The following is a 225,078-nucleotide window of genomic DNA, read 5'->3' as shown; positions in this document are numbered from 1 at the left end:
ACGCAGCGCCTGGCCGTTGAAGTAGCTGTTGCGCACCAGTTCGACGACGAGCGAACCGAATTCCTTCGGCTTGCCCAGCCGCTTCGGGAAAGGCACCGAGGCTTCCAGCCCTGCAAAGATGGCGGGCGCGCGGTCCTGCACGGCCAGCATCGGCGGCGTGGCGAAAATGCCCGGCATGATCGAGTTCACGCGAATGCCGACATCCATCAGGTCGCGCGCCATGGGCAGCACCAGGCCGTTCACGCCGGCCTTCAGCGAGCCATAGGCCACCTGGCCGATCTGGCCATCCTGCGCCGCCGCCGAGGACGTAAGCACGATGGCGCCACGCTCGCCGTCTTCCAGCGGTTCCAGCTTCGCCATGCCTTCGGCTGCCAGCGAGGCCAGGCGATAGCTGGCGACGAGAATACCCTGCGCCGAAAAGGCATAGTCTTCGGTGGAGAAGCGCTTGTAGCCGCCCGTCTGCTTGTCATAGCTGAGGGTCTTGCCGCCGCGCGAAATCTGGGCGCAGTGCACCAGCACGCGTTCCTGGCCATTGGCCGCGCGCGCGGCCTCGAAGCCGGCAACGACGCTCGCCTCGTCCGTCACGTCAACCGAATGGAAGGTGCCGCCGATCGCTTCGGCCACGGCGCGCCCGCCTTCCTCGTTCTTGTCGAAAATGGCCACCTTGAAACCGGCGGCCGCCAGCGCTTCGGCGCTCGCCTTGCCAAGACCCGATGCCCCGCCGGTGACGACGGCCGACATGCCCTTGCTGATCTCCAAAGCCAATCTCCTCTTCTGGTTGCTGTCCCTCTGGCCTGCCCGGCATGCGTGCCGTGCAAGACTCCGACTCCGGCTCTGTGCCACCCGGAGGCGGCCGGGGCGACTGTTATTTACCGCATGCCGGCCCCTGCCCTGCCGCCTGCAGCCCCCTGCCGCCACCGCCGGGGCTGGACAGGCCGGGCCGAAATCGCTTCAAGGCAGGGCATGATCGACAGCGGCCCCACCTCCCACAGCTTCATCTCGCAGCGCCTTCGCCTCCATTATGTCGACTGGGGCAACCCCGACGCCCCGCCGCTTCTGATGCTGCATGGCGGGCGCGACCATTGCCGCAACTGGGACTGGGCCGCGCGCGAACTCAGGAAGGACTGGCATGTCATCGCGCCCGACTGGCGCGGCCATGGCGACAGCGCCTGGGCGCCCGACGGCAATTATCAGGTCAACAGCTACATCTACGATCTCGCCAACCTGATCGAGCAGCTGAAGCTGGCCCCGGTAACGATCGTGGCCCATTCCATGGGCGGCAACATCGCGCTGCGCTACACCGGCCTGTTCCCGGAAAAGGTGCGCCGCATCGTTTCCATCGAAGGGCTCGGCCCCAGCCCGAAGATGCTGGAGGAGATGGCGAAGATCGATTTTGCCGAGCGCATCCGCACCTGGATCGGGGAAAAGCGCAAGGCCGCCGCCCGCACGCCGCGCCGCTACGCCACGCTGGAAGATGCCTACCGCCGCATGAAGGAGGAAAATTCCTACCTCACCGAAGAACAGGCCCGCCACCTCACCATCCACGGCGCCAGCCGCAACGAGGATGGAAGCTACAGCTGGAAGTTCGACAATTACCTGAACGTCAACTGGCTGAACGAAACACCGCCCGAACAGGTGCATGCGCTGTGGTCGCGCATCACCTGCCCGGCCCTGCTGATGTATGGCGAAAAGAGCTGGGCCTCGAACCCGGAGCAGGATGGCCGCCTGCGCCACTTCAACACCGCGCGCGTCATCACCTTCGCGGATGCCGGCCACTGGCTGCACCATGACCAGTTCGACCGCTTCATGACGGAACTGAAGGCCTTCATCGGGCCGGACGAGGCCTGAAACCGGCCCGCCCCCGGCCCACCCCCGGCACTGGACGGGGAGAGGCCGGATGACGGGCAGGCAGGATCAGGAAAGGGCGCGGGCGCGGATGCGCTCCACCATGGCCTCGTCGACGCCCAGCATGTCGCGGGCATAGGCTTCAAGACTGCCATGCCGCGCCATGATCTCGGTGAAGGCGCGCTCCAGATAGGAGGGGTGCACCGACATCAGCGCACGGATGGCATCGTCGGTCATCTTCGCGCCATAGGCCGCGCGCAGCATCTGCGCGCCCTCCGCGATCCGCGCGTCCACCCGCCCGGCACTGTTGGTGAGCAGATAATCCTCGAGGATGTCGTCGTCATGCACGCCCATCAGCGTGTGGAACAGGGCAACGGCCAGGCCCGTCCGGTCCTTGCCGGCGACACAATGGACAAGGGTGCCCGCCTCGGCATCGGCCAGGGCGCGGAAATAGAGGCGCATCGCCCCCAGCAACGCCGGCCGGAACGGCATGTCGGCATAGGTTTCGAGCATCCGCCGGTGCACGTCCTCGGGCGATGAAAGGCCGCCGCCCGCCGCCTCGATGTGCGGGGCAAGGCCGGCGGTCTCGCCTTCGTTCCACAGCACCGGCACCGAAAAGCCCGGCGCGCGGCGGCAAGGGTGGGCCGCGCGCTCGCCATCGCCGCGCAGGTCGATGATCGCCGAAAGGCCGAGATCGGTGACGCCCGAAAGATCCGGATCGGTCGCCACCTTGTGGTGGGCCGACCGCCAGAACTGCCCGCGCCTCAGCGTGCCGCCATCCGCGCGATAGCCGCCATAGTCACGGAAATTGTGAATGCCCTCGAAGGGCAGGATACGGTCTGTCATCAGCGCGCTCATCACCCCTCGACGAAGCCCTGCCAGGCGGTTGCCATATAGTCGATGAAGGCAGGGCCGAGGCCTTCGCCCTGCAGATGGGCACGGGTGACCGGCCGCGCAATGGATTCGAAGCCCGGGTCGGCGATGGCGCGCTTCGGGAAATCATGGTGCAGGATGGCGCCCCGGCCGATCAGCACGAAATCGACCCCGGCATCGAGACAGGCCTGGGCGCTTGCGCTGTCCATGAGCTTGCCGGCGACACCAAGGCGGCAATCGCCACGCGGCAGGTCGACGAACTGGTCGATGAGGCGGGTTCCGGCATAGGCTTCCTCGTTCGGCGCCTTGAACACGTCCCACAGGCTCATGTCGAGATAATCGACCTTGCCGCAGGTCATCACCCGCTCTGCCAGCGCCCGGGCTTCGGCCAGCGGGAAGCCGAACCGTTCGGGCGAAAGGCGCACGCCGATCTGGAAATCCGGCTTCGCCCGCGCCCGCAGGCCATCGATGATCTCGAACAGCACGCGGCAGCGGTTTTCGAAACTGCCGCCATAGCGGTCATCGCGCAGGTTGCGCTCGGCATCGAGGAATTCGCACAGCATATAGCCATGGGCGCCGTGCAGCTCGACACCATCGAAGCCCGCCCGCTCGGCGCGCAGGCCGGCGAGGATGAAATCCTCGATCAGCTGCTCGACTTCGGCGGTGGTCAGGGCGCGGGCGCCGCTTTCCGGCTCGTCGAAGGGGGCAACGCGTGGCTCGCCCGAAAGCTCGGGCATCGCCCGGAAGCCGCTGTGCTGGATCTGGACGGAGGAAATGCTGCCCCGCGCCCGGATGGCGTCAGCAAGGCGCGTGAGACCGGGCAGATGATCGTCCGACCAGATTCCGAGCTGGCCGGGAAAGCCCTGCCCGGAACGCTGGACATGGGCGGCACAGGTCATGGTGAGGGCGAAGCCGCCCTTGGCGCGCATGTCCAGCCAGTGGAACTCGTCGTCAGAAAGCGTGCCGTCGGCGTTGCTCTGCATGTTGGTGAGCGGCGCCAGCATCATGCGGTTGGCCAGCGCCGGCCCGCGGGCAAGGCTGAGGGGAGAAGCGAGAGTAGCTGTCATGATCGGGAATCCTTGATCGTGTCCATGCGGCACGCGGTTGTGGCAGATGCTATCCCATCCTGCGGTCGCCTTCGGCACTCGCGATAGAAATAGCGGTGGAGAAGCTCAGGATCGCGCTTGCATCACACCACATATGGTATCAAGAAAAGCAGGATTGCCCACCAGATGCTGTGTGGAGCAGCCTTCGGGGAGTTGATCGCGTGTACGGACGGACATACCCATGAGCGCGCCGGGCTTCGGTCTCGAGGCACAGCGCCAATGGCCCCTGTGGATCATGGCGGGGCTTGCGGCCCTCTGGCTCATCCTTTCCGCGATCAGCTCGGTGCCCGCACTTGCCGCCGTCATGCCGGCCAGCGCCCTCGTCGAGGCGGCGCTCCCCCTCTTCGCGCCCCTCATGCTGCTGATGCTGGCGCTCGCCTATATACCCATGGCCGCGCGCCGTGTGGACATCGAGCAGGCACAGGAACGGATCGCCCAGGCCCGCTATGCCGCCGATGCGCTGGAAACCCAGCTCGTGCGGATCGAGCAGCTGCTCGACCAATGCGCCAGCCGCGTCGGCGATCTGCAACGCTCGGCCGCGGCCGATGGCGACGGCCTTGTCGCCAGCGCCGGGGCGATGGAGGTGGCAGCCGGCACCATGGCGCTCGCCGCCGGAGACATGGGCAAGGCCACAAGCCAGCTGATGGAAACCCTGCCCGGACTGACCGACAGGGCGCGCGATGCCGAGACGCTGCTGAAGACGGCCGGCCAGGATGCGCTGGCCCACATGCAGGCGCTCGACACCAGCATCGACAGCATCGCCAGCCGCAGCAGAAGCCTTGGCGCCGAAGCGCAGGCCAGCATCGAGACGATGCAGGGCCTTCTCGGCCAGATCGACACCACCTCGACGGAAACGACCAAGGCCATCGCCAACCGGGCCTATGCGCTCGATGCCGCTGTCACTGGCGTCCTCGACCGGGCGCGCGAGGCATTCGAAAGCGTGGGCGCGCAACTTGTCGAGCGGGCGCAGGAATCCGACAGCCGCCTCGCCGCCGCCCGGCAGGCGCTTGGCGCGTTCGCCGACGATACGAGCGCAGCGCTGGCGACCAGGCTCGACCGGCTGGTGCAGGTCTCTTCGGGGCTGAGCCGGGAGATCGAGCAGCAGCTTGCGCTCAGCGAAACGCTGGAGCAGCGCACGACTGCAACCATCGCCTCCATCGAGGCCCGGCTGGAAGAAATGCGGCAGGCAGGCATGGACGCGCTTGCCGACACCGACAGCCGCATCGGACGCACCGAAGCCGCCCTCGACGGGCTGGGCGAACGGGTGGAAGCACGGCGGCTCGCCACCGAGGCGCTGGAAACCCATGTCGCAAGGCTGCGGCCGCTGATCCAGGATTTCGGCGAGGCCGCCGACGCACGCCTGCCGGTCATTGCCGAAGCAGTCGACACACTGGCAAGCCGCAGCCGGGGCATGGTTGAGCAGCTCGACCAGCTGCGCACCCGCGTTCTGGAACAGACCAGCCTGCTGAGCGAAAGCGCGCAGGCCTTCGACCGCGAGCATGCCCTCGTGACCGGGCTTGCCGATACGCTGTCCGAACACTTCGGCACGGCACGCTCCATGCTGAACGACATCCACCAGACGACCGAGCAGACGGCGATCGCCTCCGCCTCGCGCATGGTGGAGACGGTGATGCAGGTGCGCCAGGCCGTGAACGGCAAGGCAGACGAGATCCGCGCCCTGATCGCCGAAGTGGTGGACAATGCCGAAGCCGCGCTTTCGGAACTTGCAGGGCCGAAGGCGGAAACCGTCTTCATCGGCCCGATGCGCAGCCATGTGACGACGCTGGAAACCGCCGCTGAAAAGGCAGGCGAAGCCGCCATCCTGGCATCGGAGCGCGTGAGCCAGCAGCTAGTCGGCCTATTGCGGACGGTGGCCGAAACCGAAGCCCGCATCGACGAGGTGGATGCGCGCATGGACATCCGCGCCCGCGACACGCTGGCCGCACGCTCGATCCGGCTGGTGGAGACACTCGAATCCGCTTCGGTCGATGTCGCGCGCCTGCTGGGCGTGGAGGTGGAAAAGGACGCCTGGGCGCGTTACCTCGCCGGGGATCGCAACCTCTTCGCCCGTGCAACGGTCAGGCTTGCCGGCAAGGACATGGCGCGCAAGATCAGCCGCCTCTACACCCACGACGACGCCTTCCAGGAGGAAGCGGCCCGCTACCTCGACCAGTTCGAACTGCTGCTGCGCCGCGTGCTGAAGGACCCGGATGGCGAGGCCTTCGCCCTCACCCTCCTCTCCTCCGACATCGGCAAGCTCTATGTGCTGATCGCCCAGGGCATCGGCCGGCCGCTGCCACGCACGGCGGACTGAAGCCCGGGCAAAGGGGTGAACCAGTAGCGGGAATGCCTGCGTGGCTTGTGCCTGGGCGGCTTGTGCCTGGGCGGCCTCTGCCGGGGCGCGCCCCCTCAGGCGAGCGGCCAGGCCTGCCAGCCCCACCACAGCATGCCGGCCGTGATCGCCAGCGCATAGGGAAGCGGCGCACCGGCGCGGAACATGCCGGGCAGGCGTTCCTCTGGCACATTCGCCTGCCGCAGCCCCTCCCGCACGACGAGCAGCAGGAAGGCGAGAAGCCCACCCGCCAGCGCCACGCCCAGCAGCATCGGCGGAAGTCCCGAAAGCCCGGTCCAGGCGGAAGAGGCCACCAGCAGCTTCACATCGCCGCCGCCCATCACCCCGGTGCCGAACAGCAGCATGCCGAGCACGAACATCGCGACAATGGCGAGAAGGTGCGACCACCAGCCGAAATCGGGCTGGGTCAGGCCATAGCCCACGGCCAGGACGAGGATGGCAATGGAAATCCAGTCCGGGATCTCGAAGCGCACGACATCGGTGATGCAGGCCAGGATCAGGCAGGCAAGCGCGAGAAACAGCAGAATTTCGGCAATCATCATTGCGACGCGGTCAGCCCCCCCTTGGCCGGCCGCATCCTGATCTCTTGCAGATAGGCGAGGTTCGCGGCCGCCGCGCGGTCATAACGCGTGTTGAGTTCGAGGGCACGCGCGAAATAGCTTTCCGCAAGCGCATGATCGCCACGCGTCATGGCGGCAAAGCCCACCGTGTTCAGATCGCGGGCAAGCCCGGCGCGGTCGGTGCCCTCGAACGCTTCGGCGTAGCGGCCCTGCATCGCCCGCGCGAGGCGCAGGTTGGTGCGCGCCGCGGCCAGCCCGGCATCAAGGGACAGGGCCTGCGCAAGGTCGGCCTCGGCATCGGCGTGGCGGCCCTGCAGCAGCCGCGACCAGCCCCTGTTGTTGAGGGCCGTTGCCGAGCGCGGGTCCAGTTCCAGCGCGCGCCCATGGTGTGCCTCGGCTGCGGCCCAGTCCTGCCGCTGGTCGGCAAGGGCGGCAAGCGCCAGCCAGCCGCGCATCAACGAAGGATCGATGGCAACTGCCCTGCCAAGCGCAGCCTCGGCTTCGGCAGCGCGGCCCGCCCGATACTCGGCGAGGCCCCGGCCGAGCAGCGCGCGGGCGGCAAGGTCCGGCTCGCTTTCGAGCATGGCGAACAGGCGAAGTGCCGCCGCATGCGCCCCGGACGCGAGCAGGATTTCGGCTTCGCGAAGAGCGTGGTGCGGGCCGTCATTCAGGGCGCGGGCACGGGCGAGAAGATCCTGCGCGCCCTTCAGCCGGCCATCGGCGATGGCGGCGTCGACAAAGGCAAGCTGGCGCAGCGCGGCTTCGTGCCCGGCTTCATGCCCTGCATCGACCGGCGCCGCCGCTTCCCCGGCCAGCAGCGGCTGGGCCAGGGCGAGAAAGAGGATGCCGGCGAGGGCGCGCAGGCTCATGCCGGCTCCGACAGGCCCGCACCGGCATGGCCATGGAGCCGGGCCGCAAACCGGTTCAGTTCCTCGATGTCGCTCTCGAAGGGCGCAGCAAAGCTGCGGCGCGGCGACAGCGGCTCGGCAGCCGGCAGGGGCTGTGCCATGCGTGCCCGGGCCGGCCCGCGCTGGACGATGGCCCCGGACGGCAAAAGCGCGACCGACGGCCGCGAAGGCCCCGTCACGGAAAGGCGGGCATGGCGCGTCCGCCGCTCACGCACCGAGGGCCCGGCCAGGTGCAGCAGTTCACCAGCGCCAGCCAGCGCCGCCGGCTGCCCGGAGGCCGGGGCAAAGCCCTTGAACCCGTCTGCCAGACCGTCCGCCGGGCCGAAGCCGGCGGGCATGGAATCGAGACCGGCAGCCTGGTTCATGCTTTCGGCCCAGGCCCTGGCAGAAGCTTCTGCGGAAGCATGGGCCGCAGCTTCAAGGGCGAGGGCTTCGGCTGCCTCGGCTTCGGCGCGCGCGGCGGCATCCTCGCGCGCGGCGCGCAGTGTCAGGGCGCGCGATTCCCGCTCGGACAGGTCGGTGACAGGGGCGACGGCAAAGGCTGCTTCGCCAAGGTCGCGGGCAAGGCTGTCCGGCACGGCGGCGGGCGGCGGGCCAAGCACCAGCCGCACTTCATGGGTGCTGGTGCGCAGGATCCGCGCGCCCGGCGCCGCAGCGTCTTCCATGGCTTGTGCGGCCATGACGGGCATGTAAGGCGCCTTTTCTCCAGCCTGCTTCCCCGCCGCGCGCGATGCAGCGAATGCCTCTGCGGCGGCGCGCGCCGGCGCGGGCGGGCGCATGCCGGCGTGGATGCGCACAAGGGTGCGCCGGGCAGCGGCCTCGGCATCCGCGTCCCCGGAAGCGGCGGCAAGCGACAGAAAACGCTTCGCCCCCGACAGATCGCCCTGAAGGTAGAGCGAGGTGCCATAATTGTTCAGCAGCATCGGCGATTCCGGATCGATGCCGAGCGCCGTTTCATAAAAGGTGCGCGCGGCCTCGTAATTGCCGAGCCTGTCATAGACGACGGCAATGCCGTTCATCGCATCGATGGACTCCGGCGACCGGATCAGGGCCTGGCGGAACATCTCCAGCGCCATGGGCAGATTGTCGAGCCGGAGCAGCGCCTCGCCCCGCTCCTGCGCGTCGTCAGCCTCATGCGCCATTTCGGGCGTCATGAAGCGCACGCCATCCAGCGCCCGGCCGGCCGCCGCCGCGGAAGGATCGATCAGGGCGCAGCCCAGCGCCAGGGCGCCGAAAGGTCTGGTCATGTCACTCACCGGATCATCCCCATCACATTATCGTGTCGCGCATCTGGATCACGGCCGGCAGGCCGAGAACGCCGATCATCGTGGGCAGCAGGAAGACGACCAGCGGCACCGAAAGGAGAACCGGAAGCCGGTGCGCCTTTTCCTCGGCCCGCATCCGCCGGCCTTCGCGCATTTCGGCGGCATAGACCTTGAGGGCCTGGCCGATGCTGGCGCCCAGCTTGTCCGACTGGACGACAAGGGTTGCAAAGGAGGCGATCTCGGCGACGCCGCTGCGCTTGGCCATGTTCTTCAGCGCATCGGCGCGCGGCCGCCCGGCCCGCAGTTCGAGCGAGACGCCAGCGAAGAGATCCGCAAGCTTCGGATGAAGCTCGACGATTTCCTGACCCACGCGGGCGAAGCAGGCATCGATGCCAAGGCCCGCCTCGACACAGACGAGCATCAGGTCCAGCGCATCGGGAAAGCCGTTCAGGATTTCCTGCTTGCGGTTCGATGCCTGGCTGCTGACGATGACGTTCGGAAGATAAAGGCCGGCGGCGGCTGCAACCACCAGAACCATGTAAAGGTCCATCGGCGAACTGGCGGACCCCGTGACCAGCATGAAAAGATAGGCCATCGCCGGGAATGCGAGCGTCAGCACCGAGCGGATGAGCACGAAGGCGCGCACCGCATAGGATTTGGTGTAGCCGGCAAGCGCCAGCCGTTCGGCGAGCACGTCGGCCTTGGTATCATCGAGCGAAAGACCGCGCTTTTCCACCTCGGAGATCAGCTTGGCCCAGAGGTTGCCGGTATGGTCGTTGCGAAGGGTCGGTCCGCCGGCGCCCCCGCGCGCGGACGCCTCGCGGGCGGTCGGCGTCGTCGACAGGCGCGAAGCCAGGTCGACCTTCCGGCCAAGCGAGGGCGCGATGGCGAGCACCGCAAGCACAACGGCCCCGAAGACCGCGGCCAGGATCAGGTAGCTGACGAGATCATTGCTCATGCCGGCCTCAGACCTTCAGATCGATCAGTTTGCGCATCAGGAGGATGCCGGTGGAGTAGAGCGAGAAGACGCCCAGGGCGCCGGGCATGAACCAGGGATCGTCCACGACATCGAGGAAGAAGTCCGGCTGCATGGCGAAGACGCCGAGGAAGGTGACGAGCGGAAGCACGCTGAGCACAACGCCTGTCATCTTGCCTTCGCTGGCAAGCGCCCGGACCTTCAGCACCATCGAGGCGCGGTCGCGGATAACGCGCGACAGGCCATCAAGGATGTCGGCCAGGTTGCCGCCCGTCTCGGACTGGATGGCGACCGAGACGACGAACATCTGGATATCCGTCGTCTGCACCCGGCGGGCGAGGTTGGCCAGCGCATCGCGCAGATCATAGCCATAGCTGATCTCGGCCACCACCATCGCGAATTCCGAGCCGATCGGATCGGGCATTTCCTCGACCAGCAGGTCGAGTGCGCCGGTGACGGGGTGGCCGGCGCGCAGGCCGCGCACGAAGATGTCGAGCGCGATCGGGAACTGTTCCTCGAACTTCTTCACCCGCTGCATCGCCTTGCGGTCGATGACAAGGATCGGGATGACGACCCCGATGCCGATGGCGAAGGCGAAGACGACCAGCAGCGATGACAAGCTATCGAGCATGTCGACGAAGCCGAGGAGGATGGGCACGGTGACGGCGATGCCCAGCGTCGCCATCCCCATCATCATCAGCAGCCGCTCCGGCGCGAGGCGCATGCCGGCCTGATTCAGCTTCAGCTCCAGCCAGTCGAGGATGGAGGTGGCGAGCGACTTCTCGCGCTTCTGCGCCTGGCGCCGCAGCGAAGCCTGGATTTCCTCGGCCATGGCGCCCGATTTCAGCATCTCGAGCCGCCGGTTCACCCGGTTCTTCGGCCCGTGCACGTCGCGCAGATAGTAGAAGGCCCCCTCGGCCAGCAGCACCACCGCAAAGAACAGCAGCGTCAGGAAGATGAGCGGTGCGCCAGACAGTGTCATGCCGCGGTCTCCAGACGGCTATCCAGCCGGCGATAGGGGTCGAACAGGTGCGGCGCCAGCTTGATGCCGCGCGCGCTCAGATATTCAGTGAACTTCGGCCGGATGCCGGTGGGCTTCAGCTCGGCGTTCACATTGCCCTGCTCGTCAATGCCCTGGCGGTCGAAGCGGAAGATTTCCTGAAGCAGCACCGTCTCGCCTTCCATGCCCGTCACTTCGGCAACCGAGGTCAGGCGGCGCTTGCCGTCGGAAAGACGCTCCAGCTGGATGACGACATGGATGGCCGAGGCGATCTGGGCGCGGGCGGATTTCGGCGAAATGTCGATGCCGCTCATGCCGATCATCTGCTCGAGGCGCGAAAGCGCGTCGCGCGGGGTGTTGGCGTGGATGGTCGTCATCGAGCCGTCGTGGCCGGTGTTCATGGCCTGCAGCATGTCGAAGGCTTCGCCGCCGCGGCACTCGCCCAGCACGATCCGGTCCGGGCGCATCCGCAGGGAGTTCTTCACGAGGTCGCGCTGGTTGATCTCGCCGCGCCCCTCGATGTTGGCGGGCCGGGTTTCCAGCCGGATGACGTGGCGCTGCTGCAACTGCAGTTCCGCCGAATCCTCGATGGTCACGATCCGCTCATGGGCGCCGATGGACGCCGACATGGCGTTCAGCATCGTCGTCTTGCCCGAGCCGGTGCCGCCCGAGATGAGCACGTTGCGGCGTCCGGCAACGACTGCGCGCAGCACGTCGGCGCAGGCATCGGGCATGGCGCCAAGCCCCACCAGCTTGTCCATGTCGATCGGCACCTTGGCGAATTTCCGGATCGTCAGGATCGGGCCGTCGACAGCCAGCGGCGGGATGATGGCGTTGACGCGGCTGCCGTCGGGCAGGCGGGCGTCCACCATGGGCGAGCTTTCGTCGATGCGCCGGCCCATGCCGGAAACGATCTTCTGGATGATGCGCAGAAGATGCTTGTTGTCGGCGAACTTGGCCTTGGTTTCCTCGATCCGCCCCTTGCGCTCGACAAAGACGATGAAGGCCGTGTTGACCATGATTTCGCTGATCGACGGATCCTTCAGCAGCGGCTCCAGCGGCCCGAGGCCAAGAAGCTCGTCGAGAATGTCCTCCACCAGCTGCCGGCGCTCGGCCAGGTTCAGCGCGTGGTTCAGCTCCTTCAGCATTTCCTGCACGATGTCGCCGATCTCGCGGCCCACCTGCTCGCGGCTCATGCTGTCGAGGGCGGACAGGTTGATCCGGTCGAGTAGCTTCTGGTGCAGCTCGACCTTCAGGTCCGTCTTGGCCTCGAGCTTCAGGGCCTCCGCGCGCGCGCTGTCCTTGCCCACCGGCGGCGTTGCGGCAGCGGTCGCCGCCGCAGTCACCGCCGCGGTCATCGCCTTCGCTTCAGCCGGCGCGGGGGCAGCGACAGGGGCGGCAACAGGGGCGGGGGCGGGGGCCGGCGGCTCCGCTGCACGCGGGGCGGATGCGTTTCCGGTCTGCTTGCGGCTGGGCCAGATCACAGGCGGGGTGCTCCTTCGCTCGCCAGCACGGTGGAAAGCGATTCCACCAGTGCCTTCAGGTCCTTCACCATGCGCCCGCCGGAGCGGACGTCGCCCACCGGGCGTCCCTCGTCGAGTGCTGCGCTCATGGTCGGGTAGTCATTGGTGATGGTGTAATCGATCTTCCGGCCCAGGACCGCTTCGGTCTCCTTCAGGTCCACCCGGCCGAAAAGCTTGTTCTGAACGCGGTTGGCGACGATCCGCAGCTTGTCCATCAGGTTGTTCGCCTCGATGATCTCGAGCTGGCGGCGCGCCTGGTGGATGCCGGGAACCGACAGGTTGGTGACAAGGCAGGCGATGTCCGACCGCTCGATCACGCGCAGCGACCATTCGGTCCATGCCGTGGGCAGATCGACGATGACGATGTCATAGGACTGCATCGCAAGCCTGAGGATGCGGTCCACGAACTCGATGTTGATGCTCTCGAGGGGCATCATGTCGGACGGGCTGGCAATGAGGTTCAGGCCCGATCCGTGCCGCATGGACACCGATTCCATCAGCTCCGCGTCCAGCCGCTCCTCGTCCTCTATCAGATGGCCAAGGGTGAGCGACGGGCGGAGATCGAGATAGAGCGCGCTGTTGCCGAACTGGATGTCGAGGTCGAGGAACAGAGTGCGCTTCTGCGCCGCCATCAGGATCCCGGCCTGCGTCGCGATTGCCGTGCCGCCCACGCCACCCAGAGCGCCCATGAAGCTGATGATGCGGCCCTGCCGCTGGTGCGCGCCGCCGCTGCGTGCGGCGGGGCGGGCCGTGCGCCGCACCGGCTCCAGGGCGTGGCGCAGCTCCTCGGGCGTGAAGGGCATGGGCAGGGCGTCGACGGCGCCCGCCTTCAGAAGCATGCGGGTCTGGGCAACTGTCAGCCCCTCCACCGCCGCGATCACGGCGATGCGGCCGGCGGCCAGGTGCACCAGCCGGTCGAAGGCCTCCACCGCGCTGCTGCTGGCGGGGTCGATTTCCACGACCACGGCATCGGCAAGCGCGAAAAAGGCCGCATCCTCGGTGATCGCCGAAAGGGCGGTGTCTTCAAGACGCACGTCGAGGCCGGCGGCCTCCATCCCGGCCACCAGCCCCTCGTGGCCGGCAGTGCTTCGCAGGATCAGCGCGACCCGCTGCCGCGTGCCGTTCTGGGGCTCGCCGCGCCGCCAGGGTTCACCCTCCGTCACGGCTGCCCCCGCGTCCGGATCAAGAGGTTCGTGTCGCATCAGTCTTTCCCGCCCCCGCCGATCTGCGTGCTGCCGCTGGCGCGGATCGGCTGCTTCACCTTGTCGGTCATGTAGCGGCGCACCGCTTCGGCGCTGCGCCGGCCCTCTCCGCCTTCGATCAGCGTGCCCGCATATTGCGGGTCCATGTCGATCGTCATGACTTCGATGTTGCTCCGCACCGAGCAGCCAAGCCCGGTTCCGGGCGCGTTTCCGGCAGCCATCAGCATGAGCGCGGCGCCAATCAGAGTTACAGGCAGGATTACAGGTCGCATGTTCACCTCACGATATGGCCATGGTCGCCGTCGATGCCGCCGGGCAGCGTCGACATCGGCTTCTGCGGCGCCCGCTTTTCCGTCTTCCCCAGAAGGAACAGGCTGGCAGGGTCGGGCGGCAGGACGGAGTCGGTCGGAAGCGACAGCTGGCCGGGCTTCACCGGACGGACGATGCGCGGCGTCACCGTGATCACCAGTTCCGTCTCCGCCTTGTTGAAGTCCGTCGAGCGGAATAACGCCCCGAGGATCGGAATCTTGCCGAGCAGCGGGATGGCCCGGACCGTGTCGGAGAAATCCTGCTGGATCAGCCCGGCGATCGCGAAGGACTGGCCATCGCGCATTTCCAGCGTCGTCTTGGCGCGCCGGACCTTCAGGCCGGGAATGTTGTAGCCATTGAGCTGGATCGATGCCTCGCGGTCGAGCGAGCTGACTTCGGGCGCCACCACCAGGTTGATCAGCCCGTCACCAAGCACCGTCGGCGTGAAGGCAAGGCTTACCCCAAACTGCTTGAATTCGATGGAAAGCTGACCATTCTGGTTAACGCCCACCGGCACCGGGAACTCGCCGCCAGCCAGGAAGTTAGCCGGCTCGCCGGAAAGGGACACAAGGTTCGGCTGGGCCAGCGTCCGCACCAGCCCCTGCCGCTCCAGCGCATCGAGACGGACATTGATGCCCGGCCCGAAGACGGCAAGTGCGGCGCTGAACGGCCCGAACTTGAGATCGGGCACAGCGCCGACCGCACCGGCGGTCGAGCTGTTTTCCCAGGTGAAACTGTTGATGCCCAGCTGCTTCACCGTCCCGCGCGACATTTCTGAAACCCGCACCTCCAGCAGCACCTGCTGTGGCGAGCCGACGGACAGAAGGTTCAGAACCTTGCCCGGCGCATGGGTTTCCGCCAGCGCCACGATACGCTCGGCTGCAATCGGGCTGGACACCTGCCCCTCGACGACGATGCTCTCGTTCGAGTTGGAAAGGCGCACATCCTCGCCGGGGAACATTTCGGACACCTGGCGTTTCAGGCCAAGCACATCCGGGCCGACGACAACATCGACGACCGCGATCAGGTCGCCGCGGCGGTCATAGAGCGCAAGGTTGGTGGACCCATTGGCCTTGCCCAGCAGATAGACGCTGTTGACCGAAAGCGGCATCACGTCGGCGATTTCGGGGTTGCCGATCATCGCCCGCGAAAAGGGCCGGTCGAGCTTCAGCACCTGCGACTTGTTGACCGGAACCGTCATCACGGCGCCGGTGCGCGCATCGCCCGCAGCCGTCACCTGCGCCATCGCCGGAGAGACGATGGCGCCCGGCGCGATCCCGCCCGACATGGCGAGCACGGCCGCCACGGAGAGCGCAAGCGCCGCCTTGCCGGGGGACCAGAAACCGGCCCCGCGCGTTTCGATAGGGGGGGCCTGATGGCCCGGCTGGATGATGCTCACGCCCTGGCTCCTGCTCTGGCGTTCGAAGGCGGCCGTCATTGCGCCACCCGATAGCTGGTTGGTTCGGTGCCGCGCACCACCGTGACCGAAGGTCCGCGCCCGAGGACGACGGCGGACGGCCGCACGGGCTGCTGCTGCGCTGCCGGCTGCGCCGGCGCGGATTCTGCCGGGGCAGATTGTGTCGGCTGCGAAACACGGCGCACGCCGCCCTGCAGCTGGCTCACGCTCAGCGTCGGAAGTGGCGTCTGGCTTTCATCACCCGTGCCGCGCAGGGCGAGCGTGATCACGCCGACATTCTGAGCCATCGCGATGCGCTGCGCATCCTCCGGCGTCACCTCGATGGTGGCCGATTTCACGACAACAGGCTGGCTGTTAGCGGTGTCGTTGATCTGCCCAACACCCAGCACGCGGACGCCCTGGACCACGACGGTGGCGAAGACATTGTCCTGATCGAGCGTGCGCGTGAGGATTACATCGACACGGTCGCCCGGCGCAATGAAGCCGCCGGCGCCAGCCGTTTCCGACAGCGGCAGCGAAACCGCCCGCATGTTCGGCCCGAGAAGCTTGGAAGAGGCAAGGCGGCTGGCGTCACCCGTGAGAGCGGTGGCGAGGATCGGCTCATTGGCCGCAATATCGCGCAGCACGCTGCGGCTGCCATCGCCGATGGCATCCTTGACGCTGCCATAGCCGCCGCTTGGAAGAGCGCCGGGCCAGGCAATTGCCTTCACATTTTCGAGCGCAACCTTGTCCCCGAATTTCAGGGGCTTGGAGGCGACGACCACATAAGTCTTGGGAGCGGCGTTCTGGCCGCTGTTCTTGTCCGGCACCAGGAACATCCGCGCCGCGAGAACGGCGACAAGGCCCAGCAGGACAGCTCCGAGAAGGAGGAAAATCGACGATCGGCGCATGGTCCCCGTCAATCCCGTTGTGCGCGGCCGGCCCGGTCAGGCGGCAGGCGCAGAGGAGACGTAGGCTGGAAACCCAGCCAGCGGCGCCAGACGGTCTGGTAAAGTCAGCGGCTTCCGGGGCTTGATGGCATGTGACTGGATGCCAGGAGGCCAGGATCCATGGAGCCGCTCTGCCGGGCCGGCGCCTGGCCGGCCTGGAGGGTGGGCCCCCGCGACTGGAGGAACGCGGGGGCCCTGATCCGTCTAGCCTGAGTTGCTGTCAGGATTAGGCAGCGCCCTCGAGTTCGGAGACGGCCGTGCCCATGGCGGTTTGGAAACCGCCGCCCAGGGCGGTCATGCCGGCAACGACGAACACGCCGAAGACCGCGATGATGAGAGCATATTCAGCGGCCGAAGCACCGCTCTTGTCGGCCATAAGGTTCTTGAACAGATTCCGCATTGCGACATCCCTTTATTATCCCGGACTTTGCCGGAGTTTTGTTCTGACCCGCCCCCTGCGTTTCGAGGCGGGCCGGGAAGCCGGGCCGTTTCGGTGCCGATGCCCGCCTGGGGCGCCTGCTGGCCGAGCGGCCGTCGTTCCTGAGTGTTTGGTAACCATGTCTGTTACAGACTGCAATCAAAAAACATTGTGAACCCCTTTGAACAACGGTCTTTTTTGCTTTTGTTAACATTCCTGCAACACATTTCCCTAGGGAGAGGCGAGAACAAAAGCGGATTCTCGCCCCACGACCCGGAACGCGAAATTTGCGCGGGTGACGCCGATTTTCGGCACCGGAACGGACCTGACTGGCACCGGATTGATCGCCGCAGCACGCATCCTGAAGATTGCCAACCTCCAAGTTGATTAGAAGTAAAAATCATGAAATCGAGAACCTGCTTCTGTCACGAAGGAGTATAAAATCTCACACTCACACCAGCAGGCAAGTAAATTGCAAAAATCATAGACGGCACATGTCTGGGCAGCAGCGCGGTTCGGCTGGCCCGGCTTGCGGCCGAAACAGGATTGCAACATTGAAACATGGCTTGTGCCAGAAGTTTCGGGGCACATCCGGGCCCGCCGGCCACTCTATTCTGTCCGCCCAAAGGGGCGACTCGCAGTCATGGTCAGCCAGCGTTCAGCTTCACGCCTCGATTCGTGATTCGCGCAGGCGAATCATGCACCAGATGTCTTCAGCAAACAGCCCAAGCCTCTGATATTTAAGCAGAACTGATCAATTAATGAGATTCGACCGCACGCCGGAACATCGCTGCCACAGGGGCGATTCGGGCCCGCGAATCACCCCGGGGCACCTTCCGCAAGGCCGTTTTGCCCTGATTCGCACGGCAAAAAGGGGCCGATTCCCCCGGATCGACCCCCGATTCGCCAGACCGACTCGCTAACGCGTCAAACGGTTTCCGGGACGCTCCCGCCACCGGGAGCATCCTTGCCGGCGCCCTGATCGCCTTCGCCGCCCTTGCGCAGCGCCATGCCGACAAGGCCGAAACCCGCCACCATCATCGCCCAGGATGCCGGCTGCGGCACGGATGGAATGGAGCCGCCCGGCTCAGGCAGGAAACCGCCCCCACCACCGCCGCCAATGCCCGAAACGACAGGCGGAAGCGGAAGGCCACCCCCCGGCACCTTGCCGATGGCCATTTCATCCAGCGCCGCCAGCTGCAGCGGATCCGTCGGCGAGACAGGCTGAAGCTCCGCCAGCCCGACGCCCGAGGAAACGAGCGAGGGGCAATCCTGCGTGATCGTCTGGCGAATCGTCCGCTGCGATGCCTTGAACACCTTGGGCGCCGAGGCCTTCGGCTTGGCCTTCACCTGCTGCGGCCGCGCCTCCTGCACAGCCACAACCGAACCGGCCCCGATCCCGCCCGCAAGCAGCAGGGCGCACACTTCCTTCACACCAACCATCGTGTCGCATCCAACCTATTCGGCTGCCTGGCGCGGCCCGTTCGGGGAAGACCCCCACACACAAACACGGGCCCCAGGCATGTCCGACCCTGAGAATATCCGCCTTATCCATTTCAGGCAGGCTGGGTGCAACAACTAAAGCATTGAAATCACACAGGTTTACATTACAAACCTGCAATAGTTATGAAGTTGTGTTAGGAAGCCTTTCCCAAGCTTAGGCATGTCTCAGCGAATTCCGAACAGGGCCGATCCAACCCGCACATGGGTGGCGCCCAGGCGTGCGGCGATGTCATAGTCGCCGCTCATCCCCATGCTCAGCCCGGAAAGCCCATGGTCCCTCGCCAGCTTCGCCAGCAGGGCGAAGAAAGGCGCCGGGTCGCGGTCCGCCGGCGGCACCGCCATCAGCCCCTCGATCCGCAGCCCCTCGCTTCGGGCAAGCGCCAGCAGGCCCGGCAGGTCGGCGGTCGCAACGCCGCCCTTCTGCGGTTCATCCCCGATGTTCACCTGCACGAACAGCATGGGCTGGCGCCCGGCCGCCGCCACGGCCTTCGCCAGCGCCTTCACCAGAGACGGGCGATCGACACTGTGGATGGCGTGAAACAGCTGCACCGCATCCGCCGCCTTGTTGGATTGCAGCTGCCCGACGAGGTGCAGTTCGATGCCCGGCGTTTCCGCCAACAGCGCCGGCCATTTCGCCTGCGCTTCCTGCACCCGGTTTTCCCCGAAGAGGCGCTGCCCGGCGGCAATCAGCGGGCGGATGGAATCGGCCTCGAATGTCTTGCTGATGGCAATGAGGGCGGGCGGCGGATGCCCCCCGGCCTTCGCTTCGGCAGCCAGCACCGAATGAATGAGCGCAAGACGCTCGGCAGGGCCGCCGACAGGCGTGGGCGGCGCGGGGGCAATGGCCTTCTTCATGCCGGCTGGGTAAAGCCCCGCCATGGCACAGGCAAGAAGCGCCGGGCGCGGAAGCAGGCGAAGGGGCGGGCAATTGCCCGGAGCATGGCTGTTCACCGACGAGCGGCTCGGCGGGCAGGACCCGGCGGACCCGCTGTGGGCAGCCGCCAGACGCCTGCCGCGCGGCGGCGGCATCCTCTTGCGCCATTATGGCTGGCCGCAGGCCGAACGCCGCGCCCTCCTCTCCGCGCTCTGCCGCCTCGCGCGCGCGCGCGGACTGACTGTCGTGGCCGCAGCCATGCCGGGCTTTGCCGGCGGCGCGCACCGCCCCCGGCATGACAGCCAGGCCCGCGCCCGCAAGGGCGGGCTGGTCACCGCCTCGGCCCACAGCCGGCGCGAACTGCTCCAGGCTTTCTCCCGGGGCGCGGATCTCGTCTTCCTTTCGCCCGTGTTCGCAACCGCCAGCCACCCCGGCGAACAGCCGCTGGGGCCACTGCGCTTCGGCCTTGCGGCGCGCGGTGCGCCGGGGCCGGTGGTGGCGCTGGGCGGCATGACCGAAAGCCGGGCCCGGCGCATGCGCGCCCTGGGCGCCAGCGGCTTTGCCGCCATAGGCCATTGGGCCGGGAAGGCGCGGGCGTGAAAGGGTGCGCGCGATGCGCACTTGCGCTCGGGGGCGGCGAAGCCTAATCTTCCACCATTCACCGGCCACCCCTCGCGGGGTGGCCGTTTCCATATCCAGTGCAAGGGATACCGCCATGGCCAACCCTACCAAGCAGGCCCCGCCGCTCATGCCGCACGCGACTGCCACCTGGCTGGTCGACAACACCGGCCTCACCTTCGCGCAGATCGCGGCCTTCTGCCAGATCCACGTGCTGGAAGTGCAGGCCATCGCCGATGAAACCGCCGCCAGCAAGCTCACCCCGCGCGACCCCGTGCGCGCCGGCGAACTGACGATGGAGGAAATCGAGAAGGGCCAGGCCGACCCGTCCTACCGCCTGAAGATCATCGCCGGCCCGGCCCAGGTGCGCCGCACCTCGGGTCCGCGCTACACGCCGCTGGCCAAGCGGCAGGACAAGCCCGACGGAATCGCCTGGATCATCCGCCACCACCCCGAGATCACCGACGGCCAGATCTCGAAGCTGATCGGCACCACCAAGACGACCATCGCCGCAATCCGCACGCGCGAGCACTGGAACATCGCCAACATCACGCCGAAGGATCCGGTGACGCTTGGCCTGTGCGCCCAGCGGGAACTGGATGCGCTGGTGGCCGCCGCCGCCAAGAAGGCCGGTGTCGCCCCGCAGGAAGACAGCCGCCTCGGCGCCGATCGCGACGCAATGCTCGCCGAACTGAAGGCCGAGCGGGAAGCCCACGCCGAGGAAGGCAGGGAAACCCCGCGCGAACACACGGCCGAAACGCTGTTCCGCACGCCGGAGTGAAGGCGGCGCCGATCCCCCGGGCGCCCGCCGCGCCCGCCATGCGCGGCGGCCTTTCCTACCCTCATGGCGAGGCGGTGCCCGGCACCGACACGCTGTGGGAAGTGGGCGAAGGCATCTTCTGGGTGCGCATGCCGCTTCCCTTCGGGATCGACCATATCAACCTGTGGGTGATCGACGGCGGCGATCATTGGGTCATCGTCGATTCCGGCTTCCCCCTGCCGGCGCTCAAGGCGCAATGGCGCGCCCTGTTCGAAGGGCCGCTGGCCGGCAAGCCGGTGGGGCGGCTGATCGTCACCCATTACCACCCCGATCATATCGGCCTTGCCGGCTGGATCGCCTCCAAATGGCGCATCCCGCTCGAAATGAGCCGTGACGAATTCCTCTTCGCCAAGGCCCTGACGCTCGAAACGGCCGAGCGCACGCCAGACGCCATTCTCGCCTTCTATCGTGCCGCCGGCTGGCCAGAGGACGCGCTGGCGGCGCTGGCGGAAAAGGAACAGGGCGGCTTCGCGCGCGGGGTGCACAGGCTGCCAGTGGGCTATCACAGGCTGCGCCACGCAGACCGGCTCGATATCGGCGGACGCTGCTGGCAGGTGGTCGTGGGCAACGGGCACAGCCCCGAACATGTCTGCCTGTTCCAGCCGGAATCCAGGATCCTGATCTCGGGGGATCAGGTGCTGCCCCGGATCACCTCCAACATCTCCGTCTATCCGACCGAACCGACCGCCAGCCCGCTGGAGGATTGGCTGTCCAGCATCGAACAGCTGCGGGCCCTGCCTGAAGACACGCTCGTCCTGCCGGCCCACAACGAGCCGTTTCACGGCCTGCACAGCCGGCTCGACCAGCTGGCGGATGATCACCACCGCAAGCTCGACGCCCTGCTGGATTTCTGCGAAACGCCCCGCACCGCCTTCGAAAGCTTCTCCGTGCTGTTTCGCAGGGCGGTATCCGAACGCGATCTGGAAATGGCGACGGGCGAAGCCATCGCCCACCTGCGCTGGCTGGAGCGGGCCGGCAAGGTGCGGAGCGCACGCGTGAACGGCGTGGACCGCTACGCGCGCATCGCCGGGCAGGGCTGAAAAGAGCCGGCTCCTGAAAAGGGGGCGCGGCTGGAAAGGCCCAGCCCAGCCGCCCTTCCCAGCCGCTTTGCCCCCGTACCCGCACGGCCGCGCAAAAGCGCGGCATGAGGCAATTTGTGCCGCTTGAAATCTGATCGCCAAAACCCCAAATTTCCGATGCGGGCTGGCGTTATCCCCCTTTAGCCACCCGCGAGAGTGTTGCCGCCCTTCCCGGCGGCGCACTCCCTCCCTGAACCCTGGCCGCTGCGCCGCCCTGGCGCAGCGGCTTTTTTTTGGCTGCCCTCCACAAGCGCCATGCGCATGGCCGGGCCCCAGTCGTTCAGCGCGAGTCGCTCAGCGCGAGTCGCTCAGCGCGATGTCACGAAGCAGGGCCGCCCGGCGGCCGACAGGCTGGCGCACAGCCTGCTTGCATCGTCACGCCCGGGAAACGGCCCCACCTGCAGGCGCACCAGCCCCGAGCGCGGGGAATAGATGGGCGTCTGCCCCTTCAACAGTCCGGCGGATTGCGACACCAGCGCGGCCCAGGCGGTGCGCGCGGCCCGTTCGGTGGCATAGGCTCCAAGCTGCACCTTCCAGCCGGGAATGGCGGCGGCATCGGTGGCAGCGGCAGCCGGTTCGGCGCGGGCCGTTTCGACCCGCCCATCCGCGCTGGCATCGTCGGACGCGGCCACCGCTTGCGATTCGCTTGCGGCAGCGCGCGCCGGTTGCCGCGATTCGGGCGCTGAAGCCCCTGATGCCTCTGGCCGCGATGCCTGTGCCCCGGACGCCTGCGCGAGCGCCACGGCGACAGGTCGCCCGGCGGCAAGGGCGGCGGCCGCCGCCGAACCGCGCGCGCGCTCCTCCTCGGTAAGGCGGGTCGCCATGCGGGCGGCCTGCCCGCTTGCAGGTTCCAGCCCGCCATCCCGCGCGCGCAGCATATAGGCATAGCCCAGCTCCGGGTTGCGGGGCGCGCCATCGCCGCTGAAGGTCGCCACGCCCAGCACATAGGCGGCGCGCAGGTCGCCCTTGTCGGCGGCGTCGCGCAGGTGGGTCAGGGCTTCGGTGCGGCGGCCTTCCTGCCACAGCGTGATGCCAAGGCTCGCCGTGGCGGAAACATGGCCTTTCGCGGCTGCGCGGCGGTAAAAATCGATGGCGGTATCATTGTTGCGCCTGACGCCCCGGCCAAGCCGATAGGCCTGGCCCATGTTGAACAGGGCATCGGCATCGCCGCGCGCGGCCGGGCCGGTCCATTCGGCAACCGCGCCATTCCAGTCACCGGCGCGCCATTTATCCACCCCGCGCGCAACATTGGCCGAAGCCGGCGCCGCCAGAAGAATGGCGCAGAGAAGGACAAGCACGCGCATCGCTTCTTCCTAACAGCCGGGCGCTGGCAGCCGAAACCGCAAAGCCGCCATCCGTCGCATCATGGACTCGCCCTGTCGCCCCTTGTCCGGGATCCGCGTCATGGCAGCAGGCTTTCGCCCCCCTTCACCAGCCGCCGCACGCGTCCCATCACGGGCAGGCCGTCAAAGGGGCTGTTGCCGGATTTGCCGGGCAGGCTGTCGGCATCGATGCGCCAGGGCGCGCCGGGGTCGAAGAGCAGCAGGTCCGCGGGCGCGCCCTGCTCCAGCCGGCCGGCGCGCAGGCCGAAACGCCGCGCCGGGTTCGCCGACAGGGCCGCCATCAGCGCGGGAAGCGAAAGCACCCCCTCGTGAACAAGCGACAGGCCAAGCGCCAGCAGGGTGGATGCGCCCGCCGCACCGGGCAGGGCATCGGCAAAGGGCAGCCGCTTTTCTTCCGCCGTGCGCGGGTCGTGGCGGCTGCACAGCATCGAGATGGTGCCATCGGCAAGGCCGCGGCACACGGCCAGCCGGTCCTCCTCCGTCCTCAGCGGCGGCGACAGGCGCGCAAAGCTGCGATAGCCGGCAAGCGCCGTATCGGAGAGGAGCGCATGGTCTGGCGTCGTCGCGGCGGTCACATCCTGCCCTTCGGCCCGTGCCGCGCGCACCAGTTCCACCCCCTCGGCCGTGCTCACACAGGCAATATGGAGGGCGGCGCCCGCCTCGCGGGCGAGGCGAAGGTCGCGCGCAATCTGGATCGCCTCGGCGGCGGCCGGGGCAGCCGGCAGCCCAAGCCGGGTCGCATTCTCGCTCTCGGTGGCGACAGCGCCCGCTGTCAGGAAGGGGCATTCCGCATGCGCGACAACCACCATGCCAAGCCCGGCGGCATAGCGCAGCAGCCGCAACATGACCTGCGCATCGGCGATCGCCCGGCGGCCGGTTGCGACCGCCACGGCGCCCACTTCCCGCATCAGCCCGATTTCGGCCAGTTCGCGCCCGTTGAGGCCGCGGGTGGCAGCAGCCATTGGGTAAACCCACAGGCGCGGCTTGCCCAGCCGCTCCGCCCGTTCGACAAGGGCCGGATCATCGAGCACGGGCGACTGGTCCGGCATCAGGAGCACGCTGGTGATGCCGCCGGCAACCGATGCCTCGATGTCTGTGGCGAACACCGCCGAATCGATCAGGCCCGGGGCCAGGACCTGGCCTTCGCAATCGATCACGTCCGCATCGGCGGGCGCGGCGAGGCCATGGCCGATCGCAGCGATCACCCGCCCGGCAACCAGCAGCTCGCCATCCTTCAGGGTTCCGCCCACCGGATCGGCAAGGCGGGCATTGCGAAAGAGGATGGGTGTCATTGCCAGTCCCCCCTGCGCGTGCGGGTCAGCACATCCAGGCAGGCCATGCGCACCGCCACGCCCATCTCGACCTGCTCGGTAATGGCAGAGCGCTGGATATCGTCGGCAACGGCGGATTCGATCTCCACCCCCCGGTTCATCGGGCCGGGGTGCATCACCAGCACATCGGGCGCGGCCCCGGCAAGCCGCGCGCGCGTCAGGCCGAAGGTGCGGAAATATTCGCGCGTGCTGGGCACATAGGCCCCGTCCATCCGTTCGAGCTGCAGGCGCAGCATCATCACCACATCGGCCCCTTCGAGGCCCGCCTCCATGTCGGTGAAGGGTGTCACGCCCAGCCGCTCGATACCCGCCGGCATGAGGGTCGGCGGGGCAACGGCATGAACCTCCGCGCCCAGCGCCGTCAGCAGGTGGAAGTTCGAGCGCGCGACACGGCTGTGCAGGATGTCGCCGCAGATGGCGACGCGCAGGCCCTCGATCCGGCCCTTGCGGCGGCGGATGGTCAGTGCGTCGAGCAGCGCCTGCGTGGGATGTTCGTGACGGCCGTCCCCGGCGTTCAGAACCGGGCAGTCGACCTTCTCGGCTATCAGCCCCACCGCGCCCGAGCTTTCGTGACGGATGACGATCACGTCCGGCCGCATGGCGTTGAGGGTCAGCGCGGTGTCGAGCAGCGTCTCCCCCTTCTTCAGGCTGCTGGCGCCAACGGCGAGGTTCACGACATCGGCGCCCAGCCGCATGCCCGCGATCTCGAAGGACAGAAGCGTGCGGGTGGAATTCTCGAAGAAGGCGTTGATCTGGGTCAGGCCCTGCAGGCGGTCATCATGCTTGCGGGCACGGCGGCCAGCCGCCGCCCACTGCTCCGCCTCGTCCAGAAGAAAGGTGATTTCCCAGGGCATCAGCCCCTCGATGGCGAGGAGATGCGGGTGCGGAAAAGGATGGGCGCCGGATGGAGATGTCACGAGCCTAGCTCTAGGCTCCGGGCGCAAGCCGGGCAAGACGGGCAAGCGCTCCTTCGAGGATATGGGCGGCGGCCAGCGCGTCCACCCGCTCGGCCCGCTTCGCGCGCGAGACATCGGCCGCGATCAGCGCCCGCTCGACAGCCGCCGTGCTCCAGCGCTCGTCCCACAGCAGGACGGGAAGCCCGATGGCGCGGGCGATGTTGCGCGCCTGCGCCCGGACGGACTGGGTGCGCTCGCTGTCGGAGCCATTCATCGACAGCGGCAGGCCGATGACGATCCCGGTGATCCCTTCCGCCGCCGCCAGCGTCTTCAGCGCCTCCACATCGGCCGAGGGCCTGGTGCGCTTCAGGGTCTGGCGTGCGGAGGCAAAAGCCCAGTCGGCGCTGGCGGTCGCGATGCCGATGGTCTTCGTGCCGATGTCGAGCGCAAGCAGCCGCCCGCGCGCCGGAAGCCGGGCGGCGAAGTCCCCGGCATCTGTCGTCACGATGCTCATGGCGCTTCGGCCCCGGCTTCACCTTCAGAGTCAGGGCCGAAACGCGCTTCCGCATGGGCCGAAAGCCGGGCCTCTGCATCGGCGCGCAGATTGGCCCAGAACAGCCCATAGTCATACACATGATAATTGCCGCCGGGCAGCACAAAGGGGCCGATGTCGGCCGGCGCCGGCTCGATCAGCAACAGGCCCGTTGCATCGCAGCGCGCACCGACGCGGCGCGGCACCAGCGCCTCCTTCACCAGCATGCCGGCGTTGCGGTCGGCGTTGGCCGCGCCGTTGCCCCCCGTCAGCGGGTTGGTGCACAGCATGGGGCGATCGCCCAGCGGCTTGCCGGACAGGTCGGGCACTGCGGCAAAGCCGGCAAGCGCCTTCGCAATCTCGCCGTCGGCGGCAAAGCTCTGCCAAGACAGCAGGCAGCCGCTTTGCCCGGCGCCTTCGCAGGCCGGAATGCCTGTCAGCGCCAGATCCTCCGGCAGGGCGACCGACCAGCCGGCGGCATAGACGGCGACAAGCCTGTCGCCCAGCGCCGCCCGGCGCGCCTTCAGCAGGTGCAGGATATGGCGGGAGCCCTGGCTGTGCCCGGCCAGGATGACGGGGCGGTCAGCCGGAAGGGCGGCCAGAAAGGCGTCAAAGGCCCGCTCGACATCCGAATAGGCCAGATCGAGCGCCTTTTCGCTGTCTGCCGAGGGCGAAAGGAAGCCGCCGAAGCTGGCCTGCCGGTAGCGCGGAACCCAGACATCGGCGACACCGTTGAACAGGCTGGCCTGCATGCGGGTGAAGCTTTCCAGCCGGTCGTTCGTTTCCGGGTCGTCGAGCGGCGCATTCCAGCGCGAGCGGCCGAGCCATGCCGTGGGGCTTGCAAAGAAGACGGACGCCGCCGGGCGCGGCGCCGGGGCAAAGCCCTCAGGCGTCCACAAGGCCGGATTGCCGGGCAGGCGCGGATGGGCGACCCAGCTTTCGGTGCGGCCATAATCGGGCGCGGGCGAAAGCGCGCTCTCGGCGAAACCGACCGTCGGCGTGAAGGCCAGGCGCATCAGCCTGTCCCCCGCCAGCCGCCAGACGATCGCTGACAGGATCACGAGGCCGGTGAGGATCGCGATGATCCAGAGAAACTTGCGTGCCACGCTCGTCAATGCTCCTGCTGTGGCGACTGCCGCCCTGTTGGCTGGCCTGCAAGGTCCTGGCCGGCCCGATCCTCCAGCCACAGGCGGCGGATGGTCTCCGATGTCTCGCCCGTGCCGCCGGGCTGCCAGCCGGGCGGCCCGAACAGCCGGCCGAGGATTTCGCCCGGGCTTCGCGCGGCCAGTGCGTCACGGCCGATTGCCACCCATTCGTGAAAGGCCGCCCACAGCGGGTTGAAGCTCGGCAGCGCCTTCACGATTCCATAACGCGGCCTGTCGTCGTCGCGTTCCGGTTCGAAGGTGCCGAACAGACGGTCCCAGATGATGAAGACGCCGGCATAGTTGCGATCGAGATAGCGGGGGTTCACCGCATGGTGGACGCGGTGGTGCGAGGGCGTGTTCATCACCGCCTCGAACCATGGCGGCATCCGCCCGACATGCTCGGTGTGGATCCAGAATTGATAGACGAGGTTCAGCCCGGCGACAAAGGCGACCATTTCCGGCGGGAAGCCGATGAGGAACAGCGGCAGCCGGAACAGGAAGGCGAGGCTGAAGAAGCCGGTCCATGTCTGCCGCAGCGCCGTGGTGAGATTATAATGCTGCGAACTGTGGTGGATGACATGACTGGCCCAGAACCAGCGCACCCGGTGGGCGCTGCGGTGGAACACATAATAGGCAAGGTCGTCGAGCACGAAGGCCAGCAGAAAGGCCCACCAGCTGAACGGAATGTCGAAGAGCCGGTGCTGCCAGACCCACATGGCGATCGCCAGCACCAGCCCGCCCGTGAGCACGCCGGCGATGGTGCTGCCCAGCCCCAGCGTGAGTGAAGTGCCGGAATCGCGCCAGTCATAGCGGCCGATGCCCATGCGTTTCGTGCGCCACATCTCGACAAGGACAAGCGCGATGAAGCCGGGAATGGCGAGGGTGACAGGGTCGGGAAGGGTCATGCCGGTCGCAGCTCCGGCCAGCCGGGGCTGGCTGCAAGCCTCAGCCGGGCCTCGCGCAGCACCGGCTCGTCAAGCCGCAGGCGCAGCACCGGGCCCTCCATCACGAGGCGGGTGCCGGGCGGCAGACGGCGGGCGATCCAGCCATCGCCCAGCGGCAGCAGCAGGCCGAAGCTGCCATCGCGCCCGCGCAGGATCGCACCCCGGCCATCGGCGGCCAGCGCCACCGCGCTGGCGCGAAACCCGGCCAGCCTGCCTTCCGCCTCGGCGATGGCGGCGGCCTCGTCGAGCACGGGATCATCGCGAAACCCCAGCCACCAGGCCAGGGCGACAAGCGCTGCAATCGCGAGGGCGGAAAGAAGCGGAACCAGCATCGGCCCTGTTCTAGCCCAGCCTGCTGCGCGGGGGAATCGCCCGTTTCGCCGCTCCCGGCCCCAATGTTCGCCGCCTAGCGGCCTGTCCAGTTGCCGGGGCGCTTCTCGATGAAGGCGGCCATGCCCTCTTTCTGGTCATCCGTGCCGAAGAGCGAATGGAACAGGCGGCGCTCGAAGAGGATGCCCTGCGACAGGCTGGTCTCGAAGGCGATGTTCACCTGCTCCTTCACCGCCATGGCGGCAAGCGGCGGCATGCCGGCAATGGCTTCGGCCATCTTCAGCGCTTCGGCCATCAGCTCGGCCGCCGGCACCACGCGGGCGACAAGCCCTGCGCGCTCCGCCTCGTCCGCGCCCATCATGCGGCCGGTCAGGCACATTTCCATCGCCTTGGCCTTGCCAATGGCAAGGGTCAGCCGCTGCGAGCCGCCCATGCCCGGCGTCACGCCCAGCTTGATTTCGGGCTGGCCGAATTTCGCCGTTTCGGCGGCAAGGATGATGTCGCACATCATCGCCAGTTCGCAGCCGCCGCCCAGCGCAAAGCCGGAAACCGCAGCGATGACGGGCTTGCGGGTGCGGGTCAGCTGCTCGTAGCCGGCGAAATAATTGGTGCCGAACATGTCGCCGACGGATTGCGGCGCCATTTCCTTGATGTCGGCGCCGGCGGCAAAGGCCTTTTCGCTGCCCGTCAGGATGGCGCAGCGTTGCGACGGGTCGGCGTCATAGGCGGCGAAGGCAGCCAGAAGCTCGCCCAGCACCTGGTTGTTGAGCGCATTGAGCGCCTGCGGCCGGTTGAGGCGCACGATGGTGACGGCGCCCTGCTGCTCGACGAGAAGTGTTTCGTAAGTCATGTCGCTACCCCGATGCTCGGCAAACCCAGGCCGGCCACGCGCGGCCGGCATCCGCAGGCCATCAACCAGAGCCGGGCGCAGGCCGCAAGCCCCATCCGGCGGCATCTGGCCAGAAGACCAGAAGCGGAAGCGTAAAAGCGTAAAATGGCGGAAAAGGGGTGGTGGGCTCGTCGGGGCTCGAACCCGAGACCTACAGATTAAAAGTCCGTTGCTCTACCAACTGAGCTACGAGCCCACACCGGAAAAGCCCTCTAGGGCCGCTTTCGGCGTGAATCAACCACCCTGCCCGTCATTCAGCGGGTGCCTGCGCTTCAGCCGCGCCAGCATGTGGCGCACGCTGAGGCCGGTGGCGGGGTGGCGCCAGTGCGGCCACAGCGCCAGCATGGGGCGCAGCACGAAATCCCGCTCCGCCATCCGCGGGTGCGGCACGACCAGTCCGGGCGCGCGCAGCTGCAGGTTGCCAAAGGCGATGAGATCGAGATCGAGCACGCGCGCCCCCCAGCGCTGGCCGCGCCGCCGGCCAAAGCACCGCTCCGTTCGCTTCAGCAGGGCCAGAAGCGCGGGTGCATCGCCCGCCCACAAGGCCAGCAGCGCCGCATTGGCATAGGTGCGCCGCGACGGGCCGATGGGGGCGCTTCGCAGGATGGGGGAAAGGCGCACATCCACTAGCCCGGCATCCGCCAGCGCGCGCGCTGCTGCCCGAAGCACGGCTTCCGGCCGGCCGTGGCGGCCGCTGCACCGGTTGGACCCAAGCGCCACCACCACCGGAACAGCATGCGCGCCGCCTGCCGACACTGGCCCCTTTCGCGGGGGGATGCTAGCGGCCCCTTGCATGGAACCTGATCGCGATTGCCAGCTCTGCCCGCGCCTTGCCGCCCACCGCACCATGCTGCGTGCGCGTGAGCCGGAATGGTTCAACGCCCCCGTCCCCGCCTTCGGGGACCAGGATGGCTGGCTTGCCATCGTCGGCCTTGCCCCCGGCGAGCGGGGCGCCAACCGCACGGGCCGCCCCTTCACCGGCGATTTCGCGGGCGTGCTTCTTTATGAAACCCTCCTCGGCCTCGGCCTGGCCAGCGGAGCCTATGGCGAAAGCCCCGAAGACGGCCTCACCCTGCACGGGGCGATGATCGTCAATGCCGTGCGCTGCCTGCCGCCGGCCAACAAGCCGCTGCCAGCCGAAATCCACCAGTGCCGCCCCTTCCTCGAAGCGCAGCTGAAGGCCATGCCGAACCTGAAGGTGGTGCTGGCGCTGGGCCAGGTCGCCCATCAGTCGGCGGTGAAGGTGCTGGGCGGCAAGCTGCCCAAGCATCGCTTCGCCCACGCAGCCGTCCACCGGATGCACACGGGCTTCACCATCGTCGACAGCTATCATTGCTCCCGGTACAACCAGAACACCGGCCGGCTCACGCCGGAGATGTTCCGCACTGCCGTGGAAACCGCAATCGCCGCCCGCGCGGGCTGAGCCGCGGCTCAGCCCTGCCCGCCCAGAAGACGGGCGCGCGCGGCGTCATATTCGCGCTTCAGCCTGGCAACCAGTTCGGCGGCCGGCAGAACCGCCTTCACCGCGCCGATTCCCTGGCCCGAACCCCAGATGTCGCGCCATGCCTTGGCATCGGTGTTGCCGCCGGAACCGAAGTTCATGGTGGACACATCGCCCTTGGGCAGATTGTCCGGGTCGAGGCCGGCCGCCACCACGGAAGGCCGCAGGTAATTGCCCCAGACACCCGTGAACAGGTCGGAATAGACGATGTCGGCAGCGCCGCTCGCCACGATCATGTCCTTGTAGCCCTGGTCGGCGCGGGCTTCCTCGGTGGCGATGAAGGCCGAGCCGATATAGCCGAAATCGGCGCCCATCGCTTCGGCTGCAAGCACGGCATCCCCGGTGGCGATGGCGCCGGAAAGCGCAAGCGGCCCGTCGAACCATTCGCGGATTTCCTGGATCAGCGCGAAGGGCGATTGCGTACCGGCATGGCCGCCGGCGCCCGCCGCCACGGCGATCAGCCCGTCGGCGCCCTTTTCGATCGCCTTTTTCGCAAAGCGGTTGTCGATCACGTCATGCAAAACGATACCGCCATAGCTGTGGACTGCGGCGTTCACATCCTCGCGCGCGCCAAGCGAGGTGATGATGACCGGCACCTTGTGCTTCACCACCAGGTCAAGGTCCTGCATCAGCCGGTCGGTCGACTTGTGGACGATGAGGTTCACGGCATAGGGCGCATCCGCGTCCGTCAGTTCGGTCGACAGGCGGTGCAGCCATTCATCGAGCTGGGACAGCGGGCGCGCATTCAGGCTCGGGAAGGAGCCGATGATGCCGGCCTTGCACTGGGCGATCACCAGCTCCGGGTTGGAAATGATGAACAGCGGCGAGGCGATGACCGGCAGTTTCAGCCGGGCCTTCAGCTTGGCGGTAGTCGGGTGCAAGGGCGTCATCCTTTCAGAGTGCGTAGCTGGGGGGTATCGGGCTGCCGGCTGGTCAGGCCTGCATCTCTTTCAGCGGAATGCTCGCATCGGCGAGGCGGTCCGGTGCGACCTTCGCGCCGCGTTCCACCAGCGCCTTGCCCTGCACATAGTCGCGCGGGGCGTTGATGCAGTCGAGCGCGATGATGGCGCCCTCGCGCAGATAGACAAGGGTGAAGCTGCCCGATTCCGGGTCGCCGCGCGTCACGGTCTCGTCATGGCCGGCCGAAAGGCCAACCGTCTGCAAACGCACATCATACTGGTTGGACCAGAACCAGGGGCATGCGGCATAGGGCCTGGCTGCATCGCCATGCACGATATGGGCTGCGGCAGCCTTTGCCATGTCCACCGCATTCTGCACCGATTCCAGGCGGATCACCTGCCCGCGGGCATAGGCATTGGCATGGGCCGCGCAATCGCCGATGGCATAGACATCGGGAATCGCGGTCCGGCAGTGGGCATCCACCGGCACGCCATTGCCGTCCAGCCCCAGCGGCGCGACGGACGGCTCGAGGCCGATGCCCACGATCGCAACATCGCAAGGGATGCCGCGCCCGTCGGCAAGCCGCACCGTCGAAACACGGCCATCGCCCTCCAGCGCTTCCACCTGGGCTGACAGCAGAACCTCGACCCCGTGGCTGCGGTGAAGCGCGAGATAATGGTCGCTGATGGCGGGCGCGGTCACACGCGCCAGCAAGCGCGGCTGCGCCTCGATCACCGTGACCGTCTTGCCATGGGCCGCCAGCACGGCGGCGGCTTCCAGACCGACATAGCCACCACCGATCACGGCCACCCGCTGGGCGACGGAAAGGTCAGCGCGGAGATTGTCCACATCCTGCCGGGTGCGGATCACATGCACGCCGCCCAGATCGCCGCCGGGGCAGCGCAGCTTGCGGGCATGGCCGCCCGCCGCCCAGATCAGCTTGCCAAAATGGAAAAGGCGGCCATCCTCGGCGGTGGCCACGCCGCGCTCGACATGGGCGATGCGCGTTTCGGGAAGGATGGTGACATCGCGCTCCGTCCAGAAGGCCGGCGGGCGGATGAGCAGCCTGTCGGCGGGCTTTTCGCCGGCCAGATAATCCTTGGAGAGCGGCGGCCGCTCATAGGGCAGGTCGGATTCCTCCCCCACCATCAGGATCGAGCCCGTGAAGCCTTCCTGCCTCAGGGCGATAGCCGCCATGGCGCCGGCCTGGCCCGCGCCCACGATCAGGACATCGAAAACACCGCTGGTCATTCGTCTGCGTAAATCCCTGTCTCGCGGCTGCCGCCGGCGCTTGCGCGCGCGCGATACATGCCGCTGCTGTTCATGGCAAAAAGCCCGTCGCCCTCTGGGCCGAGGACGATCACGCCCCCGTCGCCGCCCAGTGCGCCAAGCTCGGCGATGGCGGCAGCGGCGGCGGCCTCCGGATCCTGCCCCCCGAAGCGCACCCGGTCGCAGATCTGGCCGGCCACGCGGACGCGGATGAAGATTTCGCCCGTGCCGGTGCCCGATACCGCGCAGGCACGGTTGTCGGCAATGGTGCCTGCGCCGATGATGGGCGTATCCCCCACCCGGCCGGGCGCCTTGCCGGTCAGCCCGCCCGTCGAGGTGGCGGCGGCGAGATTGCCGGCACGGTCGCGGGCGACGGCGCCCACGGTTCCGAAGCGCAGTTCATCGGTGCGCGACCCCGGCGCCAGCATCGCGCCTTGGCCATGCATCTTCAGGCTGTCGAGCTGCCGGCGGCGGCGCTCGGTCATGAAATGGCTGTTGGGCACCTGCGCAAGGCCAGCCGCCTTCGCATGGGAATCGGCAGCAGCCCCCGCAAGAAAGACATGCGGCCCACGCTCCATCAGCACCCGGGCGAGGCTGACAGGATTCTTCGTGGTTGCAACACCGGTGACGGCGCCGGCCTTCAGGGTCTGGCCGTCCATGATGGCGGCATCCAGTTCGATGCTGCCGGCCGAAGTGAAGACAGCGCCATGGCCGGCGTTGAAATGGGGGCTGTCCTCCATGACCCGAACGGCGGCTTCCACGGCATCGAGCGCGGGGCCGCCGGCGGCCAGCACATCCTCGCCCGCCTTCAGCGCGGCCGAAAGCGTCGTGCGGATGGCGGCATCGGTTTCAGGCGAAAGGCTGCCGCGCTCGATGACGCCGGCGCCGCCATGAATGGCGATGGCCCAGCCAACCGTTGCCCCGTAAGACGCCTTGCGCGGCGCTGCCCCGTCCGCCCCGGCAACCGCGGCCGGCGCCCAGAGCAGGGCCACTACAGCCATAAGGGCCGCAAGAGCCTTCGGCATGATCCTGAAAAAAGCCACGCGCTTCATTTCCGCCTCCGTCTTGCCTGATAGCGCGCGAAGGGCGGAAGGCAATGCGTTTATGGCGCACGCCATGCCGCAGGCATGATACAGGCCGCAGGCGGAGCCGGCGCGTCAGCGCGGCTCCGCCCATGGACGGCAGGATCAGAAGCGGACCCGCACGCCGCCCGTCACATGTTCAGCCCCATAGCCCGAACGAAGCTCGGCGCCGCCCTGCAGATAGAGGCTGACGGCTCCGGTCAGCTGATAGTCCATGCCGCCGCTCAGGGTGGCAAAGGTCTTTTCACGCTCGGACCCCAGCACGGTGAAGCCAGTCGGCGTGCCATCGAAGCTGGCCGTCGCCCTGATGGCGTCCCCCGAAATCCGGTGGCTGATACCGGCCGAAAGCCAGGGGCGGGCGCGGATGCTGTCGTTCGTCATCACAAGGTCGCCAGTCAGGAAGGTGGCCTTGTAGTCCTCCTTCGCAAGGCTCAGGGCAAAGGCGGCGTCACCGGCTTCCGCCACGTCACCCCGGCTGGTGATGACATGCGTGAGGCCAAGCTGCGGGCCAAGGCGCCAGCCCGATTCCGCCACCGCCATGCCATAGCGGACATAGCCATCGAAGGTAGTGGAACGCAGGCTGTAACGATCACGCACCGTAGAACCGTTGAAAAGGCTGCGGCTGGTGCGCGCCGAGCTGTGATCGACGATCAGGGCGCCGCCCGCCACAAGCGGGCCGCTGGCATATTGCACGCTGGTGCCAAAGAAGGTGCCGTCGGTGTCCGTGTCTGCCCCGATCGCCGCGATCTGCTGGCTGCCATCGATCGAGCCAATGAAGGCGTTGATCATGAAGCTGCCATTGTTGAAGCCAAGGCCGCCCATCACGCCACGGCTTTCCAGCGTGGAGCGCGAGACACCCGTCACGCGATCGCCTTCAAGGCGACGCCACTGGCCAAGACCCTGCACGAAGGTAAACATGCCCGGTTCCTCGCCAATGGCGGCGAAGTTGCCGGAGCGGATGGCGGACCGGATGGCCAGCGCATTCTCGTGACCGAGCTGCGCGATCGAGCCATAGGCTTCCGGGTGCAACGTGCCCAGGGCTGCCGCATTGCCATAGCCCTCACCATCGACAAGACCGGGAACAGCGGCAAGGATCGCAGGGGTTGCGGCGCCCCCGACGAACAGGCTGTTGAGGTGGCTGGCGGTCAGCACGGCCTGCGGGTTTGCCGCCTGGCGCATGCCGAAAAGGCTGACCAGTTCGAGGCTGCTGGCCGTCTGTCGCAGCGCGCCCCATACGCCCGCGTCCAGCGTGACCGTCGAATAGGCGCCTGCCAGGCCGCCAGTGGTGGTGACAAGGGTGCGCACGCTGCCCGGAAGGCCGGGCGCCGCCTGCACCTGGGCCGAGGCGCCGTCCTCGATCGTCACCGTACCGTCGACGCTGATCGCGTCTCCGAAGATGCTGAGCGAACCGCTGCCGAGCGTTACATCGCCGCTGATGTTCATGCCACCAAGGATGGTGCCGCCATCGCCAACGATCACGTCGCCAAGGGTGTCGCCCGAACCGCCCAGCGTGCCGCCTGCAAAGACACGGAAAGCCGGCGCCTGGAAGGTGCCGAGGATGAGAAGCGTGCCGTCATTGACCAGCACGTCGCCGCCAAGGAGGCTCGCACCTGTCAGGGAGAGGGTGCCGAGGCCCGCCTTGGCAAGCCCGCCCGGCCCGGTGAAATCACCCGAGAAGGTGACATCCTGTCCGGCGGTATCGATGGTGCCGCCAAGGGTCTCGACGGCAAAGTCATTGGCCACGATGTCCGCCGAGCTTGCGACCAGCGTGCCACCCGCGAAGACGGGGTTGACCAGAGAGGCTGCCAGCTGTGCGGTGGTGTAGATGCCGTCGATATCCGGCGTGTCGCCATTGTCGAAATCGCCACCGCCCGACGCACCCGGGGAATAGGATGCCCCGCCATAGGTGGCGTAGCTGTCATACTCGCTGAAGCCATAGATCATCAGCAGGAAGCGCTCGGCCGCCGAGATGGTGATCGGGCCGAGCAGGCCGGACACATCGTAGCTCGCATAGCTGAAGCCGGAAGAGCCGATGGGCGTGAACAGCGTAAGATCGGGCGTTTCGCCATCGATGGTCAGCGTGTCGACGCTGCCAGCCGTCATCACGATGGTGGCGAAATCGCTCACGAAGTCAGCCGAACCGGCAGGTGTCGCGAACACATAGGAATCGAGCCAGTCCTCCACGCCCGGAACGACAGCCAGAGCCGGGTCGGTCACTTCCCCTGCCAGGGATTCACCAATCAGATACTGGCCCACCAGCACCGGCTGGCTGGACGTGATGCGGGCGCCGCCTGCCAGGGACGTTTCGACATACTGGCCGGCATCAAGTGTCGTCAGCAAGGCGCCATCAAGGCGGACCTCGGTGCCATCCTGCGACGCAACGACACGATAGACGTTTCCATAGCTTCCGGTGCGCGGCGATTGCGCCACGACATAATCACTGGAATACATCTCGACCGAAGGCATCTGCTCGACGAGGTGGTCGCAAGCTGATGCCCCCATCGGAACATTGGCGCATTCATTGCCCGAAAAGACCGAAACCGGGCGATCGGCGGTAACCCGGCTTCCGGTGAGATTGCTGCCGGAGGTATGCATGTAGGTCTGGCCGGCATTCAGGCTGATCTGGAATGCTCCGGTGCCGTCGCTTGGCGAGATCGTGACAGTCGTGTTGTCCTCGGTCGCCTGAACTGAAATCTGGTCGTTGAGAGCACCCGCATAGCCAAGCGTGAAATAATCCGTCCCCAGGCTCCGGCTGTCGATCAGATAGGTCATGTCCGTCGTATATTGCTGACGGCTCAGGAAATAGCCGCTGATATCGCTGCCGGAGCTGACCTTCAGACCCTTGTTTTCGACTGCCCCGCTCGAAAGAACAAAACTCTTGGGAAGTGTGATGACGGCATAGCCCTCATCTCCAAGCGTAAAATTCTCGGCGTAACCTTCACCCTGAATCGCGCCCGTGCTGCCAGCTGTGCCGAAAATGAAAAGCTGCTCGGTTCCGCCGTTGAAGTAATTGGGGTTCAGCTGAACATAAAAATCATTGGCCGAGGCAGGGAGGGTGCCAGCCAGAAATGACAGGCCCATTGCGACTGCCGCCTTGGCCGAACAGGAAAGCAGCTGTCCGCCGAGTGACATGCGCGATTTCATGAGCATCTTCTTTGACTCCCTTGATACAAGACACCTGCATCTGACCAGATATGCGGCCATGCAATTTGGAAGGATAACCATGTTCCTTCTGGAACATATTTGTCCAACATCAAGAAAATTGTGAGAAATTCGTAACTTTCGAGATCTTCTCCCGGATCGGAATCGAGCTTGCGATCATCGAATGAAGGCAATAAATTCACATGTTTGCATGTTGCAGCCATGCATTCAGCAATGGCTTGCGGCGTCATCATCCGTAACAATCTGAAATGACATCAGCGCGAGTCCCCGGGACATTCGCCTCGGGTCCGGCGTGAGGCATTGCAGGGAGATGGCGCGGAAAGTGGTGGCGGGGGCGGGACTTGAACCCGCGGCCTCAGGGTTATGAATCCTGTGCTCTAACCAGCTGAGCTACCCCGCCAGCCTTCGTTCGAAAGCGAAGCCGGGCCGATAGCGGCAAGCGCGGCAGCGGTCAAGCAGAGCGGTTGCCGGAAAGGAAATGGCGGTGGGCACGCCGGCCTCCGTCCGCAGGCTCGCGCATGGCCTAGCGGGCCGCCTTCACCCAGTCCGCCACATCCTGGGCGACCGCATTGGCGCCGGCATTCAGCGCGCGGGCAACGGCTGCGCCTTCCACCCGCGACACGGCCACCTCGCGCTCGAAGCGGCGCTGGCGCACGCCGTCAGGGCCGGTGAGCGTGGCGTCATAGCGCACGCGCGCGACCGGTGCGCCGCGCACATCGACACCGAAGGTCATGAGCTGGCCTGCAAGCCTGATGCCGCCCGCCTGGCCGCTGCTGCGCGGGTCGATCACCGCGATGCCCTGGTGCACCAGCACATCGGCCAGAAGATGCTGGAACAGGCGCGCCGGCTGTTCCGACCATTGCGCCGCCTTCACATACTGGATCGTGGTGTCCGTGTTGCTGACAGGAATCCTGAGGGTCTGGAGCGCGCCGGGCACGGCCGGCAAACCGATGGTGACGGCGCGCGCCATGTCCACCGGCTGCACCCCGGCCGGCACCGCCGCCGGGCCGATTGCGGAAAGCGTATAAAGCGAATCGGGCCTTGGGGCATTGCCCCCCACCTGGACAACGGGGCCGCAGGCGGAAAGCGCGGCGGCAAGGCAGGCCGCCCCCAGAAGCTTGGGAAAGGCTGGCAGGGTCCGGCGCATCATTGTCTTCCTTCGGGCTCGTAATCGGGAAGCGGGCGGCCGCCGACGACAGCGCCCAGCGGGTCTTCATCCAGCTTGGCGGAAAGCGCGCCAATCTGGCGGGTCACCTCGCGCAGGTCCGATACCAGCTGGTTCATCTGCGGCAGCGTATCGGTGGCCAGCGTGCGGACGCCGGGTTCGGCGGCAGCAGAAAGCCTGTCCACGCGCTTCAGGGTCGATTCCGCAGAAGCAACAGCGCTGCGCAGTTCCGCCAGCAGGGGCTTGCCATCTTCCGTCAGCAGCGTGTCGGCGGTGGTTCCGGCCTTCTCCAGCGCGGCGGCGGCACGGGTTGCGGCCTTCAGCGTCGCTTCCGATTCCCGGATGGCCGCGCGCAGGGCGGGGCCTTCCTCGGCCAGCACGGCCGTGGTGCGGTCCAGGTTCGTCAGCATGCCCTTCATGGCGGCGCGGTTCTCGTCGTCGAACACTTCGTTCAGCCGGGCCAGAAGGGTCGAGGCGCGCTCCAGCACCTGCGGCGCCGATTCCAGCAACTGGCCAAAGCCCGATGCAGCTGCTGGAATCACCGGCACGCCATAAGGTCCCGGCTCGTTCCGCTCGGCCTGGCCTGCAAGCCCGCCCTTCAGCTGGATTTCGGTAACCCCGGTGAACCCGACGGACTGAAGTGTGGCGCTGGTGCCCTCCAGCACGGGAACATCCTGCCCCACCTCGATCCGCACGCGCACGAATTCCGGGCTTTCGGGCATCAGCGCGATCTTCTTCACCTGCCCCACGGGAACGCCCGAGAAGGTGACAGCCGAGCCGGTCGCCAGCCCCGCGACGGACTGGCGGAAAAAGATGTCATATTCGTCCCGCGTCTCGCCGGTGAAGCGCGTGAGCCAGAGGATGAAAGCGAACAGCGCCACCACCAGCAGGATGGTGACGCCGCCCACCAGCATGTGCGATTGCCGGTTTTCCATCAGGCCACCCCTTCCGTTCCGCCTTGCGGCATCGTGCCCGGCGCATCGCCCCGCTTGGCATCACCGGCCGCCGGGCCGGCGATCGCATGCCCATGGCCCGAGGCCGCTGCCCGGCCGCGCGGGCCGGCGAAATAGTCCTGGATCCAGGGGTGGTCGTTCATCACAAGCTCCTGAATCGTTCCCACGGCAATGATGCGCTTGTCCGCGATCACGGCAACCCGGTCGCAGATCGCGTGCAGCGTGTCGAGGTCGTGGGTGATGAGGAAGACGGTCAGCCCCATGGCGCGGGCCAGGGCGAGGATCAGCCGGTCGAAGCCGTCGGCGGCGATCGGGTCCAGCCCGGCCGTCGGCTCGTCGAGGAAGAGTAGCGCCGGGTCGAGCGCCAGCGCGCGGGCAAGCGCGGCCCGCTTCTTCATCCCGCCCGAAAGCTCGGACGGATATTTGGCCCCCGCCTCTGCCGGCAGGCCCACCAGCGCCACCTTGTAGGCGGCGATCTCGTCCATCAGCGCCTCGGGCATGTCGAAATATTCGCGCATGGGCACCTGCACATTCTCGGCCACCGTCAGGCCCGAGAACAGCGCCCCGCCCTGGAACAGAACGCCCCAGCTGCGCGCCAGTTCGGCATGCGATCCGGAATCCATCGCGCCGACATCCTGCCCGAACAGCGCGATCCGGCCTTCGGCCGGCTGCTGCAGGCCGATGATCGAGCGCATCAGCACGGATTTGCCCGAGCCCGAACCGCCGACGACGCCGAGGATCTCGCCCGCGCGCACTTCGAGGTCGAGGCCCTGGTGGACCACCTGTTCCCCGAAACGGGTCACGAGACCGCTAACCTGGATCGCCGCCGCCATCAGTCGAACCCGATGGCCGAATAGAAGAGCGCGAAAAAGGCATCCAGCACGATCACGAGGAAGATCGCCTGCACCACGGCCAGCGTGGTGCGCAAGCCCACGGATTCGGTGTTGCCTGTCACCTGAAAGCCCTGGAAACAGCCGATGACGGCAATCATCGCCCCGAAGACGGGCGCCTTCGAAAGCCCGATCCACACATCGGACAGCGGCACCACTTCGCGCAGGCGCTGGACAAAGGTGGCCGGCGGAATGTCCAGCGACAGCCAGGTGAAGAGGCCCCCGCCCACCACCGCCAGAATGGAGGCGAAGAAGGCGAGAATCGGCATCATCAGCACCAGCGCGATCACGCGCGGCAGAACCAGCACCTCCATCGGGTCGAGACCGATGGTGCGCATGGCATCCACCTCCTCGGCCAGCTTCATCGCCCCGATCTGCGCCGCGAAGGCCGAAGCCGATCGTCCGGCGACCATGATCGCCGTGAGCAGGATGCCAAGCTCGCGGAAGGTGGCCCGGCCGACGAGATTGATGACATAGACGTCGGCGCCGAACTCGCGCAGCTGCACCGCGCCCTGCTGGGCGATGACGATGCCGACAAGGAAGCTCATCAGCCCGACGATTCCGAGCGCGCTGACACCTGTCTGCTCCATCTGGATGAAGACGCTGTTCCAGCGCAGGCCGCGCCCGCTGGCAAGCGCCTGCCAGAAGGAAATCAGGGTCCGCCCGATGAAGGCCAGCGCCGCGCCCGTGGTGTTCAGAAGCTCGATGACATAGACGCCGATCTTGGCCAGCTCGCGCTGCAGGAAGGGCGGCTGATCGCGGTGGACCGGGCCGGGCCTGTCGGCCGCGCCGACCTGCGCGATCAGCCCCAGCGCCCGTTCCCCGGCTGCGGCGATGTCGCTTCCCGGCCTGTCCCGCAGCAGGCGGTGCACCAGCCAGGCGCCCACCGTGTCGATGCGGCCCAGACCCGCCATGTCGATGACGACCGGCCCGTCATGGCCCGCAAGTGCTGCATGCAGCGCCTGTTCGAGCCGGGCGGCGGCGGCGATCGTCCAGTCCCCTGAAAGACGCAGGCGTCCGGCTTCCAGCCGCACTTCGGCCACTGCGGCGGATGGGGCCGTGGCCTGCAGCCTGTCCTGATCGTCTGGCGGGCTGGGCATGGCTGTCGGTCGGCTCCTCGGGGCCAGCCCTGCGACGCAGCCAGGGCGGATCATGTATGCCTCACGTCACATGCAAGGACGGCTTGTGGCAAGGGTTTTGCATATCGGGCCGTGGCGTTGCAAGGGAACAGCGCCATGCCCATGCGTCTTTCCGCCCTGCTGCCCCTGCTGCTTCGCACTCTGCTTGCCGGCCTTCTGCTTTGCCTGCTTCCGGCACCCGCCGCCCATGCCGCAACCAGCTTCGAGGGCCGGGTGGTGCGCGTGAAGGATGGCGATTCCCTCATCGTCGAGCGGGCGGGCGTGAAGCGCCGAAGCGAAATCCGCCTCGCCGGGATCGACGCACCCGAACTGGCCCAGCCCTGGGGCATCCAGTCCCGCTCGGCGTTGCGGCGCATCGCCATGGGAAAGCAGGTGCGCGTCGAGGTGACGGACCGCGATCGCTACGGCCGGCTCGTGGCGCGGCTATGGGTGGGGCGCACCCATGTGAACGCCCGCATGACAGCCGAGGGACATGCCTGGGCGTTCAGCCGCTACCTCGATGATCCCGAAATCCGTGCCGGGCAGGTCGCCGCGCGCAAGGCCGGGCGCGGCCTGTGGAGCCTGCGCCCGGAAGATCGCCTGCCGCCGCCTGCCTGGCGCGCGCGCAACCCCCGCCAACAGGACTGACCATGCCCGCAACCAACCCCCGGGTCGCCATCCCGGATCTCGCCACCACCGGCCTCGCCATCTACGACATGGACAAGACCATCACCCGCAAGGCGAGCTGGACCAGCTGGCTCTTCTTCTTCGCCCGGACCGAAGCGCCAGCCCGGCTGCTGCTGGCGCCGCTGATGCTGCTGCCCGGCCTTGCCTTCCTTCTTGGCTTCACCGACCGCAAGGGCCTCAAGGAAGCAACCCACCGGCTGATGATGGGATGCCGCGTGCCGCGCACCACGGTGGAACGCGCCGCCGCCCGCTTCGCCGCGCGCTTCGGGGCGGCGCAGGAACTTGCAGGCGCGCTCGAAGCGATCGCCACCGACCGGGCATCGGGGCGCCGTCTGCTCCTCGCCACGGCAAGCTGCCGCTACTACAGCGCCCATCTCGCCGCGCGCTGGGGCTTCGACACGGTCGTCGCCACCGAAAACCACTGGGATGGAGACATGCTCACCCACCGCATCCGCGGCGAGAATTGCTACGACATGGGCAAGCTGCGGATGATCCTCGATGCGCTGCCGGCCCGCCCGCCCCATGTGCGCTTCCTGAGCGACCATGTGAGCGACCTGCCCGTGCTGCTGTGGGCCGATGACCCGGTGGCGGCCAACCCGTCGAAGGCGCTCGGGCAGATGGCGCGCCTCAGGGGCTGGCCGATCCGGAACTGGGCCTGAATCGCAAGGCCAGCAACAGAAGCAAAAGACCCGCGTAAAGCCACGGGTCCGGCTGGAAACCCTTTACCCTGAAGAGATAATGCACGGCGCCCGCCAGCCCGGCCACATAGGCAAGCCGGTGCAGCCGAAGCCAGCGGCGCGCGCCCAGCGCCCGGATCGCGCCATTGCTGCTGGTGGCCGCCAGCGGCGCCATGGCCAGCAGCGCCGCCAGCCCGAACAGGATGAAGGGCTTTTCCGCAGCCTCCGCCAGCAGCCGCACGACCGACCCGTCAAGGTCCATCACGAGGTAGAAGCCGAGGTGCAGCAGCGCATAGGCAAAGGCCCAAAGGCCGAGCATCCGCCTGACCCCCTGGATCGCCCCCCACCCCGTGATCCGCTGCAGCGGCGTGACGGCAAGGCTGGCCACCAGAAGCCGAAGCGCCGCGAGGCCGAGCGCATTATGGGTGTGTGCGACAGGCTCGGCCGAAAGCCGCAGCGACCCCGGCGCGAACCACAGCAGCTCCGCCCAGCCGAAGGCGAGCCGGGCGAGCGTGGCGGCGGCAAGCAGGTGCAAAGCGGGCTTCAGCCACCATGGCAGCGGTCGCCTGAACAGGGCCGGCACGGGGGGCTTCAGAAAAAGCGTTTCAGATCCATGCCGCGATAGAGGTGGGCGACCTCTTCGGCATAGCCGTTGAAGACCAGTGTCGGGCGCTTGCGGAATTCGCCGATCCGGCGCTCAGTCGCCTGGCTCCAGCGGGGGTGCGGCATATCCGGATTCACGTTGGAATAAAAACCATATTCGCGCGGCTGCGCCATGGCCCAGCTGGTCTTCGGCTGGCGCTCGACGAAGTCGATGGCGACGATCGACTTGATCGACTTGAAGCCATATTTCCACGGCACCACCAGCCTGAGCGGCGCGCCATTCTGGTTCGGCAGCCGCCGCCCGTAGAGGCCGACCGCCAGAAAACTCAAGGGGTGCATCGCCTCGTCGAGGCGCAGCCCCTCGCGGTAGGGCCAGTCGAGCGCCGGAACCCTGAGGCCGGGCATCTGCCCCTTGTCGGCCAGGGTGGTGAAGCGAACATAGTTCGCCGAACCGAGCGGCTCCGCTGCCTTCACCAGCCCGGCCAGCGGCACCCCCACCCAGGGAATCACCATCGACCACCCCTCGACACAGCGCAGCCGGTAGATGCGTTCCTCCAGCGGGGCACGGGCGATCCAGCGATCGACATCGATGGTCAGCGGCTGTTTCACCAGTCCGCCGACCGTCACGGTCCAGGGGCTGGGCTTGAGCCGGTGGGCATTGCGGGCCGGGTCATCCTTGCCGAGGCCGAATTCGTAGAAATTATTGTAGCCGGCAACGGCTGCGAGCGGGGTCGGCGTCTCGTCGGTGGCGATGGTGCGCCGCGCGTCCAGCCGGGGCAGTCCGGCAGGCCCGGCATCCCCGGTTTTCGCGGTTCCGGCGGCAGCGGCGGCCGGCAGCAGCCCGGCGGCCATCATCCCGGCAACGAGCTTGCGGCGGTCGAGCCACTGCGCCTCGGGCGTCACCGCGCGTTCGGGAAGGCGCCAGGCGGGTCGGTCATGGACGAACATGGCAACCAGCCTACACGAAAGGCGCCCGCACGGTGAGGGGGCGCGGCAACCTGCCCCGCCCTGCCCTGCACCACACCGGGCAATGCAGGTCAGGGCAGGTCAGGGCGGAGCAGGGCGAAGGCCGCGGCGGATCAGAAGCGGATGGCCGCTTCCACGCCCAGCAGGCGCGGCATGCCGCGGATGAAGGTGGGAATGCCGAAGGCGCCGCCGGTGTTGCCGGCGTCGATGATATGGTCCTTGTCGAACAGGTTGGAGGCAAAGCCGGTCAGCTGCCAGCGGCCATCCTCCGCGCCGATGCCTGCGCGCAGGTTCACCAGCGTCACCGGCCCCTGCGCGATGGCGGGGTCGTTCGGCACCTCGAAGAAGATGCGGCTGCGGTGGGTGATGGTGGGCGTGGCGAACAGCTCCAGCCCGCCGCCCACGCCGACGCGCGCGTCGATGCCGGCGGCGGCCTGCCATTCCGGCTGCAGGCGGAAGCGGTTGTTGGCGAAGATGCCGTTTTCCGGCCGGTCGCGGATCTTTGCGTCGATCCAGCCGAGGTTGCCGAACAGCAGCACCTCGCGCACCGGGCGCCAGCTTGCCTCGGCTTCCACGCCGATGTTGCGGGCCGAACCGGCGTTGCGGCTGACCAGCTGGCCGCCCTCGTTCACGGTCACCTGGAAATTGTCGTAGGTCTGGAGATAGACGCCCAGGCTGGCCTGCAGCGGGCCGCGCGCGCCCTTCAGGCCCGCCTCATAGTTCCAGACCGTCTCTGCCGGCACGTCGGTACGGTTGGGCACCGGGCCGTCGGCCGTATTGCGGGCGCCCAGTTGCACCACCGGGCTGCGCCGCCCCTTGGAAACTGTGGCATAGGCGTTGACGCCATCGGCCAGCCGCGCAAGCGCGTTGAAGCGCGGCAGGAAGGCCTTGTTGCTGGCATCGGCGCGGAAGCTCTGCCCGCCGGTTCCGGCGAAGGGAAGCAGCGGGACGCCGCCCAGAACCGAGGCCGGCTGATTCGAAATATAGAAGGAAGTGCGGTCCTCCCAGAGCATCCGGCCGCCCGCCGTCAGCTCCAGCCACTGTCCGACATCGACCGTCACATCGGCGAACAGGCTGAAGGAACTGATTTCGCCCGTGTTGCGGAAGCTGGACTGATAGGGGATCTGCGCGATGGCGCCGCCTGTCAGCAGCGACGTGACGCCAGCCGCCGTCACCACGCCATCGGCATTGACGCAGGGGATGCCCGGCACGATGCCCAGCACGCACTGGAGATAGGTGCCTTCCTCGGTGGAGAAGGGCACCGACTGGCTGCCGCGCTCGCTGAACCAGTTGAAACCGGCAAAGGCGCGCACGCCGTCGCCATCGAAGTTCACCCGGCTTTCGTGGCTGTATTGCCGGCCAATGGCTTCTTCCGCGAATTCGAGGAACCAGGCGCCCGAACCATCGGCATCGAACACCTCGAGGCTGTCGAACTCCCGGTAGCCGGTGATGTGGACGGTGGACCAGCGGCTGCCCTCGGGCGTGAAGCGGGCGGTGAGGTTGATGTCATGCACGTCGCGCCACAGGCCAAGCTCGTCCTTGCCAAAGACCGCCTCCGAAACCGGGGAGCCGGACAGTTCGGCGAAGCTGAAGGGCGAAGTATCGCCCCCGAAGGGACACAGCGTTCCCGACTTGAAGGCCGTGCCGGGGCTGCGCTGGCCATCATAGCTGTAGACGAGGTCGAGGCGCAGATCCTCGAGCGGCTTCAGCATGAGGGAGAGGCGCGCGCCCATCTGCTCCTGGCCATTCAGGTCGCGTTGCGGCAGGGCGGCGTTGGAGCTTGCGCCCCGGCCGGCGATATTCTCGACAACGCCGTCCCGCTGCTTCCAGGCGAAGGCGGCACGCACGCCATATGTGTCCGTCCCGGCGTTCAGCACGCCCGAAAGCTGGCGCTGGCCATGATTGCCGATGGCCCCGCGCACTTCGCCGGACAGCCCCTCGGCCACCGGGTTCGGAATGACGGAAACCGCCCCGATGGCTGCCGCCGTGCCGAACAGCGTTGCCTGCGGCCCCTTCACCACTTCCACGCGGCTGATGTCGAACAGGTCGAAGTAGGAGCCGCGCGACCGGCTGACGTCCACGCCATTGTAATAGACGGTGACGCGCGCTGCTTCCTGCGCCGAGCCGGAATCGGAGGTGATGCCCCGGATGACGAAGCCGGGGTTGTTCGCCGACTGTTCCTGGATGTTGAGGCCGGGCACGAAGGCCGACAGCTCGTTGAACTGGCTGACCCCGATGCGCTGCAGTGTCTCGCCAGTCCAGGCGGTTATGGTGACGGGCACGTCCGAGATCTTCTGGTCACGCTTCTGCGCCGTCACGATGATTTCGCCGGTCAGCGTCGCGGCATCATCGGCCTGCGCGGGGGCGGCCAGGGCGAAGGCCGGCAGCAGGGCAGAAGCGGCAAGCAGGCGTGCAACAGGGCTTTTCATGAAAGGCGTCTCCGTCAGGGGGCAATGGAAGCCGCCCGTTGGAGCCGCCCTGTTTCAGCCAGACGACAGGTCTGTTGCAGTTTCACGACGCCGCAATCCCGTGGCCCCCCTGTGGCCTGAACGCATCACCATCCCGCATGCCCCCTTTTCGCAACCGGCGCGAAAGGCTAAGGGGTCGCATCATGGAAACCGCACCGCCCCCGCCGGAAACCCACACCGTGACAAGTCGCCGCGTCGCCTGCGATGGTGACGAAGGCCCGCTCGGCCATCCGCGCGTCTGGCTTCAGATCGACGAGCGCAACTACGTCGACTGCCCCTATTGCGACCGCCGCTTCATCCTCGCCGCAGGCGCCGGAGACGACGGGCATCACTGAACCCGGCCCGGCTCAGCCCTCCGCTGCCGCCACAGTTTCCGCCGCTCCGGCAAAGCTGTCGGGGTTGAGCGATATGGAATCGATTCCGCATTCCACGAGGAAGGCCGCGAACGCCGGGTGATCCGAGGGCGCCTGCCCGCAGATGCCGATGCGCCGCCCGGCTGCCTTCGCCCCCGCAATCGCATCGGCCACCATCGCCATCACGGCCGGGTCGCGCTCGTCGAACAGCCCGGCAAGCAGGCCGGAATCCCGGTCCACCCCCAGCACCAGCTGCGTCAGGTCGTTGGAGCCGATGGAAAAGCCATCGAACCGCTCGGCGAATTCCGCAATGCGGATCACGTTCGAGGGAATCTCGACCATCATGTAGATTTTGAGGCCCGCCTCGCCCCGCACGAGGCCGTGGGCAGCCATGGTCTCCAGCACCAGGTCCGCTTCTTCGGGCGTGCGGCAGAAGGGCACCATCACCACCACATTTTCGAATCCCATGTCCTCGCGCACGCGCTTCAGCGCCCGGCATTCCAGCGCGAAGCCGTCGCGGTAGCGCGGGTCATGGTAGCGCGAGGCCCCCCGGAACCCCAGCATCGGGTTTTCCTCCACCGGCTCGAACTGCGCGCCGCCCACCAGATGGGCATATTCATTGGTCTTGAAATCCGAAAGGCGGACAATGGCGGGATGCGGATGGAAGGGCGTAGCAAGGCGCGCGATCCCGCGCGAAAGCCTGTCCACGAAATAGTCGGCGGGGCTGTCATACCCCTGCGCCAGCGCCTCGACCGCGCGCCGGTCGGCCGGTGACAGGCGCTCGGGGTGGGCAAGCGCCATGGGGTGCGCCTTCACCAGGCTGGTGATGATGAACTCCATGCGCGCCAGCCCGACGCCCCGCGCCGGCAGCCGCCACCATTGCAGCGCAGCCGACGGGTCGGCGATGTTCACCATCAGGTCGGTTCGGGTGGACGGCAGCTTCGCCGGGTCGAATTCGGTGCGGGTGAAAGGGATTTCGCCCCTGTAGACCCGGCCTTGCGCGCCTTCTGCGCAGCTCAGGGTGATCATCTCGCCATCGGCGATGCGGGCGGTGGCGTCGCCGGTGCCGACGATGGCAGGCACGCCCAGCTCGCGGCTGACAATGGCGGCGTGGCTCGTCGTGCCGCCAAGGTCGGTCACGATTCCCCGGGCGCGGCGCATCACGGGCACCCAGTCGGGGTCGGTGCGGCCCGTCACCAGGATCGATCCGTCGCGGAAGCCGGCGATATCGTCCGCGCTTTCGATCACGCAGGCCGGCCCCGTCGCCACGGCACGGCCGATGGCGGCCCCCTCGACGATCGCCTCGCCCGGCTTTTCCAGCCGGTAACGGCTGAAGGCGCCGCCCTCGCGCGCCCGCACCGTCTCCGGCCGGGCCTGCACCAGATAGAGCAGGCCGTTTTCGCCGTCCTTCGCCCATTCGATGTCCATCGGGCGGCCATAGTGGCGCTCGACGATCACCGCCCATCGGGCAAGCTCCAGCGCCTCGTCCTCGCTCAGCACATGGCGCGCCCGCTCTTCGGGGCTTGTTTCCACGATCCGGGTGCGGCGGCTGCCGCCTTCGGCAAACAGCATCTTCAGGGCCTTTTCGCCCAGCGTCCGGCCGATGACAGGCCGCGCGCCGGGCCGGTCGATGAGCGGCTTGAACACCATGATGCTGTCCGGCCTGACAGCGCCCTGCACCACCAGTTCGCCCAGCCCCCAGGCGGCATCGATCACCGCGACATGGGGAAAGCCGCTTTCCGGGTCCAGCGTGAACATCACGCCCGAACCGGCAAGATCGGCGCGCACCATCCGCTGCACCCCGACCGACAGGGCGACATCCATGTGCCCGAAGCCCTGCTGGTCACGGTAGCTGATCGCCCGGTCTGTGAAGAGCGAGGCATAGCAGCGCCGGCAGGTGTCGATCAGCGCGCGTTCGCCGCGCACATTGAGGAAACTTTCCTGCTGCCCGGCAAAGCTTGCTGTTGGCAGATCTTCGGCCGTGGCGCTGCTGCGCACGGCGACAGCCGGGTTCCCGACGCCAGCCCGCTCACCCAGCGCGCGATAAGCCGCCAGAATGTCCGCGACCAGCGCCTCGGGAAGCGGCGCTGCGAGCAGCAGGGCGCGGATGGCTGCCCCGGCTTCGGCCAGCGGCAGGCTGCCCGCCTTCCACTGTGCCAGCAAGTCGGCAACAGGGGCCTCCAGCGCGTTTACGGAAATGAAATCGCGATAGGCCGCAGCCGAAGTGGCAAAGCCTTCCGGCACGCGCACGCCCAGGCCCGCCAGCGCGCGGATCATTTCCCCGAGCGAGGCATTCTTGCCCCCGAACTGCGGCACGGCGTCGATGCCGAACGTCTCGAACCATTGGATAGCAGGGCTGGTCATGGCGGCTTCCTCCTCGGTCGGGCGCGTCAGCCAGTGAATCGCTCCGGTGCGGGCACACGGGCGAGCATCCGTTCCACATCCTCGCGGTGGCACAGGTCGGTTCCGGGTGTCATCACGGCGGCCGTGCCGGCGGCCACACCATGGCGAAAGGCCTCGGCCGGCGGCAGCCCGCCCGCCAGCGCCACGGTCATGGCGGCAACGAAGCTGTCGCCCGCCCCCACCGCGCTCTTCGCCTCGACCGGCACGGCGGCAAGGCGCAGCACCTGTTCGCCATCCGCCAGCAGCGCGCCGTTCCGGCCCAGCGTCACGGCCACCAGCCGCGCACCTCCCGCGCGCACCAGCGCCTGCGCGGCTTCGGCCATTTCGGCCCCGCATTCCAGCGGCTTGCCGGCAAGGTCGCGCATTTCGCCCTCGCTTGGCTTCACCAGCATGATGGCCCCGGCGCCCGCGCGCAGCCCCTGTCGCAGGGCTTCGCCCGAACTGTCGAGCACCATCGGCACCCCGCGCGCCGCCAGCCGCGCCGCCAGCCGGGCGTAGAAATCCGCGGGAACGCCCGCCGGAAGCGAGCCGCTCGCCACCAGCCACCCGGCATCCGTGCCGGCGGCCCGGTCGAGCGCGCCTTCCCATTCGGTGGCGGACAGCGACGGCCCTTCGGCCACCACCCGATATTCCTGCTCCGTGTCATGGGCGTAGATGGCGGTGCTGATGCGCGTGTCGCCGGCAATGGGCAGGCGGACGCAGCCGACACAATGGCGCTTCAGCAGGGCATCGAGAGTCGCACCCGTGACTCCGCCCGAAAGATACAGCGCCTCCACCCCGGCCCCCAGGCGCGCGGCGACACGGGCCACGTTGATCCCGCCGCCGCCCGGGTCCACCGTCTCGCGCCGGGCGCGCATCTTGTGGATGGGCTGCAGGCGCTCGACCTCATAGGCAAGGTCGATCGTGGGGTTGAGGGTCAGCGTGGCGATCCGGATCATGCCACCATGCTAACCCTTGCGGACGCGTTCGTCAGTAGCTGCGCGGCAGACCGAGCACATGCTCGGCCAGGAAGGACAGGATCAGGTTCGTGCTGATCGGCGCCACCTGGTAGAGCCGCGTCTCGCGGAACTTGCGCTCGACATCATATTCCGCCGCGAAGGCAAAGCCGCCATGGGTCTGCACGCAGGCCTCGCCCGCCGCCCAGCTTGCCTCGGCAGCCAGCATCTTCGCCATATTGGCTTCCGCGCCGCAATTCCCGCCGGCTTCATAGATGCGGCAGGCCTCCTTCACCATCAGGTCGGCGGCGCGCATGCGGGCATAGGCCTGCGCCAGCGGAAACTGGATGCCCTGGTTCTGGCCGATGGGCCGGCCGAAGACCTGCCGTTCGCGGGCATAGGCCGATGCCTTGTCGAGGAACCAGCGGGCATCGCCCACGCATTCCGCGCCGATCAGGATGCGCTCGGCGTTCATGCCGGAAAGGATGTAGCGGAAGCCCTGCCCTTCCTCGCCGATGAGGTTTTCGGCCGGCACCACGAGGTTGTCGAAGAAGACCTCGGTAGTGGAATGGTTCATCATCGTCTCGATGGGGCGGATGGTGAGCCCGTTGCCCACGGCCGCGCGCATGTCGACAAGGAAGACCGAAAGCCCGTCCGTCCGCTTCTTCACCTGGTCTCGCGGGGTGGTGCGGGCCAAGAGGATCATCAGGTCGGAATGTTCGGCCCGGCTGGTCCAGATCTTCTGGCCGCTGATGATGTAGCGGTCGCCGTCGCGCCGGGCGACGGTCTTCAGCGACAGCGTGTCGGTGCCCGATGTCGGCTCGGTCACGCCGAAGGCCTGCAGACGGACTTCACCTGTCGCCACCTTCGGCAGCCACTGCTGCTTCTGCGCCTCGCTGCCGTGCCGCAGGATGGTGCCCATCACATACATCTGGGCATGGCAGGCGCCGCCATTGCCACCCTGGGCCTGGATTTCCTCAAGGATGGCGGCGGCCGCCGAAAGCGGCAGACCGGCGCCGCCATAGGCCTCGGGGATCAGCGCCGAAAGATAGCCGGCTTCGGTCAGCGCCGTCACGAACTCGGTCGGATAGGCGCGCACCCTGTCTTTCTCGCGCCAGTATTCGCCCGGAAACTGCTGGCACAGCTTCGCCACCTCGGCACGGATATCGGCATATGTCTCGGTCATGTCGGTCAGTTTCCTCCAGCCATGCGGCCACGGGCGATCACCTGGGCCTGGATTTCGGCGGCCCCTTCGAAGATGTTCAGGATGCGCGCATCGCAAAGGATGCGGCTGATTTCATATTCCAGCGCATAGCCGTTGCCGCCATGGATCTGCAGCGCGGCATCGGCATTGGTCCAGGCCGCGCGCGCGGCCAGCAGCTTGGCCATGCCGGCCTCGATATCGCAGCGCTTGCCGCTGTCCTTGGCGCGGGCGGCGGCATAGGTCAGCTCGCGCGCCATCAGCATGTCCACCGCCATCAGGGCGATCTTGTCGGACACGCGCGGGAAATTCACTATGGCCCTGCCGAACTGTTTCCTGTCGGTCGCATAGGAAAGCCCCAGCTCCAGCGCCCGGCGGGCGACACCCACGGCACGCGCCGCCGTCTGGATGCGCGCGCCTTCGAAGGTGCGCATCAGCTGCTTGAAGCCCTGCCCTTCCTCGCCCCCCAGAAGCGCATCGGCAGGGGCGGCCATGCCATCGAACTGCAGCGCATATTCGCGCATGCCGCGATAGCCCAGCACCTCGATCTCGCTGCCGTTCATCCCGTCGGCAGGGAAGGGGTCCGTCTCCGTTCCGCGCGGCTTGGGCACCAGCAGCATGGAAAGCCCGGCATGGCCCTTCACATCGGGCTTCGTGCGGGCCAGCAGCGTCATCAGGTCCGAGCGCGCCGCATGGGTGATCCAGGTCTTGGCGCCATCGATCCGCCAGCTGTCGCCATCGCGCACCGCGCGCGTGCCCAGGCTGCCGAGGTCGGAGCCGACATCCGGCTCGGTGAAGACGGCGGTGGGCAGGATTTCGCCGCTGGCGATGCGCGGCAGCCATTGCGCCTTCTGCCCGTCGGTGCCGCCATGCAGGATCAGCTCACCGGCGATTTCCGAGCGCGTGCCAAGCGAGCCAGCCCCGATCCAGCCGCGCGACAGCTCCTCGGTGACGATGCACATCACCAGCTTGTTCAGCCCGAGGCCGCCGAAGGCTTCGGGAATGCAGACACCGAAAGTGCCCAGCGCCGCCATTTCGGCAATGGTGGCATCCGGAATCAGCGCATTGTCGAGGTGCCACTGGTGGGCGAAGGGCAGGATGCGGTCGTCGGTGAAGCGGCGATACTGGTCGCGGATGGTGTCGAGCAGTTCATCCCCGAAACGGTCGGACAGCGGCTGCCCACCGGCCAGCAGGGCCGTGAGCGCGGCGCGGTTGGCGGCCGTGTTGCCATGGGCGAGGAACCAGGAAACGGCGGGGTCCGCCACCAGCTTCGCTGCGGCATCCGCCGTGCCGAGGTCGGCCGGGCGCACCAGCTCGTTGGGCCCGATGGGCAGGCCGCCGGCCAGCTGCGCCAGCGTCTCGCCAAGGCCGATCAGCAGCGCCAGCCGCTCGCCTTCGCCGGCTTCCCCGCGCGCGGATGCGGCGTCCGCCCAGCCCAGTGTCGCGGCCATGCCGCCGACGGCGGTATCGATCCAGGCATAGCCATGGGCGGCGCGCTGCTCGACATCGAGGCTGGCCCCGGCCACACGGGCGCGCAGGCTGGAAAGGGCTTCGGCGGCATAGGCTTCGGCAGCGCGCACAGCACCCGCCGCCCGCGCGATCAGACCTGCGTCAATCATGCTGGTGAACGACTCCCCTGTCGATGAGGGCGCCGATCGCGCCACTGTCGAGGCCGAGGCGGGCAGACAGGATCTCGGCCGTATGCGCACCCAGAATCGGCGCGGATGCCGGGGCGCGGCGATCCTGCTGCGGGATTGTGGCAAAGGCGCCGGCAGCCGGATAGGCAAGGCCGCTCGGGTTCGCCTCGCCACCAGCCAGGCTTTCGGAAAAGACGGGGTTGTCCCCCACCAGAACAGGATCGCGGGCTGCCTCCAGCATGGTCTGGTAAGGGCCGTAGCAGCAGCCATGCGCGTCGAATTCGGGCTTCAGTTCAGCATAGGTCCGCAAGGCCAGGCGCGCCTCGACCAGCGGGAAAAGCGCATCGCGATGCTGGAAGCGCAGGCCCTCGTCCTTCGCAAAGGACACCCCGCGCGCGGCTTCGATGGCGGCAACCTCGTCGGCGATGCCCAGCACCTTCACAAGGCCCGTCCACTGGCGCGGCGTGATCGCCATCACCATCAGCCGCGTGCCGTCGGCGGTCAGGAAATCACGCCCGAAGGCGCCGAAGACGCTGTTGCCGAGGCGCTCGCGGTTGGCGCCGGTCACCAGCACCTCCGCCAGCGACCCGAGGTTCGCGACCGTGCCGATGGCCACATCGGACAGCGGCACCCGCACCTCCTGCCCCTGCCCCGTCGCCGCGCGGTGGCGAATGGCGGCCAGCAGCGCAAAGGCAGCGTAGCTGCCCGTCAGCAGGTCCCAGGCGGGCAGCACATGGTTCACCGGCTCGGGGCCGGGGCCGGTCAGGTCCGGGTAGCCCACGGCGGAGTTCACGGTGTAGTCGAGCGCCGGGCCGCCATCGGCCATGCCCATCACCCGCACCGTCACCAGGTCGGGCCGCCGGGCGGCCAGCCTTTCGTGCGACAGGAAGCCCTCGACCGGGAAATTGGTGACGAACTGGCCCGTCGCCACAACCAGCGCCTGCAGCAGTTCGCGCCCCTCGGCCGACCCAAGGTCGATGGCGACCGACTTCTTCGCCCGGTTGAGATTTTCCCAGTAGAGGCTGCGCCCGTTGCCGGCGAGCGGCCAGCGGTTGAAATCCGGGCCGCCGCCGATCTGGTCGACACGGATCACCTCGGCGCCCATCTGCGCCAGATAAAGGCCGGCTGTCGGCGAGGCGACGAAGGACGAGGCTTCGATGACGGACAGGCCGCCGAGGAGATCGTACATGCCCCTCAGCCCCAGATCTGGCCGGTGGTTTCGAATTCGCGGATCATGTGCTTGGCGATTGCCAGCTGCATGATCTGGCTGGTGCCTTCATAGATGCGCAGGATTCGGGCATCGCGGAAGAAGCGCTCGGCCGGATATTCGGCGAGATAGCCTGCGCCGCCATAGACCTGCACGCAGCGGTCCACCACGCGGCCGGCGGTTTCGGTTGCGAAGAGCTTGGCGGCGGCGGCCTTGCGCAGGATCTGCTCGCCACGATCGGCGCGGGCGCAGGCGTCGGCCACCATGCATTCGGCGGCGTAAAGCTCGGCCTCGCTGTCGGCCAGCATGGCCTGGATCAGCTGGAAATTGCCGATCGGCTCGCCGAAGGCCTTGCGCTCGCGCGAATATTGCAGCGCCGTGTCGAGCGCCCGGCGGCCGATGCCGATGCCCATGGCGGCCACCGAAAGCCGGCCATTGTCGAGGCTCTGCATCGCGATCCTGAAGCCCTGGCCTTCCTCTCCGCCCACCAGCGCATCCGCCGGCACCCGCACATCCTCGAGGATCACGTCGGCGATGTGGCTGCCCTTCTGGCCCATCTTCCGGTCGGGGCTGCCGATGCTCACGCCCGGCGTATCCATGTCGATGATGAAGGCGCTCACATGCGCATTCTTGGGCAGGGCCTCGCGCGTGGTGCGGGCCATGATCAGGCCGATCTTCGCCTGGGGCGCGTTGGTGATGTAGCGCTTGGTGCCGTTCAGCACGAAATGGTCGCCGTCGCGCACCGCCATGGTCTGCATGGCGGCGCTGTCCGAGCCGCTGCCCGGCTCCGTCAGGCCGAAGCAGGCGATTTCGCCGGCGGCGATGCGCGGCAGCCACCGTTCCTTCTGCGCGGGCGTGCCGAACTTGCGCAGGGCGCTGCCGGTCATGCCGACATTGATCGAGATGGTCGAGCGGTAGGCCGGCGCCGCGTAGGAGATGTGCTTGATCGTCTCGATATACTGGCTGATGTTCAGGCCGGCCCCGCCGAATTCCTCGGGCGTGGTCAGGCCGAAAAGCCCCATGTCCCGCATTTCGGCGAGGATGTCGTCGGGGATGCGGTCCTTCTCGATGACATCATCCTCGGCCGGAATCAGCCGCTCGCGCACATAACGCTTCAGCTGGGTGAGGAAGCTGTCGAAGGTCTCGGGGTCCATGCCCCCTTGCGAAACGATGTCAGGCATCTTGCAGTCCCACGATGGCGATGGAAGAGACATTCTGGTTCGGCATGCCGCCCAGATTGTGCGAAAGGGCAAACACAGGCTGCTGGCTGCGCTGCCGCTCCCCGGCCCGGCCGAGAAGCTGGAGATAGTTTTCGTAGATCATGCGGATGCCCGAGGCTCCGATGGGGTGGCCGAAGCATTTCAGCCCGCCATCGATCTGGCACGGCAGCTTGCCGTCGGCGTCGAAGAAGCCGTCGAGCACGTCCTTCCAGCCCTTGCCCGTCTCCGAGACATGGAGATCCTCCATCGTCACCAGTTCGGTGATGGAGAAGCAGTCATGCACTTCCAGCAGGCTCAGCTGCTCGCGCGGGTTGGTGATTCCGGCTTCCTCATAGGCGCGGGCGGCCGCCACGCGGGTGGTGTGGAAATAGCTGCCGTTCCAGCCCGAACCCTGCAGCTCCCAGCCGTTCGAAGTGGCAAGCTGCAGCGCCTTCACCGTCACCAGATCCTTCTTGCCCAGTGCACGGGCGATCTCGGGTGTCGTCACGATGGCGCAGGCCGCCCCGTCCGACACGCCGCAGCAGTCGAACAGACCGAGCGGCTCGGCGATCATCGGGGCGCCCATCACCTGGTCCATGGTGATGCGGTTCCTGAGGTGGGCCTTGGGGTTTCGGGCGCCATTGTCGTGGCTCTTCACCGAGACATGGGCCATCGCGCGCTTCAGATCCTCGCGCGAAACGCCATGCTCGGTGCGATAGGCGGCCGCCAGCTGGGCGAAATTGCCCGGCGCGGACCCGGTTATGCCGATCATGTCGTGCGTGGTGCCCCGCGTGCGCACGGGAAGGCCGCCATAGCCCGTGTCCTTCAGCTTCTCGGCCCCCATCGCCAGCGCGATGTCGGCCGCGCCCGAGGCCACCGCATAGACGGCGCCGCGGAAGCTTTCCGTGCCGGAAGCGCAGTAATTCTCGACCTTGGTGACACCGATGTCGGGAAGCCGCAGCGCCATGGCGAGCGGAATGCCCGAAGGCCCGATGTTCATCGCGTCGAAGGCAGCGCCCAGCCAGGCCGCGTCGATCTGCGAGGCCTCGATGCCGGCATCGGCCATCGCTTCCTCATAGGCCTCCAGCATCAGCTGGTCCTCGTCCTTGTCCCAGCGTTCGCCGAACTTCGCGCATCCCATGCCGAGGATGGCGACCTTGTCCCTGATGCCCTTTGCCATGGTGGCTCCTCCCGAACGCCCCGCCTCAGTAGGCCGGGGCGGCCTTCCAGAAATAGCGGCGGAATTGCCGCAGCTCGTCGATGGCCTTCACCCGGAACATCATGCGCAGCTCCCGGCCCACTTCCAGCTCGGAGGCCGGAACATCGGTGAATTCGGCCATCATGCGCCCCCCGCCCTCGAACTCGATATTGCCGTAGCAGCTCGGCGGGGCGGGCGAATAGGTAAGGGAATCCGCCGTGAAGGTCAGGATCCGGGCCGGAACCTCGGCCAGCGGATAATCCTCCTGCGTGCCGATGGCATGGTCGTTGGGGTTCACGCTCACCTCGGTCTTCGGGAACTGGATGGTCCCCGTCCGGGTGCAGCGCCCGCCCACCAGCGCCATCACCGCCTTGCGGTTGCGCCACAGCGCCGTCAGCGGCTGCTTCTGGTCATGCTCGGCGCGCATCCCCCGGTCCAGCTGGAGAAGGCCGCGATGGAACAGATATTTCAGGTAATTGTCGTCCGCCATGCGGCGCGCCAGCCAGCCCGAAACGCCAAGGCGCGGGCGGTGTGCGGCAATGGCGTCCGTCACCTCGAACAGCAGCACGTCCACGCCCTGCCCGAAGCTCGCCAGCAGGATCGTCTCGCCCGGCTTCGCATCTTCCAGCGCCGCCGCCAGCATCAGCGTCGCATGGGCAGCGCCTGCATGGCCGATGGTGGCCGCCATGGTGTCGGCAACGGCCTCGGCCGGAATGCCGGCGCGCCTGGCCAGCATCTCGGGCACGCCCTTCACCGCCACGGGCACGAGGAAACGCGAAATGGCGCCCCCCTCGACCCCGAAGGCCTTCAGCGCCTCGGCGATGGCGGGCGCCATCACCCGCGTGAAACCCTCGTCGCGGATCCAGCGGGCTTCCCAGTCATAGTCATGCGCTTCGCCGGCGCCGCGGAAATGGTCCACGAAATCGACGGTCACGCTGTGCGACCCCAGCAGTCGCGCCACCGGATCGCCCTCGCCCACCAGCATGGCGGCGGCAGCGTCGCCGGCCTGCATTTCCCGCTCGGACGCCGGGCGCGGGGTCGTCCGTTCGGCGGCGAGGTGGAGCGTCACGCCCGGCGCCGTCGATTGCAGAGCCGCGATGAGGGACGAAGTGCCCGCCCGCTGGCTGCCGGCCACGTCGAGCGCGCCGGTCGCGTCGGCGAGGTTCAGCGCCTCCTTCACGATTCCGGCATTCTGCCGGTCGGCGAAGGGGTGGGTGGTGGATGCCAGCACGACCGAGGCCACATCGCCACGGTCACGCTCGCCCAGCGCGTCGCGGGCGGCTTCCACCGCCATGGTCACGCTGTCCTCGTCCCAGTTGCCGATCGCCTTTTCGCCCTTTGCCTGCCCCTTCAGGCCCGGCGCGAACCAGCCATGGGCGGCAAGGATGGCCGATCGCTGCAGGCGCCCGATGGGGACATAGGCCCCGAAGCCCAGGATTCCGCGACCCATCTCGTCTCTCTCCCCTTAACCTATTTCGGCAACGCCATTGTCGAGCACGATGACCCCGCGCTCCGGCACCCGCGTGCGGAAATGAAGCCGCCCGTCGGCGCCATCCCAGATTTCTGTTTCCAGCGCTTCGCCCGGATAGACGGGCGCGGTGAAGCGGCAGTCCATCGCCACCAGCCGGGCCGGGTCGTTGCCGCAGCGCGCCGCCAGCAGCGCGCGCCCGGCAAAGCCATAGGTCGCCAGCCCGTGCAGGATCGGCCGCTCGAAGCCGGCGGCCTGCGCCACCTTCGGGTCGATGTGCAGCGGGTTCAGATCCCCGGAAAGCCGGTAGAGCACGGCCTGGCCCGGCGCAGTCTGCAGCGTGACGCTGGCATCGGCCGGACGGTCCGCCGGCACGGCCACGGGCTTTGGCGGCTGGCCTTCGCTGCCACCCGCCCCGCCATTGCCGCGCAGGAAGGTCGTCATCCCGGTTTCGGCGATAAGGTCGCCTGTCGCCGTGTCGAAGATCTTCCGCTCGACAAGCGCCAGCGAGCCTTTCTCGGCCCCCTTGTCATGGATGGCGGTGATCCGCGTCTCACCGCGCACCTCGCCCTTCACCGGCAGCGGCCGGTGAATGCGGGTGCGCTGCTCGGCATGCACGATCTTCTGCCAGTTCACGCCATAGCGCGGGTCGCGCCAGATGAAGCCGGGATAGGCCAGCACCACCGCCATGGTGGGCAGGGCCTTCAGCCCGTCCTCATAGGTGAAGACCAGCTCGTCAGCCCCGACCCCAAGCGCGTATAGGATGGTGTCCCGCTCCGTGAAGCGGTGCACCGTTTCCAGCGGCGGCAGCGCCAGCAGGGCCTGCGGGTCGAACGCCATCAGATGGGATCCCATCCGAAGATGTCGGCCGAACGGTCATTCTTCGCGAAGCTCGGCCGGAAGGCGGGCAGCAGGTCGGACGCGATGGTCTCGGCCGTCCAGCCATCCGAACGGTGCATCGAACGGATCGGGCGCGGCTTGGAAAAGAGGAAGATCTCGTTCTTGCGAACCGCGAAGATCTGGTTCGACACTTCCTGCGAAGCGTCCGAGGCGAGGAAGGCGACGAGCGGGGCGATCTTGTCGGCCGACATCGACTTCATCCGCTCCAGCCGCAGCTGCTCGGCCTCGTCCTTGGGCGGAATGGTGGCGATCAGGCGCGACCAGGCAAAGGGCGCGATGCAGTTGGAGCGCACGCCGAACCGCTCCATGTCGAGCGCGATCGACTGCGACAGGCCGACGATGCCGAGCTTGGCCGCCGAATAATTGGCCTGGCCGAAATTGCCGATCAGGCCCGAGGTCGAGGTGAAGTGGATGAAGCTGCCCGAACCCTGGTCCTTGAAATAGGGGGTCGCGGCCTTCGAGACATTGAAGCTGCCGTGCAGGTGCACGTCGATCACGGCGCGCCAGTCCTCGGGGCTCATCTTGTGCCAGATGCGGTCGCGCAGGATGCCGGCATTGTTCACCACCGCGTCGATCCGGCCGAAGGCCTTGACCGCATCCTCGATGATGGTGGCGGCGCCCGCCGGGTCCGCGACATTGGCGAGATTGGCGACAGCCTTGCCGCCGGCGGCCACGATGTCGGCCACCGTTTCCTGCGCCGGGCCCTGGTCCCCGCCCTCGCCCTCGACGGAGCCGCCGAAGTCATTGACGACGACCGCCGCGCCTTCCTTCGCGCACAGAAGCGCGATTTCGCGCCCGATACCGCGGCCGGCGCCGGTGATGGCAACGACCTTTCCTTCAAGCTGTCCCTGGCTCATGCTGGCTCTCCCGATCCTTTGACCAGACTCCCTTGAGTCGTTCGTGCTGGGGTCTGCCACAGGGCCGCCAATTCGGCAAGCGGAATGGACATTCAGCTGGCCGAATGATACCGCCTGTCCATGCCCGCCAGCCCGCCCGATCAAGCCGCATCCGCCGACCTGCGGCCAAGCCCCGCCGTGGCGCATGCCGCCGCGATCCTCCGGCACCTCGGCCGGATCGAGACGGCGGAAGGCGTGACGGCGATCGCCCGTGCCACGGGCCTCTCCCCCAGTTCCGCCTTCGCCATCCTGAAGACGCTGTCGTCCGAGGGACTGGCCCGGTTCGATCCAGCCACCAAGCGCTACGCCCTCGGCCCCGCGGCGCTGGAGCTTGCCGCCCGCGCGCTCGGCCGTGACCCGCTGCTGCGCCGCGCCCAGCCGGTGATGGAGCGCCTGGCCCAGGCACATGACGCAGCCGTCGGCCTGTGGCGGCAGGTGGATGGGGACAGGCTGATGCTGCTGGCTCTGGCCGAAAGCGGCGGCGCAACGCGCATCCACATGGCTGTCGGCCAGCGCCAGCCGCTTGCCGCGGGTGCTGCCGGGCGTGCGCTTCTGGCGATGACGAACCCGCCGGCCGACCGGGTCCGCGCCGGCTTCGATGCCGTGCGCTGGCAGTCGCCCATTGATTTCGAAACCTATCTCGCCGGCATAGAGGATGCCCGCCGCCTCGGCCACGCAACCGACAGGGACCACGCCTTTCGCGGTATCACTACCATCGCCACGGCCTTTGCCCCGCCGGGCCAGCCCGTCCATGTGCTGTCGGCCTCCACCTTCACCGGCCAGAAGGATGAAGCCGCGCAAAGCGCGCTCGGCGGCGCCATTGCGGCGGAAGCCCGGGCGCTGTCCGCCTTGCCCGGCTGAAGGCCGCGCATCTTCTTTACAACATTAAAAAAGGGGCGCCCGGCGGATTGACCGCCGGACGCCCCGACAGGAGGGCATGATGAAAATCAGGCGGCCTGCAGCGCCCGCTGGCGGCGCATCGCGCCACCCACAAGGCCGAACCCGGCGATCAGCATCGCCCAGGTCGCCGGCTCCGGCACCGCGCCATTGGCGGCGGCGAAGGTGGTGTAGCGTAGCGTGAAGGGACCGCCTTCGAAGCCTTCATCGACCTTCACATGGAAGTTGAGGTTGATGTTGCGCAGGTCTTCGGCAACGTCGCGCACGAAACCAAGGGCGATCAGGTCATTCTCGTCCACCATGGTCGGGGCGATCGGGATGGCGCTCAGCGGATCGTTCGGGTCGATAACGCGGCGGGCTTCCCAGCCCATGCCATTGTACCAGGCCATCAGCAGGGGGTCGGTCGAATCGTCGCCGTCATTGTCCCAGAAATAGCCCTCGGGCACCGAGCTGTCGTTAAGCATCGCCGGGCCAAACAGCGCCGCATAATTGGCGGAAATCGCCCCCGTGGTGAGCGCGTCCTCAGAAAGGCTGACGTCAAAACCGGCGCGGTCGGTGCTGAAGAAGCCGTCGATATTGTGGTTCGGGTTTTCCGACGCATCCCCGAACAGTCCGAACGGGAACTGGGTGAAGGCCGCCGCATTATCGGGGCCGAGATCGGCGGCAAGGTCGAAACCGAGGCCATCGCCAAGCCCCGAGGCCACGAAGTTGGCGCCCACACCATAGCCCAGCTCGACCTTGAAGCCGGCAATCCGGTCGGCCGACATGTTGATCAGCCGGTGATAGACCCGGTAGCTGTTGGTCTCGCTGTTCGCCTCGGTATCGAACACCAGGTCGATTGCACCGGTATTCAGGGCCTGGAGCTTCACGCGCTTGTCGGACCGGAAGGGGCCTTCGCACTGGGCGCCGACCACGGCGATACAGTCGGGAATCGACTGGCCAGGGTTCAGGTCAACGTCATCGTTCAGGACTGTCATGCCCGGCATGGGCGAATCGATCCACAGGATCTGGCCGTTGGCGATGGCGCCGGCGGTGCCGCCGCTCACGTCGCGGTCATAGACCTTGCTGACGCCCGTGCCCGGAAGCGCCGGATCGGCGACGAGCTCGACATTGCCGAGGTTCCAGCTGGTGATGGTGGCGGCGGACGCCGCAGCGGACACACTGGCGAGAACCGCCAGTGAGCTGAACTTGAGAAACGCTTTCATTTATAACACCCCTGTTAGGAATCGCCTGCATAGGCAATGCTCATGCTATTGGCCGCGCTGATGTTATCAAGGCTTATTATTAGTTAACAGTCCGATCCCCATCATAAAAACAGGCCGGGCTGCCTGCGCGATCATGGGTGCAGGGCAAACCGCACGAGGGCAGGCCGGCAGGCATGCGGCATTCCTGCCGGGGCACGTCTCAGGCTGGAAACGCGGCGCACTTCTGGCGTAAGGCAGGCGGCATCCGCCCTTGCCCTTCCGTGAAAGGACGCTCCCCATGAAGACCCGTGCCGCCGTCGCCTTCGAAGCCAAACGCCCGCTGGAAATCGTGGAGGTCGATCTCGAAGGCCCGAAGGCGGGCGAGGTGCTGGTCGAGATCAAGGCGACGGGTGTCTGCCACACCGATGCCTACACGCTCGACGGGCTGGACAGCGAGGGCGTCTTTCCCTCCATCCTCGGCCATGAAGGCGCTGGCGTGGTGCTCGAAGTGGGCGCGGGCGTCACCTCGGTGAAGCCAGGGGATCATGTGATCCCGCTCTACACGCCCGAATGCCGGCAGTGCAAAAGCTGCCTTTCGCGCAAGACGAACCTGTGCACCGCCATCCGCGCCACCCAGGGCAAGGGCCTGATGCCAGATGGCACCAGCCGCTTCAGCTACAAGGGGCAGATGATCCATCACTACATGGGCTGCTCCACCTTCGCCAACCACACGGTGCTGCCTGAAATCGCCGTCGCGAAGATCCGCGATGACGCGCCGTTCGACACCAGCTGCTACATCGGCTGCGGCGTGACCACGGGGGTGGGCGCCGTCGTCAACACCGCCAGGGTGACACCCGGCGCCACCGTCGTCGTCTTTGGGCTGGGCGGCATTGGCCTCAATGTCATCCAGGGCGCGAAGATGGCGGGCGCGTCGCGCATTGTCGGCGTCGACATCAACCCCGACCGCGAAGCCTGGGGTCGCCGCTTCGGCATGACCGATTTCGTCAACCCGAAGGATGTGGCCGACATCGTCGCCCACATCGTGGCAATGACGGATGGCGGCGCCGACTACAGCTTCGACTGCACTGGCAACACCGACGTGATGCGCCAGGCGCTGGAATGCTGCCACCGCGGCTGGGGCGAATCGATCATCATCGGCGTGGCGGAAGCCGGGCGGGAAATCGCCACCCGCCCCTTCCAGCTGGTGACGGGCCGGGTCTGGAAAGGCACGGCCTTCGGCGGCGCGCGCGGCCGCACCGACGTGCCGAAGATCGTGGACTGGTACATGGACGGCCAGATCCAGATCGACCCGATGATCACCCACCGCCTGCCGCTGGAGCGGATCAACGAGGCCTTCGACCTGATGCACCGGGGCGAAAGCATCCGCAGCGTCATCATCTTCTGAAGGCTGGCTCCGCATGACAACCAGGAACGGGGCGCAAGGCCCCGCCTACATCCTCGCCTTCACCTGCGCCGATGCCGTCGGGATCGTCGCCGCCGTTACCGGCACGCTGGCCGAAAACGACGGCTTCATCCTCGACAGCCAGCAATATGCCGACCTTGAAACCGGCCGCTTCTTCATGCGCCTGCTGTTCCAGCCCGCCGGCCCGCGCTTTCCCGCCGATCTCGCCGGCCTGTCCGCCCTGCTCGCGCCCATCGCCGCACGCTTCGGGATGGACTGGCAGCTGGCGCCCGCCAACCGGCGGCCGAAGCTGCTGGTGGCTGCCTCGAAGCAGTTGCACTGCCTGCATGACCTTCTCTACCGGCGACAGTCGGGCCAGCTTCCGGCGGACATCGTCGGCATCACCGCCAACCACCCCGATGCCGAGGCGCTTGCCCGCCAGCATGGCCTGCCCTTCCACCTTCTGCCCACGGCAAAGGAGGACAAGGCCGGCCGCGAGGCGGCGCTGGAGCGGCTGATGGCGGAAACGCAGGCGGAATTCCTCATCCTCGCCCGCTACATGCAGATATTGTCGCCGGACTTCGTCGGGCGCATGCCGGGGCGGATCATAAACATCCACCACAGCTTCCTTCCCGGCTTCATCGGCGCGCGCCCCTATCACCGGGCGCATGCGCGCGGCGTGAAGCTGATCGGCGCGACGGCCCATTTCGTGACCGAGGATCTCGATGAAGGCCCGATCATCGAACAGGCGGTCGAGCGGGTCGATCACCGCGCCTCCGTCGCCGACCTCATCGCCATCGGCGCCGACATCGAATCCCAGGTTCTCACGCGCGCCGTCACCTGGGTCTGCGAGCGCCGCGTGCTGCTGAACGACGGGCGCACGGTGGTATTCCGGTGAGCATCGAGACGATTTCCAGCGTCAGGGCGCATGGCGGCACGCAGCTGGTGCTGCGCCACGAAAGCCGCGCCACCGGCACGCCGATGACCTTCGCGCTCTTCCTGCCGCCACAGGCGGAAACGGGGCCGGTGCCGCTTCTGACCTACCTGTCGGGCCTCACCTGCACCCATGCCAATGTGATGGAAAAGGGCGAATACCGCCGCGCCTGCGCCGAGCATGGAATCGCCTTCCTCGCGCCGGACACCTCGCCGCGCGGCGACGGTGTGGCCGATGCGGATGGCTATGACCTCGGCCAGGGCGCCGGCTTTTACGTCGACGCCACCGAAAGCCCCTTCGCGCCGCACTACGCCATGTGGGCTTATGTGACGGCGGAACTGCCCGCCCTCGTCGCTCCCCATTACCCGCTGGCGATGGACCGGCAGGGCATCACCGGCCATTCCATGGGCGGCCATGGCGCGCTGACCGTGGCGCTGTGCCACCCGGGCCGCTTTCGCGCCGTATCGGCCTTCGCGCCGATCGTCGCCCCGTCGCAGGTGCCATGGGGAGAAAAGGCCTTTTCCGCCTATCTCGGGCCGGATCGCGCCGCATGGGCGCGCCATGATGCCGTCGCCCTCATCGAAGGCGGCGCGCGCCTGCCCGACCTGCTCGTCGATCAGGGCGATGCCGACACTTTCCTCGCGGAACAGCTGAAACCTGAGCTGCTGGAAGCCGCCTGCCGCGCCGCCGGACAGCCGCTCACCCTCAGGATGCAGCCGGGCTACGACCACAGCTATTATTTCATCTCGACCTTCATGGCCGATCACATCGCCTGGCACGCCGCCCGGCTGGCCTCTGGCTGAGGCCCGCCGGGCGCGGCCATATCAGGCCAGACTCATCAGGCCGGGATCTGGTTGAAGGGCACACCCTTGTCCGGCCGGTGATCCTGCGGCAGGCCGAGGATCTTCTCGGCGATGGTGTTCAGCAGCATCTCGTCCGCCCCGCCGGCAATCCGGCCAGTCGGCGCGTTGATCCAGCTCGAACCCCAGTCGTCCTTCTGCGAGGCATGCGGGTCGAAGTGCAGCCCGTCCGTCCCGGCAAGGTCGATCGCCAGTTCGGACAGCTTCTGCCGGCTGCGCACCGCCACCAGCTTGTTGAGCGAGCCTTCCGGCCCCGGCTCCATGCCGGCCTGCATCATCAGCATTGCGCGCGTGGTGATGGATTCGAGGCCAGCGCGCATGGCGTGGTTGCGCGCGATCGCCGAACGGATGCGCCCGTCCTTCAGCGCCGGGCGGCCGTTCACCGCCAGTCCGCGCGCATGCTCGACGAAGAGGTCGAGATGCGGGCCGAAGCCGCCGCTGTCGGTCGCGACATAGCGCTCGATCATCAGCGTCGCCATGGCGACACCGAAGCCGCCGCCCACCGGGCTCATGCGCTGTGAATCCTCGACGCGCACGTCATCGAAGAACACCTCGTTCACATGGCTGTCACCACCCGCCAGCTTGATCGGGCGGACGGTGACCCCCGGCGCCTTCATGTCCACCCAGTAATAGGTGAGGCCCTGATGCTTGGGCACATTCGGGTCGGTCCGCGCGACGATGACGCCATAGTCGCAATATTGCGCCCAGCTGGTCCAGACCTTCTGGCCGTTGATGCGCCAGCCATTGCCATCCTGCTCGGCGCGGGTGCGAAGCCCGGCGAGGTCGGAGCCACCCGCCGGCTCGGAAAAGAGCTGGCACCACATCTCTTCGCCGCGCAGCGCCTTGCGCACCCGTTCGCGCACCCAGTCGCGATCCTCGCAGTAGCGGATGATGATCGGCACCGGCATGCCGAGCGAGATGCCGAAATAGCCGACGGGCATGCCGAAGGCCATTTCCTCGGTGTCGAAGATCACCTTCTCGATATGGCTCAGGCCCTGCCCGCCCACATCGACCGGCCAGTTGATCCCGGCAAAGCCGGCATCGTGGCGCGCGGCGAGATAGCGCCGGCCCAGCGCCAGCCCCTCTTCCTCGCTCAGGCCCTGGCGGGCATCCTTGCCGAATTCCCCGGCCACGGATTGCAGCCAGGCCCGTGCCCGGCCGCGGAAGGCCTCATAGTCGCTCATGCCGCCACTCCCGTCAGCTGTTCCAAAAGAAGATCCTCCCAGAACAGCATGTTGCCCTGTTCGATGGCGAGGCTGCGCGCACGGCGCATGTGAAGATGAAGTCCGGCTTCCCAGGTCACGCCGATGCCGCCATGGATCTGCACGGCATCGCGCGCCGCCGTATCATAGGCTTCCGTCGCCGAAAGCCGCGCATCGGCCGCCGCGACCAGGAAGCCCGGCTTGCCGGCCATCGCCCCGGCATGGATGCAATTGGCCCGCGCAATCTCGACCAGGCCGTAAAGCTCGGCGATGCGGTGCTTCACCGACTGGAAGGCCCCGATCGGCTGGCCGAAGGCCTTGCGCGTCAGGGCATAGTCGCGCGCGGTGTGCAGCAGCGCCTCGGCCCCGCCCGTCTGCTCATGGGCCGTCACCACCGCCATGCGGGCCAGAACGTCGAGCGCCAGCGCGCGCGCGGCATCGCCCTCGGCCAGCAGCGTGGCGGGCGTGTCGGCGAAGGCGATGTCGGCATGAAGGCGGCTGTTGTCGAAGCTGTCGATGGCGGTCCGCTTCGTTCCGCCCAGCTCCGTCAGCACCAGCACCGGCGCGCCGTCGCGGCTGGCCCAGACAATGGCCGCATCGGCGGCGAGGCCGGCCGTCACGCCGGGCTTCACACCCGAAAGCCGGCCGCCGGCAAAGGTGACCGCAGGCTGCGGCGGCAGCGCGGACGCGCCTTCGGCGAGGGCGACCGTCATCGTCGCCTCGCCGGCGGCAAGGCGCGGCAGCCAGGCGGATGCCAGCGCGGCATCGCCGGCTGCGGCAATCGCCTCGCCAGCCCCGTAGCCGACAGTCAGGAACGGCGCGCCGGATGTGGCGGCGCCGGCAGCCTGCGCTACCAGCCCCAGTTCCCCAAGGCCAAGGCCAAGGCCGCCATGGGCTTCGGCAATGGCAAGCGCGGTCCAGCCCTGCTCGACAGCGGTGCGCCAGAAAATCTCGTCATGGTCGCCGGTGCGCTCCAGCAGGCCGAGCAGCCGGTCCTTGCTGGCCCGGGCTTCCAGCACGCGGCGCGATTCTGTCGCGATCGCCTGCTGTCCTTCATCGTACAGGATTGACATTCCCAATATCCCTCAGCAAAAAGCTCGTTCAGTTATATAACTAGGTAATATATATCAAGGGCTGGACATGCCCCCGAAAAAGAAGGGGCAGCCCGGCAGCGGGGAGAGCGGATGCCACAGCCGACGGCGCCCGGGCAATGACAGCCGCCAGTGCATCAGCGCGGCGGGACGCGGCCCTCCTCCGCCAGCTTGCGGCGCAGCTCGGCCTTCTGCACCTTGCCGGATGGCGTGCGGGGGAAATCCTCCACCAGCAGCAACGCCTCGGGCGTCTTCTGGCGTGCCGCGCCGATCGCCCGGAAGGCCGCGTCGATCGAACCGATGCTGACCGTCGCCGTCCCGTCCGGCACGATCACGGCGCAGATGCGCTCGCCAAGCCGCGCATCGGGCAGGCCGATGGCTGCCGCCTCCCGCACGCCGGGCACGGTCAGCAGCAGTTCCTCCACCTCGCGCGACGAGATATTCTCCCCGCCGCGGATGATGATGTCCTTCTTGCGGTCGGTGATGGCGAGAAAGCCGTCCGCATCCAGCCGGCCGATGTCGCCGGTCAGGAACCAGCCGCCGGGCAGGAAGCTTTCGGCTTCGAGCAGCGCGTCGGTATAGCCGAGGAACCGCTCCGGCCCGCGCACCACCACTTCGCCCTCCGCGCCGGCCGCCACGTCCCGGCCCATGTCGTCCACGATCCGCACCTCGACGCCGGGGTTGGGGCGGCCGTCGGTGCTCAGCCGCTTTTCGAGCGGGTCGTCCGGCTCGCACTGCGAGACCGTCGGCATTTCGGTGGAGCCATAACAGCGGCAGCAGCGGATGCCCGCCGCTTCGCTCGCGGCGACAAGGGCGGGCGGCACCGTCGTCGCGCCGATCAGGAACTGCTCGAAGCTGGAAATGTCCCGCCCATCGCGCGCGGCGGCGTCCATCAGGCCCGAAAGATGCACCGGCGCGCCCGACATCTGCCGTACGCCGAAACGCTCGACCAGTTCGGCGGCAAGCGCCGCATCCCAGGCTTCAAGGATGATGGTGGGGCGGCCCAGAAGCGCATGGCCCATCACTGCGAGTGTTCCGGCGATATGCCCCGAAGGCCAGGGGGAAAGCGCATAATCCTCCGCCCGGCCGGTCTGGCGGCGGGCGTTCAGCTCGGCCAGCAGGCTGCGGGCGCTGTGTCGCACGCCCTTGGGCGCAGCCGTCGTCCCCGAGGTGTAGAGCAGAAGCGCCAGCGCGTCCGGGTCGGTCTCGATTTCCGGCAGGGCGCCTTCGGGCAGGTCGGCATAGGCGATGGCGCCTTCGGGCACGCTGTCGCCCAGCACGATCCGGTGGGCAAGCGCCGGCAGCGCTGGCAGGCGGGCCAGCCGGTCGAGATAATCAATATTGCGCCAGCGATCGGGCAGGATCAGCGCCTTAGCGCCGCTGTCGCGCAGGATGTGCGCCAGTTCGTGCGGGCCATAGATGTGCACGATGGGCAGCATGGTGCAGCCCAGCGCCGCCGCCGCCTGGAACAGCACTGCATTTTCAAGGCCGTTAGGAAGCTGCATGGCGATCACGTCGCCGGGCCGCAGTCCCAGGGCATGGAATGCGCCCGCCAGCTTCAGCCCATCGGCATGGATCGCGCCCAGGCTGGTCCTGCGCGTGCCACCTGCGCCGAAAAAATGCAGCGGCGCGTCCGGGTGGGTCGCCGCCGCCTGCGCCATGGCCTCGCCCAGGGACAGATCCCGCCACAGCCCGGTCTCGCGCCAGCCCGCCTCCAGCGCCGGCGGCATCCGGCCGTTGTGCGCATCCATGTCCCGCTCCCTTCACATGCCTGTGCGCGCGATGCTTGGGCGGTGGGGCGCCACCCGTCAATCCCGGAGAAATAGCCGATGGACACAGGATTCAGCCCTGCCGAACAGCAGTTTCGCGCCGAATGCCGGGAATGGCTTGCCGCCCATGTCCCGAAGGAACGGCGGCCGATGCATGCCGCCGATGCGATCGGCTTCGACAAGGCCTGGCAACGCCAGCTGTTCGATGCCGGCTGGGCCGGGATAAACTGGCCCGGGGCCTATGGCGGGCGCGGCCTGTCGCTTGTGGAACAGGTGATCTGGCTTGAGGAATATGCCCGCGCCGACGCCCCCTGGATCGGGGCGAATTTCGTCGGCATCAACCATGGCGGGCCAACGCTGATCCTGAACGCCAGCGAGGACCAGAAGGCCTTTCACCTGCCCCGCATCCTGAAGGGGGAGGCGATCTGGTGCCAGGGCTTTTCCGAGCCGGGCGCCGGCTCCGACCTTGCCGGAATCCGCTCGCGCGGCAGGGTCGAGGGCGATGAACTGGTGGTCAACGGCTCCAAGATCTGGACCAGCTTCGCCCATGTCGCGGACTGGCAGGAACTCGTCATCCGCACGGAGGAAGGATCGGAGCGGCATCGCGGCCTGTCCTGGGTGATCTGCGACATGCACGCGCCGGGTATCAGCATCCGCCCCATCGCCAAGATGTCGGGGCAGGTGGAATTCGCCCAGGTCTTCTACGATGATGTGCGCATCCCGCTTGCCAATGTCGTCGGCGGGCTGGGCAATGGCTGGAAGGTCGCCATGTCCACCCTCGGCTTCGAGCGCGGCACCGGCTTCATCGCCGACCAGGTGAAACAGGCGCGCGAGGTGGAAGAGCTGCTCGAACGGGCGCGGGCGAGCGGCGCGATCCGCGATGACCGCATCGCCGGCGAACTCGCGCGGATGCGGGCCGAAGTCGCCGCCCTGCGCGCCATGACCTACCGCAACATCTCTGAAGTCGTCCGAACCGGCCAGCCGGGCGCCGAGGCATCGGTCATCCGCCTCTTCTCCGCCGAACTGGGCCAGAGGCTCGAGCGCATGGCGCTTCTTCTCGAAGGCGAGGCCATCCTCGACTTCCGCTACGGCGATGACAGCCTGGTAACCGATTACCTGCGCGGCTTTGCTGCCACCATCGCCGGCGGCACCGCCCAGATCCAGCGCGACATCATCGGCGAGCGCCTGCTCGGCCTGCCGAAATCAAGGTAACAGCCATGGACCTCACCCCCGACACCGAACAGCAGGCCCTCGTCGCGGCAACAGCCGACTGGTGCCGGGCGAAAATGCCGCTGGAAGAGGCCCGCAGCCGCCCGGCCAATCTCTGGCCGATGCTGGAAGAGATGGGCTGGACGGGCATGACCGCGCCGGCCATGGGCCTCGGCCACGCAACGGAAGCACTCGTCTTCGCCGAGCTTGGCCGCCACCTCGCCCCCGTCGGCCTCATCGCCAGCGCAGTCGCCAGCCGCTGGTCGCCAGAAGGCGGGGCCGGAGACGGCGGCGGGGATGGCCGCGGCGGGGATGGCCGTGCGGCGCTGGCCCTCATCGGCAAGGCAGGCGATGCGCGCTTCTTCGACCCGGAGGGGGCCAGCGCGGCCATCGCCATGCTCGAAGACGGCACGGCCGGCCTCGCGCCCCTTCCCGGCGGACTGGCGGCCGCCCCCGGCCTCGACCTTTCGGCGCCCATGGCCCGGATGGAGGCCGCCCCGGCCTTCTCGCCGCTCGAAGACCCGCGCGCGGCGCTCCACCTGCAATTGCTGGCGGCGGCCTTCTCGCTGGGCGTGGCGGAGGCCGCGCGCGACATGGCGGCAGCCTATGCCGGGGTGCGCGAACAGTTCGGCCGGCCCATCGGCTGGTTCCAGGCGCTGAAGCATCTGTGCGCCGACATGGCCGTACGCTGCGCCGTCGCCCGCGCGCAGCTGCTCTATGCCGCCTGCACGCTCGATGCGGATGAGCCGCCGGCCGCCTTCCACATCGCCGCCGCCCGCGACCTCGCCGGCCATGCCGCGCTGGAAAACGGGCGGGTCAACATCCAGGTCCATGGCGGCATCGGCATGACTGACGAGGCCTATCCCCACCTTTGCCTGAAGCGCGCCCACCTTCTGTCCTTCATCGCGCCCGCCCGGCGCGACATCCTGCTCGGAGACATTGCATGACGGAGAAGATCCTCTACGAAATCGTCGACGGCGTGGGCGTGATCACGCTCAACCGGCCCGAAGTCCACAATGCAATGGATGACGAGGCCAGCCATCGCTACAAGGAAATCCTCGACGCGGCGCTCGACGATGATGCCGTCCGCGCCGTTCTGCTGTGCGGCGCGGGCAAGTCCTTCTGCTCCGGCCGGGACACGCGCGTGCTTGGCCACCGCGCCCGCGACGAAAGCGATTATCATTTCGTGCTGCGCCACCAGCAGGGCCGGCTGAAGGTGATGGACAGCCCAAAGCCCTTCATCGCGGCGCTCAAGGGCGCGGTGATCGGCGGCGGCTGCGAACTGGCGCTTTCCTGCGACATCCGCGTTGCATCCACCGATCTGCGCATGGCGCTGCCGGAAATCCACTATGGCATCCTGCCCGATACCGGCGGCACCCAGATCATGACCACCCTGATCGGGCCGTCGCGCACCAAATATATGGTGATGACAGGCGAGCGCATCGATGCCGCCACCGCGCTGGACTGGGGGGCCGTCGACTTCGTCGTCCCGCCCGAAGAACTGGACGCGCGCGCCATGGCGATTGCCCGCAGCATCGCGGCAAAGCCGCCCATCTGCCTCGCCATGGCCAAGACCATGATCGACCAGCCCCATGCCGGGGCGGTGCGCAACGGCATCGCCCAGGAACTTCTGGCCCAGACCGCACTCTTCAAGACCGAGGATTATGCCGAGGCGCGGGCCGCCATCCGGGAAAAACGCACACCCGTCTATCGTGGCCGCTAGGCCGCTAACCCGAGGGAAGACACCATGACAGATGACTATAAGGGACTGCGCCGCGCCCCGGCGGCCGGAACCCGCATGCTGCCCGAAGGCACGTTCGCCAATGATGTCGCCATCATCACCGGCGGCGGCTCGGGCATCGGCAAGGGCATCGCCGCCGAATTCGGCCGTCTGGGCGGCGCCGTCGCCATCGCCAGCCGCGACCCAGACAAGCGCGCCCGCGGCGTCGCTGCCGTCGAGGAAGCCGGCGGCCGCGCCATCGGCGTCCAGCTCGACGTGCGCGACCCCGAAGCGGTGAAAGCCTGTTTCGACGAAGTGGAGGAGGCGCTCGGCCCGGTCACGCAGCTGGTGAACAATGCCGCCGGCAACCTCGCCGGCGCATCAGAGGATTTCAGCCTCAACGCCTGGCGCGCCGTGACCGGTATCGTGCTCGACGGCACCTGGCTGTGCTCCACCGAATTCGCGCGCCGCCGCATCGCGGACGGTCTCGGCGGCGCAATCCTCAACATCGGCGCCACCTATGCCTGGACCGGTGGGCCGGGCACCAGCCCCTCGGCTGCCGCCAAGGCCGCCGTCACCAATCTCACCCAGACGCTTGCCGTCGAGTGGGCGCCCCATGACATCCGCGTCAACTGCATCGCGCCGGGGCTGTTCCCGCACAAGGACCGCGCCGCCCACCTGCGCTTCGCCGATGGCAATGACCTGTCGAACCGCCAGCCGGCGCTGCGCACCGGAGAGGTGCACGAACTCGGCTGGGCGGCCGCCTATCTCTGTTCGGATTATGCCGCCTTCTGCTCGGGCCACAGCTTCGTGCTCGATGGCGCGAACTGGCTGCGACGCAGCTTGCGGATGCCGGTGTTCGAACCGGTCCGCACCTGGCTTCCCAAGCGGGAGAAATAGGGCTCAGGCAATCACCTTCTTCGCGCGGAAATCGGCAATTTCCGCGTCGGAGAAGCCCATCTCGCGCATGATTTCATCGGTATGCTGGCCGATCTCGGGGCATGGCCTGCGGAAAACCAGCGGCACATCGCCAAAGCACCAGAAGGCGCCCGGCTGCTCCATGGTGCCATAGACCGGCTGCTCCAGCACCGACACGAGGTTCAGTTCGCGGTGCAGCGGGGTGTCGAAGAAGCGGTTGGCCGCATCCTCGAAGGTCACATGGTCGGCAGGAACGCCCGCCGCGTCCAGCGCCGCCACGAGATCATCGGCGGTGCGGGTGGCGGCGGCGGCTTCGAAGCCGGCCTCGTCCGTGCCCAGCACGTCGCGCAGCGCCGCACGCCGCGCCGCGCCATGGGCGGCAACGGCCACCCAGCGGCCATCCGCGCACTGGAAGATTCGGTGCCAGGGTGAAAAGCCTGTCTGGTCAGCCGTCAGGTGATGGGTCTCGGCCAGCGAGCCATCGGCCAGGATCAGCGTTTCGCCTTGCGTGAAGGCCGAAATGCCCAGAAGCGATGTCTGGGTGGTGAAGCCGCCCTTGCCGGCCCGCAGCGCGTAGAGGGAAGCCATCGTCTCGACGAGGGCGCTCTGGGCCGAACTCACGTCCATCGTGCCGGGGCGGTTGAAGACCGGCCTGTTGCCTTCGCCGGCATTCTCGAATTCCCAGCCGGCAATGGCGTTGAAGATGGAATCATAGCCCGGCCAGTTGCCGCGCTCGCCCTTCTGGCCATAGGCGCTCACATAGTTGAAGGCGACATCGGGATTGTGTTGCCGGATGCCTTCTTCCGAAAGGCCGAGCTTCGCCGCGCCCTTGAAGCGCATGTTGTGGTGGACGACTTCGGCCCATTTCACCAGCCGCGCGAGGATCGGCCCGGCCTCGGGCCGGGTCAGGTCGAGCGCGATCGAACGCTTGGACCGGGCTGCGGCCTGGAAATAGCGGTGCATGAAGCGCAGCCGGTCGCCGCTCAGCGCTTCCACCTTGATCACATTGGCGCCCATGTCCCCCATCATCGACGGGCCCATCGGCCCGGCGAGGAACATGCCGAGGTCGAGCACCCGGGTGCCGGCCAGCATTTCGGCCGGCTGGCCATTGCTGCCGGCTTCAGCCGGCGGGGGCGCCCAGTCCTTTTCGCCGCCTTCGCCCGGCCGGGGGGCGGGGCGCACCGGCGGCAGGGCCGCATCACTGTGGAATGGCACGTTCGGCTGGATGGTGCGGCCGAGGTCAGGGTCATCCACCTCCACCGCATAGGCATTGGCGCGCACCTCGGGGTGCTTCAGCATCTCGCCCATCGGCCAGGCCGGCTCGGCCGCGATGTCGGCGTCCCGCAGATCGGCAAGCCAGCGGTCCATCGGGCGGCGGCGGAAGGCCTCCACCTTGCCTTCCTCGCTGTCGATGTCGACGCCTTCGGCCATTACCTCCCACATGGTGGGCATGCTGGCGTAATCGAACTGGCGGGTAGGATCCATGATCTGCAACCACTCGCCGCCTTCGCATTCGTAAAGCTGCATCGCCATCGCCCGTGGGCCCGGCGGATAGGGCGGGTTGTTGGGCATCGGCCCGCTGCTGTTCCGCGCCCAGATGAGCGGCAGCATCGCCATATGGCCCTGGAACAGGGATGTGTGCGCAGCCCCGCCGCGCCCGGATTGCAGGCGGGCCGTCAGCCGGGCGAGAATGCCAGCCGCCGCCAGATGCGCCGCCGACCAGCTGCCCGCGTTGAAACGCCAGACGATCGGGCCGGCGCGGTAGCCATCATTCTCGTAAAGCGCCCCGAAGCGCGCGGCGACGAGAAGCTCGTCGTCCGAACGCTCGACATCGGGGTGATTGAACGGGCTTCCGGTGATTCCGCTGATGACAAGGCGCGGATAGTTCGCGCCCAGCGCCGCGTCATCCAGCCCCAGCGCCCTGGCGCGCGAAGGCCGGAACTGGTGCAGGAGGACATCCGCGCCGGAAAGCCGCCGGTGCAGTTCGGCGAGGCCTTCGGGGGTGTCGAGATCGAGGATCAGGCTGCGCTTGCCGCGATTCCAGTTGGCAAAGCGCGCCTGCCCGCGCGCCGGGTCGCCACCCGGCCGCTCGATCTTGAGAACATCGGCGCCAAGGGCCGCCAGCATCAGCCCGGCCACCTGCACGGCCTGGCCCTCGCCGATTTCCACGATCCTCAGGTCAGCCAGCATCACGCCCTCCCCTGCGTTTGTCTGCGGTCAGGTCAGGCTCAGTCGGCCTTGCGGAAATTGGGCAGCACCCAGCCGTCCTGGATGTCCGTCCATTCCACCGTCACCTTCATGCCGATGCGCACATCCTCGGCGTTGCAGCCGGTGACATTGGCGTTGAGCCGCGCACCCGGCGCGCCGTCGAGGTCGACCACGACGGGCACATAGACATAAGGCTCGCCATTCTTCGGGTTCCGGTTGCACACGACATAGCTGAAGACCGTGCCGGTGCCCGGCAGCGTCGGCCAGGCCTTCTCGTTGCTGGAACATTCCGGGCAATAGGGCGTCGGCGGCATGCGGAAATGACCGCATTTCGCGCACTGGCACGCCGTCAGCCGATGCTCCTTCGCCGCCTGCCAGAAGGGCTCGGTGTCCGGGTTGGTGGAAATGCGGAGCTGGTCGCCCGGCAGCAGCAGCGCGGGACCGTATTTGATGGGCTCGCTCATCTCAGGCGCTCCTCAGGATCAGGCTGGAAACGGGAAGGGATGCCGGGCCACCCGAGACAAGGGCGAATTCCGCATCCTTGACCTGGTTGATGGCGGTGCCGCGCACCTGCTCGACGCCTTCGACAATGTGGGTCATGCCGATGATATAGGCTTCGTTGAGGTTGCCGCCGTGGGTGTTCACCGGCACGCCACCATTCACGCCCCGCCCGGTCGCCGGATCATAACGGACCTTGCCGGCGAGCACATAATCATTGCCCTCGCCCTTCTCGCAGAATCCGTAATCCTCCAGCTGCATCAAGACCATGGGGCTGAAATGGTCATAGATGAGGGCGACATCCATGTCCTGCGCCGAAAGGCCGGATTGCGCCCAGATCCGATCGGCCGTGAACTTGTGACCCGAGCTTGCGAAATGCGGATCGGGCATGCCCATCCACGCAAAGGCCCTGCCCCATTCGCGCTGCCCGCCATGGGCGCAGGCATGCACCACCGCCGGCTTGTGGCGGCAATCCTTCGCGCGGTCCATGGTGGTGGTGATGACAGCGACGGCGCCATCCGTCTCCAGGCAGAAATCCAGCCGGCGCAGCGGGTCCGCCAGCATGGGGGAGGCTTCATACTCCTCCTTGCTCAGCGCTGCCTTGCGAACCGCCTTGGGGCGGTTGTGCGCGTTGGCGCGCGTCGCCATCACGATCTCGCCAAAGGCATCCTGCGTGGTGCCGTAAAGATGCATGTGGCGCCGCGTCAGCATCGACATCAGATGCCCCGGGCCGACAAGCCCGGAAGGCTGGAGGAAGCTGCTTTCCGGGCTGGGGGCGCCAGCGCCGAACACCACGCCAAGCCGGTGCTGCGGCAGCTGCTGCAGCGCCATGACGGTGACGGCATATCTGCAGTCCTCGTTCATGAGGCCCGCGGTCGCCAGGCCGATCGCGCCGGGGCAGCCGCCGCCGCCCGAAGTCAGCGTCGCCGAGAAGGAGACATTGGGCATGCCCAGCGTTTCCATCAGCGCGGCCGTGTCGAACTTGTCGAGATAGCCGGCGCCCGCCGTGGAATAATAGGAAAAGCCGTCGAGGTCCCGGATCGAGATGCCCGCATCGGCGCAGGCCTTCAGGATCGCTTCGCCCGCCATGTCATTGATCGTGCGGGGCCAGCTCTTGCCACGGACATAATAGTCCGTCGCGCCGACCCCGACGATTGCCGTCTTGTCCTGATGTGCCCAGGCCACAGTCGCCTCCCGTCCAAGTTATATAACCAGGTTCAATAGGAGTGGGCTGAGCGCTTGTCCAGTGCCTCTCTGATGCGTCTCCAGCCGCGCCCGCGGTTCAGGCGAAATGCAGGCGGCGATACTTTCCGCGGAAATAGAGCAGCGGATCGCGGCGCGGCTCGAACTGCGCGCGCAGCACTTCGCCCACCAGGATGAAATGATCCCCCCCCTCATGCACCGCATGACGCCGGCACTCGAACGAGACGAGGGAGCCATCCAGCAGCGGAACCTGCGATTCCCCTGGCCCCCAGGGGGTCGCGCCGAAACGGTCCTCCCCCTTGCCGGCAAAGCGGTTCGATGTCTGTTGCTGGCCGATCTGCAGCACGTTCACGCCGAAATGCTCCGCCGTCTGCAGCACCGGCGCCGATCCTGCCCCATTGGCGATGCACACCAGAAGCAGCGGCGGATCGAGCGAGACCGAGGTGAAGCTGTTGGCCGTAAGCCCAACCGGCGCGCCATCAGGGCCGATCGCCGTGACGATGGTGATGCCCGTGGCGAAACAGCCCATCGCATCGCGCAGGGTGCGCGCATCGGAACCCGCCCTGAACTCGCTGGCGGCGCGCGGCTGCTTGCGGTCGAGAAAATCGAGCAGCAGGCCGAGGAAGGCCTCCGTCCGGTCGGTCACGACCAGCAGGTCGGCATCCTCCACCGTTTCCACTTCGGCATTGGGCAGGGCGGCATCGAAGGCGGCGCTCTGGGCGGACTGCCGCATCCAGGAAATCCCGCCGCGCACCACCAGCGTCGGCAGGGCAAGGCCCGGCGCTGCCTCCATCAGAAGGTCGGTCATACCCTCCAGCGGAAAGGCGCCCAGCGTCCGCTCGTCCCAGGTCTCGCGGCCTTCGGCACGCCGCTGGCGCAGCCGCCCGGCAATCTCGCCGGCAAGGTCCGGGTCGGCCTTTACCGGCATGTCCACCAGCACCAGCGCCGCGGCGAGATTGGCGGCATCGCGCGCCAGCGCCGCCGTGGCGATCCAGCCCCCCATCGTCGCCGCGACAACCACCGGCCGGGATCCCATCTGGGCAAGGACTGCCCGCATATCCTCGACATGCGCCTCGAGATCGTAGCGCCCGTCGGATGGCCATTCGCTGCCGCCATGGCCGCGCAGGTCGAGGTTCACGACCCGCCGCCCGGACTGCACCAGCGCTTCCGCCACATCCTGCCACACGGCGCGCGTCTGCCCGGCGCCATGCACGAGCAGGATGGCGGGGTCATGGGAATCGCCCGAAATCTCGGCTTCCAGCCGGATGCCGCCAAACCCTCTGAAATTGACGATAGCCATCATTTCCCCCGCATAGCGTCCTTGATCCAGTCCGCCAGCGCATCGCTGCGACGGCGCATCATCAGCCGGGCCACCTCCGCATCCCCGTCGAGGATGGCGTCGCACAGCCCGCGCAGCAGCTTGCGTGCCTGGGCACGCTGCTCCGGGTCCCTGTAGAGGCCCATGCCCTGTTCTTCCATGCCGAAAGAAAAGCCGATCGCCATCACCAGTTCGATGGCCGGGTTGCCGCTCATCCGCGAGACAAGCCGCGCCATCTCATCCTCGGCCGCGATCAGGGCAGCCGGCGTGTCGGCATCGTCGAGCCCGGCGGTGAAGCGGGCAAGCGCAAGACGCAAGCTCTCGTCCGTGCTGCCACAGGCCAGCGTTGCCGCCTCTTCCGAGACGCGCCGGCTCACCACCATGATGTCGGCAAGGGTTGCGCCCTTCAGCCGCAGGTAGCGTGCCAGCGTGCGGATGGCGTCCTCGGCATCCGGGCGGCTGGCATAGAAACCGCCGCGGATGCCGCGGCGAACGGTCAGCAGCCGGTCATTCTCGACGATCTTGGCAGCCTGCCGCAGCGTCGGGCGGCTGACCCCGAGGCGGCCGAGGAGATCATCCTCCGCCCCCAGGAAGGCGCCATCCTCATGCTCGAGGCTGAGCCGTGACAGGGCGCGCGCCGTGCGCGCCACCAGTGTCTCGCTCCGCCCTGTCTGCCGGATGCCTGTCTGCTGCATATCCGTATGTTGCATGGCACCCTTCTAACAGATAGCTGTTTGCGTGCAAACTTGTCGCGGACATCGTGCGGGCCACTGCCTGCCTCTTGTGATGACCTATATAACTAGGTATTCTTTTGCGGCAATTCCGAATCGGGAGAGAGTCTATGAAACCGTTCATCTTCAGTGCCGACAGCCACATCATGGAGCCGCCCTCCATCTTCCTCGACGGGCTGCCCGCCAGCCTGAAGAAGCATGCTATCCATGCCCGCAAGGAAGGCGAGTATCTGATCACCGGAACCGAGGACAAGATCATCTATCGCCTGCGCGTCGGCCAGCATCGCGAAAAGGCGCTGGGCGACAACGAGCGCCGCGGCATCCGTGAAATCCCCGGCCGCCTCGAGGACATGGAACTGGAAGGCATCGACTCCGAGATCTGCTTCCCCAGCCTCGGCCTGTGGCTCTACGCGCTCGACGATGCCGAAGCCGAAGCTGCCTCGGCCCGCCTCTACAATGACTGGAACGACCAGTTCCTCGGCAGCCACCCCAAGCGCTTCGTCCGCTGCGGCATGCTTCCGGTGCTGGATTTCTCCAACACCATCGCCGAGCTGGAATATCTCGCCGGCAAGGGCTTCACCGCCGCCATGCTCCCGGCCGTGACCCCGCCCAACCTGCCGAAATACAACAGCGAAAAGTGGGACCCGGTCTTCGCCAAGGGCGCGGAACTCGGCATCGTCTTCGTGATGCACACCGGCACCGGCCTCGAAAGCGTGGTGGTCGAGCGCGGACCGGGCGCCGGCATCATCAACTACACCAACCAGATGACCGACGCGCAGCAGAGCGTGATGTATCTGGTGGCCGGTGGCGTGCTCGACCGCAATCCCGGCGCGCGGGTCGCCTTCATCGAAAGCGGCGCAAGCTGGCTGGTGGCGCTTGCCGAGCGTATGGACGAAGTGGCCGAAGCGCATGCGAACTTCGTCTTCCCCAAGCTGTCGCGCAGCTGCAGCCAGATCATCGACGACCAGGTCTGGGCCAGCTTCCAGCACGACCGTGCCTGCATCGCGGCCGCCAATGCCGGGCTGCCGGGCGCGAAGAACGTGATGTGGGGCTCGGATTATCCGCATGCCGAAGGCACCTTCCCGATCAGCCGCCGCGTCGTGGACGAACTGTTCGAGGGCCTCGATGTCAGCGAGGAAACCCGGCGCAACGTGCTGGGCCTGAACGCCGCGCGCCTCTTCCGCATCGAGCCGGAAGTGCACACGAGCGCCAGCCTCGCGGCCTGACCCTCTCCCCCGGGCGGCATGACGCGCCCTTCGGGGCGCTGGAATGAAGGCTGTCGATCATGGTTCAACTGCATCTGGCATCCGAACAGCAGGCCATGATCGACAGCGTCTCCGGCGCGCTCTCCTCCAGGGGAGAGCGGCAGGCGGAGGACGTTCTCGCCGGGCTTGGCGTCGATACGCTGCTGGAGGAAGGCGGCAGCCTTCTCGATGCGGCGCTCGTCGCCGAGGCGGCGGGCCGGGAAGGCGTCATCGCCTTCCGGGATGAGCGCATCCTTGTCGCTGCGGCCTGCATCGGCATGGCCCGGCGCGCGCTCGACGATGCCGCCGCCTATGCCTGCGAACGGGTCGTGTTCGGGCGGCCCATCGGCGAATATCAGGGCATTGCCCACATGCTCGCCAACGCCGTGACCGAGGTTGATGGCACAGGGCTTCTGATCTGGCGCGCGATTTCCGCCCGAGCCGAAGGCTTGCCGGATGCCGGCGCACTCGAAGCGCAGGCGGTCTGGTGGGCCGCGCGCGCCTGCATTCCCGCGATCCGCGCCGCCATGCGCACCTTCGGCGGCTACGGGGTCAGCGAGGATTCCAGCCTGCCCGCCCTCTACAGGACGGCGCGCGCCGCCCTTCTTGACATGGGCGACCCGGACCTTGCCCTGACCGCCCCGGCGCCGCGGCCGGCCCCCACCGGGCCCGTCTCCATCTCCTTCACGCAGGATGCCGAGGCCGATGAATGGGATACGCGCACCCGCCATTTCCTTGCGGAGAATTTCACGGGCCAGCACAGGCGCGCCTTCGCCGCTTCGCTCGACAATCATATCCCCGATCTCCACCGCAAGCTGGCGGCAGCGGGCCTTCTCTTTCCCGACTGGCCGGTGGAATGGGGCGGCTCCGGCGCGAGCGCCATGGCGACCTCGGCAGTCCACCGGGAGCTGGGCAAGGCCGGCTGGCCGATTTCCGTGCTCGTCGTTTCCGATTCCATCGGCAAGCTGCTGATGCAGTTCGGGACCGAAGCGGCAAAGGCCGAGATCCTGCCGCGCCTGGCCCGTGGCGAGGCGCTAGCCTGCCTCGGCCTTTCGGAACCGTCAGGCGGTTCGGATGTCTTCGGCGCGAAAACCCGCGCCACGCATGATGGCGCGCGCTGGGTGGCGAACGGGCAGAAGGTGTTCACCACCAGCGCCCACATCGCCGATTATGTCCTGCTGCTGACCAAGGCCGAAGGCGGGCTGACCCTGTTCGTCGCGCCGCTGGGCGACGGTTTCGACCTCGCCCCGGTCGAGACCTTCGCCGGCGAGCGGACGAACATCACCTATTATTCCGATTTCGCCATCGAAGACCGCTATCTGCTGGGCGAAGCCGGCAAGGGCGCCAAGGTTCTCGCCGCGACCATGGCGCTGGAGCACAACCAGGGCGACTATTATCTGGGCGCCATGTGGGGCGTGCAGGAAGCGCTGAAGGCCTACCTTCCGCGCATCATGGCCCTGCCCGGCATGGCCGCAAACGAACCAGCGATCCGCCTGTCGCTCGCCCGCTTCGATGCCCATGTCGCTTTGCTGGAATGCCTTTCGCTGCGCGCCATATGGGCGGGCGAGGCGGGCGTTTCGCAGCGCTGGTTCGGGCCGATGTGCAAGCTGTTCGGCACGGAAAGCTGGGCAAGCTGCAACGCCGAACTCGTCGAGCGCTTCGCCCCGCACAGCCTCGGCAGCGATATCGAGGCCCTGGCCCTCATCGAGAGCGAGGCGCGCAAGGGACTGCAGGCAACCATCTACGGCGGCACCAGCGAGGTGCAGCGCAGCGTCATCGCCGAAACGCTCCACGGCCTGCCGCGAAGCCGGTAGAGATAACTCTAACGCAGAGTTTCCACCTCAATACTGCTGTTTTTGATTCTGGTCAAACAATAGAGATAGCTTTTTATGCATTCTTCTCTCCATGGCCTGCACGACTCGCAGGCTTCGGGAGAGAGGAAGCCATGACCGACAACAAGCGCCCCTTCGTGTTCAGTTGCGATGCCCATGTCGCCGAGCCGCCGGATCTCTTCCTGAAAGCCATGCCGGCGCATCTGAAGCCTTACGTCATCCACAGCGAAGCCGATGGCGATGTGCGCATCACCCGCATCGGCGAACAGGTCGTGCTGAAGATCAACACCAATTTCCACCAGCACAAGACCGGCACCGGCGACGCGGAGTTCAACGCCCAGTCGAACACAGGCGCATCCGAAGACCGCGCCTGCACCGACGCGAAGGAGAATTTCGTCTCCGACTGCGCGGTGGACACCAAGCGCCGCGGCGCGCGTGACCTCGACCTGCGGCTGGCTGACATGGACCGCGACGGGGTCGATGCCGAGCTGGTCTTTCCCTCGCTCGGGCTGATGCTTCCCCGCATCGCTGACCGCGAAGGCCAGCGCGAAGCCTGCCGCATCTACAATGACTGGGTGTGGGATTATACCGCCCCCGTCCGCGACCGGCTGATCCCGGCGGCGATGATCCCCTGCATCGATTTCGAGGACGCGCTGGCGGAATGCAGGCGCGCCGCCGGAAAGGGCTTTGCCGCCTTCTGCCTGTGGGAAGGCCTCAACAATTACAATGACCCGCGCTGGGATCCGATCTTCGCCTTCGCGGGCGAGATGGGCATCCCCCTCGTCTTTCACACAGGCGTCGGCGACATCAACATACGGGCGCTGAAAGGCCCGGGCGGCGCGCTCTATAACTACACCCGCCAGATGAACGATGCGGTGGACGTGATCACCCAACTCGTGGCCGGCGGCGTTCTCGACCGCAACCCCAATGCGCACATCCTCTTTGCCGAACACAGCGCCGGCTGGCTCTGGGGCCTCGCCGAGCGGATGGACGAAGTCTACAACGGCCATGCGCCCTCGATCAGCCCAAAGCTCTCGCGGTTGCCAAGTCAGATCGTGCGCGACCAGGTGCATTGCGCCCTGCAGAATGACGGCAATTCCTCGATGGCGATCCGCAAGGGCGTCGGCATCGGCGCGCTGCTCTTCGCCACCGATTACCCCCATGCGGAAGGCACCTTCCCCTTCTCGCGGCAAGTGGTCGACAGGATGGCGGCGGACAACCCGGACGTCACCACCGATGAAATGGTGGCGGTGCTGGGCGGCAATGCCGCCCGGCTATTCAGCCGCGCCAACCTCGCGCCCAAGGTCGAGGCCCGCCGCACGGAATTGCTGGCCGCAGCCTGACGCCCGGCTTCCCCGCTTTCTCCCGCACTGCCCCGCCGGTCTTCCCCCCCGGCGGGGCGGTTTTTTTCAGCCGTTCCTGCTCAGCCCTTTTCCGGCAGCGGCTTGGCGGTGCGCCCGGCCATGATGGCCGCCACCGCCCCGATCAGCAGCGCGAAGGAAACGGTGGCCAGCGCCGGCTGGAGGGAATTGCTGCCGTGGCTGGCCGCGAACATCTGGCTCAGGAAGCCGGCGATGGTGCCGCCAAGCCCGACGCCTGCGAGGCTCATGATCATGGTGATGCTGGCCGACATGGTCGCCCGCATCGTCACCGGCACCTGCGAGAAGCAGAGGTTCATGATCGGCCCGAGATGCAGGGTCATCATGAACTTGACGACGACGAAACAGGCCAGCGCCACATAAGGGTCTGGCGAAAGCGCGAAACCCAGACCGAAGGGAAAGGCCGCAAGCAGCCCCAGCCCGGCAAACCAGCCGTTGAAGCGCGGGTTCGCCTTGCCGTAGCGGTCGCTCACCCAGCCGGCCAGAAGATTGCCGATCACGAGGCCCGCCGCCATGGCGCCACCCAGCCAGAAACCGGTTTCCGCCTTGCTCATGCCATGCACGCGCTGAAAGAAGGATGCCCCCCAGAGGATCAGGGCAAAGCCGGTAAGCGGCACGGTGGAGAGCATCAGCGCCACCCAGCGCAGCGACACATTGCCCGCCATGGTCCTGAGTGCCTCCCCCATGGGGACGGGCGTCGCGGCCGGCACGGCCCCGCCAGGGCCGGAGCCGCGCGCGCGGCGCGGCTCGGCGATGACCAGCCAGACGATGACGCCCAGCGCGATCCCCGGCAGGCCGAGGATCAGGAACACCTGCCGCCAGTCAAAGAACTGCGAAAGCCAGCCGCCGAGTGCAAGGCCGGCCGAAAGACCGACGGCATTGGCGGCCAGCATGGTGGAAATCACCATGGTGCGCCGCTCGACGGGGAAGATTTCCGTCAGCAGCGAATTGGAAGCAGGCCCCGCCCCGGCCTCGCCCGATGCAAGGCCGATGCGGGCCAGCACCATCTGCCAGAAATTCTGCGCCAGCCCGCAAAGCGCCGTCGCCGCGCTCCAGACAATGACGCAGACGGCAATCGTCAGGCGCCTGTCACCCCGGTCGGCGTAGCGGGCGATGGGGAAGGCCGCGAAGGTGTAGAAAAGGGCAAAGGACATGCCCGTCAGCAGCCCGAGTTGCCCGTCCGTCAGGCCAAGCTCGGCCTTGATGTCATCCTGGAACAGCGTGAAGATCTGCCGGTCGATGTAGCTGACGACTGCAACCAGCGCCAGAAGGCCCAGCGTCAGATTGCGCCGCGCCTGTGTCACCATGCCCATGTCATCCCTCCCTCAAGAAAGAAGGGGGAAGGCCTCGCGGCCTCCCCCCCTCCATTTCATCCGCCACCCATGGGCCAGGTTCTTCCTCCCCATTCGGGGCGCCCGGCATCAGGTTGCGGCATCACTCAGAACTTCGCCGAAACGGTCAGGCCGTAGGTCGCCGGATCGTTCCATGCGGAACCCACATAGTTCAGTCCGCCGACATAGAGGCTCATCAGCGGACGCCGCGTGTCGAGGATGTTCCGGCCCCAGACCGCAATTTCGTAATTTTCGTCCGGCCCGAAGGCCAGCGCGAGGCGGGCGTTGGCAATGCCATGCGCCTTGACGGTCGTGGCCTTCAGCAGCGCCTCGGCCTGGGCCTGGGTGAAGCCCCCGCCGCCGACTTCGCTGAGCGGACGCGTGTAGCGTTCCAGCGTGTTGTAATCCTGGTCGATGTCACCCTGCCAGGCATAGCTGGCGTTCAGCTTCACCGTGCCGAAACCGACGTAGCCGGTATAGTTGGCGCCAACCACGAACTGTTCCTTGGCGATGCTGACGAAGCGGGCGTCCCGCTTGTCGTCGGGCACCAGCACGCCACCGATGACGCCAAAGCCGTCATATTTGGTGTAGTTCATGTCGATCAGCGAGCCGCTGGCGAACAGGTCGAGGCCCGGGGCAACACGGATGTTGAGGTCCGCTTCCACGCCCCAGTTTTCGGCGTCGGCATTTTCCAGCACGGTCTGGCTTGTGCCGCCCACGGCCAGGATGACCGAACGCTGCGCATCCTTCACCTTGTTGTGGAAGCCGGCGATGTTGAAGCGGACCTTGTTGTTCCACAGGCTGGTCTTCAGGCCGATTTCCTGCTCGTTCACGATCTCGGGCGCGGCCGGTGCCGTGTCGTTCAGCGTGAGGGAGCGAAGCTGCTGGGCGCCGGCGCGATAGCCGCGGCTCTGCTTGGCATAGACCATCACGTCCTCGCTGATCTTGTAGTCGAGGCCGATGGTGTAGGAGAGGTTGTTCCAGCTGTCCTTGCGGCTGCGTTCGCAACCGGTGGAAACCGGAACAGAAGCCGGCGAACAGGCGACCAGCGGGCCGTCATAGCCCATCACGGCGCCATTGAAGACGGTAATGGCCTTGTCGTCGATGGAATAGCGCAGGCCACCCGTCACCCGCAGCGCATCCGTCACGTCATAGCTGGCCTGAGCATAGGCGCCGATGGAATCATTGTCGATGTCGCCCAGGAAGCGGGACCAGACAGCGCCGCCGAAATTGTTCGTCCGCGACTGGTCGGTGCCGTTCTCGGCCATGTAGGTGATGCCGGCCGCATAGGCGAGCCTGTCGTCCAGCGCCGCGCCGGTCAGCTGCAGTTCTGTCGAGAACTGCTTCAGGTCCTGCGTGCCGGCCGTGATGTGCAGCGGGATCGCGAAACCGTCGAGATCGACGATATTGTCACCCTTCACCCGGCGATGGCCGGTGATCCACATCAGCTGGCCGAAGTCGGTTTCCAGCTCGAACTTCGCCATGTAGGTCTGGGTCTTGATGTCGTTGAACAGACCCTTTTCCGGCGCGCCCGGGTGGGCGGCGGGCGGCGTGATGGCCACGCTGTCCGGCTTGCCGGCAAAGGCCGCCAGATTGGCGTCGGCGTCGGCCTGCAGGAAAGCGACGCCCGCCTGTGCTTCGGGGCTCGGCCCGAAGAGGAACGGGTTCAGGAACAGCGCCTGGCCCTGACGCGCCGGGCCTTCCATCTTGCCGTCATACCATTCACCCGAAAGCGTCACGGTCAGCGCCTCGGCCGGCTTCCACGCCAGCTTCACACGGGCGTTCAGCGTTTCGGTGCCCTGATATTTCCGGCCCGTGTTGATGTCGCGGGCGAAGCTGTCGCGTTCGCCATAGGAAACCGCGCCGCGGATCGCGACCGTGTCGGACAGGCCGAGGTTGAGGACACCCGTGGTGTTCCACTCGTTGAAGCGGCCATAGGTCGCCTTCACGCTGCCGGAAATCTCGTCGAACACCGGGCTTCCGGTGCGGATGACGAGCGCGCCGGCCGAAGTGTTGCGGCCGAACAGCGTGCCCTGCGGGCCCTTCAGCACCTGCACGTCGGCGACATCGAGCATGTCGACATTGAGGCCGTAGGAACGGGCGACATAGACATCATCGATGTAGGTGCCGACAGACGGCTCGAGCGAGGCGATGATGTCGTTCTGCACCTGGCCGCGCATGCCGAGGCTCATGGCGGCGGGGTTGCTGCTGCCGCTGCGGACGGTGAAGCCCGGCGTGAATTTGGCGATTTCGCCGACCTGGCGGATGCCCTGGGTTTCCAGCTGGTCGCCGGAGAAGGCGGTAATGGTGACGGGCGTGTCCTGCAGGTCGGTTGCCTGCTTGGTCACGCCGATGACGATGATGGCGTCATGCACTTCTTCCGCCTGCGCGAGCGCGGCGCTGCCCGAAGTTGCAATCGCAAAGGTAGCAACGCCGCCCAGAATACGGGCGACGCCGCGCGAAGTCGCGCGATACATGATTTCAACTCTCCTCATTGATGGCGGAAGCGTCCGCCCTCGGCGGTGAGTTGTCTAACTAGGTCACCCAGGATGCACAAGACATGCTGGTCCGTTATTCAGGGGGCCATGACATTTTTGCAACAGCAGAAAGGGGGAGAGGCCTTTCGGGCCTCCCCCCCTTTCCTTTTCAGCCATGCCGGGCAACCCGCACGGGCTGACCGGCCTGACCGGGGAGATCAGAACCTCGCGGAGATGGTCACGCCATAGGTCGCCGGGTCGTTCCACGAGGTGCCGACATAGTTCAGGCCGTTCAGGAACAGCGTGTAATTGGGGCGGCGCACATTGAACACGTTACGGCCCCAGATGGCGATCTCGTAATTTTCCTCGGGCCCGAAGGCGAGGCCAAGGCGGGCGTTGGCAATGCCATGCGCCTTGGTCGTGGTCACGTCGAGCAGCGTTTCGGCCTGCGCCTGGGTGAAGCCGAGACCACCGGCCTCGGTCAGCGGGCGGGTGTAGCGCTCGATGGTGTTGCCATCCTGATTGATGTCGCTCTGCCAGGAGTAGGTGACATTGGCCTTCAGCGTGCCGAAGCCCACATTCCCCTCGTAGTTCATGCCGACGAGGAACTGTTTTTCGGCAATGGCGCCAATGCGGGCATCCGTCTTGTCTTCAGGCACCAGCACGCCATTCAGCACCGAGAAGCCATCATATTTTGTGTGCTTGCTGTCGACCAGCGAGCCGCTGGCGAACAGGTTGAGGCCCGGCGCCACGCGGATGTTGACATCCGCTTCCACGCCCCAGTTTTCCATGTCGGCGTTTTCGAGCACGGTCTGGCTGACCCCGCCCACGGCCAGGATGACCGAACGCTGCGCATCGGCCACGGTGTTGTGGAAGCCGGCGATGTTGAACTGGACCCGGTTGTCCCAGGTGCTGGTCTTGAGGCCAATTTCCTGCTCGTTCACGATTTCCGGCTCAGCCGGTGCGGAATCCTCCAGCGTCAGCGAGCGGAGCTGCTGCGCGCCGGCACGGAAGCCGCGGCTCTGCTTGGCATAGACCATCACGTCATCGGTGATCTTGTAGTCTAGACCGATGGTGTAGGAGAGGTTGTTCCAGCTGTCCTTGCGGCTGCGGGCGCAGTCGTTGGCAACCGATACGCTTGCCGGGCTGCAGGAAACGAGCGGGCCATCATAGCCCATCACATTGCCGTTGTAGACGGTGATGCCCTTGTCGTCGATGGAGTAGCGGACACCGCCGGTGACCCTCAGTGCCTCGGTGATGTTGTAGCTGGCCTGGACATAGGCGCCGATCGAATCATTGTCGATTTCGCCCAGGAAGCGGGACCAGACCGGGTTGCTCAGGATGTTCGTCCGCGACTGGTCGGTGCCGCTTTCCGTCAGGTAGGTGACGCCGGCCGCATAGGACAGCCTGTCATCCATCGCCGCGCCGGTCAGCTGCAGTTCGGTCGAGAACTGCTTCAGGTCCTGCGTGCCGGCCGTCATGTGAATCGGCAGGACGAAGCCATCGAGATCGATGATGTTGTCGGATTTCACCCGGCGGTAGCCGGTGATCCACTTCAGCTGGCCGAAGTCGGTCTCCAGCTCGGCCCGGGCGATGTAGGTCTGGGTCGTGGTGTCGTTGAACAGGCCCTTTTCCGGCGCGCCGGGGTGGGCGGCTGGCTGCGAGATGGACAGGAGGTCCGGATTGCCGGCGAAGGCTGCGAGCTGGGCATCGGCAATGCCCTGCAGGGCCGCGACCTGCGCCTGCGCTTCGGGGCTGGGCCCGAACAGGAACGGGTTCAGGAACAGGGCCAGACCCTGCCTTGGCGGACCTTCCACCTTGCCATCATACCATTCACCCGAAAGCGTCACGGTCAGCGTGTCGGATGGCTTCCAGGCCAGCTTCACGCGGGCGTTCAGCGTCTCGGTGCCCTGATATTTGCGGCCGGTGATGATGTCCGTCGCGAAGCTGTCGCGCTCGCCATAGGAAACCGCGCCGCGGATCGCGACCGTATCCGACAGGCCGAGGTTGATGATGCCCGTGGTGTTCCACTCGTTGAAACGGCCATAGGTCGCCTTCACGCTGCCGGAAATCTCGTCGAACACGGGATCGTTGGTGCGGATGACGAGCGCGCCGGCCGAAGTGTTGCGGCCGAAGAGCGTGCCCTGCGGGCCTTTCAGCACCTGTACATCGCTGATGTCGAGCATGTCGACATTGAGGCCATAGGAACGGGCGACATAGACATCATCGATATAGGTGCCGACAGACGGCTCGAGCGAGGCGATGTTGTCGCCCTGCACCTGGCCGCGCATGGCGAGGATGATGGCCGTGGGGTTGTTGCCGGCGCCGCGGATGTTGAAGCCCGGCGTGAAATTGGCAATTTCGCCCACCTGGCGCACGCCCTGGGTTTCCAGCTGGTCACCGGAAAGAGCGGTGATGGCGATCGGCGTTTCCTGCAGCAGGGTGGCCTGCTTGGTCACGCCGATGACGACGATGGCATCCTGCACCTGTTCGCCCTGGGCGGTCTGGGCGAATGCCGCGCCGCCCGATAGAGCCATGGCCGTGAAAGCGACGCCACCCAGCATGCGGGCAACGACACGAGAAGTCGCGCATTTGGTCATCAGATTGTCCTCCCTCCGGGCAGTTGGCCGCCTCGTGCTACTTGTATAACTATGTGCACCAAGACAAACAAGACAGGTCAGTCAAAACTCGTCAGCCATGGTTTTCCGGCAACAGACGTGCCAGTAGCGGCACGTCTGCCAGGCCGCGCAACACGTCGTTCAGGTGCGTGCAGCCCATGGCCGAGGCCAGGGCTTCCGGCACAAGCGACCGGAAATCCTCGACTTTCGATCCGATCATCCTTGTCGCCCTGACAGCGGCGCCCGGGCATTCGCGATAGGGCAGGATCAGCGGCAGGGCCTGCAGCGCCACGAGGATTCCGGTTGCTGCGTCGATTTCGGCATGGACCCGATATTCATGAACGGCCGTTCGGCCGCCATCGGGGTTGCTGCCGCTGTCCTGGAAGCCGGCATCGACCTTGATCAGACCCCCTTCGCGCCAGAGATCGATTCGCCGTGCCCGCCGCTTCTGCGGCCCCTGCTGGAACGGCATGGGGTGCCAGCCCAGCGGGTCGTCGGGATGCTCCAGCGGGCCGACTTCGGCGCTGGATTGCCCCACCGTATCGGGGGCGCCGTCCGGCAGAAGCGAGCTCGCCCCGGCCGCGAAGCCGGTGCAGATGTCCGCCATGCTGCTGCCCCGCCCCCCGGCGCTGGCGCTGGCGGCCTGCGCATTGGCCGCCCGTGTCGCCCAGTCATCCGTCCAGCGGCTCCAGATCCAGCCCGCCACGAGGCTGGCGCCGGCAAAATCGTCGAGCAGCTGGTAGAGCGGCGTGCCGGCCACATCCCCCAGTTTTTCGGCAAGCGTGGCCCGGCTGGCGCCGCCGGCGCGAACGCCGACCAGTTGCTGCAGGTGCGGGTGGTCCGGCTCGGCGCTGATGGCAAGGATTTCACGCCGCGGCGAGGCAAGGATGCGGAACTGGCCGGTTGCCAGCACATCGGGCGGCGCATCACCGAAGGGCGTCAGGAAATCGCGCGCCCGGCCCTGCATGACCCATGGCTCACCCTGCCCGTCCGGCCAGTGGCTATCGATCGAGGTGGTGCGCCTTATGGAGCCGGGGCGCCTGAGGGGTGCATGGCCGGCCCCCTGCCGCGCCAGGGGAAATTGTTGCGGCATCATCGGCCCTCAGCCCTCCACCTGCGCCCGCAGGCGATCGCGCAAGATATCCCCCCGCCCGCCGCTGCCCGGCGCCAGCGAAGCGCCGCCATCCATCACCAGGCTCGCACCGGTGACATAGCCGGCAGCGGGCGACGCGAAGAACAGGCAGGCATGGGCGATATCCGCCGGCGTTCCGGCGCGGCCGGCAGGCACGGTCGCGCCATAGGCGGCCAGCCCCTCTTCCCCCAGCACCCGGCGCGCATTGTCGGTGGCGATCAGGCCCGGCTGGATGGCGTTGACGGTGATTCCGTCGCCCACCACGTCGATGGCGGCGCCGCGCACAAACGCCAGAAGCGCCGCCTTGGCCATGCCATAGGCCGTCATGCCCGGAACGACGCTGACAGTCCCATTGACAGAGCCGATGGCGATGAAACGCCCGCCACCGGGCGCTCTGGCCATGTGCGGCCGCGCGGCGTCGAGCAGCCACCAGGCGGCCTTGGCGATGCTGGCAAGGCCGGTTTCCAGCTTTTCGTCGCTGACAGACCCAAGGCCGCCGTGCGGGATATCCGCCGCGCAGTGGATCAGCACGTCGACGCCGCCATAGGCCTCGACCGTGGCGGCGATCAGGGCCGTGCAGTCGGCATGCCGCGTCACGTCGCATTCCACCGCCCTTGCCACGCCGCCGGCGGCGCGGATGGCGGCGACCGCCTCTTCGGCGGGGGCAAGCGTCCGCGCGCCCAGCATGACCCTGGCGCCCGCGCGTGCGAAGGTTTCGGCAATGCCCCGGCCCAGGCCGCGGCCGGCCCCGGTCACGACGACGCGCACATCCTGAAATTCACTCAAGCGGCATCCTCCCGGAAAAGCGCGCGCAGGCCGGGCGCGGATGGCTTCATCGAAGGGGTGCGCGGAAAATCCGCCACGAAACGGATGTGGACCGGCACCTGATAGGCGATCAGCCGCTGCTTCAGAAAGGCCTTCAGCGCCTCGATGTCGGGCGCTTCGGCCCCTTCGCGCAGGATGATGGCCGCCGCCGGAACCGCCCCCAGCCGCGCATCGTCCACGCCGACCACCGCCGCCTCGCGGATTGCGGGATGCTGGTGCAGGGCCGCCACCACATCATCGGGGTGGATCTTGAAACCACCGCGGATGATCGCATTGTCGGCCCGGCCGCGAATGAACAGGAAGCCATCGGAATCCAGCACCGCCCGGTCGGTCGTGCGCAGCCACTGCGAGCCTTGCAGACGATAGGCGTCGCCAAGCTGGTCACCCTTCAGTTCGAGCACACCCTCCTCGCCATGGGGGCGCTCGATTCCGGTTTCCGGATCGACCACGCGCGCCGCCACATTGGCGTGCACCCGCCCGGCCGCGCCGCGCTTTTCCGCCCAGTGGGCACGGAAATCGTCGAGCGACCAGCCGGCGATGGCGCCTGCGAACTCGGTGGCGCCATAGTTGGAGAGGATCGGAATGTCGTAGCGGGCCAGAAAGGCGTCGACCAGTTCCGGCGCAAGAGGGGCCGTGCCGCTGATGATCGCCGTCAGGCTCGAAAGATCGGCCGGGTCCACATCGGCTTCCAGCAGCATCCGCACCGCCGAAGGCACCGCGCCCGCCACCTTCGGCCGGTTGCGACGGACGGCATCGACCCAGCCGGCCACGCTGAACTTTTCCATCAGGCAGATCTTGCGCCCGGCCATCAAGGCCCCGATCAGGCCATAGATGCCGCCGATGTGGGTCAGCGGGTTGTTGACCATGGTGACGCCCGAGCGCAGCTGCGGCCTGTCGGCATAGTCGCGCTTGCGCTCATATTTCGTGAAACCGGCAAAGCTGGCGTCGAAGGCGGCGCGCGTCAGCGGCACGCGCTTGGGCGTGCCGGTGGTGCCGCTCGTCAGCATTTCGATGGCGACACCGGGCGAGGTGGCCGGCGGACCCTTCGGCTGCTCGTGCCCCGGCAGCAGGCGCGCGCCCTCCAGCCGTGCGCCTATGACGATCGCGGCGCTGCCCGATGCCGCCAGCGCATCCGCCATGCCGGGCCGGGCGATGTCGCCCTCGTCTGCAATCACCACCGGCAGGCCCAGGCCCCTGATGTCGTCGAACAGCCTGTCGTCGGGCAGCATCGGGTTCAGCGTCACGAGGCAGCGATCGGTCGCCAGAACCGCAAGGATCACCGCGACATGGCCGGGCCGGTTGCGCAGCATGACGCCCACGCGCGCCTCGGGCGCCAGGCCCATGGCTTCGAGCGCCGTCTCGATCGCGCCGACCACGGCTGACAGTTCGCCCCAGCTGTAGTCGCGTCCCTCGAATTCGATTTCCGCCCTCGCCGGGTCCACCGCCATGATCGCGCGCAACTTTTCAGTAATCAGAGCCATCAGAGCGCCACGCCACCCGCTGCTTCTATGACATTGCCCGTAACCCAGCCGGCTTCGTCGCGGCACAGCATCATCACCGCCCCGGCGATGTCGTCCGGCCGGCCCATCCTTCCCATCGGCGTCATGCGCGCGGTATTCTCGTCAAAGCCCTTGCGCGCCCGCAACGCGGCGATGAAATCGGTGTCCACGGCGCCTGGCGCCACCAGATTGCAGGTGATGCCCCGCTTCGCCACGTCCACGGCCGTGGAAAAGGTCAGGCTCTGCAGCGCCCGCTTGCTCATGGCGTAACCGGCGGCGAAGGGCTGGGCGACCTTGCCGGAAATCGAGCCGATGTTGATTATCCGCCCGCCATCCCTGAGCCGGTCAAGAGCCGCCTGCGTAACGAGATAGGGGCCACGGGCGTTGACGGCCATCATTCGGTCGAACAGTTCGGCTGAACCGGCTTTCAGGCTGGCATCCTGCCCCTCGCTGCCGACACCGGCATTGTTGACGAGGATGTCGAGTGACCGGGCGCCTTTGTCCGCGCCACCGAACGCCGCATCGCAGGCCGCGAACATCGTGGCGATGCCATCCGGGGTGGATACGTCAGCCCGAACGGCGACCGCCCTGCCGCCGGCATCGGCGATCTCGGCGACAAGCGCGTCCGCCTCCCCCTGGGCGGCGCGCCATGAAAAGACGACATGCGCCCCTTCCCCGGCCAGCCGCCGCACGATTGCTGCCCCGATGCCGCGCGATCCGCCGGTCACGAGGGCGGTCCTGTTGTCAAGCCATCCCATGGCGGGATTGTGCAGAGATATGTTACCTAGTGCAATAACTGTTTCGAAGGCCGGCTGAGCAGGCGCTCAATCGATCAGCGCCTGAAAGGTCGCGACCAGCCAGGCCCGCGTCTCGGTGCTCATCGCCGTGTCCAGTTCGGGCAGGGGGTAAAGCTCGCGATAGACGGTGAGGCCTGACGCGATCACGGAAAAGCAGGCCGCCTTTTCAGCACCACGCGCATCACCATACCAGCGGGCCAGCGGCTCCAGGAACAGGGCGGCAAGCAGCCGCCCGGTGATGGCCCGCGCCGTCGGGTCGGCGCTGGCCAGCATCATCATCGGCAGGGGGTTGCGTTGCCGGCCGGCCTCGGCCGTCAGCAGCCGCACCACGCCCTCTCCGAAGCGCGCGCGCGGCAGGCCGGTGACGACATCCGCGTTCAGAAGCTCGGCAAGGGCTGCTTCATAGAGCTTCTCCTTCGAGCCGAAATAGCGGCTGACGAGCGCCGGGTTGACGCCCGCCATGGCGGTGATGTCGCGGATTCCGGCAGCGGCATAGCCTTTCGTCGAAAAGGCTTCCTGGGCGGCCGCCAGGATCGCGGCGCGCGTGCGCTCGGCGTTGCGTTGCGTGCGCTCGGCGCTGCGTGCGGGTCGTGGGTCCGAATCTGCCATTGACTAAGCTTGTAATCATCCGTTTACTTATGGACAACCAATCCCGGGAGTGTTGGGGAAATGATTCGATGACGTCTGCCACGCAGGATCGGCCGCGCGCGCCGGTCTACGAGTTCGATTTCTATCTTGAGCCCGCCATCGCACAGGATGTGCACAAGGCCTATTGGGATCTGAAGGAAAAGGCGCCGCCGGTCTTCTGGACCACGGCCAACGGCGGCCACTGGGTGGTCACCACGGCCGACGCGGCGATCGAGGTGCTGCGCCACCCGGACCGTTTCTCCAGCAAGTTTCTGTCCATTCCGCCCAACCCCAACCAGCCTAAGATGATCCCGGAATCGCTCGATCCGCCCGAGCACCGGCCCTATCGGCAGCTTCTGCGCCCCTATTTCGAAAGCAAGGCGATCCGCCCGCTGGAGCCGCGCATCCGCGAATGGGCCGAGCGGCTGATCGACGCCGTGATCGAGGATGGCGAATGCGAATTCGTCGATGCGCTGGGATCGCGCTTCCCGGTTTCGGTGTTCATGGAAATGTTCGGCTTCCCGCTGGACCAGTTCGACACCTTCCGGAACATCGTGGTCGAATATTTCGATGCCCAGGTCGACCAGCAGCGCCGCGAGGCGCTGACCATGCAGATCCTCGGCTCCATCATCCAGCTGATCGAGACGCGCCGGGCCGAGCCGCAGGACGACCTGATCTCGACCCTTCTTCAAACCGATTTCGAAGGCCGCAAGCTGACTCAGGAGGAGCTGATCTCGATCGCCTTCCTGATGTTCCTGGCTGGCCTCGACACGGTGGTGAACGCCCTCAGCTTCGGCATGCGCCACCTCGCGCAGGATGATGCGCTGCGCACGCGCATGATCGAGGACCCCGCCGCCATTCCCGCAATCGTCGAGGAACTGATGCGGCGCTACACCTTCGTTTCGGTGCCGCGCTACATCACGCAGGATACCGAGATCGCCGGCGTCACGGTCTATGCGGGCGATTCCGTCCTCGTGCCGCTCCACATGGTGGGCTGGGACGAAAAGCTGACCAGCTGCCCGGCCGAAGTGCGGCTCGACCGGCCGCACTGCCGGCACGCCGGCTTCGGTTCCGGGGTGCACACCTGCCTCGGCATCCACCTCGCCCGCATGGAAATGGCGATCTTCTACGAACTCTGGGCGCGCAAGATCGGCCACTTCCACCTTGTCGAGAACCAGCCGCTGCGATTCCGCGGCGGTTCGGTCCAGGCGCTCGAAGCGCTCCGGATCGCGTGGGACAGGAAGTAGCACAGGAAACAGCAAGGCCGCATTGACGCGCGCCGGGCGCCGACGCCCGCGCGCACCATCCGAACAGCACAGAATTTGCCGGAGAATCACGAGATGAACGACAGGGTTCCCACAGTCCACCTCCATATAGGCCATGAGAAGCGCACCAGCGGCTCGGGTGGAACCCGCACGCATGTGCACCCCGTCAGCGGCGAGGCGCTGGCCGAAATCCCGCTGGCCGGCCCGGCGGAAGTCGAGGCCGCCGTCGCCAGGGCCGAAGCCGCCCGCGATGGCTGGCGCCGCACCTCGCCGGAAGCGCGCGGCGCGATCCTCTACAGGCTGTCCGAACTGCTGATGGAAAAGCAGGCCGAATTCGCCCGCATGGCAGCGCTTGATGGCGGCACACCGCTGATGCAGGGCGAGCGTGGCGTGGAAACGGCCGCAAGCTGGACCCGCTATTACGCCGGCTGGTGCGACAAGCTCACCGGCGACCTGATGAGCACCTTCGACACGCGCGGCGAGTTTTCCTACTCGGTGCCGGAACCGATCGGCATCGTCGGCATCATCAACACCTGGAACGGCCCGCTGATCGGCATGGGCATGAAGGTCAGCCCGGCGCTGGCGGCCGGCAATTGCGTGATCCTGAAGCCCGCCGAAATCACCCCCTTCGCGCCGGAGCTGTTTGCCGAATGCGCGAAGGAAGCCGGCATCCCCGACGGTGTCCTGTCCGTCCTGCCCGGCACCGGCGCGGCGGGCGAGGCGATTGTCCGCCACCCGCGCGTGCGCAAGATCAGCTTCACCGGCGGCCCGATCACGGCACGCAAGATCCTCGAGGCCGCGGCCGCGCAGATCAAGCCGAGCGTGATGGAACTGGGCGGCAAGTCGGCCAGCCTCGTCTTCCCCGACTGCGACATCGATGCGGCCGCCGAACGGGCTGTCTTCTGGACCATCGGCATCCTTGCAGGCCAGGGCTGCGCCCTTCCCACCCGCCAGCTGGTCCATGCCGACATCTATGATGAATTCGTCGCGAAAATGGTCGAGATCGCCAAGCTGTTCAAAGTTGGCGATCCGATGGAACCGGGCGTGATGGTCGGCCCGGTGATCAGCGCGGCAGCTGTCGAGCGCATCACCGGCATGTTCGACCGCGCCACGGCCGACAATGCCTGCAAGTTCCTGCTGGGCGGCAAGCGCGCCGGCGGCGACCTCGCCAAGGGCAATTTCATCGAGCCGACGATCATGGTGGATGTGAACCCCGATCATGAAATCGCCCAGGTCGAGATCTTCGGCCCGGCGGTCGCGGTGATGAAATTCCACACCGAGGACGAGGCCGTGGCCATCGCCAACAACAGCGAATATGGCCTCGCCGCCTATATCCAGTCCAACGACATCCAGCGTGTCCACCGCATTGCCGAGCGGCTGCATGCCGGCGGCGTCTATGTGAACGGCGGCCTCCAGATCAATTCGCACACGCCCTTCGGCGGGGTCGGCATTTCCGGCTTCGGCAAGGAAGGCGGCAAGGCCGGGATCGACGAATTCCTGCACTACAAGACCGTAACCATCGGGGTCGGCGCGCCGATCTTCCCCAAGTAAGGACAGCAGGCATGGCCGATTTCAACAACGACAGCTTCCGGCTCGACGGCAAGGTGGCGATCGTCACCGGCGCCGGCGGGCGCGGCAATTCCATCGGGCGGGCCTATGCGGTCGCGCTTGCCAACGCCGGCGCCAGCGTCGTCGTCGCCGATCTGAACGGCGATGGCGCAAAGGCGGTTGCCGACGAGATCGTGGCGGCCGGCGGCAAGGCGATTGCCGCCCAGGTGGACATCACCGACACCGCCTCCGTCGAGGCGATGGCGGCTTCTGCCAAGGCGCAGTTCGGCGGCATCGACATCCTCGTCAACAACGCCGCCCTGATGGTGGAAATCGTCGACAAGCCGCTGATGCAGACTGACCGCGCCCGCTTCGACAAGGGCATGGCCGTGAACGTCTGGGGCGCGATCAACTGTGCGCAGGTGGTTGCCCCCTTCATGGCCGAACGCGGCGGCGGCGCCATCGTCAACCAGGTGTCCGCCGGGGCCTATCCGGCGCAATCCTATTATGGCGTCACCAAGATCGCGCTGCACGGGGCGACCACCACGCTGGCGACCGAACTGGGCAGGCAGGGCATCCGCGTGAACGCCATTGGCCCGGGCATGACCAAGACCGATGCCGGCCTTGCGCTGACCCCGGATGACAGCCCGCTGGTGCAGGCGCTTTCCGGAAAGACGCCGATCCAGCTTCGCGACACGCCCGATGCCCTGTGTGGCGCGCTGCTGCTGCTGGTCAGCGATGCCGGTCGCTGGATGACGGGCCAGGTGCTGAACATCGACGGCGGCTGGGTGATGCGGAACTGACCGCGCGCCAGCCAGTCCCGGCAAGACATGCGAAGGGGCGGCGCGGGACTATCCGCGCCGCCCCTTTCACATGCGGGCGATGACAGGGGTGGCTGTCAGTCGTCTTCCTCCAGCGCGAAATCGGCCTTGCCGGAGGCGCATTCGGGGCACACCCAATCCTCGGGCACATCCTCCCACAGCGTGCCCGGCGGGATTCCGTCCTCGGGGCTTCCCAACGCCTCGTCATAGACATGGCCGCAGAAGAAGCAGACGTAACGGCGTGATCCGGGCGTTCGTGTTGCGGGCGCGCTCATTTCACGTCCCACACCAGTTCGAGGCTGGTGATGGTGGCGACGGACCGCGCGCTCACCTTCGGGCTGCTGCCCGGCCGGATCGCGAAATCCGGGATCCGCTTCAGCCATTCCTCGAGGAAGATGCGAAGCTCGGTGCGGGCCAACATGGAGCCGACGCAACGATGCACGCCGCCGCCGAAGGTGGAATTGGCGCCGGGCTTGTCGCGGTTGAAGTCGACCCGCAGCGGCTCGGCGAACTTGTGCTCGTCCAGGCCGTCCATCGGGGTCGGCACCATCACCATGTCCCCGGCCTTCATCATCACGCCGCCCATGGCGACATCGGCCCGAACCTCGCGCGCGAGGATGGCGATGGGGAAACGGCGCAGCAGCTCCTCGTTGGCGTTGGAAATGAGATCGGGGTTCTCGACCAGCTGGCGGCGATGTTCGGGGTGGGTCGCCAGGAACTGGGCATAGAAGCCGAGCGTCGAGGCAACGGTGTCGAGGCCGCCCAGCAGCAGCAGCATCACCATGCCGGTCAGCGTGAAATCATCGATCGGCTTGCCATCGACTTCGGCCGTCGCGATCCTGCTGATCAGGTCGTCGCCGGGATTGGCGCGCCGCTCCATCACCTTGCCGACGCCATAGGCCATGAGCTTGCCGCCGGCCTCGTTGCGCTCGGCCTCGGTCTCGCCGCGCATCACGGTTTCGGAAACACTGGTCAGATAGGGCCGGTCTTCCGCCGGCAGGCCGACGATTTCCATGAAGATTGCGATCGGCAGATGCTGGGCGAACTGGCTTATGAACTCGCAGTGGCCATCCGCCCTGAACCCCTCGATCAGCTCGATCGACAGCGCACGCGCACGTTCGCCCAGCTTGCCGACGGCCTTGGGTGACAGGGCCTGCTGCAGCAGGGCGCGATAGGGCGCATGGGCTGGCGGATCGAGCTGGAGCGGCACCAGCGGCGGGCGTCCGGCGACGTCCTCATCCGTCACCACGATCCGCCGTGACGAGAAATGCTCCGTGTCCGCCAGAACCTTGGCGACATCGGCATGGGTCTTCACGATCCAGTGGCCGCCGTTGCGCGGGGTCCAGAGCACATCGGCGGGGTTCGACAGGAAGATGTCCCGCATGGAGCGCTGATATTCCAGCCCCTCGATCGGGAAAGCGTAGAGATCGAAATCGATGACACGATCTTCGGGCACATGGGCGGGCCTTCCGGCTGGCGGCGATGCAGTCTGGCTGGTCATGAATGTTGCTCCTCTCCTGGCCGCGACGCCCCATCCGGCGGCACCGGCCCTGCTCCCAGAAGTTCGACGATGATGGAAACCATGCGCGCGCCCGGCGACTGGCCCGGATCGCCAAGGCCGAGCTTTTCTTCAGCGATCAGCTGCTGGCTGAAGGACTGCAGCGCCTTGCCGAGCATGTCGGCCGAGACAAGGCTGCCGCCCGCGCGGGCGATGAAGGCCGCGCCAAGCCGGCGCGTGCTGGCGGCCGTGGCGCGGGCGAAATCCCGGTAGCGTTCCGCGAAGGCCGGGTTGCGCAGCGCCTCTATCTGCAATTCGTTCGAGAACAGGAAATCATCGGCGTTGCGGGCAAAGGCGTCGAAGCGCTCGCGCAGCGCCGGCAGCGCCTGATCGAGGGAGCCTGCTTCATCCAGCAGCGCCTCCCACTGGGCGATTTCATCTTCCTGGTGGCGGCCCAGCAGTTCGAGCAGCAGGTCATGCTTGCCCGCGTAATTGGCATAGAAGGCCCCGCGCGAGAATCCGGCGGTTTCGCTGATCCGGTCTATGGAGGCGGCGGCAATGCCGCGCCGTGCAAATTCGGCACGCGCGGCATGCAGGAGACGTTCCCGCGTGCGGGCCTGGCTTTCCTTGCGATTCGAGCGTTGGATACGCATGTGTATCTGAATACAGGAATGTATTCGGGTCGGCAAGACATGGCCCCGTTTCGCACGATGGCGCGATGCGATGGGGGGCGGATGGCCAGTTTCAGAATTGACACTTAGTCAACCAGGTCGCAGGATGAGAAAAAAGGGGAGATTGAAGGCCATGGGCGCCGACATCCTTGGGTATCGTGGAAAACGCGTTGTCGTGATGGGCTGCCATTCTGGCACCGGCGAAGCCTGCGCGCGTGCGCTGGTTGCGCTCGGCGCCGAAGTGCATGGCGCCGATGTCAGGCCTTCGCCGGTTGCGGGCCTTGCCTCCTTCACCACCGTCGACCTGCTCGATGCGGCCAGCATCGCGGCCGGGTTCGAAGCGATCGGCGGCGAAGCCGACGCTATGTTCAACATCTCGGGCCTGCCGCAGACATTCCCGGCCGAGGATGTCGTCACGGTGAATTTCCTGGGCATGCGCCACTGGACGCAGCTGTGGCTGCCGCGCCTGCGCGAAGGCGCCGGAATCGTCACCGTATCGTCTCTGGGCGGCATGAAGCACCTTGCACGGCAGGATCTGATGCAGGAATTCATGGCCAACCCGGACATTGCATCGGGCCGGGCATGGTATCGGGCGAACGCCGAACGCGCGGGTGACCCCTACACGCTGTCGAAGGAAGCCATCAACAGCTGGACCATGCGCGAAGCCCCGGGCCTGATGGCGCGCGGCATCCGCATCAACAGCACCATGCCAAGCCCCATCGACACGCCGATGCTGAAGGATTTCCGTCAGGTGGCGGGCGATGCCGTGCTTGGCGCCTTCGCCAGGGCCAAGGGCCGCTTCTCGACGCCCGAAGAACAGGCGCTGCCGCTCATCCTTCTGAACAGCGATGCAGCCAGCTTCATTTCCGGGGTGTGCCTGCCGGTCGATGCCGGGCTTTCCGGCGGCCTTGCAACAGGCGTTCTGGACCTGCAGGCGATGATCGCCGAAGCCACCGCTGCCTGATGTTCAGGCGGCTGCGCCCAGCATGGCGGCGATGCTGTGGGCAGCGGCAGCCTTGAGCTGCGCATAGCCCAGGCCATCGCCTTCGGCTGTCATCGGGCCGACAGCCGAAAGCCGCTCCAGCAGCATCAGCAGCGTGCCGGCGCAGGATCGGGGCGCCAGCCCGGCCGGAACCCGGCCCGCCGCCTGCGCCCGGGCCACGGCTGCCGTCAGCGCTTCCATCATCGGGCCGGCCGCCTCCATCCGCGCCTGATAGAAACGCATATCGCCTTCTTCGGCAGCCAGGTTGCGCACGCTGAAAATGGTGCGGTTGCGGTTCCAGAGCGCCGTATAGGCCTCGACGAAATCGGCAGCGGCCACGCCAGCGCCGGGCGCCATCCAGTCACGCGCCAGCATCGCTTCCAGTTCGGGCGATGTCTGCGATGCGCCCTGCAGCGCCGCCAGCACCACTTCGGGCACGTCGCGGAAATAGACATAGAAAGTCGCCGGCGAAGTGCTGGCGGCCCGCGCCACATCCATCACCGACACATCGCGCAGCCCCTTGCTGGCCAGCAGCCCGACCGTCGTGTCGATCAGCAGCCTTCGCGTGCGCTCCCCCTTGGAGCCGATCTTCTGCCCGTAATGATTGTAGCCCGCACGGTTTCCCCGCGTGGTGGAGGCCGGGGGCCGTGTCTTCGGGCTGTCAGGCTGTGCACTCATGCTTGCCCCTTTCGACCAATGCTTGCATGAGTGCAAGAAACTGACATAGCGTCAATAGCAGAGAGAGGCGCGGTCCGGGGCCGCCACCGGGAGAGGGATTGCATGGAACAGCTTGCAGGCAGGGTCGCCCTTGTCAGTGGCGCGTCAAAGGGCATGGGACGGCACTTCGTATCGGCCCTCGTGCGCGCCGGCATGCGGGTGGCGGCGCTGGCAAGGCCATCGGCCGAACTTGATACGCTGGCGGCCGAACATGGCGAAGCCGTGCTGGCGATCGGCTGCGATGTTTCCTCCCCCGATGCGGTGAATGCCGCCGTCACGCAGGCGGCGGCCCGTTTCGGCCGGATCGACGTGCTGGTGAACAATGCCGCCATCTTCCAGCCCTTTGCCTTCGAACATGGCAGCGACGCCATCATCCGCCGCCATGTGGATGTGAACATCCTGGGCGTTTCATGGCTGACGCGGGCGGCGATCCCGCACCTCCGGAAATCGCAGGGGCAGGTGATCAGCATCACCAGCGAAAGCGTGCGCATGCCCTTCCCGATGCTTGCCCTTTATGCCGCCACCAAGGCCGCGGTGGAGACGCTGTCGGCGGGCCTGCGCGACGAACTGCGCGAAGACGGAATCCGCGTCGGAATCCTGCGCTCCGGCTCCGTATCGGGGGGCAGCGGCAGCGCCGAATGGCCAGCCGAAGCGCGGGACGCCTTCTTCCGCAAGATCGTCGAGACCGGCCATGCCGCCATGAGCGGAACCCCGGCAACGCCGGCCTCCATGGCCGAGGCGCTTGTCGCCATGCTGTCCTTGCCGCGCGACGTGAGCATCGACCTCGTCGAGGTGCGCGCGTCCCGTTCGGGTGTGCCCGAAGGCGCACGCACCATTGCGGGGAACAGCCGTTGAGCAGCAGCGCAGGCGCCACGCGCCCCATGCCCTGGGCGCTGCTGGCAGCCCTGTGGGTCGCCGAAATGACCAGTTCCTTCGAAAGCGCGATGATCCTCGCCGCGCTCAAGGTGCTGATCGCGCAGTTCGGGGATGCGGCCTCGGTGGGCTGGCTGGTCACGGCCTTTCTCATCGTCGGCGCAGCGGCCTCCGCCGTGGTCGGCCGCCTGGGGGACATTTACGGGCGGCAGCGGGTTCTGCTGATCGTGCTGGTGATCGGCGGCCTCGGCTCGCTGCTGAGCGCGGCGACATCCCGCTACGAACTGGTGCTTGCCGGTCGCATCCTGCAGGGCGTCACCGCCACCATATTGCCGCTGTGCATCGGCCTTGTGCGCGAAAATCTGCCGGAAGACCGGGTGCCGGCCGGAATCGGCCTGATGATTTCCGGCGCCTCCATCGGCACGGCGGCCGGGCTGATCGCGGGCGGCCTCATCGTCGACAATTTCAGCTGGCCCGGCATCTTCCTCGCCAGCGCCTCGCTCTGCCTCATTTCCTTCATCCTCGTGCGCTGGCTGGTGCCGGCCTCGCGCGCACAACCGGGCTCCGCCCCGGTGGACTGGCTTTCGGGCATCGTGTTCGCGCCTGGCGTCACGCTCATCCTTCTCTACATGACAGGCGGCAAGGCATGGGGCTGGGCAAGCCCTGCCGCGCTGGCGCTGCTGGCGGGCGGCATAGTGCTGTGCCTGTGGTGGTGGCGCCGGGCGCTAGCCAGCGCCAACCCGCTGATCGATGTGCGCACCCTGCTGAACCGGCCGATCGCCGTGGTCTCCATCGCCAGCGCGCTCGTCGCCATGGGCACGCTGCAGATCGCGGTCTTCTTTTCGCTGCTCATGCAGGCCCCTGCCTGGACCATCGCCGGCCTCGGCCTCACTGCCACGGCTGCCGGGCTGGTGAAGCTGCCCTCGAACCTCACCTCGGTCCTGGCCGGGCCGCTCAGCGGCTGGCTGACAGGGCGTGGCGGCGGGCGCTTCGCCATGATCATGGGCGGTGTCGTCACCATGGCCGGCTGGGCGATGGTGCTGGTCGATGCCAGCACGGTCACCATCGTCATCGTCGAGCTGATCGTGATTTCCTTCGGCACGACGATGCTGTTCGCCGTTGCGCCCACGATCATCGCGGCATCCGCTCCGCCGGAACGCACCAGCGAGGTCATCGGCATGCTGGGGGTCATCCGCGCCCTGTTCATGGGCGTCGGCTCGCAGGTCGTGACGACGGTGCTGGCGATGGACAGCCTCACCCGCGCGGGGGAAAGCTATCCATCGCCCTTCGCCTACCAGATGGCCGTCGTCACGATCCTTGTCCTGACTGCGGGCGCCACGGCCGTGGCCTTCGCCCTACCGGGGCGGGCACCCGGAAGGAGCGTCACTTCCAGGCCTTGAGGGCGTGCAGCATGCGCTGGAAGTGGCGGGGATGCCAGATGTCCTGGTCCTCGCCCCAGCCGATCTTGCCGTCATAGTCCCAGCGCATCAGCTGGTTGGTGCCATAGCCGGCTTCGCTCATGCGGCTTACGGCGAAGCCCTCGGCGGCCATCTCGCGGCCCAGTTGGTCCACAAGTTCCACCTGCATGTGGCTGCACCAGCCGGTTTCGGGGTTGCGGAAGGCGCGCATGCGGCTCTTCTTGCCGTCGATGCTGCCATAGACGCCATCGCGCAGCAGGTAGCCGCCGTTCATCGGGCTCCAGCCGTCGGCGGTTCCTTCCTGCGAGCGCACGAAGCCCAGGAAGCCGCTTTCGCCATCGGCATGGCCGAAGATGTACTGGATGCGCCCGCGGCCGCGCTCGCGCTCGATCTCGCGCCAGCGGGCGCCGCCCGGCTCGCGCACGCGGTCGAGATCGGTGGCATAGCTCTGCTTGCGGCTCTGGGCATAAGGCCCGCCGCGCGGGCCCCAGGTGCGGTCGCGCACGCTCCAGCAATCAAGGCGGATATCCTCGCCATTGAGGCGCATGCGCCCTTCCACCTTGCCCAGCTGGTCATAGTGGGGCGTGTTGATGAAGGGCGGCTCGCCCGGCTCGAAGCGGCGCGGCGGATGCGCGCCGGTGAAGATGAAATCCAGTGCGAAGTCGCGCTCCGGATCCGCATAGGCCAGGTGATATTTCATCCCCGGCTCCAGCATCTTCAGGCTGTAGCCGCCATTGGGGTAGGTGATGTCGCGCAGGTCCGGATTGTCCGGCATCGGCGCTTCTTCCACCTTCTTGTAATAGGCCATGCGGGCCGGGTCATAGCCATGCCTGTCCCACACGAAGATCCGCCAGGTGACGGTCTTGCGATTTGGGTAATAGGGGGTGTGGATCCAGCCGCCGATACCGCGTTCCGGCACGTTCCAGGACCACCAGTTCGTCTCGGTTTCATAAGGGTCGTCGGACAGCTGGTGATAGCAGTCATCCTCCGGCTTGAAGGCATAGGGGTCCTGATCGTGCGTCGCCATGTCTGTCCTCTTCCTGATTTTTCATCATGGTAAACCAGGTTATATATCTTTCAAGCAAGAACTGCTTGCTCCCGCCCAGCGGAATTGACATTATGTCAATAATGAGGCCCCTGCGGCCGTGTCGGAGATGCCGCCCTTGCAACCCCTGCCCGAACTGACCCCTGAGAACACCGCCTTCTGGACCGGTGGCGAGCGGGGCGAGCTGATGATCGCAATCTGCAATGCCTGCGCAAAAGCCATACACCCGCCCCAGCTTCTGTGCCCGGCCTGCCTCTCGCGGGATGTGGCCGCCCGCGCCATGCCGGGCACCGGCACGGTCTACAGCTTCACCGTGAACCACCAGCCCTGGACACCGGACATGCAGGTGCCCTTCGCGCTTGCCGTGGTGGACGTGGATGGCGCGGACGGCGTCCGCGTGACAGCCCCTGTCGACTGCCCCGACCCGGAAAGCCTGTGCATCGGCCAGCGCATGGCGATCGGCTTCACCCCGGCCGGGGACGTATGGCTGCCGCTGTGGCGCCCGCTTGCCGAAGGAAGCGCACGATGAGCATGGGCAAGGCCGCCATCACCGGCGTCGGCATGTCGGACATCGGGCGCAACACCGGCCGCCCGGCCATTCTGCACCTGGCCGAAGCCGCGGAACGCGCCCTGCGCTGCGCCGGGCTGAGCCGCGACGACATAGACGGAATCGCCACCTATCCGGGCAAGGCCGACAATACGCCCGGCATGTCCCCGCTTGGAACGGGCGAAGTGCGCAACGCCCTTGGCCTGAAGACTCGCTGGCACAGCGCCGTGCCCGATGGCCCGGCGCAGATGGCGCCGATCATGGTGGCGGCCATGGCGGTGATGACCGGCCAGGCCCGCCATGTGCTCTGCTTCCGCGCACTCACCGAAAGCTCGTCGCAGGATGCAACCCGGCGGGCCAGCATTTCCGGGGCCGGCAAGGCGCGCATGGGCGGCTGGCTCAGCTGGCTGGTGCCGGTGGGGGCGATGTCGGCTTCCAACTGGGCCGGCTGGATGGCGACGCGCTATTTCCACGAATTCGGCATGACACGTGAACATCTCGGCATGGTGGCAACGGGCCAGCGCCGCTTTGCCCAGCAGAACCCCACGGCGGTGATACGCAAGCCACTGGAGATGGACGATTATCTGGCCGCGCGCATGATTTCCACGCCGCTTGGCCTGTTCGACTGCGACATCCCCATAGACGGGGCTGCCGTCGTCATCGTCTCCGCGCCGGACGCCGCGCGCGACTGCCGCCTGCCGCCGCTCAGCATCGAGGCCATGGGTTCGGGCCTGCGCTCGCAGGAAACATGGGACCAGCGCGCCGACCTCACCACCATGGGCGCCCATGACGCCGGGGCCGATCTGTGGGCGCGCACGGATTTCAGGCCGGGCGATGTCGATGTGCTGGCGCTCTACGACGGCTTTTCCATCTTCGTGCCCCTGTGGCTGGAAGCGCTTGGCTTCTGTGGCCACGGCGAAGCCAAGGACTTCATCGCCGAAGGCAATATCGGGCCGGGCGGGCGCTTCCCCACCAACACCGGCGGCGGCCAGCTTTCGGGCGGGCGGCTGCACGGCTTCGGCCTGCTGCACGAAGCCTGCCTTCAGCTCTGGGGGCAGGCCGATGGCCGGCAGGTGGAAGACGCCAGAACCGCTGTCTGCGGCATGGGCGGCGGCTTCATCGCCGGGGCGATGCTTCTCAACCGCGCCTGAAGGATCAGCGCCCGAAGACTGGGCGGCCGCCGATGATGGTCGCCCGCACCCGGTCGGCGCAGGGGTCATCCAACACATCGTCAAGCGTGCCGTCCAGCAGGATGAGGTCGGCGGGCTGGCCCTTCTCGATCCTGCCGGCGCAATAGAGCCGCAACGCCGACAGTGCATCGAGCCGCTCGCCTTCACCCAGCAGCGCGCCGCCCGCTGTCCGCCGGTCGCGTGCGGCGCGGATGCCGCGCCACGGATCGACCGAGGCATAGGGCGCATCCGAACCGGCCGCGAGCGCAATGCCCGCCCGCGCGAGGCTGGCGGCGGGGTAGAGCGCGCCCCACTGTTCGGGCGGCACCGTGGCGCGATAGCGTTCGCCACGGTCATGGATGAAGGCGGGGTTGGTCACGACAGCCAGCCCGGCATCGGCAATCACCGGCACGAAGGCGGGCGGGATCATGCCGCCATGCTCGATCCTGTCGCCGCGCCGGGGGCCACCCGCCATGGCGAGCGCGGCAAGATAAAGCGCCAGTTCCGCTTCGGTCACGCAATGGGCGGCGACCGCCCGGCCAAGACGGCGCGCGGCCCCGATCCGCTCGGCCAGCTGTTCAAGCGCGGGCGGGTCGCGCTCGTCGATCAGCAGCTTCAGCGGCCCCAGGCTGTAGCCCGTGCCCGCCAGCAGCGCCTCGCTGCCCATCAGCACCAGCCGCTGCGGCATCGCGCCGGCCAGAATCGCCGCTTCGGCCGGCCCGTTGTGGGCCGTGGCGTCAGTGAGCGCGCATAGCCCCAGCCCCGCAAGCTCGGCGCCAAGCGCGGCCAGATCGGGCAGCGCCTGCGGCAGGGCTGCGCCCAGCCAGCGGTCCTCGCGCCAGAAGCGCCCCGTCGGGCACCCATCGGAATCGCGCTCCGCGCCGGGCGGCAGTGCCATGCCCGCAAGCTGCGCCAAGGCGGCGGAATTGAGCACCCTGAGCGCGCCGGTGCGATCCTGAAGCCGCAGTGGCCGGCCGGGCAGCCAGCGGTCGAGCGTGGCCGCATCCGGCAGGCCGGCAGCGCGTTCGTCATAATCGACCGCGCGCACCCATGGGCCGGGGGGCGCGGCCGCAAGTGCGGCGATGATGGCGCCTTCGTCCAGCAGCCCGGCAAGGCTGACAGACTGCCGCCGCGCCGCCAGCGCGAGGATATGCAGGTGATGATCGTGCAGGCCCGGCAGCAGCAGGCCGCCGCCGCCGTCCAGCTCGGGCGCGCCGCGCGGCAATCGCGGCCCGGCGGCGGCGATGCGCCCGCCCTCCAGCAGCACATCCATCGCCTTGCTGCCCTCCGGCAGCACATCCATCGCCTTGCTGCCCTCCGGCAGCAGATCGGCGGCCGCGCCGCCCCAGGGATGCACATTGCGGATCAGCAGGCGCATGCCAGTTCCCGCGCATAGGCAGCGGCAACCCGCGCCATCGCCATGTCGACAAGGCCGCGCCGCCCGGACAGAACCGTAAGCGCTGCTTCGAGCCCTGTGAGCGGATCGGCCAGCGCATCGCCCAGAAAGTGCGGCGCGCCATCATGCCAGCGCAGCAGGCCGCCGGCAGCCGCGCAATCATCCCCGAAACCAACCCGCCCGGCCCCGTCACCGCTGAAGCCATGCGCCGTGATCGCCACCCAGCCGAGATGCGGAAAGCGCGACGGCTCCAGCCCCAGCCGGGCAAGGGCGGCCGGCCGCGCGCTGGTGACGACCAGATCGGCCCGCGCAAGCTCTTCGGAAAGGGCCATCCGCCCCGCGCCTGTCCGCAGGTCGAGCGGCAGACATGCCTTTCCGGCGTTCAGAAAGGAATCGAGCCGGGGCGAGGATAGGGGCGTGGGATCGGGCCTGCCCAGGCTTTCGATCCGCACCACATGCGCGCCCGCCCGCGCCAGCAGCCCGGCGCACAACGGCCCGGCCCACAGGGCCGACAGGTCCACCACCCGGGCCGGAACCGCATGGCCGACCGGTTCGGCCAGCGGCTGCGGGCGGCTTTCCCCCACCAGCGCCACCGGCATCTGCAATTCCGCCGCCCTGTCGCGGAAGGCGGCCGCTCCGTCCGCCGCGACGACGCGCGCCAGATCGTCCATGCCCTCGCCGTCTCCGCCCGTCAGCACGGGCACGAGCGCCCGGTCTTCTTCCCGCGCAAGGTTGAGCGCCACCCAGCCATCGCGCGCCCGGAGCAGGTGGCAGGCGCCATTGGCCGAAACCCGCCCCGGCGGCTGCGCCGGGCCGGGCATGTCGCGCGCCAGAAGGGCCGAAGGCGACAGCCCCAGCCCGGCCAGACGCGCGGCCAGAAATTCGTGCAGGCGGGCGATCATGGCCGGATTTCGTGCAGCAGGCGCCACGCCAGCGCCGTCGGCGCGCCCAGCCGGAAACCGCCAAGCGCCAGCCACATCAGCCGGTGCCGCCCGATCGCCCGCGCAAGGCTTGCCGTGCCGCCAGCGCCGGGGATGAGGCCCATGGCCAGTTCGGGCAGCTGGATGATGGTGTCGGGCGCGCCGATCCGCCGTGCGGCAGCGGCCGGCACCTCGATGCCCGAACCGATGCACGCGCCATGCAGCATGACCGTCGCCCGCGCGCCCAGCCGGTGCAGCAGCCGCGCCGGGCTGCGCTGGCTGCGCACGGCATGGGCAAGCGCCAGATCGCGCGCCGTGCCGAATTCGGGCAGGTGACCGCCGGTCGAGAAGCATTTGCCCTCGGCGCACAGCAGCAGCGATGGCCGCGTGGGATCGTCGAGGACATTGGCAAGCGCCTCCCACAGGGCGTCGCGCATCGCTGCCGTCATGGCGTTGCGGTTGCCCGGCGAGGACAGGGTGAGCGTCACCCTGTCGCCGGCCCGCTCGTAGCGGACGGCCGGCGCGGCGCTGCCGGCGCCCGGCGCCACAGCGCGCGCGGCCAGCCGGCGGGCGAATTCCCCCCCGCCCAGCAGGGTCGAATAGGCGAGCGATTCGAGATCGAGCGCATCCTCAAAATCCAGCCGCGCGCCGATCCGCAGAACCCGCGCCAGCGTGGCGCTTGCAATGGGCGCCCGCGCCACCGTGGCGCGCACGGCAGCAAGCTGCGCATCGAGACGCGAAGCCGCGACACTGACCCAGGGGGCGGGCGCATCCGGGCATGTGGTGACAAAGGCGTCGAACCAGTCGGGGTCGAGCGGCGGAAGCGTGCCGGCACGATCCACCGCAACCGTCACCGCATGCGGCGGCGGTCCGGCGGGCAATGCCCCGGCGGGCGACGTGTTCGCATCATGCAGCAGCAGCGGCCTTTCCCCCAGGGGGGAAAAGGCCTCACCGCCCAGAACATCATGCCACCCGTCCGCCATGGCCCGGGGTCATCGGCCAATCGCGGGCGTCAGGCAATGGCCCCCTTGGCCTTCAGCGCCTCGATCCGGTCCCAGTCGAGGCCCAGTTCCATCAGGAACATCTCCGTATGCTCGGACGCCTCGGGCGCGCGGCTGTTGGAAACGGGCTGCCTGTTGAACTGCACCGGGTTCGAGACCAGCTTGATCGGCGGGCCGCCATCGGCGCTTTCCACTTCGAAGATCCAGCCATTGGCCTGCACCTGCTCGTCATTCTCGATGTCGGCCGGGGACTGATAGGCCGCCCACTGGCCCTTCATCGTCTTCAGCCGCTGCACCCAGTAGGAAAAGGGTTTCGCCGCAATCGCCTTCTTCACCTCGAGGAAGGCTTCGAGCGAATGTTCCCACAGGCTCTCGATGGTCGAGAAGCGCGGATCGTCGGCGCATCCGGGAATGTCGAGATGGGCGAAGGTGTCGGCAATCAGCGGGGCAGGCGACAGCACCGTCAGGTTGATGAAGCCGCCATCGCTGGTGCGGAACACGCCCATGAAGGGATTGGTGCCCACCACATTCTGGCCCGGCAGCGGGTTGGAAAAGGGGTTGGCCTTCAGCTCCATGCACACGTCGATGCTGCACGCCGTCGCCCAGATGCCCGAAGACAGGAGCGAGACATCAACCTCCGTCGCTTCGCCCGTGCGCTCGCGGTGGAAGAGGGCTGCGGCGATGCCCCCGGCGATGTTCATGCCGCCGATGGTGTCGCCATAGGCCGGCCCCGGCTGGGTCAGCGGCCCTTCCAGTTCCTTCGGCGTCACCAGCAGCGCCGAGCCGCCGCGCGCCCAATAGGCCGTGGAATCAAAGCCGCCCTTGTCGCGTTCCGGCCCCTTTTCCCCGAAGGCCGAACCACGGACATAGATGATGTCCGGGTTGACGGCGCGGATATGCTCCAGGTCGATCTTCAGCTTCTGCCGGGCGGATGGCAGATAGTTGGTCAGGAAGACATCGCAGGTCTTTGCGATCTCGTAGATCAGCGCCTGGCCCTCGGGCGTCGAGATGTCGATGCCGACGCTGCGCTTGCCGCGATTGGGGTGCTGCATCAGCGATGAGCGCTGCGGGTTGATGGCAAGCCGCTGCAATTCCTTGATGCCGCGCTGCGCATCGCCGCGCACCGGGTGCTCGATCTTGATCACATCGGCGCCCCAGTCGGTCAGCACCGCGCCGGCGGCCGGCACGAAGGTGAATTGCGCAACTTCGAGCATGCGCACGCCCTTCATCACATGGGTCATGCCATTTCTCCCTCAAGCTGCATGGAAACTGATCACCTTCTGGTAGGTGAATTCATTGAGGCCTTCCTCGCCATATTCGCGGCCATAGCCCGAACGCTTGATGCCGCCGAAGGGCGCATCCGAAAGCATGGTGCCGGCCCCGCCATTGATGGCGACGCCGCCGGTGCGGATGCGCAAGGCCATTTCATAGGCCCGCCCCGCATCGGCCGACCAGATGGCGCCCGAAAGGCCGAAATCGCTGGCATTGGCCAGCGCGATCGCTTCCTCGTCGTCGTCATAGCCAATCACCGCGCCAATGGGGCCGAACACCTCTTCCTGCGCCAGCCGGCTGTCGTTGCGGACATCGTCGAACAGCGTCGGCTTGTAATAGAAGCCGCGGTCCAGGCCTTCGGGCCGGCGACCGCCCGCCACCAGCCGCGCGCCTTCACCCTGTGCGATGGCGACATACTCTTCCGTCCGCCGGCGGGCCGCCTCGCGAATCAGCGGCCCATAGCCGACCGACGGATCGGCCGGGTTGCCGATCTTCACATGCGCCAGCATGGCGCGCAGCGCCTCGACGAACTGCGGACGGATGGAATTATGGACCAGCATGCGGGTGGTGAGCGCACAGCCCTGGCCGCAATGGGTGGTGAAGCCGCCAAGGCCCGACATGGCGGCCGCCTGCAGATCGGCATCGGGGCGGACGATCAGCGCCGACTTGCCGCCCAGTTCCATCACGATGCGCTTGAGCGTCGGCGCACCCTGCGCCTGGATCATCGCGCCCACCTTGTCGGAACCGGTGAAGTGGACGAGATCGACGCGCGGGTCGCTGGTGAGCAACTGCCCGGCTTCCACATCCCCGGTGACGATGGAGAATATGCCCTTGGGCAGGCCCGCTTCATCGGCGATTTCGCCCAGGATCAGCGCCTCCATGGGGGTGTAGGGCGACGGTTTCAGCACCACGGTGCAGCCAGCCAGAAGCGCCGGCACCACCTTGCCGATATTCAGGAAGAAGGGGAAATTATAGGGCGAGATTGCCGCCACCACGCCCACCGGCTCGCGGACGACGACGCCGGTGCCCAATGTCTTGCCGCCCCGGGCATTGGGCGTCAGCTCGACAGGCAGCGGCGTGACAGCCGGGCGGGCGGCAAGCTCCACCGTGCGGCGGGCATGCTTCATCGGAATGCCATATTGCAGGAAATCCGCCAGCATCCGGGTTGCCCCGGCTTCGGCGACGATCATGTCGATGATTTCGGCGCGGCGCGCCTCGACCGCATCGAGGAAGCGGGTCATCGCCGCCTGCCGCACGGCCATGGGCAGATGCGGCCAGTCGCCCTTGTCGAAGGCGTGGCGGGCGGCGGCGATGGCCGCTTCCACCTGCGCCGCGCTGCCCACCGGGGCTTCGATCAGAAGGCTTTCGTCGGCCGGGTTGATCACCGCCTCGCGGGTGGCGGCGGGGTGCCATTCACCGCCGATGTAGATGCAGTCAGGATGCTTCAGGAAGGCCATGCACGGCTCCTCGGTTGGTGGCGGGAACGTCCCAGACGATGGGCAGGTTGCGGATGGAAAGCAGGCCCGGCGTCACATGCGTATCGGCCCCCGGCTTTACGCGGAAGGTCGGCACACGCTTCAGGAATTCATCGAGCAGGATGCGCAGTTCCCGCCGGGCGAGATGGGCGCCAAGGCACAGGTGAACGCCGCCGACGAAGGTGTAGTGCCGGTTGGCCTGCCGCGCCGGATCGAAGGTGCGCGGATCGCGGAACTGGGCGGGATCGAAATTGCCCGCACTGTTGAGGCAGGTGATGTAGTCGCCGGCCTTCAGGGTCACGCCATCCCAGTCCAGATCCTTCTTCACCAGCCGGAAGGAATTGACCAGCGGCTGGGTGCGGAGGAATTCCTCCACCGCGCTGTTCACCAGATCCGGTTCGTCGCGCAGGCGCTGCTGCAGAGCCTGATCGAGCGCCATGCGGCGGAACATCTGGCTGATGGTGGAGGCCACCGTGTCCAGCCCGCCCAGCCACAGGAACCAGGTCATGCCCATGATCTCGTCTTCGGTCAGCGGCGTGCCGTCGATGCTGCCATTGGCGATGTAGCTGCCCAGCCTGTCATCGGGGTTCGCCTGCTTTTCGGCAACGAAGCCACGCAGATAGGCGATGACCTGGCGCACCGCATCGGCCATGCGGCCATGGTCGCGCGAGTGCAGGATTTCATATTCCCAAGCGAGGAACTGCTCGAACATGGAAAAGGGCAGGCCCATCAGGTCGAGGAAGACCCGGACCGGGAAGATCCGGCCGAAATCAAAGGCAATGTCCACTTCGCCCTTGCCAGCGAAGCCCTCGATCATCCCGACGGCCATGGCGCGGATCTGCGGCTCCATGCGGTTGAGCGAGGCCGGGGTGAAATGGCTGTTCAGGAAGCGGCGGTAGCGACCATGGTCGGGCGGGTCGACGCCCAGAGGGATCGAGGGGAATGTCTCCCCCGCCAGTGCCTGGAACTGCGCCACGCCCTCGGTCGAGAAATGCGCATTGTCCTCATAGACGCGGCGGATGTCCTCATAGTGGGAGACGCACCAGGTGCCGCATGTCTTGTCGCTGAAGGGATAGGGGCTGAACAGCAGGCGCGGGACACCGGGCGCGCGCAGCGCATCGGTTTCGGCATAGGGGTCCAGCCGGTCATTGGGCACATGGCCCATGGCGAAGCGGATGTCGACGACCCGGTCGGCCGGCACATGCGCGGGGGCGGGCACGTCGACCCGCCATTCTTCCATCCCCATGATCGTCAGGCCGACGCGAACATTTTCTGGATGTCACCCGACGTCACCGGCCGGCGCGCCTTGCCGATCGCGTCCATGCTGTCGACCTTCAGCCCGCCGAGGTTGTGGCGGGGCGACACGTCCACATGCTTCCCGAGCTCGCGCAGGTGGCCGACGGTGCAGTTTTCCCGCCCGCCGTTCAGCGCGAAGGCGTCGAAGCTGTATTCGCGCATCGCGTTCAGGTGGGTGATCTTGTCGATCGTCCCGCGCTCCAGCCCGTTCACCGATGCCCACAGATATTCCGGCACATTGGGCCAGACCGTATCGGAATGCGGATAATCGCATTCATAGGCGATCATGTCGGTGTTCATGTAGTCGAGGTTCTTCACCCCGAACTGGTCGTCGATAAAGCAGCAGATGATGTGCCGCTTGAACACGTCGGACGGGCGTTCGCCGCCAAAATCGCTGAACGTCCATTCGTGATGATGTTCATAGGTGAAGTCGGCGCGTTCGAGGAAATAGGGCACCCAGCCGATGCCGCCTTCCGAAAGCGCCATGCGCAGCTTCGGGTAGCGCTTCCAGAAGCTGGCGAAGGTCCAGTCGGCGGCCGAATTGGCGATGGAGATCGGCATGGCCGTGATCCAGGCGTCGATCGGGCTTTCATCCGACGGATGAAGCGCCCTGGCGCCGGTGCCGATGTGGCAGTTGATGACCATTCCGTAATCGGAACAGGCCTTCCAGAAGGGCTCCCAATAGTCATTGTGGATGCTGGGCAGGCCGATGTTGGCCGGATTGTCGGAGAAGGACACGGCATGAACGCCAAGGTCGCTCATCCGCTTCATTTCCTTCAGCGTCGCGTCCATGTCCCACGCCGGCACGAGGCACATGGGAATGAAGCGGCCGGGTGCCGCCGCGCACCATTCCAGCACATGCCAGTCGTTCCAGGCGCGGCAGGCGGCCAGCGCTTCTTCCGGATCCTTCTGCGCCATGCCCACGAAGACGCCACCGGCAAAGCCGGGCATGGTGGGGAAGTTGAGCGAGGCGAGAAGCCCGTTGGCGTTCATGTCATCGACCCGCTTCAGCGGATCATGGGTGCCCTCGCGCAGCTGGGAAAAGGCGCTTGGCTCCATGCCATATTCGCTGCGGGGCCGGCCGACGACGGCGTTGAGGCCGATGGTCGGGATGCGCGCGCCGTTCCACAGCCAGACATCCTTGCCATTGTCGTCGATGATGCGGGGCGCGCGATCCTTCCGGCCTTCGGGATAGTGACGGATGAACGCCTCGGGCGGCTCGATCGCGTGATCGTCCACGCTGATGATGACCATGTCTTCCATCCGCATCGCCTGTCTCCCGCCTGGCCGCTCCCTCGCGGCGCATAATTGATGAAGTGTCAATTTATACGCACAGGACAGGCGCGGCAATCCCCGAATGGCGGTTGTGAGCGGAATTGATGATCAGGACCGGAAAAGCGGCACAGGATGGCAGGCACAGGCGTGCGGCTGCGGACTGCGGACCGCAGTGCAGCGGTCGCAGGTGGGCTTTTCGGACGGGTGGAAAACGGTGAGGAGGCGGCTCAGTCGTCGAGCGAATCGACGATTCGCGCGCCCTCGCCTTCGCTGGTCCAGGTGGTGTTTGCGTTCCTGAGGTGCAGGCGCCAGTGCGCGACGGCTTCCTCCACCTGCCCGCCTTCAATCAGGTTCACCAGCTTGCGGTAGGATTTCAGGCCCACGCGGTGGCTCTTCTGCCGCGATTCCTCGCTGCGGGTGTAGCGGCGCTGGAATTGCCGCTGATGCTTGCTGGCAAGATTGTGCAGCATGCGGCTGAAGAAGGTGATGGTCTTCAGGCCCGTCGCCGCCACGAGGGTCTGGTGGAAAACCTCGACCAGTTCGATGAACTCGTCGTGGCGGCGCTCGTCCAGCAACTGCTCCATCTCGGCCAGAAGCGCGTGCAGCGCCTTCATGCCGGGGCCGCCCCTGTCAGTCGCCAGCCAGCGCACGACACTCGGCTCGATGGCGAGCCTTGCCTGATAGAGATCGGCGATGGTGGTGCCCTGCGATTCCAGCACATAGCCTGCATAGCGGGACACCAGGTCGACCGAGGGCTTGTGGACCTTGGCGCCGGTGCGCGAACCGCGCACCACGCTGATCAGGCCCTCGGCTTCAAGAATGCGGAAGGCTTCGCGCAGGGTGGGCCGCGAAATGCCGAGGCTCTCCATCAGCTGCCCCTCGGGCGGCAGCGTGTCCCCCTCGTTCAGTTCGCCGCGCACGATCTGGGAGCGGATCTTGTCGGCCACGATCTCGCTCGTCTTGGGAACGTGGATGCGCGGTACGGCGGAACCATGATCATCCTTGCCAAGCAACATCACGCACTCCTGAACTTGCAGCTTTCCGACACGGCAGACGTCAGCCGGCACACTTCCCATAGCCATTGTTGATGTTGATGGCCAAGGGGTTCATCCGCCGAAAGAAAGTCCTTCGTTGAGGGTCCAGCGGCCATTGCGCCCGCGCACCCAGCCGCCAGCCGCCGCCGTGCCGCCATCGACCGGCAGGGTGATTCCGGTAATGTAGCCGGCCTGCGACGAGCATAGGAAAACGGCCGCATCGCCGCATTCGCTGTCCACCCCTTCGCGGCCCAGCGGCACGAGGCGGTTCATGGCGTCGATCTCGGCCGGATCGCGCTGGCGCCATTGCGCGGGATCGACCGGACCGGCGCGGTTTCCCTGGTTGCCGGGCGTCACCGTATGATCGGGCGCAAGGCAGTTCACCCGGATGCCATGGCCCGAAAGTTCGAGCGCCATGGATTTGGTGAAGCTGACCATGCCGGCCTTGCAGGCGCCATAGACGGCGAAATTGGGCGCGGCCCGGCTTGCCTCTATAGAGGCCACATTCAGGATCGCCCCGCCACGGCCGCCGCGGATCATGACCAGGGCGGCCGCATGGGTGGCAGCCAGCATCGAGACGAGGTTGATGTCGATGTGCCGCCGCCAGCTTCGCTCGGACTGTTCGAGGAAGGGCCGGCCGGAAACACCACCCACATTGTTCACGAGAATGTCGATGCGCCCGAACGCCCTGTCCGTCGCGGCGATGGCGGCGCGAAGGGCGTCGGTCTCCATGGCGTCGCCGGGCAGGGCCAGCGCCCGCCGCCCGCGTTCGCGCACCCGTGCGGAGGCTTCCTCCACCCGCTCGGGGAAGATGTCGAACAGGGCAATGTCTGCCCCTGCTTCGGCGAGTGAAAGCGCGATGGCGCGGCCGATACCACCGCCGGCGCCCGTCACGAAGGCGACCTGCCCGTCGAGGATGCCCGGCTCAGCCATCGGACAGCCCGATCCCCATGACGGCGCCCGTCACATAGGCTGCATAGTCGCTCAGCAGATATGCCACGAGATTGCCAAGCGCCGGCACGCTTTCGACCGATCCGCTTTCGACCGTCAATATGGCATTCACCCTGTGGCCGTCGCGCGCCCACTCGACGCCCAGCGTCTTGGTCAGATTGCCCAGCCCGCCGGCGGCGGCGGCATGGTCGCTGCCCAGCGCCTGCTCCGGCGCGCCGACGAACAGGATCGCGCCGAAACGACCCGCCGCGCGGTTCTCCTCAACAAAATCGCGGGCCAGAAGAAAGCGCTGGTCAAGCCCGGAATCGAGGGTCGCGCGCCATTCGGCGTGGGTCAGTTCATGCGCCGGCTTCACTGGCGGCGGCGGCGCCACATGCACAAGGCAATCAGCCGGCCCGCTATCCACCAGCCTTGCGCCCCGCGCGCGCAGGGCATCGGCGATCGCGGGCGCTTCGCCCACCATCCGCACGGCCTTGCCATCGAGCCAGCCCATCGCCACCCTGCCCATCTCCACCCTGCTCATCGCCACCCCCACGGGCCTTCGGCCCGTTCGCGTGGCGGCACGAAATCGGGCATCATCAGCCAGTGGCGCAGACTTTCCCCGCCATCCTGCAGGATCACCTGCCCGGTCAGCCCGTCCATCATCGGCGTGCAGGTCATGGCGGACAGCCAGCCGAACTCGTGGATGTCGCCCGTGCGGCCGGCCGGAATCATGTTCTGCAGCGGCTCGATCCCGCCTTCGCGGCGGCCGGCGGTTGCGGTTTCATGCGGGAAGAAACCAGCGGCGATCGCGTTCACGCGGATGCCATGGGGCGCCCAGTCGCGCGCCATCCTCTTCGTCATGGTCGCCTGCGCCGTCTTGGCGGCGGCGGAATGGGCGTCGCCTGGAAAGCCGGTCCAGATATATTGCGCCGAATTGTTGACGATTGCGCCGCCCTCACCGCGCGCGATCAGCCGGCGCGCGAACGCCGCCGAGCAGAGGAAGGTGCCATCGATGGCGATTCGGGTCACCGCATTCCAGGCATTTGCGGATATGCTCTCGGCCAGCGCCTGGAAATTCGCGCCGGCATTGTTGGCAAGAAGCGTCACCGGCCCCAGCACCCGCTCGGCCTCGTCGAAGGCGGCTTCCACCTGATCCGGGTGGCGCACATCGCAGCTGATGGCGTGGGCCTCAGCACCGAGCGCCATGACCTTCTCGACCCCAGCCTGCGCACGCTCGAGCGTGCGGCCGGCAATCGCCACCCGCGCGCCCCCTTGCGCAAAGGCCATGGCCATGGCGAGGCCCATGCCCGAACCGCCTCCCGTCACGAGAACGGTGCGCCCTGCGAAGATGTCCCGGGGATAGGGCGGCGCATCGAAGGCGGGCGGCCTGACGACGCGATGATGGGCAGGAACCGGCATGCAAAACATCTTGCGGAGGGGCTGCAAGCGGGTCAAGACTTAATTAACCAGGTTATATAGCAGGACTGGTCATGGCCGGGGGGAGAACGGCTTGGGAAAGAGCATGGGAGGGAGCATGATGAAAGGCGTGGAATCGGGTGTGACGATAGTGGCCGAGGGTCTGGCCTTCCCCGAAGGCCCGGTGGTGATGGCCGATGGCTCGGTCATTGTCGTGGAACTTGCCGGCGGGCGGATAACCCGCTGCTGGAATGGCCGCACCGAAACCGTCTGCGCCATCGGCGGCGGGCCGAATGGCGCCGCCATCGGCCCCGACGGCGCACTTTACGTGTGCAATGGCGGCGGCCTCGACACGGCGAAGCTGCAGAATGCGCGCGGCCCCGGCCACGAGGGCCGGATCGAGCGCGTGGACCTCTCGACCGGCCGCTTCGAGCGCCTTCACGACAGCTGCGACGGAATCCCGCTGGAAGCCCCGAACGATCTCGTCTTCGATGCCGACGGCCGCATCTGGTTCACCGACCTCGGCAAATATCATGATGGAATCCGCACGGCGAGCGGCCTGTTCACCTGCCTGCCGGATGGCAGTTCGATCAGCGCGATCAACCGACACGCCATGTCCTGCAACGGTGTCGGCCTCTCCCCCGACGGGGATACGATCTATGTCGCCGACACCCATCAGGCGCGCCTCTACCGCTACCGCCGCGCGGTCGCCGAGCAGCGGCCGGACTGGGTGGCGACCGCCCCCGGCCCGGTCGGCTTCGACAGCCTTGCCGTCACCGCATCGGGCAATGTGTGCGTCGCCACGCTCTACCGGGGCGGGATCACCACGGTGACGCCCGCGGGCGAGACAGGCTTCCGACCCTTCGACGCCCCCTTCGATGACCCCTATGTCACCAACATCGCCTTCGGCGGGCCGGACATGCAGGACGCTTACATCACCCTTTCGACCAAAGGGCTTCTGGTGAAGAGCCGCTGGGACGAACCGGGCCTCAGGCTGTATTTCAATGGCTGACCCGGCCGCCGCGCGCGACGCCATCCGCAACTTGCTGGCGCGCTACACCTACAATGGCGATCGCGGCCGCATCGAAGCGCTTGCCGCCTGCTTCGCGCCGGACGGCGTGCTGGAATTCCCCGGCAACCGGGCGGTTGGCCCGGATGCGATCCTGTCTGCGCTGACCGGCGGCACCCCCGGCCCCGGCCCGCGGCCCGGCTTCGTGCGCCACCACATCACCAATCCGCTCATCACGCTGGACGGCGATGCCGCAACCGCACGCAGCTATTTCACCGTCTTCACCGATATCGGGCCGGACCATGCCGGCACCTACACCGACCGGCTGGTGCGCACGGGCGATGCCGGCCTTGGCGAAACGTCAGGCTGGCGCTTCGCCCACCGGCTGGTGCGGATCGACTGGCAATCGCAAGCCTCGCTCTTCCGCCCGATGGCGACCCGCCGGCCAGGCTGAGGGGGCATCAGCCCCAGCCGGCGCCGATCTCCGCAAGGCGGCGGCGCCAGCCATCACCGGGTATCAGGGCCGCGAAGTCCCGCGACAGGCCTGACACCAGCGCCGTGACCGGCTGGCAATCGCCGATCAGGCCGACGCTCTGCCCGGCGCTGTAAATGTCCCTCCAGGGCACGACGCCTTCGGGCATGGGGATTCGGTGGTCCGGCAGCGCAGCCGGGTCGAGGCCGGCTGCCTCGACGGACTGGCGGATCCAGTTGGCGGGCACGCCGTTCATCGCCGCCGAGCGGACGATCGCGTCCATGCCGGCCGCCTCGATCATGGTGCGGTGCGCCTCGGCAACGCCGCTTTCGGGTGTCGCGATGAAGCGGGTACCCATGCAGGCGATATCACCGCCGAGAGCCAGCGCGCCGGCAATGCCATGCGCATCGGCAATGCCCCCGGCCACGATCAATAGCCCGTCCCAGATGCGGCGGACAGCGGGGACGAAGCTCATGGGCGTGAGGTTGCCGGTGTGCCCGCCCGCGCCGGCGCAGGTCAGCATCAGGCCATCGACGCCGGCCGCGATCGCCTTTTCGGCGTGGCGCATGGTTGTCACGTCCTGGATGATGCGGCCGCCCCAGCCATGGACGACCTCGACAAGGCGCGAGGGGTCGCCGATGCTCGACAGCACCAGCGGCACGCGGTGCGCGGCCAGCAGTTCCAGCTTTTCCGCGCCAGCCGGCTCGGTGGCGATCCGCGACGGCAGGTTCACGATGGCCGGCGCGCGCCTTGGCGTGGACAGGGCGTCGAGATAGGCGCGAAAGGCAGGCATATCCGTGTAGGTGCCGCCCTGCCAGCCGCCGATGACCCCGGCCTCGCAGCATGCCTTTGCAAGCGGCACCGACGAGGCAAGGCTCATCGGCGCGCACATCAGGGGCAGTTCCAGCCTGTCGAACATCGCGGATATCTCCCCTGACCTCTGTCCGGACATCTTCCCGGCCGGGCTGTTGCGGGATCGCGCCCTCAGGCGGCCAGCATCGCCTTTACCGCGCGGCGCAGCAGCTTGCCCATCTCGTTATAGGGAAGGGTTGCGGCATAGATGATCCTGTCCGGCACGCGGCTGGACCGCAGGCGGCTTCGGATCAGTTCCTTCAGCTCGTCCTCGCCGGGCCGCTCGAAGCCGCCGCGCACCACCACGGCAATGCCCACGGCCTCGCCCCATTCGAGCGACGGCACGGCAACGGCGGCGGCATCCGCGATTGCCGGGTGGGTCAGGAGAACATCCTCGATCTCGCCGGGCGAGATATTCTCGCCGCCGCGCACGATGACATCATCGGCCCGGCCTGAAAGGAAGAGATAGCCCTCGGAATCGAGATAGCCGGCGTCGCGCGTGGGGAACCAGCCCTCGGCGTCGAGGGCGCTGCGCTCGCGATACTGGCCGGAAACCTGATCGCCGCGCACATAGATCTCGCCCGCCTCGCCGACAGGAAGCACCCGGCCCGCCTCGTCGCGGATTTCCAGCTCGATCGTCGGCAATGGCTTGCCGACAGACGCCAGACGAGCCTGTTCGGCGGGATTGGCCGAGGCATGGGCCCGGCGGTGATCCTCAGGCCCCAGAAGCGCGATGGTCGAGCTGGTTTCGGTAAGGCCATAGGCATTGGTGAAGCCCGTGTCCGGGAACAGCTCCAGCGCCCGGCGGATCAGTTCGAGCGGCATCTTGCCGCCGCCATAGGCAATGGCCTTCAGCGAGGCGACATCGGCCTGCACGCCCTTGTCCATCGCGTGGATGATGCGGCCCAGCATGGTCGGCACGACAAAGGCGTTGCTGACTTTCTCGGCGTCCACCAGCTTCAGCCAGTCCTCCGGCGCGAAGGCAGGCAGCAGGACGATCCGCCGCTGGGCATAGATGGACGACGCGAGCGCCGCGATTCCGGCGATGTGATAGGGCGGCACCGACACCAGCGTCGCCTCGCATTCGTCGGCGCAGGCGAAATCCACCGTGCCGAGGATATAGGACACGAGGTTGGAATGGTTGAGGATCGCCGCCTTGGGCGCGGCGGTCGTGCCGCTGGTGAACAGCTGGATGGCGACGCCCTCGCCGGAGTCATATTCGCAGTCGCCGCAGGGCACGGCCTCGATCGCGGCGAGGGTGAATTCCGAGCGCGGATAAAGCGTGTGCCCGCCATCCGGGGACAGGCGCTGCGCCCGTTCGGAATCGCCCACCAGAAGCGCCGGGGCGATGCGGCCGAGCAGGGCGCCGAGATCGGCATCGGCGAGGCGGTAGTTGAGCGGGCAGTAGGGCACGCCCGCCAGCGCCGCGCCGAACAGCGCAATGACGGCCGCCTCGCTCGATTCATCGAGCAGCGCGACATGGGTGGCGCCGCTGGCGCGGATCAGTTCGCAGGCGCCGCGGGCGGCCTGGTCCAACTCGCCATAGGTCCAGCGCTTGCCGTCGCAGACGATACCGACACGATCCGGCGCGGCCTGCGCCGCCATTTCGAGAAGCAGGGCGATGTTCATGGCGCGCGATCAGTCCGATGCGGGAAGCGGCTTGGCTTCCTTCAGCTGCAGCGCCACGCCATCGAGGGCGAGCGTGCCCTTGCCCGGCTTCACGCACAGCAGTTCGACGGTGCCGGCCGCATCGACATAGCGCTTGCCCATCACCGAGCCGGAATCGAGGCCAGCCGCCGGCACGCCATCGCCCGCCGCAGTCTCGGCCATGGGCTGGCCGCCGCATTCGATCTGCCCGCCGCCACAGCGGATGACGACCACTTCGGTCGTGCAGGCGGCACTTTTCAGTCGGGTTCCCGGTTTCATGCTCTTGCTCCCAATCTATCCTGATCTACCATCCGGCCAGCCCGGCCGCGCGGGCGCGATGGCTGGCCGGGCTGCCCAGCCAGGCGCGGTTGTGCACCGACCGGCGGAACCAGTAGTTCAGGCCATATTCCCATGTGTAGCCGATACCGCCATGCGCCGCGATGGCGGCACGGGTGGTGCGTGTAAAGACTTCGCACAGATGCGCCTTGGCCATGGCGGCAGCGCGCGGCGCATCCGGCAGGCCCGCATCCCAGGCATAGGCGGCATACCAGACAAGCGCGCGCGCCGGCTCCACATCAAGCGCCATGTGGGCAAGCTGGTGCTTCAGCCCCTGGAAGCGCCCGATGGGCTGCCCGAACTGTTCGCGTGTCTTCGCATAATCCACCGACAGGTCGGTGCAATGCTGCGCCCCGCCCAGCGAATCGGCAGCAACGAGCACGAGCGCCGCATCGCGCAGCTTCGCCGCCCAGGGATCATCGGCCGCGAACAGCGCATGCGAGCGGGCGGCGCTAAAGCGCACGCGGGAAACCGGGCGGCTGCGGTCGGTGGAGCGCAGCGGCGCGATGTCCACGCCCTCGCCCGCCTCGACCAGCCGCAGCCCGCCCTGCCCGTCATCGGCCAGGAACAGCTGCGCGCCGCGCGCGCAGGAAACGAGATCGCCATCCAGCGCCAGCGCCACGGGCCTGTCACCACTGGCGACAGCGGGCAGCAGCGCCCGGGCATCGGCATTGCCGGTCTTCGACAGGGCGATGGCGGCAATGATCTGGCCGATCAGCGGCCCGGGGGCGGCGGCCTCGCCCGCCACTTCGCACACAAGGGCTGCTTCCAGCAGGCCAAGCCCGGCGCCGCCCTCGGCTTCCGGCAGGGCAAGCCCGCCGACGCCAAGCGCCATCAGCGCCTGCCAGCTTTCCGGGTCATGGTCGGCCTCGCCATCGGCAAAACCGTGCAGGCGCTCCATGCCCCAGCAACCGGCCAGCGTGCCGCGCACCGCATCCTGGATCGCGACCTGCTCGGAAGAAAGATGGAAGCGCATGCTCAGTTCCCTCCGCGCGCATCGAGATCGAGGGCAAGGTCGCGCGGCAGGCCGAGGCCGCGTTCGCCGATGATGTTGCGCTGGATGTTGCTGGCGCCGCCGGCGATCGAATTGCCAAGGCTGCCCATGATCTGGTCGAGCCACTTGCTGGGGCCGCGCGGCCCGCGCGGGCCACGGCCGCCGGCGCCTTCCGGCTCGATCATGCCCTGTTCGCCGATCAGCTCCTGCGCCAGCAGGGCGATGTCATGGCCGATCTCGGTGACGAGCAGCTTCATCATCAGCTGCACCTGGCCGGGGTCTTCGCCGGCGGCGGCGCAGGAAAAAAGACGGAAGCTGGAATAGCGGTGCGACAGCACGCGCCCCTCGATCTCGGCGAGGCGGTCGCGCACCAACGGGTCGCCGATGCGCCCCATCTCGCGGGCAAGATCGACCAGCTTGGCGAAATGGCCGCCCAGGCTGTCGGCGCTACCGATGCTGGCGCGCTCATGCTTCAGCGTCGTGCGGCTGACCTGCCAGCCCTCGCCGCGCCCGCCCACCTGCCAGTCGACCGGGGTTTCGGCATTGTCGAAGAAGAATTCGCAGAAGGTGTGCGCGCCCTGCTCGCCCGTCATCTGGCGGATCGGCCGGCGGGTCACGCCGGGCTGGTCCAGATCGAGCAGCAGATAGGTGATGCCCGCATGCTTGGGCGCGTCCGGCTCGGTGCGGACCAGCATGAACATGTGCGTCGCCTGCATGCCCATGCTCGTCCAGATCTTCTGGCCGTTGATGATCCACTTCGCGCCGTCGGCCGACAGTTCGGCTTTCGTGCGCACGCTGGCGAGGTCGCTGCCGGAGCCGGGCTCGGAATAGCCCTGACCCCAGACATAGTCGCCCTCGATCGTCTTGCGGATGAACAGGTCGCGCTGGGCGTCGCTGCCCTTTTCCAGCAGCGTCGGCACGGTCATGGTCACGCCAAGGCCGGGCACTTCCATCGGCGCACGGACGCGGGCGAATTCCTCGCGGATCACCTGGGCGTGAATCACGTCGACCGGCTGTTCCGAGCCGCCATAGCGCCGGGGCACCGAGCGGTAGAGATAGCCCCGATCAGTCGCCGCGCGGCGGAAATCACGAACAAAGGCCCTGAGCGCGTCGCCACGGCGCTCTTCGGGGCGCCAGGCTTCGCCAAGGAAGGCGCGCACGTCCTTGCGGAAGCTTTCCGCCTCGGATCCGTAACTCAAGTCCATTGACAAAACCTCCCGGCCGAAGTGCTTGCACCCGCGAGGCCCTATGGCCTACTTGTATCACTAGGTCAAACATCTAGGGGGAGAAAAAAGCATATGACCGAAGCGCCGAACCAGCCGCCCGGACACCCGTGGCCCCCCCGTTATTACGAGCGCGCGGACGCGCTTTTCCTGCCCACCGGCCTTGCCCGCAGCCCATGGGACCCGAAGGCGATCGCCGGCGGCCCGGTGAGCGCCCTGCTGGCGACCGGCGCGGAAGACAGGGAACTCGACGACCATTTCGAAATCGCGCGCTTCCAGGTCGACATCTTCGGCAAGGTGCCGCACCAGCCGCTGCACATGATGCGCGAGGCGCTGCGCGACGGCCGGCAGACCAAGCTGCACCGGATCACGATGCTGGCCGATGGCAAGCCCGTGGCGCAGGCCCATGTGCTGCGCGTGCGGCGGCTGGAAACGCCCGTGTTCCCGGTGCCGCATGATTATCCGGCCCCGCATTCCGTGCCCGAACATGATGCGCCGCGCGGCGCGCGCATGGGCGGCGCCATCACCCTGCGCCGTGTGCTGGGCGGGCCGGGCATTCCGGGCCGCGGCATTTCCTGGCTTTCGACCGTGGGCGAAGTGGTCGGCGGGGAAACGCCCTCCAACTTCGTGAAGGCCTGCCTGTTCGCGGATTTCGGCAATGGCTTCGGCAATGCGACGGATGCCGGCCAATGGAGCTACGCCAATCTCGACATCACCATCCAGTTCCTGCGCATGCCTGTTGGCGACTGGTTCCTGCTGGATGCCGAAACGCACATGGCCGGCAATGGCCATGGCACGGCGCGCAACATCTTCGCCGACGAACAGGGCGTCTATGCACGCGGCTTCCAGACCATCTTCGTGGCGCCGGGCCATCTTTCGGTGCAGGTGCCGCCACGCTGAGCCGGCGGGCGCAGGCGCCCGATGCGATACGGGCCGGAGGGCGTTTCCAGCCCCCCGACCCGCGCGCAAGGTCAGGCAAATGGGCTCAGCCCTTGTTCCGGTTCGCCTCCCGCCAGATCATGGCGGTCGCCTGGGTGGACAGGGTCATGTTCAGCGTTTCCGCATCGAGGGCGGCCTCGAAGGCCCAGTCCTCGGCATTGTTCAGGTTCTGCTTCATGTAGCGATAGCCCATGCGCGGGCCATCGGCGAGGCGGTGCGCCGCCTTCAGCGTCTCGTCCCGCAGCTGCGCGTCATCGAACAGGCGGGTGTAGAGGCCCCTGGCGAAGGCTTCCTCGGCTGTCAGCTTTTCGCCCATCAGGAACAGCTCGCGCGCGACGCCGGTGCCCACGATGCGGGTCCAGAACCAGGTGGAGCCGAAATCTCCGCCGCCGCCGATCCGGTCGAAGGCGGTGAGGAAGCTGGCAGAGCGGCCGGCGAAGCGCAGGTCGCAAGCGCCCGCGATTCCGATTCCGGCGCCCGCCACGGGACCGTTCACCATGGCGATGGTGGGCTTGCCCATTTCATGCAGCAGGCGCGGCGTTTCCATGAAGGCGCGCAGCCGCGCATAGCCCTGCTCGGTGCGGCTGCCCGATTCGGTGTTGGCGACAGTCACGGACTTGTCCGCGTCTCCGGCCTTCAGGTCGCCCCCGGCGCAGAAGCCGCGCCCGGCGCCGGTGACCACCACGCAGCCGACGGATGCATCGCGCGCCGCATCGGCGCAGGCATCGGCCAGCGGCGCCATGATGGAGCCGACCAGCGCGTTCAGCCGGTCGGGCCTGTTGAGGGTGATGATCCTGACACCACCCTCGTTCTCGACAATCACTTCATCGGACATCTGCGATCATTCCCCGCCAAGTTCCCAGTGCCGGGCCATCATGCGTGCGGCCGTCTCGGCCAGATCGGCCGGCACTTCCGGGTAGAGCGGCAGCGGCCTTTCCTTGCCCGGCAGGGCGATGACGGCGGTTGCCCGCACCGATTCCTCGCCGCGCTGGTTGGTGAAGGACACCGCCACGTCGACCAGGTTCTGCCCGTTTTCGACGCGCTTGCCCACCACCTTGCCGGTGACGCGCTGGACATCGCCCATATAGTTGAACTTGCGGATCTCGTCATGGACATGGACGATGACGCCGTCGTCGCCGGCCCAGTCGTTCAGATACTGCCACAGATAGTTTTCGCGCATCACGCCATAGTCATAGGCCATGGGGTTGCCGATGGCCTGCGCCCAGACCGGATCCCAGTGCAGCCGCTGCGCGACATCGGGGATGCCATGCTCGTTCTTCACATAAAAGGCGGGGATGCGCTGGCGGTTCTTGTGCGCGCGGCGGTTGGACGTGGGCGCATAGGGGGTGAAACCATAGCCGCCGGCGTGGAAGCAGATCACGTCGGTCACGGTCAGCGGGCCCTTGGCCTGCAGGCCGAGGCTGTCGCCTTCCTTCACATCCTCGAACCAGCGCTTCTGCGGGCCCTGCACCGCCTCGTTGGCGTAGATGCTCTCGATCTCCTGCCATTCCGCGTCGGTGTAGGTGGCCGGCTCGATGGCGGAATATTTGCCCTTCTTGGCTGCCGTCTTGCGCTCGGTCAGCACGCGCAGCAGGTCATAGGTGGCGACCACCTCGGCGCGCTGGTTCACCTTCACGTTGCGGCTGGTGATGATCACCGATCGGCCGGCGAATTCCGACTTCTTCACCTCGCAGGTAAGGTCGCCGCCATAGCTGTAGATGGTGTCGCCCGGGCGCACGGGGCGGTAGAAGTTCCAGGTCGAGCCGGAGACGAAGACGTGGATGCCCTTGAACAGGCTCTTGCGCAGGGCCCTGACTTCATCGGGAACCGGGTCGCCCTTCATCGGCCTGTTGATCTGGCCGACCATCATGCCCGGCGCGATCACACCGCCCCAGCGCGTCCTGCGGGCATAGGCGGGGTCGCAGAACAGGGGGTTGTCGTCACCGCAGCCATAGGCCCAGTTGCGGATCGAATCCTCGGATGCCGTCTGGACATATTCGGCGGCCTTGCCTGGCTGCCAGTAGCCGATCAGCTTGCGCTGGCGCTCGATGTCGCTGTCCTGGATTTCATAGGCGACAGCCTTCTGCCACTCTTCGCTTTGCTTGATATCGTCTTTCGATGCAGCCACGGCACATGCTCCTTGATCCGAGTTGTATAACTAGGTAATAAAAGCTACTCCATCAGGCAAGGAATTTCAGAATGACCGAAGTGAGGCGGATCAGTGATGCGCTGAGGCTGCGCGCCGTGCACCAGCGTGACGAGATTGCCCACGACGACACACGTCGCCAGATCACCTACGCCCAGTGGGACCGCGAGGCCGATGAAATCGGCGGCGGGCTTGCGGCCGCCGGCCTGAAGCCCGGCGACCGGGTGTTCCTGCCGATCAGCAATGCCCATGGCGTGGAAATGGCCATCGCCGTCTTCGCCGTGTTTCGCGCAGGCGGCATCGCCTGCCCGATCAACACCCGCCTGAGCCCCAAGGAAATCACGGATTTCGCCGCGCTGACCACCCCGCGCTGGTGCATCACCGATGTGCCCGATGTGGTGAAGGACCTGAAGCTCGATGGCAACTGGAGGGTCGATGCCATGCCGCGCGATATCGCGGCCCTGCCCGACCAGGACAGCCTCGACCCCGAGGCCGATGCCGAAATCCTCGGCACCAGCGGCACCACCGGCAAGATCAAGGGCGTGGTCGTGACCCACCCCGATCTCGTTCGCGGCGTGACGGGCACCAACCTCGACCGCTCGCGCTCCACCCTCAGCGCCCTGCCGCTCACCGGCTCAGGCGGGAACCTCGGCATTGTCATGCTGCCGGCCCGCGGCGGCGCAACCGCCATCACCCAGCCGAAGTTCGACCCCAGGGGGTTCCTTGAGCTGGTGAAGGAAAAGAAGCCCGATCTCGTCTACCTCGTGCCGTCCATGCTGCGGCTGATCCTCGATCACCCGGATGTGGCGAACCATGATTTCGAAGGCGTGAAATATCTGATGACGGGCACGGCGCCGCTGCCGCTCGATTCGGTGAAGCGCGCGATGGAACTCTGGCCCCATGTCAGGATCCGCAACAGCTACGGCATGTCGGAAGGTGGCGTGGGGGTCGGCACCAGCAGCCGCGAACAGGTGCTGAAGCCCGGCTGCGTCGGCAAGCTGCCGCCCAACATGCAGATCCGCGACGAGACCGGCACCGTCATCACGGAACCGGGCGTCGTCGGCGAAATCTATGGCTGGCAGAAGCACCCGCGCCGCTACTGGAACGACCCGGAGGCGACCGAGGCGAGCTTCATCGGCGGATGGACCAAAACCGGCGACCTCGGCTATGTCGACGCGGATGGCGACCTCATCCTCGCCGGCCGCTCGAAGGAACTGATCATCCGCGGCGGCTACAACATCACGCCGCTGGAAATCGAAACGGTCCTTCACCTGCACCCGTCGGTGCAGCAGGCGGCTGTCGTCGGTGTGGATCACGAGGTGCTGGGCGAGGATATCGCCGCCGCCGTAACGCTGCGGCCGGGCCAGCAGGCCAATGCCGAAGAGATCCTCGCCTTCTGCCGCCAGCACCTGGCCGACAACAAGGTGCCGCGCACGCTTCTGGTGCTGGACGACATGCCGCTGAACCCCAATGGCAAGATCCTGAAGAAGGAACTGAAGCCCGTGCTGCAGCAGGCAGCGGACGCCAAGCGCGCGGCCAGCCGCAAGACCGCCTGAATCAGACCATCTGAATCAGGCCATCTGAATCAGGGCGCGCCCCGGACATGAAAAAAGGGAGGCGACGATCGGCGTCGCCTCCCTTTCCTGTTTGCGCTGCAGCGCCCTAGCGCAGCTGCTCGAAGGGGATGTCCTTGTCCATGCGGACTTCGCCCGGCATGCCGAGGACGCGCTCTGCAATCTGGTTGCGCAGCACTTCATCCGCACCGCCCGCGATCCGCATCACGGTCGAATAGATATAGTCATATTGCAGGTCCGGCGTGACCCTGTCGGACGGGTCGGCGGCGATCGAATCCGGGCCGCGCAATTCCATGCCCAGGCCCAGCACGCGCTGCTGCCGCCCGGCATAGGCAAGCTTGATCATCGCCGCGAGGGCGCCCGGGTTCTCGCCCTTGGACACCATGGTGCGCAGCCGGGCCTGGAAGAAGCGTTCGCCCTGTTCCTCGGCCAGCGCCTCGGCCAGCTGCTGGCGGATGGCGCTGTCGTCCAGCATGGTGCCGCCATGGTCACCCGGGGTTTCGCCGGCAAGCGCCAGCAGCGGCTCGACCCCGCTGCGGTGCGCGCCGGAGCCGAGGCGTTCGCCCATCAGCACCGTCATGCAGCAGGCCCAGCCTTCGCCGATGGCGCCGATGCGGTTGGCATCGGGAATGCGGACATCGGTGAGGAAGGTCTCGTTGAATTCGCTCATGCCCGAGATCTGGCGGATCGGCCTCGTCTCGATTCCCGGCGTCTTCATGTCGACGAGGAAGAAGGTCAGTCCCTTGTGCTTGGGCACGCCCGGGTCGGTACGGACGACGAGGATGCCCCAGTCCGTCAGGTGCGCCCAGCTCGACCAGACCTTCTGGCCATTGACGAGCCAGTCGCCCGAGCCGTCATCGGCGCGAACGGCGCGCGTCCGCAGCGCGGCAAGGTCGGAGCCTGCGGCCGGTTCGGAGAAGAGCTGGCACCAGGTGATGTCGCCCTTCAGCGTCGGCTCGATGAACCGGGCCCGCTGCGCATCCGTTCCATGCTTCGCGATGACGGGAAGCGCCATGCCGGTGCCGATCGAGGTGAATGGCCCCTTGGGCAGGCGGTATCTGCCCTCTTCCTCGGCGAAGATCACCGCTTCGATTCCGGTAAGACCACCGCCGCCCAGAGCCTTGGGGAAGGTGAGCCCGGCCCAGCCGCCATCGAAGAGCGCCCGCATCCAGGCGCGCCCGCGATCGGCTTCCTCGGTATCGGGGATCTTCACGCCGGCTGGCAGTTCATGGGCCGGCGCATTGGCGGCGAGCCAGGCCTTGGCCCGGGCGCGGAATTCGGCTTCCTGCGGAGAGTCCTTGAAATCCATGTCAGGCTGCTTTCCCTTGCTGGCCCGGCTGGGCGTTCACCAGGCGATCCGCCCAGGTGCGGCGGTTGCCGAGGTTCACGGCAAGCACGCGTTCGCGCCGGTAATAGAAATGGCAATTGGCCTCGAAGGTGTAGCCGATGCCGCCATGCACCTGCAGGTTCTCGCGCGCGCCCATCTCGAAGGCCTTGATGGCAGTGAGGCGCGCGGCCGCGGCGGCAGACGGCAGGTCGTCCGGCGAATCCGAAGCCGCCCAGCCGCCGAAATAGGCGTTGGACTTGGCAAGCTCGATCGCCACGGCGACATCGGCCAGCTTGTGCTTGATCGCCTGGTAGCTGGCCAGCGGCCGGCCGAACATCTGGCGCTCCATCACATAGTCGCGCCCCATCTTCAGGCAGGCCTCGGCGGCGCCCACGGCCTCGAACGCGGCCTGCACCGCCGCCCGGTCGAGCAGCGTCTCGATGCGGCCGGCGCCCGGCATCGGCTCTGCCACGGCATTGTCGAAATCGAGCCGGTAATGCGGGCGGAGCTGGTCGAAGCTGTCGAGCTTCGTACGGCGCACGCCGGGCTGGTCGAGCCGGACGAGGGCCAGGCCGTCACCCACCTGCACGACGGCAATGGAGGCGACGCCGGCATCGGCGACGGGGGATTTGAAGCCCGAAAGCCGGCCAGCCGAAAGGCTGGCGCCCTTGCCGAGCACGGGGCCCGGCCCTTCCGCGCTGGCGAAACAGGCCACCACCTCACCGCTGGCAAGGCGCGGCAGCCATTCGGCCTTCTGCGCCTCGCTTCCGGCAAGCCGGATCGCATCGGCCGCCAGCACGATGGCGGAAAAGAAGGGAACGGCGGCATTGGCGCGGCCCAGTTCCTGGGAAATCACGCCCAGGTCCAGTTCCGACAGGCCGAGTCCGCCATGCGCCTCGGGGATGTTCGCGCCAAGGAAACCCATGGCGGCAAGCTCGCGCCAGAGCGGCTCGTCCCATTCGGCGCCGCTGTCGATCAGCTTGCGCAGATGATCAAAGGGCGTGCGCCCGGCCAGCAGGCCGCGGGCCTGCTCGGCCAGCATCTTCTGTTCGTCTGAAAGGTCGAAATCCATGGTGTCAGCCCGTCACATCTTCATACCAGGTGGTGGCCAGCGCGCCCATCGCGTCGGCCATGATCCAGGTCTCCCGAACCACGCGGTTGTGGCACAGCGCCAGCGCGTCCCCGAAGGAAATGGCGCCCGAGGCGATGGCCCCGGCCAGCGCCACCCGTGCCCCGGCGAGGGTGTCAGGGGCAGCGGGAAGCTTCGCGCGGATCTCGGCCAGTTCGGCGGCGTCGAAGGCCGCGCCATGGCTTGCGCGGCGGCGCCAGAACTTCACCAGCCGCGCCAGCTCCTTGGCCTTGGCGGCGGCGCGCTGGTTTCCGGCGGCCGGCACGATGTCGGTCTTCAGATCCTCGAGCGCGGTCTCGTAGAAACGATCGGTCCAGTCGGGCGCGCAATCGGCCAGGACCGGATCGGTGACCGGGGTTCCCGAAAGCTCGGCAACGGAGCGGACCATCACCCGGCGGTGCATGGTGCCGAACATCAGCGCCGTGCCCGTCGCGCCAACCCGCGCCCCTTCGGCGCTGGCGGTCGCGGCGCTGGGCACGGAAAAGCTGAGCTGGAAATAGAGACGGTGGAACTTCACCCGGTCGAGCTCGACAGGCGTGCCGCTTGCAGCCTCATAGGCGGCAAACACATCGGCCATCGGCACGAAGGGCTGGATGAGGCTGCGGACCCAGATCTGGGCGAGATCCTCCATCGGATCGCCCATGTGGGTCAGCTCCCAGTCGACAAGCGCTGTCACGCCTTTGTCGTCATAAAGGAAATTGCCGGGGCCGGCATCGCCGTGGAGCACGACCGAGCCGCCCCTGTCCTCGGGCACATTGGCGGCGAGCCATGCGAGGCAGAGCTGCAGGATCGGGTCCGCGCCGGCCTTCAGATTGCCAGCCTGCCAGCGGGCGATGTTCTCGCGGATGCGGACCGAGGGCGGAACCCCGGCATCGCCAAGCGGTGCAAGCGCCGGGTGCCTTGCATCGACGCGGTGAAGGGCCGCAAGCTGGCCGATGAAATCCCGCGCCAGCGCCTGCTTGTCCTCGGCCTGGGGGAAACGGTCGTTGCCGGATACGAAGCGGCTGAGAAGGGCGAGGTGCGAGGGAAAGGCCGCGACCAGCGGCGCCACCTTCACGCCGGCATCGGCCAGCGGGCCGGACAGGGCCGCGAGAATCGCCGTCTCGCGCTCGAAATAGGGCATTCGCGAAGGATCGCCGGCACGACTGTCCCAGGCGAGATAGCAATGCTGTTCACGGCCTTCGGAATCGCGCAGAACAACCTCGGCGCCCTGCCGTGACGCGCCACCGCCGCCGCGCGCGCGCTCCGTTGCAATGACAGAGCCGGTGGCCTCCTCTATCTCCTGTCGCAGACGCGCAGGGATTGCGCTTGCCATCAACTGCCCCTCTTATATAACTAGGTTACACTGCACATACACACATGGCCCGGAGCGAAGTCAAGCATGAGCTACGAAACCATCCTGTTCGACGTGGCCGATCATGTCGCCACCATAACCCTCAACCGGCCGGAAGCCATGAACAGCTTCAACAGGCAGATGATGGAGGATTTCGAGCGTGCCTGGCACGAGGTATCCTGGAACGACGACATCCATGTGAGCGTCCTGCGTGCGGCACCAGGCCGCGCCTTCTGCACCGGCGCCGACGTGAAGCCGCAGCCCGGCGACCGGCCGGTCGTCGATCTCGACAATATCTGGCACTGCATGGACCCGGGCGACTTTCTCGGCCCCAAGTCCCGCAAATGCTGGAAGCCGATGATTGCGGCCGTGCATGGCATGGCCGCCGGCGGCGCCTTCTACTGGCTGAACGAGGCCGACATCATCATCGCATCGGAGGATGCCACCTTCTTCGACCCGCATGTGACCTATGGCATGACCTCGGCCCTGGAGCCGATCGGCATGACCTACAAGATGCCGCTGGCCGATGTGCTGCGCATGGTGCTGCTGGGCAATGACGAGCGCATGTCGGCCGATTATGCGAAATCCATCGGCCTCGTGAGCGAAGTGGTCGCGCCCGACCGGCTGTGGGCGCGCGCGCACGAACTGGCCCTCCAGATCGCCGCCAAGCCGCCGGCCGCCATCCAGGGCTCGATCAAGGCGATCTGGGAAAGCCTCGACATGCCGCGATCGGTCGCGCTGGCCAATGGCCTGAAATATCCGCAGATCGGCAACCCCGTGGGCGTGCCGCAAGTGGACCGCACGGCGCTGATGGCCAACAAGGCCAAGAAATACACGCTGCGCTAGGCACGATGAGCCACCCGCGCCTCCACGCCCGCACCAGCCCGGACAAGCCCGCCGTCGTGATGAGCGACGGCGCGCCGGGCCTCAGCTATGCCGAACTGGAAGACCGCGCCAATCGCGGCGCCCACCTCATGCGGTCGCTGGGCATCGGCCGGGGCGACAGCATCGCCTTCTGGCTGCCCAACTGCCCCGAAGTGTTCGAAGTCTATTGGGCGGGCCAGCGCGCGGGCCTCTACATCACGCCGGTCGCCACGGCGCTGACTGCGGCCGAAGCGGACTACATCCTCGAAAATTCGGGCGCGAAGCTGCTCGTCGCCTCGCCCGCCATTGCCGGCCTTGCCGGGCTGGCGCGGCGCACGGGCCTTGCCATCCTTACTGTCGAGGAATGGCGCGCCGCGCTGGCGCGCCAGCCCGCCGGGCCGATCGGCGATGAGTCGCCCGGTTTCCACATGGTCTATTCGAGCGGCACGACCGGGCGGCCGAAGGGCATTCGCCTGCCGCTGCCGGAAGGCGAAGTGACGGCCCCGCACCAGCTGTCCGACCAGATCTCCGCCCGCTACGGCCTTGGCCCGGACGACGTCTATCTGTCGCCAGCACCGCTTTATCACACCGCGCCGCTGGCCTATTCAACCGCTTGCCACCGGCTTGGCGCAACCGTGGTGCAGATGCCGAAGTTCGAGCCTGAAGAAGCGCTCATGGCCATCGAACGCCACCGCGTGACGATGACGCAGATGGTGCCCACCATGTTCGTGCGACTTCTGAAGCTGCCGGAAGCGACGCGGCGGCGCCACGACCTGTCGTCGCTGCGCCATGTCATCCATGCGGCGGCGCCATGCCCGGTGCCGGTGAAGCGCGCCATGATCGAATGGATGGGGCCGATCCTCTTCGAATATTATGGCGGCTCCGAAGGCAATGGATCGACGGGCATCACCTCGGCGGAATGGCTGCAGAAGCCCGGATCGGTCGGCAAGGCCGGCTGGGGCACGCTGCACATCTGCGATGACGCCGGCGACGAACTGCCGGCCGGCGAGCAGGGGATCGTCTATTTCGAGGGCGGCTGGGATTTCCAGTATCTGGGTGACCCGGAAAAGACCAAGGACAGCCGCAACCCGAAGCATCCGTCATGGTCGACGCTTGGCGATGTCGGCTATGTGGACGCGGACGGCTATCTGTTCCTGACCGATCGCAAGAGCCACATGATCATCTCGGGCGGGGTCAACATCTATCCGCAGGAAGTCGAGAACCTGCTGATCACCCACCCGAAGGTTGCCGATGCAGCGGTCATCGGCGTGCCCGACCCGGATTTCGGCGAGCAGGTGAAAGCCGTGGTCCAGCCGATGGACATGGCGGACGCGACACCCGCCTTCGCGGACGAGCTGACCGCCTTCTGCAAGGCGCACATCAGCCATGTGAAATGCCCGCGCTCGGTCGATTTCGACCCGGCCCTGCCGAGGCTCGACAATGGCAAGCTCTACAAGCGACTGATCAGGGACCGCTACTGGCCGGCAAAGGCCGGACTGACCGGCTGAGACCGGCTGCGCGGGCGGGCGGCACCCCGAAGGCGCCGCCCACCCGCAGGCAAGGCTGTTGCCCGGGGCTTATTTGGCGCCCTGGCCGTCATCCACGCGCACACAGGTGCCCGTGACACATTCGGACGCCGGGCCAACGAGGAACAGCAGCGCGCTGTCGAGCTGGGCCGGATCGCCCAGGCGCTTGCGCGGGAAACGCTCGATCATCTGCTGGCCGACACGCTCCAGCATGCCTTCCAGCATTTCGGACGAGAAGGCGCCCGGTGCAATGGCGTTGACGTTGATGAAGTTGCGCGACCATTCGACGGAAAGGGTTTCCGTCATCCGAACGACCGCCGCCTTGGAGACGGAATAGAGGGCCGCGCCATGGCCATCATAGGAATAGGCCGCCGCCGAGGCGATGTTGACGATGCGGCCGGGCTTCTTCAGCTCGATCAGCCGGCGCGCCACCTCGCACGAGAGGATGAAGGGCGCACGGACATTGATGTCGAGCACGCGGTCGATCAGCTCGACCGGCATCTTGTGGGCGCGCTGCGCATCCGGAATGCCGGCATTGTTGACGAGGATGGTGACAGGCCCGAGCGCTTCCTCGACAGCCGGCACCAGGGCCGTCAGCTGATCGGCATTGGCGACATCCAGCTCGAAAGCCCGGGCCTTGCCACCGGCGGCGCGGATTTCTTCGGCCAGCGCTTCAAGCCGATCCACCCGGCGGGCGGTGAGGGCAACGGTGGCGCCGGCGCTGGCCAGCACGCGGGCAAAGCGCGCGCCAAGGCCAGAGGATGCGCCTGTGACGATCGCGACCTGGCCGCTGAGATCGGTGGAGATGTTCGGCAACGGAAAGCTCATGCAATTCTTCCTTTCGGTGGGCCATGGCTGGATATGGCAAGCCCCGGCCCCTCGCGCAGTGGAAGGGCCGGGGCATCGTCACCACGGCGTGAAGTTCCTGTCAGCCCTTCGCGGGGAAGTGGGCGACATCCTCGAACAGCGCCATTTCGGCGACCGGGTTCATCGAATCCGACATGCGCATTTCGCCACCGGCGACGCGACGGCCGATTTCCTTGACCACGGTGGTCGGGTCTTCGGCGTCCACCTCGTAGATGGCGGCATAGCGGAAGGCAGAGCCCCAGGGGCCCATCGGGGCCGTCAGCTTGATGCGCGTGGCCGATTTCACGCCCGGCACTGCACACACCTCGGGCAGGTGGATGTTGGTGTACCAGTCGTTATATTCGTCTTCGCGGCCATCCGCCGGGTTGCTGTAGACTACCAGCCTGTATGTCATGCGCCATTCCTCCCTCGGGGTTCACGGCCCCGGATAGCGGGGCGTTTGCGGGGGAAATGGTGGCGGTGTTGGCGGCCTGCCGTCAATCCGGTCAGATTTGATGGCCCGTCAGCCCGGCCGATGCGCCGGTCCGCACCTGAAGGGGCCAGGTTTCAGGGCCATTCGTCCCCGTCATCGGCATGATATTCATGCCACATTCCGTTCAGGACACCGAGCACCACGGCGAGGCCCAGCCCCAGGATCCAGGTGAAATACCACATGGCGCGTCATCTCCTCAGTAATAGTCGGCGGAGCGGCGGACGTCTTCGGTCGTCACGCGGCCGAAGAGCACGCGGAACACCCAGGCCGTGTAGAGCAGCACCAGCGGCAGCAGCACCAGCGTCGCCAGAAGCATGATCCACAGCGTCAGGTGGCTGGACGAGGCATTCCAGACCGTGAGGCTGGAGGCCGGGTCGAGCGTGCTGGGCAGGATGAAGGGAAACATCGAGAGCCCCGCCGTGGAGATGATGCCGATGACCCCGAGCGACGAGCCGAGGAACACCCCGATGTCCGAGCGGCGGGCGATGCCCATGAGCGCCAGCGCCGGGCCGACGAAGCCAAGGACCGGGGCGATCAGCATCCATGGGTGGGCGGCATAATTGTTCAGCCACGCGCCCGGCGCCATCACCGCGCCCGTGAGCAGCGGGTTGGATGGCCCCCCGGGATCGGCTGGGCCGGCAAGGCGGAAGCCGTAATCGCCGAAGGCCATGAAGGCCCAGCCAAGGGCGAAGAGCAGGATGGAGGCAACGCCCGCCGCCAGCCCGTAGCGTTTGGCCCGGTCCAGCACCGGGCCATGCTCGATCTTGAGGCTGAGCCAGCCGGCGCCGTGAAGCACGATCATCGAGACGGAAAGCAGGCCGGCAATGATGGTGAAGGGCGTGAAGAGATCGAGAAGCCCGCCTTCCCAGAAGGCGCGCAGGTCGCTGTCGAGCCGGAAGGGCACGCCCGCGAGCACATTGCCCACCGCCACGCCGAACACCAGCGCCGGCACGAAACCGCCGGTGAAGAGCGCCCAGTCCCAGGCGCTGCGCCAGGCCGGGTCCGGCCGCTTGGAGCGGTATTTGAAGCCCACCGGCCGCAGGATCAGCGCCGAAAGGACAAGGAACATGGCCAGGTAGAAGCCGGAGAAGCTGATGGCATAGACATGGGGCCAGGCCGCGAAGATCGCGCCGCCGCCAAGGATGAACCACACCTGGTTTCCTTCCCAGGTCGGCCCGATGCTGTTGATGACCAGCCGTCGTTCCTCGTCCGTGCGGGCAATGAAGGGCAGGACAGTGGCGACGCCGAGGTCGAAGCCGTCCGTCAGCGCGAAGCCGATCAGGAGGACGCCGAGCAGCAGCCACCAGATGAGGCGGAGGGTCTCGTAATCGAAGGGAATGGGCATGTCTTTCTCCCCTGTCCGCTCATTCGGCCGGAAGCGGCGCGATGCCGCCCGTGGCGGGCCCGGTAGCTGGTCCGGTATCTGGCCTGCCCGCATCGCGGGCAGGCGGCGTGTGATCCGGCCCGTGCCGGATCGCGGCGAGCATCAGCCGCACCTCGATCACGGCGAGCACGCCGTAGAGCAGGGTGAAGCCGATGATGGTGGTCCAGATCTGGCCCATGGTGAGGCTGGAGGGGGCGAGGAAGGTCGGCAGCGCGCCTTCCACCGCCCAGGGCTGGCGGCCATATTCGGCGAGCAGCCAGCCCATTTCGGCCGCAAGCCAGGGCAGCGGCATCACGACCACGGCCGCCTTCAGGAAGGTGCGGTGGCCGAAGTTCCGGGTGGAGGCGAACCAGAAGGCGACACCGAAGAAGGCGATCAGGAAGAAGCCGATCCCGGCCATGCCGCGGAACACCCAGAAGAGCACCGGCACATCGGGCACGGTGGACCATGCGGCCTGCTCGACATGTTCGGCCGTGGCGGCGCGCGGTTCGGCGATGAAGCGCTTCAGGAGCAGCGCATAGCCGAGGTCGGCGCGATATTCCTCGAACTGGGCGCGGGCCTCGACGTTCGCCCGGTCAGCCTTCAGCGTTTCGAGCGCGTCATAGGCAAGGATGCCGCGCTGGATTCGCACCTTCGCCGTCTCGACGAGGTCGTTGATGCCCGTCACTTCGCCATCGAGCGAGCGGGTGGAGATGAGACCGAGCACCCAGGGGATCTGCACCTCGTAATGGGTCTTGCGCTCTTCCATGTCGGGGATGCCGACGATGGTGAGGCCTGCGGGCGCAGGATGGGTTTCCCACATCGCCTCCAGCGAGGCGAGCTTCATCTTCTGGTTGTCGGTCAGGGCATAGCCCGATTCGTCCCCCAGGACGACGACCGACAGGGACGCGGCCAGGCCGAAGGCCGCCGCCACCACGAAGCCGCGCCGGGCGATCGGCAGGAAACGGCCCTTCAGCAGATACCAGGACGAAACGCCCAGCACGAAGACCGCGCCCGTGACATAGCCGGCGGACACGGTGTGCACGAACTTCGCCTGCGCCACCGGGTTCATGATGACGGCCATGAAGTCCGTGACTTCCATGCGCATGGTGTCGGTGTTGAAGAAGGAGCCGACGGGGTTTTGCATCCAGCCGTTGGCAACGAGGATCCACAGCGCGGAAAGGTTGGAGCCGATCGCCACCATGAAGGTGACGAAGAGGTGCCCGAGCTTCGAGAGCTTGTCCCAGCCGAAGAACATGAGGCCGACGAAGGTCGCCTCGAGGAAGAAGGCCATCAGCCCCTCGATGGCGAGCGGCGCGCCGAAGATGTCGCCGACATAATGCGAAAAATAGGACCAGTTCGTTCCGAACTGGAACTCCATGGTGATCCCGGTGGCGACACCGAGGACGAAATTGATTCCGAAGAGCTTGCCCCAGAAACGCGTCGTGTCGCGCCAGACCTGCTTGCCCGTCATCACGTAGATGCTCTCCATGATGACAAGCATGAAGGAGAGCCCGAGTGTGAGCGGAACGAACAGGAAATGGTACATGGCCGTCAGTGCGAACTGCAGCCGGGACATCTCGACAACCGCCATGTCTATCATCGTGCACCACCCAGTTTGCCGGCCGGGAAGATGGCCGGTATGCGGGCGAACGCGAGCAGACCTCGATAGCGGCTTTGCCCCGTTCGTCACTTCTGTGTATGCGAATATCCTAATACAGCAGATGGCAAACCACAAGTGACAGAAACGCGCAGCGCTCCGCATGGCTCCCATACGCCTGGCTCCCATAGGCCGGGCTCTCACAGGCCGGGCGCCCACAGGCTGGCAGCAGGCTGGTGGCTGGCCGATGCCCTGGCGGCGGCGGCCTTTGCCGCGGGGCTTGCGCTCATCGTGTCGGGTGCGGCGGCAGGGTCGATGCCGGCTGCTGTGTCCGCTTCCGGCGGCATGGCTTGGGGCGTTCTTCTGCTCATCCTGTCCGGCGTGGCGCGGGCGGCGGCGCAGGGCCTGGCCGCCGATGCCGGGCTGGGCGCTGCCCTGGCAGCAAAGGATGGCTGGCGCACGCGCCTGCTGCCGGGCCTCGTCGCCAGCCGGCTGACCCGCGACCGGCTTTCGGGCGAGGCGGTGGCCGCAGCGGTCGAAAGTGTGGAAGCGCTGGAGGGCTATCATGCGCGCTACCGGCCGCTCAGGGTCGCGGCCGTGGGCGGGCCGCTGCTGGTGGCGGCGCTGACGGCGCTGGCAAGCCCGGTGGCGGCGGCGATCCTCGTTGCCACCCTTGTTCCCTTCGGCTTCGGCATGGCGCTTGCCGGCACGGCGGCGCGCGCCGCCGCAGACCGGCAACTGGGCGCGATTGCACGGCTGAACGGCCTGTTCCTGGACCGGCTGCGAAGCCTCGATGAAATCCGCCATTTCGGAGCCGGCGACAGGATCGCCCGCCAGATGGCGACGGCGGGCGACGAAGTGGCCACACGAACGCTTGCGGTGCTCAGGGTCGCCTTCGTGTCCGGCGGGCTGATCGAATTCTTTGCGGCGATCGCCGTCGCGCTCGTCGCCGTCTATTGCGGCTTTTCGCTGCTGGGGCTGCTGCCCTTCCCCGCACCCGAAACGATGACACTGGGCGAAGCCTTTTTCGCGCTGGCCATGGCGGCGGAATTCTACCTGCCGCTGCGCCGCCTGGCGGCCGCCTATCATGACCGGCAGACGGGCGAGGCAGCGGAAGCGGTTGTGGGCGCGCTCCCGCAAGCCCCACCCGCCCTGCCCGCCGGAGACCGGTTCAGCGGGCTCGGCGTGCAGGGCCTTGTTGTCCGCTATCCGGACGGGCCGGAAATCGGGCCGGCAAGCCTGGCGCTTGGCGAAACAGGGCTTGTGGCGCTGACCGGGCCGACGGGCAGCGGCAAATCGACCCTGCTTGCCGCCATCGGCGGGCTTCGCAAAGCCGATGCGGGGCGCATCGACTGGGCCGCCGGCGTGGCACCCGCCATCGCATGGTCCGGGCAGCGGCCGCTGATCCTGGCCGGCACGCTGGGCGAAAACATCGCCCTTGCCGCCCCGTGTGCAGGCGAAGCCGATATCCGCGCCGCCGCCATCGCGGCAGGCCTCGGCCCGGTGCTCGAAAGCCGGCCGGGCGGGCTGGCCGCTCCCATCGACTGGCGCGGCGCCGGCCTTTCCGGTGGCGAACGGCGGCGCATCGGGCTGGCCCGCGCACTGCTGTCAGGCCGGCCGCTTCTGCTTCTCGACGAGCCGACAGCCGATCTCGACCGGGAAACGGCCGACGCCCTGATCGCGACCATCGGCAGCATTGCCCGGGACCGGGCCGTGATTGTCGCCACGCATGACGAAGCCCTGGCGCGCGCCGCCGGATTGCGGGTGGCGCTGTGAGCTGCGCGCCCCTGTCCGACCGTCTGCGCCAGCACATCGCCGGCCAGCGCCCCGCGCTCAGGGCCGGCATCGCAGCCGCCATCGTCGCCGCGCTGGCGGCCGTTGTCCTGATGGGGGTTTCAGGCTGGTTCCTGACCGGGGCGGCGCTGGCAGGTGCAGCCGGCCCGGCGGCAGCACGCGGCTTCAACTATCTGGTGCCCAGCGCCCTCATCCGGCTGACGGCCATCCTGCGCACGGGGGGGCGCTATCTCGAACGGCTGTTTTCCCACCGGGCGGCGCTGCGGGCGCTGGCCGGGCTTCGCGCCGATCTCGTTGCCCTGCTGGTGGCGCAGGATCCGCGCCGGTCCGGCCGGAGCGGCGCCGGCGACCTCGCCGCCCGCCTCACCGCCGATGTCGATGCGCTTGAAAACAGCGTCGTGCGGCAGCCGGCAATGCCGGCGGCGGTCGCGGCGGCCTGCGCCGCGACTGCGGCAGCGGCCTTTGCCGGGCCGGGGCCGGCTCTGGTCGCGGCCGGCGGCCTCATGCTGCTGCCCTTCCTGGCCGGGCGGCTGGCGGCCCGGCTGACCGACAGGCATCAGGCAGAAGCCCTGCGGCTGGCCGGGGACTACAAGGCGGAAGTGGCCGAACAGCTTTCGGCCAGCGCCGAAATCGCGGCCTATGGCCTGGCGCCGCAGGTGGGCGCGGCCCTTGCCGCCGCTGCCGCGCGGATGGACGAAGCCCGCCGGCGCGCGGCCCGGGGCGAGGCTGTGGTGAACGGGCTGCTGGTGGCCGCCGGGCCGCTTCTGGCCGCGCTTGTCGCGCTTTCGGCCAGTGGGCCGGCGCCCGCCATCGCCATGGCGATGCTGGCCGTGGCAGCCGCCGCCGAAACGCTGGCCGGGGTGATCCGCGCGCGGATCGCGGATGCCGGCATCCGCGAAAGCCTTGCCCGGCTGGAACAGCTGGATGCACTGCCGGCCGAAAATGCGCCCGGCGCGCCGGAAGTCACCGGCGCCAGCCTCGTCATCGCGGGCACGGCGCTTGCGCCAGGTGCACGGCTGGCGCTGGTTGGCCGCTCGGGCAGTGGCAAGACACGGATTCTGGAAACGCTGGCTGGCCTCAGGGACGATGCCCCCCAGCCGCTGCTGCTCGATGGAAGGGACGTGCGCGCCCTGCCCTTCGAAACGCTTCGCCGCACTTTTGCCCTGGCCCCGCAAGACCCGTTGCTGATCGCCGGAACGCTGGCCGACAATCTGCGCCTTGCGCGGGCGGGGCTGGAGGAAGCCGAGCTGTGGCAGGCACTGGAAACCGCCTGCCTGGACGAAATGGTCCGTGCGCTTCCGCACGGGCTCGACAGCTGGATCGGCGAGGGCGCCGAGCGTCTTTCGGGCGGGCAGCGCAAGCGACTGGCCCTTGCCCGCGCCCTGCTTGCCGGCCGGCCCTGGCTGCTGCTGGACGAACCGAGCGAGGGGCTGGACCCTGCAACCGAAGCCTTGCTGGTGCAGAGGCTCTCGACATGGCTGGACCGGACAGGCACGGGCCTTGTTCTTTCCACCCATCGCCCGGCGCTTCTGGCGCTGGCGCAGGGGCGGATCGACCCTGGCCAACTGATCTTGAAGACCTGAAACGGCCGCTCAGAAGGCGGCGAGGGCGAGTGCCGAACGCAGCATGATATCCGCCGACTTCCGGGCTGACATGCCCTGCGCGTGGCGCATGCGCTGCCACATGTCGAGGCTGAGCATGGCGTCGAGCGCATCGATGCGCCATGGCTCGGCCTTCAGCCAGTCGGCAAGCTGAAGCTCCAGCATCGTCCGCAGCCGGGTATCCACCCAGGCCCTTTCCGCGCGCAGGAACGGCGAACGGGCGCGCATGTCGGACGCCTTCATGTAGGGCAGAAGCTCCTCGAAGAGCCGGGTCCGCCGTTCGACCATCAGCTCGACCCGGCGGCGCGGATCAGGCTCATCCAGCGGGGTTGCGAGGGGCGGATGCAGCCGGGCGCGCAGCCGGGCGTGGATCTCTGCGAAAACACCGTCCATGTCCCCGAAAAGCCGGAAGAGGCTGCGCCGGCCGATCCCGGCGGCGGCGGCCAGTTCATCGGCGCTGGGCATCGGGTTGCCGCGTTCCGCCAGCCGCAAGGCGGCCTCGATCACACGGTCCCGGCTGCGGAGCGTCCGCCGTTTTCGCCCGTCGACCTCTTCCCCGGAATCACTCATGGATACGCATACTCCGCACAGGACAGGCCGGCAGGGCACGACAATGTCCCATGGATACCGGCTCTTGCGTGCTGCCCCGCCGGAATATCATGGTCAAGGGGCGCGGCCCCGCCTTTCAGCTGTTGCGCGTAGCCGCGGCTTTCAGCTGTTGCGCGTAGCCGCGCTGTGGGCGAAAACCAGCTGGCCATGCACGCACCATCCGACATCACAGCAGACGCGCCCGCCGCCCTTCGCCTCCGGCTGGATGGCGATGCCCTGGCCGCCAATTACCGCTGGTTCGCGCAAAAGGCCGGGGTGCCGGCGATTCCGGCCGTGAAGGCCGATGGCTATGGGCTGGGCGCGGCAGAGGTGACGCGCCGGCTGGAAGCAGCGGGCGCCACCGCCTTTGCGGTTTCCACCTGGGCCGAAGCGCTGGCGCTGGCGCGGGCGCTTCGGCGGGCGGACCTGCCGCTTCTGGTGCTGCACGGCTTCACCGCGGATTGCACGGCGGCGGCCACCGCCCTGCCCGCCGCGCGCCCGGTGCTCGATACACTGGCCCAGTGCAGTGCCTGGGCCACAGCCTTTCCCGGCCGGCCCGCCGACCTGATGGTCGATACGGGCATGAACCGGCTGGGCCTCGCCCCGGCGGAGCTTCCGGCCGCTGCCGGGCTGATGCTCGATACCGTGCACAGCCACCTCGCCTCGGCCGACATTCCAGAAGACCCGATCACAGAAAGGCAGCTCGACCGGTTCCGGGCCGTGGTGGCGGCAACGCCGGGCGCGCGCCATGCCCTCGCCAATTCGGCCGGCATCTGCTGGGGGCGCGACTACAGCTTCGATGCCGTGCGCCCCGGCCTCGGCCTCTATGGCGGCCTGCCCCACCCGCAGGCGCGCGTTGAGCGGGTGGTGACGCCCGAGGCCCGTGTGGTGCAGGTGCGCCGCGTGCCTGCGGGGGAAACGGTGGGCTATGGCGGCACCTGGACAGCCGGGCGCGACAGCCGCATCGCCGTTCTCAACATCGGCTATGCCGACGGCCTGCCGCGCAGCCTGCAGGCGCATCTGGCAATCCGCCACGACGGCCATCGCCTGCCGCTGGCCGGGCGAATCTCGATGGATCTCATCGCCGTGGACATGACCGGTCATGACGTAGCCGAAGGCGACTGGCTGGCGCTCGACTTCGACCTGCCAGCCCTGTCAGAGGCGGCCGGCGTGTCGCAATATGAGCTGCTCGTCCACCTGTCGGGCCGGTTCGCGCGCCTCTGGACCTGATGGGCCGTGGCCTTACGGTTCAGCGCGCGAGGCGCTTTCTCAGGTAGCGCTGGAGCGATTTCGCCGCCCCCGGCCGCGCCAGCCTGGCGAAGGGGCCGACATGGTCGCGCCAGTCCCCGAAGCGGTTGATGGGAAAGCGCATCGCTTCGGGCCACATGCGCTCGCCGATCATCGGCAGCAGCCGTTCCGAGCCGCGATCGGCAAGCGACAGCGTCAGGAAGGCTTCCTGCACCGGCCATTGCGCAAAGGGCATCAGGCTCCACATACGCGCCTTCTGGATGGGGCCCTGCCCCATTGCCCAGCTGCCCATGCGCAGCTCCAGATAGGCAAGGTCGAAGACGGTCGAGCGCGGCAGGTGGCGGATCGGGTCGAGCCAGGCATCCGTATCCGCTTCAAGCTCCGCGTCGCGGGGTTGCTTCAGCCGCCCGAGGATGCTGAGCGCATCGGCTGGAATGGCGTTCACCTGCTGCCAGTCATGGGCGTAGAGGAAGCAGCGCGCCGGCTCGCCGAAAAGGCCGGTCATCACCACGTCGGCGTCGAGCGCGTTCATGGTGGGATGCACCTCGCGGTTGTTGGACCTGAGCGCCTGGCCCACCATGCGGTCCCAGCGGGCCAGCTCCGCCTCGCTGGCGCGCAGGACGGGCAGGCCCCGATGCCGGATTCCAAGCCCCTTGCAGACACGCGCCGCCACTTCCCTGTCGACAGCGCCGCTGTCGTCGATGGTGAAGCAGCTGAGCCTTTCGGTGTGGCCCCGGAAAGCGGCGAGCACCAGCCGGCTGTCGAGCCCGGCGGTGAGCGCGAGGGCGATGCGGAACTGGCTGGCGGCGGCGGCGGCAAAGCCCGCCATGTGCCGGGCAACGCTGTCGGCGGCGGCGCCAAGGCCGGGCGCAGGCGCCGCCAGCAGGGCGGGCGCCGGCCAGAAGCGGTGCGCGGTGAAATGCCGGAGATCGAGATAATGGTTGGGAAGCAGGCGAAAGACGCCCCGGTGCGCCGTCAGCGTGCCGCTGATCCAGCCGCCGCGCCCCTCGCCCATCACCAGCCTTTCCACCCGCCCCGGCAGCAGGCGTTCGGTGTAGGCGGCATCATCGAACAGCTGGTCGGCCGAGCCGCCGAAGGCGCGGGTTTCGGGGCAGTGGACGACGGGAATGGTGCCGCCGCAATCGGGATAGAGCCGGCGGCCGAGCGGCCCGCCAAGCGTCTCGATCAAAAGCGAACCGGCAAGCCCGCGCACCACCATGGTCTCGAAGCTTTCGGGATCGGCGAACAGGGTATCGGCGCGGATGCTGCCGCCATCGCACGCAAGGCCCGGCCCCAGCCAGCCTTCCAGAAGCAGGCCATGGGCGGTCGCCACCTGCCGGCCATCGGCATCGAGTATCGGCCAGCTGCGAAGGCCGGGGCTGAGGTGCAGGCTCGCCACGCCATCCGCGCTGGCGGTGCCGCGCACGCCATAGGGCTCGATGGGCGCCATCGGCATAAGGCTTGGCTGAACGGTCATGGCGGGCGCCCCTCATCCTGCTGGCAGGGCCAGCCACTGACCCTTGCCACAGCCGGGCGGATGGTAAAAGCCGGGCCAGTTCAACAAACTGTTGCGAGAAAGCGCGCGGCGTCGGCCTGCACCTCGGCCCGGCGGCCGGGCGCCATGGCGCGCCAGGCGCGATAGACCGGCCACAGCCGCTGGTTTCCCGAAAGCCGCTCTTCGTTGCGGCCGAGGAAATCCCAGTAGAGATAGTTGAAGGGGCAGGCATCCGGCCCGCTCTTCGCCTTCACGTCATAGCGGCAGGCGCGGCAATGATTGCCCATGCGCGACAGATAGGCCCCGCCCGCCGCATAGGGCTTGGAACCGAGCAGCCCGCCATCGGCGAACTGGCTCATGCCGATGACATTGGGGGCCTCCACCCATTCATAGGCATCGGCATAGACGCCAAGGAACCATTCATGCACCTCGAAGGGGTCGATGCCGGCCAGGAGGGCGAAATTGCCCAGCACCATAAGCCGCTGGATATGATGGGCATAGGCGCGGTCGCGGGTCTGGCCGAAGGCGGCGTCGAAGCAGCGCATGCCGCTTTCGCCCCGCCAGTAGAAGCCGGGCAGCGGCCGGTGCGCGCCCAGCGCATTGCGCCGCACATAATCCGGCCCTTCCAGAAGGTAGATGCCGCGCACATATTCCCGCCAGCCGAGGATCTGGCGGATGAACCCCTCGACGGCATTGATGGGCGCGCCATGCTCCAGCGCCGCCAGCGCGGCGTCGATCGCCTCGCGCGGGGACAGCAGGCCGAGGTTGATGGCCGGGGCAAGCAGGGAATGGAACAGCGTTTCCTCCCCCTCGGCAAGGGCGTCCTGATAGTCGCCGAAACCGGCCAGCCGCTCTGTCACGAAGCGGTCGAGCGCATCGAGCGCTGAAGCGCGGGTGACGGGCCAGCCGAAGCCCTCGAGCCTGCCGAAACCGTCGGGGAAGCGCGCCGCCACCATCGCCATCACCGCGCGGGTGGTGGAATCGGGCGGGCAAGCGGGCACGGCCGGCGGCTTCAGCCCGCGCGGCAGGGCGCGGCGGTTTTCGCGGTCATAATTCCACTGCCCGCCCAGCGGCTTGCCACCGTCCATCAATATGCCGGTGCGGCTGCGCTGCCAGCGATAGAAATCCTCCATCCGCAGCCGCTTTCGGCCTTCGGCCCAGCCCGCGAAATCCGCCTCGGGCACGAGGAAGCGGTCATCCTCCAGCAGGTCCGCCGGAATGCCGGCCGCCGCAGCCCAGCCATGCTGCGCCGCGCGCACCCGATGTTCGCCCGCGCGCACGGCAAGAATACGCCTGGCGCCATGGCGGGCGGCGGCGTCAGCAACGGCGTCCGTCAGGCTGGCGGGCGTTTCCGGATCGTCGAGGCGTCGGTAATCGACCTGCCAGCCGGCTTCGCGCAGTTCGTCCGCGAAATGGCGCATCGCGGAAAAGACCAGCGCCAGCTTCTGCACATGGTGGCGGGCATAGCCGGCTTCGGCGGCCACTTCGGCCATCAGCACGACCGTTCCCGCCCGCCCGGCGGCGCGCAGGCTGGCGAGATCGGGGGACAGCTGGTCCCCCAGCACTGGCACGAGAAGGGTCATGCCGGCCGGTTCCCACAGGGCGCGTCGCGCGCCAAGCGTCCGGATCGTCGCGGGGGTATATAGGGAAGTATATAGAGCGGGGGCATTTCAGGACGTGGGCCGGTCACACTGGCCGGTCAGAGAAGCCAGTCGAGCGGCAGCAGGGCCAGCGCCCACAATATGGCCCTCTGCAGCGGGCCGGTGCCCGGCTCCACGCTGTGCACCACGTCGCCCGATGCCGTCCGCTCGATCCAGCGCAGGGCCTTGCCGTCGTCCGCCAGCCGCACCTCATAGGCGATGCGGGCGACCCCTTCCTCCGGGCGATCGAACAGGTCGTGCAGCCCGCCTGCGAGCGCCGGGCTCTCGATCAGGAAGCCCAGCTCCGTGTTCAGCATCGCCGAGCGCGGATCGAAATTGAACGAGCCGACGAACATGCGCTGTCGGTCTGTCGCGAAGGTCTTGGCATGAAGCGACGATACGCTCGACTGCAGCACACTGCCGCCGGCGGCCCCGCGCGAGCCGAGGAAGCCAAGCTCGACGGCTGGGTCGCCCTCGGGCTTCATCTCCCACAGGCGCACGCCGGCGCGCAGCAGCTTGCGGCGGTGGCGGGCGTAACCGGTGTGCACCAGCGCCACATCGGTCGCGCTCAGGGCGTTGGTGAGGATGTTCACCTCCACGCCCTGGCCGGCCAGTGCGGCAAAGGCGTCGCGCCCGGTGTCGGTGGGCACGAAATAGGCCGAGACCAGCGCCACCTGCCGTTCCGGCACACCCATGGCCGCCGCCAGCCCGACCATCAGCAGATCGGCCCGGCGCGCCTTGCCGAGCGCCTTCAGCGGGTCATCGCTGACCATGGTGACGGGCGCCCAGAGGAAGGGGATGGTCTCGGCCGTCATGCCGTTCGCAAGGATGCTGCGATCGATCGCGGCGGCATATTCGATTGCCAGCGCCTCGCTGCCGACAGCGCCCAGAACAAGCTTCTGCAGATCCTTGCCGGGCGGGCGCGGCAGCAGCGACGACACGGGAAAGGCCGATGCCGAAGCCCAGTAACGGTCGAAATCGGCCGAGACGAGCGGCACGATTGCCCCGGCGGCAAGCACGTCGAGGTCGGCGAAGGTGCCAGTTTCACTGATCCCGAAATATTCGTCACCGATATTCCGCCCGCCCACGATGGTGGCGCGGTTGTCGGCTGTCAGGCTCTTGTTGTGCATCCGCCGGTTCAGCCGTCGCAGATCGGCCAGATAACCGAGCATGCGTGGCGAACGGATGGCGACCGGATTGAACAGGCGCACTTCGATCAGGGGATGGGTGTCGAGGGCTGCGAGAAGCTCGTCCAGCCCGGTCGATCCCATGTCATCGAGCAGCAGCCGAACCCGCACGCCGCGCTGCGCCGCGCGGAGCAGCTCATCCAGCAGCAGCCGGCCGGAGATGTCGCCGTGCCAGATATAATATTGCAGATCGAGCGTGCGCTCGGCCGCGCGAACCAGCTGCACGCGCGCGGCAAAGGAGTCACGCGCGCCCGCCAGCGGCAGGACGCCGGATAGGCCGGGATGGTCGCGCGCCAGCGGGTCGAGCGCCATCGCGAGCCTGGTGTCGCTGCCGTCGGCCAGGGCGTGGCTGTCCGGCCTGCCCTCAAGCGAAGGCAGGGGGGTCAGCCAGCGCAGCAGCAAGGATGCAGCCAGCAGCAGTATCGCGAGCAGGAGCAGAAGCCCCAGCCCGATCATGAAAGGTCCCAGAAGGCTACGCATTCAGTGCCAAACCGCCGACATCATCCGTCCCGGCCCGCACCAGACACCATCGCCGGCCCGGCCGCAATGGGCATCGCGCCGGGCCGCCGCAGCTTTTGGGCTGCAATGTGGCCCCGCCACCGGCACAGTGCGCGCCATGACCGATTCGCCGCCCCCCATGCCCGCCGGCGCCCCGGCGGATGTCGACCCGGCAGCCGACAGCGGCCCGGCGCACCTGATGGTGCGCGCCCGCACCACGGGCCTCGTCTCCATCGAGGAGCCGATGCTGCTGATGCACCCGCACTCCCATGTCTGCCGGGCAGAGGGGCTGTCGCCGCGCAGCCGGGTGCAGATCTTCGCCGGGGACCAGGATGTGATCGCCACGCTCTACCAGCTCGATTCGCCCTGGCTGGAAGCGGATGAGGCGCTGCTTTCGGGCGCGGCGGCGCGGCGGCTCGCCATCGCCGACGGGGACCCGGTGCGGGTCCGCCATGCGCCGCCCGTCGAATCCCTCGCCGATGTCAGGCGGCGGGTGCATGGCGGCCGCCTGCATGCCCGCGCCTTCGATGCCATCATCGCCGACATCGTCGCCGGCCGTTATGCCGATGTCGATCTCGCCACCTTCATCGTCGCCTGCTCGGCCTTCCCGCTCGACCGCGAGGAGATCTGCCACCTGACGCGCGCCCTCGTCGAGACGGGCGACAGGCTGGAATGGGGCGCGCCACAGGTGATCGACAAACATTGTGTCGGCGGGCTGCCGGGCAACCGCACGACACCCATCGTCGTCGCCATACTGGCGAGCCTGGGCCTCGTCGTGCCCAAGACCAGTTCGCGCGCCATCACCTCGCCCGCCGGCACGGCAGACACGATGGAAACGCTGGCCCCGGTCGCCCTCGATCTCGCGACCATGCGCCGTGTCGTGGAGCAGGAGGGCGGGTGCCTGGCATGGGGCGGCTCCGTCCGGCTGGCGCCGGCGGACGATCTCCTCATCCGCATCGAGCGCGCGATCGACATCGACACCGAAGGCCAGCTCGTCGCCTCGATCCTGTCGAAGAAGATCGCGGCTGGCTCCACCCATGTTCTGATCGACCTTCCGGTCGGGCCGACGGCGAAGGTCCGCACGCATGCGGCCGCGCGCTCGCTCGCGCGGGAGCTGGAAGCGGTGGGCCGGCATTTCGGCCTGAAGGTGCGCTGCGTGGAAACGGATGGCCTCCAGCCCGTGGGCCGGGGCATCGGCCCGGCGCTCGAAGCCCGCGACGTGCTGGCGGTGCTGGGCAATACGCCGGATGCCCCGGCGGACCTGCGCGAACGCGCCCTGCTGCTGGCGGGCGAAGCCGTGGAAATGGCGGGGCTGTGCGCACCGGGCGGCGGCATCGCGCTGGCGCGCGAGGCTCTGCTGGACGGCCGCGCCCGCACCAAGTTCGAACGCATCTGCGAGGCGCAGGGCGGCATCAGGACACCGCCCATTGCCGCGCACCGCAGGGCCGTGGCGGCGCCGCGCTCGGGCATCCTGTCCCACATCGACAACCGCCGCCTATCCCGGCTGGCGAAACTGGCCGGCGCGCCCGACGACAAGGCTGCCGGCCTCGAACTGCACCACCATCTGGGCGACGAGGTGCGCGCCGGCGATCCGCTGGTGACAGTGCATGCCACCAGCACGGGCGAACTGGCCTATGCCCTCGACTATGCAGCCGCCAACCCGCGCATGTTCGACATCGAGACCTGAGGCAGCTAGGCAGGATTTTCGTGAAAGCCAGTGTGAAGGCCAGTGTGAAACCGCGTATGAAATCCCTGCTTCTTCCCATGCCCGGAAACGAGCCGCTGGCCGATGCGCTGGCTGCACTTGACGCCGGAGAGGCCGGCCGGGTCTGCTGGCGGCGCTTCCCCGATGGCGAGGGGCTTCTCAGGATCGAAGCGGATGTCGGGGGGCGCGCCGTCGACATCATCTGCACCCTGGCCGACCCTGACCCGAAGCTTGTCCCGCTGCTGTTCGCCGCCATGACGGCCCGCGAACTGGGGGCGACACGGGTCCGCCTCGTCGCGCCCTATCTTGCCTACATGCGCCAGGACATCCGCTTCCAGCCCGGCGAAGCAGTTTCGGCGCGGCTCTTCGCGCGGATCCTGTCGGACCATTTCGACGCCCTCGTCACCATCGACCCGCATCTCCACCGCATTCACTGCCTGTCCGAAGTCTATGGCATTCCCGCCACCGTTCTCGGCGCCGCGCCGCTGCTGGGGGCATGGGTCGCGGCCCATGTGCCCGACGCGATCCTGATCGGGCCCGACAGTGAAAGCGCGCAATGGGTCTCGGCAGTGGCGGCGCATGCCGGGGTTCCGCATGCCGTGCTCGAAAAGACCCGCCACGGCGATCATGCGGTGGACATCGCGCTTGAAGGGCTGCCGCCCATGGCCGGGCGCACGCCGGTGCTGGTGGATGACATCATCTCCTCGGGCGGCACGATGCTGACGCTGGCCGCCGGGCTCGAACGGCTCGGGCACGGCAAGCCAGCCTGCCTTGCCGTTCATGCGCTGTTCCCCGAAGCGGTTGCAGACCGGCTCCGCGCCGCGACCTGCCATCTCGTCGCCACCGACAGCGTGCCGCACCCCTGCGCGCGGATGTCCGTGGCGCCGCTCATCGCCGCGCATCTGAAACAGGAGGCACAGACGTGAAAGCCCGCCCACCCCTGATCCGCTTTCATGGCGCGGCACGAACCGTCACCGGCTCCTGCGCTGAAATCATGTTCGAGGGGCGGCGCATTCTTGTCGACTGCGGGCTGTTCCAGGGGTCGCGCAGCCTGGAGCAACTGAACTTCGCGCCCTTCGCCTTCGATCCGGCCTCGATCGACGCGGTGATCCTGACCCACGCCCACATCGACCACAGCGGCCTGCTGCCGCGCCTCGTGCGGGATGGCTTCAAAGGCCCCATCTGGGCGACGGAGCCGACAGCCCAGCTGCTGGACCATATGCTGCCCGATTCCGCGCGCCTGCAGGAATCGGATGCGCGCAACCGCAACCGCCGCGCCGACCGGGCGGACGAGCCGCCGATCGAGCCGCTCTACCGCACGGCGGACGCAAGCCGCGCGCTGCGCTCCCTCGACATCCAGCCGATGGACCACTGGTTCACCGCCACCAAGGGCATCCGCGCGCGACTGTGGAACGCCGGCCATGTGCTCGGCTCCACCTCGGTGGAAATCGAGGCGGGCGGCGTTCGCATTTTCATGTCGGGCGACCTCGGGCCGGGGCACAAGGCCTTCCACCCGGACCCGGAAGGGCCATCCGGCGTCGACCACCTCGTCTGTGAATCGACCTATGGCGACACCGACCGCGCGCCCTGCACCATGGCGCAGCGGCGCGATCTGCTGGAAGCCGAGGTGAAGGAGGCGCTGGCGCGCGGCGGCAATCTGCTGATCCCCGTCTTCGCGCTGGAGCGCACGCAGGAGATTCTGCTCGACCTCGCCGCGCTGATGAACGCCGGCCGGATTCCGCGCGCCATGGTCTTCATCGATTCCCCGCTGGCCAACAAGCTCACCTCGGTCTTCTCGCGCCACAGCGGAAGCCTCGAGGATACCGATGGCATCAACCCCTTCACCCACACCGCCTTCCGCTATGTGGGCGATGCCGGCGCCTCGCGCCGGCTTTCGCGGATGACAGGCTCCATCATCCTTGCCGGATCGGGCATGTGCGAAGGCGGGCGAATCCGCCACCATCTGCACGACCAGCTGCCCGACCATCGCACCACCCTGCTGTTTGTCGGCTATCAGGCCGAGGGCACGCTGGGCCGGGTGCTGCGCGACGGAGCGCGACGGGTGCGCATTTCCGGCCGGGACGTGGCAGTGCGCGCAACGATCCGCAGCCTCGACTGTTTTTCGGCCCACGCCGACCGCGAAGAGCTGATCGACTGGATCCGGCGTCGCGGGCCGGTATCGGGCAGCCTGTTCCTGAACCATGGCGAGCCGGACACACAGCGCGCCTTCGTCGACGCGATCGAAAGCGCGGGCAAGGGCATGCCCGGATCGATCATCGTGCCCGCCATCGGCGAGGCCTTCGAACTGGCTGCCGGCGCGCCGGCGAAGCGTGTCGAAGGCCCCCGCACGGACCTGCCCGACGTGACCGGGCGCGACTGGCAGAATGATTATGCCGAGCTCGCCGTGCGGCTGAAGAAGGAGCTTGCCGCCATCGCCGATGAAGCCCGCCGCCGCGAGGCGATCGCGGAAATGGGAGCGTTGCTGCGGCGCTACCAGACAAGCCGGGATGAACAGGCCGCCGCCCGCAAGGCCGCCAAGGGCGACCGGAACAGGGACGAAGGCGACCGCCGCCCGGCGCGACGCGGCAGCAAAGCCCGCTGACCGGGGGCCCGGCCATGGCCGATACCGCACCGGATGCTGCACCCGATGCCGCAACGGGGCCGGCCATGGAGCCGCTGTTCCGCCTGGAGGGCGTCACGCGGGTCTATGGCGAGGGTGCGGCCAGGGTTCAGGCGCTGCGCGGTGTCGATCTGCTGATCCCGGCGGGCGAAGTGATCGTGCTGCTGGGGCCTTCGGGCAGCGGCAAGTCTACCCTGCTCAACATCCTCGGCGGGCTCGACCGGCCGACGGAAGGGCGGGTGCTCTTCCGGGGCAGCGATCTGGCCACCCTGCCCGAACGCCAGCTCACCGACTATCGCCGCGCCCATGTCGGCTTCGTCTTCCAGTTCTACAATCTCGTCCCCAGCCTCACCGCGCGGGAGAATGTCGAGCTGGTGACGGACATCGCGCCAGAGCCGATGCAGCCCGAAGCCGCGCTGGCCCTTGTCGGCCTTGGCGAGCGGGCGGGCCATTTCCCGTCCGAACTGTCTGGCGGGGAGCAGCAGCGCGTCGCCATTGCGCGGGCCATCGCCAAGCAGCCCGATGTGCTCCTGTGCGATGAACCGACAGGCGCGCTCGACAGCCGCACCGGACGCATGGTGCTGGCGGCCCTGTGCGACGTGAACGCCCGCATGGGCACGACGCTGCTGATCGTGACCCACAATGTCTCGGTGGCGGCGCTTGCCCATCGCGTGCTGCACTTCCGCGACGGCCGTGTCGCCGAGGAAGTGGTGAACAGCCAACGCGCTTCCGCCGAAACGATCGACTGGTGAGCAGGGCGGCATGCGCGCCCTGAACCGCAAGCTGCTGCGCGACCTGTGGCGGCTGCGCGGGCAGGTGCTGGCGACAGCGCTCGTCATCGGCGCCGGCATAGCCCTTTATGTCATGTCGGCCGGCATGCTCGCCTCGCTTACGGCCACGCGCGATGGCTGGTATGCCGGCGCCCGCTTCGTCGACATCTCCGCCCAGGCGCGGCGCGTGCCCCTGCCGCTTCTGGAACAGCTGCGCGCCATCCCCGGCGTGGCGCTGGCGGAAGGGCGCATCACCACGCTTGCCCGCGTGGAGGTGGCATGCTTCGACGAGCCGGTGAACGCCATGCTGCACAGCCTGCCCGAAGCCGGCGCCACGCAGCTGAACGCGGTGCAGCTGGTGCGCGGCCGCATGCCGGAAAGCCCGGGCGAGATCCTGCTGTCCGACGGCTTCGCCCGCGCCCACGGGCTGCCAGGCGGAGGCGGAGAGGCCAGCACGCAAGGCATCGCGCTCATCGTGCAGGGCGCGCGGATGGAGATGCGGGTGACAGGCACCGCCATCGCACCCGACCATGTGATGACCATCGGGCCCGGCAATCTGACCAGCGACGACCTGCGCTTCGCCGTCGGCTGGGCGCCGCGCCACGCCCTCGAAGGCCCGACGGACCAGGTCGGCGCCTTCAGCGAGCTGATGATCCGTCTTGCGCCAGATGCCCGGCCGCAGGCGGTGATGCGCGCGGTGGACCGGCTTCTGGCTCCCTATGGCGGCACGTCGGCGCTTGCCCGGCATGAACTGTCGTCGGACCGCTTCATCCGGGGGGAGCTGGACCAGCTGGCGGTGATGGCACGCATTCTTCCGCCCATCTTCCTTTCGGTCGCCGCCTTCCTGCTGTGGGTGATGACCGGCCGCCTCATCGCGACCGAGCGCGAGCAGATCGGCCTGATGAAGGCCTTTGGCTATCGCGGCCGCGAGATCGCGCTTCACTATGCCGGGGTGGCCGGGCTGGCGGCGGTGGCTGGGCTGCTGACCGGCAGCCTCGCCGGGCTGCTGATGGGCCGCGGCATAAGCGCCATCTATGCCCGCTTCTTCGCCTTCCCCGGCCTGCAGTTCCGGCTGGAGCCAGAGGTGTTTGCAATAGCCGCGCTGATTGCGGCGGCGGCGGCCGCAGCAGGCGCTGCCGGGCCGCTGCGGGCGGCGATGCGGCTGGCGCCGGCTGCGGCCATGCAGCCGCCCGCGCCGCCTGCCTTTCGTGGCCGGGCCGGGCGGGCGGGCCGCTCGGCCCGGCTCGACGCGCCCGGCCGGATGCTGCTGCGCCGCCTGCTGCGCTGGCCGGAGCGCACGTTTCTGGGCGTCACCGGGCTGGCGCTGGCGACAGGGCTTGCCGTGGTCGCAAGCTTCAGCGCCGATGCCATCGACCGCATGCTGGACCAGAGCTTCAACCGCGCCAGCCGCCAGCATGTCTCGGTGGTGTTCGCGGAGGAGCGCGGCCGCGACGCGCTGGCCGAACTGGCCGCCATTCCCGGCGTCCGCGCCGTGCAGCCCGCGCATGATGCGCCGGCACTGTTCGTGCATGGCAACAGGCGCTGGCGCGACGCCCTGGTCGGCATCGATCCGGCCGCCGACATGGTGCGGCTGATGGACGAGGACGACCGCCCCGTCGAGGTGCGACCGGGCGGCCTTGTCCTTTCCCGCGCGCTGGCGGACAAGCTGGGCGCGCGGCCGGGAAGCCGGGTGCGGATCGAAGTGGAAAGCGGCCGCCGCCCTGTGCTCGACCTTGAGGTGCGCGCCATAGCCCGCACCAGCTATGGCACGCCGGCCTGGCTCGACATCGACACGCTCGACCAGGTGCTGGGCGAAGGCCCGCGCGTGACGGGGGCATGGCTTCTGATCGACCCGGCGCAGGCCGGCAGCATCGTGCGCGCCATCGGCGAGCGGCCGATGGTTGCGGGCGTGACGCTGCGCACGGCGGTGCTTGGCAACCTCGATGCGCAGATGCGGGAGAATTTCGGCACCTTCCGGCTCTACAGTCTCGCCATTGCCGCCGTCATCGTCATCGGGGTTGCCTACAACAGCGGCCGGCTTTCCTTTTCCGAACAGGTGCGCGATCTCGCCACCATGCGCGTGCTTGGCTATCGCACCGGCGAAATCGGCAGGGTGCTGATCGGCGAGATCATCGCCCTGTCCATCCTTGCCCTGCCCTTCGGCCTTGCCTTCGGCATGGGGCTGGCCTGGTTCGTCAGCCATTCCTTCTCGACCGACATGTTCACCATCCCCTATGCCGTGTCGGGGCGGACGCTCGCCCTCGCGGCGCTCACCACCTTGTCGGCCGCCATCGTCACGGCCATGCTCGTTCACCGCCGCGCCGCCCGCATCGATCTGGTGCGCGTTCTGAAAAGCAGGGACTGAAGACATGACGGGCAGCCCCCGACCACGCCGTTTCCGCCTCGGGCCGCTTCTGGCCGCCGGGCTGCTGCTGGCGCTGGCCGCGATCGCCTTCCTCTGGTTCCGGCCGGCGCCCGTGACCGTCGATCCGGGCATTGTCGATCGCGGGCCTGTCGTGATGACGGTCGGCGGGCGGGCCATCGCCCGCGTGCGCGACAGCTATGACGTGACCGCGCCCATGGCCGGGCGGCTGCTGCGGATCGATGTGGAGGTGGGCGACCGGGTGGAGGCCGGCAAGACCGTCGTTGCCCGGCTGCGCCCGGCAGACCCCGGCTTCCTCGACAGCCGGTCGCGCCGCGCGCTGGAAGCCCGCGCCGCCGAAGCCCGCGCCCGGATCGCGGCGGCCGATGCCCATGCCCGCCGCGCCATGGCCGAGGCCCGCGTCGCCCGGCAGGACCATGACCGGGTGGCAAAGCTGGTGCGCGACGGCTGGATGGCCCAGGCCGCCATGGACCGAAGCCGCGCCACCCGCGACGAAGCCGAAGCAGCGCTTGCCGCTGCCCGCGCCGAAGCCGGGGCCGCGCGCCAGGCGCTTGCCGAAGTGGAAGCCTCGCTGGCCGGGCCGCTGGCCGGGAACGGCGCGGAAATCCCCGTGACGGCGCCGGTTTCCGGGCGGGTGCTCGAACTTTTCCACAAGAGCGAGACCGTCGTTCCGGCCGGGGAAAGGCTGCTTGCCATCGGCGACCCGGGCCGCGACCTCGAACTGGTGGCCGACCTGCTTTCGACCGATGCCGTGAAGGTGCGCGAGGGCGCCGCCGTCAGCATCGACCAGTGGGGCGGGGCGCGCCCGCTTGCCGGCCGGGTGCGGCTGGTGGAACCCTATGGCTTCCTCAAGATTTCGGCGCTCGGCATCGAGGAGCAGCGGGTGAACGTGGTGATCGACTTCGTGGGCGACAAGGCCGGCTGGTCGCGGCTGGGCCCTGGCTACAGGGCCGAGGTGCGCATCGTGACGGAGGAAGCCGCCGACGTCGTGCGCGTGCCGGCCCCGGCCCTTGTCCGTTCGGCAGGGGCGGCGGCTGGCGATGCGGGCGGCTGGGCCGTGCATGTCGTGCGGGATTGCCGGGCAGAACTTGTGCCCGTGACGACAGGGCTGATGAACGAACGCCACGCCGAGATCCGCTCGGGGCTTGAGCCGGGCGACATGGTCGTTCTCTTTCCGCCTGAATCGCTGAAGGATGGGCGGCGTGTCCGCAGCAGTGGGGAGGATGGCGATGAGCGCTGCCGATGAACAGCCCGGCGGGGCGGATGCAGCCACCCGGCGCGGCCTGACATCGGCCGAAGCCGCCGCGCGCCTGGCGGCCGAGGGGCCGAACCTGCTGCCGCGCGAAAAGCGGCGCAATCTCCTCAATGTCATCCGCGATGTGCTGAAGGAGCCGATGCTGCTGCTGCTGCTTGGCGGCGGCATCGTCTATCTTGCCCTCGGAGACCGGCTGGAAGCACTGGTGCTGCTGCTCTTCGCCATGCTTTCCATCCTCATCACCACGGTGCAGGAACGGCGCACGGAACGCGTGCTGGAGGCGCTGCGTGACCTGTCCAGCCCGCGCGCGCTGGTGATCCGCGATGGCCGGCGCCAGCGAATCCCCGGCCCCGAAGTGGTGCGCGGCGATCTTCTGGTGCTGGCGGAAGGCGACCGGGTTCCGGCCGACGCGCTTCTGCGCGAAGCCAATGAGCTGATGCTCGACGAATCGCTGCTTACCGGCGAATCCGTGCCTGTCTCGAAACGACCGGCCCGGCCGGGGGAAACGCCCCGGCCCCCCGGCGGCGAGGATCTGCCCACCGTCTATTCGGGAACGCTGGTGGTGCGGGGCGAAGGGCTGGCCGAAACCACGGCCACCGGGCCGCGCACCGAAATCGGGGCCATCGGCCAGTCGCTGGCGCTGCTGGATACGGAACCGCCCCGGCTGCGGCGGGAAACCACGGCCCTTGTGCGGCTGTTCGCCATCATCGGGCTTGCAGTCAGCCTCGTCGTCGTCCTTCTCTATGGTCTCTTCCGTGGCAGCTGGCTCGATGCAATGCTGGCCGGAATCGCGCTTGGCATGTCAATGCTGCCCGAGGAATTTCCCGTCGTCCTCACCGTGTTCATGGCGATGGGGGCCTGGCGCATATCGCAGGCGCGCGTGCTGACGCGCCGCGCCGCCGCCATCGAGACGCTGGGCTCGGCCACCGTGCTGTGCACCGACAAGACCGGAACGCTGACGGAAAACCGCATGGAAATCGCGCGGGTCGTGCTGCCCGGCGGCCAGGCCTTCGATGCCGGTGCCCCCATGCCGCCGGAAGCCGCCGCCGTGGTGGCGACAGGGGCGCTCGCCAGCGCGCCGCAGCCCGTGGACCCGATGGACCGCGCCTTCCACAGCCTCGCCGGCCCGCAGGATGGTTTGCGGCTGGAAGCAAGCCATGGCCTGCGGCCCGAGCTGATGGCGGTATCGAACCTGTGGGTCGATGAAGCCCGGCCCGGCGAGGCGCTGCTGGCCTGCAAGGGCGCGCCCGAGGCGGTGATGGGGCTTTCGGGCCTTTCCGAAGCCGGGCGCGCCGCCATGGCAGCCGAAGTGGAGCGCATGGCAGCCGAAGGGTTGCGGGTGCTGGCCGTGGGCCATGCCCGTTCCGCGCTAGGGGATGCGCCCGGCCATCATGGCGAAGCGGAACTCGAACTTCTGGGGCTGGTGGGGCTGGCGGACCCCCTGCGCACCAATGTGCCGGCTGCGGTTGCCGAATGCCGGAGCGCCGGAATCCGGGTGGTGATGATCACCGGCGACTATCCGGCCACGGCGCGCAGCATCGCCGCCAGCGCCGGCATCGAGGACAGCGAGCCGCTGACGGGCGCTGATCTTTCCGGAATGGACGACGCGGCGCTCAGGCAGGCCTGCCGCAACACGCACATCTTCGCGCGCATCCAGCCGCAGCAGAAGCTGCGGATCGTCTCGGCGCTGAAGGCTGATGGCGAGGTTGTCGCGATGACGGGGGACGGCGTGAACGACGCCCCGGCCCTGAAGGCGGCGCATATCGGCATTGCCATGGGCGGGCGCGGCACCGATGTCGCGCGCGAAGCCTCGGCGCTGGTGCTGCTGGACGATGATTTCGGCTCGATCGTGAAGGCCATCCGCCTCGGCCGCCGGATCCGCGACAATCTCGGCAAGGCAGTCGCCTTCATCCTGGCCGTTCATGTGCCGATCGCCGGTCTGGCGCTCCTCCCGCTCGCCATGGGGCTGCCGCTCATCCTCGGGCCGATCCACATCGCCTTCCTCGAAATGCTGATCGACCCGGTCTGCTCCCTGGCCTTCGAGGCGGAAGAGGAAGAGCATGACATCATGTCCCGCCCGCCCCGCGCGCCCGATGAACGGCTGTTCCCGGCGCCGGTAGCGCTGGGCGCCGCGCTGCAGGGCCTGCTGGCCTTCGGTCTTGTGGCGCTTGTCTATGTCGTCGGGCTGGGGCGCGGCATCCCGGAAGACGAGGCGCGAGCGCTGGCCTTCTTCACCCTCGTGCTCTCGATCATCGCCCTCATCCTCGTCAACCGGCGGGCGAGCACGCGCCTCGGCTCGGCGCTGCTGCGCCACAACCGGGTGCTGGGCGGAATCCTCATCGTCGTCGCCGGCATATTGGCGCTGTCCCTGGGCTGGCCGTTCCTTGCCGGGTTGTTCCGCTTCGCCCCGCTCAGCCCGGCTGAAATCGGCCTTGGCATCGGCGGGGCCTTTACCCTTCTGCTGCTGCTGGAGGGGCTGAAGTGGCTGCGGCAGCGCCCGCTACGGAGGGGCGCTGCCTGAGCCTTCAGAGACGGATGGCCTTCAGAAACGGATCTCCACACCCGCCGCGACGGAGCGGCCTTCGCCGGGCGCGAAGGTGGCGGCATCCATACCGCCCAGGTTGTTCTGCGCGGCGATCACGCTGGAAACATGGCGGCGGTCGAACAGGTTGCGACCTTCCACGAATCCAAGCAGCCCACCCTGCCGCCAGCCAATGCGGCCGCCGGCCAGCAGATAGCCATCAGCCTTCAGGCTGTTGGCATAATCAGCAAAGCCGCCTTCCGGCACCCAGGTCAGCTGGATGGAGGCGAAGCCGCCCTCGGGCGCGCCATAATCCAGCCCCAGCCCCACCAGATGCGGCGGCAGGATCGGCAAACGGTTGCTGCCAAAGCGGGCATCATCGGCAAAGCGCGCATCGGTGAAAGTCCATTCCACCGTCGCGCCAAGCCGGTCGCCGGCCTGCAGGCCCGGCGCGGCAAGGGTCGCGTCGGCCCTTGCCTCCACGCCCCAGCGGGTGGTGCGGCCGGCATTGCCCACCGAGGAAACGGTCTGCGAGACGAAATCGGCGGTCGAGACGATCTCGCCATCGAGCCAGGCGCGATAGAGGGTGATGTCGAGTTCCACCGGCCCGGCGGCGCCCTTCACGCCGGCCTCCACCGTCACCTGCCGCTGTGCATCGAGATCGACGATGACGGGGCGGCGCGGATCAGGCCCGGAGACAAGGGCCGCGCCCATGCCGGTTCCGGCGCGGTTGATCATCAGCATGTCGAAGGTGGGCGCCTCGATCGAGCGGCTGGCCCCGGCGAACAGGGCAAGGCCGGGCAGCACGGCAGCGCTCAGCGTGGCGCTGCCGATGAAGCCGCGATAGTCGCGGTCATAGGTGGCGACGGGGCGCTGCGGCCCTGTCGGGAAGCGGTCGCTGATCGTGCGGCCCGTCCACAGATGGCCCGCCGCCAGATCGGCGGAAAGCCCGCCCCCGAGCGGCACGGCAAGGGTCATCACGGCCGAAAGGCGGTTCGCGTCGAGATCATTGTCCGCCCACATCAGCGTCGGCGCGCCGGAAAAGCTCATCATGGTGCCGCCGCCGTTCAGGAACAGCTGCTGGTGGCGGGCGCCATCCTGCCACAGGACATCGATGCCGGCCTCGGCCCTTCCGCCAGGCATGGAAAAGCCCTGTGTCACCCGCACCCGGCCGGACCAGTCCCGGTTTTCTTCCACCTGAACATCACGGCGGCGGAAATCCACGTCGGTCGCCATGAAGGCGACATCGGCATCGACGCGCGTTTCGCCCCGCTCGATTCCGAGGCCGATGGTACCGCGCAGGCGCTGGGCGCGGCGGCGCCAGTCCCCCAAAACATTGCCCGGCTGGGCGTCCCGGCTGCCGGCCTCGATCTGGGCCAGTGTCTGCGGGCCGGGCAGTTCCAGCCGGCTGTCGCTGAACAGGAAGCCGGTGCGCAGGTCGACCCCGTCGGCAAGCCGCAGATCGGCCCGGCCATTGGCGCGCCAGGCCTCCTGCGCGTTGAACCGGCGGAAACCCGACTGCCCATACCAGCTGCCCGAAAGGAAGACCGAGCCGGTCTCGTCGCCACCGGATATCGCGGCCTGCCCACGGCCCATGCCGTAGCTTCCCGCTTCGCCACGAACGGTCGCCCCCAGCCCATCGGCCGTGGCCGGGCTGCGGAAGTCGACAATGCCGCCAAGCGCCGCGCCACCGCCGCGCGCGCCGCGGCCACCGCGCAACAGGCGCACTTCCCCGAAGGCCAGCGGCTCGATCCATTCGACGAAATCGAAACTGCCGTCGCCATAGCTCATGGGCAGGCCATCGAGCCGCAGGTCGATGCCGCGCCCTGCGGGCATGGTGCCGCGCTGCAGCCCGGAACCGCGAATGGCGAAGCGGGGGTGGTCGACGCCGCCGAACACCGGTTCCACCAGCACGCCCGGGGCCGAGCGGAACAGATCCTTCAGGGTGGAAAGCCGGCCGTCGCGGGTCGGCTCCAGGGCGGACAGCGCCGGATCATCGGACGATGCCCGCCCAATGACGACAATCGTCTCGATGGGAGGCGGCGCATCCGCCGCAAGGGCAGGTGCCGCAAGAGCAGAAGCCGATGCCAGAAGGGTGGAAAAGACAAGCGCGCGGACGCGCGCGGCACGAACTGTGCTGGGCATGAAAATATCTTTCCGTCAGGACTTTGGGGCAGACCGCGCCTGCCGCCGGTTGCCGCCCGCTGCCGGTCGGCGAAATGCGAAGGCCGCCCGCTGCCGGGCGGCGAAGCGCAGAGGTGAGGATCAGCCCCGCGCGGGTGGCGCCTGAGACGGAGGGGTGAGCCAGCCGCGCGCCACGAGCGCGCGGACGGGCGCCTCGACACCGGCCCATGTGGCAAGGACCGGGATGGCGTGGGGCAGCCACAGGGGCAGGCGCGGCAGAATGGACGGACCACCCAGCCCGGCAAAGGCGCAGGGCGGATGGGCGGATTCATCCGGCGTGCCGGCCGGGTTTCCGAACGGGCCCTCGCCATCGGGCAGGGCCTGCAGCCCGGCGGCCGAACAGACCACCAGGGTCATGCCATCCGGCGAAAGCGCCGGCATCCAGCCGGCGGGCAACAGGGCGCGCAGCAACAGCAGCAGCCCGGCAAGCGCAAGCAAAGCCTGCGAGCCCGCCGATGCGCTGGAGGCGCCCATCATCCGCATGACCGGGAGCCTCAGTCCCGCCCGGCGACCATGCGCTTCACGGTGTAGGACAGAACCAGCTCTTCCTGCTGGTTGTAGACCTTCACCTCGGACGCGACGACGGCGCGGTTGCCCTTCGAGGTGGGCTTGATGTCGGTGATGTCGAGCACGGCCCAGACGCTGTCGCCGACTCGCACCGGCGCATGGGCCTTCAGATTCACTTCCAGCAGGGCAAGGCCGACACCCTGAATCACCGTCTGGAACAGCATGCCCTCGACAAGGCACTGGGTGAGGGCCGCCGGCACGAGGCGGCCGGGAATGGCGGCGCCGGGATAGCTGGCGTCGATGAAGATCGCCTCGAGCATGCCCGTCACGCCGATGAAGTTGACGAGATCGCTTTCGGTGATGGTGCGGCGCAGGGTGCGGCCGACGATGCCGGTCTTCAGATCCTGCCACACCGGGCCCTTGCCCATCACGGGCAGTGTCTCGAACAGCGATTGGCTCATCATCGTCTCCGTCAGGTGGCTGGCTCAGTTGCTGGCGGCGGCATCCTGCACGCCGGGTTCCAGCCTTTCGCGCAGGAAATCGGCGGTCGTGGCGTCTTCCCGGCCCTTGGCCGCCCAGTCGAGACGGGCCTTTCCAAGAACCATTGCCCAGTAGCTGTCGCTGCCATGGGCCAGCTGCCACCCCTTGAGGGCGCGCACCCAGAGTTGCAAGTCATATTCGAGGGTTGCGCCGATGGCGCCGTGCAGCTGGTGGGCCATGGCGGCGACACGGTGCGCCGCTTCTCCGGCGCGCAGCTTCGCCACGGCGCTGCGGGCGGGATCGAAGCCGGGGCCGGCCAGCCCGATGAAGGCCGCCATGCGCGCGGCCGCGACATCCTCCGCCATCACGGCAAGCTGCTGTTGCAAGGCCTGGAAGGCCGAAAGCGGCCGGCCGAACTGCTGGCGCGTCGTCACATGGGCCATGGTGATGTCGAGCACGCGGCGGCAGGCGCCGGCCATGCGCGCCGCCGTCAGGGCCGCATTGGCGGCAAGGGCGTCCGGCCCTTCCAGACCGGCCGGCCGGTCAAGGGCAACTGCCTCGCCATGCCACAGGCGGGCAACGGCGGTTTCCGCCCAGTCCACGGGCAGAAGATATTCCCCGCAGGCGATCACCAGCGGCGCGAAGGCCGGCAGCGACAGGCCCGCACCACCTTCGGCTTCGGGCCGCAGGATATCGATGAAGCCCGATTGCACCAGCTCCTGCCAGACAGGCGGAACAGCGCCGTTCGCGGCTTCGGCGGCGCGCACGGCCGCCGGTGTGGAATGCGCCTCGAGCAGGCGGCGGAAGACATCCTCGAACATCAGCGAAGCCCCATGCCACGCGCGATCATGCCGCGCAGGATCTCGCGGGTTCCCCCGCGCAGCGAAAACACAGGCGACATGTGCCAGATGAAGCGCAGCGTGCGCAGCAGTTCCGGGTCGGCCGGTCGGTCGGGGTCAGCCGCGATGCGGTCGGCGAGCGCCGCCGGAATCGCCTGTTCAAGCTCGGTGCCAAGATCCTTCAGCAGGGCCGCTTCCACCACGGGGGACTTGCCCTCGGCAAGCCGCGTGGTGATGGCGGCCGACATGCCGCGCAGCGCCGCCAGCCGGGCGGTGAAGCGGCCGAGAAGCTCGGTGTCGCGGGGGTCGGGCGCTTCCCCCAGGCCCCTAGCCCAGGTGTCGAGCAGAACAAGCGAGGAATAGATGCGCTCCGGGCCGGAGCGTTCGAAGGCAAGCTCGGCGTTCACCTGCGCCCAGCCATTGCCTTCCTCGCCCACCAGCCGGTCATCGGGCAGGAACACATTGTCGAAATGCACTTCGGAAAATTCGGCCTCGCCCGTCAGCAGGGTGATGGGTCTGACCGTCACGCCCGGCGCCTTCAGGTCCACCAGCACCTGTGACAGGCCCTTCTGCCGGTCCTCGCTCGTGCCCGAAGTGCGGACAAGGGCGATCATCCAGTCGGCATTGTGGGCATAGGTGGTCCAGATCTTCTGGCCATTGAGCCGCCAGCCGCCGTCCACCTTCTCGGCGCGGCTGCGCACGCTGGCGAGATCGGAGCCGCTGTTGGGTTCCGACATGCCGATGCAGAAGAAGATTTCCGACCGGCAGATACGCGGGATGAAGGCCTGCTGCTGCGCCTTCGTGCCGAACTTCAGCAAAAGCGGCGCCGATTGCCTGTCCCCGATCCAGTGGGCGGCGATGGGCGCGCCGGCCGCCAGCAACTCCTCCACCACCACGAAGCGGTGGAAGGGCGAAAGCCCGCGGCCGCCCAGCGATTCGGGCATGGTGAGGCCGATCCAGCCGCGGCTGGAAAGCTTGCGGCTGAACGCCGCGTCCCAGGCGGACCATGTCCGCACCCGGTCGCTTGGTGGCCGGCCGGCCAGCGCGTCGGCAAGAAACGCCTTGAGCTCGGCGCGCATCGCCTCGGCATCGGCCGGAATGCGCGCGGGCTCGAAACTCTGCATCAGGCCGTCCAGCTGCACCGGCTTCTCCCTGTCTGCCTGCCGGACCATCCCGCCGGCAGGCGCTGGCATAACGGCAAGGCCGGGGCCTGTCACCCCGCAGCCCCCGGGGGTGCGCCCTATTGGCGCTGCCGGGGCGGGGCGAAGGGGGCGGGCCGAAGGGCGCGGGCCACCCGGACGCTCAGGACTATCCGGGCGATCAGGGCGAAATGCCGAGGAATTCATCCTTCAATATGTGCGCGACGATATGCTCGGCCGCCGCCTCGGCACTCATCGCCCGCGTGTCGATGCGGATCTCGGGCGCTTCCGGCGGCTCATAGGGGCTGTCGATGCCGGTGAAGTTGCGGATTTCGCCTGCCCGCGCGCGGGCATACAGGCCCTTCACGTCGCGCCGCTCGGCATCCTCGATCGGGGTGTCGATGAAGATCTCGACGAATTCGTCCGCCTCCATCAAGGCACGCGCCATGCGGCGCTCCGCCCGGAAGGGGGAGATGAAGGCGGTGAGCACGATCAGGCCCGCATCCACCATCAGCTTGCCCACTTCGGCAATGCGGCGGATATTCTCCACCCGGTCCGCCTCGGTGAAGCCGAGGTCGCGGTTCAGGCCATGGCGCACATTGTCCCCATCCAGCAGATAGGTGCGCCGGCCCATCGCCGTCAGCTTCTTTTCGACCAGATTGGCAATGGTGGACTTGCCCGCCCCCGACAGGCCGGTGAACCACAGCAGCATGGGCTTCTGCCCGTTCATCGCCGCCCGGGTCGCCTTCGAGATGTCGAGCGTCTGCCACTGGATGGTGCTCGCCCGCGTGAGCGCGTGGCGCACCGTGCCGGCGCCGGCGGTGGCGTTGGTCAGCCGGTCGATGAGGATGAAGCCGCCTGTCGGCCGGCAGCTTTCATAGGGGTCGAAGGCAACCGGCCGGTCGAGCGCCAGCGTCACGACCGCCATGTCGTTCAGGCCCAGCGATTTCGCCGGCTGCGGCTGCAGGCTGTTCACGTCCACCCGGTGCTTGATGGCGGTGACACTGGCGCCCACGGTGCGGGTGCCGATCTTCAGCCAGTAGGGCCGGCCCGGGAAGAGCGGGGCATCGTCCATCCAGATGAGGGTCGCCTCGAACTGGTCGCTGGCTTCTGCGGGGTGGTCGGCGGCGGCGATCACATCGCCCCGGCTCACGTCCACGTCGTCCGCAAGCTCCACGGTGATGCTTTCTCCGGCAACCGCTGCATCCGCCGTGCCGCCGGCGCCATGGATCGCCGCGATCCGCGTCTGCCGGCCCGAAGGCAGCACCGTCACCGCATCGCCCGTATTGAGCACGCCCGCCGCCAGCTGGCCGGCAAAGCCGCGGAAACCGGAATCGGGGCGGTTGACCCACTGCACCGGCAGGCGGGCGGGCAGGTCCGGATTGGCCAGCGTGTCGGTGCGCGCGCTTTCCAGCGCTTCCACCAGCGTCGGCCCGCGATACCAGGGCATGTGCGGGTCGGGGTGGGCGACATTGCCGCCCGATGGCGCAACCAGCGGGATCGCTGCCACATCCTCCAGCCCGAGTTCGCGTGCAAAGGCCTGGAAGGCGTTGGCGATTTCGCGGAAGCGCAGTTCGGAATGGCCGACAAGATCCATCTTGTTCACCGCCAGCACCAGCTGCCGGATCCCCAGCAGGCTGACGATATGGGCATGGCGGCGCGTCTGCGGCATCAGCCCGCGGGAGGCGTCAACCAGCAGCACGGCAAGATCGGCGGTCGAGGCGCCGGTCGCCATGTTGCGGGTATATTGTTCATGGCCCGGGCAGTCGGCGACGATGTAGCGCCGCCTGGGCGAAGCGAAGAAGCGATAGGCGACATCGATGGTGATGCCCTGCTCGCGCTCGGCCGACAGGCCATCGACGAGCAGCGCGAAATCCAGCTCTTCGCCGCGCGTGCCATGCCGCGCGCTGTCGGCGGCCAGCGCTTCCAGCTGGTCGTCCACCAGGGCCTGGCTGTCGTGCAGCAGGCGGCCGATCAGCGTGGATTTTCCATCATCGACACTGCCGCAAGTGATGAACCGCAGCAGCGGCATGCGGGCGCGCCGGTCGAGAAACTCCGCCACCTCGCCGGCCGAAAGCAGGCGGGCGTCCGTATCGGGCGTTGCCGTCATCAGAAATAGCCCTCCGCCTTCTTCCGCTCCATCGAGGCGGACTGGTCATGATCCACCATGCGGCCGGCGCGTTCGGACCCGCGCGCGCCCAGCACTTCGGCGATCATGGAATCGAGCGTGTCCGCCCGGCTTTCGAGCGCGCCCGAAAGCGGCCAGCAGCCCAGCGTGCGGAAGCGCACCATGCGCTCGACCGGCTTTTCGCCGGGCCGCCACTGCATACGCGCGGCTTCGTCCACCACGATGATCTGGCCGTCACGCTCGACCACCGGGCGGGGCGCGGCGAGATAGAGCGGCACCAGCGGCACGGATTCGAGGCGGATATAGTCCCAGATGTCGATTTCGGTCCAGTTGGAGAGCGGGAAGACCCGCATGCTTTCGCCCGGGTTCAGCCGCCCGTTGTAGAGCGACCAGAGTTCCGGCCGCTGGGCCTTTGGCTCCCAGGCGTGGCGGGCGTTGCGGAAGGAAAAGACACGCTCCTTGGCGCGGGCCTTTTCCTCGTCGCGGCGGCCGCCGCCGAAGGCCGCGTCGAAGCCGTGCTGCGTCAAGGCCGCCTTCAGCGGCTCCGTCAGCATCAGCCTCGTATATTCCGGTGTCGGCGTCGCGAAGGGGTCGATCCCGGCGGCGGCGGCCTCGTCATTGTGGGCGACGATCAGCTCCAGCCGGTGATCGGCGACCATCCTGTCGCGGTGGGCGAGCATAGCGGCGAAATCCCAGCCGCTGGCCACGTGCAGGAAGGGAAAGGGCGGCGGCGCAGGGTAAAAGGCCTTGAGCGCGAGATGCAGCATCACGCTCGAATCCTTGCCGATCGAATAGAGAAAGACGGGGTTGCGCGCTTCCGCGACGGTCTCGCGGAAGATGTGGATGGCCTCGGCCTCCAGGCGCTTCAGGTGGGAGAGGCGCCCGGCCAGCGGGGCGGGCGCCTCATGCCCGGCAAGGGAAAGGGATTCGGATGTCATGGCCGCACGATGTCGGCGCGAACGCGACAAGGGTAAAGAAAGATGTTCTAGGCGTGGCCAAAGCCGCGCCCGTCACGCTTCAGCCCTCGACCGGCCAGAGGGCGACCGCAGCCCGCCGCAGGGCCGCCTTCGCCTCGGCGACGGTCAGGCCCTGGGTCTCGCGAAGGCGAAGCCAGGTTTCCATCGAAAGCAGGGCGCACATCAGCTCGAAAAGCTGGCGGTCGGATACCAGTTGCGCCGGAAGCGTCACGGCAAGCAGGTCCCGGCTCATCGTGACGAGGCGACGCCCCTGGGACGCCATGGTCTTGTTGCGATGGCGGTGCAGCGTCATGGTCACGAAATAAGGGGCGATGGCCTCAAACAGCATGGCGCGCTGGTCCAGCGTTTCGTCCAGCAGGGCCGGCCAGGTGCGGGCCACCATCGGCTGGTCGAGCATGGGGGCCACGCGCTCGAAGAGGATTTCGACAATCTCCATGTAGAGATTGTCCATTTCCTCGAAATGGCGGAACACGGTGCGCAGGCTGACTTCGGCGCGCGCCGCTACGGCCTCGGCCGTCGGCGCATACAGCCCGCTTTCCACCAGCTCCATCATGGCGGCGATGATCCGGCGACGACTGTCGGCGGACCGCTCACGGCGGCCATCGAGCTTGGTTTCGGTCTGCGGAAGGATTTCGTCAGGCGCGACCGCCATTTTTCCCGCCTCATTCTGACGGGCTTGTAAGGAAGTGCTCATGGCGAACTGTTAAGGCAGTCGGACAGGCATGAAAAGCCGAAATGCGATGAACGGGACACAGTTTAAGGCTGTTGCGGTGCGCCAGACGCCGCAAATCCCGGATTTCCGGCCGGAATTGTGCCGGAATCTTGTCTGTCGGCGCGAAACGGAAAATGGCGGCCACAAGCACTTTCTGCCAGAACCGCATCCTCTTCTGTCCTACACATGCCAATATGGTTATTTTTGCACCATGAACAGGACATCAATGCCTTCCCGGCCCCGCCGCCCGCGCCTTCGTGGCGCAAAAGCCCGCCTGCTGGTTTCAGGCGCGATCTTTCCCATGCTCGACGTGGCCGACCCCCCGGGCCAGGAAGCCCCGGCCCCGGCAGGACTGAGCGCCGGCCAGCGCATCGGCTTCCTGTCAGCCCTGCTGGAGGCGCAGAGCTTTTCCGAAGCCTGCCGCCGCACCGGGCTGGGCCGGGGCGACGTGCTGGCCGCCCGCGCCCGCGATGCGCTCTTCGCTGCGGAGTGGGACCGGCTGATCGAGACCCGCCTCGCCCATCTCGAGACATTGCTGATCGACAAGGCCATCGCCGGCCTCGGCGTCGAACGCCCCGGCGAAGCCGGAGACCAGGGTGACAAATTCCATGTCGCGCTTGGCCAGTGGATCCTGGCCGAACGGCGCGGCCCGAAGGCAAGAAGCGCCCGCGCCGAACCCGCCGGCGATGCCGCCGCCGGAAAGCCCGCACCTCAGCCAGCGCCGCATGGCGAAGACCCGGAGGATCTCGCCAGGGTCGAAGCGCTCATCGCGCAAACGGAAGCGCGCATCGCGGCAGCCGAAGCCGCCATCGCGCAGGCAGGCGGCCCGGCCCCGCGCTGACAGACAAGTGCTGGCGAAGGGGCGACGAAAAGCGGGAAGCGCCCCCCTCAGGATGGCCGGATGTCGAGGTCGCGGATCATGTCGTAGAGCGTCGGCCGGCTGATCCCCAGGGTTTTTGCGGCCTGGCTGATGCTGCCGCCCGACGCCGTAAGCGCCGCCGTCACCACCCGCCGGTCCGAGGCCATGCGTGATTCCCGCAAGGTCATCAACGCGGCTTCCGGGCTGTCGGCCAGGTCGAGATCGGCCGGCGTGATGGCATTGCCATCGGCCATGATCACCGCGCGCTTCATGCGGTTTTCCAGTTCGCGCACATTGCCCGGCCAGCTGTGCAGGTTGATGGCGGCAAGCGCACCCGGTCCGATGCGGGTGGGCGCGCCGGGCCGCTCGCCGGCGTATGTCTTCAGGAAATGGCTGGCCAGAAGCGCTGCATCCCCCGTCCGCTCGCGCAGGGGCGGGATGCCGATGCTCACCTCGGCGATCCGGTAATAAAGGTCTTCCCGGAAGCTGCCGTCGCCGATCATCTTCTTCAGGTTGCGGTGCGTGGCGCAGATGATCCGCGTGTCCACGTCGATCGGCTTGCGGCCGCCCACGCGCTCGATCACGCGTTCCTGGATGAAGCGCAACAGCTTCACCTGCAGCGGCAGCGGAATGTCGCCCACTTCGTCGAGGAAGAGCGTGCCGCCCTCGGCCAGTTCGATCTTGCCGGGCGTGGTCTTGACCGCGCCGGTGAAGGCGCCGCGCTCATAGCCGAAAAGCTCGGCTTCCAGCAGGTTTTCCGGAATGGCGCCGCAGTTGATGGCGATGAAGGCGCCACCCTTGCGGTGCGAACCGGCATGAAGCGCGCGCGCCAGAACCTCCTTGCCGGTGCCCGATTCCCCCAGCAGCAGGACCGACACATCGGTCGCCGCCACGCGCTCGATCATGGCGCACACCTTCAGCATTTCAGGCGCGCCCGTCACCAGGTTCGCCAGCGGCGATTCCGGCTGCCCGGCGGCCAGCCGGCGGTTTTCCGCCTCCAGCTGCGCCACGTGAAAGGCCCGGCCAACGATGAAGCCGAGTTCGTCGATATCGACCGGCTTCTGGTAGAAATCGAAGGCGCCAAGCGCAATCGCGCGACGGGCGCTTTCCCGCGCGCCATGGCCCGATGCCACGATCACCTTGGTGTAGGGCGCGGTCGTCATGATCTCTTCGAGGGTTGCAAAGCCTTCCGAGGTTCCGTCGGCATCGGGCGGCAGGCCGAGATCGAGCGTCACGACCGCCGGCTTGTGCTCGCGCAGGGCCGCAAGCGCCGCCGGCCTGTCACCGGCGACCACGACCTCATAATCCTCATAGGCCCAGCGCAACTGGCGCTGCAGCCCGGCATCATCTTCCACCACAAGCAATATCGGTTTTTCGTCACGCATTCCCGCTCACCTGCACTCCGCTCTTCCGGTCTGTGGCGGCTGCCCCGCGGGGCAGCGTCACCGTGAAACATGTTCCCTCGCCCGGCCGGCTTTCCACATCCAGCCTGCCGCCATGCTGGCGGGCGATCTCGCGGGCCTCGTAGGCGCCGATCCCGAACCCGCCATCCTTGGTGGAGCGGAAGGGGCGGAACAGCTCGTCGCGGATGAAACCCGCCGACATGCCGTGCCCGCTATCGGCCACGGTGATCCGCACTTCGGGTCCCGTTTCCGAAAGCACCAGCCGCACGGGGGCATCGGGTGCGCTGGCATCGATGGCATTCTGCACCAGATGGGTCAGCATCGCTTCCAGTTGCTGCGCATCCCCGACGATGGGCATCGCCGCATCGGCGCCTGCCAGTTCGACCGCCGGATGCTGGCGGCGCAGCGCAACGACAACCATCGAGGTAATCATGGCGATGTCTGCCGTCCCCTGCGTCGCGTGCGGGCCGCGTTCACCATCGCGTGCCGGGGAATCCCGGCCCTGCCGCTCCCTGTCCTGCGCCTCCCGCCCCATCAGCTTCAGAAGGTCGGTCATCTTGGCGACGCTGGAATTCAGCGTGGCGATCATGTCTGCCCGGAACTCGGGCTTGTCGGCATGGCGTTCGGCATTGCGGGCCACCAGGCCAAGCTGGCTCACCACATTCTTCAGGTCGTGCATCACGAAGGCGAAGCGGCGGTTGAACTCCTCGAAACGCTTCGCTTCCTCCAGCTGGGACTGGGTTTCCGTCTCGGCCAGATAGCTGGCGCCCTGGCGGCCGAGCGTCCGCAGCAGGTCGAAATCCTCCCAGTTGAGATCGCGCGGAACGAGCGTGCGCTCCAGCAGCAAGATGCCGGTCAGCTGCTCGCGGTGGATGAGCGGCACGGCAAGCCAGATCGCACGGTCGGCGGCGGCCCAGGCGGGCAGGGTCAGGTCTGCGTGCGATCCGGGGCTTGCCTCGCCCGCAGCTTCGGCCCGCAGCTTGTCGAAATCGACGATCCGCCCGGTCTCGGCCACGAAATGGCCAAGCGCAGACCCTTCAGGAATGCGCGGCGCATCGAGCTGCGGCCAGCACCAGCGCGCCGTCAGTTCGAAACCGCCGCCCGGCGAGGCTTCGAGAAGCGCCGCGCCCGGGCAGTGCATAACCGTCGCCACCGCTTCGGCCAGGCGTTCGCGGAAGGGAATGCGCCCCACCCCGTTTCCAGGTGCAGCATCGATCATGTCGATGAAGCGCAGCCACTCGACCCGGTAATCATAGCGATAGCGGTAGAAATTGCGCGATATGCGCACCCGCAGTTCGGCGCGGAAGCGCGGTGACAGCAGCACCAGAGCACCGGCAATCAGCGTGATCGCCATGAACACGACTTGCAGCAACTGGCCCCAGCTGCCGCCCGTGAGGCGCAGCCCATAGGCCAGAAGCGACATCAGGATCAGATAGGCGCCGATGATCGAGAAGCTGACGCTGTGGAAAGCCGCCTGCCGCGACAGGTGCAGCCGCGCGCCGGCCGTCTCGCGCATGCCGAGATAGAGGAGCGGCACCGCCAGCGCATCCACCGCGCCCCGCATCCCGAGCAGGGACTGGTTCGGCACGCCGACCAGGAAATGGATGGTGTAGAGGTTGAGATCATAAGCAAAAAGGACGGCCAGGCCGACGACGAACAGCCGGAACCGGAAACCGCCCTGGCTGGTGTTCACATAGAGATTGTGCAGCAGCACCAGACCGGAAATGGCGACAACCAGCCGGCTGGCGATGAACAGCATCGCCCCGAAAGGCTGGGCGCTGAGCGGCCCCGCCACGGGCGACATGCTGAACAACGCATCGAGCAACAGCTGCCAGGTGATGACGAAGCCAAGACCCATGGCGACCACGAAGGACGAGCCGGGCTTTTCCACGAGGCCGAGGGATCGACGCTGCATCAGCAGCAGCACGAAGATCCAGGATGCGGTGCGGAGCGTTTCCATCTTGCTGAGGAAGGGGACGCTGCCCGGGCCATGGCGAACGGCCAGCGCCTCGCCGCCGGCCCAGAAGGCCGTGACAAAGGCGGCCAGCGCGATCGACAGCCGCACGAACGAAGGCGCGCGCCGAAGCCCGATCGCCAGCCCGAGGATCAGGAAGGCAAGTGCCGCCACGAGGTGGCTGAACTGAGAAATCATTCCCACCATGTCCGGCATGCCTAGTGCAAATTCCTCCCCGATGGCGAAGCCAAACCCTGCCGGCCCTTCAGAATGTCATGATTCTTTACACCTTTGTGGCAGGAATTGCGACAGGCCCCGGACGGCGGGGCAGGCGCCACCCCTTTGCCAGCACGCCGCCGCCACGCTAACGAGGGGGATGGCCCCCGAACCGGGGGAAGCAACGCCAGGCAGCAGGCATGACGGACAGCAGCAAAAGGAACGCCGGCCCGAAAGGCGCACAGGAAGGCCGGAATGCAAAGACCGCGCGCGCGGAACGCCTGAAGGCGGCCCTGCGGGACAATCTCCGCAAGCGGAAGGACAAGGCCCGGCAGGCCCCCGGCCAGCAGGATAGCGACGGGGAAAGCAGCAGCCGGGGCTGAACCGGCCTGCCTGTCGTGTCAGCCCGTCATTGCCGGCAGGGCGCTATTTCCAGCCGAGCGCGCGCGCCATGATGTGGAAGATGCTGTTCTGCTCCACCGTGCCATCGACAAGGGCGCTTCCCGGCCCGGCCGCGAACAGGCCGACATCCTCGCCGCCATGCGTCTCGGCTTCCATGATGGCGGCCTTGGGCTGCAGGAAATCCGGGTCGGTCGGCGCCCTGGCCGAAGACAGGCTGCGCTTGCCCAGCCGCAGGGCAACCGGCCCGTTGGCATAGCCCAGCGTCGTCACCGGCCGGCCGAGAAGGTCGAGCACATTGCCGTCCTTGTCGGTCGCGGTGCGGCCCTCGCCACCGGCAATGGGGCGGATGAAGCCCAGAATGTCGTTCCCGCGGGGCGGATAGCCGGCCATGGTGAAGACATGGCTGTGATCGGCCGTCACCAGGACCAGCGTTTCCTTCAGGTCGACGATTCCGAGCACTTCCTCGACCGCGCGCGCCAGTTCGACCGTCTCGTCGAGCGCGCGATAGGCGTTGGTCATGTGGTGGGCATGGTCGATCCGGCCGCCCTCCACCATCAGCACATAGCCGCCGCCACGGGCCTCCAGCTTGCGCACGGCAAAAGCGGCCATTTCCGCCAGCGAGGGTTCGGCCTTGCGATCGGCGTCGAAGGCGAAGTCGAGATGGCTGGCATTGAAGAGGCCCAGCACCGGCTCGCGCCGCTTCGGGTCGAGCGCGCGGAACGGCAGCGCCGATTCGACGAAACGTCCCGCCGGGTTCGCCTTCGTCCATTCGACGATCAGGTCGCGGCCATCGTCGCGGCTGCCGCCCGCGCCCGCCGGCCGGAACTTCGAAAGCCCGCCGCCCAGCACCACGTCCATCCCGCCCCGGAAGCCGACAAGCTGGCTGGCGATGTCGGCGCAGCCGCTGGCGCGGTCTTCGGCCGGATAGTCGCGGTCAGCGCCTTCCCAGTCCCGGTTGGGCACATGGGCAAACATGGCTGCCGGCGTTGCATGGGTGATGCGTGTCGTCGTCACCACGCCCACGCCCATGCCGCGCGCCCGCGCGATCCCGGCCAGCGTCTTCGGCAGTTTCTGCGGCGTGCGGCAGGCCTCGGCCCCCTGGCCGGGAAGAAGGCCCAGCACGCCGATCCGGGTCTTGGTGCCCGTCGTCATGGCGGTGGCGGTTCCGGCGCTGTCGGGCACCTGCGCGTTGCTGTTGTAGGTCTTCACCATCGCCCGGCGCGGCAGGCGCTCGAAGCTGAGCAGGTTTTCCTCGCCGCCCTCGAAGCCGGCATAGGTGCCGCCGGCCGCCTTCGCGCGCTGCTGCGCCTCGAAGATGCGCGCGGCAGTGATGGTGCTGATCCCCATCCCGTCGCCGACGAAGAGAATCACGTTCTTCGCCCGTTCGGCGCGGACGCCAGCGGCACGGGCGGCGATTTCGGCCTCGGCCTTTTTCCAGCTCGGATCGGTCGAGGCGGTGGTGTCGAGCGCCTTTGCGGCAGCGGAAGCCTGTGCGGCGGCGGGCGCCGCCAGCAGCAGCGCAGTAAGAAGAATATGCCTCATGCGAGCCTTATCTCCGCCAAACGTTGCAGAAGAAAGTCATTGGCCGTGATCGGCGGCATGTCCGGGCGCGGGATGAACGGCTCGATCAGCCAGTCCGGCCGGAAATGCAGGAAAAAGGGCATGGAATAGCGCGACAGGTGTCGCCGTTCGGGCGGCGGGTTCACCACCCGGTGGGTGGTCGATGGCAGCTGCCCGCCCGTCTGGCGCGCCAGCATGTCGCCCACATTCACCACGAGGCTGCCGGGCGGGGCGGGCACTTCCAGCCACTCCCCCTCGCGCGAGAGAAGCTGAAGCCCGGCTTCCTCGGCCCCCAGCAGCAGGGTGATGACATTGATGTCCTCGTGCGCGCCGGCGCGCACGCCCGGCGCATCGGCGGGCACGGGCGGATAGTGCAGCAACCTCAGGATGCTGTTGCCATCGCGCACCGGGTTCTCGAAAAAGCCGGCGGGCTGGCCGAGATGCACGGCAATCGCCTTCAGGATCCTGAGGCCGGCCGTCTCCAGCGCCGAAAAGAGCGCCTGCATGGCGGGGCGGAAGGCGGGCACATCGGCATCCGGCCAGATGTTGGGGGCCATGATCGCGCCATGCGGATGGCCGGGCGGCAGGTCGCGGCCGACATGCCAGAATTCCTTCAGGTCGACCGTGTCGGCGCCCTTGGCGGCTTCCACTCCGAAGGGCGTGTAGCCGCGCTGCCCGGCGCCGCCCGGCTGATGGTAGCGGCGCTTGGCGGCATCGGGCAGGGCAAAGAAGGCGCGCGCGGCGGCCCATCCGGCCTCTATCAGCCCGGCGTCGATTCCATGGCCTTCCACCACGGAAAAGCCGGTGCGGCGGAAGCTGTCCCCCAGCAGTCCGGCGGCAGCGGGCAGGTCGCTTTCCACGAGATCGAGGGGCACGGGTCTGATCGAGGCACGATTCGTCATGCCCCGCCCATAGAAGGATCGGCGCCACCCGAGAAGCGGGAGCTTGAGTGGCGGCGCGGCCTTGGGCAAGCTGCCGGCAGAGGGAGATGCAGATGATGGATTTCGATTATGTGATCGTTGGCGCGGGTTCGGCCGGCTGCGTGCTGGCCAACAGGCTCACGGCCGATGGCCGGCACCGCGTGCTGCTGCTGGAAGCCGGCCCGAAGGACTGGAATCCGATGATCCACATTCCGGTCGGCTATTCCACCACGCTCAAGGATCCTTCGGTCAACTGGCTCTACGAGACCGAGCCCGACCCCGGCTCGATGGACCGGGTCCATGTCTGGCCGCGCGGCAAGGTGCTGGGCGGCTCCTCGTCGATCAACGGGCTTCTTTATGTGCGCGGCCAGATGGCCGATTACGACAACTGGGCCCAGCTCGGCGCGACGGGCTGGTCCTCGTCGGACGTGCTCCCCTATTTCCGCCGCGCCGAAGCCAATGAACGGCTTTCGGATGATCTCCACGGCACCGACGGGCCGCTCAATGTCTCGGATGCGACAACCCGCCACCCTGTGTCGGATGCCGTGGTCGAGGCCGGCGTCCAGGCCGGCCTGCCCTTCAACGACGATGTGAACGGCGAAGTGCAGGACGGCATCAGCTATTTCCAGCTGACGGTGAAGAACGGCCGCCGCTGGTCGACGGCGCAGGGCTATCTGAAGCCCGCCTTGAACCGCCGCAACCTGCATGTCGAAACCGAAGCCCATGTCGCGTCCATCCTGTTCGACGGCAAGCGCGCGACCGGCGTCACCTACCGTCAGGATGGCCGCACCGTTACCGCCATGGCGCGGCGCGAAGTGATCCTGTGCGGCGGCGCGGTCAATTCGCCGCAGCTGCTGGAAGTGAACGGAATCGGCGATCCCGAAGTGCTGAAGGCCGCCGGAATCGACGTGCGCCACGCGCTTCCCGGCGTCGGCAAGAACCTGCAGGACCATTTCGTCGTTTCGGTCCAGTTCCGGCTGAAGCCCGGCACCATCACCGTGAACCAGCTGAGCAAGGGCTGGCGCGTGATGGTCGAGGCGCTGAAATATGCCGCCACCCGCAAGGGGCTGCTGACGCTTTCTGCCGCCCATGTGCAGGCCTATTGGCGCTCCCGCCCCGGCCTTTCCGGACCGGACGTGCAATATCACATCCTGCCCGCCACGGTGAACATCCCGAAATACCGCGACACCGGCGTGTGGGAACTGGAGGATGAATCGGGCCTCACCATCGCGCCCTGCCAGCTGCGCCCGGAAAGCCGCGGCACCATCCATGTGAAATCGCCCGATCCCTTCGCCGCCCCGGCGATCCGCCCCAATTATCTGGCAGATCCGATCGACCAGCGGACAATCGTGGAGGGGGTGAAGTTCGCCTCTGTCATCGCCGCGCAGGATGCGCTGAAACCCTGGATGGAACATCGCATCGACCCGGCCGACGGCGCCATGGGCGATGACGAGATCCTGTCCTGGGTGCGCGAGCGTGGCTCCACCATCTATCACCCGGTGGGCACCTGCCGCATGGGCCAGGCCTCGGATACGGGCGCCGTGGTCGATCCGCAGGGGCGGGTGCACGGGCTTTCAGGCCTGCGCGTCGTCGATGCCTCGGTGATGCCGCGCCTTGTCAGCGGCAACACCAATGCGCCTACCATCATGATCGCGGAGAAGATCTCGGATTCGATCCTCGCGGATGCAAAGGCTGAAGCGGCGGCCTGAAATACTGCCGTCCTGAAATCCTGCCGGGCCAGCAGCTTCAGAGACCGGCCGTCGTGCTGTCACTGCCGCCAAGCGGTGGCACGGCGGCCGGAAGCCCCGGCCGGTCGGCCAGTTCGCGCCGCACGCGGGGCCGCTCCGGCCCTTCGTGCAGCGCCATGACCCGCTCGGCGCTGGGCGCATCGGCCCGCGTGCGCCGGGCATGGTGGCGCACATAGTCGATCCAGGTCGCCACCTCGTAGCGCTCTATCCAGAGCGCGGGGTCGCCCAGATCGCGCAGCAGCCGCCAGTCCCGTGCGCCGTCGCGGATGCGGATGCGCCGCCGGTCGCGCATCGCTTCAAGGAAGGCGGGCACATTGTCCGCCGCGATGCGATATTCGATGCTGATGAGCAGCGGCCCCGCCATCCGGTCGACCGGAACCGCCACGTCCGGTTCCTGCCAGCGGGCAAGCGGATCGAGATCGAGATCGGCAACCGCGGGCATCGGAAAACGCCATGCCGCCGCCAGCAGCAGGGTCTGGAGCGCGCCGGCAATGAAAAGCGCCAGCTGCAGGCCGGTTGCGCCTGCCAGTTCGCCGAACAGCCAGCTTCCCGCCGCCATCGCGCCGAAGGCCGCCGTCTGGTAGAGCGCCAGCGCGCGGCCTACCACCCAGCGCGGCACGGCCATCTGCACCGTCACGTTGAAGGTGGACAGCGCCAGCACCCAGCCGCCACCTGCCAGCATCGCCGCCACAAGGGTGAGCGGCAGAAAGCCCGTGGCGCCGGAAAGCGCCGTGCCCGCCGCCAGCGCCAGCGTCGCCCAGCGCACCAGCCCCTCGGATGACAGGCGCTGCCGCAAACGCCCCACGACCAGCGCACCGCTGACAGCGCCCACGCCGAAGGCGCCCATCAACAGGCCGAACACATTGGCGCCGCCGCCCAGCAGATCGCGCGCGATCAGCGGCATCAGAGCCGAAAGGGCGCTCGCCGTCAGCCCGAACAGAAAGGCCCGGAACAGCACCCGCAAGACGTCGGGCGACATGATCACATAGCGCAGGCCGGCGGCCATCGCCTCGCCCACGGGCTCGGGCGGCAGGGTGCGCGGCGTTTCCGGCCGCTTCCAGCGCAGCAGCACGGTGATGATGCCGGCATAGCTGATCGCGTTCACGAGAAAGGCGGCAAAGGCCCCCGCCGCCGCCACCAGCAGCCCGCCAAGCGCCGGGCCAAGGCTGCGCGCCAGGTTGAAGCCCATGCTGTTGTAGGCGACCGCGCGCGGCAGCAGGGGGCGCGGCACGATTTCCCCGACCGTCGCCTGCCAGGCCGGCGCATTGAGCGTCACGCCGACACCGATGAGGAAGGTGAAGCCAAGCAGCAGCCAGGGCGTGAGAAGCCCGGCATAGGCAAGGCCGGCCAGCAGCGCCGAAAGCGCGAACATGAAAATCTGCGCCACCAGCATCACCCGGCGGCGGTCGAAATTGTCGGCAAGCGCGCCCGCGACCAGCGAAAACAGCATCAGCGGCAAGGTGACGGAGGATTGCACCAGCGCCACCATGCCGGGCGAGCGCGTCAGCTCCGTCATCAGCCAGGCCGCCCCGACGGACTGGATCAGCCCGCCGAACTGGGACAGAAGGTTCGCCGACCAGATCGCCCGGTATACGGGCACGGCAAAGGGCGAGGCCGGCGCATCGCCCGCCTGCCGTTCCTCCGCGCTCATGGCTGGCGTATCATGGCTGGCGTATCATGGCCGGCAGATCACGGCCAGCAGCCCTCAGGCCGCCAGGGCGCGGCGCAGCACGCCGTCATAGATGCGGGCAAGGGTGCGGATGTCTTCCACGCGCACCTGCTCGTCCACCTTGTGCATCGACTGGCCCGGCAGGCCGAACTCGATCACCGGGCACATGCGGCGGATGAAGCGCGCGTCCGAAGTGCCGCCGCTGGTGGAAAGCTCGGGCCGACGCCCGGTTTCCGCTTCGACGGCATCGCCCACCAGCCCCGAAAGCAGGCCCGGCTCGGTCAGGAAGGATTCGCCCGAAATGCGGATCTTCACCTCGGAGGATGGCGCATGGCAGGCCACCACCTCCTCGATCCAGCCGGCCAGTTCCGCGCCCCGGTGGCGGTCGTTGAAGCGGATGTTGAGCCGCGCCGAAGCGCGCGCCGGAATGACGTTGGTGGCCGGGTTGCCCACTTCCAGATCGACGATCTCGAGGTTGGAGGGCGAGAACCAGTCGCTGCCGCTGTCAAGCACGCGGGCCTGAAGCTCGGCCAGCAGCGGCACCAGCCGCCGAACGGGGTTGTCCGCCCTGTCCGGATAGGCGACATGGCCCTGCGCGCCATTCACGGTGATCCAAGCGTTCAGGCTGCCGCGCCGGCCCACCTTCATCACGTCGCCCAGTTCGCGCATCGAGGTCGGCTCGCCCACCAGGCACATGTCGGGGCGGATGCCGCGCGCGTCCATCCAGTCGAGGATCCGGTCCGTGCCGAAGGTGGCCGGGCCTTCCTCGTCGCCGGTGATGATGAAGGAAAGCCGCCCCGGCCCTCCCGGCTTCCTGCGCGCCACATGGGCCGCCGCCGCCGAGACCATGGCGGCGATCGCGCCCTTCATGTCGGCGGCGCCCCGGCCCACCAGCAGGCCGTTTTCCACCGTGCCGGCATAGGGGTCGACGCTCCAGCCGCTACCCTCGGGCACCACGTCGGTATGGCCGGCAAAGGCGAAGTGCGGCCCGCTGTCGCCGATCGTCGCGAACAGATTCTCGACCGGCCCGTCCGGCTCGGACCCGAAGGTCAGGCGCGTGACGGTGAAGCCCAGCCCCTCCAGCGCCCGGCCAAGAAGGTCCATGGCGCCGGCATCGGCGGGCGTGACGGACCGGCAGCGCACGAGGTCGCAGGCCATGGGAAGCGGATCGGGCAGGATCGTCATCTCAATACTCGTAAGCAGGTTGCAGCCGGGTTTCGGTGGCGGCAGCCGCCACCCATTCGGCCACCAGCGGGTGCGCCATGGCCCGGGCACGATAGGCCTCGGCCTCGGGGCTGAGTGCCACATCATAGGTGGTGAAGCGGCTGGCGACGGGGGCGAACAGAATGTCGGCCGCACCCCATTCAGCCCCGGCGAGCCATGGCCCGCCAAAGGCATCAAGGCCATGGCGCCACAGGGCGTCGACCCGCCCGGAATCGGCTGCGGCATCCTCGGGCAGCTGCCAGCCCGGATAATGGCGCATCACGTTCATCGGGCAGGCCTTGCGCAGAGCCATGAAGCCCGCCTGCATCTCGACTGCAGCCGAAAGGGCAAAGGCCCGCGCGCGCGGGTCCGCCGGCCAGAAGCGCGTGCCACCGCTGGCGCGGTCGAGCCAGTCGATGATGGCGATGGCGTTCCACAGCGCGATGTCGCGGGCAGGGTCAGGGTCCGGCGCGGGTGATTCGCCCGAATCCCACAGCACGGGCACCTTGCCGCCGGAAACGGCGATGTCGGGGCGTGCGCGCCGCGCCTGCCAGTCAGGCGCGTAGAGATCGACCCAGGTTTCCGTGAACGGCAGGCCCGAATGGCGGGCGGCCAGCCAGCCACGCAAGGACCAGCTGGAATAGCGGCGGTTGGCGACGATCAGATGCAGCATCCATCCTGCTTACCCTGACGCACCCGTCGCGCAAGCCCGCAGACGGCGTGGACGCGTCGCGAAGCGCCTAAAGCCGGCGGCAGATCATCAGCCCGTCCCACCCCCTGGCCCCCACGGTCTGGAACGCGACCGCCTCGAACCGGCGGTCCATGCGCATCGCGGCATAGAGGCTGCGGATACCGGCCAGGGCGGGGTCGTCGCTGGTTTCGTGCAGGATGCGGCCCTCGCGCACCACATTGTCGATCACCACGAGGCCGCCCGGGCGGGTCAGGGTTGCCGCCCAGTCGGCATAGGCAGCGCTGTTTTCCTTGTCCGCGTCGATGAACACCAGGTCGAAGGCATGGCCCTCGTCCACCAGCCCCGGCAACAGGTCGAGCGCCGCGCCGACGCGCATGTCGATCTGCCTTGTCAGTTCGGCGCGGGCGAAATTGGCGCGCGCCACATCGGCATGGCGCGGATCGGCCTCCAGCGTCACCAGCCGGCCGCCCGGCTTCAGCGCGCGGGCCATGCAGATGGCCGAATAGCCCCCCAGCGTGCCGATCTCGAGGATGTGGCGGGCCCCCACAAGGTTGCAAAGAAGCCCGAGCAAGGCCCCTGTCAGCGCCGAAACCTCGATCGGCGGCAGGCCGGCGCGCCTGCAGGCCGCGCGCGCATCGTCCAGCACGGGGTCGGCGGGCAGCAGGTGCAGCGCCATCCAGTGGTCCACCTCGGCCCAGCGATCCTTTTCGGTAAAGCGACGTTCGTCCATCCTCCACCTCCGCCCGGCAGCATAGCCCCGATGCGCCAGGATCAGAAGGGCTGATGGTCAACGGTCGGCCTCAGGGCCAGTCAGCGCACGGCCTTACGGCCGAAGGCCGCGTCCCTTCCGGCCCGGCTTCAGCGCCCGCTGCGCCATGGCGGCGAACTGGCACAGCTCGGCCCGCGTGTCCTCGGGCGCGATGATCGCCTCCACGCCGAATTTCTCCGCCGTGCGGAAGGGGCTGCGCACCCGCTCCAGCCGGGCGCGGATCTCGGCAAGCTTCGCCGCCGGATCGTCCGATGCCTCCAGCTCCGAACGATAGGCCGCTTCCAGCCCGCCGGAAATCGGCAGGCTGCCCCAGTCCCCGCTTGGCCAGGCCATGCGCCAGCGGAAACGGTCGGCCGGTGCATGGGCCGAACCCGCCATGCCATAGGCCTTGCGCAGGATCACCGAGGCCCATGGCACGCTGGCCTGATAGATGGCGGCCAGCGCCCGGCTTCCCCAGCGGATGGTCGCCTCGTCTTCGGCGCGGCGGCCGATCAGGAAGCCGGGGTTGTCCACCAGATGCACCACCGGCAGGTGGAATGTGTCTGCCAGGTCCACCATCCGCTCGACCTTGCGCGCAGTCGCCGCCGTCCACAGCCCGCCCAGTGCTTCCGGGTTGGAGGCGATGACGGCCACGGCATGGCCATCCAGCCGCGCCAGCCCCGTCACCGCGCCAAGCCCCCATTCGCGGCCGATCTCGAACCAGCTGCCCTTGTCCATGATCGCCTCGACAATGGGGCGGATGGGATAAAGGCGGCGCGAGTCGCGCGGCACCGCGCCGTTCAGCCAGGCTTCCCGGCGGCCCGCCTGGTCACGCGATGCCTGCCGGGCAGGCAGTTCGTCCACGCTCGATGGCAGGTAGGAAAGGAAGCGCTTCAGCCGGTCGAAGGCTTCGGCCTCGCTTGCCACCCGGTCATCGACGGCGCCGTTGCGGGCATGGATATGAGCGCCGCCCAGCTCTTCCTTGGTGCGCACCTCGCCGGCAGCGGCAACCACGGGCGGGCCGGCCACGAACATCTGCGACAGGCCTTCGACCAGCAGGCTGTAATGGGCCATCACCATGCGGCCCGCGCCAAGGCCCGCCACCGGCCCCAGCCCCAGCGCCACCACCGGCACCGCGCTCATGTTGGCGACCATCGCGTCCCAGCCGGGAATTTCGGGGATATAGGTATAGCCCGATTCCTCCAGCGTGCGGACGGATCCGCCGCCACCGGTGCCCTCGATCATGCGGATGAGCGGCATGCGATATTCGGCGGCCAGCCGCTCGGCTTCCAGCAGCTTGCGATGCAGAGAGGCATCCGCCGCCCCGCCGCGCACGGTGAAGTCATCGGCTGTCAGCACCACCGGGCGCCCGTCCACTTCGGCGCGGCCGAACAGGAAATTGGCCGGCAGCAGCGATTGCAGCTCCCCGTCCGGCCCGTAGGTAGAAAAGCCCGAAAGCTCGCCGATCTCGCGGAAACTGCCCGAATCGGCCACCGCCGCAATCCGCGCCCGCACATTCATGCGCCCGGCGTCTGCCTGCCGCTTCAGCTTTTCAGGCCCGCCCATGGCCCGGGCCAGCGCCTGGCGCCGCCTGAGCTCCTCGATTTCAGCATCCCATTCCATGGCAGCCAGCATAGGCTGGTTGCTGCGGCAGAAAAGCTAGCAATCTCCGGTGCGCCGCCACTCCATCCGGGCAGCGAAGGGCAGCTTTCCGTCCACCCCCTGCACCCGGCTGTCATAAAGGCCCGATGCAGTGCGGCGCAGGTCCGTCCGGCCAGTCCGGCCGCTCCGGCAGCTGTAGGAAAGGGCGGCATCCTCGACGCCGTCGGAAAGGACCGTCATGGTGCAGCCCGAGGCAGGACGGCCGCCCGTCAGCAGGGCGCCGGGATCCCGCAGGCACAGCGTGCGCGGTTCGCCGCCATCGGCGCGCATGTCCCATGCGCCGGGGCGGAAATCGGCAAGCGGCTTCAGCCGCGGAAAGGCGGTTCCCGTGGCCGCTGCATCGGCTGCCAGCGGCAGCATCAGCAACGCCGCGAAGATGGGCGCATGGGGTCGCATAAGGGTCATCATAGCGCCGAATAACGGCCAATTCCTGTCAACATCTGCAAAGCATCCGATTTTTCCGGATTAGATGGCCGGCACTGACCGGCGCCCAGCAAAGGTCGGAGGCTCAGACGTCCATCAGGAACTGGCGCGAACAGAATTCGCAATCCACCGCGATCACGCCATCGGCGTTGCGCATCTCGCGCCGCTCGGCCTCGGGGAACTGCTGCAGCACGCCCCGGATATGCTCCACCGAACAGCGGCAGCCGCGGCGCAGGGTCTCGGCGGGCAGCACGCGCACCTCGGCTTCCTCGTGGAAAAGCCGCCACAGCAAGGTTTCCAGCGGCAGCGCCGGGTCGAGCAGTTCGTCGCCGCCCAGCGTGCCGCCAAGCGCCGCGACATGCGCCCAGTCCTCATGGCCTGCCTCGACATCGAGACGCGCCTGCCCTTCCTCGCCACGCGGCAGAAACTGCAGCACCATGCCCCCGGCCAGCCAGCGACCATCGGCCCCGCGCCCGGCGACAAGCCGCACCAGTGTCGGCAACTGCTCGGAATTGGTGAAATAGCCCTGGGCCGCTTCCTCAAGCGTCTCGCCGCCCAGTTCAACAATGCCCTGGTAACGTTCAGCCGAAGCCGTCTGCTCCATGGTGATCGCCAGATAGCCTTCGCCGAACAGGCCCTTCAGCGTGTCGGACGCCTCGAAACGGCGGTCGAGATCCTGGGCGGCATAGCCGCGCAGTTCGCCCAGCCGGTAATCGGCAACCATCAGGCTCACCGGCCCCGCTTCGCCGCGCGCCTGCAAGGTCAGCTGGCCGTCATCCGGGCGGAAGAGATTGCCAAGCAGGGCCGCCAGCACCAGCGCCTCGGCCAGCAGGCGCGCCACCGGCTCAGGGTAGGCATGGGCCGAGAGAATGTCATCCAGAACGGAATCCAGCCGCACGATCCGGCCGCGCGCGTTGCGCTCGGGGATGGTGAAACCCAGCAGCCGGTCGCCGTCGCGGGGGGGCGCAGGAATCGGGGTCGGGGCGGGCGTATCAGTCATCAGTCGAGCTTCCCCAGCGCCCAGAGCAGCAGCGCCTTCTGCGCATGCACACGGTTGGCGGCCTCGTCCCACACGGCCGATTGCGGGCCATCGATCACGCTGTCGGTCACTTCCTCGCCGCGGTGGGCGGGCAGGCAGTGCAGGAAGATCGCGCCGGCAGACGCCTGCGCCATCAGCATCGGGTCCACCTGGAAGGGCTCGAAGGCGCGGCGGCGCTCGTCATTGTCGGCCTGGCCCATCGAGACCCAGGTGTCCGTCACCACCACATCGGCGCCGGCCACTGCCTCCTCGGGCGAATGGCCGATGCGGATGTCGGCGCCGCGCGCCCTGGCCGCAGCCACGAAACCCTCGTCCGGCTCATGGCCGTGCGGGCAGGCAATCCTGAGCGTGAAGCCCAGAAGCCCGGCTGCCTCGATGGTGGAATTGCACACATTGTTGCCATCCCCCACCCAGGCCCAGACCATGCCCTCGACACCTCGGCCAAGGCGCTCCTCCACCGTCATCAGGTCGGCGGCGATCTGGCACGGGTGGGACATGTCCGTCAGGCCGTTCACCAACGGCACGGCGGCGTTGCGGGCAAAGGCCTCGACATCGGCATGGCTGTTGGCGCGGATCATCACGGCATCGACAAAGCCGGACATCACGCGCGCCGTGTCGGCCACCGTCTCACCCCGGCCAAGCTGCATGTCGCCGGCGGCAAGGGTCAGCGCCGAACCGCCCAGCTGGCGCATGGCGATCTCGAAGGAAATGCGGGTGCGGGTGCTCGGCTTCTCGAACACGCTGGCCAGCACATGGCCGGCAAGCGGGGCGTCGCTGTCGGGCGCGCCATGGGGCAGGCCGCGGCGGGCGGCCTTGCGCGCTTTCGCATGATCCAGCACGCGGCGCAGCCCGCCCGGCCCGAGGTCCGACAGGTTCAGGACATGGCGCAGGCCCGCCATCATGCCGCCTCCCGGTCGTCGAAGGCGGCAGCGGTCGCCGAAAGCTTCTCCACGCATTCGCGGATGTGATGCTCCTCGATCACCAGCGGCGGCAGGATGCGGACCACATTGTCCCCGGCGGCCACCAGCAGCAGGCCGAACTTGCGCGCCAGCGAAACAAAGGCGCGGCTGTCGCCATTGAGCTTCAGGCCCAGCATCAGCCCCATGCCGCGCACATGGTCGAACAGGGCGTGGTTCGGGATCATCTGCTCAAGCGCCGCGCGCAGCCGATCGCCCTTCTCGCGCACCTGCGCCAGGAATTCGGGGGTCGCCGCCACGTCCAGCACGGCGTTCACCGCCGCCATGGCCAGCGGGTTGCCGCCATAGGTCGATCCATGGGTTCCGGCCACCATGCCGGTGGCGGCCTTCTCGGTGGCGAGGCAGGCGCCCACGGGGAAACCGCCGCCAATGCCCTTGGCGATCGCCATGATGTCGGGCGTCACGCCATATTGCTCATGGGCGAACAGCGTGCCGGTGCGGGATACGCCGCACTGCACCTCGTCCAGCACCAGCATCAGGCCGTGCCTGTCGGCAAGGTCGCGCAGGCCCTTCAGGAAGGCCGCCGATGCCGGGCGCACCCCGCCCTCGCCCTGGATCGGCTCGACAAGGAAGCCGGCGACACTGTCGTCGATCGCGGCTTCCGCCGCCGCCAGATCGTCGAAGGGCACCACATGGAACCAGTCCGGCAGCGGCTCGAAGCCCTTGCGCAGCTTTTCCTGATCGGTGGCGGAAATCGTCGCCAGCGTGCGGCCGTGAAAGGCATTGGAAAAGGTGATCAGCCGGTATTTCTGCGGATTGCCCGTGGCGTAATGATAGGCGCGCGCCGTCTTCACCGCGCATTCCACCGCCTCCGCGCCGGAATTGGTGAAGAAGACAGTATCCGCAAAAGTCAGCGCCACCAGCCGTTCCGCCACCGACTGCTGCTGCGGCGAACCATAGAGGTTCGAGACATGCATGAGGGTGGCGGCCTGCTTCTGGATCGCCGCCGTCAGGTGGGGGTGGCCATGGCCCAGCAGGTTCACCGCGATGCCGCTGGCGAAATCCAGCCATTCCTTGCCGGCCGCATCATAGAGATAGCAGCCCTCGCCTCGCACCGGCGCAACCTCGCACCGGGGATAGACAGGCATGAGCGGGGAAATGGCCATGTGAACCTCTTCGCTTCGGGTCGCCACAACGAAAAAAGGCGGCGCGTCCGGCCGCCTCTCCTGAAGTGATCCAGATAGCGGCTCAGGCCCGCAATTTCCACCCTGATTTCAGGAGCAGATATGCCGCAGCCCACAGCAGCAGGCACAGCCCGCCCACGATGATCGCCCCGGTCAGCGGCGGCGCTTCGGAAACACCGATGAATCCGGCGCGAAAGCCGTCGATCATGTAGAAGAAGGGGTTGGCGAGGCTGATCGCCTGCATCGCCTCGGGCAGCCGCTCGATAGCGTAGAATGTGCCCGACAGCAGCGTCAGTGGCTGGACGAGGAAGTTGGTGACGGCGGCGCCATGGTCGAACTTGTCGGCCCAGATTCCGGTCAGCACGCCCAGCAGCGCCAGCATGGCGGCCCCGGCCGTGCCGAAGAAGAAGACAAGCAGCGGGCTGGCGATCGAGACATCGACGCCCGGCCACAGCAGCATCGCGCCCCAGATGGCGAGGCCGACGGCCCAGGCCCGCGTGACCGCGCCCGCGACATAACAGAACAGAAGCTCGCCATTCGACAGCGGCGGCATCAGCACATCGATGATGGTGCCCTGCACCTTGCCGATGATGAGCGACGACATGGAGTTGGCGAAGCTGTTCTGCACCATGCCCATGATGATGAGGCCGGGCGCGAGGAAAGTGGAAAAGGGCAGGCCCAGCACCTCGCCCCGCTGCTGGCCCAGCGCCAGGGTGAAAATGGCCAGAAACATGAGCGTGGTGATGGCCGGCGCCCACACGGTCTGCATCTGCACCTTGAAGAAACGGCGCACTTCCTTCAGATAGAGGGTGCGTATCCCCAGCCAGTTCAGGCCCTGGATCATCGGAACGCCGGGTTCCGGATGCACGGGCATCCCCGGCGCCATGGCCTGGCCGGCAGGGGCGGCAGGAGTATCGGCGGACGTTGCTTTGGTGTTCACGGCCCAGCCCTATACGGCTGGCCCGCGCCTCGCAAGCATCCAGCCGGCTCCGCACAGGAACAGGAACGGAAAACGGCCTCATGGCATGGACGGACGAGCGCATCGCGCTGCTGAAGCAATATTGGGAAGAAGGCCGCTCGGCGAGCCAGATCGCGGAACTGCTCGGTGACGGGCTGTCGCGCAATGCCGTCATCGGCAAGGCGCACCGCCTCGGGCTGGCCTCGCGCCCCTCGCCGCTGAAAACCGGCGACCAGAAGGGCGCGGCAAAGCCCGCGCGCAGCCGCACGGCAAAACCGGCGACGGAAAAGGCCGCGGGTCCTGAGGCCGAGCCACAGGCCCCCGCCGCGCAAGCCGGCAAGGCCGATGCCCCGGGCACGGACACCCCCGCCGGAAAGGCGACGACGAGCGCGAAAGCGACCGGCAAGACAGGCGGGGCCGCTCCGGCCTCAAAGGCCGACACTGCTGAAGCCGGCCATGCGCCTGCCACGCGCGAAACCAGCCCGGAAACCGTCGTTGCAAAAGTCGCTGCAACAGAGAAGGCAGCCGTGAAGCGGCCGGTCGAAACCGCACCGCCCGTCGCGCGGGCGGCCAGGGTCGAGCCCGGGCATGCGGATATTCCGGAACTGCCAGGGGCCATTCCCCGCTCCAGCCGCGCCAGGACCGGCCGCGCCAAGGGCGGCAAGATCTCGCTGCTCGATCTCAACGATCGCATCTGCAAATGGCCCATCGGTCACCCGGACGAGCCGGATTTCCATTTCTGCGGCAAGCCGGTGAACCCGGGCTTCCCCTATTGCGGCGAGCATTGCCTCGTTGCCTATCAGGCGCAGATGCCGCGCGGCAGCCGGCCGCCCGGCCCATCGCGCCCCTTCGGCCCCAACCTGCCCCGCCCGCGCTGAGCGCGGGCAGGATTGAACGCCCGCGCTGAGCGCGGGCAGGCTGCACGCATGAAAACGCCCATGGACCCGCCCGGCCATGGGCGTTTTTCGTGCGGGACGTCGCGCTGAGAGGATAAAAAAAAGCCCCCGGCAGGTTGCCCTGCCGGGGGAGGTTGGTTCCTTGGGGAGGAAGTCTGAATTCGATCAGTAGTTGTAGGCCCGCTCGCCATGTTCGCCGAGGTCGAGGCCGCCCCGTTCCACATCGGGCGAAACCCGCAGGCCGGTCAGCATCCTGGCGATGGAGAAGGCGATGAAGGCGCCCACACCCGACCAGACGATGGCAACGATCACCGACTTCACCTGGATCCACAGCTGGGCGCCGAGGGCGTAGTCGATGGCTCCGGGGCCACCCAGGGCGGGCAGCATGGTTACAGCGGTGCCCACCGATCCGACGATCCCGGCAACGCCGTGGATGCCGAACACGTCAAGCGAGTCGTCAATGCCGAGTTTCGGTTTCACCTTCATGACGAAGATGCAGGCGAGCATCGCACCAACCGCGCCGACCAGGATGGCGCCGAACGGGCCGGAGTTGCCGGCGGCGGGCGTCACGGCGACGAGGCCGGCAATGGCGCCCGAGCAGGCCCCGAGGAGCGAGCCGGAGTGGCCGAGCAGCTTTTCCGTCAGCATCCAGAAGAGTACGCCGGCAGCGGTTGCGGTGAAGGTGTTGATGAAGGCGAGCGCGGCCGAGCCATTGGCTTCCAGAGCCGAGCCGGCGTTGAACCCGAACCAGCCCACCCACAGCAGGCCCGTGCCGATCAGGGTCATGGTGAGCGAGTGCGGGGCCATCAGTTCCTTCTGGTAGCCGATGCGCTTGCCCAGCATCAGCGCGCCGACCAGGGCTGCGATACCGGCGTTGATGTGGACGACCGTGCCGCCGGCGAAGTCCAGCGCGCCCCAGCCGAAGATCAGGCCGGTGGTCGCTTCGTCAGCGCCTTCGTACCAGACCATGTGGGCGATGGGGTAATAGACGATCGTCAGCCAGACGGCGGCGAAGACCATCAGCGCCGAGAATTTCATCCGCTCGACAAGGCCGCCGACCACCAGCGCGATGGTGATGGCCGAGAAGGTCATCTGGAAAGCGATGAATACGAACTCGGGGATGACCACGCCTTCCGAGAAGGTTGCGGCCGTGCTGTCGGCCGTCACGCCCGACAGGAAATATTTGCCGGAGGAGATGATCTGGTTGGCGTCGCCCCCGAAGGCGAGGCCGTAACCGAAAATGACCCACATCAGCATCGCCAGCGCCGCGACGCTCAGCACCTGTGTCAGCACCGAGGCCATGTTCTTGGTGCGCACGAGGCCGCCATAGAAAAGCGCAAGGCCCGGCACGATCATCAGCAGCACAAGGACGGTGGAGACCATCATCCAGGCGGTATCGCCCTTGTCGGGCACGGGGTCGGGCACGGGCACGGCTTCGGCAGCCGGCACGACGGCGGCCGCATCTGCGGCGACGGCCGCGGCTTCCTGGGCGAAAGCGGGCGCCGCCAGCACAAGGCCGGCCAGTCCCGCTCCCCAGGCAAGTCTGTCCAGTTTCATCATAGACCCTCCTGACAGCCGCATCACAGAGCGGTTTCGTTGGTTTCGCCGGTGCGGATCCTCACCGCGCCGGACATGTCGAAAATGAAGATCTTTCCATCACCTATGGAGCCGGTGTGCGCGGCCTGCTGGATCGCTTCCACCGCGCGCTGGGCAAGTGCGGAGGTGACAGCCACCTCCACCTTCACCTTCGGCACCATGTTGGTGGAATATTCCGCGCCCCGGTAAATTTCGGTCTGGCCCTTCTGTCGGCCATAGCCCTTCACCTCGGTTATGGTCATGCCCTCCACGCCAAGCGCCGACAGCGCTTCGCGCACATCGTCGAGCTTGAAGGGTTTGATGACGGCGACAATCAGCTTCACGTCTGGCATCCCCTCTTGGCTGCAACCGCCGCGCCCCGATCGGACGGACGGACATGAGGAAGCCATGCAGAAAGCGTGCCAACCGCAATTCCCGCTGCAGCGCAGCAGAAACAGGCAAATATCTGCCTAAATTTTACTCAGGGAAATTCGCCGCCGGTTACTCGTGCCCAAATTCAGGGCAGATCGAGCAGGGTGCGGGCTGTGTCCGCATCGGCTGCCGGCACCATCAGCCGGATGCCGGGAAAGGCGCCACCCAGAAGCCCCGAAAAGCCGGCATCGAACAGCCGGGCATCCAGCCCCTCGGACCGGAGGCGCCCCTTCAGGATCTCCGCCAGCGCCGGGTCATTGACCACCGCGATCTCGACAAGCGCGTCCGTCATGCTGCCTCCATGGGGGTGCGCATCGCTCAGCCCGTGCCGCCGATGGTCAGCCCCTCGACCAGCAGGGTCGGCTGGCCGACGCCTGCCGGAACCGATTGGCCCCCCTTGCCGCAGGTGCCGATGCCCTCGTCCAGTTCCAGGTCGTTGCCGATGGCGACGATCCGGCGCATCACCTCCGGGCCATTGCCGATCAGGGTCGCGCCCTTCACCGGCGCGCCCAGCCGGCCATTCTCGATGCGATAGGCTTCGGTGCAGCTGAACACGAACTTGCCCGAAACGATATCCACCTGCCCGCCGCCGAAGCTCCGGGCGTAGATGCCGTTCTTCACGCGCGCCAGGATTTCGCCCGGATCCTCGCTGCCGGCCGCCATGAAGGTGTTGGTCATGCGCGGCATGGGGGCATGGCAGAAGCTCTCGCGCCGGCCATTGCCGGTGGGCGCAACGCCCATCAGCCGGGCGTTCATCCGGTCCTGCATATAGCCCTTCAGATAGCCATCCTCGATCAGGACAGTGCGCTCCGTCGGCGTGCCCTCGTCATCGACGCTCAGGGAACCGCGCCGCCCGGCGATGCTGCCGTCGTCGATCACCGTGACACCGGGCGCCGCGACCCGCTCGCCCACGCGGCCGGAAAAGGCCGACGTGCCCTTGCGGTTGAAATCGCCTTCCAGCCCGTGGCCGACGGCCTCGTGCAGCAGGATCCCGGGCCAGCCCGGCCCCAGCACCACGGGCATTTCGCCGGCGGGCGCGGGCACGGACTCCAGGTTCACCAGCGCCTGCGCCAGCGCCATGTCGATCGCGCGCTGCCAGGCCGCCTCGTCGAACAGGCCGTCATAGAGCGTGCGCCCGCCAAGGCCCCAGCTGCCCGATTCGCGCCGCCCGTTGCTCTCCGCCACGATGCCCACGTTCAGCCGCACCAGTGGGCGCACATCGCGCACCCGCACGCCATCGGCGCGGATGATCTCCACCACATTCCAGCTGGCGGCGAGATTGGCCGTCACCTGCGCGACCCGCGGGTCGCGCGCCCGGGCGGCGGCGTCGATCCGTTCCAGCAGCGCCACCTTGTCGGCAAAGGGCACGGCGGAAAGCGGGTCGGCATCGGTATAGAGCCTGCGGTTCGTGCCACGCGGCGGCTGTGCCGGGGCGACTCCGCCATGGCCTGCCTTCACCACGGCGACGGTTTCGGCGGCGCGGCGGATGGCGCCTTCGGAAATCTCGTTGGCGTGGGCATAGGCGCTCACTTCGCCGGCGATGCCACGCAGGCCGAAGCCGCGCGCCTGGTCGAAGCTTGCGGCCTTCAGGCGGCCGTCATCGAAGGCGAAACTCTCGGAGGCAGATACCTGCAGGTAAAGCTCGCCATCCTCCAGCCCGTCCAGCGCCTCCTTCGTCAGCCGTTCGGCGGTCGCGGGGTCGAGTTCGGCAAAGAGAAGCTGGTCCATGGCATGGAACATAGGCACTGGCGCGACCAGCGCCAGCCCCCACCCCTTCTTTCCGCTGTGGCCCGGGGTTATCCGGCCAGAGCCGGCGTTCGCAGTGGTCGCCCGGTCAGCACCAGCCCCAGCGCCAGCCCGCCCACGAACGGCAGGGCCGCGACAGGCGCAAGACCCAGCGCGACGATGCCCGGGCCGGGGCAGATGCCGGCCAGCCCCCAGCCCACGCCGAACAAGGCCGAGCCGCCTGCAAGCCGCGCATCGACCTTGCCGCCCTCGGGGGCCTCCAGCGGCGCACCGGCGATGGAAAGCTTCCGGCGTTCCGCCGTCAGGAAGAAGGGCAGGGCCGTCAGCACCGCCCCGCCCATCACGAAGGCAAGGCTCGGGTCCCAGTTGCCCGTCCAGTCGAGGAAACCGAGAACGCGGGCCGGGTCGGTCATGCCGGACAGGATGAGGCCGAGACCGAAGATGATGCCGAAGAGAAAGGCGCGCAGGGTCCGCATCAGGCGCCCCCTGCCAGCACATGCCGCACGACATAGACGGTGACAGACGCCGTCGTCATGAAGATGGCGACAGCGGCGAGCGAACGTGGCGACAGGCGCGAAAGCCCGCAGATGCCATGGCCGCTGGTGCAGCCCGAGCCGATGCCCGCGCCCAGCCCCACCACCAGCCCGGCAACCGCCAGCACCTCCCAGCGGAGCGCGACCAGCATCACCGAAGGCCCGCCGCCCATCAGCAAGTGCATCCCCCCGGCCGCCACCAGCCCGGCCAGGAAGGCCCAGCGCCAGCGGCTGTGCGGCGTGCCCGACAGGGCCGAGCGCGCGATGCCGCTGATCCCGGCCAGCCGGCCATCCAGCAGGTAGAAGCCGCCGGCCGCCAGGCCGATGAGAAGCCCGCCGGCAAGCGCCGGCAGATAAGGGGTGAGAAGGTCGAGCATCCGCGTCCTTTGCTACAGCTTCACGCCCAGCGAAAGCCCGAAGGAAATCTCGCCAAGCCGGTTGTCCACCTCGCCGCCGCCGAAGCCGCCGTCCGCAGGCATCCCCGGCGGGATCGAGCCCTCGCCCCGAACGGTCGTGCGCGGGGCCACCAGCAGGTGCGAGCTGATCTCGAGGCCCGGCCGCGCCGCATAGGTGAAGCCGGCGGTGAAATGATCCTGCACCACGCCCGGCGCCAGCGTGTTGAGGAAGGTCTCGGACGGGCGCACCGGCTGGCCGGAATGGCCATAGCCGGCACGCAGGGTGAAATGTTCGGAAACGCGATAGGATGCGCCGAATTTCACCACATTGATGTCGCGCCAGCCGAAACCCGGCCCGCCCTCGGCCCCGAAGGGCACGCCGGCGAACAGCGGCGCCAGCGGCGTTCCGACAGACGCAACGCCCGAATATTCGATGCGCTTGAAATCGGCCGCCAGGTCCAGCCTGTCGGTCGCGGCGATGGAAACGCCGCCACCCCAGCTCGCCGGCACGTCGAAGCCGCCGCCATCGGCGAACAGCCCGGCATATTTGTCGAAGCCGTTGGTCCAGACCTTGGACTGATAGAAAAGGCCGGCGCGAAAACCGTCGGCAAGCTGGCCCAGCCAGCCCAAGCGCACGCCGCCACCCCAGGACCAGCTGACCCCCTTGCCGGTGAAGTTCGCCGGATCCACCGAGGCGGCGGCGAACGGCTCGATGCCCTTGGCGCGGAAGCCCTGGACGACGAGAATGGGCGAAACGCCGATGCTGTGCCCGCTGGCCACCTCCACGGCGACGGTGGGCGTGATGAACACCTGCTTCAGGTCGATCCCGGCGCGCCCCGTGGCGCCGAAACGCCCATAGGGGTTGGCGCGATATTCGGTGTTCATGCCGCCGTTTCCGGCGATCGTCAGGCCAACCGCCACGCCCTTGCCAAGCTGGCGGACATAGCCGAACTCGGGCAGCACGAAGGGGTTGGCGCCATTGCCGCTGTAATCCGCATCCGGGCCGAAGGCGTTGCCGCTTATGGAAACGGACCGGTCGGGAATGAAGATGTCCACCCCGACGTCGAAGCGCGATCCAATGGCCGTGGCCGACGCCGGATTGGCCGCCATGGCAAGGGAATCCTGCGGAAAGGCGATTCCGGCGCCGCCCATGCCCTTGGCCTTGGCGCCATTGCCATGCAGGAAATAGCCGTCGGTCGCCATGGCGGGCACAGCCGTTGCGGCCGCCAGCAGCAGCGCCATGGTCCCGATATGGAAATGCCTGAAATCCTTGTTCTTGCGCGACGCCTTGATCATTATCGTTCCCGTCCTGTCCTGAAACACCCCCATGGGGGGCAAGCCCGGCCCTGATCGGGAAGCCCGGCCATGGCGGCAAGAAAGAATAGATTTACCCCCCTCATCAGCGAAGGACTGGCCTCCTTTTTCGCTTCTGCCTGTCCCGATGATGGGTTGCGCCCGCGCCGCGGCTGTCGTGGAGTGGCGGCACAGGGAAACAGACAGGCGGGAGACGGGGAATGGAAAAACGGAATCATGACAGGGCGGCATCCCTCAGCGTGGAGGGCCTTGGCGCAATCGTCACGGGCGCCGGCAGCGGCATGGGGGCAGCGACCGCCCGGCTGCTGGGAGCCGATGGCGCGCGCGTCGCCGTGACCGACGTGAACGAGGCCGGGGCGGAATCCGTGGCGGCCGCAATCCGCGACTCCGGTGGCGAAGCCCGCGCCTGGCGGCTCGATGTCTCCGACCGGGACGCCGTCGCGCGGGTGGTGGCCGAAGTGGCCGACTGGGCCGGCCGCATCGACATCCTCGTCAACAATGCCGGAATCGCCGGCTTCGCCCCGATCGACGCCGAAGGCTATGACGCGCTGTGGGACAGGATGCTCGCCGTCAACCTCACCGGCGAACTGCGGATGGTCCAGGCCGCCCTGCCGCACCTCCGGCGCTCGCCCTCGGCCCGGATCGTCAACATCGCCTCCACCGAGGCGCTGGGCGCAACCGCGGGCGACAGCGCCTATTGCGCCGCCAAGGCAGGCGTCACGGGGCTGACCCGCGCGCTGGCGGTCGATCTCGGCCGCGAGGGAATCACCGTCAACTGCGTCTGCCCCGGCCCGGTCGATACCGGCATGACGGAGGCCATCCCGCCCGAAGACAAGGCCGTCTATGCGAAACGCCGCACGGCGCTGCGCCGCTATGGCCGCCCGGAGGAAGTGGCCCACATCACCGTCTCGCTCTGCCAGCCGGGCGCCTCCTTCATCACCGGAGCGGTCATTCCGGTGGATGGCGGGCTGCTGGCCAGAAACGCCTGACGCCACCTGACGCCACCTGGCGCCACCTGGCGCCGCCGCCCGTCATGCGCAAGCGGGCGGCGGCGGGAATGGCCCGCATGGCTTTCCTTCGCGCGAAAGCCGCAATATCAGCCCCTTTCACACCAGCCGAAGATGGCGGCGCCGGCACCGGACGCCGCCGGGGAATGCAGGAACGGATGATCCTTCTCGCCAGTGAAAGCGCCTCGCGAAAGGCCATGCTCGAAGCGGCCGGCGTCACCTTCAGGGCCGCACCCGCGCGGATCGACGAAGCCGGTATCACCGCCGCCATGGCAGGGGCGGCAGCGTCGCCATCCGTCCGCGATGTCGCCCTGCGGCTCGCCGGGGAAAAGGCGCTGAAACTCAGCCGCGCGCACCCCGGCGTCGCCGTCCTCGGTTCCGATTCCATGCTCGAACTGCAGCCGGGCCAGTGGCTCGACAAGCCCGGCAGCCTCGATGGCCTCAGGGCGCAACTGCGCAGCCTGCGCGGGCGTTCGCACAGCCTCGTCTCGGCGGCGGCCTTCGCGCGCGATGGCGAACTGGTCTGGAGCCATGTCGAAGTCGCAACCCTCCTCGTCCGCCCCTTTTCCGAGGCATGGCTCGAATCCTATGTCGCCGCCTGCGGCGAGGCCGTGCTCTCCAGCGTCGGCGGCTATCACCTCGAGGGGCTGGGCGCGCAGCTGTTCGAGCGGATCGAAGGCGACCAGTTCGTCGTCAGGGGCCTGCCGCTCCTCGCGGTCCTGGCCTGGCTCAGAAACGCGGGAGAGATGCAGCCATGATCACGGCAGGTGTCATCGGCTGGCCCATCGCCCATTCGCGCAGCCCGCTCATCCACCGCTTCTGGCTGGAGGCGCTGGGCATCAATGGCGATTATGCGCGCTTCGCGGTGCGGCCCGAAACGCTGGAAGAGGCCATCCGCGCCCTCCCGGCGCTCGGCATCCGCGGCGTCAATGTGACGGTGCCGCACAAGATCAGGATCATGCCCTTCCTCGATCATGTCGAGCCGGTGGCGGCCGGAATCGGGGCGGTCAACACGGTGGTCGCCGAGCCTGATGGCAGGCTTGTCGGCACCAACACCGACATGGCGGGCTTCATGGCGCCGCTTGCCGGCAAGGCGCCGGAAACGGCCCTTGTCATCGGCGCCGGCGGGGCGGCGCGCGCCATCCTCATGGGCCTGAAGGGGGCCGGCGTGCGCCATGTCACGGTCATGAACAGGTCCGTCGGCAAGGCGCGCGCCCTCATCGATGATCTGGGCATCAGCGGCGCGGCGGTGCCACCGGCGGAAGCAGCGCCGCCAGCCGACCTTCTCGTCAACGCGTCCAGCCTCGGCATGACGGGGCAGCCACCCCTGCGGCTCGACCTGTCGGCCCTGCCGGACAGCGCCATCGTCTATGACATCGTCTATGCCCCTCTTGAAACCGAGCTTCTGGCCAGCGCCCGGGCGCGCGGGCTTGCCGTGATCGACGGGCTGGAAATGCTGGTGGGCCAGGCGGCGGTCGCCTTCGAGCGCTTCTATGGCGCGCCCGCCCCGCGCGACCGGGATGCGGCGTTGCGGGCAAGGCTCGCCGGCCCGCAGGCCGGCTGAAACGGAGTAGAGGGACATGGGTTTGAAAAGACGGCCGGTCATCGTCGGGCTCACAGGCTCGATCGGCATGGGAAAATCCAAGATCTCGGACAAGTTCCGCCATCTGGGCGTGCCGGTCTTCGATGCCGATGCCGCCGTGCGGGAAGTGCAGGGGCCGGGCGGCGTCGCCCTGCCCGCCATAGAAACCGAATTTCCCGGAACAACCGGGCCATCAGGCGTCGACCGGGCGAAGCTGGGCGCAGCGGTTTTCGGCAAGCCTGATCGCCTGAAGCGTCTCGAACGCATCGTCCACCCGGCGGTCGGCCGCATGCAGCAACGCTTCCTGCGCCGCAACCGCAGCCGGCGGATGGTCGTGCTCGACATTCCGCTGCTGCTGGAGGGCGAGGGGTGGAAGCATGTCGATCTCGTCGCCGTAGCGAGCGCGCCCTTCCATGTGCAGCGCGCCCGGGTTCTGGCGCGGCCCGGCATGACGCAGGAAAAATTCCGCAATGTCCTGCGCCACCAGACACCAGATTCCGTGAAGCGCGACCTGGCCGATGTGGTGATCGAGACGGGGCGCGGGCGGCTGCTGACCTTCCGCACAGTGAAATCCATCGTTAAAGCGATGCGCTGAGCCCGGCCGGCTTGAAACCGTCTCGATAGAGGCGGATATAGGATGCAAGATGCGTGAGATCGTCTTCGATACGGAAACCACCGGCCTCGACCCGAAGGATGGCCACAGGCTGGTGGAATTCGCCGGGATAGAGCTTCACGAACGGGTGGCGACGGGCCGTGTCATCCATTTCCATGTGAACCCCGGCCGCCCCATGCCGCCCGAAGCCGAAGCCGTGCATGGCCTCACGGACGAGTTCCTGGCCGACAAGCCCCCCTTCCGGTCCATGGCGCCGCAGCTTCTCGACTTCCTCGGCGATGCCGTGCTCGTCGCGCACAATGCCGGCTTCGACATGCGCTTCCTCAATCACGAACTGGAAGCGGCCGGCTTCGCCCCGCTCGACGGCGGCCGCGTCATCGATACGCTGGAACTGGCGCGCAAGCGCCTACCCGGCGCCAAGCATACGCTCGATGCGCTGTGCTCGCGCTTCGGCATCGACCGCTCCGCCCGCGTGCTGCACGGCGCGCTGATCGATGCGGAACTTCTGGCCGAAGTCTATGTCGAGCTGACCGGCGGCCGGCAGATCGGCTTCGACCTCGCGGTCGAGGCCGCCCGCCCGGTGGAAAGCGCCCGCAGGATTCGGCAAGCCCGCCATTTTGAACTTTCCCCGGCCGATCTCGAAGCCCACGCACGGTTCGTGGCCTCGATGAAGGATCCGCTGTGGGAAGACATCGCCCGCACCACGCAGGCATAGCAGGAGAGACGACGATGGATATCCGGGTTTCGGGCCACCAGGTTGAGACGGGTCAGGCGTTCCGGGTCCTTGTCGAGGAGCGCCTGGGCGCGATTGCCGAGAAATATTTCGAGCGCACGATCGCCGCCCATGTCACGCTGTCGAACGGCCCCTTCAACGATTTCGTCTGCGATATCGTCATGCATGTGATGCAGGGCGTGGTGCTCAAGGGGTCGAACCGCGGCGCCACGGCGCAACTCGCCTTCGAGGGCGCGGCCGACCGGATCGAAAAACAGCTCAGGCGCTACATGCGCCGCCTGAAGGATAAGTCCGGCCTGCAGTCGATCTCGGACCTTCCGGTGGCCGACTTCCCGGCCAATGCCGAATATCGCGTCTTCCAGGCCGCACCCGAGGAAGTGGAGGCCCCGGATGCCCCGCTCACCATCGCCGAAACCAAGGTGGACATCCCCGAGGCGAGCGTGTCCGACGCCGTCATGATGCTGGATCTCAGGAACACGACGGCGCTCCTGTTCAGGAACAGCGGCACCGGCGCCTACAACATGGTCTATCGCCGGGAGGATGGAAATATCGGCTGGGTGGAGCCGCGCACCTGAGACTTCCTTGCCAATGGCCGCTAGGTCAGCGGCATCGCCTTGTTGCGGCCGGTGCCCGAAGCGCCGGCCGCACCATCATCCGGACACCAAGACTCCGGGCTGGAACCACTGGACTGACTGCAACCCTGGACCGATTCACGATGGAGCTTGATGAAATCCTGTCGCCCGAGGCCGTAGCGGCATCGGTGGCGGCAACAGGGCAGCGCGGCGTGATGGAGCGCCTGGGCGAGCTTCTCGCCCCGCAATCGGGCATCGCGCCCGACAGGATCGTCGCGGCCCTGATGGAACGCGAACGGATCGGAACCACCGGTTTCGGTGGCGGGACAGCCATTCCCCATGGCCGGCTTCCCGGCGTGCGCGGCATGCATGCAGCCCTCATCACCCTGTCGCACCCGGTCGAATGGCATGCCGTGGACAGTGCGCCGGTCGATCTCGTCTTTGCCCTCCTGGGCCCGGATACGGGCGGCGCCAGTCATCTGAAGGCGCTGGCCAGCGTCAGCCGCGCCACGCGCGACCAGTCGCTGATGGCGAAGCTGCGCGGCGCGCGCGACCCGGGCGCCCTGTGGGCGCTCATCGCGTCGCGGCGCGAAAAGGCGGCGGCATGAGCGGCCAGCCTCCGCGCGATCCGCATCTGGCCGGGCTGGAACGGCTCTATGCCGCGGCGCCGATCAACGCCAAGTTCCGCTCCCGCCTCAGCCTGCCCGAGCGCGGGCGCAGCGAGATCCGCTTCGAGGTCACGCCCGACATCTTCCACGCCGCCGGCGCGGCGCACGGCACCATCTATTTCAAGATGCTGGACGACGCCGCCTTCTACGCGGCCAATTCCATGGTCGAGGACAATTTCGTCCTCACCACGCAGTTCAACCTCTTCCTCACCCGCCCGGTGAAGGACGAGCCGCTGCTGGCCATCGGCCAGTGGGTTTCGGGCGCGCGCCGGGTGCTCATCGCAGAAGCCCGCCTCGTCGATGCGGATGGCGAGGAAGTGGCGCGCGGCCAGGGCACCTTCATGCGCTCGCGCATCCGGCTGGCAGACCTGCCGGGCTATCTGCCTGACGATGGAGCCGCCTGAACCGGCCTTTCCGGCCAGCACGCTCGTGCCGGCCATTTCCCGCCAGGTGATGGCGGCGGGCGGCTTCGCCACCGTGCTTGCAAAGGGCAGCCCATGGGGCGGCGCGCTCCTCATCGTCCACCGCCGGCAGGCGATGGTCCGGGCCTATGAAAAACTGCCCAGCCTCTATGGCGGTCCCTGCTGGAAAGCCGCAGCCGAAGGCGAGGAAGCCGTGGACCGCTTTGTTGCAGCGCAGCGGCGATTCGATCCCGACCTGTGGGTGCTGGAACTGGATGTCGATGATCCGGCACGTTTCGTCCCGGGTTTGCCTACTGCGGATTGACCGCCGACCGCCGATCCACGACGGCCGCGCTGTGCAATGTGACCGGCGCGTGACACCCCTTTGTTCGGGGTGCGCCTGACAGGCCTGACTGACGTTGATGGCAAGGCCCCCGTTGCACCGGCCATTCCGGGCAGAATGGCTGGCATGACAGGCGCGGTTCGCGCGTGACGCCCCCCGGCAACGGCCAATGATGGCCAGGCCGGGCCTGGTGCGGGCCACAAGCCCCATCTGGCGCACGCAGCCCCATGAACCGCGAATCATGAGTGACTTGATGCGATATCTTGCTCGGGCTGCCGCGGTTCTGGGTTTCTCGATCCTGCTCCTTGCCGCCGGCGAAGCCCCGAATGGCGATCTCGCCTTTCTTGGTGACATCCGGACCGAAGAGTCCGCACCGGCCCTGATTCCGGCCGTTTCCTTCATTGAAGACAGCCACACCGTCCCCGAACCGGATATCGGGCCGGTTGTTCCCGAAGCCTCGAACCTCGCCGACATGGTGAAAGCCGTGCGCACCCTCGACGGCATCGTGCTCGACACGGATCTCAAGTGCCTCGCCACCGCCGTCTATTTCGAATCCAAGGGCGAGCCGCTGGAAGGCCAGCTCGCCGTGGCGGAAGTGATCCTGAACCGTGTCGAAGACGGCCGCTTCGGCCGTGACATCTGCTCGGTCGTGAAGGCGCCCTACCAGTTCAGCTTCGTCCGTGGCGGCAAGCTGCCGGCTCCGCGCGACATGAACGCCTATGAAACCGCCGAAGCCATTGCCGTGATCGCGGCTTCGGCCAGCTGGCAGGAAGTGGTGGGCGGCGCCACCCATTTCCACGCCCGCTACGTCAACCCGCGCTGGAAGCTGCAGCGCGTGGCGGCTGTCGGCCAGCACATCTTCTATCGCTGATCCCGCCCACAGGCATGACAGGCCCGCCCAGCCGCATCCGCGGCGGCGGGCCTTTTCGTTCCGCCCTCCTTGCACGGCCGCAACCATTCCCTTTGCCAAAACAGGGGCAAGCCCCATATGGGGGGGCAGGAGGTACTGCCATGGATGCGCGTCTGGCCGAACGGGAATCACTGAGAGGGCTTGATCTCAAGGCCGAGATCCAGCGGCTGCGCAAGGAGCGCAATGCCGTCATCCTCGCCCATTACTATCAGACGCCCGACCTGCAGGACATCGCGGACTTCGTCGGCGATTCGCTGGAGCTGTCGCGCAAGGCGGCCGAAACCGACGCCGACGTGATCGCCTTCTGCGGCGTGCGCTTCATGGCCGAAGTGGCCAAGATCCTGTCGCCGGAAAAGATCGTCGTCCTGCCAGACATGGACGCCGGCTGTTCGCTCGAGGACAGCTGCCCGCCGGATGATTTCGCGGCCTTCCGCGCCGCGCATCCCGATCACATCAGCCTCACCTACATCAACTGCTCGGCGGCGGTGAAGGCGCACTCCGACATCATCGTGACATCCTCGAGCGCCGAAAAGATCATCGCAGCCCTTCCGGCCGACCAGAAGATCCTGTTCGCGCCCGACAAGCATCTGGGTGCCTGGCTCGCCCGCAAGACAGGCCGCGACATGCTGCTGTGGGATGGCACCTGCATCGTCCACGAGGCCTTCAGCGAAACCGAACTGCTGAAACTGAAGGCGCTTCATCCTGAAGCACCGGTCGCCGCCCACCCGGAATGCCCGGCCCATATCCTCGACCATGCCGACATGATCGGCTCGACCAGCGCGATCCTGAAGTTCGCGCTCGAAAGCCCGAGCCAGACCATCATCGTCGCGACCGAGCCGCACATCATCCACCAGATGGAAAAGCAGGCCCCGGGCAAGACCTTCATCGGTGCGCCTGGCGCCGACGGCAAGTGCAGCTGCAACATGTGTCCCTACATGGCGCTCAACACGATGGAAAAGCTCTATCTGGCGCTGCGCGATCTCGAGCCGCGCATCGAGGTGGACGAGGCGCTGCGGCTGCGGGCGCTGCTGCCGCTCAACCGCATGCTCGCCATCGCCAGCGGCGCCGCGACCGACCTGACGCCCGCCCAGACCTACCCGCCCGTGACCGGGGACTGACCGAAGGACACACATGCGCGCGCCCCTGCTTGCCTCCATCCTGACAGCCGCCCTCATGACCGCACAGACTTCGGCCGCACAATCCCCGGCCACAACCGAACCCGCCGACCAGCATCAGTGGCTGGAAGATGTGACCGGGGAAAAGGCGCTCGAATGGGTCCGGGCGCGCAACACGAAATATCTGCCCGAACTGGAAGCCACGCCCGGCTTCGAGGCATGGCGCGACAAGGCCCGGCGGATCCTCGAGGATCCGCGCCGCATCGCCTACCCCACCGGGGCCGCGCCCACGGGCGTCACAGCCGACCGGGTCTTCAACTTCTGGCGCGATGAACGCAATGTGCGCGGCCTGTGGCGGGTTTCGCCACGCGCGGCCTATGATGCCGGCAAGCCGGAATGGTCGACACTCATCGACATGGATGCGCTGGACGCAGCCGAAAAGGGCAACTGGCAGTTCGGCGGCGCCACCTGCCTGCCCCCGGCACAGCAGCGCTGCCTCGTCAGCCTCTCCGTCGGCGGCAAGGATGCCGTCGTCGTGCGCGAATTCGATACGGTGGCGAAGCGCTTCATCCCCGAGGCCGAGGGCGGCTTCACGCTGCCGGAAGCCAAGCAATCCGTCGCCTGGCTTGATGAGGGACGGCTGCTCGTCGCCACGGCTGCCGGCCCGGTGACCACGTCCGGCTATGCCCGCGACGTGCGCCTGTGGCAGCGCGGCACGCCCTTTTCCGAAGCGAAGCTGATGCTCTCCGCCGAAGAGGCCGACATGGGGGCATGGGCGTCCGCCTATGGCGATGGCGAAGGCCGGCGCGCCGTCATCGACCAGCGCACCAGCTTCTGGACCGGCCGGGTCTTTCACCTGATGGCGGACTGGAGCTGGGTGAAGAGCCCGCTTCCCGACGATGCCGATTTCCGCTTCATCGCAAACCTCGGCGACGGGCCGCGCGCCTATGCCCTGCTCCGTACCGCGTTCAACGACATCCCGGCCGGAAGCCTCGTTTCCTATGCGGTGCCCAATGTCGGCACACCCGGCGCGGTGGAGCGCGTCCTCACGCCCGGCGAGACCCAGGCGATCGCCGACATCGACGCCACCGGAAAGGCCATCTACATCGGCCTTCTCGACAATGTGGCGGCCCGTCTCGTTCGGCTGACGCGTGAGACCGATGGCGGGTCCGAAGGCGGGTCCGTTTCCTGGGCAGCGGATGATGTCGCCATTCCGGCCAATTCGGCGCTCCAGATCGTCGCGGCCGATTCCGCCGACAGCCTCTATGTCAATGTCGCCGCCTTCACCGAGCCTTCGCGCCTGATGCTCAGCCAGAACGGCGCCGCAGCATCTGTCATGGCATCGGCCCCGGCCTTCTTCGATGGCGCGCAGTTCAGCGTGTCCCAGCGTTTCGCCACATCGAAGGACGGAACCCGCATCCCCTATTTCGTCGTGCGCCCGAAGCATGCCAAAGGCCCGCTCAGGACGCTCTACTGGTCCTATGGCGGCTTCGAGATCCCGCTGACGCCTGCCTATGTCTCGCCCGAGGTGCAGATGTGGCTGGAACAGGGCAACCAGTATGTGGTCGCCAATATCCGCGGCGGCGGCGAGTTCGGCCCGCGCTGGCACCAGGCGGCGCTGAAGGAAGCGCGCCAGCGCAGCTATGATGATCTCCACGCCGTCGCCGAAGCGCTGAAGAGCGAAGGCCTGGCGTCGAAGATCGCGGTCCATGGCCGCTCGAACGGCGGGCTCATGGCAAGTGTCGCCTATACCCAGCGCCCCGATCTCTATGATGGCGCGATGGTGGGCGTGCCGCTGGCCGACATGCGCCGCTATCACAGGCTTCTGGCCGGCGCTTCCTGGATGGCCGAATATGGCAACCCGGACGTGCCCGGGGAATGGGCCTATATCCGCCAGTACAGCCCCTATCAGAACATCCGTCCCGGCGCGCGCTATCCGCGCGTCTTCTTCTACACCTCCACCAAGGATGATCGGGTCCACCCCGCCCATGCCCGCAAGATGGCGGCCCGTATGGAAGCGCAGGGGCACCCCATCTATTATTACGAGAATATCGACGGCGGCCATTCCGGCGTCGCCAATCTGAAGGAAAGCGCCTATCGCTCGGCGCTGATGCTCGCCTATCTCAACCGGGAGCTGAACTGATGCAGACGCCCGATCTCGGCGGCTTCGACCTCGACGCCTTCATCACGGCGACACTGGCAGAGGATCTGGGCGGCGTCGCCGATGCCGCCCGTGACCTCACCGCCACGGCCTGCCTGAAACCCGATGCCCGGCTGTCGGCCGTGCTCGCCGCGCGCGGCGCGGTGGTGGTCGCCGGCCTCTTCCTCGCAGACCGCTTCTTCCGCGCGCTCGATCCGGCCTGCACTGTCAAGGCGCTGGTGGCCGATGGCGACCATGTGGCGCCGGGCACTGCCCTGCTGCGGGTCGAAGGCAATGCGCGTGCGCTTCTGGCGGCCGAACGCTCGGCCCTCAACAGCCTCCAGCACCTGACCGGCATCGCCACCCTGACACGGGACTATGTGGACGCCATGGCCGGAACCGGCGCCATCCTCCTCGACACGCGAAAGACCCTGCCCGGCCTTCGTCAGCTGGAAAAATATGCCGTGCGCATGGGCGGCGGCACCAACCACCGCATGGGCCTTCACGATGCGCCCATGGTGAAGGACAATCACATCGCGGCCGCCGGCGGCGTGACCGAGGCGGTCTCAGCCTGCAAGGCGGCGGGGCTGTCCAACATCACGGTCGAGGTCGACCGGCTCGACCAGATCGAAGCCGCAATCGCTGCCGGCGCCGACCGTCTCCTGCTCGACAATATGGCCCCGGAAACCCTGCGCGCCGCCGTCGCGCTGGTTGCCGGGCGCGTGCCGACCGAAGCGTCGGGCGGCGTCAACCTCGATACCATTGCCGCCATCGCCGCCACCGGCGTTACCCATGTGTCGGTCGGGCGGATCACCCAGAGTGCGCCCGCCGCCGACATCGGCATGGATTACGAGGACTGATCCGGCCGGCAGGGCATGCCCCGCCCTTTTCCGGCCTGCCCGATCAGATCCGCGCCAGCGCTTCCTCGTGTACGCGGGCGTCGCCCGTCGCCAGCACCCGCCCTTCCGTATCCGCCATGGTGAGCGGGCGCCCGCGCCAGTCCGTCACCTGCCCGCCCGCGCCCTCGATCACGGGCACAAGCGCCGCCCAGTCATAGGGCTTCAGCCCTTCCTCCATCACAAGATCAAGGCTGCCCGAGGCGACAAGGCCGTAATTGTGGCAATCTCCGCCGAACAGCATGTCGGTGACCGACCGGCCGATTCGCTGGAAGGCGGCATGGCCCGCCGCCGAAAAGAGCAGCGGGTGCGTGGAGGCCGCGCGGGCCGCGCCAAGCCCTTCGCAGGCGCGGGTGCGCACGGGGCGGCCATTGTGCGTGGTGCGCGGTGTCCCGACCGTGCAGCCCAGCCAGCGGTCCCCGGCGGCAGGCGCCGAAATGAGGCCCAGAATGGGGCGTGTATCCTCCACCAGCGCGACAAGCGTGCCATAGATGGGGCGGCCGGCCACGAAGGCGCGCGTGCCGTCGATCGGGTCCAGCACCCAGAAACGCCCCGACCGGCTGGCCGACACGCCATATTCCTCGCCATAGATGCCATCCGAGGGCCGGTCGCGCTCCAGCATCCGGCGCATGGCGCTTTCCGCCGCGCGGTCGGCAACCGTCACCGGGGACAGATCCGCCTTCTGCTCGATGGCAGGCTGTCCGCGGAAATAGGGCAGGCTGGCCTCGGCCGCCACATCGGCAAGGCGCTGCATCAGGATGATATCGGCTTCGATCGACATGGGGTCGCGCTAGCCGGTTAGGCCGCTGCGCGAAAGGGCAATGGCGTCCGGCCGCCCGATTCAACCCCCATATCAGCCCCCATATCAGCCCCCGTATCAGCCCCCGTATCAGTCTCCGTATCAGCCCCCGTATCAGTCTCCGTATCAGTCGAGGCCCGCCCGGTCCGCCACCAATCGTCCGGCCATGAAGACGAGCCGTTCCCGCACGGGGGCGGGCAGCAGGTCCTCGAGCACCGCATGGGCGGCAGCGGCATCGCCGCGCGCAACACCGCCCAGCAGCCCCGTCAAGGTCGCCTCGTCATGGGTGAGCGCGGCGGCACAGGGCGGATGGCAGGTGAAGGGGTCGGGCCAGGCGGCGACCATCATCTCCATCATCATGCCGAAGCCGGAGGCCGCCGGGCCGAGCAGGGCGCGCACCGGCGCACGCGGGGAGCGGCCGGCCCGCGCCAGCATCACCCACATGCGCGCGGCCTTCAGGAAAAGGCGTTGCTCCTCGTCGATACGGTCCACGCGGGGAAGGGCAAGAAGAGCGCTGGAAAGCAAGGGCATGGATACCTCCGTCCTGGATGATGGAGGCAAAGTTATTGCGAATGATTATCAGTTTCAAGCTTAATCGGCAGCCGCACGTCGTGTCAGAAGTTCGGTGCGGTAATGCCACGCCGTCCGGCCCGAACGGCCGCCCCGAGCCAGCGCGAAGGCAATCGCATCCTCGGGCTCGAAGGAAAGGCCCTCGGCCTCGGCATGCCGCCGCACCATCTCCAGATAGCTGTCCTGGTCAGGCACATGAAAGCCGAGCACGAGGCCGAAGCGATCCACCAGCGCAAGCTGGTCATCGGCGGCGTCGCGCGCATGGCGTGCCCCATCCTGCTGCATGCCGCTCCCGGCGATCAGATGGCGATGATTGGATGTCACGGCCAGCCGGACATTGGCCGGCCGCTCGGCGATTCCGCCATCGAGCAACGAGCGCAGAAGCCGGACCGTCGGATCCGCCGCCTCGAAGGCAAGGTCGTCCACGAAGACGATGAAGGGCCGCCCGGCGCGGGCCAGCAGCCGGAACAGATCGGGCAGGGTGGAAAGGGCGTCGCCGCCCGCCTGCACAAGCGCCACGCCGCAATCGGCGGCAATGGCGCGCACAAGGGCGGATTTGCCCATGCCGCGCGCACCCCACAGCAGCATGTCATGGGCAGGGGCGCCCGCCGCCAGCGCCCGGGCATTGCGGGAAAGCGCCGCGATCTGGCCATCCACCCCGGCAAAGCGCGCCAGCGGCAGGATGTCCCCAGCGCCGGCATCGTGAAGCCGCGCGCCGTCCCAGCGGAAGCGCTCCCCGCTGGCCGGGTCCACTTCCGTTGCATGGGCGGGCGCAAGCCGTTCAAGGGCGGCGGCGATACGGGCAAGAGCATCTGTCATGGCCTTGCCCACCTAGCCGCTTCGCACCATTTGAAAAAGCCGTCGCCCGCGTGTAGACCCGCCGTCATTTGACCCACCAAGGGAATTGACACCACATGTTCTCCACTCCCGCCTTTGCCCAGAGCGCCGCCGGAGGCGCCGCCGGCGGCACCTCGGCCTTCCTGATCCAGATCGTGCCGCTGATCCTGCTGTTCGTGATCTTCTGGTTCCTGATCATCCGCCCGCAGCAGCAGCGCGTTAAGGCCCACCGCGCCATGGTGGATGCCGTGAAGAAGGGTGATGATGTCGTCACGGGCGGCGGCCTCGTCGGGCGGGTCGTGAAAGTCACCGGAGACGAAGTGGAAATCGAGCTTGGCCCCAACATGCGGGTGAAGGCGATCAAATCCACGCTGGCCACCGTCACGCAGCGCGGCGCCGGCGCGCCCGCCAACGACGCCAAGGCCTGAGCCCCCCGATGCTGGACTTCCCGCGCTGGAAGATCTGGGCGATCACGCTGACCATCCTGGCCGGCACCATCTTCGCCCTGCCCAACCTGCTCTCCGAGCGTCAGCTGGCCGAACTGCCCGACTGGCTGCCCAGGCAGCAGCTCAACCTGGGCCTCGACCTGCGCGGGGGAAGCCACATCCTCCTCGAGGCGGACCCCGCCGACATCGCGAAGGCCCGGCTCGAAACACTGGAAGAAGTCGTCCGCACCGAATTGCGGCAGGCAGACGGCGGGGCCATCGGCTTCCGTGACCTCTCCACCCGGGAGGGCGCCATCAGCTTCACCGTCCGCGACACGGCCGACATCGACCGCGCGGTCGAGACGATGCGCGCCATGTCGCGCCCTGTCGGCCAGCTGACAGCCCAGCGCGATCTGGATGTCAGCGTCATGGACGGAACCCGTGTCGTGGTCCGTCCGACCGCCGCCGGAATCGCCGCCGAAACCGATGCCGCCATGGTGCAGGCCGTCGAGGTGATCCGCCGCCGGATCGACGAACTCGGCACCCGCGAGCCGACCATCATCCGCCAGGGCGACACCCGCATCGTGGTGCAGGTGCCCGGCCTCCAGGACCCGGATGCCCTGAAGGCGCTCATCGGCAAGACGGCGCGGCTCGAATTCCGCCTCGTCAACCTCGAGGCAGACCCGGCGATGGTCGCCGAGGGACGCGCCCCGCCGGGAAGCCAGATCCTGCCCAATGCCGATGGCGGCGTGATCGTGGTGCAGCGCCGCGCGCTCATCACCGGCGACCAGCTGGTGGACAGCCAGCCCACCTTCCAGGACGGCATGCCCGTCGTCTCCTTCCGCTTCGACAGCGTCGGCGGCCGGCGCTTCGCCAAGGCGACCCAGGAAAATGTCGGCCGGCCCTTCGCCATCGTGCTCGACGGCCAGGTGATTTCCGCGCCGCGAATCAACGAGCCCATCCTCGGCGGATCCGGAATCATCAGCGGCAACTTCACCACCCAGAGCGCCAACGAACTCGCCATCCTGCTGCGCTCGGGCAAACTTCCTGTCGCCCTCAAGGTGATCGAGGAACGCACCGTCGGCCCCGATCTCGGCGCCGATTCGATCCGCGCCGGGGCCATCGCCAGCGCACTGGCGACGCTTCTGGTCGCCGCCTACATGATCGTCACCTACGGCCGCTTCGGCATCTATTCCGTCGCGGCGCTGGTTCTGAACGCCGTGATCATCATGGGCGTCATGTCGGTCCTGGGGGCAACGCTCACATTGCCGGGCATCGCCGGCTTCGTTCTCACCATCGGCGCCGCAGTCGATGCCAATGTGCTCATCAACGAGCGCATCCGCGAGGAACTGCGAAAGGGCCGGGCCATCATCGGCTCGATCGAGACCGGCTATCGCGAAGCCTCGCGCACCATCTTCGACGCCAATGTCACGAACACGATCGCCGCTGTCATCATGTTCTGGTTCGGTTCCGGCCCGATCAAGGGGTTTGCCGTGGTTCTCACCATCGGCATCGTCACTTCGGTCTTCACGGCCGTCACCGTAACCCGGCTGATGGTGTCCTTCTGGGTGCGCCGTTCGCGGCCGCAGACCCTTGTGCTCTAGTTCGGGGGAATGACCATGCGGCTTCTGAAACTCGTACCCGACAACACCAACATCCGCTTCCTGCGCTGGCGCAACGTGGCGGTCGGCCTGTCGGTTCTGTTGATCCTCGCCTCGATCGCGCTCGTCGCCATCCGGGGGCTGAATTTCGGCGTCGATTTCGCCGGCGGCCTCATGATGGAAGTCCGCTTCGAGGAACAGGTCCGGCTCGATGACCTGCGCGCCACCGTCAATTCGGCCGGCGCCGGCGATGCCTCCCTCCAGAGCTTCGGCGATCCGCGCACCGTCTCCGTCCGCCTGCCCCTCCCCCCGGGGGATGACGAGGCCGTGCAGGCCGTGGTGAAGCATGTGCAGGACAGCATCCGCGCCGACAATCCGAAGGCAGATTTCCGACGTGTCGAAACCGTCTCGGGCAAGGTTTCGGGCGAACTGATCCGTGACGGGGCCTTCGCCATCCTCTTCGCCATGATCGGCATCTCGATCTACATCTGGTTCCGCTTCGAATGGCAGTTCGGGGTCGGCTCGATGTTCGCGCTGGTGCACGATGTGGCGCTCACCCTCGGCTTCTTCGCGCTCACCCAGCTTGAATTCGATCTCAACATCGTGGCGGCCGTGCTCACCATCGTCGGCTACTCGCTGAACGACACCATCGTCATCTATGACCGCATCCGCGAGAACCTGCGGAAATACCGCAAGATGAGCATCGAGGAAGTGCTCGACCTCTCCATCAACGAGACGCTCTCGCGCACCATCGTGACCTCGATCTCCATGGTCCTGGCGCTCGGCACGCTGGTGCTGCTGGGCGGGTCGGTGTTGTTCGGCTTTGCCGTCGCCATGCTGCTCGGCGTCCTGATCGGCACCTATTCCTCGGTGTTCATCGGTGCCCCCTTCCTGATCTGGCTGGGCGTCAACAGTGACACCTTCGTCCCGGCCGAAACCGGCCCGGAAGAAAAGCTGAAGGCAAAGCGCGCCGCCGAGCAGGGCCGGGTTTGACAGGAACAGGCATCCCGGCCGGGCCGGCATCAGGCCCGAAGCTGCAGCAGGCCCCCACACGGATCGAAGGCCGGGCGGCAGGCGGCTGGGTCGTCGGCGGCCGCCTCCACCCGCCGGCCCTGCTGGCAACGGCCGCCGACGCCCGCAGCCTCGCCGGTCTCGAACTCGAAACCCTCGATGCTGCCAGCATCCCCCCGCTTCCCGACGGCGTGGACCTGCTGCTGCTGGGCACGGGCACTGTGATGAAGCGCGCGCCCCGCCCCTTTGCCGAGGCGATGCGCGCGCGCGGCGTCCGCGTCGAGCCGATGGACAGCCAGGCTGCCGCCCGCACCTTCAACGTCCTGCTCGCGGAAGACCGGCTGGTGGCAGCCCTGCTGCTCTGAAGCCCTTCCTAGGGGCGGAAGATATCGTGCGCGCGCCGGGTCGCCCGGCCGCCGACTTCAGCAGCGCCGCCCAGCAGATGAACGGCGCCATTTAGGGCAACAGCGCCAAGGCCATGCACGGGCTGGGGCAGGTCCGCCTCGCGCGTCCAGCGATCGGCCGCCGGATCATAGGCAAAGACCTCATGATGCGCCCTGCCATCCTTGCCGAAGCTCTCGCCGCCAAAGCACCACAGCCGGCCGCCCAGAACGGCTGCTGCATGGCCGCCGCGTGCAGCGGGCATGGGGGCAAGCGTCTGCCAGCGCCCCGTCAGCGGGTCATAGGCATGGTGGTCGGTGCGGTTCACCAGCCCGCCCGGCGTTACCACGCGCCCGCCCGCCACATGCAGCCTGCCGCCCAGCACCGCTGCCGCCGCGCTGTTGCGTGGCACGGGCAGAGGTGCCAGCGCCTCCCACTGCCGGCTGCCGGGCTTCAGGATGAAGGCGGCCCCGGTATCTTCATGGTCGCCATAGGCGCCATTGGCATCACCCGATGGCCGGCGGCCACCGGCCAGCAGAACCGCCCCGTCGATCACGCCGCCGGCAACTTCTGCCTGCGGCAGCGGCAGGGCCGGGCCTTCGCGCCAGGCGCCATCGGGCGCGTCCAGCATCCAGCACTGGCGCTCCATCGTCCAGATGCCCCCCGTGCCCGAGGAAAAACCGCCGATGGCAAGCAGTGGGTCACGCCCCGCAGGCACCCCGGGCGCGGCCAGAAACGGATGATGCAGCTGGCCGGGCATGTCGGTCAGGGCGTCCCACGCCCCGGCTCCGGGCTGCAGGCGGATCGTCGCGGCCGTCGGCCACAAAGCGCCAAGATTGGCGACAAAGCCCGGACCGCGCGCCCGGAAACCGCCGGCCAGCACAAGTGCGCCGCGCCAGGCCGTGGGGTAGATTTCCTGCACGGCGAACGGCAGCGGCGTGCCCGCAGACCAGGGCGAAGACCGCCGCGCCGCAGCCAGGATCGGCGATGCGCCCATGGCAAGGCCGGCAGCCAGCAGCGCGCGCCGGGTGAGCATCAGATATCTTCCGCCAGCCGCCCGTAAAGCGCCGGGCGACGGTCGCGGAAAAAGCCGAAGGCGGCGCGATGGCGGTCGATCAGGTCGAGGTCGAATGCGGCGGTGAGCACCCCTTCGGAGGCGGTGTCCATTTCGGCCACCATGTCGCCACGCTGGTTGCAGATGAAGCTGTTGCCATAGAAATGCTGGCCCTGCCCGTCCGCCGTCGGCTCGATACCGACACGGTTTGCGGCCACCACGGGCACCACGTTCGAAACGCTGTGGCCGATCATCGCGCGCAGCCACAGGCGGCGCGTGTCCAGCTCCGGGTCATGCGGCTCAGATCCGATGGCCGTGGGGAACATCAGCACATCGGCCCCCATCAGCATCATCGCGCGCGCGGTTTCGGGGTACCACTGGTCCCAGCAGATGCCGACGCCAATGACGCCATGCCGTGTCGGCCACACCCGGAAACCCGTGTTTCCGGGGCGGAAATAGAATTTCTCCATATAGCCCGGACCATCGGGAATATGGCTCTTGCGATATGTGCCCGCCACCATGCCATCCTCGCCCACGAAGGCGATGCTGTTGTAATAATGATGGCCGTCGCGCTCGAAGAAGCTGGTGGGAATGAAGATGCGTTCGGCGCGCGCCACCTCGCGCGCGGCTTCCACCGCCGGGTGGCTGGCAACCGGGGCCGCCGTCGCAAAGACCGCCTCGTCCTGTGCGGTGCAGAAATAATGGCCCTCGAAAAGCTCCGGCGGCAGGATCACCTTCGCGCCCTGGGCCGCAGCCTCGCGCACGAGGCGCATGGCCCTGGCGATGTCGGCATCGCGGTTGCCGCTCATCGCCATCTGGATGGCGCCCACATGAAGCATGGTCATTCCTCCGGAACCTGCTGGGTGATGCAATGAAAACTGCCACCGCCGGTCAATATGTGGCTGGCGGGAAGGCCGCTGACCCTGTGGCGCGGAAAGGCGCGCTTCACTGCATCCACCGCCGGGCCGTCGCTGGCGCCGCCGTAAAGCGGCACCACCACCTGCCCGTTGGCGACGATCCAGTTCATGTGCGAGGCCGGAACCAGTTCCCCATCCTGCTCGAACCGGCCAACCGACGGAACATGCACGACAGCAAGGCCTGCCGCGCGCAGGCGGGCGGCCGCATCGGCAAAGACCGGGGCATTGGGGTCATCGTCAGCCGAAGCCGGCACGGCAACGGTGCCTGGCGCGACGAAACGGGCGAGATTGTCGACATGCCCGTCCGTATGGTCGTTCAATAGCCCGTCCCCCAGCCAGACGATGCGGTGAACGCCCAGCGCCTTCCCGAGCGCCGCTTCGGCTGCCGCACGGGTCCAGCCGGGGTTGCGGTTGGGGTTCAGCAGGCATTGTTCCGTGGTCAGCAACAGGCCCTGCCCGTCGGATTCGATGGCGCCGCCTTCCAGCACGAAATCATGCGAATCGACAGAGGCCGCCATCAGCCCGGCCATGTGCGCGCCGACCGTGTCATCGCCTTCCAGGTCATATTTGCCGCCCCAGCCGTTGAAGCGGAAGCGCACGGCCGTTTCCGGCCCGGTGAACAGGGGGCCGGTGTCGCGCAGCCAGATATCGCCGAAGCGGATGTCGTGGATTTCGGCGCAGTCGCCGACGGCCGCGCGCGCCGCCCGGGCCGCTTCCGCGCCGCTCGCCAGCAGCGTCACGGGCACGGTCTGCGCCAGTTGCCGCACCATGGCGGCAACCTCGGCCTGCGCCGGGGCAAGATCGTCAAGCCACAGGTCCCCATCCGAGGGAAAGGCGGTGAAAAGGGCGCGCTGTCTGGCCCATTCGGCAGGAAGGATTCGGTTCATGCCGCCCTCAATAGACATGGCCGGCCGCAAGTTCCATGGCCGCGCGGCCAGCCCGCCTTGCGCCGGCCCCCCGTTTACGCCTGCCCTTCTTGCACCGGGCCCTTGAACCCCTGCGCCACGAGATAGGTTTCCGAAGATTCCTTGCGGCTTGCCGGCGGCTTGGCATGGCGCACCGTTTCGAAGCGTCGCTTCAGTTCGGCAACCAGCTGCCCTTCCGCCCCGCCGCCGAGCACCTTGGCGACGAAAGTGCCGCCCGGCCGCAGCACGCGCGTGGCGAAATCGGCCGCCGCCTCCACCAGCGCCATGGTGCGGATATGATCCGTCTGCGGATGGCCCACCGTGTTCGCCGCCATGTCCGACATCACAAGGTCGGCCGGCCCGCCCAGCAGGTCGACAAGCCTGTCGTCCATGCCTTCGGCCAGGAAATCGCCCTGCACGAACTCCAGCCCGGGAATCGGCTCCACCGGCAGCAGGTCGATGCCGACGATTCGGGCCTTCGGCCGGCGCTTCAGCAGCACCTGCGACCAGGATCCCGGCGCCGCCCCCAGGTCGACAACGCGCTCCACGCCCTGAAACAGGCCGAACCGCTCATCCAGCTCGATCAGCTTGTAGGCTGCGCGCGCGCGCCACCCCTCCAGCTGCGCGCGCTTCACATAGGGGTCGTTCAGCTGACGCTCCAGCCAGCGCGCAGAGCTCACGGAACGCCCGCGCCGGTTCCTCAGGCGGGTGCGCCCGCCCAGCGAACGCCCGCCGGTGCCGCCGCGCGTCGGGCCGCTCATCGGGCTAGCCCGGGCTGTGCGCCGGGCCGCCGGGCGCCGCCGGCGGTGCGGATGCTGTCTTCGCGTGCGATCATGCTGCGCAATATTCCTTCGCGTATGCCCCGGTCCGCCACCCGCAACTGCGGCGCGGCGCCAAGGTCGATGAGGGCTTCGAGGATGGCCGCACCCGCGACAACCAGGTCGGCGCGATCGCTGCCGACACCGGGAATGGCGGCCCGCTCGTCCGGCGACCGGGCTGCAAGCGAATGGCTCAGCGCGACAAGATCGGCGGTCGCGGCAAAGGATCCATCGACCCGCCGGCGGTCATATTGGGGCAGGCCCATGTTCAGGCTGGCAAGGGTCGTGACCGTGCCGGATGCGCCAAGAAGGTGCACTTCTCCGCGCAACAGGCGGCGCAAAGGCTCAAGATGCTGCGCCACCCGCCCCTTCATGCGGGCATAGCTTGCCATGCGCGCAGCCTCGCTGCCGCTGTCGGCAGGCTCGGTCTCGCCCAGCGAAACCACACCCCAGGGCACGCTCACCCAGGCTGTCATGCCGATCATGGGCGGCCGCCCGCGCCGCCCGTGCCGCCGTTCGAGAAGCACGACCTCCGTCGATCCGCCACCGATGTCGAAGACAAGCGTGCGGTGCGCGTCCGGATCGATCAGGGTCTGGCACCCCAGAACGGCAAGGCGCGCTTCCTCCGCCGGGGTAATGACATCGAGCGCAAGCCCGGTTTCATCATAGACGCGGCGGATGAAATCCGGCCCGTTTTCGGCGCGCCGGCAGGCTTCGGTGGCAACGCTCCTGACTTGCGTCACACCGCGTCGGGCAAGTTTGTCGGCACAGACGGAAAGGGCCGTGACGGCACGGTCCATCGCTTCGTCGGAAAGCCGGCCGGATTGCATCAGCCCCTCGCCAAGCCGGACAATCCGCGAAAAGGCGTCGATCACCTGGAAATCGCTGGCGCAGTCGCCGCGCGCGGTGCGTCGCGCGATCAGCAGGCGGCAATTGTTGGTGCCAAGGTCAAGCGCCGCCAGTGGCCCGCGGCGAAGCGGGGCGGGCGCGGCGGAAAAATCCGCTGCCCCCATCGCTGGCAAAGATCCGGCCAGCGCCCGCGCGGCGCCAGCATCGGCAGCCGCGCCCGGGCAATCAGCCCCGGCGGCCTTCGCAGACACGTCGGTCGGTGCGCCGCCTCCCGGCGGCGAAGGCGCTTCAGCGCCCGGGCCGGACCCGGTCCGGCCTCTGCTGTCCCCCTCCAGCGCCGGGGGGGCCATGGCATCCTGCATCATTATGGTCCCGCTTCGCCCGCCCGAAATTGCCGGAGCGTGCACTTGAAACAAAGCTAGCATCTGCCGGCATATTCTCAAGTGCGCTTTGCCGCCGGGTGCGCGAAGTGGGGCATTGCATAGAGGCTTGACGGGCTGTATAGCCCGCCCTCTCCAGGGCCTGGGCCTCCGGTCAAACGGGGACGTAGCTCAGATGGGAGAGCGCAGCAATCGCACTGCTGAGGTCAGGGGTTCGATCCCCCTCGTCTCCACCAGGCCCCCTCTCCGGATCATCCGACACAAAAGCGGGCATCAATCCCCGATGTGCGGCTCCAGTTCCTGGGGGATGCGCTTCGCACCCCTGATTCGCACCCGCTTCCACCGCGCATGTGCGCCCGAAACCAGCTCAACGTCGCGCCGCGCCACGCCAAAGGCCGCAGCAAGGTGATCGAGCATGCGCGCGGTCGCCTTTCCGTCCTCGGGCGGGGCTGCGACATCGATGCGCACAAGCCCGTCCGCCACCCCGCGGATCCGGTCGGCGCGCGCCCCGGGCCGCGCCTTCACCTCCAGCAGGATCCACTCTCCCTCGCGGCGGATGGCGTCACCGCTCATCAGGCGGGCGTCCGAGGCCGCAGCAGCGTCTCCTGCGCCACGCTTGCCACCAGCGCGCCATCGGCAGCATGGATCTGGCTGCGCACCAGCCCGCGCCCGGCCTGCGCCGATGGGCTTTCGCAGCTGAACAGCAGCCATTCGTCCGTGCGCGCGGGGCGGTGAAACCACATCGCATGGTCAAGGCTCGCCATGAACAGGCCCGGATGCGGCATCGGCAACGTATGCGGAATGGCCGCCGTGCCGGAAAAGAACAGGTCCGACATATAGGCCAGCAGGCAGGCATGCTCGGGCGGTGTCGCGCCGGCGGCAGAGGGCACGCGCATCCAGTAGGTGCGGCGCGGCGCGCGGGCGGGGTCATGCAGGAAGTCCCGCCAGTCGATGGGCTTCACCTCGATCGGCCGGTTCTCGCGCGCCCAGCGTTCGCGCACCAGCGGCGGCAGCCGGTCGCCGAGGCTGGCGGCAAGTTCGCCCAGCGTCTTCAGCATCTCCGGGCCGGGAACGTCCTGCGGCATGGCATCCTGGTGGTCATAGCCCGGTTCCGGGGCGTGAAAGCCGCATTCCATGTGAAAGATCGGCTCGCCTTCCTGAATGGCGACGACCCGGCGCGTGGAAAAGCGGCCGCCGTCGCGGGTCCGGTCCACCTGGTAGACAACGGGCGCATGGGCGCGCCCGGCGCGCAGGAAATAGCCGTGCATGGAATGAACGGCGCGCGGCAGCATGCCTTCCGGCCCGTCGGCCATGCTGTGGGTGGCAGCGGTCAGCGCCTGCGCCAGCACCTGTCCGCCGAAAAGCGCGTTGTTCGGGTTTTCCTGGTTCAGCCGGTTGCGGAAAAGGTCCCGCTCCAGCCGCTCGAGCGCCAGAAGCCGGGGCGCATTCTGCCCGTCCCACTGCCCGATCAGCTGTTCGCCTGTCTGTCCACCCGCCATGCCCGCACCTTTCCATTCATGTCGCCCGCCACGCCCTAACCCTCAAAACTGCGATTGTCGCCAGCGGGATCGGGCCGGTAAGGCTTGTGCATGGCCCATGCCGCATCCCGCCCCGGCCCTCAGGCCCGCTGTCACGCGGGCGCGCAGGCTAAATGGCGGCTGCAGGCGGATGGCTCAAGCCCGGCAGCCACGCCGCCCCTCCATCGAAAGGCAACAGCATGACCAGACCCGACCTCACCGGCACCGTGCCGGCGGCAACCGTGATCATCGCGCGGGATGGCGTGCGCGGCCTCGAGGTGCTCGCGATCGAGCGGGCGAAGGGCATGGGCTTTGCCGGCGGCGCCGTCGCCTTCCCCGGCGGCAAGGTGGATGCAAGCGACGTGCCCGAGGGGCCTGCCTTCTCCGGCTTCGATGTGCTCGACGTCGTCGACGCGACCGCCCGCATTTCCGCCGCACGCGAGGCCTTCGAGGAAGCCGGCATCCTCCTCTCGCGCGGGGAAGAGGTGGAGCGCGAAGTGCGCGCGAAGCTCCGCCCCGCGTCCGACCGGCATGAGATCGCCTTTTCCGATCTTCTGCTTTCCATCGGCCATGTGCTCAGCGCCGATGTGCTGAAGCCCTTCGCCCGCTGGGTGCCGCCGCTCGATCTGCACAAGCGCTTCGACACGCATTTCTTCCTCGCCCGCCTTCCCGAAGGCGAAACCATGCTGGCCGATGGCCATGAGGCCGTCCACGCCCGTTGGGTAAAGCCGTCGACGCTGATCGACGAAGCCGTCGCCGGTCGCATCAGCCTGCTTTTCCCCACCCGCTGCAACATCGCGCGCCTCGCCCAGTTCGACAGCGTCGACAGCCTGATGGCCGATGCCACGCCGCCACCCTTCATCCAGCCGGCTGTGGTCGAGGAAGGCTTCATCTCCATCCCCGAAGGGCTGGGCTACCCCTATACGCGCGAGCCGATCGCAAACATGCGCCGCGCCTGACGGGGCAGCCGCTCAGTCAGTATCGGGGCAGTCAATATCAGGTCAGTCAGCGTCGGGCTGAACTTCGGGCCGGGCCCTGGCAAAGGCAGGGATGGGGGCGCAGGCCGCCTCGATTTCAAGGATGCGCGGAAAGGCCGAAAGCGCCACCCCGAAACGCCGCGCATTGAACAGCTGCGGCACGATCAGGATATCGGCAAGGGTCGGCTCCGCCCCGAAGGCGAAAGGCCCGGCTTCCCGCGCGGCAAGCGCCTCGCAGGCGGAAAGCCCCTGCACGATGGTCTGCCGCGCCCAGTCCCGCGCGGCATCGGCGCCGGCCAGCGCCTCCACCCGCTTCAGCACGCCCAGATTCTGCACCGGGTGCGTATCGGCTGCAATCACCAGCGCCATCGCCCGGATGCGCGCCCGCAGCAGCGGATCGGCCGGCAGGAAGGCCGGCTCCGGCACTGTTTCCTCCAGCCATTCGAGGATGGCGAGCGACTGGGTGAGAAGCGTCCCGTCCGGCAGCTCCAGCGCCGGCACCATGGCTTGCGGGTTGCGCGCCCGCCAGGCGGCATCGCCTTGCGCGCCGGTGCGCAGGTCGATCGAAAGGCTCTCGTAAGACAGCCCCTTCCAGTTCAGCCCGATCCGCACGCGCCAGGCAGCGCCCGAGCGGAAATAGCCATGCAGGCGAAGGGGGCCGTTCATGCCAGCCCCGCCGCCCTGCCTGCCGCCTGTGCGCGCATCAGTTCCGTATGGCCGGCTTCAGCTGATAGCGCCCGTCCCGGTAATCGGTGAACAGCTGCCGCACGGCCGGGTGGCTCACGGGGCCGCTGCTGCTGTCAGGCAGCAGGTTCTGCTGGCTCACATAGGCGACATAGCTCGACTCCTCATTCTCGGCGAGGAGGTGGTAATAGGGCTGGTTCTTCGCCGGCCGGAGATTTTCCGGAATGGCGAGCCACCATTCCTCGGTGTTGGCGAATTCCGGATCCACATCGAAGATGACGCCACGGAAGGGAAAGACCCTGTGGCGGACGACATCGCCGATGGTGAAGCGGGCTTCGGCAAAGTGCGGCGCGGGCGGACCCATGCCGGCACCAGACCCGCCATCCTCACCCGCACCACGCCCGGCGGCAACGCCCGGCTGCATGGAAGACCCAGATTTGCTGTCCATACGCATCCGTCAGACCATCCTTTCCTTCAAGGATATAGGCAGACGGGCTCATATGGAAAGGGGCGGATGTCGCAGGGGCGGATCCTGGGGGCTTGTGTTTACCCGATGTCAGGGCTATGGCCGCCGACTGCCATAGACCACGGCTGAACAAACTGTTGAACGACAGGGCGCGGAGAGGTGCCAGAGTGGTCGATCGGGGCGGTCTCGAAAACCGTTGTCCGTGCAAGCGGACCGTGGGTTCGAATCCCACCCTCTCCGCCAATTTCTACCTAAGCATCTGATTTGGTGAAACCCGTTGCAAAATCGGGCCTTTTGAACGAAGTTTGCTACAAACTTTGCTACAAAATGCCGGAAGGAACGGGGGCAGGTGCAGCGCATAAAGCACCATCGTTATCTCTATCGTCGGGGTGATGCCTGGGTGTTTCGACGCGCCGTCCCGCCAGCGCATCAGGCGGCTTTCGGCACCACCGAAGTTTTCGTGACGCTCAAGGCCAGCACTTTGGCGGAGGCGAGGCTGGCGATGCAGTCTCATCTCGACAGCTTTGAACGGAAGCTGAGGTTGGCCGCGGGAGGCGTGCTGGAGAGCGTGACCGGCACAATTGAGCCTGACCCGGCACTAGTGGAAATCGAAGCTGTTGTTCGGCGCTGGCTGGCAGAGCGAATGGAGCGCTTTGCCCGTGCCGGTATGGCCCCAGAGGATGAGGCCGCTGCTGTGGCTCGGCTTTCAGAACTTGAGCGTTATCGCGACGATGTCGCGGCCGGCGCGATGGTCGGCAAGCCATCCCGTTCTCAGATGAACGATTGGATTGTCCAGGCCATCAAGGAGCAGCGCAGCTGGAAGTTCGACGAGCGGTCGGCGGCACACCGCAATCTGCGTAGAGTGGTGGCGCGAGCCCAACTGGAGGCCAGCCGGCGAGAGGAACAGGATATTCTTGGCGCGCCCCGGTCCGTTGTGGATGCCACCTTCGCACCTGAGGAGTATCGCTTGGACCAGGATATGGACCGAGCCAGTCCGAAGCGCGCCGTCACGTTGAGAGCGCTATTTGATGGTTACGTGGCTGAGCGTGACCCTGCGCCTGCAACTGTCAAAGCCTGGAAGCGCCAGCTTGAAGCCTTCATTACCTATCTCGGCCATCAGGATGCCGCCAACGTCATGATGTCTGACGTGGTGGGATGGAAAGAGCACCTGCTGACGGGGGCAGGCAGCGGCGGCCGACGGCTGTCTGCCAAGACGGTCAAGGACACTTACCTCTCCGTCATCAAGACCATTTACCGCTGGGGCTATGAAAACGGCAAGGTGCGCATCAATCCAGCCCAAAAGGTAAGCGTCCTTGCCCCACGCAAGCAGGTAACCCGTGAAAAGGGCCTCAACGACCAGGAGGCGCTCGCCATTCTGAAGGCCACGCTGGAGGAGCCCCCGCCAAACCTGAGCAAGGAGCGGAAACTGGCGCGGCGTTGGGTGCCGTGGATATGTGCCTATTCTGGAGCCCGTGTGAACGAAATCACCCAGCTGCGGGCTGAGGATGTCTACAAGGTGAGGGATATCTGGGTTATCCGCATCACGCCCGAGGCCGGCAGGACCAAGACGCAGCAGGCACGGACGGTCGCCCTCCATCCACACCTCATTGCGCAAGGTTTCCCAGCCGTTGTGGAGGGTCGCACGGGGCCGCTCTTTTATGACCCCGACCGGCATCGCGGTGGGTCTCAGGGCAATCCTCAGGCCAAGAAAGTTGGCGAATATCTGGCACGTTGGGTACGCGAGATTGGCGTCACCGATGAGAAGGTTATGCCGAACCACGGCTGACGCCATCGTTTCAAGACGCAGGCTCGGTTTGCCAACATGGACCCGGAAATCAGGGACGTCATCCAGGGACATTCTCCCCGGACAGTTGGCGAAGCCTATGGCGATACCCTTCCTGAAGTTTTGCTTCGGGAAATTGCCAAGATGCCCAGCTACACCGTGGCGGCACAATAGGCACACAAATCCCAGCCGCCTGACGGCGAGCCGACCAAGAAATGCTGCGTCTAGAGTGTCGGCATAATCATTTGCGAACCCAGCGGTTTGCGCTAACTTTGCTTCGCCCCTTGAAAGTCCAAGGGGTGGGGCGTGGAAACCCCGCTGAGACACCTCGGTCACCGATTTCGGAGGCCGGGTGGAGTTGACCCGCTTTGGTGGACACCCTGAAGATGGATTTGGAGGTGTCACATGGGGAGATTTCGAACGGCGTATC

207 protein-coding genes, 4 tRNA genes and 2 pseudogenes (1 of these 213 only partly in view) are annotated in these 225,078 nt (G+C 67.6%); 69 read left to right on the top strand and 144 right to left on the bottom strand.

The features are described from left to right. Positions 1–759, bottom strand: the 5' portion of a protein-coding gene (locus ACUJ46_RS01065) for an SDR family oxidoreductase (protein ID WP_445388607.1). The gene continues 33 nt to the left of window position 1, outside the view; only the first 759 of its 792 coding nucleotides appear in the window; the start codon lies at positions 757–759; its stop codon lies beyond the left edge, outside the window. Positions 760–963: 204 nt separating this feature from the next. Here ACUJ46_RS01065 and ACUJ46_RS01060 point away from each other — a divergent pair, with 204 nt between their 5' ends. Next, positions 964–1,848: an alpha/beta fold hydrolase gene (locus tag ACUJ46_RS01060; RefSeq protein ID WP_445388606.1), complete on the top strand. Its 885-nt coding sequence runs from the start codon at positions 964–966 to the stop codon at positions 1,846–1,848. Positions 1,849–1,914: 66 nt separating this feature from the next. On the opposite strand, the gene ACUJ46_RS01055 is transcribed toward ACUJ46_RS01060, so the two are convergent. Next, the gene (locus tag ACUJ46_RS01055) at positions 1,915–2,691 is read right to left on the bottom strand and encodes a tyrosine-protein phosphatase (protein ID WP_445388605.1); all 777 of its coding nucleotides are present in this window, start codon (positions 2,689–2,691) and stop codon (positions 1,915–1,917) included. A gap of 11 nt (positions 2,692–2,702) precedes the next feature. Further along, on the bottom strand, positions 2,703–3,785 hold the full coding sequence (locus ACUJ46_RS01050) for an NADH:flavin oxidoreductase (RefSeq protein WP_445388604.1): 1,083 nt from the start codon (positions 3,783–3,785) through the stop codon (positions 2,703–2,705). A 220-nt stretch (positions 3,786–4,005) separates the two neighbouring features. On the opposite strand from ACUJ46_RS01050, the gene ACUJ46_RS01045 reads away from it, so the two are divergent. Beyond that, the gene (locus ACUJ46_RS01045; protein ID WP_445388603.1) at positions 4,006–6,138 is read left to right on the top strand and encodes a hypothetical protein; all 2,133 of its coding nucleotides are present in this window, start codon (positions 4,006–4,008) and stop codon (positions 6,136–6,138) included. Between the two features lie 95 nt (positions 6,139–6,233). On the opposite strand, the gene ACUJ46_RS01040 is transcribed toward ACUJ46_RS01045, so the two are convergent. From ACUJ46_RS01040 to ACUJ46_RS00980, 13 genes are all read right to left on the bottom strand, one after another. Next, complete coding sequence (locus tag ACUJ46_RS01040) at positions 6,234–6,719, bottom strand: A24 family peptidase (protein WP_445388602.1); 486 nt, start codon at positions 6,717–6,719, stop codon at positions 6,234–6,236. Further along, a complete protein-coding gene (locus ACUJ46_RS01035; protein ID WP_445388601.1) occupies positions 6,716–7,606 on the bottom strand; it encodes a tetratricopeptide repeat protein in 891 nt (296 codons plus the stop codon). Before ACUJ46_RS01035 ends, ACUJ46_RS01040 begins: the two co-directional genes overlap by 4 nt. Then, positions 7,603–8,892, bottom strand: a complete 1,290-nt coding sequence (locus ACUJ46_RS01030; protein WP_445388600.1) for a tetratricopeptide repeat protein — start codon at positions 8,890–8,892, stop codon at positions 7,603–7,605. The genes ACUJ46_RS01035 and ACUJ46_RS01030 overlap by 4 nt, the downstream gene beginning before the upstream one ends. Positions 8,893–8,914: 22 nt before the next feature. Continuing rightward, a complete protein-coding gene (locus ACUJ46_RS01025) occupies positions 8,915–9,868 on the bottom strand; it encodes a type II secretion system F family protein (RefSeq protein WP_445388599.1) in 954 nt (317 codons plus the stop codon). A 7-nt stretch (positions 9,869–9,875) separates the two neighbouring features. Continuing rightward, a complete protein-coding gene (locus tag ACUJ46_RS01020; protein ID WP_445388598.1) occupies positions 9,876–10,868 on the bottom strand; it encodes a type II secretion system F family protein in 993 nt (330 codons plus the stop codon). After that, entirely contained in the window at positions 10,865–12,370 is a 1,506-nt protein-coding gene (locus ACUJ46_RS01015) for a CpaF family protein (RefSeq protein WP_445388597.1), read from the bottom strand. The genes ACUJ46_RS01020 and ACUJ46_RS01015 overlap by 4 nt, the downstream gene beginning before the upstream one ends. Continuing rightward, the gene (locus ACUJ46_RS01010; RefSeq protein ID WP_445388596.1) at positions 12,367–13,611 is read right to left on the bottom strand and encodes an AAA family ATPase; all 1,245 of its coding nucleotides are present in this window, start codon (positions 13,609–13,611) and stop codon (positions 12,367–12,369) included. The genes ACUJ46_RS01015 and ACUJ46_RS01010 overlap by 4 nt, the downstream gene beginning before the upstream one ends. Further along, on the bottom strand, positions 13,611–13,883 hold the full coding sequence (locus ACUJ46_RS01005) for a hypothetical protein (protein WP_445388595.1): 273 nt from the start codon (positions 13,881–13,883) through the stop codon (positions 13,611–13,613). The genes ACUJ46_RS01010 and ACUJ46_RS01005 overlap by 1 nt, the downstream gene beginning before the upstream one ends. A gap of 2 nt (positions 13,884–13,885) precedes the next feature. Continuing rightward, positions 13,886–15,319 carry a type II and III secretion system protein family protein gene (locus ACUJ46_RS01000; protein WP_445388594.1) on the bottom strand — a complete coding sequence of 478 codons (1,434 nt, stop codon included), beginning with the start codon at positions 15,317–15,319 and terminating at the stop codon, positions 13,886–13,888. Between the two features lie 35 nt (positions 15,320–15,354). Beyond that, a complete protein-coding gene (gene cpaB / locus ACUJ46_RS00995) occupies positions 15,355–16,227 on the bottom strand; it encodes a Flp pilus assembly protein CpaB (protein ID WP_445388593.1) in 873 nt (290 codons plus the stop codon). Positions 16,228–16,492: 265 nt separating this feature from the next. Continuing rightward, the gene (locus ACUJ46_RS00990; RefSeq protein WP_445388592.1) at positions 16,493–16,666 is read right to left on the bottom strand and encodes a Flp family type IVb pilin; all 174 of its coding nucleotides are present in this window, start codon (positions 16,664–16,666) and stop codon (positions 16,493–16,495) included. Positions 16,667–17,611: 945 nt separating this feature from the next. Next, the gene (locus ACUJ46_RS00985; RefSeq protein WP_445388591.1) at positions 17,612–18,127 is read right to left on the bottom strand and encodes a PEPxxWA-CTERM sorting domain-containing protein; all 516 of its coding nucleotides are present in this window, start codon (positions 18,125–18,127) and stop codon (positions 17,612–17,614) included. A 225-nt stretch (positions 18,128–18,352) separates the two neighbouring features. Continuing rightward, positions 18,353–19,042, bottom strand: coding sequence for a YggS family pyridoxal phosphate-dependent enzyme (locus ACUJ46_RS00980; protein WP_445388590.1), 690 nt, complete (start codon positions 19,040–19,042; stop codon positions 18,353–18,355). Positions 19,043–19,115: 73 nt separating this feature from the next. Here ACUJ46_RS00980 and ACUJ46_RS00975 point away from each other — a divergent pair, with 73 nt between their 5' ends. The 3 genes from ACUJ46_RS00975 to ACUJ46_RS00965 all read left to right on the top strand — a co-directional run bounded on the left by ACUJ46_RS00975 (position 19,116) and on the right by ACUJ46_RS00965 (position 21,539). After that, positions 19,116–19,661 carry a thiamine phosphate synthase gene (locus ACUJ46_RS00975; RefSeq protein ID WP_445388589.1) on the top strand — a complete coding sequence of 182 codons (546 nt, stop codon included), beginning with the start codon at positions 19,116–19,118 and terminating at the stop codon, positions 19,659–19,661. Positions 19,662–19,776: 115 nt separating this feature from the next. After that, entirely contained in the window at positions 19,777–20,460 is a 684-nt protein-coding gene (locus ACUJ46_RS00970) for a cell cycle transcriptional regulator TrcR (RefSeq protein WP_445388588.1), read from the top strand. 38 nt (positions 20,461–20,498) lie between these two features. Beyond that, complete coding sequence (locus ACUJ46_RS00965; protein ID WP_445388587.1) at positions 20,499–21,539, top strand: MBL fold metallo-hydrolase; 1,041 nt, start codon at positions 20,499–20,501, stop codon at positions 21,537–21,539. 347 nt (positions 21,540–21,886) lie between these two features. Here ACUJ46_RS00965 and ACUJ46_RS00960 read toward each other — a convergent pair whose 3' ends face one another. The 10 genes from ACUJ46_RS00960 to folK all read right to left on the bottom strand — a co-directional run bounded on the left by ACUJ46_RS00960 (position 21,887) and on the right by folK (position 29,744). Continuing rightward, positions 21,887–22,882 carry an SPOR domain-containing protein gene (locus tag ACUJ46_RS00960; RefSeq protein ID WP_445388586.1) on the bottom strand — a complete coding sequence of 332 codons (996 nt, stop codon included), beginning with the start codon at positions 22,880–22,882 and terminating at the stop codon, positions 21,887–21,889. 98 nt (positions 22,883–22,980) lie between these two features. Continuing rightward, the gene (locus ACUJ46_RS00955; protein WP_445388585.1) at positions 22,981–24,213 is read right to left on the bottom strand and encodes a dihydroorotase; all 1,233 of its coding nucleotides are present in this window, start codon (positions 24,211–24,213) and stop codon (positions 22,981–22,983) included. Then, positions 24,210–25,169 carry an aspartate carbamoyltransferase catalytic subunit gene (locus tag ACUJ46_RS00950; protein ID WP_445388584.1) on the bottom strand — a complete coding sequence of 320 codons (960 nt, stop codon included), beginning with the start codon at positions 25,167–25,169 and terminating at the stop codon, positions 24,210–24,212. The genes ACUJ46_RS00955 and ACUJ46_RS00950 overlap by 4 nt, the downstream gene beginning before the upstream one ends. Positions 25,170–25,179: 10 nt before the next feature. Continuing rightward, complete coding sequence (gene ruvX, locus ACUJ46_RS00945; RefSeq protein WP_445389501.1) at positions 25,180–25,656, bottom strand: Holliday junction resolvase RuvX; 477 nt, start codon at positions 25,654–25,656, stop codon at positions 25,180–25,182. Between the two features lie 2 nt (positions 25,657–25,658). After that, positions 25,659–26,786, bottom strand: a complete 1,128-nt coding sequence (locus ACUJ46_RS00940) for a DUF3089 domain-containing protein (RefSeq protein ID WP_445388583.1) — start codon at positions 26,784–26,786, stop codon at positions 25,659–25,661. 5 nt (positions 26,787–26,791) lie between these two features. After that, positions 26,792–27,730, bottom strand: a complete 939-nt coding sequence (locus tag ACUJ46_RS00935; RefSeq protein WP_445388582.1) for a sterol desaturase family protein — start codon at positions 27,728–27,730, stop codon at positions 26,792–26,794. Further along, positions 27,727–28,101 carry a hypothetical protein gene (locus ACUJ46_RS00930; protein ID WP_445388581.1) on the bottom strand — a complete coding sequence of 125 codons (375 nt, stop codon included), beginning with the start codon at positions 28,099–28,101 and terminating at the stop codon, positions 27,727–27,729. Before ACUJ46_RS00930 ends, ACUJ46_RS00935 begins: the two co-directional genes overlap by 4 nt. Before the next feature lie 74 nt (positions 28,102–28,175). Beyond that, positions 28,176–28,949, bottom strand: a complete 774-nt coding sequence (locus ACUJ46_RS00925) for an enoyl-CoA hydratase (protein ID WP_445388580.1) — start codon at positions 28,947–28,949, stop codon at positions 28,176–28,178. Between the two features lie 159 nt (positions 28,950–29,108). Next, positions 29,109–29,184 (bottom strand) — tRNA-Lys (locus tag ACUJ46_RS00920). Positions 29,185–29,222: 38 nt separating this feature from the next. Continuing rightward, complete coding sequence (folK, locus tag ACUJ46_RS00915; RefSeq protein ID WP_445388579.1) at positions 29,223–29,744, bottom strand: 2-amino-4-hydroxy-6-hydroxymethyldihydropteridine diphosphokinase; 522 nt, start codon at positions 29,742–29,744, stop codon at positions 29,223–29,225. 37 nt (positions 29,745–29,781) lie between these two features. Here folK and ACUJ46_RS00910 point away from each other — a divergent pair, with 37 nt between their 5' ends. Further along, positions 29,782–30,411, top strand: coding sequence for a uracil-DNA glycosylase (locus ACUJ46_RS00910; protein ID WP_445388578.1), 630 nt, complete (start codon positions 29,782–29,784; stop codon positions 30,409–30,411). 8 nt (positions 30,412–30,419) lie between these two features. On the opposite strand, the gene ACUJ46_RS00905 is transcribed toward ACUJ46_RS00910, so the two are convergent. From ACUJ46_RS00905 to ACUJ46_RS00860, 10 genes are all read right to left on the bottom strand, one after another. Next, a complete protein-coding gene (locus ACUJ46_RS00905) occupies positions 30,420–31,370 on the bottom strand; it encodes an NAD(P)H-dependent flavin oxidoreductase (RefSeq protein ID WP_445388577.1) in 951 nt (316 codons plus the stop codon). A 52-nt stretch (positions 31,371–31,422) separates the two neighbouring features. Further along, positions 31,423–32,640 carry an NAD(P)/FAD-dependent oxidoreductase gene (locus ACUJ46_RS00900; protein ID WP_445388576.1) on the bottom strand — a complete coding sequence of 406 codons (1,218 nt, stop codon included), beginning with the start codon at positions 32,638–32,640 and terminating at the stop codon, positions 31,423–31,425. After that, entirely contained in the window at positions 32,637–33,659 is a 1,023-nt protein-coding gene (locus ACUJ46_RS00895) for an isoaspartyl peptidase/L-asparaginase family protein (protein WP_445388575.1), read from the bottom strand. Before ACUJ46_RS00895 ends, ACUJ46_RS00900 begins: the two co-directional genes overlap by 4 nt. Positions 33,660–33,845: 186 nt before the next feature. Further along, the gene (locus ACUJ46_RS00890) at positions 33,846–36,872 is read right to left on the bottom strand and encodes a hypothetical protein (protein ID WP_445388574.1); all 3,027 of its coding nucleotides are present in this window, start codon (positions 36,870–36,872) and stop codon (positions 33,846–33,848) included. A gap of 8 nt (positions 36,873–36,880) precedes the next feature. Further along, entirely contained in the window at positions 36,881–37,132 is a 252-nt protein-coding gene (locus tag ACUJ46_RS00885; RefSeq protein WP_445388573.1) for a hypothetical protein, read from the bottom strand. 93 nt (positions 37,133–37,225) lie between these two features. Then, positions 37,226–37,302, bottom strand: a tRNA-Met gene (locus ACUJ46_RS00880). A 123-nt stretch (positions 37,303–37,425) separates the two neighbouring features. Beyond that, positions 37,426–38,052, bottom strand: a complete 627-nt coding sequence (locus ACUJ46_RS00875) for an ABC-type transport auxiliary lipoprotein family protein (protein ID WP_445388572.1) — start codon at positions 38,050–38,052, stop codon at positions 37,426–37,428. Further along, positions 38,049–39,002 (bottom strand): MlaD family protein, encoded by a 954-nt coding sequence (locus ACUJ46_RS00870; RefSeq protein ID WP_445388571.1) that lies wholly within the window; start codon positions 39,000–39,002, stop codon positions 38,049–38,051. The genes ACUJ46_RS00875 and ACUJ46_RS00870 overlap by 4 nt, the downstream gene beginning before the upstream one ends. Continuing rightward, the gene (locus tag ACUJ46_RS00865; protein ID WP_445388570.1) at positions 39,002–39,853 is read right to left on the bottom strand and encodes an ABC transporter ATP-binding protein; all 852 of its coding nucleotides are present in this window, start codon (positions 39,851–39,853) and stop codon (positions 39,002–39,004) included. The genes ACUJ46_RS00870 and ACUJ46_RS00865 overlap by 1 nt, the downstream gene beginning before the upstream one ends. Continuing rightward, a complete protein-coding gene (locus ACUJ46_RS00860; RefSeq protein ID WP_445388569.1) occupies positions 39,853–41,010 on the bottom strand; it encodes an ABC transporter permease in 1,158 nt (385 codons plus the stop codon). The genes ACUJ46_RS00865 and ACUJ46_RS00860 overlap by 1 nt, the downstream gene beginning before the upstream one ends. A 135-nt stretch (positions 41,011–41,145) precedes the next feature. Between ACUJ46_RS00860 and ACUJ46_RS00855 the strand changes: the two genes are divergently transcribed. Further along, positions 41,146–41,676: a thermonuclease family protein gene (locus ACUJ46_RS00855; protein WP_445388568.1), complete on the top strand. Its 531-nt coding sequence runs from the start codon at positions 41,146–41,148 to the stop codon at positions 41,674–41,676. 2 nt (positions 41,677–41,678) lie between these two features. Next, positions 41,679–42,374, top strand: coding sequence for an HAD family hydrolase (locus tag ACUJ46_RS00850; protein WP_445388567.1), 696 nt, complete (start codon positions 41,679–41,681; stop codon positions 42,372–42,374). Here ACUJ46_RS00850 and ACUJ46_RS00845 read toward each other — a convergent pair. The 3 genes from ACUJ46_RS00845 to ACUJ46_RS00835 all read right to left on the bottom strand — a co-directional run bounded on the left by ACUJ46_RS00845 (position 42,343) and on the right by ACUJ46_RS00835 (position 46,390). Beyond that, complete coding sequence (locus ACUJ46_RS00845) at positions 42,343–42,975, bottom strand: ferric reductase-like transmembrane domain-containing protein (RefSeq protein WP_445388566.1); 633 nt, start codon at positions 42,973–42,975, stop codon at positions 42,343–42,345. The genes ACUJ46_RS00850 and ACUJ46_RS00845 overlap by 32 nt on opposite strands. 8 nt (positions 42,976–42,983) lie before the next feature. Further along, positions 42,984–43,943 carry a protein-methionine-sulfoxide reductase catalytic subunit MsrP gene (gene msrP, locus ACUJ46_RS00840; protein ID WP_445388565.1) on the bottom strand — a complete coding sequence of 320 codons (960 nt, stop codon included), beginning with the start codon at positions 43,941–43,943 and terminating at the stop codon, positions 42,984–42,986. 131 nt (positions 43,944–44,074) lie between these two features. Further along, on the bottom strand, positions 44,075–46,390 hold the full coding sequence (locus ACUJ46_RS00835) for a TonB-dependent receptor (protein WP_445388564.1): 2,316 nt from the start codon (positions 46,388–46,390) through the stop codon (positions 44,075–44,077). Positions 46,391–46,572: 182 nt separating this feature from the next. On the opposite strand from ACUJ46_RS00835, the gene ACUJ46_RS00830 reads away from it, so the two are divergent. After that, positions 46,573–46,764 carry a zinc-finger domain-containing protein gene (locus ACUJ46_RS00830; RefSeq protein ID WP_445388563.1) on the top strand — a complete coding sequence of 64 codons (192 nt, stop codon included), beginning with the start codon at positions 46,573–46,575 and terminating at the stop codon, positions 46,762–46,764. A 12-nt stretch (positions 46,765–46,776) separates the two neighbouring features. On the opposite strand, the gene ppsA is transcribed toward ACUJ46_RS00830, so the two are convergent. Genes ppsA through ACUJ46_RS00780 form a run of 10 tightly spaced genes read right to left on the bottom strand, consistent with a single transcriptional unit; the run spans position 46,777 to position 59,787 of the window. Next, the gene (ppsA, locus tag ACUJ46_RS00825) at positions 46,777–49,146 is read right to left on the bottom strand and encodes a phosphoenolpyruvate synthase (RefSeq protein ID WP_445388562.1); all 2,370 of its coding nucleotides are present in this window, start codon (positions 49,144–49,146) and stop codon (positions 46,777–46,779) included. A 26-nt stretch (positions 49,147–49,172) separates the two neighbouring features. After that, positions 49,173–50,123 (bottom strand): 1-phosphofructokinase family hexose kinase, encoded by a 951-nt coding sequence (locus ACUJ46_RS00820; protein ID WP_445388561.1) that lies wholly within the window; start codon positions 50,121–50,123, stop codon positions 49,173–49,175. Positions 50,124–50,154: 31 nt separating this feature from the next. Next, positions 50,155–51,306, bottom strand: a complete 1,152-nt coding sequence (locus ACUJ46_RS00815; RefSeq protein ID WP_445388560.1) for an acyl-CoA dehydrogenase family protein — start codon at positions 51,304–51,306, stop codon at positions 50,155–50,157. A 5-nt stretch (positions 51,307–51,311) separates the two neighbouring features. Continuing rightward, positions 51,312–52,940 (bottom strand): acyl-CoA dehydrogenase family protein, encoded by a 1,629-nt coding sequence (locus tag ACUJ46_RS00810; protein ID WP_445388559.1) that lies wholly within the window; start codon positions 52,938–52,940, stop codon positions 51,312–51,314. Continuing rightward, complete coding sequence (locus ACUJ46_RS00805) at positions 52,933–54,147, bottom strand: CoA transferase (protein WP_445388558.1); 1,215 nt, start codon at positions 54,145–54,147, stop codon at positions 52,933–52,935. The genes ACUJ46_RS00810 and ACUJ46_RS00805 overlap by 8 nt, the downstream gene beginning before the upstream one ends. Positions 54,148–54,152: 5 nt before the next feature. Next, a complete protein-coding gene (locus ACUJ46_RS00800; RefSeq protein WP_445388557.1) occupies positions 54,153–55,346 on the bottom strand; it encodes an acyl-CoA dehydrogenase family protein in 1,194 nt (397 codons plus the stop codon). Continuing rightward, complete coding sequence (locus ACUJ46_RS00795; RefSeq protein WP_445388556.1) at positions 55,339–56,544, bottom strand: acetyl-CoA acetyltransferase; 1,206 nt, start codon at positions 56,542–56,544, stop codon at positions 55,339–55,341. Before ACUJ46_RS00795 ends, ACUJ46_RS00800 begins: the two co-directional genes overlap by 8 nt. 25 nt (positions 56,545–56,569) lie before the next feature. After that, entirely contained in the window at positions 56,570–58,012 is a 1,443-nt protein-coding gene (locus ACUJ46_RS00790) for a 3-oxoacyl-[acyl-carrier-protein] synthase III C-terminal domain-containing protein (RefSeq protein ID WP_445388555.1), read from the bottom strand. Between the two features lie 15 nt (positions 58,013–58,027). Continuing rightward, entirely contained in the window at positions 58,028–58,870 is an 843-nt protein-coding gene (locus ACUJ46_RS00785) for a MaoC/PaaZ C-terminal domain-containing protein (RefSeq protein WP_445388554.1), read from the bottom strand. Continuing rightward, complete coding sequence (locus tag ACUJ46_RS00780) at positions 58,870–59,787, bottom strand: SDR family NAD(P)-dependent oxidoreductase (RefSeq protein WP_445388553.1); 918 nt, start codon at positions 59,785–59,787, stop codon at positions 58,870–58,872. The genes ACUJ46_RS00785 and ACUJ46_RS00780 overlap by 1 nt, the downstream gene beginning before the upstream one ends. Before the next feature lie 120 nt (positions 59,788–59,907). Between ACUJ46_RS00780 and ACUJ46_RS00775 the strand changes: the two genes are divergently transcribed. Continuing rightward, the gene (locus ACUJ46_RS00775) at positions 59,908–60,687 is read left to right on the top strand and encodes an IclR family transcriptional regulator (RefSeq protein WP_445388552.1); all 780 of its coding nucleotides are present in this window, start codon (positions 59,908–59,910) and stop codon (positions 60,685–60,687) included. 86 nt (positions 60,688–60,773) lie between these two features. Here ACUJ46_RS00775 and ACUJ46_RS00770 read toward each other — a convergent pair. Both ACUJ46_RS00770 and ACUJ46_RS00765 read right to left on the bottom strand, forming a co-directional pair. Next, a pseudogene (locus ACUJ46_RS00770) lies at positions 60,774–60,878 on the bottom strand (PEPxxWA-CTERM sorting domain-containing protein); the annotation flags it as partial. A 24-nt stretch (positions 60,879–60,902) separates the two neighbouring features. Continuing rightward, positions 60,903–61,709, bottom strand: a pseudogene (locus ACUJ46_RS00765) (choice-of-anchor F family protein); the annotation flags it as partial. A 496-nt stretch (positions 61,710–62,205) separates the two neighbouring features. Here ACUJ46_RS00765 and ACUJ46_RS00760 point away from each other — a divergent pair. Genes ACUJ46_RS00760 through fghA form a run of 3 tightly spaced genes read left to right on the top strand, consistent with a single transcriptional unit; the run spans position 62,206 to position 65,046 of the window. After that, positions 62,206–63,312, top strand: a complete 1,107-nt coding sequence (locus ACUJ46_RS00760; protein ID WP_445388551.1) for an S-(hydroxymethyl)glutathione dehydrogenase/class III alcohol dehydrogenase — start codon at positions 62,206–62,208, stop codon at positions 63,310–63,312. Between the two features lie 13 nt (positions 63,313–63,325). After that, a complete protein-coding gene (gene purU / locus ACUJ46_RS00755; protein WP_445388550.1) occupies positions 63,326–64,207 on the top strand; it encodes a formyltetrahydrofolate deformylase in 882 nt (293 codons plus the stop codon). After that, complete coding sequence (gene fghA, locus ACUJ46_RS00750) at positions 64,204–65,046, top strand: S-formylglutathione hydrolase (RefSeq protein WP_445388549.1); 843 nt, start codon at positions 64,204–64,206, stop codon at positions 65,044–65,046. The genes purU and fghA overlap by 4 nt, the downstream gene beginning before the upstream one ends. Before the next feature lie 35 nt (positions 65,047–65,081). Here the strand turns inward: fghA and ACUJ46_RS00745 are convergent, their stop codons facing one another. The 3 genes from ACUJ46_RS00745 to ACUJ46_RS00735 form a co-directional block, all read right to left on the bottom strand. After that, entirely contained in the window at positions 65,082–66,287 is a 1,206-nt protein-coding gene (locus tag ACUJ46_RS00745; RefSeq protein ID WP_445388548.1) for an acyl-CoA dehydrogenase family protein, read from the bottom strand. Beyond that, on the bottom strand, positions 66,284–67,378 hold the full coding sequence (locus tag ACUJ46_RS00740) for an acyl-CoA dehydrogenase family protein (protein WP_445388547.1): 1,095 nt from the start codon (positions 67,376–67,378) through the stop codon (positions 66,284–66,286). The genes ACUJ46_RS00745 and ACUJ46_RS00740 overlap by 4 nt, the downstream gene beginning before the upstream one ends. A 155-nt stretch (positions 67,379–67,533) precedes the next feature. Further along, complete coding sequence (locus ACUJ46_RS00735) at positions 67,534–69,147, bottom strand: AMP-binding protein (protein WP_445388546.1); 1,614 nt, start codon at positions 69,145–69,147, stop codon at positions 67,534–67,536. 78 nt (positions 69,148–69,225) lie between these two features. Between ACUJ46_RS00735 and ACUJ46_RS00730 the strand changes: the two genes are divergently transcribed. From ACUJ46_RS00730 to ACUJ46_RS00715, 4 genes are read left to right on the top strand one after another with little or no spacing between them, the layout of a single operon-like run. Beyond that, positions 69,226–70,377: an acyl-CoA dehydrogenase family protein gene (locus tag ACUJ46_RS00730; protein WP_445388545.1), complete on the top strand. Its 1,152-nt coding sequence runs from the start codon at positions 69,226–69,228 to the stop codon at positions 70,375–70,377. A 5-nt stretch (positions 70,378–70,382) separates the two neighbouring features. Then, positions 70,383–71,321, top strand: a complete 939-nt coding sequence (locus tag ACUJ46_RS00725) for an acyl-CoA dehydrogenase family protein (RefSeq protein ID WP_445388544.1) — start codon at positions 70,383–70,385, stop codon at positions 71,319–71,321. Further along, positions 71,318–72,097 carry an enoyl-CoA hydratase/isomerase family protein gene (locus ACUJ46_RS00720; protein WP_445388543.1) on the top strand — a complete coding sequence of 260 codons (780 nt, stop codon included), beginning with the start codon at positions 71,318–71,320 and terminating at the stop codon, positions 72,095–72,097. Before ACUJ46_RS00725 ends, ACUJ46_RS00720 begins: the two co-directional genes overlap by 4 nt. Positions 72,098–72,121: 24 nt before the next feature. Then, a complete protein-coding gene (locus tag ACUJ46_RS00715) occupies positions 72,122–72,994 on the top strand; it encodes an SDR family oxidoreductase (protein ID WP_445388542.1) in 873 nt (290 codons plus the stop codon). A 3-nt stretch (positions 72,995–72,997) separates the two neighbouring features. Here the strand turns inward: ACUJ46_RS00715 and ACUJ46_RS00710 are convergent, their stop codons facing one another. From ACUJ46_RS00710 to ACUJ46_RS00690, 5 genes are all read right to left on the bottom strand, one after another. Next, positions 72,998–75,202, bottom strand: coding sequence for a CoA transferase (locus ACUJ46_RS00710; RefSeq protein ID WP_445388541.1), 2,205 nt, complete (start codon positions 75,200–75,202; stop codon positions 72,998–73,000). Between the two features lie 38 nt (positions 75,203–75,240). Next, positions 75,241–75,684 (bottom strand): Zn-ribbon domain-containing OB-fold protein, encoded by a 444-nt coding sequence (locus ACUJ46_RS00705; protein ID WP_445388540.1) that lies wholly within the window; start codon positions 75,682–75,684, stop codon positions 75,241–75,243. Position 75,685: 1 nt separating this feature from the next. Beyond that, on the bottom strand, positions 75,686–76,903 hold the full coding sequence (locus tag ACUJ46_RS00700; RefSeq protein ID WP_445388539.1) for a thiolase C-terminal domain-containing protein: 1,218 nt from the start codon (positions 76,901–76,903) through the stop codon (positions 75,686–75,688). Between the two features lie 97 nt (positions 76,904–77,000). After that, positions 77,001–78,224, bottom strand: coding sequence for an alpha/beta fold hydrolase (locus tag ACUJ46_RS00695; protein ID WP_445388538.1), 1,224 nt, complete (start codon positions 78,222–78,224; stop codon positions 77,001–77,003). Further along, on the bottom strand, positions 78,221–78,949 hold the full coding sequence (locus ACUJ46_RS00690) for a FadR/GntR family transcriptional regulator (protein WP_445388537.1): 729 nt from the start codon (positions 78,947–78,949) through the stop codon (positions 78,221–78,223). Before ACUJ46_RS00690 ends, ACUJ46_RS00695 begins: the two co-directional genes overlap by 4 nt. Before the next feature lie 131 nt (positions 78,950–79,080). Between ACUJ46_RS00690 and ACUJ46_RS00685 the strand changes: the two genes are divergently transcribed. The 3 genes from ACUJ46_RS00685 to ACUJ46_RS00675 all read left to right on the top strand — a co-directional run bounded on the left by ACUJ46_RS00685 (position 79,081) and on the right by ACUJ46_RS00675 (position 83,389). Then, positions 79,081–80,196, top strand: a complete 1,116-nt coding sequence (locus ACUJ46_RS00685; protein WP_445388536.1) for an amidohydrolase family protein — start codon at positions 79,081–79,083, stop codon at positions 80,194–80,196. 59 nt (positions 80,197–80,255) lie between these two features. Continuing rightward, positions 80,256–82,028 carry an acyl-CoA dehydrogenase family protein gene (locus ACUJ46_RS00680; RefSeq protein ID WP_445388535.1) on the top strand — a complete coding sequence of 591 codons (1,773 nt, stop codon included), beginning with the start codon at positions 80,256–80,258 and terminating at the stop codon, positions 82,026–82,028. Positions 82,029–82,159: 131 nt separating this feature from the next. Further along, a complete protein-coding gene (locus ACUJ46_RS00675; RefSeq protein WP_445388534.1) occupies positions 82,160–83,389 on the top strand; it encodes an amidohydrolase family protein in 1,230 nt (409 codons plus the stop codon). Positions 83,390–83,469: 80 nt separating this feature from the next. Here ACUJ46_RS00675 and ACUJ46_RS00670 read toward each other — a convergent pair whose 3' ends face one another. The 8 genes from ACUJ46_RS00670 to ACUJ46_RS00635 all read right to left on the bottom strand — a co-directional run bounded on the left by ACUJ46_RS00670 (position 83,470) and on the right by ACUJ46_RS00635 (position 94,713). Continuing rightward, positions 83,470–84,738 carry a spinster family MFS transporter gene (locus tag ACUJ46_RS00670; protein ID WP_445388533.1) on the bottom strand — a complete coding sequence of 423 codons (1,269 nt, stop codon included), beginning with the start codon at positions 84,736–84,738 and terminating at the stop codon, positions 83,470–83,472. A 125-nt stretch (positions 84,739–84,863) separates the two neighbouring features. After that, positions 84,864–87,233, bottom strand: coding sequence for a TonB-dependent receptor (locus ACUJ46_RS00665; protein ID WP_445388532.1), 2,370 nt, complete (start codon positions 87,231–87,233; stop codon positions 84,864–84,866). A gap of 218 nt (positions 87,234–87,451) precedes the next feature. After that, the gene (locus tag ACUJ46_RS00660) at positions 87,452–89,833 is read right to left on the bottom strand and encodes a TonB-dependent receptor (RefSeq protein WP_445388531.1); all 2,382 of its coding nucleotides are present in this window, start codon (positions 89,831–89,833) and stop codon (positions 87,452–87,454) included. A 91-nt stretch (positions 89,834–89,924) separates the two neighbouring features. Then, positions 89,925–90,947 carry a DUF2889 domain-containing protein gene (locus ACUJ46_RS00655; protein WP_445388530.1) on the bottom strand — a complete coding sequence of 341 codons (1,023 nt, stop codon included), beginning with the start codon at positions 90,945–90,947 and terminating at the stop codon, positions 89,925–89,927. A 6-nt stretch (positions 90,948–90,953) separates the two neighbouring features. Then, positions 90,954–91,769 (bottom strand): SDR family NAD(P)-dependent oxidoreductase, encoded by an 816-nt coding sequence (locus ACUJ46_RS00650; protein WP_445388529.1) that lies wholly within the window; start codon positions 91,767–91,769, stop codon positions 90,954–90,956. Further along, positions 91,766–93,289, bottom strand: a complete 1,524-nt coding sequence (locus tag ACUJ46_RS00645; RefSeq protein WP_445388528.1) for a class I adenylate-forming enzyme family protein — start codon at positions 93,287–93,289, stop codon at positions 91,766–91,768. Before ACUJ46_RS00645 ends, ACUJ46_RS00650 begins: the two co-directional genes overlap by 4 nt. After that, a complete protein-coding gene (locus ACUJ46_RS00640; RefSeq protein WP_445388527.1) occupies positions 93,289–94,065 on the bottom strand; it encodes an SDR family NAD(P)-dependent oxidoreductase in 777 nt (258 codons plus the stop codon). The genes ACUJ46_RS00645 and ACUJ46_RS00640 overlap by 1 nt, the downstream gene beginning before the upstream one ends. 66 nt (positions 94,066–94,131) lie before the next feature. Further along, positions 94,132–94,713 (bottom strand): TetR family transcriptional regulator, encoded by a 582-nt coding sequence (locus ACUJ46_RS00635; RefSeq protein WP_445388526.1) that lies wholly within the window; start codon positions 94,711–94,713, stop codon positions 94,132–94,134. Positions 94,714–94,781: 68 nt separating this feature from the next. Here ACUJ46_RS00635 and ACUJ46_RS00630 point away from each other — a divergent pair, with 68 nt between their 5' ends. From ACUJ46_RS00630 to ACUJ46_RS00620, 3 genes are all read left to right on the top strand, one after another. Continuing rightward, complete coding sequence (locus ACUJ46_RS00630) at positions 94,782–95,978, top strand: cytochrome P450 (RefSeq protein ID WP_445388525.1); 1,197 nt, start codon at positions 94,782–94,784, stop codon at positions 95,976–95,978. 93 nt (positions 95,979–96,071) lie between these two features. Continuing rightward, positions 96,072–97,547, top strand: coding sequence for an aldehyde dehydrogenase family protein (locus ACUJ46_RS00625; RefSeq protein ID WP_445388524.1), 1,476 nt, complete (start codon positions 96,072–96,074; stop codon positions 97,545–97,547). A gap of 11 nt (positions 97,548–97,558) precedes the next feature. Beyond that, positions 97,559–98,347 carry an SDR family oxidoreductase gene (locus ACUJ46_RS00620; RefSeq protein ID WP_445388523.1) on the top strand — a complete coding sequence of 263 codons (789 nt, stop codon included), beginning with the start codon at positions 97,559–97,561 and terminating at the stop codon, positions 98,345–98,347. Positions 98,348–98,442: 95 nt separating this feature from the next. Here ACUJ46_RS00620 and ACUJ46_RS00615 read toward each other — a convergent pair whose 3' ends face one another. From ACUJ46_RS00615 to ACUJ46_RS00605, 3 genes are read right to left on the bottom strand one after another with little or no spacing between them, the layout of a single operon-like run. Further along, a complete protein-coding gene (locus ACUJ46_RS00615; RefSeq protein WP_445388522.1) occupies positions 98,443–98,640 on the bottom strand; it encodes a rubredoxin in 198 nt (65 codons plus the stop codon). Continuing rightward, entirely contained in the window at positions 98,637–99,866 is a 1,230-nt protein-coding gene (locus ACUJ46_RS00610; RefSeq protein ID WP_445388521.1) for a cytochrome P450, read from the bottom strand. Before ACUJ46_RS00610 ends, ACUJ46_RS00615 begins: the two co-directional genes overlap by 4 nt. After that, entirely contained in the window at positions 99,863–100,516 is a 654-nt protein-coding gene (locus ACUJ46_RS00605) for a TetR/AcrR family transcriptional regulator (protein WP_445388520.1), read from the bottom strand. The genes ACUJ46_RS00610 and ACUJ46_RS00605 overlap by 4 nt, the downstream gene beginning before the upstream one ends. Positions 100,517–100,667: 151 nt before the next feature. Here ACUJ46_RS00605 and ACUJ46_RS00600 point away from each other — a divergent pair, with 151 nt between their 5' ends. Beyond that, positions 100,668–101,498 carry a coniferyl-alcohol dehydrogenase gene (locus ACUJ46_RS00600; protein ID WP_445388519.1) on the top strand — a complete coding sequence of 277 codons (831 nt, stop codon included), beginning with the start codon at positions 100,668–100,670 and terminating at the stop codon, positions 101,496–101,498. Positions 101,499–101,501: 3 nt separating this feature from the next. Here ACUJ46_RS00600 and ACUJ46_RS00595 read toward each other — a convergent pair whose 3' ends face one another. Further along, entirely contained in the window at positions 101,502–102,194 is a 693-nt protein-coding gene (locus ACUJ46_RS00595) for a TetR family transcriptional regulator (protein WP_445388518.1), read from the bottom strand. Positions 102,195–102,296: 102 nt separating this feature from the next. On the opposite strand from ACUJ46_RS00595, the gene ACUJ46_RS00590 reads away from it, so the two are divergent. After that, a complete protein-coding gene (locus tag ACUJ46_RS00590) occupies positions 102,297–103,088 on the top strand; it encodes an SDR family oxidoreductase (protein ID WP_445388517.1) in 792 nt (263 codons plus the stop codon). Beyond that, complete coding sequence (locus ACUJ46_RS00585) at positions 103,085–104,506, top strand: MFS transporter (RefSeq protein ID WP_445388516.1); 1,422 nt, start codon at positions 103,085–103,087, stop codon at positions 104,504–104,506. The genes ACUJ46_RS00590 and ACUJ46_RS00585 overlap by 4 nt, the downstream gene beginning before the upstream one ends. Here the strand turns inward: ACUJ46_RS00585 and ACUJ46_RS00580 are convergent. After that, positions 104,490–105,551 (bottom strand): DUF7065 domain-containing protein, encoded by a 1,062-nt coding sequence (locus ACUJ46_RS00580; RefSeq protein ID WP_445388515.1) that lies wholly within the window; start codon positions 105,549–105,551, stop codon positions 104,490–104,492. The genes ACUJ46_RS00585 and ACUJ46_RS00580 overlap by 17 nt on opposite strands. A 136-nt stretch (positions 105,552–105,687) precedes the next feature. Between ACUJ46_RS00580 and ACUJ46_RS00575 the strand changes: the two genes are divergently transcribed. Further along, the gene (locus ACUJ46_RS00575) at positions 105,688–106,098 is read left to right on the top strand and encodes a Zn-ribbon domain-containing OB-fold protein (RefSeq protein ID WP_445388514.1); all 411 of its coding nucleotides are present in this window, start codon (positions 105,688–105,690) and stop codon (positions 106,096–106,098) included. Further along, the gene (locus tag ACUJ46_RS00570) at positions 106,095–107,267 is read left to right on the top strand and encodes a thiolase C-terminal domain-containing protein (RefSeq protein WP_445388513.1); all 1,173 of its coding nucleotides are present in this window, start codon (positions 106,095–106,097) and stop codon (positions 107,265–107,267) included. Before ACUJ46_RS00575 ends, ACUJ46_RS00570 begins: the two co-directional genes overlap by 4 nt. Before the next feature lie 4 nt (positions 107,268–107,271). On the opposite strand, the gene ACUJ46_RS00565 is transcribed toward ACUJ46_RS00570, so the two are convergent. The 11 genes from ACUJ46_RS00565 to ACUJ46_RS00515 form a co-directional block, all read right to left on the bottom strand. Further along, entirely contained in the window at positions 107,272–108,663 is a 1,392-nt protein-coding gene (locus ACUJ46_RS00565; RefSeq protein ID WP_445388512.1) for an amidohydrolase family protein, read from the bottom strand. Then, positions 108,651–109,583: a CoA transferase gene (locus tag ACUJ46_RS00560; RefSeq protein ID WP_445388511.1), complete on the bottom strand. Its 933-nt coding sequence runs from the start codon at positions 109,581–109,583 to the stop codon at positions 108,651–108,653. The genes ACUJ46_RS00565 and ACUJ46_RS00560 overlap by 13 nt, the downstream gene beginning before the upstream one ends. Then, entirely contained in the window at positions 109,580–110,584 is a 1,005-nt protein-coding gene (locus tag ACUJ46_RS00555; protein WP_445388510.1) for an enoyl-CoA hydratase/isomerase family protein, read from the bottom strand. The genes ACUJ46_RS00560 and ACUJ46_RS00555 overlap by 4 nt, the downstream gene beginning before the upstream one ends. A 29-nt stretch (positions 110,585–110,613) precedes the next feature. Next, entirely contained in the window at positions 110,614–111,843 is a 1,230-nt protein-coding gene (locus tag ACUJ46_RS00550; protein WP_445388509.1) for a CaiB/BaiF CoA transferase family protein, read from the bottom strand. Positions 111,844–111,855: 12 nt separating this feature from the next. Continuing rightward, positions 111,856–113,331, bottom strand: coding sequence for an aldehyde dehydrogenase family protein (locus ACUJ46_RS00545; protein ID WP_445388508.1), 1,476 nt, complete (start codon positions 113,329–113,331; stop codon positions 111,856–111,858). After that, complete coding sequence (locus ACUJ46_RS00540) at positions 113,309–114,595, bottom strand: cytochrome P450 (RefSeq protein ID WP_445388507.1); 1,287 nt, start codon at positions 114,593–114,595, stop codon at positions 113,309–113,311. Before ACUJ46_RS00540 ends, ACUJ46_RS00545 begins: the two co-directional genes overlap by 23 nt. A 5-nt stretch (positions 114,596–114,600) precedes the next feature. Continuing rightward, the gene (locus tag ACUJ46_RS00535) at positions 114,601–115,914 is read right to left on the bottom strand and encodes an amidohydrolase family protein (protein WP_445388506.1); all 1,314 of its coding nucleotides are present in this window, start codon (positions 115,912–115,914) and stop codon (positions 114,601–114,603) included. Between the two features lie 233 nt (positions 115,915–116,147). Then, positions 116,148–116,936 carry a FadR/GntR family transcriptional regulator gene (locus ACUJ46_RS00530; RefSeq protein ID WP_445388505.1) on the bottom strand — a complete coding sequence of 263 codons (789 nt, stop codon included), beginning with the start codon at positions 116,934–116,936 and terminating at the stop codon, positions 116,148–116,150. Between the two features lie 90 nt (positions 116,937–117,026). Further along, positions 117,027–117,887: an SDR family NAD(P)-dependent oxidoreductase gene (locus ACUJ46_RS00525; protein WP_445388504.1), complete on the bottom strand. Its 861-nt coding sequence runs from the start codon at positions 117,885–117,887 to the stop codon at positions 117,027–117,029. Beyond that, complete coding sequence (locus ACUJ46_RS00520) at positions 117,880–118,428, bottom strand: SDR family oxidoreductase (RefSeq protein WP_445388503.1); 549 nt, start codon at positions 118,426–118,428, stop codon at positions 117,880–117,882. Before ACUJ46_RS00520 ends, ACUJ46_RS00525 begins: the two co-directional genes overlap by 8 nt. Then, entirely contained in the window at positions 118,425–119,306 is an 882-nt protein-coding gene (locus ACUJ46_RS00515; protein WP_445388502.1) for an SDR family NAD(P)-dependent oxidoreductase, read from the bottom strand. The genes ACUJ46_RS00520 and ACUJ46_RS00515 overlap by 4 nt, the downstream gene beginning before the upstream one ends. A gap of 115 nt (positions 119,307–119,421) precedes the next feature. Here ACUJ46_RS00515 and ACUJ46_RS00510 point away from each other — a divergent pair, with 115 nt between their 5' ends. After that, complete coding sequence (locus ACUJ46_RS00510; protein ID WP_445388501.1) at positions 119,422–120,315, top strand: SMP-30/gluconolactonase/LRE family protein; 894 nt, start codon at positions 119,422–119,424, stop codon at positions 120,313–120,315. Beyond that, a complete protein-coding gene (locus ACUJ46_RS00505; protein WP_445388500.1) occupies positions 120,308–120,766 on the top strand; it encodes a nuclear transport factor 2 family protein in 459 nt (152 codons plus the stop codon). The genes ACUJ46_RS00510 and ACUJ46_RS00505 overlap by 8 nt, the downstream gene beginning before the upstream one ends. 7 nt (positions 120,767–120,773) lie before the next feature. On the opposite strand, the gene ACUJ46_RS00500 is transcribed toward ACUJ46_RS00505, so the two are convergent. The 5 genes from ACUJ46_RS00500 to ACUJ46_RS00480 all read right to left on the bottom strand — a co-directional run bounded on the left by ACUJ46_RS00500 (position 120,774) and on the right by ACUJ46_RS00480 (position 125,818). Then, complete coding sequence (locus tag ACUJ46_RS00500) at positions 120,774–121,703, bottom strand: NAD(P)H-dependent flavin oxidoreductase (protein ID WP_445388499.1); 930 nt, start codon at positions 121,701–121,703, stop codon at positions 120,774–120,776. 65 nt (positions 121,704–121,768) lie between these two features. Next, positions 121,769–123,265 (bottom strand): class I adenylate-forming enzyme family protein, encoded by a 1,497-nt coding sequence (locus ACUJ46_RS00495; RefSeq protein ID WP_445388498.1) that lies wholly within the window; start codon positions 123,263–123,265, stop codon positions 121,769–121,771. Positions 123,266–123,274: 9 nt separating this feature from the next. Then, positions 123,275–123,562, bottom strand: coding sequence for a hypothetical protein (locus tag ACUJ46_RS00490; protein WP_445388497.1), 288 nt, complete (start codon positions 123,560–123,562; stop codon positions 123,275–123,277). Between the two features lie 25 nt (positions 123,563–123,587). After that, positions 123,588–124,595: an acyl-CoA dehydrogenase family protein gene (locus ACUJ46_RS00485; protein ID WP_445388496.1), complete on the bottom strand. Its 1,008-nt coding sequence runs from the start codon at positions 124,593–124,595 to the stop codon at positions 123,588–123,590. A gap of 2 nt (positions 124,596–124,597) precedes the next feature. After that, entirely contained in the window at positions 124,598–125,818 is a 1,221-nt protein-coding gene (locus tag ACUJ46_RS00480) for an acyl-CoA dehydrogenase family protein (protein WP_445388495.1), read from the bottom strand. Between the two features lie 93 nt (positions 125,819–125,911). On the opposite strand from ACUJ46_RS00480, the gene ACUJ46_RS00475 reads away from it, so the two are divergent. Next, the gene (locus ACUJ46_RS00475) at positions 125,912–126,736 is read left to right on the top strand and encodes a thioesterase family protein (RefSeq protein WP_445388494.1); all 825 of its coding nucleotides are present in this window, start codon (positions 125,912–125,914) and stop codon (positions 126,734–126,736) included. 85 nt (positions 126,737–126,821) lie between these two features. Here the strand turns inward: ACUJ46_RS00475 and ACUJ46_RS00470 are convergent, their stop codons facing one another. After that, the gene (locus ACUJ46_RS00470; RefSeq protein WP_445388493.1) at positions 126,822–127,610 is read right to left on the bottom strand and encodes an enoyl-CoA hydratase-related protein; all 789 of its coding nucleotides are present in this window, start codon (positions 127,608–127,610) and stop codon (positions 126,822–126,824) included. 6 nt (positions 127,611–127,616) lie between these two features. After that, positions 127,617–128,903, bottom strand: coding sequence for an FAS1-like dehydratase domain-containing protein (locus ACUJ46_RS00465; protein ID WP_445388492.1), 1,287 nt, complete (start codon positions 128,901–128,903; stop codon positions 127,617–127,619). A gap of 71 nt (positions 128,904–128,974) precedes the next feature. Between ACUJ46_RS00465 and ACUJ46_RS00460 the strand changes: the two genes are divergently transcribed. After that, positions 128,975–130,477 carry a class I adenylate-forming enzyme family protein gene (locus tag ACUJ46_RS00460; RefSeq protein WP_445388491.1) on the top strand — a complete coding sequence of 501 codons (1,503 nt, stop codon included), beginning with the start codon at positions 128,975–128,977 and terminating at the stop codon, positions 130,475–130,477. A 106-nt stretch (positions 130,478–130,583) separates the two neighbouring features. Here ACUJ46_RS00460 and ACUJ46_RS00455 read toward each other — a convergent pair whose 3' ends face one another. From ACUJ46_RS00455 to ACUJ46_RS00445, 3 genes are read right to left on the bottom strand one after another with little or no spacing between them, the layout of a single operon-like run. After that, on the bottom strand, positions 130,584–131,804 hold the full coding sequence (locus ACUJ46_RS00455; RefSeq protein WP_445388490.1) for an acyl-CoA dehydrogenase family protein: 1,221 nt from the start codon (positions 131,802–131,804) through the stop codon (positions 130,584–130,586). 1 nt (position 131,805) lies between these two features. Continuing rightward, a complete protein-coding gene (locus ACUJ46_RS00450; RefSeq protein WP_445388489.1) occupies positions 131,806–132,894 on the bottom strand; it encodes an acyl-CoA dehydrogenase family protein in 1,089 nt (362 codons plus the stop codon). A gap of 4 nt (positions 132,895–132,898) precedes the next feature. Further along, positions 132,899–134,266: a phosphotransferase family protein gene (locus ACUJ46_RS00445; protein WP_445388488.1), complete on the bottom strand. Its 1,368-nt coding sequence runs from the start codon at positions 134,264–134,266 to the stop codon at positions 132,899–132,901. Between the two features lie 66 nt (positions 134,267–134,332). Between ACUJ46_RS00445 and ACUJ46_RS00440 the strand changes: the two genes are divergently transcribed. Then, entirely contained in the window at positions 134,333–135,130 is a 798-nt protein-coding gene (locus ACUJ46_RS00440; RefSeq protein WP_445388487.1) for an enoyl-CoA hydratase/isomerase family protein, read from the top strand. A gap of 5 nt (positions 135,131–135,135) precedes the next feature. Then, on the top strand, positions 135,136–136,656 hold the full coding sequence (locus tag ACUJ46_RS00435) for an acyl-CoA synthetase (RefSeq protein ID WP_445388486.1): 1,521 nt from the start codon (positions 135,136–135,138) through the stop codon (positions 136,654–136,656). 69 nt (positions 136,657–136,725) lie between these two features. Here the strand turns inward: ACUJ46_RS00435 and ACUJ46_RS00430 are convergent, their stop codons facing one another. The 6 genes from ACUJ46_RS00430 to ACUJ46_RS00405 form a co-directional block, all read right to left on the bottom strand. Beyond that, on the bottom strand, positions 136,726–137,502 hold the full coding sequence (locus ACUJ46_RS00430; protein ID WP_445388485.1) for an SDR family NAD(P)-dependent oxidoreductase: 777 nt from the start codon (positions 137,500–137,502) through the stop codon (positions 136,726–136,728). Between the two features lie 100 nt (positions 137,503–137,602). After that, positions 137,603–137,935, bottom strand: coding sequence for a hypothetical protein (locus ACUJ46_RS00425; protein ID WP_445388484.1), 333 nt, complete (start codon positions 137,933–137,935; stop codon positions 137,603–137,605). A gap of 152 nt (positions 137,936–138,087) precedes the next feature. Continuing rightward, positions 138,088–138,195, bottom strand: coding sequence for a cytochrome bd-I oxidase subunit CydX (gene cydX / locus ACUJ46_RS00420; protein WP_445388483.1), 108 nt, complete (start codon positions 138,193–138,195; stop codon positions 138,088–138,090). Positions 138,196–138,209: 14 nt separating this feature from the next. Further along, complete coding sequence (cydB, locus tag ACUJ46_RS00415) at positions 138,210–139,358, bottom strand: cytochrome d ubiquinol oxidase subunit II (RefSeq protein WP_445388482.1); 1,149 nt, start codon at positions 139,356–139,358, stop codon at positions 138,210–138,212. Positions 139,359–139,377: 19 nt separating this feature from the next. Continuing rightward, on the bottom strand, positions 139,378–140,976 hold the full coding sequence (locus ACUJ46_RS00410) for a cytochrome ubiquinol oxidase subunit I (RefSeq protein ID WP_445389500.1): 1,599 nt from the start codon (positions 140,974–140,976) through the stop codon (positions 139,378–139,380). A 200-nt stretch (positions 140,977–141,176) separates the two neighbouring features. Continuing rightward, positions 141,177–141,323, bottom strand: a complete 147-nt coding sequence (locus ACUJ46_RS00405) for a hypothetical protein (protein WP_445388481.1) — start codon at positions 141,321–141,323, stop codon at positions 141,177–141,179. Here ACUJ46_RS00405 and ACUJ46_RS00400 point away from each other — a divergent pair. Both ACUJ46_RS00400 and ACUJ46_RS00395 read left to right on the top strand, forming a co-directional pair. Beyond that, positions 141,322–142,752, top strand: a complete 1,431-nt coding sequence (locus tag ACUJ46_RS00400) for an ATP-binding cassette domain-containing protein (protein ID WP_445388480.1) — start codon at positions 141,322–141,324, stop codon at positions 142,750–142,752. The genes ACUJ46_RS00405 and ACUJ46_RS00400 overlap by 2 nt on opposite strands. Further along, positions 142,749–144,353 (top strand): ATP-binding cassette domain-containing protein, encoded by a 1,605-nt coding sequence (locus tag ACUJ46_RS00395; RefSeq protein WP_445388479.1) that lies wholly within the window; start codon positions 142,749–142,751, stop codon positions 144,351–144,353. The genes ACUJ46_RS00400 and ACUJ46_RS00395 overlap by 4 nt, the downstream gene beginning before the upstream one ends. Before the next feature lie 9 nt (positions 144,354–144,362). Here the strand turns inward: ACUJ46_RS00395 and ACUJ46_RS00390 are convergent, their stop codons facing one another. After that, positions 144,363–144,941, bottom strand: a complete 579-nt coding sequence (locus ACUJ46_RS00390; RefSeq protein WP_445388478.1) for a TetR/AcrR family transcriptional regulator — start codon at positions 144,939–144,941, stop codon at positions 144,363–144,365. Between the two features lie 186 nt (positions 144,942–145,127). Here ACUJ46_RS00390 and alr point away from each other — a divergent pair, with 186 nt between their 5' ends. Beyond that, positions 145,128–146,189, top strand: a complete 1,062-nt coding sequence (gene alr, locus ACUJ46_RS00385) for an alanine racemase (protein WP_445388477.1) — start codon at positions 145,128–145,130, stop codon at positions 146,187–146,189. Positions 146,190–146,208: 19 nt separating this feature from the next. Here alr and ACUJ46_RS00380 read toward each other — a convergent pair whose 3' ends face one another. The 3 genes from ACUJ46_RS00380 to ACUJ46_RS00370 form a co-directional block, all read right to left on the bottom strand. Beyond that, positions 146,209–147,684, bottom strand: a complete 1,476-nt coding sequence (locus ACUJ46_RS00380; protein WP_445388476.1) for a hypothetical protein — start codon at positions 147,682–147,684, stop codon at positions 146,209–146,211. An 80-nt stretch (positions 147,685–147,764) separates the two neighbouring features. After that, positions 147,765–149,285: a cryptochrome/photolyase family protein gene (locus ACUJ46_RS00375; RefSeq protein ID WP_445388475.1), complete on the bottom strand. Its 1,521-nt coding sequence runs from the start codon at positions 149,283–149,285 to the stop codon at positions 147,765–147,767. A gap of 116 nt (positions 149,286–149,401) precedes the next feature. Continuing rightward, positions 149,402–151,009 (bottom strand): phospholipase D family protein, encoded by a 1,608-nt coding sequence (locus ACUJ46_RS00370; RefSeq protein WP_445388474.1) that lies wholly within the window; start codon positions 151,007–151,009, stop codon positions 149,402–149,404. 136 nt (positions 151,010–151,145) lie between these two features. On the opposite strand from ACUJ46_RS00370, the gene ACUJ46_RS00365 reads away from it, so the two are divergent. From ACUJ46_RS00365 to ACUJ46_RS00335, 7 genes are read left to right on the top strand one after another with little or no spacing between them, the layout of a single operon-like run. Further along, complete coding sequence (locus ACUJ46_RS00365) at positions 151,146–152,714, top strand: thymidine phosphorylase family protein (protein ID WP_445388473.1); 1,569 nt, start codon at positions 151,146–151,148, stop codon at positions 152,712–152,714. A 56-nt stretch (positions 152,715–152,770) separates the two neighbouring features. After that, positions 152,771–153,658, top strand: a complete 888-nt coding sequence (locus ACUJ46_RS00360; RefSeq protein ID WP_445388472.1) for a ribose-phosphate diphosphokinase — start codon at positions 152,771–152,773, stop codon at positions 153,656–153,658. After that, positions 153,655–155,334 (top strand): MBL fold metallo-hydrolase, encoded by a 1,680-nt coding sequence (locus tag ACUJ46_RS00355; protein WP_445388471.1) that lies wholly within the window; start codon positions 153,655–153,657, stop codon positions 155,332–155,334. Before ACUJ46_RS00360 ends, ACUJ46_RS00355 begins: the two co-directional genes overlap by 4 nt. A 14-nt stretch (positions 155,335–155,348) precedes the next feature. Beyond that, the gene (locus tag ACUJ46_RS00350) at positions 155,349–156,104 is read left to right on the top strand and encodes an ABC transporter ATP-binding protein (protein ID WP_445388470.1); all 756 of its coding nucleotides are present in this window, start codon (positions 155,349–155,351) and stop codon (positions 156,102–156,104) included. 10 nt (positions 156,105–156,114) lie between these two features. Then, complete coding sequence (locus ACUJ46_RS00345) at positions 156,115–158,487, top strand: FtsX-like permease family protein (protein ID WP_445388469.1); 2,373 nt, start codon at positions 156,115–156,117, stop codon at positions 158,485–158,487. Between the two features lie 4 nt (positions 158,488–158,491). Further along, positions 158,492–159,751 carry an efflux RND transporter periplasmic adaptor subunit gene (locus ACUJ46_RS00340; protein WP_445388468.1) on the top strand — a complete coding sequence of 420 codons (1,260 nt, stop codon included), beginning with the start codon at positions 158,492–158,494 and terminating at the stop codon, positions 159,749–159,751. Next, positions 159,735–162,281 (top strand): cation-translocating P-type ATPase, encoded by a 2,547-nt coding sequence (locus tag ACUJ46_RS00335; RefSeq protein WP_445388467.1) that lies wholly within the window; start codon positions 159,735–159,737, stop codon positions 162,279–162,281. Before ACUJ46_RS00340 ends, ACUJ46_RS00335 begins: the two co-directional genes overlap by 17 nt. A gap of 21 nt (positions 162,282–162,302) precedes the next feature. On the opposite strand, the gene ACUJ46_RS00330 is transcribed toward ACUJ46_RS00335, so the two are convergent. The 8 genes from ACUJ46_RS00330 to ACUJ46_RS00295 all read right to left on the bottom strand — a co-directional run bounded on the left by ACUJ46_RS00330 (position 162,303) and on the right by ACUJ46_RS00295 (position 171,187). Then, complete coding sequence (locus ACUJ46_RS00330) at positions 162,303–164,426, bottom strand: TonB-dependent receptor domain-containing protein (protein WP_445388466.1); 2,124 nt, start codon at positions 164,424–164,426, stop codon at positions 162,303–162,305. Between the two features lie 120 nt (positions 164,427–164,546). Next, entirely contained in the window at positions 164,547–164,948 is a 402-nt protein-coding gene (locus ACUJ46_RS00325; RefSeq protein ID WP_445388465.1) for a hypothetical protein, read from the bottom strand. An 11-nt stretch (positions 164,949–164,959) separates the two neighbouring features. After that, complete coding sequence (locus ACUJ46_RS00320; RefSeq protein ID WP_445388464.1) at positions 164,960–165,433, bottom strand: MaoC family dehydratase; 474 nt, start codon at positions 165,431–165,433, stop codon at positions 164,960–164,962. A 24-nt stretch (positions 165,434–165,457) separates the two neighbouring features. Then, on the bottom strand, positions 165,458–166,273 hold the full coding sequence (locus ACUJ46_RS00315; RefSeq protein ID WP_445388463.1) for an acyl-CoA dehydrogenase family protein: 816 nt from the start codon (positions 166,271–166,273) through the stop codon (positions 165,458–165,460). Continuing rightward, complete coding sequence (locus ACUJ46_RS00310; protein WP_445388462.1) at positions 166,273–167,433, bottom strand: acyl-CoA dehydrogenase family protein; 1,161 nt, start codon at positions 167,431–167,433, stop codon at positions 166,273–166,275. The genes ACUJ46_RS00315 and ACUJ46_RS00310 overlap by 1 nt, the downstream gene beginning before the upstream one ends. 178 nt (positions 167,434–167,611) lie before the next feature. Further along, positions 167,612–169,540, bottom strand: coding sequence for a sulfate adenylyltransferase subunit CysN (cysN, locus tag ACUJ46_RS00305; RefSeq protein ID WP_445388461.1), 1,929 nt, complete (start codon positions 169,538–169,540; stop codon positions 167,612–167,614). Then, positions 169,540–170,496 (bottom strand): sulfate adenylyltransferase subunit CysD, encoded by a 957-nt coding sequence (cysD, locus tag ACUJ46_RS00300; protein WP_445388460.1) that lies wholly within the window; start codon positions 170,494–170,496, stop codon positions 169,540–169,542. The genes cysN and cysD overlap by 1 nt, the downstream gene beginning before the upstream one ends. Positions 170,497–170,575: 79 nt before the next feature. After that, the gene (locus ACUJ46_RS00295; protein ID WP_445388459.1) at positions 170,576–171,187 is read right to left on the bottom strand and encodes a TetR/AcrR family transcriptional regulator; all 612 of its coding nucleotides are present in this window, start codon (positions 171,185–171,187) and stop codon (positions 170,576–170,578) included. Between the two features lie 286 nt (positions 171,188–171,473). On the opposite strand from ACUJ46_RS00295, the gene ACUJ46_RS00290 reads away from it, so the two are divergent. Beyond that, positions 171,474–172,088 (top strand): hypothetical protein, encoded by a 615-nt coding sequence (locus ACUJ46_RS00290; RefSeq protein ID WP_445388458.1) that lies wholly within the window; start codon positions 171,474–171,476, stop codon positions 172,086–172,088. Positions 172,089–172,135: 47 nt separating this feature from the next. Here ACUJ46_RS00290 and prsR read toward each other — a convergent pair whose 3' ends face one another. Then, positions 172,136–173,491: a PEP-CTERM-box response regulator transcription factor gene (gene prsR / locus ACUJ46_RS00285; protein ID WP_445388457.1), complete on the bottom strand. Its 1,356-nt coding sequence runs from the start codon at positions 173,489–173,491 to the stop codon at positions 172,136–172,138. After that, the gene (prsK, locus tag ACUJ46_RS00280; RefSeq protein WP_445388456.1) at positions 173,484–175,661 is read right to left on the bottom strand and encodes an XrtA/PEP-CTERM system histidine kinase PrsK; all 2,178 of its coding nucleotides are present in this window, start codon (positions 175,659–175,661) and stop codon (positions 173,484–173,486) included. The genes prsR and prsK overlap by 8 nt, the downstream gene beginning before the upstream one ends. A gap of 218 nt (positions 175,662–175,879) precedes the next feature. Here prsK and ACUJ46_RS00275 point away from each other — a divergent pair, with 218 nt between their 5' ends. Further along, complete coding sequence (locus ACUJ46_RS00275; protein ID WP_445388455.1) at positions 175,880–176,062, top strand: hypothetical protein; 183 nt, start codon at positions 175,880–175,882, stop codon at positions 176,060–176,062. Positions 176,063–176,105: 43 nt separating this feature from the next. On the opposite strand, the gene ACUJ46_RS00270 is transcribed toward ACUJ46_RS00275, so the two are convergent. After that, complete coding sequence (locus tag ACUJ46_RS00270) at positions 176,106–177,623, bottom strand: alkaline phosphatase (RefSeq protein WP_445388454.1); 1,518 nt, start codon at positions 177,621–177,623, stop codon at positions 176,106–176,108. Beyond that, positions 177,620–178,543, bottom strand: coding sequence for an isopenicillin N synthase family dioxygenase (locus ACUJ46_RS00265; RefSeq protein ID WP_445388453.1), 924 nt, complete (start codon positions 178,541–178,543; stop codon positions 177,620–177,622). The genes ACUJ46_RS00270 and ACUJ46_RS00265 overlap by 4 nt, the downstream gene beginning before the upstream one ends. Before the next feature lie 92 nt (positions 178,544–178,635). Here ACUJ46_RS00265 and ACUJ46_RS00260 point away from each other — a divergent pair, with 92 nt between their 5' ends. Next, on the top strand, positions 178,636–180,270 hold the full coding sequence (locus ACUJ46_RS00260) for a GMC family oxidoreductase (protein WP_445388452.1): 1,635 nt from the start codon (positions 178,636–178,638) through the stop codon (positions 180,268–180,270). Positions 180,271–180,307: 37 nt separating this feature from the next. Here ACUJ46_RS00260 and ACUJ46_RS00255 read toward each other — a convergent pair whose 3' ends face one another. From ACUJ46_RS00255 to ACUJ46_RS00210, 10 genes are all read right to left on the bottom strand, one after another. Then, a complete protein-coding gene (locus tag ACUJ46_RS00255) occupies positions 180,308–181,960 on the bottom strand; it encodes an MFS transporter (RefSeq protein WP_445388451.1) in 1,653 nt (550 codons plus the stop codon). 54 nt (positions 181,961–182,014) lie between these two features. Beyond that, positions 182,015–183,163: a succinyl-diaminopimelate desuccinylase gene (gene dapE / locus ACUJ46_RS00250; protein ID WP_445388450.1), complete on the bottom strand. Its 1,149-nt coding sequence runs from the start codon at positions 183,161–183,163 to the stop codon at positions 182,015–182,017. 1 nt (position 183,164) lies between these two features. After that, positions 183,165–183,854 (bottom strand): glutathione S-transferase, encoded by a 690-nt coding sequence (locus ACUJ46_RS00245; RefSeq protein WP_445388449.1) that lies wholly within the window; start codon positions 183,852–183,854, stop codon positions 183,165–183,167. Positions 183,855–183,921: 67 nt separating this feature from the next. Then, positions 183,922–184,602 carry an O-methyltransferase gene (locus ACUJ46_RS00240; RefSeq protein ID WP_445388448.1) on the bottom strand — a complete coding sequence of 227 codons (681 nt, stop codon included), beginning with the start codon at positions 184,600–184,602 and terminating at the stop codon, positions 183,922–183,924. 93 nt (positions 184,603–184,695) lie between these two features. Then, positions 184,696–186,243 carry an acyl-CoA carboxylase subunit beta gene (locus ACUJ46_RS00235; RefSeq protein ID WP_445388447.1) on the bottom strand — a complete coding sequence of 516 codons (1,548 nt, stop codon included), beginning with the start codon at positions 186,241–186,243 and terminating at the stop codon, positions 184,696–184,698. Positions 186,244–186,279: 36 nt separating this feature from the next. Further along, positions 186,280–186,690, bottom strand: coding sequence for a hypothetical protein (locus ACUJ46_RS00230; RefSeq protein ID WP_445388446.1), 411 nt, complete (start codon positions 186,688–186,690; stop codon positions 186,280–186,282). 100 nt (positions 186,691–186,790) lie between these two features. Next, positions 186,791–187,705 (bottom strand): Hsp33 family molecular chaperone HslO, encoded by a 915-nt coding sequence (hslO, locus tag ACUJ46_RS00225; RefSeq protein WP_445388445.1) that lies wholly within the window; start codon positions 187,703–187,705, stop codon positions 186,791–186,793. Beyond that, positions 187,705–188,643: an ornithine carbamoyltransferase gene (gene argF / locus ACUJ46_RS00220; protein WP_445389499.1), complete on the bottom strand. Its 939-nt coding sequence runs from the start codon at positions 188,641–188,643 to the stop codon at positions 187,705–187,707. The genes hslO and argF overlap by 1 nt, the downstream gene beginning before the upstream one ends. Further along, a complete protein-coding gene (locus tag ACUJ46_RS00215; protein ID WP_445388444.1) occupies positions 188,643–189,827 on the bottom strand; it encodes an aspartate aminotransferase family protein in 1,185 nt (394 codons plus the stop codon). Before ACUJ46_RS00215 ends, argF begins: the two co-directional genes overlap by 1 nt. 82 nt (positions 189,828–189,909) lie before the next feature. Further along, positions 189,910–190,731: an ABC transporter permease gene (locus ACUJ46_RS00210; protein ID WP_445389498.1), complete on the bottom strand. Its 822-nt coding sequence runs from the start codon at positions 190,729–190,731 to the stop codon at positions 189,910–189,912. A 134-nt stretch (positions 190,732–190,865) separates the two neighbouring features. Between ACUJ46_RS00210 and ACUJ46_RS00205 the strand changes: the two genes are divergently transcribed. After that, positions 190,866–191,681, top strand: a complete 816-nt coding sequence (locus ACUJ46_RS00205) for a GcrA family cell cycle regulator (protein WP_445388443.1) — start codon at positions 190,866–190,868, stop codon at positions 191,679–191,681. A gap of 183 nt (positions 191,682–191,864) precedes the next feature. Here the strand turns inward: ACUJ46_RS00205 and ACUJ46_RS00200 are convergent, their stop codons facing one another. From ACUJ46_RS00200 to ACUJ46_RS00170, 7 genes are all read right to left on the bottom strand, one after another. After that, entirely contained in the window at positions 191,865–193,256 is a 1,392-nt protein-coding gene (locus ACUJ46_RS00200; RefSeq protein ID WP_445388442.1) for an ammonium transporter, read from the bottom strand. Between the two features lie 23 nt (positions 193,257–193,279). Further along, a complete protein-coding gene (locus ACUJ46_RS00195; protein ID WP_445388441.1) occupies positions 193,280–193,618 on the bottom strand; it encodes a P-II family nitrogen regulator in 339 nt (112 codons plus the stop codon). 173 nt (positions 193,619–193,791) lie between these two features. After that, positions 193,792–193,998: a putative signal transducing protein gene (locus tag ACUJ46_RS00190; protein WP_445388440.1), complete on the bottom strand. Its 207-nt coding sequence runs from the start codon at positions 193,996–193,998 to the stop codon at positions 193,792–193,794. A gap of 26 nt (positions 193,999–194,024) precedes the next feature. Next, on the bottom strand, positions 194,025–195,434 hold the full coding sequence (tldD, locus tag ACUJ46_RS00185; protein ID WP_445388439.1) for a metalloprotease TldD: 1,410 nt from the start codon (positions 195,432–195,434) through the stop codon (positions 194,025–194,027). Between the two features lie 68 nt (positions 195,435–195,502). Continuing rightward, positions 195,503–195,928, bottom strand: a complete 426-nt coding sequence (locus ACUJ46_RS00180) for a DUF6691 family protein (RefSeq protein WP_445388438.1) — start codon at positions 195,926–195,928, stop codon at positions 195,503–195,505. Then, positions 195,928–196,362 carry a YeeE/YedE family protein gene (locus ACUJ46_RS00175; protein WP_445388437.1) on the bottom strand — a complete coding sequence of 145 codons (435 nt, stop codon included), beginning with the start codon at positions 196,360–196,362 and terminating at the stop codon, positions 195,928–195,930. Before ACUJ46_RS00175 ends, ACUJ46_RS00180 begins: the two co-directional genes overlap by 1 nt. A gap of 12 nt (positions 196,363–196,374) precedes the next feature. Further along, entirely contained in the window at positions 196,375–197,676 is a 1,302-nt protein-coding gene (locus ACUJ46_RS00170) for an OmpP1/FadL family transporter (RefSeq protein WP_445388436.1), read from the bottom strand. A 218-nt stretch (positions 197,677–197,894) separates the two neighbouring features. Here ACUJ46_RS00170 and ACUJ46_RS00165 point away from each other — a divergent pair, with 218 nt between their 5' ends. The 13 genes from ACUJ46_RS00165 (at position 197,895) to nadC (ending at position 208,638) form a co-directional block, all read left to right on the top strand. Then, entirely contained in the window at positions 197,895–198,683 is a 789-nt protein-coding gene (locus ACUJ46_RS00165) for an SDR family NAD(P)-dependent oxidoreductase (protein ID WP_445388435.1), read from the top strand. Between the two features lie 176 nt (positions 198,684–198,859). Beyond that, positions 198,860–199,459 (top strand): Maf family protein, encoded by a 600-nt coding sequence (locus ACUJ46_RS00160; RefSeq protein ID WP_445388434.1) that lies wholly within the window; start codon positions 198,860–198,862, stop codon positions 199,457–199,459. Next, a complete protein-coding gene (gene aroE / locus ACUJ46_RS00155; protein WP_445388433.1) occupies positions 199,456–200,265 on the top strand; it encodes a shikimate dehydrogenase in 810 nt (269 codons plus the stop codon). The genes ACUJ46_RS00160 and aroE overlap by 4 nt, the downstream gene beginning before the upstream one ends. A gap of 16 nt (positions 200,266–200,281) precedes the next feature. Beyond that, a complete protein-coding gene (coaE, locus tag ACUJ46_RS00150) occupies positions 200,282–200,878 on the top strand; it encodes a dephospho-CoA kinase (RefSeq protein WP_445388432.1) in 597 nt (198 codons plus the stop codon). A gap of 49 nt (positions 200,879–200,927) precedes the next feature. Further along, complete coding sequence (dnaQ, locus tag ACUJ46_RS00145; RefSeq protein ID WP_445388431.1) at positions 200,928–201,611, top strand: DNA polymerase III subunit epsilon; 684 nt, start codon at positions 200,928–200,930, stop codon at positions 201,609–201,611. A 14-nt stretch (positions 201,612–201,625) separates the two neighbouring features. Then, a complete protein-coding gene (hpf, locus tag ACUJ46_RS00140) occupies positions 201,626–202,204 on the top strand; it encodes a ribosome hibernation-promoting factor, HPF/YfiA family (RefSeq protein WP_445388430.1) in 579 nt (192 codons plus the stop codon). A 140-nt stretch (positions 202,205–202,344) separates the two neighbouring features. Beyond that, complete coding sequence (locus ACUJ46_RS00135; protein ID WP_445388429.1) at positions 202,345–202,809, top strand: PTS sugar transporter subunit IIA; 465 nt, start codon at positions 202,345–202,347, stop codon at positions 202,807–202,809. Then, positions 202,806–203,273: a PaaI family thioesterase gene (locus tag ACUJ46_RS00130; RefSeq protein ID WP_445388428.1), complete on the top strand. Its 468-nt coding sequence runs from the start codon at positions 202,806–202,808 to the stop codon at positions 203,271–203,273. Before ACUJ46_RS00135 ends, ACUJ46_RS00130 begins: the two co-directional genes overlap by 4 nt. Continuing rightward, positions 203,260–203,595 carry a DUF1491 family protein gene (locus ACUJ46_RS00125; RefSeq protein WP_445388427.1) on the top strand — a complete coding sequence of 112 codons (336 nt, stop codon included), beginning with the start codon at positions 203,260–203,262 and terminating at the stop codon, positions 203,593–203,595. Before ACUJ46_RS00130 ends, ACUJ46_RS00125 begins: the two co-directional genes overlap by 14 nt. A gap of 271 nt (positions 203,596–203,866) precedes the next feature. After that, positions 203,867–204,484 carry a cell wall hydrolase gene (locus tag ACUJ46_RS00120; protein ID WP_445388426.1) on the top strand — a complete coding sequence of 206 codons (618 nt, stop codon included), beginning with the start codon at positions 203,867–203,869 and terminating at the stop codon, positions 204,482–204,484. Positions 204,485–204,624: 140 nt separating this feature from the next. Continuing rightward, positions 204,625–205,641 carry a quinolinate synthase NadA gene (gene nadA, locus ACUJ46_RS00115; protein WP_445388425.1) on the top strand — a complete coding sequence of 339 codons (1,017 nt, stop codon included), beginning with the start codon at positions 204,625–204,627 and terminating at the stop codon, positions 205,639–205,641. A 13-nt stretch (positions 205,642–205,654) separates the two neighbouring features. After that, a complete protein-coding gene (locus tag ACUJ46_RS00110; RefSeq protein ID WP_445388424.1) occupies positions 205,655–207,781 on the top strand; it encodes a prolyl oligopeptidase family serine peptidase in 2,127 nt (708 codons plus the stop codon). Next, positions 207,781–208,638: a carboxylating nicotinate-nucleotide diphosphorylase gene (gene nadC / locus ACUJ46_RS00105; protein ID WP_445388423.1), complete on the top strand. Its 858-nt coding sequence runs from the start codon at positions 207,781–207,783 to the stop codon at positions 208,636–208,638. Before ACUJ46_RS00110 ends, nadC begins: the two co-directional genes overlap by 1 nt. A gap of 43 nt (positions 208,639–208,681) precedes the next feature. Here the strand turns inward: nadC and ACUJ46_RS00100 are convergent, their stop codons facing one another. The 3 genes from ACUJ46_RS00100 to ACUJ46_RS00090 all read right to left on the bottom strand — a co-directional run bounded on the left by ACUJ46_RS00100 (position 208,682) and on the right by ACUJ46_RS00090 (position 210,862). Continuing rightward, complete coding sequence (locus ACUJ46_RS00100; RefSeq protein WP_445388422.1) at positions 208,682–209,455, bottom strand: inositol monophosphatase family protein; 774 nt, start codon at positions 209,453–209,455, stop codon at positions 208,682–208,684. A 144-nt stretch (positions 209,456–209,599) separates the two neighbouring features. Continuing rightward, positions 209,600–210,004, bottom strand: coding sequence for a hypothetical protein (locus tag ACUJ46_RS00095; RefSeq protein WP_445388421.1), 405 nt, complete (start codon positions 210,002–210,004; stop codon positions 209,600–209,602). 60 nt (positions 210,005–210,064) lie between these two features. Continuing rightward, positions 210,065–210,862: a DUF815 domain-containing protein gene (locus ACUJ46_RS00090; protein WP_445388420.1), complete on the bottom strand. Its 798-nt coding sequence runs from the start codon at positions 210,860–210,862 to the stop codon at positions 210,065–210,067. 95 nt (positions 210,863–210,957) lie between these two features. On the opposite strand from ACUJ46_RS00090, the gene yajC reads away from it, so the two are divergent. Genes yajC through ACUJ46_RS00070 form a run of 4 tightly spaced genes read left to right on the top strand, consistent with a single transcriptional unit; the run spans position 210,958 to position 214,282 of the window. After that, positions 210,958–211,308 (top strand): preprotein translocase subunit YajC, encoded by a 351-nt coding sequence (yajC, locus tag ACUJ46_RS00085; RefSeq protein WP_445388419.1) that lies wholly within the window; start codon positions 210,958–210,960, stop codon positions 211,306–211,308. An 8-nt stretch (positions 211,309–211,316) separates the two neighbouring features. Then, entirely contained in the window at positions 211,317–212,909 is a 1,593-nt protein-coding gene (gene secD, locus ACUJ46_RS00080; protein WP_445388418.1) for a protein translocase subunit SecD, read from the top strand. 15 nt (positions 212,910–212,924) lie between these two features. After that, complete coding sequence (gene secF / locus ACUJ46_RS00075) at positions 212,925–213,899, top strand: protein translocase subunit SecF (RefSeq protein ID WP_445389497.1); 975 nt, start codon at positions 212,925–212,927, stop codon at positions 213,897–213,899. Further along, positions 213,896–214,282 carry an Mth938-like domain-containing protein gene (locus ACUJ46_RS00070; protein WP_445388417.1) on the top strand — a complete coding sequence of 129 codons (387 nt, stop codon included), beginning with the start codon at positions 213,896–213,898 and terminating at the stop codon, positions 214,280–214,282. The genes secF and ACUJ46_RS00070 overlap by 4 nt, the downstream gene beginning before the upstream one ends. A gap of 8 nt (positions 214,283–214,290) precedes the next feature. On the opposite strand, the gene ACUJ46_RS00065 is transcribed toward ACUJ46_RS00070, so the two are convergent. The 5 genes from ACUJ46_RS00065 to ACUJ46_RS00045 form a co-directional block, all read right to left on the bottom strand. Continuing rightward, complete coding sequence (locus ACUJ46_RS00065) at positions 214,291–215,334, bottom strand: Kelch repeat-containing protein (RefSeq protein ID WP_445388416.1); 1,044 nt, start codon at positions 215,332–215,334, stop codon at positions 214,291–214,293. Then, positions 215,334–216,197, bottom strand: coding sequence for an N-carbamoylputrescine amidase (aguB, locus tag ACUJ46_RS00060; RefSeq protein ID WP_445388415.1), 864 nt, complete (start codon positions 216,195–216,197; stop codon positions 215,334–215,336). Before aguB ends, ACUJ46_RS00065 begins: the two co-directional genes overlap by 1 nt. Then, positions 216,194–217,156, bottom strand: coding sequence for an agmatine deiminase family protein (locus ACUJ46_RS00055; protein ID WP_445388414.1), 963 nt, complete (start codon positions 217,154–217,156; stop codon positions 216,194–216,196). The genes aguB and ACUJ46_RS00055 overlap by 4 nt, the downstream gene beginning before the upstream one ends. A 74-nt stretch (positions 217,157–217,230) precedes the next feature. Further along, on the bottom strand, positions 217,231–217,935 hold the full coding sequence (locus ACUJ46_RS00050; RefSeq protein ID WP_445388413.1) for an RlmE family RNA methyltransferase: 705 nt from the start codon (positions 217,933–217,935) through the stop codon (positions 217,231–217,233). Further along, the gene (locus ACUJ46_RS00045) at positions 217,932–219,005 is read right to left on the bottom strand and encodes a Ppx/GppA phosphatase family protein (RefSeq protein WP_445389496.1); all 1,074 of its coding nucleotides are present in this window, start codon (positions 219,003–219,005) and stop codon (positions 217,932–217,934) included. Before ACUJ46_RS00045 ends, ACUJ46_RS00050 begins: the two co-directional genes overlap by 4 nt. 376 nt (positions 219,006–219,381) lie before the next feature. Here ACUJ46_RS00045 and ACUJ46_RS00040 point away from each other — a divergent pair. Beyond that, positions 219,382–219,457, top strand: a tRNA-Ala gene (locus ACUJ46_RS00040). 37 nt (positions 219,458–219,494) lie between these two features. Here the strand turns inward: ACUJ46_RS00040 and ACUJ46_RS00035 are convergent. Continuing rightward, positions 219,495–219,794 (bottom strand): DUF167 domain-containing protein, encoded by a 300-nt coding sequence (locus ACUJ46_RS00035; protein ID WP_445388412.1) that lies wholly within the window; start codon positions 219,792–219,794, stop codon positions 219,495–219,497. Beyond that, the gene (locus ACUJ46_RS00030) at positions 219,794–220,720 is read right to left on the bottom strand and encodes an acyl-CoA thioesterase (RefSeq protein ID WP_445388411.1); all 927 of its coding nucleotides are present in this window, start codon (positions 220,718–220,720) and stop codon (positions 219,794–219,796) included. Before ACUJ46_RS00030 ends, ACUJ46_RS00035 begins: the two co-directional genes overlap by 1 nt. 218 nt (positions 220,721–220,938) lie before the next feature. Here ACUJ46_RS00030 and ACUJ46_RS00025 point away from each other — a divergent pair, with 218 nt between their 5' ends. Then, the gene (locus ACUJ46_RS00025; RefSeq protein ID WP_445388410.1) at positions 220,939–221,697 is read left to right on the top strand and encodes an NUDIX hydrolase; all 759 of its coding nucleotides are present in this window, start codon (positions 220,939–220,941) and stop codon (positions 221,695–221,697) included. A 42-nt stretch (positions 221,698–221,739) separates the two neighbouring features. Here the strand turns inward: ACUJ46_RS00025 and maiA are convergent, their stop codons facing one another. Continuing rightward, positions 221,740–222,381, bottom strand: a complete 642-nt coding sequence (maiA, locus tag ACUJ46_RS00020) for a maleylacetoacetate isomerase (protein ID WP_445388409.1) — start codon at positions 222,379–222,381, stop codon at positions 221,740–221,742. Positions 222,382–222,418: 37 nt separating this feature from the next. Beyond that, positions 222,419–222,763 (bottom strand): heat shock protein HspQ, encoded by a 345-nt coding sequence (gene hspQ / locus ACUJ46_RS00015; RefSeq protein ID WP_445389495.1) that lies wholly within the window; start codon positions 222,761–222,763, stop codon positions 222,419–222,421. Between the two features lie 255 nt (positions 222,764–223,018). On the opposite strand from hspQ, the gene ACUJ46_RS00010 reads away from it, so the two are divergent. Both ACUJ46_RS00010 and ACUJ46_RS00005 read left to right on the top strand, forming a co-directional pair. Next, positions 223,019–223,108, top strand: a tRNA-Ser gene (locus ACUJ46_RS00010). Positions 223,109–223,214: 106 nt separating this feature from the next. Then, on the top strand, positions 223,215–224,651 hold the full coding sequence (locus ACUJ46_RS00005; RefSeq protein WP_445388408.1) for a DUF6538 domain-containing protein: 1,437 nt from the start codon (positions 223,215–223,217) through the stop codon (positions 224,649–224,651). Positions 224,652–225,078 lie beyond the last annotated feature (427 nt).

Source organism: Sandaracinobacteroides sp. A072 (genome assembly GCF_052616365.1).
Note: the sequence above shows the minus strand (reverse complement) of the source record. Positions and strands in the feature narration are given on the sequence as shown.

Coding starts and splice junctions, on each gene's coding strand:
- ACUJ46_RS01060 (WP_445388606.1), top strand. CDS start 964: ATGATCGACAGCGGCCCCACCTCCCACAGCTTCATCTCGCAGCGCCTT.
- ACUJ46_RS01055 (WP_445388605.1), bottom strand. CDS start 2,691: ATGACAGACCGTATCCTGCCCTTCGAGGGCATTCACAATTTCCGTGAC.
- ACUJ46_RS01050 (WP_445388604.1), bottom strand. CDS start 3,785: ATGACAGCTACTCTCGCTTCTCCCCTCAGCCTTGCCCGCGGGCCGGCG.
- ACUJ46_RS01045 (WP_445388603.1), top strand. CDS start 4,006: ATGAGCGCGCCGGGCTTCGGTCTCGAGGCACAGCGCCAATGGCCCCTG.
- ACUJ46_RS01040 (WP_445388602.1), bottom strand. CDS start 6,719: ATGATGATTGCCGAAATTCTGCTGTTTCTCGCGCTTGCCTGCCTGATC.
- ACUJ46_RS01035 (WP_445388601.1), bottom strand. CDS start 7,606: ATGAGCCTGCGCGCCCTCGCCGGCATCCTCTTTCTCGCCCTGGCCCAG.
- ACUJ46_RS01030 (WP_445388600.1), bottom strand. CDS start 8,892: ATGACCAGACCTTTCGGCGCCCTGGCGCTGGGCTGCGCCCTGATCGAT.
- ACUJ46_RS01025 (WP_445388599.1), bottom strand. CDS start 9,868: ATGAGCAATGATCTCGTCAGCTACCTGATCCTGGCCGCGGTCTTCGGG.
- ACUJ46_RS01020 (WP_445388598.1), bottom strand. CDS start 10,868: ATGACACTGTCTGGCGCACCGCTCATCTTCCTGACGCTGCTGTTCTTT.
- ACUJ46_RS01010 (WP_445388596.1), bottom strand. CDS start 13,611: ATGCGACACGAACCTCTTGATCCGGACGCGGGGGCAGCCGTGACGGAG.
- ACUJ46_RS01005 (WP_445388595.1), bottom strand. CDS start 13,883: ATGCGACCTGTAATCCTGCCTGTAACTCTGATTGGCGCCGCGCTCATG.
- cpaB (WP_445388593.1), bottom strand. CDS start 16,227: ATGCGCCGATCGTCGATTTTCCTCCTTCTCGGAGCTGTCCTGCTGGGC.
- ACUJ46_RS00990 (WP_445388592.1), bottom strand. CDS start 16,666: ATGCGGAATCTGTTCAAGAACCTTATGGCCGACAAGAGCGGTGCTTCG.
- ACUJ46_RS00985 (WP_445388591.1), bottom strand. CDS start 18,127: ATGGTTGGTGTGAAGGAAGTGTGCGCCCTGCTGCTTGCGGGCGGGATC.
- ACUJ46_RS00980 (WP_445388590.1), bottom strand. CDS start 19,042: ATGAAGAAGGCCATTGCCCCCGCGCCGCCCACGCCTGTCGGCGGCCCT.
- ACUJ46_RS00970 (WP_445388588.1), top strand. CDS start 19,777: ATGGCCAACCCTACCAAGCAGGCCCCGCCGCTCATGCCGCACGCGACT.
- ACUJ46_RS00965 (WP_445388587.1), top strand. CDS start 20,499: ATGCGCGGCGGCCTTTCCTACCCTCATGGCGAGGCGGTGCCCGGCACC.
- ACUJ46_RS00960 (WP_445388586.1), bottom strand. CDS start 22,882: ATGCGCGTGCTTGTCCTTCTCTGCGCCATTCTTCTGGCGGCGCCGGCT.
- ACUJ46_RS00955 (WP_445388585.1), bottom strand. CDS start 24,213: ATGACACCCATCCTCTTTCGCAATGCCCGCCTTGCCGATCCGGTGGGC.
- ACUJ46_RS00935 (WP_445388582.1), bottom strand. CDS start 27,730: ATGACCCTTCCCGACCCTGTCACCCTCGCCATTCCCGGCTTCATCGCG.
- ACUJ46_RS00930 (WP_445388581.1), bottom strand. CDS start 28,101: ATGCTGGTTCCGCTTCTTTCCGCCCTCGCGATTGCAGCGCTTGTCGCC.
- ACUJ46_RS00925 (WP_445388580.1), bottom strand. CDS start 28,949: ATGACTTACGAAACACTTCTCGTCGAGCAGCAGGGCGCCGTCACCATC.
- ACUJ46_RS00910 (WP_445388578.1), top strand. CDS start 29,782: ATGGAACCTGATCGCGATTGCCAGCTCTGCCCGCGCCTTGCCGCCCAC.
- ACUJ46_RS00900 (WP_445388576.1), bottom strand. CDS start 32,640: ATGACCAGCGGTGTTTTCGATGTCCTGATCGTGGGCGCGGGCCAGGCC.
- ACUJ46_RS00895 (WP_445388575.1), bottom strand. CDS start 33,659: ATGGCTGTAGTGGCCCTGCTCTGGGCGCCGGCCGCGGTTGCCGGGGCG.
- ACUJ46_RS00890 (WP_445388574.1), bottom strand. CDS start 36,872: ATGTCACTCGGCGGACAGCTGCTTTCCTGTTCGGCCAAGGCGGCAGTC.
- ACUJ46_RS00885 (WP_445388573.1), bottom strand. CDS start 37,132: ATGACGCCGCAAGCCATTGCTGAATGCATGGCTGCAACATGCAAACAT.
- ACUJ46_RS00875 (WP_445388572.1), bottom strand. CDS start 38,052: ATGATGCGCCGGACCCTGCCAGCCTTTCCCAAGCTTCTGGGGGCGGCC.
- ACUJ46_RS00870 (WP_445388571.1), bottom strand. CDS start 39,002: ATGGAAAACCGGCAATCGCACATGCTGGTGGGCGGCGTCACCATCCTG.
- ACUJ46_RS00865 (WP_445388570.1), bottom strand. CDS start 39,853: ATGGCGGCGGCGATCCAGGTTAGCGGTCTCGTGACCCGTTTCGGGGAA.
- ACUJ46_RS00860 (WP_445388569.1), bottom strand. CDS start 41,010: ATGCCCAGCCCGCCAGACGATCAGGACAGGCTGCAGGCCACGGCCCCA.
- ACUJ46_RS00855 (WP_445388568.1), top strand. CDS start 41,146: ATGCCCATGCGTCTTTCCGCCCTGCTGCCCCTGCTGCTTCGCACTCTG.
- ACUJ46_RS00850 (WP_445388567.1), top strand. CDS start 41,679: ATGCCCGCAACCAACCCCCGGGTCGCCATCCCGGATCTCGCCACCACC.
- msrP (WP_445388565.1), bottom strand. CDS start 43,943: ATGTTCGTCCATGACCGACCCGCCTGGCGCCTTCCCGAACGCGCGGTG.
- ACUJ46_RS00835 (WP_445388564.1), bottom strand. CDS start 46,390: ATGAAAAGCCCTGTTGCACGCCTGCTTGCCGCTTCTGCCCTGCTGCCG.
- ACUJ46_RS00830 (WP_445388563.1), top strand. CDS start 46,573: ATGGAAACCGCACCGCCCCCGCCGGAAACCCACACCGTGACAAGTCGC.
- ppsA (WP_445388562.1), bottom strand. CDS start 49,146: ATGACCAGCCCTGCTATCCAATGGTTCGAGACGTTCGGCATCGACGCC.
- ACUJ46_RS00820 (WP_445388561.1), bottom strand. CDS start 50,123: ATGATCCGGATCGCCACGCTGACCCTCAACCCCACGATCGACCTTGCC.
- ACUJ46_RS00815 (WP_445388560.1), bottom strand. CDS start 51,306: ATGACCGAGACATATGCCGATATCCGTGCCGAGGTGGCGAAGCTGTGC.
- ACUJ46_RS00810 (WP_445388559.1), bottom strand. CDS start 52,940: ATGATTGACGCAGGTCTGATCGCGCGGGCGGCGGGTGCTGTGCGCGCT.
- ACUJ46_RS00805 (WP_445388558.1), bottom strand. CDS start 54,147: ATGTACGATCTCCTCGGCGGCCTGTCCGTCATCGAAGCCTCGTCCTTC.
- ACUJ46_RS00800 (WP_445388557.1), bottom strand. CDS start 55,346: ATGCCTGACATCGTTTCGCAAGGGGGCATGGACCCCGAGACCTTCGAC.
- ACUJ46_RS00795 (WP_445388556.1), bottom strand. CDS start 56,544: ATGGCAAAGGGCATCAGGGACAAGGTCGCCATCCTCGGCATGGGATGC.
- ACUJ46_RS00790 (WP_445388555.1), bottom strand. CDS start 58,012: ATGGGTCGCGGAATCCTGGGCTTCGGGGCCTATGTCCCCATCGGGCGC.
- ACUJ46_RS00785 (WP_445388554.1), bottom strand. CDS start 58,870: ATGGCGTTCGACCCGCAGGCCCTGCTGGCGCTGCCGCCGCTGGAAACG.
- ACUJ46_RS00780 (WP_445388553.1), bottom strand. CDS start 59,787: ATGAGCCAGGGACAGCTTGAAGGAAAGGTCGTTGCCATCACCGGCGCC.
- ACUJ46_RS00775 (WP_445388552.1), top strand. CDS start 59,908: ATGCCCGCCAGCCCGCCCGATCAAGCCGCATCCGCCGACCTGCGGCCA.
- ACUJ46_RS00760 (WP_445388551.1), top strand. CDS start 62,206: ATGAAGACCCGTGCCGCCGTCGCCTTCGAAGCCAAACGCCCGCTGGAA.
- purU (WP_445388550.1), top strand. CDS start 63,326: ATGACAACCAGGAACGGGGCGCAAGGCCCCGCCTACATCCTCGCCTTC.
- ACUJ46_RS00745 (WP_445388548.1), bottom strand. CDS start 66,287: ATGAGCGACTATGAGGCCTTCCGCGGCCGGGCACGGGCCTGGCTGCAA.
- ACUJ46_RS00740 (WP_445388547.1), bottom strand. CDS start 67,378: ATGTCAATCCTGTACGATGAAGGACAGCAGGCGATCGCGACAGAATCG.
- ACUJ46_RS00735 (WP_445388546.1), bottom strand. CDS start 69,147: ATGGATGCGCACAACGGCCGGATGCCGCCGGCGCTGGAGGCGGGCTGG.
- ACUJ46_RS00730 (WP_445388545.1), top strand. CDS start 69,226: ATGGACACAGGATTCAGCCCTGCCGAACAGCAGTTTCGCGCCGAATGC.
- ACUJ46_RS00725 (WP_445388544.1), top strand. CDS start 70,383: ATGGACCTCACCCCCGACACCGAACAGCAGGCCCTCGTCGCGGCAACA.
- ACUJ46_RS00720 (WP_445388543.1), top strand. CDS start 71,318: ATGACGGAGAAGATCCTCTACGAAATCGTCGACGGCGTGGGCGTGATC.
- ACUJ46_RS00715 (WP_445388542.1), top strand. CDS start 72,122: ATGACAGATGACTATAAGGGACTGCGCCGCGCCCCGGCGGCCGGAACC.
- ACUJ46_RS00710 (WP_445388541.1), bottom strand. CDS start 75,202: ATGCTGGCTGACCTGAGGATCGTGGAAATCGGCGAGGGCCAGGCCGTG.
- ACUJ46_RS00705 (WP_445388540.1), bottom strand. CDS start 75,684: ATGAGCGAGCCCATCAAATACGGTCCCGCGCTGCTGCTGCCGGGCGAC.
- ACUJ46_RS00695 (WP_445388538.1), bottom strand. CDS start 78,224: ATGATGGCTATCGTCAATTTCAGAGGGTTTGGCGGCATCCGGCTGGAA.
- ACUJ46_RS00690 (WP_445388537.1), bottom strand. CDS start 78,949: ATGCAACATACGGATATGCAGCAGACAGGCATCCGGCAGACAGGGCGG.
- ACUJ46_RS00685 (WP_445388536.1), top strand. CDS start 79,081: ATGAAACCGTTCATCTTCAGTGCCGACAGCCACATCATGGAGCCGCCC.
- ACUJ46_RS00680 (WP_445388535.1), top strand. CDS start 80,256: ATGGTTCAACTGCATCTGGCATCCGAACAGCAGGCCATGATCGACAGC.
- ACUJ46_RS00675 (WP_445388534.1), top strand. CDS start 82,160: ATGACCGACAACAAGCGCCCCTTCGTGTTCAGTTGCGATGCCCATGTC.
- ACUJ46_RS00670 (WP_445388533.1), bottom strand. CDS start 84,738: ATGGGCATGGTGACACAGGCGCGGCGCAATCTGACGCTGGGCCTTCTG.
- ACUJ46_RS00665 (WP_445388532.1), bottom strand. CDS start 87,233: ATGTATCGCGCGACTTCGCGCGGCGTCGCCCGTATTCTGGGCGGCGTT.
- ACUJ46_RS00660 (WP_445388531.1), bottom strand. CDS start 89,833: ATGACCAAATGCGCGACTTCTCGTGTCGTTGCCCGCATGCTGGGTGGC.
- ACUJ46_RS00655 (WP_445388530.1), bottom strand. CDS start 90,947: ATGATGCCGCAACAATTTCCCCTGGCGCGGCAGGGGGCCGGCCATGCA.
- ACUJ46_RS00645 (WP_445388528.1), bottom strand. CDS start 93,289: ATGGCTCTGATTACTGAAAAGTTGCGCGCGATCATGGCGGTGGACCCG.
- ACUJ46_RS00640 (WP_445388527.1), bottom strand. CDS start 94,065: ATGGGATGGCTTGACAACAGGACCGCCCTCGTGACCGGCGGATCGCGC.
- ACUJ46_RS00635 (WP_445388526.1), bottom strand. CDS start 94,713: ATGGCAGATTCGGACCCACGACCCGCACGCAGCGCCGAGCGCACGCAA.
- ACUJ46_RS00630 (WP_445388525.1), top strand. CDS start 94,782: ATGACGTCTGCCACGCAGGATCGGCCGCGCGCGCCGGTCTACGAGTTC.
- ACUJ46_RS00625 (WP_445388524.1), top strand. CDS start 96,072: ATGAACGACAGGGTTCCCACAGTCCACCTCCATATAGGCCATGAGAAG.
- ACUJ46_RS00620 (WP_445388523.1), top strand. CDS start 97,559: ATGGCCGATTTCAACAACGACAGCTTCCGGCTCGACGGCAAGGTGGCG.
- ACUJ46_RS00615 (WP_445388522.1), bottom strand. CDS start 98,640: ATGAGCGCGCCCGCAACACGAACGCCCGGATCACGCCGTTACGTCTGC.
- ACUJ46_RS00610 (WP_445388521.1), bottom strand. CDS start 99,866: ATGACCAGCCAGACTGCATCGCCGCCAGCCGGAAGGCCCGCCCATGTG.
- ACUJ46_RS00605 (WP_445388520.1), bottom strand. CDS start 100,516: ATGCGTATCCAACGCTCGAATCGCAAGGAAAGCCAGGCCCGCACGCGG.
- ACUJ46_RS00600 (WP_445388519.1), top strand. CDS start 100,668: ATGGGCGCCGACATCCTTGGGTATCGTGGAAAACGCGTTGTCGTGATG.
- ACUJ46_RS00595 (WP_445388518.1), bottom strand. CDS start 102,194: ATGAGTGCACAGCCTGACAGCCCGAAGACACGGCCCCCGGCCTCCACC.
- ACUJ46_RS00590 (WP_445388517.1), top strand. CDS start 102,297: ATGGAACAGCTTGCAGGCAGGGTCGCCCTTGTCAGTGGCGCGTCAAAG.
- ACUJ46_RS00580 (WP_445388515.1), bottom strand. CDS start 105,551: ATGGCGACGCACGATCAGGACCCCTATGCCTTCAAGCCGGAGGATGAC.
- ACUJ46_RS00570 (WP_445388513.1), top strand. CDS start 106,095: ATGAGCATGGGCAAGGCCGCCATCACCGGCGTCGGCATGTCGGACATC.
- ACUJ46_RS00565 (WP_445388512.1), bottom strand. CDS start 108,663: ATGCGCCTGCTGATCCGCAATGTGCATCCCTGGGGCGGCGCGGCCGCC.
- ACUJ46_RS00560 (WP_445388511.1), bottom strand. CDS start 109,583: ATGATCGCCCGCCTGCACGAATTTCTGGCCGCGCGTCTGGCCGGGCTG.
- ACUJ46_RS00555 (WP_445388510.1), bottom strand. CDS start 110,584: ATGGCGGACGGGTGGCATGATGTTCTGGGCGGTGAGGCCTTTTCCCCC.
- ACUJ46_RS00550 (WP_445388509.1), bottom strand. CDS start 111,843: ATGACCCATGTGATGAAGGGCGTGCGCATGCTCGAAGTTGCGCAATTC.
- ACUJ46_RS00545 (WP_445388508.1), bottom strand. CDS start 113,331: ATGGCCTTCCTGAAGCATCCTGACTGCATCTACATCGGCGGTGAATGG.
- ACUJ46_RS00540 (WP_445388507.1), bottom strand. CDS start 114,595: ATGGGGATGGAAGAATGGCGGGTCGACGTGCCCGCCCCCGCGCATGTG.
- ACUJ46_RS00535 (WP_445388506.1), bottom strand. CDS start 115,914: ATGCGGATGGAAGACATGGTCATCATCAGCGTGGACGATCACGCGATC.
- ACUJ46_RS00530 (WP_445388505.1), bottom strand. CDS start 116,936: ATGTTGCTTGGCAAGGATGATCATGGTTCCGCCGTACCGCGCATCCAC.
- ACUJ46_RS00525 (WP_445388504.1), bottom strand. CDS start 117,887: ATGGCTGAGCCGGGCATCCTCGACGGGCAGGTCGCCTTCGTGACGGGC.
- ACUJ46_RS00520 (WP_445388503.1), bottom strand. CDS start 118,428: ATGAGCAGGGTGGAGATGGGCAGGGTGGCGATGGGCTGGCTCGATGGC.
- ACUJ46_RS00515 (WP_445388502.1), bottom strand. CDS start 119,306: ATGCCGGTTCCTGCCCATCATCGCGTCGTCAGGCCGCCCGCCTTCGAT.
- ACUJ46_RS00510 (WP_445388501.1), top strand. CDS start 119,422: ATGATGAAAGGCGTGGAATCGGGTGTGACGATAGTGGCCGAGGGTCTG.
- ACUJ46_RS00505 (WP_445388500.1), top strand. CDS start 120,308: ATGGCTGACCCGGCCGCCGCGCGCGACGCCATCCGCAACTTGCTGGCG.
- ACUJ46_RS00500 (WP_445388499.1), bottom strand. CDS start 121,703: ATGTTCGACAGGCTGGAACTGCCCCTGATGTGCGCGCCGATGAGCCTT.
- ACUJ46_RS00495 (WP_445388498.1), bottom strand. CDS start 123,265: ATGAACATCGCCCTGCTTCTCGAAATGGCGGCGCAGGCCGCGCCGGAT.
- ACUJ46_RS00490 (WP_445388497.1), bottom strand. CDS start 123,562: ATGAAACCGGGAACCCGACTGAAAAGTGCCGCCTGCACGACCGAAGTG.
- ACUJ46_RS00485 (WP_445388496.1), bottom strand. CDS start 124,595: ATGCGCTTCCATCTTTCTTCCGAGCAGGTCGCGATCCAGGATGCGGTG.
- ACUJ46_RS00480 (WP_445388495.1), bottom strand. CDS start 125,818: ATGGACTTGAGTTACGGATCCGAGGCGGAAAGCTTCCGCAAGGACGTG.
- ACUJ46_RS00475 (WP_445388494.1), top strand. CDS start 125,912: ATGACCGAAGCGCCGAACCAGCCGCCCGGACACCCGTGGCCCCCCCGT.
- ACUJ46_RS00470 (WP_445388493.1), bottom strand. CDS start 127,610: ATGTCCGATGAAGTGATTGTCGAGAACGAGGGTGGTGTCAGGATCATC.
- ACUJ46_RS00460 (WP_445388491.1), top strand. CDS start 128,975: ATGACCGAAGTGAGGCGGATCAGTGATGCGCTGAGGCTGCGCGCCGTG.
- ACUJ46_RS00455 (WP_445388490.1), bottom strand. CDS start 131,804: ATGGATTTCAAGGACTCTCCGCAGGAAGCCGAATTCCGCGCCCGGGCC.
- ACUJ46_RS00450 (WP_445388489.1), bottom strand. CDS start 132,894: ATGGATTTCGACCTTTCAGACGAACAGAAGATGCTGGCCGAGCAGGCC.
- ACUJ46_RS00445 (WP_445388488.1), bottom strand. CDS start 134,266: ATGGCAAGCGCAATCCCTGCGCGTCTGCGACAGGAGATAGAGGAGGCC.
- ACUJ46_RS00440 (WP_445388487.1), top strand. CDS start 134,333: ATGAGCTACGAAACCATCCTGTTCGACGTGGCCGATCATGTCGCCACC.
- ACUJ46_RS00435 (WP_445388486.1), top strand. CDS start 135,136: ATGAGCCACCCGCGCCTCCACGCCCGCACCAGCCCGGACAAGCCCGCC.
- ACUJ46_RS00430 (WP_445388485.1), bottom strand. CDS start 137,502: ATGAGCTTTCCGTTGCCGAACATCTCCACCGATCTCAGCGGCCAGGTC.
- ACUJ46_RS00425 (WP_445388484.1), bottom strand. CDS start 137,935: ATGACATACAGGCTGGTAGTCTACAGCAACCCGGCGGATGGCCGCGAA.
- cydX (WP_445388483.1), bottom strand. CDS start 138,195: ATGTGGTATTTCACCTGGATCCTGGGGCTGGGCCTCGCCGTGGTGCTC.
- cydB (WP_445388482.1), bottom strand. CDS start 139,358: ATGCCCATTCCCTTCGATTACGAGACCCTCCGCCTCATCTGGTGGCTG.
- ACUJ46_RS00400 (WP_445388480.1), top strand. CDS start 141,322: ATGGCTTGGGGCGTTCTTCTGCTCATCCTGTCCGGCGTGGCGCGGGCG.
- ACUJ46_RS00405 (WP_445388481.1), bottom strand. CDS start 141,323: ATGCCGCCGGAAGCGGACACAGCAGCCGGCATCGACCCTGCCGCCGCA.
- ACUJ46_RS00390 (WP_445388478.1), bottom strand. CDS start 144,941: ATGAGTGATTCCGGGGAAGAGGTCGACGGGCGAAAACGGCGGACGCTC.
- alr (WP_445388477.1), top strand. CDS start 145,128: ATGCACGCACCATCCGACATCACAGCAGACGCGCCCGCCGCCCTTCGC.
- ACUJ46_RS00380 (WP_445388476.1), bottom strand. CDS start 147,684: ATGACCGTTCAGCCAAGCCTTATGCCGATGGCGCCCATCGAGCCCTAT.
- ACUJ46_RS00375 (WP_445388475.1), bottom strand. CDS start 149,285: ATGACCCTTCTCGTGCCAGTGCTGGGGGACCAGCTGTCCCCCGATCTC.
- ACUJ46_RS00370 (WP_445388474.1), bottom strand. CDS start 151,009: ATGCGTAGCCTTCTGGGACCTTTCATGATCGGGCTGGGGCTTCTGCTC.
- ACUJ46_RS00365 (WP_445388473.1), top strand. CDS start 151,146: ATGACCGATTCGCCGCCCCCCATGCCCGCCGGCGCCCCGGCGGATGTC.
- ACUJ46_RS00360 (WP_445388472.1), top strand. CDS start 152,771: ATGAAATCCCTGCTTCTTCCCATGCCCGGAAACGAGCCGCTGGCCGAT.
- ACUJ46_RS00350 (WP_445388470.1), top strand. CDS start 155,349: ATGGCCGATACCGCACCGGATGCTGCACCCGATGCCGCAACGGGGCCG.
- ACUJ46_RS00345 (WP_445388469.1), top strand. CDS start 156,115: ATGCGCGCCCTGAACCGCAAGCTGCTGCGCGACCTGTGGCGGCTGCGC.
- ACUJ46_RS00340 (WP_445388468.1), top strand. CDS start 158,492: ATGACGGGCAGCCCCCGACCACGCCGTTTCCGCCTCGGGCCGCTTCTG.
- ACUJ46_RS00335 (WP_445388467.1), top strand. CDS start 159,735: ATGAGCGCTGCCGATGAACAGCCCGGCGGGGCGGATGCAGCCACCCGG.
- ACUJ46_RS00330 (WP_445388466.1), bottom strand. CDS start 164,426: ATGCCCAGCACAGTTCGTGCCGCGCGCGTCCGCGCGCTTGTCTTTTCC.
- ACUJ46_RS00325 (WP_445388465.1), bottom strand. CDS start 164,948: ATGCGGATGATGGGCGCCTCCAGCGCATCGGCGGGCTCGCAGGCTTTG.
- ACUJ46_RS00320 (WP_445388464.1), bottom strand. CDS start 165,433: ATGAGCCAATCGCTGTTCGAGACACTGCCCGTGATGGGCAAGGGCCCG.
- ACUJ46_RS00315 (WP_445388463.1), bottom strand. CDS start 166,273: ATGTTCGAGGATGTCTTCCGCCGCCTGCTCGAGGCGCATTCCACACCG.
- cysN (WP_445388461.1), bottom strand. CDS start 169,540: ATGACGGCAACGCCCGATACGGACGCCCGCCTGCTTTCGGCCGGCGAG.
- cysD (WP_445388460.1), bottom strand. CDS start 170,496: ATGACATCCGAATCCCTTTCCCTTGCCGGGCATGAGGCGCCCGCCCCG.
- ACUJ46_RS00295 (WP_445388459.1), bottom strand. CDS start 171,187: ATGGCGGTCGCGCCTGACGAAATCCTTCCGCAGACCGAAACCAAGCTC.
- ACUJ46_RS00290 (WP_445388458.1), top strand. CDS start 171,474: ATGCCTTCCCGGCCCCGCCGCCCGCGCCTTCGTGGCGCAAAAGCCCGC.
- prsR (WP_445388457.1), bottom strand. CDS start 173,491: ATGCGTGACGAAAAACCGATATTGCTTGTGGTGGAAGATGATGCCGGG.
- prsK (WP_445388456.1), bottom strand. CDS start 175,661: ATGATTTCTCAGTTCAGCCACCTCGTGGCGGCACTTGCCTTCCTGATC.
- ACUJ46_RS00275 (WP_445388455.1), top strand. CDS start 175,880: ATGACGGACAGCAGCAAAAGGAACGCCGGCCCGAAAGGCGCACAGGAA.
- ACUJ46_RS00270 (WP_445388454.1), bottom strand. CDS start 177,623: ATGAGGCATATTCTTCTTACTGCGCTGCTGCTGGCGGCGCCCGCCGCC.
- ACUJ46_RS00265 (WP_445388453.1), bottom strand. CDS start 178,543: ATGACGAATCGTGCCTCGATCAGACCCGTGCCCCTCGATCTCGTGGAA.
- ACUJ46_RS00260 (WP_445388452.1), top strand. CDS start 178,636: ATGATGGATTTCGATTATGTGATCGTTGGCGCGGGTTCGGCCGGCTGC.
- ACUJ46_RS00255 (WP_445388451.1), bottom strand. CDS start 181,960: ATGAGCGCGGAGGAACGGCAGGCGGGCGATGCGCCGGCCTCGCCCTTT.
- dapE (WP_445388450.1), bottom strand. CDS start 183,163: ATGACGATCCTGCCCGATCCGCTTCCCATGGCCTGCGACCTCGTGCGC.
- ACUJ46_RS00245 (WP_445388449.1), bottom strand. CDS start 183,854: ATGCTGCATCTGATCGTCGCCAACCGCCGCTATTCCAGCTGGTCCTTG.
- ACUJ46_RS00240 (WP_445388448.1), bottom strand. CDS start 184,602: ATGGACGAACGTCGCTTTACCGAAAAGGATCGCTGGGCCGAGGTGGAC.
- ACUJ46_RS00235 (WP_445388447.1), bottom strand. CDS start 186,243: ATGGAATGGGATGCTGAAATCGAGGAGCTCAGGCGGCGCCAGGCGCTG.
- ACUJ46_RS00230 (WP_445388446.1), bottom strand. CDS start 186,690: ATGATGACCCTTATGCGACCCCATGCGCCCATCTTCGCGGCGTTGCTG.
- hslO (WP_445388445.1), bottom strand. CDS start 187,705: ATGACTGATACGCCCGCCCCGACCCCGATTCCTGCGCCCCCCCGCGAC.
- argF (WP_445389499.1), bottom strand. CDS start 188,643: ATGGCGGGCCTGCGCCATGTCCTGAACCTGTCGGACCTCGGGCCGGGC.
- ACUJ46_RS00215 (WP_445388444.1), bottom strand. CDS start 189,827: ATGGCCATTTCCCCGCTCATGCCTGTCTATCCCCGGTGCGAGGTTGCG.
- ACUJ46_RS00210 (WP_445389498.1), bottom strand. CDS start 190,731: ATGGCGCCGGGGATGCCCGTGCATCCGGAACCCGGCGTTCCGATGATC.
- ACUJ46_RS00205 (WP_445388443.1), top strand. CDS start 190,866: ATGGCATGGACGGACGAGCGCATCGCGCTGCTGAAGCAATATTGGGAA.
- ACUJ46_RS00200 (WP_445388442.1), bottom strand. CDS start 193,256: ATGAAACTGGACAGACTTGCCTGGGGAGCGGGACTGGCCGGCCTTGTG.
- ACUJ46_RS00190 (WP_445388440.1), bottom strand. CDS start 193,998: ATGACGGACGCGCTTGTCGAGATCGCGGTGGTCAATGACCCGGCGCTG.
- tldD (WP_445388439.1), bottom strand. CDS start 195,434: ATGGACCAGCTTCTCTTTGCCGAACTCGACCCCGCGACCGCCGAACGG.
- ACUJ46_RS00180 (WP_445388438.1), bottom strand. CDS start 195,928: ATGCGGACCCTGCGCGCCTTTCTCTTCGGCATCATCTTCGGTCTCGGC.
- ACUJ46_RS00175 (WP_445388437.1), bottom strand. CDS start 196,362: ATGCTCGACCTTCTCACCCCTTATCTGCCGGCGCTTGCCGGCGGGCTT.
- ACUJ46_RS00170 (WP_445388436.1), bottom strand. CDS start 197,676: ATGATCAAGGCGTCGCGCAAGAACAAGGATTTCAGGCATTTCCATATC.
- ACUJ46_RS00165 (WP_445388435.1), top strand. CDS start 197,895: ATGGAAAAACGGAATCATGACAGGGCGGCATCCCTCAGCGTGGAGGGC.
- ACUJ46_RS00160 (WP_445388434.1), top strand. CDS start 198,860: ATGATCCTTCTCGCCAGTGAAAGCGCCTCGCGAAAGGCCATGCTCGAA.
- aroE (WP_445388433.1), top strand. CDS start 199,456: ATGATCACGGCAGGTGTCATCGGCTGGCCCATCGCCCATTCGCGCAGC.
- coaE (WP_445388432.1), top strand. CDS start 200,282: ATGGGTTTGAAAAGACGGCCGGTCATCGTCGGGCTCACAGGCTCGATC.
- dnaQ (WP_445388431.1), top strand. CDS start 200,928: ATGCGTGAGATCGTCTTCGATACGGAAACCACCGGCCTCGACCCGAAG.
- hpf (WP_445388430.1), top strand. CDS start 201,626: ATGGATATCCGGGTTTCGGGCCACCAGGTTGAGACGGGTCAGGCGTTC.
- ACUJ46_RS00135 (WP_445388429.1), top strand. CDS start 202,345: ATGGAGCTTGATGAAATCCTGTCGCCCGAGGCCGTAGCGGCATCGGTG.
- ACUJ46_RS00130 (WP_445388428.1), top strand. CDS start 202,806: ATGAGCGGCCAGCCTCCGCGCGATCCGCATCTGGCCGGGCTGGAACGG.
- ACUJ46_RS00125 (WP_445388427.1), top strand. CDS start 203,260: ATGGAGCCGCCTGAACCGGCCTTTCCGGCCAGCACGCTCGTGCCGGCC.
- ACUJ46_RS00120 (WP_445388426.1), top strand. CDS start 203,867: ATGCGATATCTTGCTCGGGCTGCCGCGGTTCTGGGTTTCTCGATCCTG.
- nadA (WP_445388425.1), top strand. CDS start 204,625: ATGGATGCGCGTCTGGCCGAACGGGAATCACTGAGAGGGCTTGATCTC.
- ACUJ46_RS00110 (WP_445388424.1), top strand. CDS start 205,655: ATGCGCGCGCCCCTGCTTGCCTCCATCCTGACAGCCGCCCTCATGACC.
- nadC (WP_445388423.1), top strand. CDS start 207,781: ATGCAGACGCCCGATCTCGGCGGCTTCGACCTCGACGCCTTCATCACG.
- ACUJ46_RS00100 (WP_445388422.1), bottom strand. CDS start 209,455: ATGTCGATCGAAGCCGATATCATCCTGATGCAGCGCCTTGCCGATGTG.
- ACUJ46_RS00095 (WP_445388421.1), bottom strand. CDS start 210,004: ATGCCCTTGCTTTCCAGCGCTCTTCTTGCCCTTCCCCGCGTGGACCGT.
- ACUJ46_RS00090 (WP_445388420.1), bottom strand. CDS start 210,862: ATGACAGATGCTCTTGCCCGTATCGCCGCCGCCCTTGAACGGCTTGCG.
- yajC (WP_445388419.1), top strand. CDS start 210,958: ATGTTCTCCACTCCCGCCTTTGCCCAGAGCGCCGCCGGAGGCGCCGCC.
- secD (WP_445388418.1), top strand. CDS start 211,317: ATGCTGGACTTCCCGCGCTGGAAGATCTGGGCGATCACGCTGACCATC.
- secF (WP_445389497.1), top strand. CDS start 212,925: ATGCGGCTTCTGAAACTCGTACCCGACAACACCAACATCCGCTTCCTG.
- ACUJ46_RS00065 (WP_445388416.1), bottom strand. CDS start 215,334: ATGCTCACCCGGCGCGCGCTGCTGGCTGCCGGCCTTGCCATGGGCGCA.
- aguB (WP_445388415.1), bottom strand. CDS start 216,197: ATGACCATGCTTCATGTGGGCGCCATCCAGATGGCGATGAGCGGCAAC.
- ACUJ46_RS00055 (WP_445388414.1), bottom strand. CDS start 217,156: ATGAACCGAATCCTTCCTGCCGAATGGGCCAGACAGCGCGCCCTTTTC.
- ACUJ46_RS00050 (WP_445388413.1), bottom strand. CDS start 217,935: ATGAGCGGCCCGACGCGCGGCGGCACCGGCGGGCGTTCGCTGGGCGGG.
- ACUJ46_RS00045 (WP_445389496.1), bottom strand. CDS start 219,005: ATGGGGGCAGCGGATTTTTCCGCCGCGCCCGCCCCGCTTCGCCGCGGG.
- ACUJ46_RS00035 (WP_445388412.1), bottom strand. CDS start 219,794: ATGAGCGGTGACGCCATCCGCCGCGAGGGAGAGTGGATCCTGCTGGAG.
- ACUJ46_RS00030 (WP_445388411.1), bottom strand. CDS start 220,720: ATGGCGGGTGGACAGACAGGCGAACAGCTGATCGGGCAGTGGGACGGG.
- ACUJ46_RS00025 (WP_445388410.1), top strand. CDS start 220,939: ATGACCAGACCCGACCTCACCGGCACCGTGCCGGCGGCAACCGTGATC.
- maiA (WP_445388409.1), bottom strand. CDS start 222,381: ATGAACGGCCCCCTTCGCCTGCATGGCTATTTCCGCTCGGGCGCTGCC.
- hspQ (WP_445389495.1), bottom strand. CDS start 222,763: ATGGGTCCGCCCGCGCCGCACTTTGCCGAAGCCCGCTTCACCATCGGC.